General features: G+C 62.0%; 183 protein-coding genes, 1 tRNA gene and 21 pseudogenes (2 of these 205 only partly in view). 107 read left to right on the top strand and 98 right to left on the bottom strand.

What is annotated here, in order from left to right; genetic code table 11:
- The 4 genes from AC0V8S_RS33555 to AC0V8S_RS33570 form a co-directional block, all read left to right on the top strand.
- Positions 1-696, top strand: the 3' portion of a protein-coding gene (locus tag AC0V8S_RS33555; RefSeq protein WP_244661543.1) for a GntR family transcriptional regulator. The gene continues 93 nt to the left of window position 1, outside the view; only the last 696 of its 789 coding nucleotides appear in the window; its start codon lies off the left edge, out of view; its stop codon occupies positions 694-696.
- Positions 697-844: 148 nt separating this feature from the next.
- Positions 845-2,407 (top strand): GMC family oxidoreductase, encoded by a 1,563-nt coding sequence (locus tag AC0V8S_RS33560; RefSeq protein ID WP_475435866.1) that lies wholly within the window; start codon positions 845-847, stop codon positions 2,405-2,407.
- 208 nt (positions 2,408-2,615) lie between these two features.
- Positions 2,616-3,683 carry a pyridoxal phosphate-dependent aminotransferase gene (locus AC0V8S_RS33565; RefSeq protein ID WP_475435868.1) on the top strand — a complete coding sequence of 356 codons (1,068 nt, stop codon included), beginning with the start codon at positions 2,616-2,618 and terminating at the stop codon, positions 3,681-3,683.
- Positions 3,684-3,731: 48 nt separating this feature from the next.
- Positions 3,732-4,637 carry an allantoinase PuuE gene (locus tag AC0V8S_RS33570; protein WP_475435870.1) on the top strand — a complete coding sequence of 302 codons (906 nt, stop codon included), beginning with the start codon at positions 3,732-3,734 and terminating at the stop codon, positions 4,635-4,637.
- A gap of 78 nt (positions 4,638-4,715) precedes the next feature.
- Here AC0V8S_RS33570 and AC0V8S_RS33575 read toward each other — a convergent pair whose 3' ends face one another.
- From AC0V8S_RS33575 to AC0V8S_RS33590, 4 genes and pseudogenes are all read right to left on the bottom strand, one after another.
- The gene (locus AC0V8S_RS33575) at positions 4,716-5,618 is read right to left on the bottom strand and encodes an SMP-30/gluconolactonase/LRE family protein (protein ID WP_475435872.1); all 903 of its coding nucleotides are present in this window, start codon (positions 5,616-5,618) and stop codon (positions 4,716-4,718) included.
- A 117-nt stretch (positions 5,619-5,735) separates the two neighbouring features.
- A pseudogene (locus tag AC0V8S_RS33580) lies at positions 5,736-8,155 on the bottom strand (GcvT family protein).
- A gap of 113 nt (positions 8,156-8,268) precedes the next feature.
- Entirely contained in the window at positions 8,269-9,924 is a 1,656-nt protein-coding gene (locus AC0V8S_RS33585; protein ID WP_475435874.1) for an ABC transporter substrate-binding protein, read from the bottom strand.
- Between the two features lie 194 nt (positions 9,925-10,118).
- On the bottom strand, positions 10,119-11,006 hold the full coding sequence (locus AC0V8S_RS33590; RefSeq protein WP_475435876.1) for a LysR substrate-binding domain-containing protein: 888 nt from the start codon (positions 11,004-11,006) through the stop codon (positions 10,119-10,121).
- A 167-nt stretch (positions 11,007-11,173) separates the two neighbouring features.
- On the opposite strand from AC0V8S_RS33590, the gene AC0V8S_RS33595 reads away from it, so the two are divergent.
- The 5 genes and pseudogenes from AC0V8S_RS33595 (at position 11,174) to AC0V8S_RS33615 (ending at position 17,607) form a co-directional block, all read left to right on the top strand.
- Positions 11,174-12,592, top strand: a complete 1,419-nt coding sequence (locus tag AC0V8S_RS33595; RefSeq protein ID WP_475435878.1) for an MmgE/PrpD family protein — start codon at positions 11,174-11,176, stop codon at positions 12,590-12,592.
- Positions 12,593-12,656: 64 nt separating this feature from the next.
- Entirely contained in the window at positions 12,657-13,565 is a 909-nt protein-coding gene (locus tag AC0V8S_RS33600) for a dihydrodipicolinate synthase family protein (RefSeq protein ID WP_475435880.1), read from the top strand.
- On the top strand, positions 13,522-14,544 hold the full coding sequence (locus AC0V8S_RS33605; RefSeq protein WP_475435881.1) for a D-2-hydroxyacid dehydrogenase: 1,023 nt from the start codon (positions 13,522-13,524) through the stop codon (positions 14,542-14,544). The genes AC0V8S_RS33600 and AC0V8S_RS33605 overlap by 44 nt, the downstream gene beginning before the upstream one ends.
- A 22-nt stretch (positions 14,545-14,566) precedes the next feature.
- A pseudogene (locus tag AC0V8S_RS33610) lies at positions 14,567-16,107 on the top strand (trimethylamine methyltransferase family protein).
- 12 nt (positions 16,108-16,119) lie between these two features.
- Positions 16,120-17,607 (top strand): N-acyl-D-amino-acid deacylase family protein, encoded by a 1,488-nt coding sequence (locus tag AC0V8S_RS33615; protein ID WP_475435883.1) that lies wholly within the window; start codon positions 16,120-16,122, stop codon positions 17,605-17,607.
- Here AC0V8S_RS33615 and AC0V8S_RS33620 read toward each other — a convergent pair.
- Genes AC0V8S_RS33620 through AC0V8S_RS33650 form a run of 7 tightly spaced genes read right to left on the bottom strand, consistent with a single transcriptional unit; the run spans position 17,592 to position 24,747 of the window.
- A complete protein-coding gene (locus AC0V8S_RS33620; protein WP_475435884.1) occupies positions 17,592-18,257 on the bottom strand; it encodes a cysteine hydrolase family protein in 666 nt (221 codons plus the stop codon). The two genes, AC0V8S_RS33615 and AC0V8S_RS33620, sit on opposite strands and share 16 nt — an antisense overlap.
- Complete coding sequence (locus AC0V8S_RS33625) at positions 18,254-19,537, bottom strand: Zn-dependent hydrolase (RefSeq protein WP_475435886.1); 1,284 nt, start codon at positions 19,535-19,537, stop codon at positions 18,254-18,256. The genes AC0V8S_RS33620 and AC0V8S_RS33625 overlap by 4 nt, the downstream gene beginning before the upstream one ends.
- The gene (locus AC0V8S_RS33630; RefSeq protein WP_475435887.1) at positions 19,534-20,700 is read right to left on the bottom strand and encodes an NAD(P)/FAD-dependent oxidoreductase; all 1,167 of its coding nucleotides are present in this window, start codon (positions 20,698-20,700) and stop codon (positions 19,534-19,536) included. The genes AC0V8S_RS33625 and AC0V8S_RS33630 overlap by 4 nt, the downstream gene beginning before the upstream one ends.
- Before the next feature lie 13 nt (positions 20,701-20,713).
- Complete coding sequence (locus AC0V8S_RS33635; protein ID WP_475435888.1) at positions 20,714-22,030, bottom strand: Coenzyme F420 hydrogenase/dehydrogenase, beta subunit C-terminal domain; 1,317 nt, start codon at positions 22,028-22,030, stop codon at positions 20,714-20,716.
- A 12-nt stretch (positions 22,031-22,042) separates the two neighbouring features.
- On the bottom strand, positions 22,043-22,957 hold the full coding sequence (locus tag AC0V8S_RS33640; protein WP_475435890.1) for a nitrilase-related carbon-nitrogen hydrolase: 915 nt from the start codon (positions 22,955-22,957) through the stop codon (positions 22,043-22,045).
- A complete protein-coding gene (gene hydA / locus AC0V8S_RS33645; protein ID WP_475435892.1) occupies positions 22,942-24,372 on the bottom strand; it encodes a dihydropyrimidinase in 1,431 nt (476 codons plus the stop codon). The genes AC0V8S_RS33640 and hydA overlap by 16 nt, the downstream gene beginning before the upstream one ends.
- Positions 24,373-24,396: 24 nt before the next feature.
- Positions 24,397-24,747, bottom strand: a complete 351-nt coding sequence (locus AC0V8S_RS33650) for a RidA family protein (protein ID WP_115139774.1) — start codon at positions 24,745-24,747, stop codon at positions 24,397-24,399.
- 228 nt (positions 24,748-24,975) lie between these two features.
- On the opposite strand from AC0V8S_RS33650, the gene AC0V8S_RS33655 reads away from it, so the two are divergent.
- Genes AC0V8S_RS33655 through AC0V8S_RS33680 form a run of 6 tightly spaced genes read left to right on the top strand, consistent with a single transcriptional unit; the run spans position 24,976 to position 31,198 of the window.
- Positions 24,976-26,304: an MFS transporter gene (locus AC0V8S_RS33655; RefSeq protein WP_475435895.1), complete on the top strand. Its 1,329-nt coding sequence runs from the start codon at positions 24,976-24,978 to the stop codon at positions 26,302-26,304.
- 10 nt (positions 26,305-26,314) lie between these two features.
- On the top strand, positions 26,315-27,064 hold the full coding sequence (locus tag AC0V8S_RS33660; RefSeq protein ID WP_183456456.1) for an SDR family NAD(P)-dependent oxidoreductase: 750 nt from the start codon (positions 26,315-26,317) through the stop codon (positions 27,062-27,064).
- A 30-nt stretch (positions 27,065-27,094) separates the two neighbouring features.
- Positions 27,095-28,120, top strand: coding sequence for an NAD-dependent epimerase/dehydratase family protein (locus AC0V8S_RS33665; protein WP_475435896.1), 1,026 nt, complete (start codon positions 27,095-27,097; stop codon positions 28,118-28,120).
- A gap of 12 nt (positions 28,121-28,132) precedes the next feature.
- The gene (locus AC0V8S_RS33670; protein WP_475435897.1) at positions 28,133-29,068 is read left to right on the top strand and encodes a polysaccharide deacetylase family protein; all 936 of its coding nucleotides are present in this window, start codon (positions 28,133-28,135) and stop codon (positions 29,066-29,068) included.
- A gap of 15 nt (positions 29,069-29,083) precedes the next feature.
- A complete protein-coding gene (locus tag AC0V8S_RS33675; protein WP_475435899.1) occupies positions 29,084-30,418 on the top strand; it encodes a dihydroorotase in 1,335 nt (444 codons plus the stop codon).
- Between the two features lie 6 nt (positions 30,419-30,424).
- Positions 30,425-31,198 carry an SDR family NAD(P)-dependent oxidoreductase gene (locus tag AC0V8S_RS33680; protein WP_475435901.1) on the top strand — a complete coding sequence of 258 codons (774 nt, stop codon included), beginning with the start codon at positions 30,425-30,427 and terminating at the stop codon, positions 31,196-31,198.
- 40 nt (positions 31,199-31,238) lie between these two features.
- On the opposite strand, the gene AC0V8S_RS33685 is transcribed toward AC0V8S_RS33680, so the two are convergent.
- Positions 31,239-31,574 (bottom strand): hypothetical protein, encoded by a 336-nt coding sequence (locus AC0V8S_RS33685; RefSeq protein ID WP_244661537.1) that lies wholly within the window; start codon positions 31,572-31,574, stop codon positions 31,239-31,241.
- Between the two features lie 500 nt (positions 31,575-32,074).
- Positions 32,075-33,078 (bottom strand): annotated as a pseudogene (locus AC0V8S_RS33690) (bile acid:sodium symporter family protein).
- Positions 33,079-33,168: 90 nt separating this feature from the next.
- Here AC0V8S_RS33690 and AC0V8S_RS33695 point away from each other — a divergent pair.
- From AC0V8S_RS33695 to AC0V8S_RS33705, 3 genes are all read left to right on the top strand, one after another.
- The gene (locus AC0V8S_RS33695) at positions 33,169-34,011 is read left to right on the top strand and encodes a LysR substrate-binding domain-containing protein (RefSeq protein WP_475435903.1); all 843 of its coding nucleotides are present in this window, start codon (positions 33,169-33,171) and stop codon (positions 34,009-34,011) included.
- A gap of 269 nt (positions 34,012-34,280) precedes the next feature.
- Positions 34,281-35,756: an APC family permease gene (locus AC0V8S_RS33700; protein WP_475435905.1), complete on the top strand. Its 1,476-nt coding sequence runs from the start codon at positions 34,281-34,283 to the stop codon at positions 35,754-35,756.
- Between the two features lie 187 nt (positions 35,757-35,943).
- Positions 35,944-37,191 carry an SfnB family sulfur acquisition oxidoreductase gene (locus AC0V8S_RS33705; protein WP_475435907.1) on the top strand — a complete coding sequence of 416 codons (1,248 nt, stop codon included), beginning with the start codon at positions 35,944-35,946 and terminating at the stop codon, positions 37,189-37,191.
- 87 nt (positions 37,192-37,278) lie between these two features.
- On the opposite strand, the gene AC0V8S_RS33710 is transcribed toward AC0V8S_RS33705, so the two are convergent.
- The 10 genes and pseudogenes from AC0V8S_RS33710 to AC0V8S_RS33755 form a co-directional block, all read right to left on the bottom strand.
- On the bottom strand, positions 37,279-38,634 hold the full coding sequence (locus AC0V8S_RS33710; RefSeq protein ID WP_475435909.1) for a tetratricopeptide repeat protein: 1,356 nt from the start codon (positions 38,632-38,634) through the stop codon (positions 37,279-37,281).
- Between the two features lie 44 nt (positions 38,635-38,678).
- Positions 38,679-39,518, bottom strand: a complete 840-nt coding sequence (locus AC0V8S_RS33715) for an alpha/beta fold hydrolase (RefSeq protein WP_475435911.1) — start codon at positions 39,516-39,518, stop codon at positions 38,679-38,681.
- A 60-nt stretch (positions 39,519-39,578) separates the two neighbouring features.
- Positions 39,579-40,808 (bottom strand): acyl-CoA dehydrogenase family protein, encoded by a 1,230-nt coding sequence (locus AC0V8S_RS33720; protein WP_475435913.1) that lies wholly within the window; start codon positions 40,806-40,808, stop codon positions 39,579-39,581.
- 48 nt (positions 40,809-40,856) lie between these two features.
- Positions 40,857-41,627: an ABC transporter ATP-binding protein gene (locus AC0V8S_RS33725; RefSeq protein WP_475435915.1), complete on the bottom strand. Its 771-nt coding sequence runs from the start codon at positions 41,625-41,627 to the stop codon at positions 40,857-40,859.
- Positions 41,628-41,655: 28 nt separating this feature from the next.
- Positions 41,656-42,261 carry a type 1 periplasmic-binding domain-containing protein gene (locus AC0V8S_RS33730; RefSeq protein ID WP_475435916.1) on the bottom strand — a complete coding sequence of 202 codons (606 nt, stop codon included), beginning with the start codon at positions 42,259-42,261 and terminating at the stop codon, positions 41,656-41,658.
- Complete coding sequence (locus AC0V8S_RS33735) at positions 42,258-42,995, bottom strand: ABC transporter substrate-binding protein (RefSeq protein WP_475435917.1); 738 nt, start codon at positions 42,993-42,995, stop codon at positions 42,258-42,260. The genes AC0V8S_RS33730 and AC0V8S_RS33735 overlap by 4 nt, the downstream gene beginning before the upstream one ends.
- 94 nt (positions 42,996-43,089) lie before the next feature.
- Positions 43,090-44,139: a branched-chain amino acid ABC transporter permease gene (locus AC0V8S_RS33740; RefSeq protein WP_475438747.1), complete on the bottom strand. Its 1,050-nt coding sequence runs from the start codon at positions 44,137-44,139 to the stop codon at positions 43,090-43,092.
- Between the two features lie 11 nt (positions 44,140-44,150).
- Positions 44,151-45,032: a branched-chain amino acid ABC transporter permease gene (locus tag AC0V8S_RS33745; RefSeq protein WP_475435918.1), complete on the bottom strand. Its 882-nt coding sequence runs from the start codon at positions 45,030-45,032 to the stop codon at positions 44,151-44,153.
- Positions 45,033-45,039: 7 nt separating this feature from the next.
- Positions 45,040-45,811, bottom strand: a pseudogene (locus AC0V8S_RS33750) (ABC transporter ATP-binding protein).
- Entirely contained in the window at positions 45,808-47,229 is a 1,422-nt protein-coding gene (locus tag AC0V8S_RS33755; RefSeq protein WP_475435920.1) for an LLM class flavin-dependent oxidoreductase, read from the bottom strand. Before AC0V8S_RS33755 ends, AC0V8S_RS33750 begins: the two are co-directional and overlap by 4 nt.
- A gap of 1,423 nt (positions 47,230-48,652) precedes the next feature.
- On the opposite strand from AC0V8S_RS33755, the gene AC0V8S_RS33760 reads away from it, so the two are divergent.
- Positions 48,653-49,273, top strand: a complete 621-nt coding sequence (locus tag AC0V8S_RS33760) for a hypothetical protein (RefSeq protein ID WP_475435921.1) — start codon at positions 48,653-48,655, stop codon at positions 49,271-49,273.
- 85 nt (positions 49,274-49,358) lie between these two features.
- Here AC0V8S_RS33760 and AC0V8S_RS33765 read toward each other — a convergent pair whose 3' ends face one another.
- Complete coding sequence (locus AC0V8S_RS33765) at positions 49,359-49,643, bottom strand: hypothetical protein (RefSeq protein ID WP_475435922.1); 285 nt, start codon at positions 49,641-49,643, stop codon at positions 49,359-49,361.
- Positions 49,644-50,203: 560 nt separating this feature from the next.
- On the opposite strand from AC0V8S_RS33765, the pseudogene AC0V8S_RS33770 reads away from it, so the two are divergent.
- A pseudogene (locus AC0V8S_RS33770) lies at positions 50,204-50,371 on the top strand (sunset domain-containing protein); the annotation flags it as partial.
- Positions 50,368-50,829: a hypothetical protein gene (locus AC0V8S_RS33775; RefSeq protein ID WP_475435924.1), complete on the top strand. Its 462-nt coding sequence runs from the start codon at positions 50,368-50,370 to the stop codon at positions 50,827-50,829. The pseudogene AC0V8S_RS33770 and the gene AC0V8S_RS33775, both read left to right, overlap by 4 nt.
- Before the next feature lie 19 nt (positions 50,830-50,848).
- Here the strand turns inward: AC0V8S_RS33775 and AC0V8S_RS33780 are convergent, their stop codons facing one another.
- From AC0V8S_RS33780 to AC0V8S_RS33790, 3 genes are all read right to left on the bottom strand, one after another.
- The gene (locus tag AC0V8S_RS33780) at positions 50,849-51,187 is read right to left on the bottom strand and encodes a hypothetical protein (protein ID WP_475435926.1); all 339 of its coding nucleotides are present in this window, start codon (positions 51,185-51,187) and stop codon (positions 50,849-50,851) included.
- Between the two features lie 187 nt (positions 51,188-51,374).
- Entirely contained in the window at positions 51,375-52,214 is an 840-nt protein-coding gene (locus tag AC0V8S_RS33785) for an acyltransferase family protein (RefSeq protein ID WP_475435927.1), read from the bottom strand.
- Positions 52,205-52,477: a hypothetical protein gene (locus AC0V8S_RS33790; RefSeq protein ID WP_475435929.1), complete on the bottom strand. Its 273-nt coding sequence runs from the start codon at positions 52,475-52,477 to the stop codon at positions 52,205-52,207. The genes AC0V8S_RS33785 and AC0V8S_RS33790 overlap by 10 nt, the downstream gene beginning before the upstream one ends.
- Positions 52,478-52,706: 229 nt before the next feature.
- On the opposite strand from AC0V8S_RS33790, the gene AC0V8S_RS33795 reads away from it, so the two are divergent.
- A complete protein-coding gene (locus tag AC0V8S_RS33795) occupies positions 52,707-53,843 on the top strand; it encodes an acyltransferase family protein (protein WP_475435931.1) in 1,137 nt (378 codons plus the stop codon).
- Positions 53,844-53,875: 32 nt separating this feature from the next.
- On the opposite strand, the gene AC0V8S_RS33800 is transcribed toward AC0V8S_RS33795, so the two are convergent.
- Positions 53,876-54,187, bottom strand: a complete 312-nt coding sequence (locus AC0V8S_RS33800) for a hypothetical protein (protein WP_475435933.1) — start codon at positions 54,185-54,187, stop codon at positions 53,876-53,878.
- Between the two features lie 380 nt (positions 54,188-54,567).
- Between AC0V8S_RS33800 and AC0V8S_RS33805 the strand changes: the two genes are divergently transcribed.
- From AC0V8S_RS33805 to AC0V8S_RS33830, 6 genes are all read left to right on the top strand, one after another.
- Positions 54,568-54,774 (top strand): hypothetical protein, encoded by a 207-nt coding sequence (locus AC0V8S_RS33805; RefSeq protein ID WP_475435935.1) that lies wholly within the window; start codon positions 54,568-54,570, stop codon positions 54,772-54,774.
- 400 nt (positions 54,775-55,174) lie between these two features.
- Positions 55,175-55,378: a hypothetical protein gene (locus AC0V8S_RS33810; protein WP_475435937.1), complete on the top strand. Its 204-nt coding sequence runs from the start codon at positions 55,175-55,177 to the stop codon at positions 55,376-55,378.
- Between the two features lie 498 nt (positions 55,379-55,876).
- Positions 55,877-56,512, top strand: coding sequence for a phosphatase PAP2 family protein (locus AC0V8S_RS33815; protein WP_475435940.1), 636 nt, complete (start codon positions 55,877-55,879; stop codon positions 56,510-56,512).
- Entirely contained in the window at positions 56,509-57,435 is a 927-nt protein-coding gene (locus tag AC0V8S_RS33820) for a diacylglycerol/lipid kinase family protein (protein WP_475435942.1), read from the top strand. Before AC0V8S_RS33815 ends, AC0V8S_RS33820 begins: the two co-directional genes overlap by 4 nt.
- 15 nt (positions 57,436-57,450) lie before the next feature.
- Positions 57,451-58,260, top strand: coding sequence for a metallophosphoesterase family protein (locus AC0V8S_RS33825; RefSeq protein WP_475435944.1), 810 nt, complete (start codon positions 57,451-57,453; stop codon positions 58,258-58,260).
- A 32-nt stretch (positions 58,261-58,292) separates the two neighbouring features.
- Positions 58,293-58,433, top strand: a complete 141-nt coding sequence (locus tag AC0V8S_RS33830; protein ID WP_475435946.1) for a hypothetical protein — start codon at positions 58,293-58,295, stop codon at positions 58,431-58,433.
- A gap of 427 nt (positions 58,434-58,860) precedes the next feature.
- Here the strand turns inward: AC0V8S_RS33830 and AC0V8S_RS33835 are convergent, their stop codons facing one another.
- From AC0V8S_RS33835 to hemN, 6 genes and pseudogenes are all read right to left on the bottom strand, one after another.
- Entirely contained in the window at positions 58,861-59,817 is a 957-nt protein-coding gene (locus AC0V8S_RS33835) for a magnesium transporter CorA family protein (RefSeq protein WP_475435947.1), read from the bottom strand.
- A gap of 104 nt (positions 59,818-59,921) precedes the next feature.
- Entirely contained in the window at positions 59,922-60,479 is a 558-nt protein-coding gene (locus AC0V8S_RS33840) for a cytochrome b (protein WP_475435949.1), read from the bottom strand.
- Between the two features lie 128 nt (positions 60,480-60,607).
- The gene (locus AC0V8S_RS33845; protein ID WP_475435950.1) at positions 60,608-61,243 is read right to left on the bottom strand and encodes an outer-membrane lipoprotein carrier protein LolA; all 636 of its coding nucleotides are present in this window, start codon (positions 61,241-61,243) and stop codon (positions 60,608-60,610) included.
- 751 nt (positions 61,244-61,994) lie between these two features.
- Complete coding sequence (locus tag AC0V8S_RS33850) at positions 61,995-65,126, bottom strand: amino acid permease (RefSeq protein WP_475435951.1); 3,132 nt, start codon at positions 65,124-65,126, stop codon at positions 61,995-61,997.
- A 243-nt stretch (positions 65,127-65,369) separates the two neighbouring features.
- Positions 65,370-65,780, bottom strand: a pseudogene (locus AC0V8S_RS33855) (M24 family metallopeptidase); the annotation flags it as partial.
- A 132-nt stretch (positions 65,781-65,912) separates the two neighbouring features.
- On the bottom strand, positions 65,913-67,262 hold the full coding sequence (hemN, locus tag AC0V8S_RS33860) for an oxygen-independent coproporphyrinogen III oxidase (protein WP_475438748.1): 1,350 nt from the start codon (positions 67,260-67,262) through the stop codon (positions 65,913-65,915).
- A 163-nt stretch (positions 67,263-67,425) separates the two neighbouring features.
- On the opposite strand from hemN, the gene AC0V8S_RS33865 reads away from it, so the two are divergent.
- Positions 67,426-68,154: a Crp/Fnr family transcriptional regulator gene (locus AC0V8S_RS33865; RefSeq protein WP_475435953.1), complete on the top strand. Its 729-nt coding sequence runs from the start codon at positions 67,426-67,428 to the stop codon at positions 68,152-68,154.
- 2 nt (positions 68,155-68,156) lie between these two features.
- Here the strand turns inward: AC0V8S_RS33865 and AC0V8S_RS33870 are convergent, their stop codons facing one another.
- Positions 68,157-68,567: a hemerythrin domain-containing protein gene (locus AC0V8S_RS33870; RefSeq protein WP_475438749.1), complete on the bottom strand. Its 411-nt coding sequence runs from the start codon at positions 68,565-68,567 to the stop codon at positions 68,157-68,159.
- Positions 68,568-68,812: 245 nt separating this feature from the next.
- Here AC0V8S_RS33870 and ccoN point away from each other — a divergent pair, with 245 nt between their 5' ends.
- The 10 genes from ccoN (at position 68,813) to AC0V8S_RS33920 (ending at position 79,140) form a co-directional block, all read left to right on the top strand.
- On the top strand, positions 68,813-70,423 hold the full coding sequence (ccoN, locus tag AC0V8S_RS33875) for a cytochrome-c oxidase, cbb3-type subunit I (RefSeq protein WP_475435955.1): 1,611 nt from the start codon (positions 68,813-68,815) through the stop codon (positions 70,421-70,423).
- Positions 70,424-70,433: 10 nt separating this feature from the next.
- Positions 70,434-71,165, top strand: coding sequence for a cytochrome-c oxidase, cbb3-type subunit II (ccoO, locus tag AC0V8S_RS33880; RefSeq protein WP_475435956.1), 732 nt, complete (start codon positions 70,434-70,436; stop codon positions 71,163-71,165).
- Between the two features lie 12 nt (positions 71,166-71,177).
- The gene (locus AC0V8S_RS33885) at positions 71,178-71,327 is read left to right on the top strand and encodes a cbb3-type cytochrome c oxidase subunit 3 (protein ID WP_475435958.1); all 150 of its coding nucleotides are present in this window, start codon (positions 71,178-71,180) and stop codon (positions 71,325-71,327) included.
- 2 nt (positions 71,328-71,329) lie between these two features.
- A complete protein-coding gene (gene ccoP / locus AC0V8S_RS33890; protein ID WP_475435960.1) occupies positions 71,330-72,193 on the top strand; it encodes a cytochrome-c oxidase, cbb3-type subunit III in 864 nt (287 codons plus the stop codon).
- A gap of 217 nt (positions 72,194-72,410) precedes the next feature.
- Positions 72,411-73,970, top strand: coding sequence for a cytochrome c oxidase accessory protein CcoG (ccoG, locus tag AC0V8S_RS33895; protein ID WP_475435962.1), 1,560 nt, complete (start codon positions 72,411-72,413; stop codon positions 73,968-73,970).
- A complete protein-coding gene (locus AC0V8S_RS33900) occupies positions 73,967-74,464 on the top strand; it encodes a FixH family protein (protein ID WP_475435964.1) in 498 nt (165 codons plus the stop codon). The genes ccoG and AC0V8S_RS33900 overlap by 4 nt, the downstream gene beginning before the upstream one ends.
- Positions 74,461-76,749, top strand: a complete 2,289-nt coding sequence (locus AC0V8S_RS33905) for a cation-translocating P-type ATPase (protein ID WP_475435966.1) — start codon at positions 74,461-74,463, stop codon at positions 76,747-76,749. Before AC0V8S_RS33900 ends, AC0V8S_RS33905 begins: the two co-directional genes overlap by 4 nt.
- Positions 76,746-76,901 carry a cbb3-type cytochrome oxidase assembly protein CcoS gene (gene ccoS / locus AC0V8S_RS33910; RefSeq protein WP_475435968.1) on the top strand — a complete coding sequence of 52 codons (156 nt, stop codon included), beginning with the start codon at positions 76,746-76,748 and terminating at the stop codon, positions 76,899-76,901. Before AC0V8S_RS33905 ends, ccoS begins: the two co-directional genes overlap by 4 nt.
- A 209-nt stretch (positions 76,902-77,110) precedes the next feature.
- Positions 77,111-78,217: a copper-containing nitrite reductase gene (nirK, locus tag AC0V8S_RS33915; RefSeq protein ID WP_475435970.1), complete on the top strand. Its 1,107-nt coding sequence runs from the start codon at positions 77,111-77,113 to the stop codon at positions 78,215-78,217.
- 53 nt (positions 78,218-78,270) lie between these two features.
- On the top strand, positions 78,271-79,140 hold the full coding sequence (locus tag AC0V8S_RS33920) for an SUMF1/EgtB/PvdO family nonheme iron enzyme (RefSeq protein WP_475435972.1): 870 nt from the start codon (positions 78,271-78,273) through the stop codon (positions 79,138-79,140).
- Positions 79,141-79,195: 55 nt separating this feature from the next.
- Here AC0V8S_RS33920 and AC0V8S_RS33925 read toward each other — a convergent pair.
- Positions 79,196-80,369, bottom strand: a pseudogene (locus AC0V8S_RS33925) (NnrS family protein).
- A 98-nt stretch (positions 80,370-80,467) separates the two neighbouring features.
- The gene (locus tag AC0V8S_RS33930) at positions 80,468-80,905 is read right to left on the bottom strand and encodes a pseudoazurin (protein WP_475435974.1); all 438 of its coding nucleotides are present in this window, start codon (positions 80,903-80,905) and stop codon (positions 80,468-80,470) included.
- A 148-nt stretch (positions 80,906-81,053) separates the two neighbouring features.
- Here AC0V8S_RS33930 and AC0V8S_RS33935 point away from each other — a divergent pair, with 148 nt between their 5' ends.
- The gene (locus AC0V8S_RS33935) at positions 81,054-81,755 is read left to right on the top strand and encodes a Crp/Fnr family transcriptional regulator (protein ID WP_475435976.1); all 702 of its coding nucleotides are present in this window, start codon (positions 81,054-81,056) and stop codon (positions 81,753-81,755) included.
- Positions 81,756-81,758: 3 nt separating this feature from the next.
- Here AC0V8S_RS33935 and AC0V8S_RS33940 read toward each other — a convergent pair whose 3' ends face one another.
- Both AC0V8S_RS33940 and AC0V8S_RS33945 read right to left on the bottom strand, forming a co-directional pair.
- On the bottom strand, positions 81,759-81,974 hold the full coding sequence (locus tag AC0V8S_RS33940) for a DUF1858 domain-containing protein (RefSeq protein ID WP_475435978.1): 216 nt from the start codon (positions 81,972-81,974) through the stop codon (positions 81,759-81,761).
- A gap of 107 nt (positions 81,975-82,081) precedes the next feature.
- On the bottom strand, positions 82,082-82,777 hold the full coding sequence (locus tag AC0V8S_RS33945) for a VIT1/CCC1 transporter family protein (RefSeq protein ID WP_475435980.1): 696 nt from the start codon (positions 82,775-82,777) through the stop codon (positions 82,082-82,084).
- A gap of 269 nt (positions 82,778-83,046) precedes the next feature.
- Here AC0V8S_RS33945 and AC0V8S_RS33950 point away from each other — a divergent pair, with 269 nt between their 5' ends.
- From AC0V8S_RS33950 to AC0V8S_RS33960, 3 genes are read left to right on the top strand one after another with little or no spacing between them, the layout of a single operon-like run.
- On the top strand, positions 83,047-83,820 hold the full coding sequence (locus AC0V8S_RS33950; RefSeq protein ID WP_475435981.1) for an FMN-binding protein: 774 nt from the start codon (positions 83,047-83,049) through the stop codon (positions 83,818-83,820).
- A 25-nt stretch (positions 83,821-83,845) separates the two neighbouring features.
- Positions 83,846-84,568 carry an FAD:protein FMN transferase gene (locus AC0V8S_RS33955; RefSeq protein WP_475435983.1) on the top strand — a complete coding sequence of 241 codons (723 nt, stop codon included), beginning with the start codon at positions 83,846-83,848 and terminating at the stop codon, positions 84,566-84,568.
- Complete coding sequence (locus tag AC0V8S_RS33960; RefSeq protein ID WP_475435985.1) at positions 84,565-86,076, top strand: FAD-dependent oxidoreductase; 1,512 nt, start codon at positions 84,565-84,567, stop codon at positions 86,074-86,076. The genes AC0V8S_RS33955 and AC0V8S_RS33960 overlap by 4 nt, the downstream gene beginning before the upstream one ends.
- A gap of 10 nt (positions 86,077-86,086) precedes the next feature.
- On the opposite strand, the gene AC0V8S_RS33965 is transcribed toward AC0V8S_RS33960, so the two are convergent.
- From AC0V8S_RS33965 to AC0V8S_RS33975, 3 genes are read right to left on the bottom strand one after another with little or no spacing between them, the layout of a single operon-like run.
- Positions 86,087-87,430 carry a sensor histidine kinase gene (locus tag AC0V8S_RS33965; RefSeq protein ID WP_475435986.1) on the bottom strand — a complete coding sequence of 448 codons (1,344 nt, stop codon included), beginning with the start codon at positions 87,428-87,430 and terminating at the stop codon, positions 86,087-86,089.
- A complete protein-coding gene (locus tag AC0V8S_RS33970) occupies positions 87,430-88,095 on the bottom strand; it encodes a response regulator transcription factor (protein ID WP_475435987.1) in 666 nt (221 codons plus the stop codon). The genes AC0V8S_RS33965 and AC0V8S_RS33970 overlap by 1 nt, the downstream gene beginning before the upstream one ends.
- Entirely contained in the window at positions 88,095-88,394 is a 300-nt protein-coding gene (locus AC0V8S_RS33975) for a PepSY domain-containing protein (protein WP_475435989.1), read from the bottom strand. Before AC0V8S_RS33975 ends, AC0V8S_RS33970 begins: the two co-directional genes overlap by 1 nt.
- Positions 88,395-88,549: 155 nt before the next feature.
- On the opposite strand from AC0V8S_RS33975, the gene AC0V8S_RS33980 reads away from it, so the two are divergent.
- The 3 genes from AC0V8S_RS33980 to AC0V8S_RS33990 all read left to right on the top strand — a co-directional run bounded on the left by AC0V8S_RS33980 (position 88,550) and on the right by AC0V8S_RS33990 (position 90,201).
- On the top strand, positions 88,550-88,783 hold the full coding sequence (locus tag AC0V8S_RS33980) for a hypothetical protein (RefSeq protein ID WP_475435990.1): 234 nt from the start codon (positions 88,550-88,552) through the stop codon (positions 88,781-88,783).
- 125 nt (positions 88,784-88,908) lie between these two features.
- Positions 88,909-89,376, top strand: a complete 468-nt coding sequence (locus AC0V8S_RS33985) for a DUF2231 domain-containing protein (RefSeq protein ID WP_475435991.1) — start codon at positions 88,909-88,911, stop codon at positions 89,374-89,376.
- Positions 89,377-89,502: 126 nt separating this feature from the next.
- Positions 89,503-90,201 (top strand): CBS domain-containing protein, encoded by a 699-nt coding sequence (locus tag AC0V8S_RS33990; RefSeq protein WP_475435993.1) that lies wholly within the window; start codon positions 89,503-89,505, stop codon positions 90,199-90,201.
- A 78-nt stretch (positions 90,202-90,279) separates the two neighbouring features.
- Here AC0V8S_RS33990 and AC0V8S_RS33995 read toward each other — a convergent pair whose 3' ends face one another.
- The 4 genes from AC0V8S_RS33995 to AC0V8S_RS34010 all read right to left on the bottom strand — a co-directional run bounded on the left by AC0V8S_RS33995 (position 90,280) and on the right by AC0V8S_RS34010 (position 94,750).
- The gene (locus tag AC0V8S_RS33995; RefSeq protein WP_475435995.1) at positions 90,280-90,798 is read right to left on the bottom strand and encodes a hypothetical protein; all 519 of its coding nucleotides are present in this window, start codon (positions 90,796-90,798) and stop codon (positions 90,280-90,282) included.
- A gap of 137 nt (positions 90,799-90,935) precedes the next feature.
- A complete protein-coding gene (locus AC0V8S_RS34000; protein ID WP_244420622.1) occupies positions 90,936-91,271 on the bottom strand; it encodes a DUF6455 family protein in 336 nt (111 codons plus the stop codon).
- Between the two features lie 48 nt (positions 91,272-91,319).
- Positions 91,320-93,941 (bottom strand): magnesium-translocating P-type ATPase, encoded by a 2,622-nt coding sequence (gene mgtA / locus AC0V8S_RS34005; RefSeq protein ID WP_475435997.1) that lies wholly within the window; start codon positions 93,939-93,941, stop codon positions 91,320-91,322.
- Positions 93,941-94,750: a universal stress protein gene (locus tag AC0V8S_RS34010; protein ID WP_475438750.1), complete on the bottom strand. Its 810-nt coding sequence runs from the start codon at positions 94,748-94,750 to the stop codon at positions 93,941-93,943. The genes mgtA and AC0V8S_RS34010 overlap by 1 nt, the downstream gene beginning before the upstream one ends.
- A 184-nt stretch (positions 94,751-94,934) precedes the next feature.
- Between AC0V8S_RS34010 and AC0V8S_RS34015 the strand changes: the two are divergent.
- Together AC0V8S_RS34015 and fixJ are read left to right on the top strand one after the other, a co-directional pair.
- Positions 94,935-96,491, top strand: a pseudogene (locus AC0V8S_RS34015) (PAS domain S-box protein).
- Positions 96,478-97,092, top strand: coding sequence for a response regulator FixJ (gene fixJ, locus AC0V8S_RS34020; protein WP_475435998.1), 615 nt, complete (start codon positions 96,478-96,480; stop codon positions 97,090-97,092). Before AC0V8S_RS34015 ends, fixJ begins: the two are co-directional and overlap by 14 nt.
- On the opposite strand, the gene AC0V8S_RS34025 is transcribed toward fixJ, so the two are convergent.
- Positions 97,089-97,361, bottom strand: a complete 273-nt coding sequence (locus AC0V8S_RS34025) for a hypothetical protein (protein ID WP_475436000.1) — start codon at positions 97,359-97,361, stop codon at positions 97,089-97,091. The genes fixJ and AC0V8S_RS34025 overlap by 4 nt on opposite strands.
- On the bottom strand, positions 97,318-97,557 hold the full coding sequence (locus AC0V8S_RS34030) for a hypothetical protein (protein WP_475436002.1): 240 nt from the start codon (positions 97,555-97,557) through the stop codon (positions 97,318-97,320). Before AC0V8S_RS34030 ends, AC0V8S_RS34025 begins: the two co-directional genes overlap by 44 nt.
- A gap of 122 nt (positions 97,558-97,679) precedes the next feature.
- On the opposite strand from AC0V8S_RS34030, the gene AC0V8S_RS34035 reads away from it, so the two are divergent.
- A complete protein-coding gene (locus AC0V8S_RS34035; RefSeq protein ID WP_475436004.1) occupies positions 97,680-97,991 on the top strand; it encodes a lipoyl domain-containing protein in 312 nt (103 codons plus the stop codon).
- A 71-nt stretch (positions 97,992-98,062) separates the two neighbouring features.
- On the opposite strand, the gene AC0V8S_RS34040 is transcribed toward AC0V8S_RS34035, so the two are convergent.
- A complete protein-coding gene (locus tag AC0V8S_RS34040; protein ID WP_475438751.1) occupies positions 98,063-98,353 on the bottom strand; it encodes a c-type cytochrome in 291 nt (96 codons plus the stop codon).
- Positions 98,354-99,030: 677 nt separating this feature from the next.
- Here AC0V8S_RS34040 and AC0V8S_RS34045 point away from each other — a divergent pair.
- From AC0V8S_RS34045 to AC0V8S_RS34065, 5 genes and pseudogenes are all read left to right on the top strand, one after another.
- On the top strand, positions 99,031-99,855 hold the full coding sequence (locus AC0V8S_RS34045; protein ID WP_475436006.1) for a universal stress protein: 825 nt from the start codon (positions 99,031-99,033) through the stop codon (positions 99,853-99,855).
- Between the two features lie 269 nt (positions 99,856-100,124).
- On the top strand, positions 100,125-101,402 hold the full coding sequence (hemA, locus tag AC0V8S_RS34050) for a 5-aminolevulinate synthase (protein WP_475436007.1): 1,278 nt from the start codon (positions 100,125-100,127) through the stop codon (positions 101,400-101,402).
- A gap of 185 nt (positions 101,403-101,587) precedes the next feature.
- Complete coding sequence (locus tag AC0V8S_RS34055) at positions 101,588-102,022, top strand: DUF2267 domain-containing protein (RefSeq protein WP_475436008.1); 435 nt, start codon at positions 101,588-101,590, stop codon at positions 102,020-102,022.
- Between the two features lie 3 nt (positions 102,023-102,025).
- Positions 102,026-102,712 carry a phosphoribosyltransferase gene (locus tag AC0V8S_RS34060; RefSeq protein ID WP_475436010.1) on the top strand — a complete coding sequence of 229 codons (687 nt, stop codon included), beginning with the start codon at positions 102,026-102,028 and terminating at the stop codon, positions 102,710-102,712.
- Between the two features lie 19 nt (positions 102,713-102,731).
- Positions 102,732-103,177 (top strand): annotated as a pseudogene (locus tag AC0V8S_RS34065) (pyridoxamine 5'-phosphate oxidase family protein).
- A 74-nt stretch (positions 103,178-103,251) separates the two neighbouring features.
- On the opposite strand, the pseudogene AC0V8S_RS34070 reads toward AC0V8S_RS34065, so the two are convergent.
- Positions 103,252-104,087: pseudogene (locus tag AC0V8S_RS34070) on the bottom strand (universal stress protein).
- A 175-nt stretch (positions 104,088-104,262) separates the two neighbouring features.
- Between AC0V8S_RS34070 and AC0V8S_RS34075 the strand changes: the two are divergent.
- Positions 104,263-104,661 (top strand): c-type cytochrome, encoded by a 399-nt coding sequence (locus AC0V8S_RS34075; RefSeq protein ID WP_123169985.1) that lies wholly within the window; start codon positions 104,263-104,265, stop codon positions 104,659-104,661.
- Positions 104,662-104,714: 53 nt separating this feature from the next.
- Positions 104,715-106,267, top strand: a pseudogene (locus AC0V8S_RS34080) (bifunctional aminoglycoside phosphotransferase/ATP-binding protein).
- 20 nt (positions 106,268-106,287) lie between these two features.
- Here AC0V8S_RS34080 and AC0V8S_RS34085 read toward each other — a convergent pair.
- On the bottom strand, positions 106,288-108,969 hold the full coding sequence (locus tag AC0V8S_RS34085) for a bifunctional acetate--CoA ligase family protein/GNAT family N-acetyltransferase (protein WP_475436012.1): 2,682 nt from the start codon (positions 108,967-108,969) through the stop codon (positions 106,288-106,290).
- Positions 108,970-109,401: 432 nt separating this feature from the next.
- Here AC0V8S_RS34085 and AC0V8S_RS34090 point away from each other — a divergent pair.
- From AC0V8S_RS34090 to AC0V8S_RS34115, 6 genes and pseudogenes are all read left to right on the top strand, one after another.
- A pseudogene (locus AC0V8S_RS34090) lies at positions 109,402-109,614 on the top strand (P-type ATPase actuator domain-containing protein); the annotation flags it as partial.
- Between the two features lie 104 nt (positions 109,615-109,718).
- Entirely contained in the window at positions 109,719-110,987 is a 1,269-nt protein-coding gene (locus AC0V8S_RS34095; RefSeq protein WP_475436014.1) for a heavy metal translocating P-type ATPase, read from the top strand.
- A gap of 28 nt (positions 110,988-111,015) precedes the next feature.
- Positions 111,016-111,465: a thioredoxin TrxC gene (gene trxC / locus AC0V8S_RS34100; RefSeq protein WP_475436016.1), complete on the top strand. Its 450-nt coding sequence runs from the start codon at positions 111,016-111,018 to the stop codon at positions 111,463-111,465.
- 13 nt (positions 111,466-111,478) lie between these two features.
- A complete protein-coding gene (locus AC0V8S_RS34105) occupies positions 111,479-112,732 on the top strand; it encodes an MgtC/SapB family protein (RefSeq protein ID WP_475436017.1) in 1,254 nt (417 codons plus the stop codon).
- Between the two features lie 84 nt (positions 112,733-112,816).
- Positions 112,817-113,203: a hypothetical protein gene (locus AC0V8S_RS34110; RefSeq protein WP_475436019.1), complete on the top strand. Its 387-nt coding sequence runs from the start codon at positions 112,817-112,819 to the stop codon at positions 113,201-113,203.
- Between the two features lie 32 nt (positions 113,204-113,235).
- The gene (locus AC0V8S_RS34115) at positions 113,236-113,826 is read left to right on the top strand and encodes an NAD(P)H-dependent oxidoreductase (RefSeq protein WP_475436021.1); all 591 of its coding nucleotides are present in this window, start codon (positions 113,236-113,238) and stop codon (positions 113,824-113,826) included.
- A 30-nt stretch (positions 113,827-113,856) separates the two neighbouring features.
- Here AC0V8S_RS34115 and AC0V8S_RS34120 read toward each other — a convergent pair whose 3' ends face one another.
- From AC0V8S_RS34120 to AC0V8S_RS34130, 3 genes are all read right to left on the bottom strand, one after another.
- Entirely contained in the window at positions 113,857-114,840 is a 984-nt protein-coding gene (locus AC0V8S_RS34120; protein ID WP_475436022.1) for a zinc-dependent alcohol dehydrogenase family protein, read from the bottom strand.
- A 151-nt stretch (positions 114,841-114,991) separates the two neighbouring features.
- Positions 114,992-115,489 carry a sulfocyanin-like copper-binding protein gene (locus tag AC0V8S_RS34125; RefSeq protein ID WP_475436023.1) on the bottom strand — a complete coding sequence of 166 codons (498 nt, stop codon included), beginning with the start codon at positions 115,487-115,489 and terminating at the stop codon, positions 114,992-114,994.
- Between the two features lie 414 nt (positions 115,490-115,903).
- Positions 115,904-116,152 (bottom strand): exopolysaccharide production repressor protein, encoded by a 249-nt coding sequence (locus AC0V8S_RS34130; protein ID WP_475438752.1) that lies wholly within the window; start codon positions 116,150-116,152, stop codon positions 115,904-115,906.
- A 213-nt stretch (positions 116,153-116,365) separates the two neighbouring features.
- Here AC0V8S_RS34130 and AC0V8S_RS34135 point away from each other — a divergent pair.
- Both AC0V8S_RS34135 and AC0V8S_RS34140 read left to right on the top strand, forming a co-directional pair.
- A pseudogene (locus AC0V8S_RS34135) lies at positions 116,366-117,012 on the top strand (helix-turn-helix domain-containing protein).
- Between the two features lie 71 nt (positions 117,013-117,083).
- A complete protein-coding gene (locus tag AC0V8S_RS34140) occupies positions 117,084-117,599 on the top strand; it encodes an N-acetyltransferase family protein (protein WP_475438753.1) in 516 nt (171 codons plus the stop codon).
- Here AC0V8S_RS34140 and AC0V8S_RS34145 read toward each other — a convergent pair.
- From AC0V8S_RS34145 to AC0V8S_RS34170, 6 genes and pseudogenes are all read right to left on the bottom strand, one after another.
- On the bottom strand, positions 117,588-118,805 hold the full coding sequence (locus tag AC0V8S_RS34145) for an acetate/propionate family kinase (protein ID WP_475436025.1): 1,218 nt from the start codon (positions 118,803-118,805) through the stop codon (positions 117,588-117,590). The genes AC0V8S_RS34140 and AC0V8S_RS34145 overlap by 12 nt on opposite strands.
- Before the next feature lie 51 nt (positions 118,806-118,856).
- On the bottom strand, positions 118,857-121,280 hold the full coding sequence (locus AC0V8S_RS34150; RefSeq protein WP_475436027.1) for a phosphoketolase family protein: 2,424 nt from the start codon (positions 121,278-121,280) through the stop codon (positions 118,857-118,859).
- Positions 121,281-121,405: 125 nt separating this feature from the next.
- A pseudogene (locus tag AC0V8S_RS34155) lies at positions 121,406-123,012 on the bottom strand (MBL fold metallo-hydrolase).
- Positions 123,013-123,021: 9 nt separating this feature from the next.
- On the bottom strand, positions 123,022-123,534 hold the full coding sequence (locus AC0V8S_RS34160) for a universal stress protein (protein WP_010914151.1): 513 nt from the start codon (positions 123,532-123,534) through the stop codon (positions 123,022-123,024).
- A gap of 290 nt (positions 123,535-123,824) precedes the next feature.
- Positions 123,825-123,901 (bottom strand) — tRNA-His (locus AC0V8S_RS34165).
- Between the two features lie 349 nt (positions 123,902-124,250).
- On the bottom strand, positions 124,251-124,709 hold the full coding sequence (locus AC0V8S_RS34170) for a phasin (protein WP_095198187.1): 459 nt from the start codon (positions 124,707-124,709) through the stop codon (positions 124,251-124,253).
- Between the two features lie 250 nt (positions 124,710-124,959).
- Between AC0V8S_RS34170 and AC0V8S_RS34175 the strand changes: the two genes are divergently transcribed.
- The gene (locus tag AC0V8S_RS34175) at positions 124,960-129,033 is read left to right on the top strand and encodes a PAS domain S-box protein (protein ID WP_475436029.1); all 4,074 of its coding nucleotides are present in this window, start codon (positions 124,960-124,962) and stop codon (positions 129,031-129,033) included.
- A 247-nt stretch (positions 129,034-129,280) separates the two neighbouring features.
- Here AC0V8S_RS34175 and AC0V8S_RS34180 read toward each other — a convergent pair whose 3' ends face one another.
- Positions 129,281-131,239, bottom strand: coding sequence for an acetoacetate--CoA ligase (locus AC0V8S_RS34180; RefSeq protein ID WP_183456430.1), 1,959 nt, complete (start codon positions 131,237-131,239; stop codon positions 129,281-129,283).
- A 198-nt stretch (positions 131,240-131,437) separates the two neighbouring features.
- Here AC0V8S_RS34180 and AC0V8S_RS34185 point away from each other — a divergent pair, with 198 nt between their 5' ends.
- Complete coding sequence (locus AC0V8S_RS34185; RefSeq protein ID WP_183456427.1) at positions 131,438-133,291, top strand: AsmA family protein; 1,854 nt, start codon at positions 131,438-131,440, stop codon at positions 133,289-133,291.
- A gap of 34 nt (positions 133,292-133,325) precedes the next feature.
- Here the strand turns inward: AC0V8S_RS34185 and AC0V8S_RS34190 are convergent, their stop codons facing one another.
- The 8 genes and pseudogenes from AC0V8S_RS34190 to AC0V8S_RS34225 form a co-directional block, all read right to left on the bottom strand.
- Positions 133,326-134,144 carry an ABC transporter permease gene (locus AC0V8S_RS34190; RefSeq protein ID WP_183456425.1) on the bottom strand — a complete coding sequence of 273 codons (819 nt, stop codon included), beginning with the start codon at positions 134,142-134,144 and terminating at the stop codon, positions 133,326-133,328.
- Positions 134,141-135,109, bottom strand: a complete 969-nt coding sequence (locus tag AC0V8S_RS34195) for an ABC transporter permease subunit (RefSeq protein WP_475436032.1) — start codon at positions 135,107-135,109, stop codon at positions 134,141-134,143. Before AC0V8S_RS34195 ends, AC0V8S_RS34190 begins: the two co-directional genes overlap by 4 nt.
- 8 nt (positions 135,110-135,117) lie before the next feature.
- Positions 135,118-136,260: an ABC transporter ATP-binding protein gene (locus AC0V8S_RS34200; protein WP_095198194.1), complete on the bottom strand. Its 1,143-nt coding sequence runs from the start codon at positions 136,258-136,260 to the stop codon at positions 135,118-135,120.
- Positions 136,261-136,334: 74 nt separating this feature from the next.
- Positions 136,335-137,431, bottom strand: a pseudogene (locus AC0V8S_RS34205) (polyamine ABC transporter substrate-binding protein).
- A 344-nt stretch (positions 137,432-137,775) separates the two neighbouring features.
- Positions 137,776-138,729, bottom strand: a complete 954-nt coding sequence (locus AC0V8S_RS34210; RefSeq protein WP_475436033.1) for a DMT family transporter — start codon at positions 138,727-138,729, stop codon at positions 137,776-137,778.
- Positions 138,730-138,902: 173 nt separating this feature from the next.
- Complete coding sequence (locus AC0V8S_RS34215; RefSeq protein ID WP_475436035.1) at positions 138,903-139,445, bottom strand: DUF2167 domain-containing protein; 543 nt, start codon at positions 139,443-139,445, stop codon at positions 138,903-138,905.
- Positions 139,366-139,803, bottom strand: a complete 438-nt coding sequence (locus AC0V8S_RS34220) for a DUF2167 domain-containing protein (RefSeq protein WP_475436036.1) — start codon at positions 139,801-139,803, stop codon at positions 139,366-139,368. Before AC0V8S_RS34220 ends, AC0V8S_RS34215 begins: the two co-directional genes overlap by 80 nt.
- Before the next feature lie 149 nt (positions 139,804-139,952).
- Positions 139,953-141,401 (bottom strand): helix-turn-helix domain-containing protein, encoded by a 1,449-nt coding sequence (locus tag AC0V8S_RS34225; RefSeq protein ID WP_475436038.1) that lies wholly within the window; start codon positions 141,399-141,401, stop codon positions 139,953-139,955.
- 238 nt (positions 141,402-141,639) lie between these two features.
- Between AC0V8S_RS34225 and aceA the strand changes: the two are divergent.
- The 3 genes and pseudogenes from aceA to AC0V8S_RS34240 all read left to right on the top strand — a co-directional run bounded on the left by aceA (position 141,640) and on the right by AC0V8S_RS34240 (position 143,914).
- Positions 141,640-142,930 (top strand): annotated as a pseudogene (gene aceA, locus AC0V8S_RS34230) (isocitrate lyase).
- A 58-nt stretch (positions 142,931-142,988) separates the two neighbouring features.
- Entirely contained in the window at positions 142,989-143,231 is a 243-nt protein-coding gene (locus tag AC0V8S_RS34235; protein ID WP_006202762.1) for an SMc00767 family acetate metabolism repressor, read from the top strand.
- A 239-nt stretch (positions 143,232-143,470) separates the two neighbouring features.
- The gene (locus tag AC0V8S_RS34240) at positions 143,471-143,914 is read left to right on the top strand and encodes a response regulator (protein WP_475436043.1); all 444 of its coding nucleotides are present in this window, start codon (positions 143,471-143,473) and stop codon (positions 143,912-143,914) included.
- A gap of 48 nt (positions 143,915-143,962) precedes the next feature.
- Here the strand turns inward: AC0V8S_RS34240 and AC0V8S_RS34245 are convergent.
- Positions 143,963-144,675: pseudogene (locus AC0V8S_RS34245) on the bottom strand (HAD family hydrolase).
- Between the two features lie 143 nt (positions 144,676-144,818).
- Between AC0V8S_RS34245 and AC0V8S_RS34250 the strand changes: the two are divergent.
- From AC0V8S_RS34250 to AC0V8S_RS34260, 3 genes are all read left to right on the top strand, one after another.
- On the top strand, positions 144,819-146,255 hold the full coding sequence (locus tag AC0V8S_RS34250; RefSeq protein ID WP_183456410.1) for a glutamine synthetase family protein: 1,437 nt from the start codon (positions 144,819-144,821) through the stop codon (positions 146,253-146,255).
- Between the two features lie 116 nt (positions 146,256-146,371).
- Entirely contained in the window at positions 146,372-147,658 is a 1,287-nt protein-coding gene (locus tag AC0V8S_RS34255) for an NAD(P)/FAD-dependent oxidoreductase (RefSeq protein ID WP_475436045.1), read from the top strand.
- 380 nt (positions 147,659-148,038) lie between these two features.
- Positions 148,039-148,923 carry an SH3 domain-containing protein gene (locus AC0V8S_RS34260; protein WP_179297791.1) on the top strand — a complete coding sequence of 295 codons (885 nt, stop codon included), beginning with the start codon at positions 148,039-148,041 and terminating at the stop codon, positions 148,921-148,923.
- 30 nt (positions 148,924-148,953) lie between these two features.
- Here AC0V8S_RS34260 and AC0V8S_RS34265 read toward each other — a convergent pair whose 3' ends face one another.
- Together AC0V8S_RS34265 and AC0V8S_RS34270 are read right to left on the bottom strand one after the other, a co-directional pair.
- A complete protein-coding gene (locus tag AC0V8S_RS34265; RefSeq protein ID WP_475436047.1) occupies positions 148,954-150,258 on the bottom strand; it encodes a Mur ligase family protein in 1,305 nt (434 codons plus the stop codon).
- Positions 150,259-150,364: 106 nt separating this feature from the next.
- On the bottom strand, positions 150,365-151,111 hold the full coding sequence (locus AC0V8S_RS34270; protein WP_475438754.1) for an SDR family oxidoreductase: 747 nt from the start codon (positions 151,109-151,111) through the stop codon (positions 150,365-150,367).
- Between the two features lie 309 nt (positions 151,112-151,420).
- Between AC0V8S_RS34270 and zwf the strand changes: the two genes are divergently transcribed.
- From zwf to edd, 3 genes and pseudogenes are all read left to right on the top strand, one after another.
- A complete protein-coding gene (zwf, locus tag AC0V8S_RS34275; protein ID WP_095198205.1) occupies positions 151,421-152,890 on the top strand; it encodes a glucose-6-phosphate dehydrogenase in 1,470 nt (489 codons plus the stop codon).
- Positions 152,872-153,587: pseudogene (pgl, locus tag AC0V8S_RS34280) on the top strand (6-phosphogluconolactonase). The gene zwf and the pseudogene pgl overlap by 19 nt, the downstream one beginning before the upstream one ends.
- A gap of 69 nt (positions 153,588-153,656) precedes the next feature.
- Positions 153,657-155,480: a phosphogluconate dehydratase gene (edd, locus tag AC0V8S_RS34285; protein WP_475436049.1), complete on the top strand. Its 1,824-nt coding sequence runs from the start codon at positions 153,657-153,659 to the stop codon at positions 155,478-155,480.
- 59 nt (positions 155,481-155,539) lie between these two features.
- Here edd and AC0V8S_RS34290 read toward each other — a convergent pair whose 3' ends face one another.
- The 4 genes from AC0V8S_RS34290 to AC0V8S_RS34305 all read right to left on the bottom strand — a co-directional run bounded on the left by AC0V8S_RS34290 (position 155,540) and on the right by AC0V8S_RS34305 (position 162,047).
- Positions 155,540-157,213 carry a vWA domain-containing protein gene (locus AC0V8S_RS34290; RefSeq protein WP_475436051.1) on the bottom strand — a complete coding sequence of 558 codons (1,674 nt, stop codon included), beginning with the start codon at positions 157,211-157,213 and terminating at the stop codon, positions 155,540-155,542.
- A gap of 171 nt (positions 157,214-157,384) precedes the next feature.
- Positions 157,385-158,404 carry a GlxA family transcriptional regulator gene (locus AC0V8S_RS34295; RefSeq protein WP_010914105.1) on the bottom strand — a complete coding sequence of 340 codons (1,020 nt, stop codon included), beginning with the start codon at positions 158,402-158,404 and terminating at the stop codon, positions 157,385-157,387.
- 7 nt (positions 158,405-158,411) lie between these two features.
- Positions 158,412-159,311: a bifunctional methylenetetrahydrofolate dehydrogenase/methenyltetrahydrofolate cyclohydrolase FolD gene (gene folD, locus AC0V8S_RS34300; protein WP_183456398.1), complete on the bottom strand. Its 900-nt coding sequence runs from the start codon at positions 159,309-159,311 to the stop codon at positions 158,412-158,414.
- Positions 159,312-159,494: 183 nt separating this feature from the next.
- Positions 159,495-162,047, bottom strand: a complete 2,553-nt coding sequence (locus AC0V8S_RS34305) for a GumC family protein (protein ID WP_183456396.1) — start codon at positions 162,045-162,047, stop codon at positions 159,495-159,497.
- A gap of 198 nt (positions 162,048-162,245) precedes the next feature.
- Here AC0V8S_RS34305 and AC0V8S_RS34310 point away from each other — a divergent pair.
- A pseudogene (locus tag AC0V8S_RS34310) lies at positions 162,246-163,540 on the top strand (lipopolysaccharide biosynthesis protein).
- A gap of 154 nt (positions 163,541-163,694) precedes the next feature.
- Here the strand turns inward: AC0V8S_RS34310 and AC0V8S_RS34315 are convergent.
- The 3 genes from AC0V8S_RS34315 to AC0V8S_RS34325 are packed head-to-tail and all read right to left on the bottom strand — an operon-like array spanning position 163,695 to position 166,578.
- Positions 163,695-164,618, bottom strand: coding sequence for a DUF6492 family protein (locus AC0V8S_RS34315; RefSeq protein WP_475436054.1), 924 nt, complete (start codon positions 164,616-164,618; stop codon positions 163,695-163,697).
- Complete coding sequence (locus AC0V8S_RS34320) at positions 164,615-165,409, bottom strand: WecB/TagA/CpsF family glycosyltransferase (protein ID WP_475436056.1); 795 nt, start codon at positions 165,407-165,409, stop codon at positions 164,615-164,617. Before AC0V8S_RS34320 ends, AC0V8S_RS34315 begins: the two co-directional genes overlap by 4 nt.
- A complete protein-coding gene (locus AC0V8S_RS34325; RefSeq protein ID WP_475436058.1) occupies positions 165,406-166,578 on the bottom strand; it encodes a glycosyltransferase family 4 protein in 1,173 nt (390 codons plus the stop codon). The genes AC0V8S_RS34320 and AC0V8S_RS34325 overlap by 4 nt, the downstream gene beginning before the upstream one ends.
- Before the next feature lie 172 nt (positions 166,579-166,750).
- Here AC0V8S_RS34325 and AC0V8S_RS34330 point away from each other — a divergent pair, with 172 nt between their 5' ends.
- From AC0V8S_RS34330 to proC, 3 genes are read left to right on the top strand one after another with little or no spacing between them, the layout of a single operon-like run.
- Complete coding sequence (locus tag AC0V8S_RS34330) at positions 166,751-167,749, top strand: glycosyltransferase family 2 protein (RefSeq protein WP_475436059.1); 999 nt, start codon at positions 166,751-166,753, stop codon at positions 167,747-167,749.
- Positions 167,718-169,046, top strand: coding sequence for an O-antigen ligase family protein (locus AC0V8S_RS34335; RefSeq protein WP_475436061.1), 1,329 nt, complete (start codon positions 167,718-167,720; stop codon positions 169,044-169,046). The genes AC0V8S_RS34330 and AC0V8S_RS34335 overlap by 32 nt, the downstream gene beginning before the upstream one ends.
- A gap of 60 nt (positions 169,047-169,106) precedes the next feature.
- Complete coding sequence (proC, locus tag AC0V8S_RS34340) at positions 169,107-169,922, top strand: pyrroline-5-carboxylate reductase (RefSeq protein WP_183456382.1); 816 nt, start codon at positions 169,107-169,109, stop codon at positions 169,920-169,922.
- A gap of 22 nt (positions 169,923-169,944) precedes the next feature.
- On the opposite strand, the gene AC0V8S_RS34345 is transcribed toward proC, so the two are convergent.
- The 5 genes and pseudogenes from AC0V8S_RS34345 to AC0V8S_RS34365 all read right to left on the bottom strand — a co-directional run bounded on the left by AC0V8S_RS34345 (position 169,945) and on the right by AC0V8S_RS34365 (position 180,990).
- Complete coding sequence (locus tag AC0V8S_RS34345; RefSeq protein ID WP_244661535.1) at positions 169,945-170,124, bottom strand: transcriptional regulator; 180 nt, start codon at positions 170,122-170,124, stop codon at positions 169,945-169,947.
- Positions 170,125-170,239: 115 nt separating this feature from the next.
- Positions 170,240-171,552 (bottom strand): annotated as a pseudogene (locus tag AC0V8S_RS34350) (NAD(P)H-dependent oxidoreductase).
- 84 nt (positions 171,553-171,636) lie between these two features.
- Entirely contained in the window at positions 171,637-173,031 is a 1,395-nt protein-coding gene (locus AC0V8S_RS34355) for a multicopper oxidase family protein (protein ID WP_475436063.1), read from the bottom strand.
- Between the two features lie 131 nt (positions 173,032-173,162).
- A pseudogene (metH, locus tag AC0V8S_RS34360) lies at positions 173,163-176,971 on the bottom strand (methionine synthase).
- A gap of 176 nt (positions 176,972-177,147) precedes the next feature.
- Complete coding sequence (locus tag AC0V8S_RS34365; protein WP_475436064.1) at positions 177,148-180,990, bottom strand: caspase family protein; 3,843 nt, start codon at positions 180,988-180,990, stop codon at positions 177,148-177,150.
- A gap of 251 nt (positions 180,991-181,241) precedes the next feature.
- Between AC0V8S_RS34365 and AC0V8S_RS34370 the strand changes: the two genes are divergently transcribed.
- Complete coding sequence (locus tag AC0V8S_RS34370; RefSeq protein WP_183456371.1) at positions 181,242-182,012, top strand: SDR family NAD(P)-dependent oxidoreductase; 771 nt, start codon at positions 181,242-181,244, stop codon at positions 182,010-182,012.
- Positions 182,013-182,058: 46 nt separating this feature from the next.
- Positions 182,059-182,592 carry an HD domain-containing protein gene (locus AC0V8S_RS34375; protein WP_183456369.1) on the top strand — a complete coding sequence of 178 codons (534 nt, stop codon included), beginning with the start codon at positions 182,059-182,061 and terminating at the stop codon, positions 182,590-182,592.
- Between the two features lie 115 nt (positions 182,593-182,707).
- On the opposite strand, the gene AC0V8S_RS34380 is transcribed toward AC0V8S_RS34375, so the two are convergent.
- The gene (locus AC0V8S_RS34380; RefSeq protein ID WP_183456367.1) at positions 182,708-183,526 is read right to left on the bottom strand and encodes an alpha/beta fold hydrolase; all 819 of its coding nucleotides are present in this window, start codon (positions 183,524-183,526) and stop codon (positions 182,708-182,710) included.
- A 190-nt stretch (positions 183,527-183,716) separates the two neighbouring features.
- On the opposite strand from AC0V8S_RS34380, the gene AC0V8S_RS34385 reads away from it, so the two are divergent.
- The 5 genes from AC0V8S_RS34385 to AC0V8S_RS34405 all read left to right on the top strand — a co-directional run bounded on the left by AC0V8S_RS34385 (position 183,717) and on the right by AC0V8S_RS34405 (position 188,440).
- Positions 183,717-184,970, top strand: coding sequence for an ABC transporter substrate-binding protein (locus tag AC0V8S_RS34385; RefSeq protein ID WP_183456365.1), 1,254 nt, complete (start codon positions 183,717-183,719; stop codon positions 184,968-184,970).
- Between the two features lie 3 nt (positions 184,971-184,973).
- The gene (locus AC0V8S_RS34390) at positions 184,974-185,711 is read left to right on the top strand and encodes an ABC transporter ATP-binding protein (RefSeq protein WP_183456363.1); all 738 of its coding nucleotides are present in this window, start codon (positions 184,974-184,976) and stop codon (positions 185,709-185,711) included.
- Entirely contained in the window at positions 185,708-186,421 is a 714-nt protein-coding gene (locus AC0V8S_RS34395; protein ID WP_475436067.1) for an ABC transporter ATP-binding protein, read from the top strand. Before AC0V8S_RS34390 ends, AC0V8S_RS34395 begins: the two co-directional genes overlap by 4 nt.
- Positions 186,422-186,533: 112 nt before the next feature.
- Positions 186,534-187,409 (top strand): branched-chain amino acid ABC transporter permease, encoded by an 876-nt coding sequence (locus tag AC0V8S_RS34400; RefSeq protein WP_475436069.1) that lies wholly within the window; start codon positions 186,534-186,536, stop codon positions 187,407-187,409.
- Positions 187,406-188,440, top strand: coding sequence for a branched-chain amino acid ABC transporter permease (locus AC0V8S_RS34405; protein WP_183456356.1), 1,035 nt, complete (start codon positions 187,406-187,408; stop codon positions 188,438-188,440). Before AC0V8S_RS34400 ends, AC0V8S_RS34405 begins: the two co-directional genes overlap by 4 nt.
- A gap of 24 nt (positions 188,441-188,464) precedes the next feature.
- On the opposite strand, the gene AC0V8S_RS34410 is transcribed toward AC0V8S_RS34405, so the two are convergent.
- The 4 genes from AC0V8S_RS34410 to AC0V8S_RS34425 all read right to left on the bottom strand — a co-directional run bounded on the left by AC0V8S_RS34410 (position 188,465) and on the right by AC0V8S_RS34425 (position 193,918).
- Positions 188,465-189,781 carry a M20 family metallopeptidase gene (locus AC0V8S_RS34410; protein ID WP_475436071.1) on the bottom strand — a complete coding sequence of 439 codons (1,317 nt, stop codon included), beginning with the start codon at positions 189,779-189,781 and terminating at the stop codon, positions 188,465-188,467.
- A 41-nt stretch (positions 189,782-189,822) separates the two neighbouring features.
- Positions 189,823-190,728, bottom strand: a complete 906-nt coding sequence (locus AC0V8S_RS34415; RefSeq protein WP_183456354.1) for a MurR/RpiR family transcriptional regulator — start codon at positions 190,726-190,728, stop codon at positions 189,823-189,825.
- Positions 190,729-190,915: 187 nt separating this feature from the next.
- Positions 190,916-192,562: a peptidoglycan L,D-endopeptidase MepK gene (locus AC0V8S_RS34420; protein WP_475436073.1), complete on the bottom strand. Its 1,647-nt coding sequence runs from the start codon at positions 192,560-192,562 to the stop codon at positions 190,916-190,918.
- Between the two features lie 213 nt (positions 192,563-192,775).
- Entirely contained in the window at positions 192,776-193,918 is a 1,143-nt protein-coding gene (locus tag AC0V8S_RS34425) for a hypothetical protein (RefSeq protein WP_475436074.1), read from the bottom strand.
- A gap of 427 nt (positions 193,919-194,345) precedes the next feature.
- Here AC0V8S_RS34425 and AC0V8S_RS34430 point away from each other — a divergent pair, with 427 nt between their 5' ends.
- The 3 genes from AC0V8S_RS34430 (at position 194,346) to AC0V8S_RS34440 (ending at position 196,723) form a co-directional block, all read left to right on the top strand.
- Positions 194,346-195,392: an acyltransferase family protein gene (locus tag AC0V8S_RS34430; RefSeq protein WP_475436076.1), complete on the top strand. Its 1,047-nt coding sequence runs from the start codon at positions 194,346-194,348 to the stop codon at positions 195,390-195,392.
- An 86-nt stretch (positions 195,393-195,478) separates the two neighbouring features.
- Positions 195,479-195,661 (top strand): hypothetical protein, encoded by a 183-nt coding sequence (locus tag AC0V8S_RS34435; protein WP_475436078.1) that lies wholly within the window; start codon positions 195,479-195,481, stop codon positions 195,659-195,661.
- A 75-nt stretch (positions 195,662-195,736) separates the two neighbouring features.
- Entirely contained in the window at positions 195,737-196,723 is a 987-nt protein-coding gene (locus tag AC0V8S_RS34440; RefSeq protein ID WP_183456346.1) for a phosphatase PAP2 family protein, read from the top strand.
- A gap of 111 nt (positions 196,724-196,834) precedes the next feature.
- Here the strand turns inward: AC0V8S_RS34440 and AC0V8S_RS34445 are convergent, their stop codons facing one another.
- Positions 196,835-197,503, bottom strand: coding sequence for a methyltransferase family protein (locus AC0V8S_RS34445; protein ID WP_183456344.1), 669 nt, complete (start codon positions 197,501-197,503; stop codon positions 196,835-196,837).
- A 228-nt stretch (positions 197,504-197,731) separates the two neighbouring features.
- Here AC0V8S_RS34445 and AC0V8S_RS34450 point away from each other — a divergent pair, with 228 nt between their 5' ends.
- The gene (locus AC0V8S_RS34450) at positions 197,732-198,556 is read left to right on the top strand and encodes a sterol desaturase family protein (RefSeq protein ID WP_475436080.1); all 825 of its coding nucleotides are present in this window, start codon (positions 197,732-197,734) and stop codon (positions 198,554-198,556) included.
- Between the two features lie 43 nt (positions 198,557-198,599).
- Here the strand turns inward: AC0V8S_RS34450 and AC0V8S_RS34455 are convergent, their stop codons facing one another.
- The 6 genes from AC0V8S_RS34455 to AC0V8S_RS34480 form a co-directional block, all read right to left on the bottom strand.
- On the bottom strand, positions 198,600-199,124 hold the full coding sequence (locus AC0V8S_RS34455) for a prepilin peptidase (RefSeq protein ID WP_183456340.1): 525 nt from the start codon (positions 199,122-199,124) through the stop codon (positions 198,600-198,602).
- Between the two features lies 1 nt (position 199,125).
- Entirely contained in the window at positions 199,126-199,683 is a 558-nt protein-coding gene (locus tag AC0V8S_RS34460) for a tetratricopeptide repeat protein (RefSeq protein ID WP_475436082.1), read from the bottom strand.
- 53 nt (positions 199,684-199,736) lie between these two features.
- Positions 199,737-200,693: a type II secretion system F family protein gene (locus AC0V8S_RS34465; RefSeq protein WP_475436084.1), complete on the bottom strand. Its 957-nt coding sequence runs from the start codon at positions 200,691-200,693 to the stop codon at positions 199,737-199,739.
- A gap of 8 nt (positions 200,694-200,701) precedes the next feature.
- On the bottom strand, positions 200,702-201,202 hold the full coding sequence (locus AC0V8S_RS34470) for a type II secretion system F family protein (RefSeq protein ID WP_475436085.1): 501 nt from the start codon (positions 201,200-201,202) through the stop codon (positions 200,702-200,704).
- A 92-nt stretch (positions 201,203-201,294) separates the two neighbouring features.
- Positions 201,295-201,672 (bottom strand): hypothetical protein, encoded by a 378-nt coding sequence (locus AC0V8S_RS34475; protein WP_475436087.1) that lies wholly within the window; start codon positions 201,670-201,672, stop codon positions 201,295-201,297.
- On the bottom strand, positions 201,672-203,057 hold the full coding sequence (locus tag AC0V8S_RS34480) for a CpaF family protein (protein WP_475436088.1): 1,386 nt from the start codon (positions 203,055-203,057) through the stop codon (positions 201,672-201,674). The genes AC0V8S_RS34475 and AC0V8S_RS34480 overlap by 1 nt, the downstream gene beginning before the upstream one ends.
- A gap of 540 nt (positions 203,058-203,597) precedes the next feature.
- Between AC0V8S_RS34480 and AC0V8S_RS34485 the strand changes: the two genes are divergently transcribed.
- From AC0V8S_RS34485 to AC0V8S_RS34535, 11 genes are all read left to right on the top strand, one after another.
- Positions 203,598-203,780, top strand: coding sequence for a Flp family type IVb pilin (locus AC0V8S_RS34485; RefSeq protein ID WP_183456330.1), 183 nt, complete (start codon positions 203,598-203,600; stop codon positions 203,778-203,780).
- A 98-nt stretch (positions 203,781-203,878) separates the two neighbouring features.
- Positions 203,879-204,061: a Flp family type IVb pilin gene (locus AC0V8S_RS34490; protein WP_183456328.1), complete on the top strand. Its 183-nt coding sequence runs from the start codon at positions 203,879-203,881 to the stop codon at positions 204,059-204,061.
- A 102-nt stretch (positions 204,062-204,163) separates the two neighbouring features.
- Positions 204,164-205,240 carry a Flp pilus assembly protein CpaB gene (gene cpaB, locus AC0V8S_RS34495; RefSeq protein ID WP_475436091.1) on the top strand — a complete coding sequence of 359 codons (1,077 nt, stop codon included), beginning with the start codon at positions 204,164-204,166 and terminating at the stop codon, positions 205,238-205,240.
- A 75-nt stretch (positions 205,241-205,315) separates the two neighbouring features.
- Positions 205,316-206,761: a type II and III secretion system protein family protein gene (locus AC0V8S_RS34500; RefSeq protein WP_183456326.1), complete on the top strand. Its 1,446-nt coding sequence runs from the start codon at positions 205,316-205,318 to the stop codon at positions 206,759-206,761.
- Positions 206,748-207,053, top strand: coding sequence for a hypothetical protein (locus AC0V8S_RS34505; protein ID WP_183456324.1), 306 nt, complete (start codon positions 206,748-206,750; stop codon positions 207,051-207,053). Before AC0V8S_RS34500 ends, AC0V8S_RS34505 begins: the two co-directional genes overlap by 14 nt.
- A gap of 77 nt (positions 207,054-207,130) precedes the next feature.
- On the top strand, positions 207,131-208,633 hold the full coding sequence (locus AC0V8S_RS34510; protein ID WP_475436093.1) for a TadE/TadG family type IV pilus assembly protein: 1,503 nt from the start codon (positions 207,131-207,133) through the stop codon (positions 208,631-208,633).
- Positions 208,634-208,638: 5 nt separating this feature from the next.
- Complete coding sequence (locus AC0V8S_RS34515) at positions 208,639-209,181, top strand: TadE/TadG family type IV pilus assembly protein (RefSeq protein WP_244661525.1); 543 nt, start codon at positions 208,639-208,641, stop codon at positions 209,179-209,181.
- 2 nt (positions 209,182-209,183) lie between these two features.
- Positions 209,184-209,819: a TadE/TadG family type IV pilus assembly protein gene (locus AC0V8S_RS34520; RefSeq protein ID WP_183456320.1), complete on the top strand. Its 636-nt coding sequence runs from the start codon at positions 209,184-209,186 to the stop codon at positions 209,817-209,819.
- The gene (locus tag AC0V8S_RS34525) at positions 209,816-210,979 is read left to right on the top strand and encodes a CpaE/TadZ family protein (RefSeq protein WP_183456318.1); all 1,164 of its coding nucleotides are present in this window, start codon (positions 209,816-209,818) and stop codon (positions 210,977-210,979) included. Before AC0V8S_RS34520 ends, AC0V8S_RS34525 begins: the two co-directional genes overlap by 4 nt.
- A complete protein-coding gene (locus AC0V8S_RS34530; RefSeq protein WP_183456316.1) occupies positions 210,963-211,553 on the top strand; it encodes a L,D-transpeptidase in 591 nt (196 codons plus the stop codon). The genes AC0V8S_RS34525 and AC0V8S_RS34530 overlap by 17 nt, the downstream gene beginning before the upstream one ends.
- Positions 211,550-212,125, top strand: coding sequence for a hypothetical protein (locus AC0V8S_RS34535; RefSeq protein WP_183456314.1), 576 nt, complete (start codon positions 211,550-211,552; stop codon positions 212,123-212,125). The genes AC0V8S_RS34530 and AC0V8S_RS34535 overlap by 4 nt, the downstream gene beginning before the upstream one ends.
- Before the next feature lie 102 nt (positions 212,126-212,227).
- Here AC0V8S_RS34535 and AC0V8S_RS34540 read toward each other — a convergent pair whose 3' ends face one another.
- The gene (locus AC0V8S_RS34540; RefSeq protein WP_183456312.1) at positions 212,228-212,764 is read right to left on the bottom strand and encodes a hypothetical protein; all 537 of its coding nucleotides are present in this window, start codon (positions 212,762-212,764) and stop codon (positions 212,228-212,230) included.
- A 457-nt stretch (positions 212,765-213,221) separates the two neighbouring features.
- Here AC0V8S_RS34540 and AC0V8S_RS34545 point away from each other — a divergent pair, with 457 nt between their 5' ends.
- The 4 genes from AC0V8S_RS34545 to AC0V8S_RS34560 are packed head-to-tail and all read left to right on the top strand — an operon-like array spanning position 213,222 to position 218,809.
- On the top strand, positions 213,222-214,670 hold the full coding sequence (locus AC0V8S_RS34545) for a TolC family protein (protein WP_183456310.1): 1,449 nt from the start codon (positions 213,222-213,224) through the stop codon (positions 214,668-214,670).
- A gap of 40 nt (positions 214,671-214,710) precedes the next feature.
- A complete protein-coding gene (locus AC0V8S_RS34550; RefSeq protein WP_475436098.1) occupies positions 214,711-216,843 on the top strand; it encodes a type I secretion system permease/ATPase in 2,133 nt (710 codons plus the stop codon).
- 45 nt (positions 216,844-216,888) lie between these two features.
- Complete coding sequence (locus AC0V8S_RS34555) at positions 216,889-218,178, top strand: HlyD family type I secretion periplasmic adaptor subunit (protein ID WP_183456306.1); 1,290 nt, start codon at positions 216,889-216,891, stop codon at positions 218,176-218,178.
- Positions 218,168-218,809: a ribbon-helix-helix domain-containing protein gene (locus AC0V8S_RS34560; protein WP_475436100.1), complete on the top strand. Its 642-nt coding sequence runs from the start codon at positions 218,168-218,170 to the stop codon at positions 218,807-218,809. The genes AC0V8S_RS34555 and AC0V8S_RS34560 overlap by 11 nt, the downstream gene beginning before the upstream one ends.
- A gap of 80 nt (positions 218,810-218,889) precedes the next feature.
- Here AC0V8S_RS34560 and AC0V8S_RS34565 read toward each other — a convergent pair whose 3' ends face one another.
- Positions 218,890-219,834, bottom strand: coding sequence for a transglutaminase-like cysteine peptidase (locus tag AC0V8S_RS34565; protein ID WP_475436102.1), 945 nt, complete (start codon positions 219,832-219,834; stop codon positions 218,890-218,892).
- Positions 219,835-220,156: 322 nt separating this feature from the next.
- On the opposite strand from AC0V8S_RS34565, the gene AC0V8S_RS34570 reads away from it, so the two are divergent.
- On the top strand, positions 220,157-221,845 hold the full coding sequence (locus AC0V8S_RS34570; protein WP_475436104.1) for a VCBS domain-containing protein: 1,689 nt from the start codon (positions 220,157-220,159) through the stop codon (positions 221,843-221,845).
- Positions 221,846-221,871: 26 nt separating this feature from the next.
- A protein-coding gene (locus tag AC0V8S_RS34575; protein WP_475436105.1) for an Ig-like domain-containing protein crosses the window boundary here: on the top strand, positions 221,872-230,686 show its 5' portion. It continues 1,415 nt past the right edge of the window; 8,815 of the gene's 10,230 nt are visible here — the first part of the coding sequence; the start codon lies at positions 221,872-221,874; the stop codon falls past the right edge of the window.

Here is a 230,686-nt window from a genome sequence, read left to right on the forward strand (position 1 = left end):
TCAAAAGCCCATGAGACGTTATCGATGCCCCCAGATTTGAATTTGCGAATTTCGCCTCGGACCGTGCAACGGGAGACCGTCGACAAGTTACGGCTCGCGATCTTCTCCGGGCTGTTCCAGCCGGGAAGCCGCCTCATCGAAAGTCAACTGTGCACACAACTGGGCATCAGCCGCCCCTCGCTACGTGAGGCTTTGCGCAGTCTTGAGGCCGAGCGCCTGATCGAGATCGTCCCTAACCGCGGGCCGTCGGTACCGGCACTTTCGTGGGAGGTGGCAACCGCCATCTACGAGGTTCGAGAGTTGTTGGAGGTCGAGGCGGCGGGACGATGCGCGTTGAGGATTTCGCCTGAGCAGTTGCGTGAACTTGAGAAATCTCTTTCCGCATTCGAAGAGGCGGCATCCAGCAATGACAGCCTGGCGCAGGTCATGACCGCCGCGGACTTCTATTCGATCATATTGGCGAATTGCGGGAATCCGATCCTGGAGGAAGTCCATCGCGGTCTTGTGGCCCGGATCAGCTTCTTTCGAGGACGATCGATGTCCTTGGAGGGCAGAGCACAAAGCAGCCTGGCGGAGATGAGGGAGATCTTCGAATCCATCGCCGCCGGCGACGAGAAGGCCGCCCGCAAAGCCTCCAAACAGCACGTCCTGAGGGCGAAAGCGGCGGCGAAGATATCCATGGACAACGGAATTTGAACTCTTCGATGGACTGTCGTTCCGTCTGAAGTCTCGAAGTCTTTCATGACGTTTCGGATCGGCCGAACGCAGATCGGTGCGCGGCTCTTCACCGTGTCGGTGTCAGAGGTGCCGGCTGTCGAATCCAGCAGTGGCAGATGGAGTGATGATGGCCAGGGCCAATGTCGAGCGCAAACCGAATTGCGATATCGTCATCGTCGGCGGCGGGTCGGCCGGGACGTTGCTTGCAGCGCGACTGAGTGAAGATCCGGACAGTCGCGTTCTGCTGATCGAGGCAGGCGAAGAGGCGACGGATCCCGACATCTGGAACCCCGCTGCGTGGCCGGCACTTCAGGGCCGCAGCTACGATTGGGACTATCGCACGCAGCCGCAAGCCGGCACTGCGGGCCGGGTGCATCATTGGGCGCGCGGGCGGTTGATCGGCGGCTCGAGCTGCCTGCACGCGATGGGCTACATGCGCGGTCATCCCTCCGACTTCCAGGCCTGGGTCGACGCGACCGGGGATCGTCGATGGGGTTGGGATGAACTGCTGCCGGTTTTCCAGGCCATCGAAGACCACCCGCTTGGTGGCGACGGTATTCACGGCAAAAGCGGGCCGTTGCCGATCCATCTGCCGGCGGACGAAGTCAGTCCGGTTGCTCGTGCCTTCATCGAGGCAGGCGCATCATTGGGCCTGCCTCGCCTTGCGGGCCACAACAGCGGAGAGATGATCGGCGTTACCCCGAACTCCTTGAACATTCGCGACGGGCGGCGGGTCACGGCGGCTGACGCCTGGCTCACCGGGACGGTTCGAGAGCGCAAAAACCTGACCATCCTTACCGGATCCCGGGTGCGGCGCCTCAATCTCAGGGGCAATCAGGTCCGCAGCCTCGAGGTCGCAGGGCGACAGGGGTCGGTTGAAATCTTTGCGGACCAAATTGTCCTTTGTGCCGGAGCGCTGGAAAGTCCGGCTTTGCTGATGCGTTCTGGCATCGGCCCGTACGATGTGCTCGATGCAGCGGGCGTTGGCTGCTTAATCGATATGCCTGGAATCGGTCGAAACCTTCAGGACCACCTGCTTGGTGCCGGCAACCTTTATGCGGCCCGCAAGCCGGTGCCGCCATCGCGCCTCCAACATTCGGAATCGATGGCCTATATACGCGCTGATAACTTCACCGCTGCCGGGCGGCCAGAAATAGTCGTTGGCTGCGGCATCGCGCCGATCGTGTCCGAATGCTTCCAGGCGCCTGCCGCCGGCACGGCCTACTCGCTGCTGTTCGGCATCACCCACCCAACGAGCCGCGGCAGCGTGCGCATAAGTGGGCCTGAACTCGGCGATCCCCTGATCATCGACCCGGCATACCTGCAAACAGGCCGCGACCGTGCGCTGTTTCGCCAAGCCCTCGAGGCGGCACGGACAATCGGGCATAGCGATGAACTCGCCGGCTGGCGAGAGCGCGAACTCCTGCCAGGCACGCTGAACAGTGCGGCCGAGATGGACGACTTCATCGCGCGGTCGGTCATCACGCATCATCATCCCTGCGGGACTTGCAGGATGGGTAAGGATCCGGACGCCGTCGTCGATGCAAATCTACGGCTCAAGGCGCTCGACAATCTTTTTGTCGTGGACGCGTCGATCATGCCCAACCTCACCGCGGGACCGATTCATGCCGCGGTGCTCGCGATCGCCGAGACCTTCGCCCGACGGCACCGGGAAATCCTGCAATCCTGACCCGAAGGGCTGGTATTCTTGACCAGTCCACTCGTCGATGGATTCTTCGCTCTTGCGCGGACGACCCCAACAAGGGCCAGAATTTCGGAGCCATTGCGCGGTTAGTTTTTGCTTGTGAACATGCTGGCGGATTGTAGCTTGTCCATGAGCCGGTCCGACAAAAGGTGGTGCGCGAGATGATCGACATCCAAATTCCCATGGATGCGCCGTGCCCCTGAAAGCAGCCGCTCATATCGAGGCCATGTCTGCCTTCGCCCTTGCGAATTTCGGCGGCTATGACCGGCCAACCCTTGCTCAGAACGAGAGCGCCTTTCCGCCCAGCCCCAAGGCGATCGCCGCTGGCCAGGACGCGGTTGCCCGCAGCCATCTGTATCCCGACCCGGACTGGACGGCACTGCGCGAGGCGCTCGCGCAGGCCTATGGGGTCGAGCGCAGCCTGATCTTGTGCGGAGCCGGTTCGATGGACCTGATCAGTTGCACAGTCGCGGCGTTTGCCGGACCGGGCGATGAGGTGCTGGGCACCGCCTATGCCTATAATTTCGCCGCATCCGCCGCCGCGCGCGTTGGTGCGGTCTACGTCAAGGCAGAAGAGCACGATTTCACCGTTTCGATCGACAGCATCCTGGCCGCTGTCACGCCAGCAACGCGTATCGTTTTCGTCTGCAATCCGGGCAATCCGACCGGCACCCGTATCGGCAACAGCGAACTGCTGCGGCTGCGCGCGGCGTTGCGGCCGGACGTGCTGCTGGTGATCGATCAGGCCTATGGTGAATTCGACGACCAGGACCCCGGGCCGATCTTCGCACTTGTCCCGCGCGGCGACACCGTGGTGTTGCGCACCCTCTCCAAAGCCTATGGCCTGGCCGGTGCACGCGTCGGCTGGGGCTTGTTTGCGCCTTCGGTCGGGGCGCAAGTGCGCAAGATGCAGAATTCGAACCAGGTCACGACGCCGAGCCTCGCAATGGCCGTCGCGGCCGTGGAGGACCAGGCCTATATGCGCGAAACGGTGGCCCGCACGGCCGCAATCCGCGATCGGTTTGCGCACAATCTGCGATCTGCCGGATACCATGTTCCCGAAAGCCGGACGAATTTCGTGCTGATGCGCTTCTCCAGCGCAGCCGCCGCGGAGGCGGCCGAGAGAAGCTTGCGCGGCGCCGATATCATCGTGCGGAGCCTGGGTGGCTACGGCCTCACCGACTGTTTGCGCGCGACGGTTGGCCCGCAAGAGATGATGGACCGGGCGCTGCGTATATTGGTCGACATGCGCGGTGACTAGAGCCGGCGACCGCATCTTTTGCGACTGCATCCTGGGGAGATTTGAGAGATGCCATACCTGCCCGTCCGTGACTTCATCGGCTATGGCGACAAGCCGCCTTCAGCCCAGTGGCCAGGCGGCGCCAAGCTGGCACTCAACATCGTCATCAACTATGAGGAAGGCGCCGAATACAGCATCGGCGAGGGCGACGGCGTCTCCGAGGCGATCCTGTCGGACCTTGCCGTGTCGCCGGCGGTGCCTGGCCTGCGCAACCGCAACATGGAATCGCTTTACGAATACGGTTCACGCGTCGGCGTCTGGCGGCTGGCCTCGCTCTTCCAGGATAAAGGCGTCATTCCGACGTTCTACGTTGTCGGGCGCGCGCTGGAGCTCAACCCGGCCGCCGGCAAGGCGATTGCCGAACTCGGCAGCGATATCGTCTGCCATGGCTGGCGCTGGATCGACTACGCGCCGCTGAGCGAGGCGGAGGAGCGCCAGCACATCGCGATGACCGTCGACACGGTGCAGCAGATCACCGGCATCCGCCCGCTCGGCTGGTACACCGGCCGGCCAAGTCTCAACACGCGCCGGCTGGTGGCGGAGCATGGCGGCTTCCTGTTCGACTGCGACGACTACAATGACGACCTGCCCTATTTCGTCGACGTCGATGACAAGCGGCACCTGGTCGTGCCGCACAGTTTCGACAACAATGACAGCCGGTTCTCGCGCGGCTCCGGCCTGGAGACCGGCAGCCAATTCTTCGAATATGTCAGCGATGGCGTGGACTGGCTGCTGGCCGAAGGCGGGCGCACGCCGCGCATGATGACCGTGTCGCTGCACTGCCGGCTGGCCGCCCGGCCGGGCCGGATGATCGGGCTGACCCGCTTCCTCGACAAGATCAAGGCCAATCCGGACATCTGGATCTGCCGCCGCTCCGACCTTGCCCAACATTGGCTGGATCGGTTCGGCGGCTGAGGCGATATCCGACTGCATTGTTTTCCTAAGGGAAACCGCTTCGCACTTTTCCTGGAATTGCTCCGGCCGCCGGCGACCCTACTTGTTCGGAACTTCGTAGACCTTGCCACGCCAGGGTGCCGCATCGATCTGGTCGAGCGCCATGACGTAGAGCACCTTCTCATCCGGTCCGAAGGCGAAGTTCGGCATGGATGGCGACGGCACCGAAAGCGTGCGCAGCAGCTTCGCATCCTTGTCGACGACGATGATCTTGCCTGGCGCATCGAGCGAGCGCGGGCTCTGGCCGATATACATCTCGCCGGCCTTGTCCATCTTGATGCCGTCAGGCCAGATATGCGGCTGGTTCGAGAACAGATCGTCGAGGCGCAGGAAGACGCGGCGGTTCAACAGGCTGTGGTCGGGCTGGACGTCGAACTCGATGATCCTGTTATCCTCGGTCTCGACCAGGTACAGGATTTTCCCGTCGTTCGACATGACGAGGCCATTGGCATTGTGCAGGTCGCCGGCGACCTTCCTCACGCTGCCGTCCTTGCCGATGTAATAGGCCGAAGCATCGATCAACGGCCCGCCCTTGCCAGAGCCGGTGAAATAAATGCCGCCATCCTTGTCGGGCGCGAAGTCATTCGGTCCGCTGAACGGCTTGCCGTCGGTGTCCTTGTCATAGGCCGGCAGCGTCTTGCCGTCGGCGGAGATGCGGCCGATCGAGTTGCTGTCGTAGCAGGTGACAAGGAACTCGCCAGTGGTCGTCGGCAACACCGCCGAAGGGCCACAACCGTCCATCTTCCAGAAGATTTCATTCTTCTTGCCGTCCCACACGGTCACCGTGCCGCGGCCATATTCGACGTAGAAGAGCTTGTCCTGATACCAGATCGGACCTTCGGCGAACCACGCGTCTTGATTGATGACCTTGACGTCTCCCGCATGCGCGGAGGATGTGAGGGCCAGGGCAAACAGGGTGCCCAGCAGATGCTTTTTTAACATGCGATTCCCCTTTGTTTTCTAGTGGTCGAAATCTTCCTCATTCAGCTTCGCCGGCGTCTCCGGCCGGCTACGGTTTTTTCGTCGGTTGGCTCCCCGGATGGACGGATGGCCGAGCTTCTACGAGCGCAGCCGCTTGCCCTCGGGATCGAAGGGCGGATGCGGCAGCAGGATCGCCTCATGCGGCCTTCCCAATATGGCGACCGAGACCTTGTCGCCGGCCCTGGCGGAGCCCGCCTTGACATAGCCGAGCGCCAGGGACTGCTCGACGAAATAGCCGTAGGCGCCTGAAGAGACCTGGCCGATCGGCGTACCGTCGGCGAGGAAGATCGGCTCGCCGCCGGTCGCATCGGCATCCCTGGCGTCGATCGACAGCATGATGAGTTCATCGCGGGCCGGTTTTTCAGCGATGGCGGCATAGGCGTCGCGGTTGAGGAACGCGCCCTTGTCCATTTTGACAAGGCCATCGAACTTGACCTCCTGCGGCCAATATTCGGCGAGTATTCGCGGCTCCAGCTACCATAGCCCTTTTCGACCCGCAGCGACATCAGCGCGCGCGATCCGACCGGTCCGGCGCCGACTTCGTTGCCGGCCTTGAGCAGCGCGTCGTAGAGCTCGACCTGGTCGGCGGCCTTGCAATGCAGTTCCCAGCCAAGGTCGCCCGTGAAGGACACCCTGAGCGCCACCACATCGATACCGGCGACGGTGATCCGGCGCGACTGCATGAAGGGGAATGCCTCGTTCGACAGATCCTCATTGGTCAGGCGCTGCAACAGGCCGCGCGAACTCGGTCCGGCCACGTTGAAGCCGCAGAGGTCCTCGGTTCGCGAGCGGAAGGTCGTGCCCTCGGGCAATGGGACGGCCTTGAAGAACCTTTGGTGGAAGCGCTCGGCCATGCCGGAGCCGATGACCATGAATTCGTCGTCGGCGAGCCTGGTCACGGTGAAGTCGCCGGCAATGCCGCCGCGTTTGCCGATCAGTGGCGTCAGGCAGGAGCGGCCGATTTTTGCCGGCATGCGGTTGGCGAACAGCGCATTGAGCCAGGCCTCGGCGCCAGTACCCTTGACCTCGTATTTGGCGAAATTGGAGATGTCGATGATGCCGGCGCGTTCGCGCAGCATGCGCGCCTCGCGGCCCACCGGTCCCCACCAGTTCTGGCGGGTGAAGCCGATCGTTTCCTCGCGCGGCTCGCCCTCGGCGGCGAACCACAACGGGTGCTCCCAACCGAAATTGAGGCCGAAGACGGCGCCGATCTGCTTCTGCATTTCATAGGCGGGCCGGGTCCGTACCGGTCGCCCGGCAGCGCGTTCCTCGTTGGGGAAATGGATCTTGAAGCGATGGCTGTACTGGTCCTGGACGCGGGCCTTGGTGAAGGCCTTGCCGGCCCAGTGGCCGAAGCGCGCCATGTCCCAGGCGAACATGTCGAGCGAAGGCTCGCCCTCGATCATCCACTCGGCGGCCAGCTTGCCCATGCCGCCCGACTGCGAGAAGCCGGGAATGATGCCGTTGCAGCAGAAATAGTTGCTGAGTTCGGGCACCGGTCCGAACAGCACCGCGCTGTCGGGTGACCAGATCATCGGTCCGTTGATCACCTTCTTGACGCCGGCGGTGCCGACGGCCGGGACGCGCGCGATCGCGCGCAGCATGTTCTCCTCGATGCGGTCGAGATCATCGGGAAACAGTTCGTGGCCGAAATCCAGCGGCGTGCCGTCCTCGGCCCAGAATTTCATCTTGCGCTCGTAGGCGCCGATGAGCAGCCCGAGGCCTTCCTGGCGCAGATAATACTCGCCGTCGCGATCGGCGACCGAGGGCAAGCGGCGGCCCATGGCGGCGATTTCCGGAATGGTCTCGGTAACGAAATACTGGTGCTCGGTCGGGATCAGCGGCAGTTGCAGGCCAGCCATCGCGGCGACCTCCCTGCCCCACAGGCCGGCGGCGTTGACCACCCATTGCGTGTGGATGTCGCCCTTCGGCGTGCGCACGATCCAGCTGCCGTCGGGTTGCGCCTCGGTGGCGGTGACCGGCGTGAAGCGATGGATCTCGGCGCCGCGCTGGCGCGCGCCGGCGGCGTAGGCAGCGGTGACGCCGGACGGATCGACATTGCCGCCTTCCGGCTCATACATGATGCAGCGTATGCCGTCGAAGTCGACCAGCGGGTGCAGCCGCTCCGCCTCGTCACGGGCGACTTCGTAGAAATTCATCTTGTAGCGCCGCGCCTTGGCTTCCTGGAGCCGCAGCTGATGCTCGCGCGCCTCGGTCTGGGCGAGATAGAGCGAGCCCGGCTGAAAGATGCCGCAGCCCTGGCCGGTCTCGGCCTCCAGCTCCTTGTAGAGCGCCATGGTGTAGTGCTGCAGGCGGCTGATGTTGGTGGAATCATGCAAGCCGTGGATGTTGGCCGCCGCATGCCAGGTGGAACCGGAGGTCAGTTCGCTGCGCTCCAGCAGCACGACATCCGTCCAGCCGAACTTGGCAAGGTGATAGAGGATCGAGCAGCCGATCAGACCGCCGCCGATGACAACGGCTTGTGCATGGGTACGCATGTTTCTTCCCTTTGTTCGGCGACTTTATCCCTGCGTTTGATTCAATCGCAGTCGCCCGGCGAGGTCAGGGGCGCAACATGCGCCCCTGAGATATTTGCAATGACCGGCCCGGCTTATGCCTTGTCTAGCCAGACCTTATCGAGCTGCAGTTCGAATGTCTGATGCATGCCGAGGTTCCTCACATAGGTCGCGTGGTGCCGGTAGAGCGAACGCCAGAACGCCTGGACGAGGATACCGGAGTCCTGCAGCATGAGCTCGACGTCCTTCATCAGTTCCTTGCGCTTGTCGACGTCGGCTACGGCGAGCGCCGCGTTGAGCTTCTTGTCGAATTCCGGATTGGCGTAGCCTGACTCGTTCCAGGCCTCACCGCTGCGATAGGCGATCGCCAGCACCTGGACGCCGAGCGGCCGCATGCCCCAGTCGGTGGTCGACCACGGATACTTCGTCCAGTCGTTCCAGAACGACGAGCCCGGAATGATGGTGCGCTTGACCTTGAAACCGGCCTCGCGCATCTGCGCGGCGACGACGTCGGCCGGGTCCTTCACATAGTCCGCATCGTAGGAGATCAGCTCGAACTCGTGATCCGTCTGGCCGGCCTCGGCCATCAGCGCCTTGGCCTTGGCGAGATCGCGCGGCACTTTCGGCAGCGCATAATATTCCGGATGGATCGGGCAGACATGGTGGTTTTCCGCGACCTGTCCAAGGCCGCTGTAGCCGAGCTTCAGCACCGTCTCGTTGTCGACCGCGAGCTGGATGGCGTTGCGCACGCGTTTGTCGTCATACGGCTTGTTGGTCACGTTGGTGCGCAGCACGATGGTGCCGGCGGTGACCACCTGCTCCTTGACCAGGCCCATGCCGTCATAGAGATCGACCGTGCCGCCCACGGTCTGATAGTTGCAGTCGATCTCACCGGCCTCGAAGGCGCTGCCGATGGCGGGGTTGGAGGCGTCCGATCCGTAGTCGGTCCAGTCGACGCCATCGAGATAGGGCTCGCCACCGAACCAGGTGAAGTCCTTGCGCCGCCGCACTGAGGCCGACTCGCCGACCTTGTACGAGATCAGCTCATAGGGACCGGTGCCGGGCGTCTTGAGCATGTCGGCGCCGTTCTTGTCGAAGTCGCGATGGACGATGACCGCCGGATAATCGGAAAAGCCCGGAATGATGGTGACGTCGGACTGATGGCATTTCAGCTTCACCGTGTGGTCGTCGACCTTGGTGATGGCGCCGGCTGCGGCTTTCTTGGTGGCGGGATCGATCAGGGAGCTCATGCGCCCGGCCATCGAATTGCCTTCGGCCGCCTTGTCGCACCAGCGCTCGATGTTATGGACGATGTCGTCGGCGTTGAAGTCGTCGCCGTTCGACCACTTCACGCCCTTGCGCAGATGCAGCGTGTACTCGGTGGCGTCGTCGCTGACTTCCCAGCTCTCGATGAGATGGCCCTCGAAGGTGAAGTCGGTGGTGTAGCGGATCATGTAGTCGTTGCACTGGCGCATGACGTTGGCGATCTCGGACCAATCCCAGGAGCGCGGATCCTTCATGTCCTTGATGATCATCTGCATCTTGAGGATGCCGCCCTTCTTGCCGGGCACGATCGCCGCGGCCTTGGCCGGTTCGATGCCGGCCATCGAATAGGCGAATGCCGTGGAAGCGCCCATCGCGCTTGCCATGGCCAGGAATTCGCGGCGATCCATCCTGCCGCTTTTGACTTCGGCTGCGTAGCTTTCGATGACCGCCGGGACGCGATCACCGTTGCTCTTGAACATTGTCATCGTTGTTCTCCGGTTCAGGGCTTTCCGCCCGTTACATTCCCCTTGCGATATCCATGTTAGGGGCGATGCAAAAATCCCGGAAGGGCTCAGGCCCTGAAGAACCGCCAAAAACCGGCCCTCAAGACCTAAAAAAACGATGCCATTGGCGTGTCAATTTTTTGAGCGCGAGCTTGCCACCCGCTTGCGGATCACTGTCAAGCGCCGTCTTCCCGCGCGCGTGACAGGATCCATTCCCGCACGATGCGAGCGATGTTGCCTTTCGAGAGCTGGCTCTCGGTGAGGTAGTAATTCCAGGGGCTTGGCGGCCGAACCGGAAAGGGTTCGACGAGCAGCCCGCGACGCAGATAGGCGTGGGCAAGCGACCGCTGGGTGGCGACCAGTCCGGCCCCCATGGCAGCGAGTTCGAGCGCGATGTTGGAAGCGTTCGTCGACAGCCCCTTGTCGTGCTCGTCCATGTCGAGGCCAAGCGCCGTCGTGACGACCTGCCAGTATTCCTGACGGCCATGCACGAAGATCCAATCCACCTTGAGAATATCGCGCGGCGTCTTCAGCGCGTGTTCGCCATCCAGCAGTGCCGGAGCGCAGAGCAACAACAGCTCGTCGTTCCAAAGCGGGATGCCCGCGGGCGGGCGGTCGTCGAAACGCCGCGTCGAAATCGTGATGTCGGCGATCTGTTCGCTGATGTCCTCCCAGATCGTGCCGTGCAGCACGATCTCGATCTCGGGATGTTTCTTGCGAAACGCCGCCATGCAGCCGGCCAGCCAGTTCTCCGCCAGGCTCATCGGGCAGGAGACGACCACGGTGCGGTTGCGCGAAGACGTCACGATCGCCTCCGTCGCCTGGTCGATCTGATCGAGGGCCTGGCGCAAGGTCGGCAGGAAGGACTCGCCCATTTCGGTGAGCTTGAGGCTGCGCGGATAACGGATGAACAATTGCCGTCCGATGTATTGTTCGAGCGCACGGACATGCGTGCTGACCGCGGCCTGCGTGTATCCGAGTTCGTTGGCGGCGGCGGTGAAGGAGAGATGCCGAGCCGAACTCTCAAAAGACCTGATATAGTTCAACGGGGGTGGCGGCTTCATCGCTCTCTCCTGCAAGATGCAGGGATAGCTATCGCACAGACCGGCCGGCGTTCAATCATGGCTGATCGCAAGACGTGAATTTTTTTGGCCAATGCCGCTGAACTAATTGCGTGAAAGCACGATGAACCCAAATTAATGATGTCGTGACGCAAAGGGGAGTGATGCAAGTGGCTGTGCCGTCGCATCGGCGTGAAGGGCCTGACGCAAGTACCAGCGTTGCCGTTCGCCTGGCCGATTTCGTGTTACGGCGGCCGGCGGCCGCATTCCCCGCCCCTGTCCTCGAGCAGGCACGCTATCTCCTGCTCGACACAATCGGCATTGCCATTGCCGCCGGTCCGATGGAAGCGGGCCGGATTGCCCGCGACACCGCCGCACTTCTCTACGGCTCGACCGACCCGCGGCATTCGGCACGCATGCTTTTCGATGGCCGCCGTACCAGCATCGCTGGAGCCGCTTATGCGGCCGCGACACAGATCGACAATCTCGACGGCCATGACGGATACAGCCCGACCAAGGGTCATATCGGCGTCGCCGTCGTGCCGGCGCTGGCAGCGCTTGCCGAGGCACGCCCTGACCTTGGCGGACCGGAAGCACTGGCGGCCCTGGTCGTCGGCTACGAAATTGCCGGCCGGGCGGGCATCGCACTGCACGCGACCGTGTCGGACTACCATACATCGGGCGCCTGGAATGCGCTGGGCGTGGTTGCGGTGGCGGCGAGGTTGCGGCGGCTCAGCGACGATCAGCTGCGACAGGCGCTTGGCATTGCCGAATATCACGGCCCGCGCAGCCAGATGATGCGCGAGATCGCGAACCCGACGATGCTGCATGACGGCTCGGGCATCGGCACGCTGGTCGGCCTGTCCGCCGCCGTGCTCGCCGAACGCGGCTTTACCGGCGCGCCGGCAATCACGGTCGAGCAGCCCGAGGTCGCGCCGCATTGGCAGGATCTCGGCGCCTTCTGGCAGGTGCTGCACCAGTATGTGAAGCCGTACCCGATCTGCCGCTGGGCGCATGCCGCGATCGACGCGACGCGCGGGCTCTGCCATGCGCATCATCTCGCGCCCGCCGATATCAGCCACGTTGAGGTGAACAGCTTCCACTACGCCGCAACGCTGTTCGACGGCATGCCGGACACGACCTCGAAGGCGCAGTACAGCCTGCGCTTCGCCGTCGCGACCTTTATCGTCCATGGCCGCATCGGACTGGAGCACATTTCCGGCAGCGGGCTGGAGGATGTTGCCGTGGCGGATATGCTGAGCCGCATCACCGTCGTGGAATCGGAGCGCCACAGTGCCCGCTTTCCGGCGGGCCGCTGGGCCGACGTGACGATCACGACATCAGATGGGCGGATCCTCGCTTCGGGTGACGTCCATGCGCGCGGCGGACCGGAGGCGCCGCTGACGCAAGCTGAAATCGAGGCCAAGTACATGGAATTCGCCGCGCCGGTGCTCGGACAAGGCCGCGCCGAGGCGATCCGCGATGCGGTGCTGTCGCTCAGCAACCGCGACAGCCTCTTCTGCGACCTCTCTGCCTTGCTCTACGATCCTCCGGTGATCACCAGGATGCTGCAACGGCCAGCGTGGTAGCGGCCGGACGGCAATAGCGACGGTCACACACGGCACCGAACACGATCACGCACAGAGGACACGCATGACCCGCCCGCAAGGAACCATCGCACCGATCCTGACGCCGTTCGCGGACGATGGCGGCATCGCTCGCGATCTCTTTGTGTCCCATGCCAAATGGGTGCTGGACCAAGGCGCGCATTTCCTGTCCCCGTTCGGCACCACCGGCGAGGCGCTGTCGCTCTCGCTCGGTGAGCGCATGCGGGCGCTGGAGTGGCTGATCGAAGCCGGCATTTCACCAGGCCGGCTGATGCCCGGCACCGGCGTCACCGCGCTTCCGGAAACCGTCGAACTGTCGGCGCACGCGGTCGGGCTCGGCTGCGCCGGCGTGATGGTGCTGCCGTCGTTCTTCTACACCGCCGCCGGCGATGACGGGCAGGCACGCTACTACAGCGAACTGATCGAGCGGGTCGCGAACCCGGCAATGAAGATGATCCTCTATCATATTCCGCAGAACTCCGGCGTGCCGGTGAGCCCGGCCTTGACCGCCCGGCTGAGCGCGGCGTTTCCCGACACCGTCGTTGCCTACAAGGATAGCGCCGGCGACTGGAACAACACGGCGGCGGTGATTGCCGCGGCGCCCAAGGTTGCGGTGTTCCCCAGCTCTGAAGCGCAACTGACCAAGGGCCTGGCCAACGGCGCGGCAGGCTGCATTTCGGCCACCGTCAACCTCAACGCCGCGGCCATCCGCTCGCTTTACGATCGTACGCTGGCCGGAGAGGACGTTACCGAAGCGGATGCGGCGATCAAGGCGTTCCGCAAGATCATCCAGGATGCCGGCCTGATCCCGGCAATGAAGGCCGTGCTGGCGGTGCGCTCCGGCGACCGACGCTGGCTGAACCTGCGTGCGCCGCACGAAAATGCGACGCTGGAGAACGGGCAAGCGCTGCTTGCCGCGCTGGGCAGTGCCGCCGATCATGTCGGCCACGGCTGAGGCCCGCGCCATGTCGGCCCGCCCAACCGTCATTCTGCACACCGACAAGCCGGCTGGCGCGTTGGCCGTGCTCGCGGAGACGCATCCGGGCCTCCCGGTCCACCCCTGCGATAGCTACGCTGCGCTTCCCGAGCTGATCGAGCGCGTGGTGGCGGAAGTGGTCTATTCCATCCGCTTCGATGGCACGCCGCGCTATCCGCGCCAGGCCCTCGTCGAAAGCCCGACCGTGAAATGGGTGTCCATCGGCGGCTCCGGCACGGATCATCTGGGACGCTGGGATCCGACGCGCGTTACGGTGACCAATTCCGCAGGCGTCGCCGCCGGCATGCTGGCGGAATATGCGCTCGGCGCCATGCTATCCTTTTCGCTCGACTTGCGCGGCTTCGAACGCCGCCAGCAGGCGCGGCAGTGGGGCGGCGGCCGCGTCGAACCGATCGAGGGCAAGACCGTGTTGATCATCGGCCTTGGCAAGACCGGCGAGGCCGTCGCCAGACGGGCGCAGGCGATGGGTATGCGCACGCTGGGCATCCGCGCGCGCCCCAAGCCAACGCCGTGCCTAGACGAGGTTCATGGTGTTGACGCGCTGCTGTCCCTCATCGGCCACGCCGATTTCATCGTCTGCTGCGTGCCTTTGCTGCCGACCACGCACGGCCTGCTCGGCAAAGCGGCCTTTGCCGCGATGAAGCCTTCGGCCGTGCTCATCGACATTTCGCGCGGCGGCGTCGTCGAGGAAGCAGCACTTCTGGCCGCGCTCGATGCCAAACAGATCAAGGGCGCGGCGCTGGATGTCTTTGCGACCGAGCCGCTGCCCGCCGAGCACCCGCTTTGGAGTTACGACAACGTCGCCATCACGCCGCATTGCGCGGCGGTCTATGACGGCTGGGACATCAAGTCGGTGCGCATGTTCACCGACAATCTGGCGCGCTACCGCCGCGGCGAGCCGTTGGAGAATGTGGTCAGTCCGGAGCGCGGCTATTGAAGGCCGGGAAGGAATAAATCCGATGTCACAGGACAGACGCGGCGGCGGCCGCAGGTCGAGGCTGGAACGCAGTGGTGGCGGCATCGCGCAGTTGCCGTGGCAGAGCGTCAAGAATCCCTATCCGCCCATGCAGCTTCTCGACGAAGAGCGGATGCAGCAACTGCACGACACCTCGATGCGCATCCTGTCCGAACTCGGCATCCGCGTCATGAGCGAGCGGGTGATGGACCTGTTCGCTTCCGCCGGCGCCATTGTCGACCGCGAAGAGAAGACCATCCGCATCGACGAGAGCCTGGTGAACGAAGCGCTGCGGGCGGTGCCATCCTCCTTCACGCTGACCAGCCGCAATCCGGAAAAACAAGTCCATCTCGGCGGCAATTCGCTGGTCTTCGGCCTGGTCGCGGGTCCGCCCAATGTGCACGACCGCATCAACGGCCGCCGCCAGGGCAATCTCGCCGACTACCAGAACTTCATCAAGCTGGCGCACCACTTCAACGCCATCCACATCATCGGCAACCAGGTGGTGGCGCCGATGGAGCTGCCGGCCAATGCGCGCCATCTCGACACTTACCACGCCAATCTGACGCTAAGCGATCTCTCCTTCCATTGCACCGCCATCGGCCGCGCCCGGGCCATGGACGGCATCAATATGATGGCGATAGCGCGCGGCATCTCCGTCGAGGAGATGCGCGCCTCGCCCGGCGTGACCACGATCATCTCGATCAACTCGCCGCGCCTGTTCGACGATGCGATGGCCGAGGGCCTGATCGCCATGGCCGAGCACGGCCAGCCGGTGACCGTCACGCCCTTCACCCTGATGGGCGCGATGACGCCGGTGACGCTGGCCGCCGCCCTTTGCCAGCAGAACGCGGAGGCGCTGTTCGGCGTGGTGCTGACCCAGCTCGTCAACCCGGCACGCCGGTGATGTATGGCGCCTTCACCTCCAATGTCGACATGAAGTCGGGCGCGCCGGCCTTCGGCACGCCGGAGAATGCCAAGGCCAACATCATCGCCGGGCAATTGGCGCGGCGCTATCATCTGCCCTACCGCACCTCCAATGCCAACGCCTCCAACGTGGTCGACCTGCAGGCAGCCTACGAGACGGAAATGGCGACCTGGGGCGCGGTGCTGGGCGGCGCCAATCTGATCTATCATGCGGCCGGCTGGCTGGAGGGCGGGCTGACCGCGTCCTACGAAAAGCTCGTGCTCGACGTCGAGATCCTGCAGAACATGATGGAGTTCCTGCGGCCGCTGCCGTTCCAGGAAGACGACCTCGGTTTCGAGGCGATCAAGTCGGTTCCGGCCGGCGGCCATTTCTTCGGCGCCGAGCACACCATGTCGCGCTACACCACCGCCTTCTACCAGCCGATGCTCTCCAACTGGCAGAACCATGGCGCCTGGGAGGAAGCCGGCGGCAAGGATGCGTTGGAGCGGGCGACGGAGCTCTGGCAGCAGGCGCTGCACGACTACGAAGAACCGGTGATGGACCCAGCGATCCGCGAAGAGCTCGACGCCTATGTCGCGCGCCGCCGCGAGGAGATCCTCGCCAATCCGGAAGGTTAGGAAATCCGCCCGATGACATACGATCTCGTCATCCGTCACGCGACGCTGATCGCCGGCGACGGCTCGAAACCTTTCGAGGCCGACATCGCCTTCACCGGCGACAGGATCGCCGCCGTCGGTCGGCTGGACGACGCGACTGGCATCGAGGAGATCAATGCCAGGGGCAAGGTGGTCGCACCCGGTTTCATCGACGTGCACACTCATGACGACGGCGCGCTGTTGGCGCCACGCGGCATGGACCCGAAGATTAGCCAGGGCGTCACCACGGTGATCGCCGGCAATTGCGGCGTCAGCCTGGCGCCGCTGCTGCTCGACAAGACACCGCCGCCGCCCTTCACGCTGGTCGGCGGCCGCGAGAATTTCCGCTTCGACCGTTTTGCCGACTATGTCGCCGAGCTCAAGCGGCGCGGCATCGCCACCAACGCGGCCCTGCTCGTCGGCCACACCACCTTGCGCCAGCGCTGCATGCCGGTGACCGACCGTCCGGCCAACGAAGCGGAGACGGCGGCGATGCAGGAGGCGATCGCCGAGGCGATGGCTGAAGGCGCCTTCGGCCTCAGCACCGGGCTCGACTATCCGCCGGCCGTGAAGTCCTCGACCGAAGAGGTCAAGGCGCTGGCCGCGACAGCGGCAGGTCTTGGCGGCCCCTATGTCACCCACACACGCAACTATTTCGAGACGATGGACGAGGCGATCGAGGAAGCGATCGACATTGCCGATCATGCCGGCGGCAAGCTGTTCATATCGCACCACCAATGCACCGGCCGCGCCAATTTCGGCAAGAGCCGGCCCTCACTCGCCCGGATCGACCGGGCGCGCGAAACGATGGACATCGGCATGGATGTCTATCCCTATGCCGCGAGCTCGACGGTGCTGCGGCTGGAGCGCTGCGACACGGGCCTGAAAATCCTCGTGACATGGTCCGATCCGCATCCGGAGATGGCAAGGCGCGAGATCGCCGACATCGCGCGCGAATGGAACTGCAGCGAGCGCGAGGCCGGCGAGCGCCTGCTGCCGGCAGGTGCTGTCTATTTCCAGCTCGACGAAACGGACGTGCGCAACATCATCGCCCATCCGCGCACCATGATCGGCTCGGATGGCCTGCCGCATGACATCCATCCGCACCCGCGTCTATGGGGCACGTTTCCGCGTGTGCTCGGCCACTATGCCAGGGATGTCGGCCTGTTCAGCCTGGAGGAGGCCGTGTTCCGCATGACCGGCCTGCCCGCACGGGAATTCGGCATCGCGCAACGCGGGCTGCTGGCCGAAGGCAATTTCGCCGACCTCGTGATCTTCGATCCGGACACGATCATCGATACCGCCACCTTCGAAGAACCGCGCCGGCCTGCTACTGGCATCGAGCATGTCTTCGTAAACGGCGTATCCGCCTGGCGTGGCGGCAGGGCAACCGGAGCGCTGCCGGGCGCTGTTCTCAAGCCCTCGGCTTCAAAGGTCGTCAGAGGCGCATGCGGCTGCGGCGCCGATCACAGAGCCTCGTAAATCCGGTCGACGGTTTCCAGCGTGTAGACAAATTCCACCGGCCGCGTGCAGCGCCAGCCGTCGAAGGGCTGGCCGGCGAGCGCCTTCAGCGCCTCGGGCAGGCGCAGTATACCGCCGCCGTAGAGCCGGTTGGCCATATCGAGCATGCCGGTGCGGTGCATGGCTTCGCTCAAGCTGCCGCAGGCGTCCTTGACCAGCCAGACCCTGAACCCCTGATAGACCGCGTCGAACACGCTCTCGGTCACGCAGCTGTCGGTGAGCACGCCGGTCACCACCAGGTTCTCGACCTTGAGGTCGGCAAGCCGTTTTGAAAGGTCGGTGCGGCGAAAGGCGCTCGGCCAATGCTTATGAATGACGATGTCGCCGGGCTGCGCCGCCACCTCGGTGCAGATCGCAGCACCTTCGCTGCCCGCGACAGCGGAGCGGAATTCCTCGGTCAGGATTTCCTCCTGCCGCGCATAGCCGTCGCGTTCCTCCGGTTTCACCCAGGCCTGCGCATGGATGACCGGCACGCCCGCCGCCCGGGCGGCTTCGATCAGCGCGACGGTGTTGGCGAGCACCGCGTCATAGCCGATGACCGGCCAAGCGGCACCGGGGCGGTATTCGTTCTGCAGGTCGATGACGAGCAACGCGGTCGCGGCAAGGTTCATGGCTGTCCCGGAGGATTGTCGAAGTCGGTGACGAAACGAAGAAGCAGGCGGATCGCCTGATCGAGATCGGCGATCTCCATCGCTTCATGTGGGTTGTGACTGCCGTTCTCGTTGCGCACGAAGATCATGGCGGTCGCAATGTCGGCGCCGGCAAAGGTGGCAGCATCATGCCCCGCCCCGCTCGGCACATGCGGCGCAGGCATTTGCAGCTCGGCGGCAGCGCGGTCCAGCCTCGCGATCAGCGCCGGCGACATCGTCGCCGGCTCCCAGGTGAAGCGCGGTCCGGCCTCAAAGCTGACGCCGCGCTTGGCGCCGACTTCGGCGAAAAGCGAATGAAGGCGCGCCTCGATGCGTTCCAGGACAGCGGCCTCGGCGCTGCGCACATCGAGCGTGAAGCGAAGTTCGCCCAGGACGCGGCTGCCGCCATGCTGGGTCGGATCGGATTCCACCCGACCGAAGGTGATGGTGGCTTCATGGCCTTCGTGCTCGAGCGCGTCCCATTCCGCTTCAAGGCCGGCGACAAGATCGGCAAAGCCGAGCACGCTGTCATGCCGGGCAAAGCGCGGCTCGGCACCAGAATGCGCGTAGGCGCCAAGGCATTTCGCATCGACATAGCGGAAGCCGCCGGCGATACCGGTGACGATACCGACCGGCGCACCGGATGCGACAAGGCGCGGTCCCTGCTCGATATGCACTTCGACGAAAGCCGCGATCCGGCCGGCATCGATGCCCGGCACACCGCGCCGCACGGCATCAGGGTCGAAGCCTTCCTCATGCATGTGATCCGCAAGCGTGCGTCCGCTGTCGGACCGCTTCGCTTCGAGCGCCGCCGGCTCCAGCAGGCCAAGTGCTGCCTGGCTGCCGGGATAGGACAGCGGAAACCAGACAGCCTCTTCGGCGCGGGTCGCCAGCACGATCAGGTCGCGCGGCAATTGAATGCCTTGCCCGACCAGTTCGGCCATCACTGCCAGCCCGGCCACGACACCCGCGGCGCCGTCGAAATTGCCGCCATGCGGCACGCTGTCGAGATGCGAACCGATGACGATCGCCGGCAAATCCGGATTACGGCCCTTCAGCGTCAAATAGAGATTGCCGGCGGCATCGACACGCGCCGTGGCGCCGAGCTTTTCCGCTTCGTCGCGCACGAGATCGTGGGCGAAGCGCTCGCCGGGTCCGTAGGCGACGCGCGTGATCCCCGGCACATCGGTTGTGGCGTGCGCAAGCCTTTCCAGCAGATGCCTAGCCAGCCTGCCGCCAGCCGTGAATGCGGCATCGCTCATGAAGCAACCTGCCTGGCTTGGGACTCCACGTTGCGCAGCCGGTGTGGCGTGAGATCGTCCATCGACACGCCCTGCCTTGCGACATCGTCCGGAAAACCCTTGCCCGCGATCAGGCTGGCGCAGACGCGCGACAGCGCCGGCGAGGTTTTGATGCCGTAGCCACCCTGCCCGACCAGCCAGATGAAATCCGGGACCTCGTCATCCGGTCCGACCACCGGCGACCCATCCGCGACGAAGGTCCGCAAGCCCGCCCATGAGCGCGACACGCGCTGCACCTCGATGGTGGTCGCCCGTTCGAGACGCTCTGCACCGATCGCCACATCGATGTCTTCCGCATAGGCGTCCATCGGCACTGAGGGCGTAGCGTCCGCCGGCGAGACGAACAGTTGCCCGGCATCCGGCTTGAAATAGAATTCGGCGCCGACATCGTTGACCAGCGGCCAGTCTGTGATGTCGATGCCGGTGGGAGCCGGAATGTTGAAGGCAGTGCGGCGCTTCGGTTGCAATCCGACCGGACGCACGCCCGCCATCAAAGCGATCTCGTCGCCCCAGGCACCGGCGGCATTGACCAGCATTGGCGCAAGGAATGGTCCTGCTGGGGTTTCGGCCCGCCATTGGCCGCCTTGCCGGTCGATGGCGTTAACGCCGGCATTGGTGACAACACGCGCGCCACGCGAGCGGGCGCCGCGCAGATAGCCTTGATGCAGGCCGTTCACATCGATGTCCATCGAATGCGGTTCGATATAGGCACCGGCGAGATAATCCGCGCGCAGCACCGGCACGCGCGCAATCGCCTCGGCCGGTGTCATGGCGACGATCGAGGGAACCAGCGCCTGCGCTGCCTCAAGATCCTGCGCCAAAAGATCGAGCTGATCGGCGCGCGCCACGGTGATCATGCCGCGTTTGCTGAGCAGCGGGTAATCGCAGAAGCCGCTAGGCGGCTCGGTCAGGAAAGCCCGGCTCGCCAGCACGATGCGACGAATGATCCCGTTGCCGTAATTTTCGGTAAAGCTCGCCGCGGAGCGGCCGGTGGTGTGGTAGCCGCAATGGCTTTCCCGCTCGAGCACGACCACCTTGGAAGTGCGGGACATCTCGAAGGCGGCACCGGCGCCGGTAACGCCGCCGCCAATGATGATGATTTCGGTTTGCTCGGCGGCACTCATATCAGCCCATCCTTCAACATGACTGCACGACCTTGCTTTTGCGCGGCACGGCAGGCGGCTCACCCAGGCGGCCGCGGTGAGCGCGGTCGCGGGCGCCGCGACCCTCGGCCAGATTCTCCGCCAGCGAATTCTGCAGGGCGCAATCTTCAAGTGCGAGATCGGTGACAAAAGGCACGGGCTTACCGGCGATCGCCATGCCTTTCAGCCTCGCCCAAACGGCGCGCCGCTTGCGCAGCTGGTGCGACTGCAACTCACTGATTTCGGCAAAGCCGGTCTCGCGCTTGATCTCCAGCACGCCGGCTTCGACCGCCGCGTCGAATAGCTCCAGCCCGCGCTTTGTTCGCACGATGATGCCGTTGACTGCCTCGTCCTCGACCGCCGGCCCGCCGTTCAACCAGGCGTCATGAACCGCGATATCCGCCACCTGGCCGATCGCGTCGGGACAGATCTTGCAGCGCGGCTGGATCATCCATTTGTCCTCGTCCTCCCACAGCTGCCTATAGGTGAGCTCGAAGGCGCGGCCGTCTTTCGTTTCGATCCGGTTGAGGCCGGGATTGCCGTGACCGCGATAGCGGAACAGCGCCAGTTCGTCCTCGGCGAGGCCGAAACGCTGCAGCACCTGGTCCGATTTCGACAGGTCCGATGCGCCGCCGCAGACGAAGGCGAGCGCATAGCGCATGTGCAGGTCGACGCGGGAATCGAGCCGCGCCAGGTTGCGCACGGCGGTGATGTCGCAAGGCTTGGCGATCAGCGCGAAGGGCTCGCCACGATCGAGGATGTCGCCGAAATCCACCAAGGTCGCAGCCGGGCCATAGCGCGAGCCGGCGCCCTCAAGCATCGACGCCGCATTGAAGCTCAGCCGCCTTTCGCTGCGCATCGGCTGGGAACGCGATGCCGCGACATGGAGCACGAATTTGACGCGCCCGGAGCTCAGCAGGAACTGGCCGAGCGCCGTCAGCACCCCGCCGCCGGAGCCGATAAACCGCACGGTCGGGTCTCCGGCGCGGCCGAGCACAAGCCGTTCGGCAGGCCCCCAGACGGTGTCGGTCAACGTGGCATTGCTTGCCTGCGCCGGCGGTGGACCGGCGATCCGGGTCCCCGGGCAGACGGCGTTGATCCGCATCAGCGTCGACCTGTCCAATGCCTGCCTCGCCACCGGCCGCTCGCGCCCCTCCGGCGTCATCACCATTTCGATGGCATCGGGTGCGGCGATCGAACGGCAGAGGCCGCAGCCGATGCAAAGCCCGTTCTCGACGATCTCGCTCAACGACAAGAGATCGGCCGGAGGCGCCACTGTGCCCTGTATTCGATTGGCTTCGATGTGGCCCATCTCGTTGCGATCTCAGACCGGTTCCGAAATGCGCCGGTACTGGTCGGGGCGGCGATAGAGCGCGAAGTTGAAATTCACCTTCCGGCAGGTCTCGATCAGGTCGAGATCGGCGCGATGGACGATGACCTCGTCGCCGAGCGACATCGCCTGCGCGGCGATCTCGCCGGTCGGCGCGATGATGCAGGAGCCGCCGATCAGCGCCTGGCCGTCCTCGAGCCCGGCCTTGGCGGCGGCCGCCACCCACAGCGTGTTCTGGTAGGCGCCGGCCTGCATCGGCAGATGGTTGTGGAACATTCTGAGATGCGCCAGCGCTGGCGCCTCATCGAGCAGCAGCGGCGTGTTGTAGCCAAGCAGCACCACCTCGGCGCCGTTGAGGCACAGCATGCGGTAGGTCTCGGGCCAGCGGCGGTCGTTGCAGATCGCCATGCCGACGCGCACACCGCGATAATCGAAGACCGGGAAGCCGAGATTGCCCGGCTCGAAATAACGGCGTTCGAGATGCGTGGTGGTGCCTTCCTCCGGCTCGGCGGAGCCCGGTACATGCATCTTGCGGTAACGCCCGATGAAGGCGCCATCCGGGCCGACAAGGTCCATAGTGTTGAAATGGCGTGTGCGGCCGTCTTCCCTGGCGATCTCGCAATAGCCTAGCGCGAAGCCGACCTTGAGGCGCGCGGCGGCGGCGTAGACCCGCTGCGTTTCGGGGCCAGGCATCGACTGTTCGAAGAAGGCGTCGATCTCCGCCTGATCGTCGATGCGCCAGCGCGGGAAGAAAGTGGTGAGCGCCATCTCAGGGAACGCCACAATTTCCGCACCTGCGGCAGCGGACTGCTCCAGCAAGTGAACGAGGCGCTCGACTGTTTCGGCACGCGAGGCGCTGCGTTGGATGGGGCCGGTCTGGGCGACCGCTATGGTCAGGCATCGAGCCATGGCGTCGTCTCCTCGACTGGTTTTCCCGAGCGGGCCGGATCACCGGCGGTACGCTCCACGAATTGTCCGAACCCCGGCGGCACCTGCAGCTTGCCGTCTGCGACCACCGGCACGCCGCGCACCAGCACGGTGGTCGGCTTGCCGGTCACGCGCCTGCCCTCGTAGGGTGTGAAGTCGACACGCGAATGCAAGGCGGCATGGCCGAGCGTCCAGGTCGCCTCGGGATCCCACAAAGCCAGATCCGCATCGAGGCCGATCGCTATCCGACCCTTGGCGTGGGCCAGACCATAGATCGCGGCGGCATTGCGCGAGGTGAGATCGAGATAGCGCTCGAGCGTCAGGCGGCCGGTGAGCAGCCCTTCCGAGAAGAGCAGCGGCAGACGAGTCTCGATGCCGGGAATGCCGCTCAGCGTGGTGGTGAAGCCGGGCGTCTGCGACCGCGCGATCTTATCGGCGAAGAAATAGGGCGAATGGTCGGAGGACCAGAGGTCGATGCCGCCATCGATCAGTGCCTGCCACAGATGGTTGTGGCTGCGCGGCGAACGCGGCGGCGGCGAAAACACGAAACGCGCCGCATCGATGGCCTGCCGATCAAGGTCGGCAGCGCTGATGAACAGATATTGCGGGCAGGTCTCGGCTATTGCGTCGACGCCGCGCCCGCGCGCCCGCGCCACCTCCTCGACCGACTGCCAGGAGGAGACGTGGACGATGGTCATGCGCGCGCCGGTCATTTCGGCGAAGGCCAGCGCACGATGTGTGGCCTCGCGCTCCATGGTCTCGCTGTGGGCAACGACATGGTAGCGGATATCGGTGCGGCCGAGATCGATCAGGCGCTGGCGGGTGCGCCGGATCGCGGCGTCGTTCTCGGCATGGACCATGACGATCCAGCCAAGGGTGTGGGCGGTATCGAGCACCTTGAAGAAGAGATCATCGTCGACGGCAAAACCCTGATAGGTCATGAACAGCTTGACCGAGGCGATGCCGCGGCCGGCGAGCTGCGAAAGCTGTTGCTCGACATCGGAGCCGGTGCCCATGGTCACCACCGCGTGCAGCCCGTAGTCGATCACCGCGCGCCCTGTGGCGCGATCGAGCGCTCGATCAATGGCGCCGATCGTCGTCATGTCCGGGCCCGGCATGCCGAACGGGACGATGCATGTCGTGCCGCCGAAGGCCGCCGAAATGGTGCCGGATTCGAAATCGTCAGCATTGCCGGCGCCGCCCCAGACCGGCTGGTCGAGATGGCAATGGGCGTCGATGCCGCCGGGCATGACCCAGCGACCGCCGGCGCCGATCACGGCTTTACCGGTCAGGCCGGTCCCGATGGCGGCAATGCGGCCCTCATCGACGGCGATGTCGCATTCGGCCCAACCATCGTCGAGCGCAACCCGTCCACCTTTGATCACCAGCTCATGCATTCGGTTTGCCCACCCCAATCGGCGTCAGCCGACCGCTGCCGTGACCATGATCTCGACGCGATACTGGTCGCCGGCAAGCCGCGCCTCCACCGTTGCGCGCACCGGCATGGCGCTGCGGTCGATCCAGGCATCCCAGGCCGCATTCATCATGTCGAAGTCGGCAATGTCGCGCAGCCAGATCTGGGCGCTCAAAAGCTTCGACTTATCGCTGCCGGCCTTGGCCAGAAGGGCATCGATCTTGGCGAAGATCTGCTTCGTCTGCGCGGTGGTGTCGCCGGAAAGGTCGTCCGCCGTCAGGCCGGAGACATAGACGGTGCCGTTATAGCGCAGCACCCGGCAGAAGCGTTGGCCATTCTCAAGACGTTCGATCGTCATCTCCTGGGGTCCTCTCGATGTTCTGCAGGCGACCTATCGTAGGGAGCGTGCAAAAGGACTGTAAAGCCTGTCGCACGGCGCAACGCCGTTTTCCGCCACCGGGATGGCCAAAAAAAATGACGCCATAGCCGTGTCAATCTTCGCTTGTGGCAAGCATGACGAGGTGTAGCTTCTGTCTGGGAGAGCAGCGCCGGTCAGCGTGACTGCCAAGGGGAGCCGTCGCCATGCATGAGAGTCCAGCGTCGGTCATTGATCCTGTTTGTGATCGCCGGCGTCTGTTCTAGCCGGCTGACAGCGGCATTCATGGGATCGATCGCTCAATCCGCGATGCGCTTGTGGCGGAACGCCGAGCGTTCCCGCGCCATGTTGCCGATCATGGCAAGCGTCTGTCTCGCCTGCATCGGCAGCGCCATGCTGACGACAGCGGTGTCGTTCCACCTCGGCAAACCTGGCGTCGACCCCAAAATCGTGCAGATCGTGCTGACCGCGTATCCGGTCGGCTTCCTGATCGGCTGTCTGATGACGCGTCCATTGGTCGCCCGCTATGGCCATGAGCGGACCTTCCTGCTGATCCTGACAACGGCACTGCTGTCGGCCCTGGGCTTCGTCCTCACCGACTTCATGCCGGCATGGTTCTGCTTCCGGCTGCTCGGCGGCATGTCGATGGCCTCGATGTTCGTCGTGTGCGAGAGCTGGATCAATCTCTACGCCGAACAGCACAATCGCGGCGCGATGTTCTCGATCTACATGCTGACGACAGCGATCGCGGTGCTGCTCGGCCAGATCCTGGTGGCGCTGGTCGGTCCGCAATCTCCGCATCTGTTTTTGGTCGCGGCGGCGATGGTGCTTCTGGCGTTCGTGCCAAAGTTCGCTGGGTCGCGCTGGCCGGCGCTGCCTTCGGTGCCGGCCGAGCCGGCGCCCACGACCGGAGCGAAGGCAGACAGGCGGCTCGGACCGCTCTCGCTTTTCAGGCTGGCGCCGGTGACGGTCGTCGCGATTTTCCAGGCCGGCATCACCAACATGAACATCTTCGTACTGACACCGCTCTATGGGACGCAGATCGGACTGTCGGCGGCGGCCACGGTCTGGCTGGTGACCACGATAAGCATCGCCGGCATGCTCGCGCAGACCCCGGTCGGCTGGCTGTCGGACCGGTTCGACCGCCGCCTGATGTTGCTGGCGCAAGGGCTGGTGTCGGTGACGACCTGCGCCGCGATCGCATGGGTCGGCACCCTGTCGGTACCGCTGCTGTTCGTGCTGTTCTTTCTCTACGGTGCCACGGCGCTGACGATCTATCCGGTGGCGATGGCCTTCGGTGCATCGCAGCTTCACAGCCGGCACATGGTCGCTGCCTCCGGCACGCTGCTTCTGCTCTATTCGATCGGCAATGTGGCGACGCCGGGCGTCGCCGCGGGGTTGATGGCGCATCTTGGGCCTCCCGCCATGTTCCTGCTGCTCGGCGGCGGCGCCGCCCTGGTCACGCTCGCGGCCTGCTACAATCTTCTGCGCCGGCCGGTCACAGCGCCGGTCATGCAAAGCGTCGAGGAACGGGGTTGAGGTCGCCGCAATGAACCGACTGCAAGGAAGCGTTGTCCTGATCGCGGGCGCCGCAAGCGGCATTGGCGCCGCCATTGCCCAACGCTGCGTTGCGGAAGGCGCCAGCGTGGTCTGCGCTGACCATGATCTCGCGGCGGCGACACAGCTTGCCGATACACTTGGTCCTTCTGCTGCCGCCTGCCAATGTGACGTGACCGAGATTGGCTCCGCCCGGGACGCCGTCGAATTCGCGAGACAAAAATTCGGCCGGCTGGACGGACTGGTGTACAACGCCGCCGCACCATCGACGAATGCTACCGTCGTCGATCTCGACGAACAATCCTGGCGCCGCGAGCTCGACGTCGGCCTGACTGGTGCGTTCCTGATGAGCAAATACGCGGTGCCGTTGATCGCGGCGGGTGGCGGCGGTTCGGTGGTGTTCATCGGCTCGCAGTTCGGACGCGTCGCGACCACCAGGGCCGTTGCCTATTGTGCCGCCAAGGCGGGGCTGATCCATCTCGCCAAGGCGATGGCGGTCGACCATGCGCCGGACAAGGTGCGCGTCAACAGCCTGTCGCCGGGCGCGGTGGCGACGACGCGCCTGCTGCGCAGGTTTCCAGACTTCGAGGCCGCCAATGCAGGTCTTGGACCCGCGCATCTGCTCGGCCGCATCGCGGAGCCGGAGGAGATCGCCGCTGCGGCGGCTTTCCTTTTGTCATCGGACGCATCCTTTGTCACCGGATCCGACATGCTCGTGGACGGCGGCTATGCGACGCGCTGACCCTCTTCGTTCAACTTCAAAGGAGTTCGCATGACGCTGCTCGTCACCGGTGGCACCGGTTTTGTCATGAGCGTGGTCGCACGCGCATGGCTCGACCGCGACCCGCAAGCCCGCGCCGTGATCCTCGACCGGTCCGGCCTCGACGCGGCGGCCGAAAGGCATTTCGCCCCGGTGCGCGACCGGCTCACAGTAATCGCCGCCGATGTCCTCGACCCGAAGGCCTGGTCTGCAACGCTCGACGAGCAAGGCATCACGGCAATCGTGCATGGCGCGACGATCACGCCGATCTCGCGCGGCAGTGCCTCGGAGGCAAAACGCCAGCCGGAGGCCGAAGACCCGGCCCGCATCGTCGACGTCAATCTCATGGGCACCGTGCGCATGCTGGACTGGGCGCGTGCGAGGCCGGAGGTGAAGCGCTTCGTCTATGTCAGCTCCGGTTCCGTCTACCGCCACAACGGGCCCGACTGGAGCGGCGAGCCGCTGCCGGAAGACGGCTATGTCGCGCCGCTGACGCTCTACGGCATCTCGAAATTCGCCTCCGAGATGGTCACCAACCGCTATGCCGACCTGTTCGGCCTGTCGGCGGTCTCGGTGCGGCTTGCTTCCGTCTACGGCCCGATGGACCGCGCCACCGAGAGCCGCAACTTTCGCCATGTTCCCAACCGCGTCGCGCATATGGCCCTGACCGGCGAGACGATCAGGCCGAACAGCCTGGAACCCGTTGGCGACTACGCCGCCTCGACCGACGTTGCCGCCGCGATTCTCGCGCTGATCGATGCGCCGCGCCTCAATTACCGCCACTACAACATCGGCTCCGGATCCAGCCAGACGATCGGCGAGATCATCGGCTGGGCAAGGGAACGCGTGCCCGGACTGAAAGTCGAGGTGACATCGGGAGAAGACGCCAACATCGTCCAGGATGTGAGGCTGAAAGGCGGCATGTGGGGCGCGTATGACATCGCCCGCATCCTGCGCGACACCACATGGCGGCCGCGCCCCGGTAAGGAAGCCTTCCACGCTTACATGGACTGGATAGTCGCCAACGAAACGAGCTGAGAGGAATTTGCCATGACGCCGAGCGCTGCCTCGCAACCGCCCCAGCCACGCGACTTCGTCGGCTATGGTCCCCGGCCGCCCTTCATGACCTGGCCCGGCGGCGTCAAGCTCGCCATCAACCTCGTGCTCAACTACGAGGAAGGCTCGGAATATTCATGGGCAGAAGACGGCCGCAACGACAATTGGGGCGAATACAATCTTGCCTCCAGTCCGCCGGTGCGCGACCTCGGCACCGAGACGCATTTCGAATATGGCAGCCGTGCCGGTGTCTGGCGGCTGGCACGGCTCTTCGATCGCCACGACATCCCGATCACCATCTCCGCTTGCGCGGTGGCGCTGGAGCGCAACCCGCCCTTCGTCGAATGGATGAAGACGCGACGGCACGATCTGCTTGGTCATGGCCTGCGCTGGATCGACTACACGACCATGGAGCGCAGTGCCGAAAAGCGCCATCTGCATGAAGCGGTGGCGCTTTACGAGAAGCTATTGGGGAGGCGGCCTCTCGGCTGGAACTGCCGCTCGCTGCCCAGCGTCAACACGCGCGATTTGCTCGTAGAGGAAGGCGGCTTCCTCTACCACTCCGATCCCTGCAACGACGACCTGCCCTATTTCCTCGATCATCGGGGGACCGAAATCCTGGTCGTGCCCTATTCCAAGACGCTCAACGACAGCCGCTATCTGGTGGCGCCGGGCTACAGCAATCCGCGCGACTTCGCGGAGGATTGCCGCTCGGCGATCGACTACATGCTCGACGAGGCCGACGAGACCGGCGGCCGCATGCTGACGATCGGCATCCATGCACGCTGGATGGGCCAGCCCAACCGGGCGTCCGGGCTGCGCGAGGTGATCGAGCATATGAAGAAAAAGCCAGCCGCTGCCTTTTTGCGCCGCGAAGACATTGCCCGGTTCTGGCTGGACAACCATGCCGGCTTCGAGCGGCGCGGCTAACGGAAGCAAGACGGCATGTTCGAGACGCTGATCCGGGGAGCCACCATCGTCAACGCCGAAGGGTTCGAGCGGCGCGATGTGGGCATCACCGACGGCCGTATCGCAGCGCTCGTCGCACCCGGCGAGACCGCTTCGGCCAGGACCGTGGTCGATGCGGCCGGTGCCTATCTGCTGCCCGGCCTGGTCGACGCGCATGCGCATCTGCGCGAGCCCGGACTGACGCACAAGGAGGACTTTTCCTCCGGCACGCATGCCGCGGCCCTTGGCGGCGTGACGACGGTGCTCGACATGCCGACCGACGAGCCGTGGACGGCCACGGCCGAACAGCTTGCCGACAAGATGGCGATGACTGAGGCCCGTATCCATGTCGAGGTCGGCATCCAGGCCGTGATCAGCCGCGACCTGCCGCTGATCCCTCGCCTGCTAGAATTGGCGCCGGTGTCGTTCGAACTGTTCACCGCCGATGTGCCCGATGACTTCCTCTTCGCGACGCTCGACGCCGTGGCCGAGGCGTTGAAGGCTTTCGCCGGCAGCGACACTTTGATCGGCATCTCGCCCGGCGATCAATCGATCCTGACCGGCAGCACAATGCGCGATCGCTCCGGCACCATCGCCGCCTTTCAGGCCAGCCGGCCGCCGCTGGCGGAGGCCAACGGCATTGCCCGAGCGCTTGCCGCCGCCGCCTCGGCCGAGACCAGAATTCATGTCCGCCAGATCAATTCCGAACTCGGCGTCGAGACGTGGAGCCGGCTTGGCGGCATGGCCGACGCCAGCGTCGAAACTACACCGCAGAACCTGTTCTTCACTGCCGCCGACTATGAGACGCAAGGCGCCAATCTCAAGGCCTCACCACCGTTGCGCTCGCCGCATGATGTGGATGCGCTGCGCGCCGCGCTGAGCACGGGACTGATCGACATCGTCGCCACCGACCACGCGCCGCACGCGCCGGCCGAAAAGGCAGCGCGCTATGCGGCTTTCGCCGACATTCCGGGCGGCATGCCGGGATTGCAGACACTGTTGCAGACGATGCTGAAACTGGTCGATGACGGCCTGATCGCGCTGCCCGACCTGGTGCGGATGTGCGCCAGCAATCCGGCCGAGCGCTTCGGGCTTGGCCGGCGCAAGGGGAAGATCGCCACCGGCTACGATGCCGACATCCTCATCCTCGATCCGCGCCAGTCCAGCATGATCGCCAATGCCGATCAGGTGTCGCGAGCGGGCTATACGCCCTTCGATGGCTGGACGGTCCAGGCGCGGCTGACAAACGTCTTCCTGCGCGGCCGCGAGATCGTGCGCGAGGGAAAGCTGATCGGCCCGAAAGTCGGAAACATCGTCACCCGGGAAAGCTGAGGAACCATGCCCCTGCTCACAGACAAGACCGCCATCGTCACCGGAGGCAGTTCCGGCATCGGCCGCGCGATCGCGCTGAAATTCGCGGCCGAGGGCGCGAATGTCGTCATCGCCGACACGGTCGAACAGCCGATCGAGGGCGGTGAGAGCACCGTGGGGTTGATCCGCTCTGCCGGCGGAACCGCCGTTTACATCCGGACCGACATATCCGACTGGAACGCCGTCGATGCGCTGGGCGGCGCGACGGTCGAGCAGTTCGGACGGCTCGACGTGATGGTCAACAACGCCGCGATCTACACCAGCACCAATCTGATCGACACCACGCCGGAGCAATGGAACCGCGTCATCGGCGTCAATCTGACCGGCTTCTTCTATTGCTCGAAACGGGCGGTGATGCAGATGCTCACCCAGTCGCCCGTCAACGAGGTGCGCGGCCGCATCATCAATATTTCCTCGCAACATGGCATGGTCGCCTGCCCGGGCGACCTTCCCTATTCGGTGAGCAAGGGCGGCATCGTGCAGATGACACGGCAGATCGCGGTGGACCACGCAGATGACCTCATCGTCTGCAACGCCATCGCACCCGGCAAGATCATCACCGGCAAGCCGGGCGTGGCCAACGACCCCGACGCGCTCGACTATTCACACCGGCGCACGCCTTGGCCGCGACTCGGAACCCCGAACGATGTGGCAGGAGCTGCGCTGTTCCTTGCCAGCGACATGGCGAGCTACGTCACCGGTATCAATTTGATGGTGGACGGCGGCTGGATGGCGGGCTGACGGATGCTGGCTGGCCGCAAGGCGACCAGTTGGGTTTCGATCATTGCCTGATGAACGCGCCCCTATAGGTCTGGCCGGCGAGCGCATAGGTTACGGACAGGGTCCCGTCAGGCATCATGGTCAAGCTGATGTCCGCGCCATTCGGCAGACGCCCGAGCTTCAACGTGGCCCCGACAATTCTTCCTTCACCGGCGGCCTCTCCAGGATTGTTGTCGCCCAGATTCCCCCAGGCGAAGGTGACCGTCACCTTGCCGTTTGCAGAAATCGTTTGCACGGCGACTTCGGCTTCATACGCGCCCTCCAATCGTCCAGCCCACATGCCCGAAAAAGCCGCATACTTTGCCGGAACGCCCTTCGCCGGGGGCGTGATCGTCACGGATGTATCCATGATTGTAGAACCAGCAGGAGCAGCGGCAGCCAAGACCGGTTGAGGGGCGACCGGACCTGACGCAGGTTCGACAGCGGCGGGTTGCGGCTCCACGGGAACCGATTGGCACGCAGCCAGGGCAAGTGCCGCCAAGCCCAGCATCGTGTTCCGCATCTAATTCTCCATGTCGTTCACGGACTATCGGCGGACCGCGGACATGCGCCGCACGATGTTACGGTTCGATGCATATCGTCGACTATCGGTCGCCGACATCGCGATCTGGCCATGGATATCGCGTTTCCACGACACAAGACCAACCTCAACGATTTTGTCAATGTAAGGCGCTGGTGTCTCGACCTCGTCGATCGTCCAGCCGTCCAGTGTGCCTCCTTTCACCGGCGACGCTCCGCGGCCGGAATAAGGTCGACTGCGGATCAAGACGACGATCTGATTGACCGTCCAGGCCGGCCTGCGGGCGCAAGGCCTTCTTGCGATATACGCAAACCCAGCTAGGCGACCGAAGCCGTCGGCTCGGCTTGCGGCATGGAAGACCGGTGCGCCGCACGGGCATATTTCTGGGCGATCATGGCGCAGACCATGAGCTGTATCTGGTGGAAAAGCATCAGCGGCAGAACGATCGCGCCGACGCCCTGGCCGGCAAAGATGACGTTGGCCATCGGCACGCCGCTCGCCAAGCTCTTCTTCGAGCCGCAAAAGGTGATCGTGATCTGGTCGGCCCTGTTGAAGCCGAGAAGCCGGCTGCCATAGGTCGTGAGCAGAAGCACCAGGCCAAGCAAGGCCATGTCGGCGACAACGACCACGGCGATGTCGCGCAGCGAGAACATGTGCCACAGTCCCTCGGCGACGGCCGTGCTGAAGGCCAGATAGACGACCATCAGGATCGAGCCGCGATCGACAGGCATCAGCAGTGTCTTGCGAGCCCGTATCCACTTGCCGATCCGGCCGGTTCCAGCAACTGTCCGAGCGCAAAGGGCAGGAGCAATTGCATCAGGATCTGGCTCACCGCATCCCACGAAAATCCGCCATGGCCGCCGATGGAGAAGAGCAGCCCGACAAGTAATGGCGTCAGGAACATGCCGAAGATATTGGAGGCGGAGGCCGAGCAGATGGCCGCGGGGACGTTGCCACCGGCCATCGAGGTGAATGCGATCGAGGACTGGACCGTCGACGGCAGGACACACAGAAACAGAATGCCGAGGTAGAGCGGCTTGGGCAGGATCGCGGCAGGCAGATAGCCAAGCGCCAGGCCCAGCAGCGGGAACAGGCCAAACGTCGTCAGAAGGATGACCAGATGCAGGCGCCAATGCATCAGGCCGGCCACAACGACATCGCGCGAGAGCCGCGCACCATGCAGGAAGAACAGAAGCGCCACGGCGAGATTGGTCGCGACCGCGAACCATCCCGCGAACGCCCCGGTTGCGGGCGCGACCGACGCCAGCGCGACGGTGCACAACAGCAGGATCAGAAAGGTGTCCGGCAGAAAACGGCGCATGACATGTTCGCTCCAGAGTGGCGGCGCCGTCTTTTCGCGCATCGCGAAACAGGATACAAGAAATAACAGCTATCGTGATTTAGGATATCAATGCTCGACCTGGTCCAACTGCGCAGCTTCGTCACCGTCCAGCAGATGGGAAGCTTTACCTTCGCTGCCGAGAGGCTGGGGCTCGGGCAATCCACCGTCAGCCAGCACATCGGCAAGCTGGAGGCGGCGATTGGCAGACAGTTGCTGGCCCGCGATACGCACAAGGTCATGCTGACGCCTGACGGCGAAGCCCTGCTCGGCCATGCCCGGGCCATGTTGTCCATAGAGGGGCAGGTCCAGGCGCTGTTCACCGCGCAGCGGCTGCGCGGCACCTTGAGGCTTGGCGTATCAGAGGACCTGGTTGCCAGCCGTCTGCCGCTGGTGTTGGAGGATTTCGTCCGGTCTCACCCATCCGTCGACCTTGAACTGACCGTCGCGCTCAGCGGCGTACTCTACCAGATGCAGGACAATGGCGAGCTCGATCTCGTCCTGGCCAAGCGCCGGCTGGGCGACAGCCGTGGTCGGCTCGTCTATCGCGAGCCGCTTGTCTGGCTCGCCCGCGATCCGGAACATGTTCTATCGCTCGCGGCCTTGCCGCTGATCGCCTTCCCCGCGCCGAGTGTCACGCGCAGCATTGCGCTGGAAGTGCTCGAACGGCACCGCATGCCATGGCGCATTGTCTGCACATGCGGAAGCCTGAGCGGACTGACGGCCGCCGCCCGCGCCGGCATGGGGGTTCTGGTGCAACCGCAGAGCATGTCGCCTTCGGGCCTGAAGGAAATCGGCAGCCTGCCGCAGCTGGAGGATGTGGAATTCGTCCTGATCCCGAGCAAGGGCGCCGACAGGGCACTCGTCTCGGCGCTTTCGGACGATATTCTGGCCAAGGTGAGAGGCTTGCGCTGAGTTCTCGGAGACATCGTTCGCGACGATCCGAAGCTGGCGCCATAGAGCGGGCATCTCTTGCGTCCTATGGTCATCTTCCGAAATTGCCTGGCTATTTTGCGGCTGGTTCGCTCCTGATCTCCATTCGTCCGGCGCGGATTTCGGCAAAATGCCAAATGACGCAACGCCGTTGCAGGAAGCGTCGCGTTTTTAAAATCCCCTTTGTTTACGGACTTAGTAGACTTTTGTACCACCATCGGGCGGTAATCGTGCCGCTTGGGGAGACGGTCATGAGTAGCATTTCAGCAGGGTCGGATTCAGGGATAGGCGAAGTCGCAACAGACTCGACACTGGGTTCGGGCTTGCGCCGCAACTATCTGAGTTTTCCCGAAGTCGTCGCCCAGTCCATCGGCACCATCGCCCCTTCCGGAACGCCTGGCCTTGTCGTTCCAGTCGTGTTCGCCACCGCCGGCAACGGCACCTGGCTCGCCTATGTCTTCGCGACGATCGCACTTCTGATCGTCGGGCTGCAGATCAACGTCTTTTCCAAGCGGATCGCCACGCCTGGATCCCTGTATATCTATGCGGCGCATGGACTTGGTCCGCTGGTCGGCGTCGTCGCCGGCTGGGCCCTGCTTATCGGCTACCTCTTCACGGCATCCGCGGTGATACTCGGCACGGTCAGCACGACGCTGGCCTTCGCCCATCAGATCGGCTTTGAGACGAGCGCCGTTGGCGTCGTGCTCGCGCTCAGCATCGTCGCGCTGGTCGTCGCCTGGTGGTTCGCCTACCGTGATATCAAGCTTTCGACTCGCGTTACACTCGGTATCGAGTTCACCACACTCGTCCTCATCCTGCTGACCGTCGTCATCTTCTTCCTGCACCGTGGGTCGATCGTCGACACGGCGCAGACGGCACTTCAGGACGTTCATTTCGATCAATTGCGACTTGGTCTCGTCCTTGCCTTCTTCAGCTTTGTCGGCTTCGAAAGCGCAACCGTACTGGGGACGGAATCCCAGCAGCCGCGGCGCTACATTCCGCGGGCCGTCATCACCAGCGTCGTCGGCGTCGGCCTCATCTTCATCATCAGCTCATACGGCCTCGTGGCCGGCTTCCACGGCATCGACCCAAGCCTCGACAAATCCGACGCCCCTCTGACGGTGCTGGCGCAATCCTTCGGCGGCGGCTTCATCGGCATCCTGATTTCCGCGGGCGTGGCCCTCAGTTTCTTTGCCTGCATCCTAGGCAGCATCAATGCCGGCGCACGTGTGCTCTACACGCTGTCGCACCATGGCCTGTTTCACAATTCGGCACGGGCGACGCATCTGGCGCATGCCTCGCCGCATATTGCCGTGACCGTGGTCGGCATCGTTGCGCTGGCTTTCGCACTGGCGCTGACGATCGCGGGATATGGCATCCTCGACGCGTACGGTATCCTGGGATCGATCGCCACCTATGGCTTCCTGGTGGCGTATGGGCTTGTGACGATCGGCGCTCCGGTCTTCCTGCGCCGCCGCGGCGAACTGCGGCCCTGGCATATCGTGTCGGCGACGGTCGCGTTGATCCTGCTGGTCGTCACGCTTGTCGGCACGGTTTATCCGGTACCAGCCTGGCCATACAACGTCCTGCCCTATGTGTTCCTGATCTTGCTGGCGATCGGGGTCGCTTATTTTCTGGCGCTGCGCCAGTTGGCGCCGGCAAGGCTTGCACAAATCGAAGCCGACCTCATCGGCTCCGCCGCAACCCCGGCTGGGCCGGCGGACTGAGCCAGGACAGAGCGGTCTGTGGAGCGCGATCACCATCGCGCTCCCGCTGTCGGCAAGTGTGTTCAACGGTGCGGTGGAAATTTCATGCCGTGGGCCACTACCTCAACGACGTCAAGCCGCCGCGCCACTCCTGGATCTGAACCATTCAGCCTGGATTGAAACAAGAAACGCCAAGGGAGGCCAGACGATGAGTGTTTCAGCCAAGAAGGTGGAGCCGCGCGGCGATGCCTTTCCCGCGTCGAGGCGGCCGGCGTTTCCGGCCCACATTATTCGCACGGATGAAGAGGCAATTGCGGTGGCGACGACGCTGGCGGTGCAGTTCGCAGAAGGCGCCGCCGAGCGCGACCGTGACCGCCGTCTGCCGATCGCCGAACTGGACACATTCTCGCAAAGCGGACTTTGGGGGATCACGGTGCCGGAAGAATTCGGCGGCGCCGGTGTGTCGCAGGCGACAGTCGTGGACGTCTTCAAGATCATTGCCGCGGCCGATTCATCGCTGGCCCAGATTCCACAGAATCACTTCGAGATCACCGACCTGATCCGGGCGACCGGGTCCGACGCGCAGAAGCAGGCGCTGTTCGCGCTCGTCCTCTCGGGGCTTCGCCTCGGCAACGCCTTCTCCGAGTTCAAGGGCAAGAACGTCGAGGATTTCGAGACGCGTATCACGCGCCAGGGCGCCGACTACGTCGTCAATGGCGAGAAATTCTATTCGACCGGCGCCCTCTTCGCTCATCTCGTTCCCATCGTTGCCATCGACGAAGACGGGAAGGTTCGCGTCGCCATCGTCGATCGGGATGCAAGGGGTCTCGAGGTCATCGACGACTGGTCGAGTTTCGGACAGCGCACGACCGCAAGCGGAACGGTCATCATCCGCGACGTCGCGGCGCCCGCCGAGCGTGTCCTGCCTGCCTATCTGGCCTACGACCAGGCGAGCCCCGCCGGGCCACAGAGCCAGCTTGCCCACGCCGCCATCGATGCCGGCATCGCCCGTGGTGCGATCGAGACGACGATCCGGCTGGTCCGCGACCATGCGCAGCCGTGGATCGACAGCGGCAAGGAACGTGCATCGGACGATCCCTACACGATCGCCCAGATCGGCGAGTTGAAGCTCAGGCTGCATGCGGCCGAAGCGCTTCTGGAGCGCGCCGCGCATGAGGTCGACAGGGCCATCGCCAGGCCCGAGATCGATGCCATCGCGCTTGCCAAGGTGGCTGTCGCCGAAGCCAAGGTCCTGACCACCGACATCGCCATCCAGGCCACGAACAAGCTGTTCGAACTCGCCGGCACCCGTTCGACGCTAGCCGCTCATCATCTCGACCGGCTGTGGCGCGACGCGCGCGCGCACACGCTGCATGACCCGGTGCGCTGGAAGTACCACGCCGTCGGCCAGTACCACCTCAACGGCGTCAATCCGCCGCTTCACTCCTGGATTTGAACGTCGCCGTCCCGGACACAATCGGAGATCAGCACTGCAGCCGGCCGTACGGATGGCTTTGCCTCGTTCGAGGCGGCCGAGGCGTGCTCAGTGGGCTGACTGGGCGCCGCCGAGGTGATCACTTCGCCGTTCGATCCGTTGATGGGCGACGGCACTTGCCTCTGCCCTGATGTAAGCCTGTCGTGTCCTCTCCGTCGGGCGCACCGCCAGACGTTCGGCAAGCAGGGCGCGCGCGAGGTTGAAATTGCCGGAGCGCTCGGCGGCGGCAATCAGCGTTTGGGTGACCAAGTCGCGTTGCGCGTGGCTCCCGCCGATGCGTATCACCTTGTAGCGAACCGGCAGGATAAGCTCCACAACGCGCGCGTAATCGCCATCCGCGAACGCCACCGCCGCGTCGACGATGCGCCGCCCGACATCGACGGTGATCTCCCGGTTGTCCCCCTTGCTATGGGTCGCATAGCTGTCGAGCGAGTGGAGCAATCGGTCGAGCCCGTCCCGCCTGCCGGCACGCGACAAGGCCAGAGCGATATGCAAGTCGTTGAACACAAGGACATGGTCGTCAACGTGGGTCAGCCATTGATCGGCAAGCGCGCTCCAGCGATCGCCCACGTCACCGCCCGCCAGTTCGACCCGCCAGAGGAGAGCCGAGGCGTCCACTAGGTCGAGAAGCGAATCCGCGGCCAGCTTCGGCCTGATAAAGCGATCGTAGTCGGCAAGCACTTCGGCGAACCGCCCCTCTTCGATGAGGTAGAGCGCGAGGTGCCAGCCGTTGTGGACGGAAAGCGCATGGGCCTTGCCCCAGGACGGGCGGGAACCTTTGAGGAATTCGATGCCTTCCCGCTGTCGGCTTTCCGTTTCCAGGACATGGGCAACCGCATGCACTGCCCACGCGTCTTCGGCATTTTTCTCGATTGCGCGGCGGCCGAATTCCTCGGCGCGGCGCAACTCGCCAGTCTCCTCCAGCCCGAAGGCGTATTGGCCGAGAACAAACCCGTAGTTGGGATTGCTTGAATCCCATTTGGGCAGCACGCGTGCCACCGAATCCCGGATGCTCGCTGAGTGGCCGAGATAGAAGTAGCTGTCATGGGCGAAGCGAAGCGCCAGCGCGTCGGTCGGATGATCGACGAGGATGCCTTCCCAGATGTCGGTCGCAGCGATGATCTCGCCCGCGGCCCATGCCTTCGCGGCCGCCAGATGTCCGCGCTCGCGAGACGTCGCGCCGTCGATCGAGGCTTCCGCCGCGCTGATTGCAGAGACGACAGCAGGATTGTCGCCGCGCAGACCGTTCAGGGCAAAGAGCGCTGCCAAGGCGCTGTGACCGAGCGTAAAAGCAGGATCGTGTTGCGTGGCGTCCTGGAGAACCGCGACGGGATCTCCGCGCCAGGCAAAATAATCCGTGATCGCCGTATCCAGCGCGGCGATCGAAGCCAGTGATCCGGTCACCGGAAGTCCCTGTTCATCTCTAGGCATTCGACGCTCCGTTGGCACTAACTCGCCGCTTTGGCAGGAGAGGCGAGCAGGAAATTCTCGATGTCGTCGGCGACGCGATCCGGAATCTCCCATTGTGGCGCGTGGCCGACTTGTGGGTAGTCGATGGCAACATGATCGGGAAAATTCCCGGCAAGGGCACGCTGCGCATCCCGGTCGAAGACGCCGTCTTCCTCGCCCCAGAGAATCAAGGTGGGTATGGCGATCACGCTCGCTCCTGCCCCAGCAGGCTCCTCGACAAGACCGCTCAGAGCGCCACGCCACGCCCCGATGCCGACCTTGGCGCTCTCGGCGATGTAGACGCCGATTGCGTCCTCGGAAATCGGAGCAAACACCGTACTTCTCTGGAATGCATCGACGAACTCGTCCGGCACGGCGTCCGTGAATACCGCGAGGCCCGTCTGCAACTCCCTCAGTCCGGGATGATCGGCGGCCGTGGCCGCGCCGCCAATCAGCACCAGCCTGGTGACGAGGTCAGGGCGCCGTGCAGCAACCCTCTGCGCGACGATGCTGCCGAGCGAATGACCGACGAGGTGCACCGGGCCGCCGACAACATTTTCGAGAAAATCGATCGCATCCTCCGTGAAATCCGCGATCGCGTAGCCTGCCGCGGGCTCACTGTCGCCGTGGCCGCGCTGGTCATAGGCAAAGAGCTGGAACCGTCTTCCAAGGCCTTCAAACAACCCGTGAAAGCTTCGCCACGAATCCAGAAATCCGTGCAGCAGGACGATGGCCGGCCCTGATGACCCGGTCTTGACGTAGTGATGCTGTAACCCGCTCTTCAGGCGTACCTGCAGACCGGCGACATTCGGCAACGCGTTGGTCGTGGCGTGCGTCATTACTGGTCAGGTCCTGTGTCCGTCATGTATTGCCACCAGCTCGAAGGTCGTGCGCATAGCTTACGACGGGCTGCGCCCGATCCGCCACTGATAGGGTGGTGGCGAGCCATTGACTGCGTAGTCGCCAACGATGCGATCCTTATAGATGCGCGGGTTGTGCGAAGACAGGGTGCGGGCGTTGCGCCAATGGCGATCGAGGCCGATCGGCTTCCTGGTCGAGGACGCACCCAGCGCGTCGAAGATAATCGTCGATGCTTCGAGGACCAGATTCGTGACGACCGTCACCGCCTGCGACGTCTCGAGTTCGGCGATGGCGTTGGCCTTTTCCTCTGCATCGGCATCGCCGGCAAAGTGCGCCTGATAAGCGCGTTCGATGGCTTGCGCGACCTGCAAAACGATCGCGCCAGCCGCATAGGCGTTGCTGCGAATGCGGCCGACGACCTGAAGCACTTGCGGATCCTGGCTCGAGCGTGGGCCGGCGCCATTGGAGTATGAGCGCTGGCGCGCGGCGACGGCGGCGGCAGTCTCGTTGGCTATCGCCCGGCCGATGCCTGCGAGGGTGGCTAGATGCACCAACTGGTAGAAGGCGGCGCCATAGCGGAATTTGTCATCGTCGACGACGACATCGTCCGGGTCGACCGTGGCATCGGTAAAGGTCGTGGTGCCGCTGGCCGTGAGCGTCTGGCCAAAACCGTCCCAGTCGTCGACGACATTGACGCCCGGGTCGTCGCGACGCACCTGCAACACGATGCCTTCCCCATCGAGCCCCGTCGCACCGACATCGATCCAGTCGGCGAACAGCGAGCCGGTGGTGTAGTATTTGGTGCCGTTGAGCACCAGCTTGCCGCCCTTGTTCGAGATGCGGGTCGAGAAGACGTCCTGTTTGGCATCGCCGATCTCGGTCCAGGCATTGCCGGCGATCTCGCCACGGGCAATCCGCTCCGCCCAGCGCTTGCGGCTTTCGCCTGACGTCTTGTTGACGACATCCTCGACAAAGCCGAAATGACCGCGCAGCGCCTGGGTGATGTTGGAATCGGCCTCCGACAGCTCGATCAGGATGTTGGACAGTTCAGGCAGCGTCGCGCCAAGGCCACCTTCGGCTTCAGATAGACGCAGCGCGCCCAGGCCCGCCTGCTTCAACTTCGCAATCTCCGCTGCCGGCAGGTCGCGGCCAAGCTCCCGCTCGACAGCGCCGGCGGCGATCTGCGCAAATATCGGCCGGAACCGTTCTGCCAGTGTCTCATAGCGAGCACTGGGGCCCGCGCCCCAGGCGGTATCGATCTGTGTCATTTTGCATAGTCCTGAAATTGCTCGTCCCACCCGGCGCGGGCGAAGCGGTCAGTGTTGTTTGGCGACATGGGCGCCGCCAAGGTAGAAGTCCTGGACATCCTCACGGGCGCGCAGTTCCTCTGCCGTTCCCGACAGAACAACGCGACCGTTTTCGAGGATGTAGCCGTAGTCGGCATAGCGAAGCGCGAGATTGGCGTTCTGCTCGGCAAGCAGGAAGCTGACGCCCTGCTCCCTGTTCAGGACGCGGATGATCTCGAAGATTTCCTGCACGATGATCGGCGCGAGCCCCATCGACGGCTCGTCCAGCAGCACGAGGCTCGGCTTGGTCATCAGCGCGCGACCGATGGCCACCATCTGCTGTTCGCCTCCAGATGTCAGGCCGGCCTTGACCTTGCGCTTCTCCTTGAGGCGGGGAAACCATGTGTAGATCCGTTCGACGTCGCGCTGCAGGTCTGCCCTGCCCGGCTTGCGCAGGAAGCCGCCGGAGAGGATATTTTCTTCGACCGTCAATTGCGCAAAGCAATGGCGGCCCTCCAGCACCTGCACGACGCCTTTGGCGACGAGCCTGGAAGCCGATAGGCCGCTGATCGGCTCGCCCTGCCACAGGATGCCGCCGCGGCTGACCTTGCCGCGCTCTGGTCCAAGCAGATTGGAAACCGCCTTCAGCGTGGTGGTCTTGCCCGCGCCATTGGCGCCGAGCAGGGCAACGATCTTGCCCTGCTCGACCTTGAGCGACACGTCGCGCACGGCAAGGATCGCCTGACCATAGAGCGCTTCCATATTCTGGATCTCGAGGAAGCCTTTTGCTGCAATGGTCATGGGTCGATCCTGTCTGTGCCGGCTGGCGTCAGTTCGTTGCAACGCGGGGCTCGATGCCCTTTTCTTTGGCGTAGGCGGCTGCCTTTGCCTTGATGACGTCGGCAAACAGCGAGGCGTCGGCCTTGATCCAGTCGGTCCTTGTGTCCCAGGACTGACCGTTCCATTGGATGATCTTGGCGGCGATGGTTTCGCCCTTGTGGTTGTCGATGGAGGTTTTCAGCGGGCTGATGAGGCCTTCCGCGCCAAGCTCGGCAATCCGCTTCTGATCGATGTCGAGGTGTTCGAGCGCCCACTGGCCTTCGGCGGCGGTCAATGGCCTGTTGCCGAACTTCTTATGCCCGGTGCGCAGCGCCTCGACGAAGGTGATGGCTTCGATCACGCCGTAATTGTAGTAGACCGTGCCGAACTTCGAATTGTCCTTCAGGTCGGACTTGCCCTTGTCGAGGATCTCCGCCTTGAGCGTCTTCAAGATGCCGTAGTTGGTGCCCGGCGGGAAGACAGAGACGGCGAGGTAACCGTTGGCGGCGGCACCCGCCGGGCGGGCATCGTCTTCCGAGCCGCTCCAGATATCGCCGATGATGCGATCGGCGGGGAAGCCGACGCGGGCCGCTGTCTTGATCGCCACCGGCGTCATGACGCCCAGCCGCGCAGAAAGACCCAGTCGGCGTTTGCACGGCGGATCTGCTGCCACTGTGTCTGCTGCTGTTCGCCCGGATGCGGAACCGGGATCTGGATGTCTTCGAAGCCATATTTCTTGGAGAGGATGCCGAGCGGCTCGATCGTGTCGCGGCCATAGCCGCTGTCGTGATAGAGCGTCGCGATCTTCAGCCCTTTGAGCTTGTCATAGCCGCCCGCCTGCTGGGCGATGTAGTCGACTATGATCTGGGCTTCGCTCCAATAGTCGAACACCAGCGGATACTGGTAGGGAAAGACGCGACCGTCGGTGGCGATGTTCTGGCCACCGCCAGGGCTGACGATCGGAATCTTGTCGATGCGGGCCTTGTCGGTGAGTGCGACGTCGAGACCGCTCGAATGCGGATAGATTGCCGCCGTCAGCGCGCCGTTGTAGCCATTCTTGTAGCGCTCGTAGCATTCGATGCCGCGCTCGATCGTGTAGGCCGTCTCGCATTCCTGGACCAGGATCTTGACGCCATCGACGCCGCCCTCGACCTCATTGATGTAGCGCAGATAGTCGATATTGCCGGCGCCGAACGGGATGAACGATGGGGCATAGGGTCCGGTGCGGTAGGTAAACAGCGGATAGAGCTGTTGGCCAGTGCCGTCTTCAGCGAAGGAGGCGCTGCTCAGCAGCGTGACGGCCATCGCGGCAGCGGCCGCAAGCGACATGGTCTTGGTTAGCAATGACATCGTGCAACCCTTGTTTGAGTGGTTTGAGAAAGTGACGACTGGTGCTTGGGAGGAGGCGAAAGACCCGGCGCCGAGGTGTTTCGACTGTCTGGGTTCAACTGGATGATCGTGCTCGCGAGCGAAAGGCTTCCACGCCGCGCCTTCCCAGGCTCGACAATCCATCCGGTTCCTTGATCAGCAGCACGATGATGATCGTGCCGAAGATGATGTGCTGCAGGTTTGCCAGCGCGCCCTGATCGCCGAGGAATGACAAATCGATGATCAGCGACAGCCGGTCGAGCAGGATCGGCGTCAGCACGATGAAGGCGGCACCGAGAAAATTGCCGAGGATGGTTGCCACGCCGCCGATGATGACGATGAACAGAATCTGGAACGATTTATCGAGATTGAACGCATGCGCGTCCGCGGTGCCGAGATAGCCGAAGGCCCAGAGCGCGCCGGCGATGCCCAGGAAAAACGAGCTTATGCCGAAGGACAGAAGTTTGCGGCGCGCAACGCGGATGCCAATGACCGAGGCGGCGACATCCATGTCGCGGATCGCCATCCATTCGCGGCCGACACGGCTTTTGACGATGGCGAAGGCCAGCGCGATGAGAAGCACCGTGGTTGCGATGACCAGATAGTAGCGGCCGGTGGCCGACTGGAGATCGTAGTCGAGGATCTGCAGTCGAGGCGCCGATATGGTCAGCGACTGGCTGTCATTCGAAAACCAGCTGAAATTGGTGAACAGCCATTCGAACAGGAACTGGGCGCCCAGCGTCGAAGCGCCGAGATAGAAGCCCTTGATGCGCAGCGACGGTAGCCCGAAGATGACGCTGGCAATCGCCGCGATCAGGCCAGCAAGGATCAAGACGACCGGCAGCGGCAAGAACGGCGCACGCAGCAGCAAATTGTAGGTCGAGAAGGCGCCGATCGACATGAAGGCAGCCGAACCGATCGACACAAGCCCGGTATAACCCATCAAAAGGTTCAGTCCGATGCCGGCAAGCCCCATGATCACCGTCGGGATGATGATCGAGCTCAGCCAGTAGTCGTCGGCAATGGCCGGCACCGCAAAGGCGGCGATCAGGCCAGCGACGATGGCGATGGTGCCGACCCCAAAGACAGGCTGGCGGAGCGGCTTGGTCGGGGCGGATTCCTGCAGCGTGGTCACGATCAGACCCTTTCGATTTCGCGGTCGCCGAACAGGCCTGCCGGACGCACCAGCAGGAAGCCGACAGCGAGGATGTAGGCAAACCAGGTGGAAACGCTGCCATTGACCAGCGGGCCGACATAGATGTCGGCCAACGCCTCGGTCGCGCCGACAAGCAGGCCGCCGGCGATGGCGCCCGGGATGGAGGAGAAGCCGCCGATGATGAGCACCGGCAGCGCCTTGAGCGTCACCAGCGACAGCGAATATTGCACGCCCTGGCGCGATCCCCAGACAAGGCCGGCAACCAGGGCCACGATGCCGGCGACGCTCCAGACGATGCGCCAGATGACAGGCAGGCGGATGCCGATCGACTGGGCCGCAAGCGTGTCGGAAGCCACGGCCCGAAGCGAGATGCCCATGCGCGTCTTGTTGAAAGCGATGGCCAGTGTGGCGACCAGCGTCAGCGCGATCAACGAGGCAATGATGTCGAACTGGCTGACATAGATGCCACCGACCTGCACGGCGACATCGGGGATGCCGAGATCGAGCATGTGAACATCCATGCCCATCAGCAGTTGGGCGAAGCCCTCGATGACATAGCTCAATCCCAGAGTGGCCATGAACAGGGTCAACGGATCGCGGTTCCGCAACGGCCGCAGCACCAGCCACTCGATCAGGATCGCCATCGCCACCATGACAAGCGATGTGACGATGAAGGCCAGGGCAAACGGCATGCCCTTCTCGATCAGGGTGACGAAGGTCAGCGCCGCAAACAGCAGCATCGCCCCTTGCGCGAAATTGAAGACCCCGGATGCCTTGTAGATGAGCACGAAGCCGATCGCGACGAGCGAGTACATCACTCCGGCAAACAGACCACTGACCAATGTTTCAAGAAAATAGGACATGGGTTCCTCAGTGAACCGTGCCGAGATAGGCGGCTATCACGTCGGGGTTGTTGCGCACCTCGTCGGGTGCGCCGTCCGCGAGCTTGCGGCCGTAGTCGAGCACCACCACATGGCTGGCGAGGTTGAGCACGATGCCGACATCATGTTCGATCAGCACCACGGTCGAGCCGAAGACGCGATTGACCTCGCGGATCACGCGGCTCATCTCCTCCTTCTCTTCCTGGTTCATGCCGGCCATCGGTTCGTCGAGCAGCAACAGCTTCGGGCCGGCGACCAGTGCCCGGGCGAGATCGACGCGCTTCTGCAGACCGTAGGGCAGTGTCGAAACGATCCTTCCCGCATGGCGGTCGAGCCCGAGGAACGACATGGTGCGCTCGGCTCGGGCAAGGAAGCCTTGGCGCTCGGCGCCGTCCCTGCCCAGCCGGAAGATGTTTTCGAAGAAGCTGGCGTTGCCATGACGAGAGAGACCTGCCAACACGTTCTCGCGCACCGAGAGGCGGCGGAACAACGCATTGTGCTGGAAGGTCCGGCCGATGCCGAGATGGGCTGCCTTCTGCGGATGGATCGAACTCGAAGCGCAGCCCGTCGAAGACAATGTCGCCGGCGTCGGCGCGATAGACGCCGTTGATGACGTTGAGAAGCGAACTCTTGCCGGCACCATTCGGCCCGATAAGGGCGCAGATCTCGCCCTTGGCAACGCTGAAGCTCAGCGCATTCAGTGCTCGTACGCCTTTGAAGGACAGCGAGACGTCGTGGAGTTCCAGCAGCCCGGTCATCACGCGCTCACGGATTTCAGACGGGACGCCGCAGCACGATCGGCTTCGCGGCGCTTGACGGCTTCGATGTCACGGTAGCCATCGGCGGGATGCGTCGCAGGCAGGTAGGGCCCCTCGCCGAACAGCTTCTCGCGCAATGTCCCGGGCTTGTAGGCGGTGGGATAGACGCCGCGCTTCTGCAATTCCGGCACCAGCAGGTCGACGGCGGCCTCGAAGCTTTCGGGCGTTACCGCATAGGCGAGGTTGAAGCCGTCGACATCGGTTTCATCGACCCATTCCTGCAGGATGTCGGCGATGGTGGCGGGCGAGCCGACGAAGACAGGCCCAACGCCGCCGATGCCGCCCCATTTCGCCAGCTCCTCGACGGTCCAGGCCTTGTCCTTGCCGGCAAAGTGCTCGACCATCGAGACGATGGCGTTGGTCTCGACCTTTTTGAGCGCGTCGGTCGGCGCATATTGGCCGAAGTCGATACCGCTCCAGCCGGACATGAACACCAGCGAGCCATCATAAGAGGTATAGCCCTGATACTCCTCGAAGCGCTTCCGGGCCTTCTCGTCCGTTTCATCGATGATCAGCGTGGTGAGGTTGTAGATCAGAACCTTCTTCGGATCCCGGCCCGCGGCCGCGGCCTTTTGGCGGATTTCGGAAACATAGGCCTTGAGCAGCGATTTGGTCGGGGCGCCGACGAAGACGCACTCGGCATGCGCGGCGGCGAAGGCTTTGCCCGGACCCGAGGCGCCCGCCTGATAGAGAACCGGGGTGCGCTGTGGCGACGGCTCCGACAGATGGTAGCCAGGCACCTCGAAGAATTTGCCCTTGTGGCCGATCTCGTGGACCTTGCCGGGGTCGGTGAAGATGCCACGGACCGGATCGCGCAGCACCGCGCCCTCTTCCCAGCTGCCTTCGAACAGCTTGTAGAGCACCTCGACATATTCGGCCGCGACCTCGTAGCGGTTGTCATGGCTTTTCAAGCCAGTCTGGCCGACATTCTTGGCGCCACTTTCCAGATACGAGGTGACGATGTTCCAGCCGACCCGCCCCTTGGTGTGGTGGTCGGCGGTCGAAAGGCGGCGGGCGAATGTGTAGGGATGTTCGAACGAGGTCGAGGCAGTAATGCCGATGCCGAGATGTTCGGTGGCAAGCGCGATCGGCGCGGCCAATTGCAAGGGATCATTGACCGGGATCTGCGCCGCCTGCTCGATCGCGTGGTAGTTCGAGCCCTTGTAGACGTCGTAGTAGCCGATGACGTCGGCGATGAATATGCCGTCGAAAATGCCGCGCTCGAGCGTCCGAGCCAGGTCCTGCCAATAGTCCAGGTCCTTGTATTTCCACGACTTGTCGCGCGGATGCTTCCACAGGCCTGGAGATTGGTGGCCAACGCAATTCATGTCGAAAGCGTTGAAGCGAATATGCCGACCCATCCGTCACTCCTTTGATAGCCCTGTCGGGCGACAACGGGAGGAAGCTAACGGCAAGCCGGTCGTCAACGAAGACAGAATATAATGTCTATGGATTATATAGAGAATTATTATTCCGCGCCGGGCGCGCATCGTGGTTTTTCCCGAGACGCAGCTTGGAACACCGTAAGAGGTGACCACGGCAAAGCTGAAACAAGCGCGACGAGACCGGCGGGCAGCCGTATCAAGCGCCGCGCTGAGCGCAGCGGGCTGCTAGGAGCTAGCGCGAACTGCAACCGGGCCAATACGCGGCAGAGATCGACTGAACTGGCGAGCGCCTTCGCGCATTTGAGGCTGTGGCCGAGTTGGACAACCAAATGGTACCGTTGGCTGGGATCGATATCCTCACCAAGCTATTGTTTTTATTATAATTTTTTCGTCATAGAGCCAGATTTGTATCACAATAGGTATCACAATACGTAGCACATTCTCGGCGAACTGACGGACCGCAGGGGATAGGCCATTCGCGAGTGGGCCTCAGCCTTGCGGGACATCATGCTCCAGCACCTGGGCTTCACCTTGATCCTTTGTGGTCAGGATAGTGCGCCAGTGCGCCTTGTCGAAGACGCTGACGATTGTAGGTTGTGGCCGGCTTGTCAGTCATCTCTCCCCTGGGCACTCAAAGACGGCGCCTCTGCCTTAACGCTTATTCAATTTTCCATATATTAGAATACGCTAATGCGATTCTCTATTCTGCTTTTTTGCCTGGGGGCCTTCTTCTGTTGGGATTTCGCCGCCAACAATGGCGAATTCACCGCGAGGCTTGGTATGCGAGTTGCCAACCTGATGCAGATGTCAGGGCTTTGACAGGTTCGGAGATCCTCGCGCGCGCTGCCACACCCGGCAATCACATATCCGTAAAAATCGTACATGCATTCTTTATTGAGAGCAGAAGCGTAGCCAGCACAGCGTTTCCTGTTGTCCTAACCCGCCGAAACCCCTCCCTCGCTCTGGCGCCTCGCTGTGGCTCGTAGGAAACGCTCATTCGTCCTTGCCCGGAAGAGATCGACTGCGGCTTGCTTCTCCCGCTCACGCTCAAGCAGATAGGCCTCGGGAAGAGGTTGCCAGTCCTTATGGCTTGTTCTTCATGCACCATTTCGCCTTGCGATATCCCAGGTGCTCGATTGCGACGAGATCCGATCCGTCAAACCAGCATGAGACGTTCAACTTCGCGAAATGCAGCACTCTAGCCGCCCACCACACGCGATCGATTTCGAGATCGACGGAACCATCCTTCCATGGCGTCCACCCCTGCCGGGGCGCTCTGTGAGATCGCTGTCGCGCACGCCGCGCCTCATCGTTTGGGATCTGGCGGATATTGCATAAGTGTCGACTTATAGGCAAGTCTGCGCGTATAGTCGTTGCAATGAACGATGAATAACCCGGTATGTTCCTTGAGATTACCAAGCAATTATGTCCAGACCAAAATTTACCGGAACAACTGCCATCACTTGCAGAAATATTCACTTTAGGAGATGCTGATGTAAAGCCTGGTGATGGCTGGGGGATGAACAGAAAGTTGTTGATGGCACTCGCTGCCATTGTGCCGCTGTGCGGCTGCCAAACAAGCAATCAAGCTGACTACAAGCAGATCGGTTATGGGCCGAGTTTTGATGTCGCCCATGCTCAGTGCGAGATGCAAAAAGGGTCGGTTGACCAAGGCTATATTGCTATCGGATCGCCCGGCTTCGTTGCAGGAGCCCGGATCGGCAATGCTCTCGGCAACCTGGCCGCCGAAGATCAATACATGAAGAACTGCCTCATCCTAAGTGGATGGAAGCGCGCGCCGCACAGACAGGGCACCGCGACTGCGTCAGCCGTAGCCGCCGGTGCGCCGCCGACACCCTATGGCATTCAGCGCGCGCCGGGCAGTTGGATCAACACGGCCCTGCTGGATTGGTCGGATGCGAACAGCAAGTGCGTCGCTGGCGACAAGGCCGCGTGTGGAACGCGAGCGAAGCTGGGTGCGCGGCTTAGGGCAGCCGGCATCAACCTGGCGCCGGTCTGATGTCCTGGGCGGCCCGTCCTGGAATGGTGCTTTATCTGGGTGCCCTCCTCGCAGTCAGCGGCTGCGGCGCGGACTATCTCAACCACTACGACAGCGTGACCTTGGCGGCCGGCGATGCAAACCGCGCCAACAGCCTCGCCAGACCGTCGACCCGTTCAATCCGAACAGCCGGAACACGCATATCGAGGGCGACGGTCAGCGGATCGCTGGCGTCGTGCGGCGGTATCGTGGTGTGGCGCCACAAGTCCTCGGAACTGTTCCCAATAGCGGCGTTGACTTGGACTGCGCTGGCGGGAAGGGAAATAATCCGGTGGTCGTTGGTCCGGTCAGGATCACGGGCGCCGATCCCAACGGATTGGATCGCGATCACAACGGGATCGGGTGCGAGAAATAGGAGAAGATGATGGGCAAGGTCGCGGTTGTTGGGTGCCTATTGGCCCTGATATCGCAGCCGTCATTGGCCGACGACTATGGCGGGCTGACGCTAGCTAGTCTCGACTTGCGAAGATTTTAACGGGTCATCGGTGTCGGATCGCGTCGGCTTCCTGCACGACATAATCGTCAGAACAAGTGCCACAACTGGCAAGGATTACGCAGCCCATCGCGTCGACATCGAAGCGTGCGTTGCGGCGACGTTCGCCCCACCTTGCGTCCCGCAGTCCCCCCAGATGCGTGAAATTTTGGCGATGTGCATGCTCATGGTTGGCCAATGACGTCGCGCCGATGCACAAACGGGAGCGACGGGGCGGCGCCCCATCGACGCGGCCGGAACCGCCAAGGTAATCGCCGCGGCATATGGCGGCTCGAGTATCTGTTCGCGCTGATCCCGTGATACTTTCCCAGAACCCTGATATCATCGGTGCGGCGCCAAGCTTCATGCCAACTGAAGGCATTGTCGACGCGGCCCCTAGTACCTCGCTCTTTTCCATTGGTTGCAACATCAAGGGCAACATCTCGATCAACACCGGCGAGCGCATCTATCATGTGCCAGGCCAGGAGCACTATTCTGAGACGATCATCCGCCCGGAGTATGGTGAGCGCTGGTTCTGCTCCGAACCGGAAGCTGCGGCGGCCGGCTGGCGCAAGGCAAGGCGATGACGGATACCAGTCAATGGCCGGCCGCCCCGGTCTACAATCCTCGTGACTACGCACTCATCCTCAAGCTTTCGGAAGTCGGTGATCTGCCGCCGACCTGGGAGGAGTGGTGGGAAGGTTTCAAAGCGTCTGAAGCTGAGCAACGCCGCCAAGGCTTTCCCGCGATCAGAGTGCAAGTCCACGCCGGCAAATTCAAAGCCTGGCTCCAAGACAACTCGCTCTCTTCATCAGAACAAACCCGGCAGCAATTCGCTCAGCAGCGGCTGGACATAAAACGAGCGCGGAAAGCAGAGCGTGCGGAATCACCACGGGCAGTGTGGACACAGGCGCCGGCCCTTCCAACGCACTGGACGCATAGGTCATTGGAGGTGCTAGCTTATCTCCTACTGGCGATCGCGACAGGCTCTTTGCTGGTCGCGCTGCTTGACCCCATTCGCAACACACTCGCGTCCTTGAGATGATCGCTCCACCTTAAACGTTTTAAGGCCCGAAGGTGATCGCACCTCCGACGCAGAGTTTGAACGCTGAAAGCCTGAAGGTGAAGTCGCCGGTGGTCGTTGCGGCCGACGTGGCGATATGGGCTACACCGATCCGAACGTTTGCCGAGGCGTCGGTGATGTCGGAATCTTCGACGGTGGTGCCTGCGCCCGTCCACCCTTCGGTGAAGGTCACACTGGACGGCGAAGCGGCGCATGCAGCAATCAGCGCCCTAACCTTTGTTTCGACGTCATTTATGACGCAGCTGGTGCTGGTGGCTGCGGTCACACCGACTTGATCGACAGGAGTGCTGCTGAGACCGGATAGGCAATAGACGTCCATCGTTGCATCCGAGGCCGTCATGGTGGCGACAATGTTCGGCGTCGCTCCGCTGGAGACGACACCGTAGTAGAGGCGCCGATGTGAACAAGCCTTGGTGGGATGTGTTCCGTATGACGCGCAAAAAAGCCCGCTGCCGGAGTGGTCGTGGCAGCGGGCCAGGCTCTGTAATGGGATCATCCAATAAAGGTCAAACGAGCGGCGGCGGGGTTGGATGCAGGCTTTCGGATAGCACTTCCGGTCGCTGTACAATAGGTCGCGAAGGCTTTTCTGTTGCGGTGGGCCGGTGCCCAAGCCTGATGAAAGGCTGTTCAACGTATCTCTCGCAGAGCGCTGCTAATGGGATAGTCACTGCGGCGGTGGCGGCCGCAAAAATAGGCCCGATCGTCAGATAATTCGCTGCCAACCTGTCCGCACCGACAAGCTCCGCGAAATAGGGCATCGCCTCCCATACGACGATGATATGGATAAGGTAGATGCCGTAGCTGATTTTTCCGAAGAACACCAATACCGGATTGTCAAACGGATGGCACTCCGATTGGCCGTGGTAGAACGCGGCCACGCCGCAAAAACCTAGCGATAGAACCACCAGAATGCCCTTGACGCTATCCAGTGGAAAGTAGAAGCGAGCCGCCAACATCGCGATCAGGAATGCCGCCCAGGCCCAAGACGGCATCTTCGTAAAACCCTCTCTTACCGGACCTGTGGGGACCAGAAAACCAAGAGCAAATGCCGGCAGCGCCACGGTTAACAATGGGCTGCCAAAAGGTGGTCCGAACATCAGAGACGTGGGCGACCAGAACGCGAAGGCAACAATTGCAATCATGCCAAGACGGCTGTTAAGCCAGCCTATCCCAAGGATAATCGGGACCATTAGCATTTCGGTTTGCAGTGACCATGTGCCGCCATTTACCTCGCTGGTTGCCAGCAAGACATTGCCCATCACCTGGTCGAGCGTAAACGGCAATGCATGTCCAACCGGAAGGCTGACCCTGCTCAACACAGCAAAAACGACAACGGTTAGAGCCATTGCCGGATAGATGCGGAAAATCCGCCGTACGACAAACGGGCGGCGGTGGCAAAGGTGAAAACCTCTTCATTCATCAGCGAGCGCATCAATACAGCGCCACTAAGGATGAAGAAAATCCACACTGCCATCCCTCCATCTGTCGCCGATACGATTGCGCGACCGAGGAGATCGCCGGAAGCCACATCGTTAAGCGCGGGCGTCAACAACCTCGGAACAAGATTGCTATTGCTGGTATGAAAAACATGGTGGAGAAGCACGCACAACGCGGCGACTCCCCTTAGGCTATCAAGTCTATAATTCCGCAATTTTCAAAGTCCCTCTGCCTCTATACTAGGCCAACATTGTCCGGCTTACCCGACAACTGACCACTCAGCAACTATATGTTCTTCATGCGTGGCCTTGCTATTCTGAATCGAATGCGTAGGATATCGATCGTTCAAGCGGTCTCAATGAGATCGTAACCCTGGAGTGCTTCTGACACTGGGACCAACTATGAAGCACCTCGATTCCGAACGTGTCCAGTTCGCAAATACCCTTCGCGGCTTTGCCGCCGTGTGCGTCCTGGTTATGCACTATACGAACGTTTTTTGGACATCACGCGATGCCGCTGCAAGCCTTATTCACGCACCGGTACTGCTTGAACGATTTGCGTTTCCAACTTACCTGCAGTGGCTGCACCTGACCGTGCCTCAATTCAACTGGGGCTCCTTCGGCGTATCTCTGTTCTTTCTGATCAGTGGGTTCGTCATCCCGTTTTCGCTTCGCAACGCCACTTGGCAGAGCTTTCTGGTCGGGAGGTTCTTCCGAATTGTCCCGCTCTATATGGCAGGGTTCTCGGTCACACTGCTGGCGATCTGGCTGGTTGGCTCATACTTCGGTATCCCGTGGCCGTTCAGCTTCCCTGAAGCGGCCATCCACTATCTGCCAGGCCTGCGAGAGCTCTTTGGAATGCCGAGCATCGACGGGATCGTTTGGACCCTGGAGATCGAGATAAAATTCTACCTGATCTGCGCTCTGGTCATCGCTTGGTTTCGGCGCAAGTCTGCACTGGTGTTTGCTGTCCCCGTCGTGCTGGGAATGGTTGAATTCTACATGGTTAGAAGTGGTGGCTTTGGCCCGCTCGCGATCCTGCCGGCGCCATTCTTGATCTTCATGTTTATCGGGGTGACCTTCCACTATCTGCACGAGGGGCGTCTTAAGGCAGAGCAGGCTCTGTTCCTGGCGGCGGCTCTGTTCCTGGCCTTCACGGTGCTGCTAGCACTGGCGATGCCGAAACTCGCCTCGATGGCATGGACCTATGGTATCGCGGTCGTAGTCTTCTCCTTCGCGGCGAGCTTTCCCCGACTGTTCAGGTCAACTCAGATCGGCAACTTCTTCGCCGACATCAGCTATCCGCTCTACGTGGTGCATGGTGTTGCTGGGTACGCTGCCCTTCGCGTGTTGCTAGATCGCGGTGCGAAGGCATGGGCAAGCCTGATCATGGTGACCGCCGCCGCAATCGGACTGTCTTGGCTTCTTCACATAGCTGTTGAGATGCCGAGCCATAGATTGGGGAAGCGCCTAGCATGGTCTTTGGGGAGTCCCGGGGCAAGGCCATTGCCGAACCTTGAGCCTGCCGAACAGACCTGACCAGCCATCCAATTCAGCCATTCTGGGGGAACTCAATCCGCCCAGACCTGTCGAATGCGCTCGGTAGGCTGGAGCAGAGCGCCACCATATTGCGTCCATAGATGTTCGCAGTCCCATACCCGCAAGCTTGGCGTTCCAGGTTCCCCGTACAGGACCATTGCACCGCGAACGTCGTAGCCAAGCACGGACGCGTTGGCGACGAACTGGATGGCGCGCCCCAAGCTGATGGCGCCGATCCGGGTTTCCGTTTTACTGGTGAGATCGATGACGCCGAAGATTTCCGCATCTGTTCCTCTCCCCGCCAACACGGCTGTCGATCTCGCGTCGTCCAAGGCAAGAAGCATCGCGGAATCCCCCGTAACCAACCCCTACTAACTTGACTGCGCGAAATTTGTTCCGCGCGCGTTGCTTGCCGGCGCCGGATGAAAAGCGTCACGCTATCAAGGCTGCGCAAGCAGCCGCCTCATATGGTTATGAAACCGAGGTGCTTCTGCAAGGTATCGATCCCGTGTGGCGCACAGAGTGGGCAGGCGAGTAGAGACTCGGCGCATTCGCTTCCCCGGTTCAAAGTCGCAGCCTTGCCCCGCCGGGTTCTTCTCCGGATCGAGCGAAAGCCTTTGGCACGCGTCGCCGAGATCAGGGCTGAAAAGCCGGGGCAAGGTATGTGGTGGTTGGTGTCGCCAACTGTCCGTCGGCTTCCCTCCCCTCACAGGTGGAGAAAACCATGAACCTTATGAAGACCGCATCGACTGCAATTGCCTGCGCACGAGCGCCATCAGCGAAATCGAGAAGGGAGAGCCTTCCAGCGGGTCAACAATCAGAAGGACCTGCCATGAACAGCAAAAAACTTATGGTAATTCTCGCCGCCGCCATCGTCGCAATGGATTTCATTACATCACTTCACGACATGATCGCGGCGTTGGTCCGTTAAGCCTGATGACGCCTCGGGTCTTCCCTGGGGCGTCGTCTCGGCTTTGACTTTCTGTCGGAGCAGACACGCGTCCATGTCCTCGAAACGGTTCTTTAACCACGCTAATTGGGTAAATTTTTTATTGCGAACCGATCGGGTTGCAGTTGGTTGTGCACGGGTCTGCAAAAAACAGGACCAGCCTAGCCATGCACCGTCTCTCTATCGCCACCGCCCTTTTTATCTCCTTCGCGACGGCCTACGGACTATGCGTCTGGGTATCCTCTGCTCACCTGGTTGACCTGTTTCAGGCTCAAGCCTCGCTGCTGGAAATACGCGGGTTTGAATAGCTCACGCGATCACACATCACCGGAACTGCTTCTCCATAGGCGCGTTCCTCTGAGGCCTAAACCGGAGGGTAAACATGGACGACGACCTGCGCCTGAAACTCAAGGAACTGAGCGCGAGCATGCAAAGCAGGGCGAACGAACTAGCGTTGCCCGGTGGGAACACTGATATTTCCGCGCTAATGTCCGGAATCGCGGTCACATTGGAGGCGCTTCTGGTTATCGCCGAAGAAACCCGGGTGCCGCGTTCGGGGCCGAGTTTAGATACGGGAATGGGTTAATAGTTGCCGCGGCTGGTGACAAATGGCCACCCGCCACCACAAAACGGATCACAAATGAAAAAGCCCGCTGGCGCTGGCCGGCGGGCTTTTTGCGATCACCTTAGAGGCAATCAGGTGAGGACCTGTCCTGAAATTGGGGGGCTCTGAGCGGTAATAGACGACAGACGTTCTCGCTTGGTCAGCACCGGCTTTTGGTATCCCCGCGTTGGCATTTTCAATGGTTCCCTGTGGAGAAGAGCGGGACTCACGGCCACTCCAAACGGTGTCATCATTGCAGGGCTGTCACGCAGTACGGTTGCTGATTTCTGACGTTCTCAATGCAGTGGTGGCTAGGGAACCTCGTTCTCGCGAGCCCGTTGTGCCTCTACAGTGAGGTCCGGCGCTTGAGAGAACCAATCCCAGACATCGAGCGCGAGCCCCTCGGGAGTCACCGTCCTCCCCCCGCCGTCTCGCATCAGCGGCGCTTCCGGACAAGGCAATAACAGGCTTATTGCGTGGATGCTTGCAGCATGCCTCGTTCTCGGCTTCGGGGTCCTCGCCGAGGAAGTCCTTGAAGGTGATACAACCAAATTTGACCTGACCATTTTGTCGGCCCTTCGGGGGGCCGATCCAGCCTACCCGATCGGTCCGCCATGGCTTCAGGAAGTGGCCAGGGATGTGACCTCGATCGGCAGCGTGGTGTTTCTTGGTTTCGTGTTGCTGGCGGGGGTTGTCTATCTGCTTCTGGTCCGCAAGCGGGCTCTGGCCATTTGGATGGCGGTGACGGTGGCCGGCGGCGAACTGCTTGGTACGATCCTCAAGTTGAGCTTCGACCGGCCGAGGCCGGAGATCCCCCATGTCACGCGGGTGTTCACGGCAAGCTTCCCGAGTGGCCATGCAATGCTTTCGGCGATCACGTTCCTGACCGTGGGCGCCCTCCTATCACACGCAAGTCAGGATCTGCACCTCAAAGTGTATTTCATGGCGCTCGCCATGTTTCTGACGGTGGCCGTTGGCATAAGCCGGGTCTATCTCGCGGTCCACTATCCCACGGATGTCTTGGCCGGCTGGTGCATTGGTTCAGGCTGGGCGATCCTGTGTTGGACAGTCGCGTTATGGTTCCAGGAAAGGCCAAAACGGGGGTCGGAAACTTGAAGGTTCTGGCCCTCATCAACAAAAATGCCGGCGCTGCGGCACGCAAGGGCGACATAGAGAGAGCCGTACGGGATGGGTTCGCCGAACGTGGCATTGAGGCGGATGTGCGATTGGTGGACGGACGAGAGGTTGGAGAGCTCGCTCGGCGCTTTGTTAGCGAAAACAAGTCGAGGTCTGGTCGTGGATCAATATTGGTCGTGGGCGGTGGCGACGGCACCCTCAGCAGCGCGGCCTCGGCGCTGGTGGGGACTGATCTGTTGCTCGGCGTCCTTCCGCTCGGCACATTAAACCACTTTGCCAAGGATTTGGGTGTGCCGCTCGATCTCACAGCAGCGATCGATACAATCGCGACAGGTAAGCCTCTCGCAGTCGATGTCGCCGAGGTCAACGGCCGCGTCTTTCTTAACAACTCATCGATTGGGATCTATCCCTTCTTTGTTGCAAAGCGTTCAGCCGAGCAGCGGCGCCGCGGGTTCGGCAAGCTCGCCGCCATCGGACCCGCTCTCATGAGAACGTTGAGATCCGCCTCCTGGCAGGCTGTCCACGTCGCTGCTCAGGGCACCCGCGAAAGACTGCGGACGCCCTGTGTGTTTGTTGGCAACAATTTCTACGACGTCGCCGATCTTGGTCATCGCCGCAGCCTCTCGTCAAAAGAACTGTGCGTTTATGTCGTCAAACAGCAGTCCTGGTTTGGACTGGCACTGCTTCCGTTCAAAATCGCGTTCGGCATGATCGACGCCACCCGAGATCTGGAAATCTATCGCGCTAACTCGCTGCAAATCACATCGCATCGACGCGCCATGCTGATCTCTCTGGACGGCGAAGCCGTCAGTATGGACACGCCCCTGAACTTTCGGATTCGGCCGGCGGCCTTGCAGGTCCTCGCACCTGCCAAAATGACCGGAACCGGTGGCCGTAGCTGAAAGCGGAGAAATTCAGTGAAGACCCTCGTCCACCTTTCGGATTTGCACTTCGGAAAAACAGAAAGCCAGCTTGTGAAGGCGATTAAGGCTGAGGTTCGTGGCGTCGACTCTGATTTGCTTGTCGTGTCGGGTGATCTGACGCAGCGCGCCCGGAAAGACGAATTCCTGCAGGCCCGCGCCTTCCTTGATTCCCTTCCTGGCCCCCGCATCGTGGTGCCAGGCAATCACGATGTGCCGCTCTGGAATGTGTTCGCACGTGCCGTGACGCCGCTGTCGCGTTACAGGCGCTACATCGAGGCGGACACGGACCCGTTCTATGCCGATAGCGAAGTCGCCGTGGTCGGGATCAACACGGCACGATCCCTGACAATCAAGGACGGCAGGATCAACGTCCGCCAGCTCAGGGCGGCGACGGAAAAATTCGCACATATGTCCGATGACGTTACCCGGATAGTGGTCACGCATCATCCTTTCGAAGGGCTGGATTTGGAAAGCGACGACGGCATCGTGGGCCGCGCGGATCTGGCAATGGATGCCTTCTCGCGCAGCGGCGTAGACATCATATTGTCTGGCCACCAGCATCTTCACCGCACCGGCTCGAGCGCAAGGCGTTACCTTATCGACGGCTATGCCGCGCTGCTAATTCAAGCGGGAACGGCGGTTTCATCGCGGCTTCGCCACGCTGCAAATTCGTTTAACATCATTCGCATCGACCACCCAAGGATCTCCGTCGAATGTCGAGCCTGGCAGCCTTCGCAGTCAGCGTTCGAAACCTCAGCCAATTATTCCTTTCGGCAAGGTCAAGGCGGGTGGGAACCTGCTTGAATGGCGGTTAGACTCGGGCGTCCCCTCACCAGGTGATGCACCCTTTCAGCCGCCGCGCCGGCGCCGAGAAGGTTTGCGAAACATTTCTCCGGCTCGCCGAGATCGGCCAGGCCGAACAAGGTGTCGCCGTCCCCGTCAAGTTCTGTGGCGATCTAGATGCCTTCGCCAATTGAAGGACCGCAGGCGTGTCGAGTGGCGCGAAGCGCCGCTTGATCCGCCTGCGATAGTGTTTGCTAGGGCTTTATGACAACCTTGATGCATCCATCCTTCTTGTCGCGGAACGTCTCGTAAGCGCCTGTTGGAAGGTATAGGGACGGCCTGCAAAGTCTCGATGACACCGTCCGGGCCGTGGCTTTCCATGCCAACCGCCTCGATCACGAAATCCGGGCCTTTGCCGCCCATCATGTCCAGAATGCGCTGCTGCAGGTCCTTGTGGTCGTAGCATAAGGTTTAAGCGCCCGACGCTTGCGCGCTGAACCTCTGCCCACAACCGCTCATTGGGTTCCCCCAGGAACGGAACCTAGAAGAACCGCGAAGCGTCGCCTACGCCCTGATCGGGACGGAGCCAGCGGTGGCGCATGTTGGGCTTGATATTTGTACTTAGAACCAGCCCCGCCATTTGAACCAGACGAGGGGTACGATTGCGCTCAACACGATCAAAGCCAGCCCGTAGGGATAGCCGTACATCCAGTCGTACTCAGGCATGAACTTGAAATTCATTCCATAGATGCCCGCGATTAGCGTTGGCGGTATACCGACGATCGATACTATCGTCAGAATTTTGAAGATATCATTCTGGGCGATCCCAATCAGACCCACCATGGCGTCGAGCAGAAACTGCACTTTGTCAGAGAGGTGGACCTCATAATTGTCGAGCGATGCAACGTCCTGTTTCAGGCCTGCCATGCGCGGCTTCAATTGCCCGCCGGCCCAGTCCGAGGTTAACTCACATGCGAAATCTATCGCACGCCCCAAGGCCAACAGCGCATCACGCTTTTCAGAGAGATAGTCGCCCAGGCGACCGAGTTGGCGCAGCCGTGCTCGGATAAGCTTGTTGGAACGCACTGCCTTACGTCCCTGCCCTTCGGGCACATGGAAGGCCGTTGTCGACAGGTCACGCAATTCCGTCGCCACCTCTTCCAGACCATCGGCCAGGCGATCGATAAGTTCGTCGCACAGGTCAACGAACACCTCGAGACTCGAACCCGGGCGTTCCTCGGAGCCAGTGAACCGTGCAGCCACGGCGTCGAAGGCCGGCAAAGCCGCGAACCGAACCGTGATCAGGTGCTCGCGCGACAGTATAAAGCCGATCGGCGCGATTTGCGGGCCATCGCCCTCAGCATGCGTTACCATCGGTACGCTCATCGACAGCACACCGTCTCGCGCCTTCAGCCGACTTGAGGTTTCGATCTCGCTGAGAGCTTCACGACTTGGCACTTCGATCCCAGCCGCCTTCTTGACCTCCGCGACTTCGGCTAGCGAAGGATCGCGAACGTCCCACCATATGGTTTTGCCCTGCGCCTTGGGCACATCGCTTTCTGGATAGATGCTCAACATCTGACGATGCCCCTTCTGACGACACAGGGCCTGGCTGGGATAACTCGCCGCCCAGACGAGAAAACGAACCCCTGGCCGTCAAGGCAGCCATGTTCACGCAGGCGCTAAGGCGACAGGTCGGAAATTCCGGGCAGCATCTGGCGCAGCACGCGGTCGCGCAGGAATACGTGGTGGAAGATAGCTGCAGCCGCGTGCAAGCCAGCGAGCCAGATGATGGTGTCGCCCAGCGTCCCGTGGATTTCTGCGAGTGAGGCGCCGGCATCCCAGGGCCTGAAAAACGGACCCAGCGCGCCAAACCCGTATACCGTCACCGGATGGCCCCCAAACCATGCCCCCAGCATGGCGGTGGCTGGAACAGCAAAAAGAAGTGCGTAGAGTGTCCAGTGCGTCACCTTTGAGGCGACGTCCATCCATGTGGGCATCGGCGGCGACTGGGGAATACGATCGAACAGGCGCCAGATCAAACGAACGACCAGCAAGCAGAAAACAGTGAAGCCGAGTGACTCGTGAAGCAGCAATGTCGGAGCACTGGCAGCTGAGTACACGCGCGCAGGAGGGCCCCCTGCGGAGACTAGGAACGCGATGAGCACGAGCAATGCTGTCAGCCAGTGAAGCGCCTGGGTTAGGCTTCCGTAACGGGTTGTCGTACCGGACAGTGCCATTCAAGGACTCCAGTCGCGGATGGTTTTCGCACTAGCTCCGCGACGCGCCACGTTTCCATCGTTCCTCAAGTGCCTTCTCATAAATTTCCAAGCCCGTCTTCTTTCGATCGGTTGCCAGCAGCCGGCCGTTATTTCGTTGTGGTGTTGAACTCACGGTTTGCCGCATAGTCGATAGTGAAGGTACCAGGAGGAGCGCGAACGCCCTCCTTCACATTGGAGATAATGACCGTTGTGATCTGGCCCCTCTCGTCGGTGAGGCTCCATCTGAGTAGATCGAGCGATTTCCTGTCGAACACCATAGCGATGTTCGAGTTTCCGAAAGCAGACTTGTCGGCCAACTTAATGATAACCTGGGCGCCCTCGTCTCTGATACTTTTAAGGCGATTGCCAGAGAATTCGACCTTATCGTCGAGTAGGAGCTTAAGCGGCGTCTTCGAGAGAGCATAAAGACGGGATGTCTTGAGCTTCTTGTTGTAGATTACGACGGATTTTCCGTCTGCAATTAAGCTGACTCCTGATTGGTCTGCATAGTTGAACCGAAGCTTGCCCGGGCGCTGGAGAAAAAATCTGCCGCTGGTCTTTTGCCCTCTTGGGCCAGACTGAACGAAATCCCCGGACATTGACTTTACGGATGTCAAGTGAGCGGCAATCGTCGCGGCTTCTACGGGCGCGGCCGAGACCACAGCCGTAAGTTCGATATTTATCCCCGCAGCGCTGACAACGGCAAAACAGAAAAACATCAGTTTTTTGATCTTATATTCCATTCTCTTATCCCACCCGAGCGCGAGAGATCGAACGAGATCACGTCTTGAGATCGGCAGATCTCCCGGCAATGACTCGACTTTGCCGGCCCCATATCTGCACTGGCCGGCTTCGCTGAAGTGCCCCATGACCGCCCCGGCTAGCCATCATCTCCATCCCCAGTGCCTCGCTGTCCGAGTAATTTTGGCCTTCGTCGCGCCTATCTCCTGAGACCAAAAAAACTCAGAACTGCGAGAACAACAACCACGAGCCCTACTATGTAGATTATGCTGTGCATTGATTCACTCCGGAATTTCAGGGCGGCCACGCTGTCTTGCCTGCCATGGTCTTCACCCTGAAAGGGAACATTTAGGACAGCCTAATGTTCCGTCGGTAGGCAGCGATTTCGCGCCTCTTCAAATATTTGGTGGCGCTTGGTGTTGCCGTAGTCGCATTTCTGCGAGCAAAGCCGGTTCAGGGGCGCTGGAAGGGCGACCTGCTCGATTGGCACTTCCTAAATAAGGGCATCCTATTGCTCCGAGAGCTTAGGGGTGGGCAGCTTTAGGCTCATTCCGGTCGGCGTTTGTCTGCTGCCGGTTGTTGCTTTTCCAAACCACCTGATAGTGGTCGAGCATCAGCCTGTGGTTTTCCTGTCCGAACCCAGAAGCTTTGTAGCCCCGAAGGGGGCATAGGTAGGAAGGCGTGTAACAATTGGGGCCCTAGGCAGTTGCTATGACAGCACTCAGGTGGAAGACCGTGAGATAGGATTCTAGGCTAGCTGGCAACATTTGCTCGCTTGCGCAAAGCAACGTGCAAATCCTGTTTTTCACCAGGAAATTTTGATCGGGCACCCAAGCCATTCGTCACATCTTCATAGAGCGCTATTGGATGCGGGTGCCCCACGAGATAACCCTGAATCTCGGGACATCCTTCCGTCATCAAGAAAACACGCTCGTCTTCTGTTTCAACGCCCTCTGCGATGACAGGCAAGGTCAGCGCATTTCCCAGGCTGAGAATCGTTCGTACGATGGCGGCCGACTGGGCATTCGAGTTGACGCCCGAAACGAAACTGCGATCAATCTTGATCTTGTCGAATGGAAATGCCCGTAGCGAGGAAAGGGAGGCATATCCGGTTCCAAAATCATCCATGGAGATCCTGACGCCCAACGCCTTCAATCGCCGCAAAACCGACAACGCGGTTGCCCGATCACGGATGAGAACCCCTTCGGTGATTTCCAGTTCCAGGCGTCCCGGCGTAAGGCCGGTCTCGTAGAGGATCGAATGAACGAGCCCCACCAGGTCCCCGAAGCGGAATTGCACTGGGGAAAGATTGACGGCGATTTGCAGGGGCGCGGCCCAGGAGGCGGCCTCCTTGCATGCCTGCCGGAGCGTCCATTCACCTATTTCAACGATCGTGCCATCCTGTTCGGCAAGGGGGACAAACGCCGTCGGCGAGACGAGTCCATGTCTTGGATGGTGCCACCGGGCGAGTGCCTCAAAACCAAAGATTTCGCCGTCTATCCGAGCTTGCGGCTGATAGTGGAGCACAAGTTCGCCATGTGCGACTGCCGAACGCAAATCTCGCTGCAAGGCGTAGCGTTCTCTTAGCCGCCTGTCCATTTCAGGATCGAAGAACTGCAGCATTCGACGACCGTCCGCCTTGGCCCGGTAGAGCGCGGCGTCGGCATTTGCCATCAGCGCCGCGGCATTCTCTCCGTCTTTCGGATAGATCGCCGCGCCGATGCTCAGCCCGATGGAAATGTGCTGGCCCCGGATTTCGAATTCACCTGCCGCCGATTCGAACAGACGGTCGGCGACTTCCTGGGGTCCAGCGGGCTGTTCACCCATGGCAAGGACCAGTGTAAATTCGTCGCCGCCCATGCGGGCGACAAAGGCTTCGGGCGCCGCAGTTTCAAGGCGCCGGGAGATGGCGCACAGAAGATCGTCGCCTGCCGCGTGCCCAAAAACGTCGTTGGCCTCTTTAAAATGGTCAAGGTCGATGCTGAGAACGGCAAAGCTGCTGTGCGATGCTCTCGCCTGCTCGAGCGTCCTGGCCACGTGCGATGCAAGGGCGGTGCGGTTCGCCAGACCTGTGAGCGGATCGTGATGGGCAAGATGCTCGATTTTCTCGTGCCGTGCCATAAGTTCGGTGCGCGCTACGTGCATATTCTCGCGCGCCTCGTCCAGGCCGTGGGCGGCCTCCTTCACTTCATCTTGCAGGAGGTTGAAGCTTTCGGCCATCTCTCCAAGTTCGTCGCGAGAGTTTACCCTCACCGGTAAGATGTTCACCGAGGCGTGCGCCGCTTCGAGGTCTCCTCGCCCCAGAGCAGCCATGGCGAGAGAGAAGTCCTTTAACGTTCCGGATGTCAAACGCTTCGCTGCCTTGGTCACCTCGCTTGCCGAATGGGTAATCATTCCCGGCAAAACCAGACCGACGCTGATGGTTAGTAGCGCGACGACAACAAATATGTCCTCCAGCGCTGCGATCAGTGGAGCTTGCACGTGGGAAACGCTGCTGATTGCCAAAAAATAGCCAGCACCGTCAAGCACGAGCACAAAAAACATGGCTCCGGTAAGCTTCAGGTGAAGCGTGCGCGCCAGCAAGGGTAGACTCAGTGCGTGCCGATCCTCCATGGCGCGCCACGCGTAAAGCGCAGCGCCCGAATATGCCAAGGCCAGACCGAACAACACGGTAGGAAGGCCAAACTGCTGGAATCCCAGTACGGCGGTCAATAGCCATATTGCCGCCGCGCCTAAGCCAAGGACGATCGTTCCCCTGGGAGCACGGAAGGGTCGCTCGGCATTGGCATGGTCTCGGCGCAAGAGCCAGACTGCGATGTTGGGCATGCAGATGCTAATCAGATAGGTAAAATTGGCCGCAGCAATCATCCAGAGCGGGTATCCGCACAGCATGAAACCGATGGCGGCGCCAGCAGTGAGCAGCGTTGCCGCCCATGGACAATCCGTTGCGGTGCGGCTGGCCAGGAACTTCGGCAGCAGGCCGTCCTCGCTCAGTTGCGCAAGGGTCCGCGCGGCGCCTGCCAAGGGCTGCAACGTTCCATGAAACATGTTCAACATGATGAACCAGATGGCGGCGGCTTTGCCAAAACTGCCCAATAGAGGCGCAAACGTGGGGCCGAGGACCACCGCGAGGTCCGTGCCGAGCGGCCCTGGCCCAAGCACACCCAGCCAAACAACCGGCAGGACGAAGAAATAGATGCCGGCCATTCCCGCGCTGGCCAACATCGCGCGAGGAATGTTGCGGTTAGGGTCGATGGTTTCGCCAACATGACAGGCTGCGGCCTCGAACGCCGGCGCGGCGAACCCGATCAGATATAGTCCTGCCATTACCGACGTGATGTTGCCGAACAGCCCGGCAAAGGGACTTGTCAGTGTAAAGTCTGTCGCCTGCCGCCAGTCAACCGCGCCGCTAATGACCGGGATAAAGGATGACAGAAACGCAAGCGTCGCGGAGACTGTGGCGATCGGCATCGCCAGTCGTACCACCCACTTGATTCCACACAGGTTGACCGCCGTAAAAAACCCGATGAGCGCGCAGGCGACCGCCTCCACGGGGAGGCCCGGCAGGTACCATTGCTGGATTGCGGACGCTGAAAGAACCGCAGTCAGTCCGCACGTTGGGACCCAACCCCACCAGTAGCAGGTGCCTGTCAAGGCCGAGAGGACGGGACTGTAGGGCCGGAAAGCTTCCGCGCACGCTGCAGAGATACCGCCAACGCGGTTTGGCCACATGAGAACCAATTCGGTCCACGCCGGCGCCGCAGCCCAGCTAAGAAGCAGACCAACAGCGAGTAACGGTACCGCAGCGCTTCCTTGACCGGGAATATTCCCTTGGCCGACAAAAAGGGCGGCGATCAGAAAGAGGCTTTGATTGCTGCCTCCCATCGCGAGCGCCGTCGTGCCTGCCCATCCCAAGGTTCTTGGGTGCGGTCGACAAGGAGTGACGTCGCGCATTCTGATGGGTCCATTCCAATGCGGTAGGTTTTGGAAGAGCTACCGCTTGAGTAGTTGTTGGCGACGCGTTCCGATAGCGCCTGTCTAACCCAGACAGGCACGGTGAGCTTGAAGTATTAAGATTTCCGTACAACCCCTAGATGGCTAAGGCCTGGGTTTGCCGCGGCATCAACCGGCATGGTCGCAGAATAGGGTCCGTTCGAGTGCAGTGTAATAACCGAAGATCATCGGAAAGGTGTTGAGCGAGAGGATGTCACCAGCCCGCACGACACGGTTCGTGACCGGATTGTGTGCGCCATCGGTGTTGATGCCTGACTGGAACCAGGCCCAAGTGTCCATCAGTTCGACGAAGGGATGCGATTTCGCGATTTCGCGGATCATCGCATTGGTCGTGGCGATCGCCACCTGATGCTCCGGGACGCCGGCCCTTATCGCCGCCACGCAAGCTGCGCCGCCGACATCGCAAACTCGCGCCCCCTCGCGAATTAGTGTCTGCTCCTCCATCGACTTGATCGAGCGCATCCACATCGAAGGCTCGGCAATATCGACGAATTCGACCCCCGGCAGTGCTTCTTCGAGCTGACGTGGCGAGTGCTGGCGGCGCTCGAAGGCGTGAACGGGTTTCTACTCATCGGCTGGTCGACCGCCTATCTGATCGCCGCAGGCACCCGTATCGGGCCGTTCAAGGCCGGCGAGCATTTCTGACCGGGCCAATGTTCAGACCGCTACCGAATGCCGGGCCTTGCCGGTTTCGAAATATTTGTCGAACTTCGCCGCGACGCTCCTGACAAAGGGGCGGCTTTCCGCAGGCACGACGAAGCGGTCACCATCGAGTTCAAGTAACCGCGCAGGATCGTGAAGAGCCGTGGAACTTCCTTTCACGAGAAGTCTTTGACCGGCTTCGCCAAAGCGCTCGACCAGGTCGATGCCGGAGAAACTAAAGTCACACATCAGTCGCTCGATGATCCAGCCGCGAACACGATCATCGACGGAGAGAGCGATGCCTCTTACGGTCGCCAGCCCACCGTCAGCCACCATGCGGCCATACTCAGCGGTCGAAGGCATATTCTGTGCATAGCCTTGCCGGAATTGACTGATGGATGATGGGCCGAGACCGATCAGTGTTTCGCAGCGATCCTCGGTGTAGCCTTGGAAATTGCGGCGCAAGCAGCCGGTTCTAGCCGCTACGGCCAACGCATCGTTTGGCTTGGCAAAATGGTCGAGGCCAATTGCCTGATATCCCGCGTTCAGCATCAGACAAGAGGCCAGTTGCGACTGAGCAAACCGCTCTGCCGAATCCGGCAGCCATGCCTCGTCGATCATCGTCTGATGTTTCTTGAACCACGGCACATGCGCGTAGCCAAAAAGCGCTATCCGGTCCGGCTGCAGGGTCAGTGCCTGCGCGACGGTGGAAGAGACGCTCTCCCTGGTTTGGTGTGGCAAGCCGTAGAGCAGGTCCAGATTGACCGATTCGACGCCGCGCGAGCGGACCCCGTCGACTACCGTCTTGGTCTGCAGGAAGCTCTGCTCGCGGTTGATTGCCTTCTGCACCTTCGGTTCGAAATCCTGGACGCCGAGGCTCGCCCTTGTCATCCCGATTTCGGCAAGCGCGTCGAGGCGGGCATCGTCCATGTCGTTGGGTTCGATTTCGACACTGACCTTCGCGTCGGGAAGAAACGCGAAGCTATTGCGCAGGACGCTTCCCAGCGCCACCATATCCTCCGGTTTGAGCATCGTTGGCGAACCGCCGCCGAAATGGACGGCACGCACGCGGCCCTTGCCTGCGACAAGACCGGCGACGGTGGCGATCTCCGCATGCAGCGAGCGCAGATATGTGGTCACCTGCTCGTAATGGCGTGTCTGCTTGGTATGGCAGGCACAGAACCAGCAAAGCTTGTCGCAGTACGGGATGTGCAGATACAGCGATATTTCGTCGCCCTCGTCGAGCGCCTGCAGCCAGCCACGACAAACGGTAGCGTCAACGCTTGCGTTAAAATGCGGCGCTGTCGGATAGCTCGTATAGCGCGGCACGTTCTCGCCAAGTCTGGCAACTAGTTCTGGCCGCATGTCCCTGTCCGCTCCACGTTGCATGGCGCGACATTGATGACATTGCTGGCCGGCGCCTTGATTTCGGTCAAGACCGATCTTGCCGCGGACAAACTGCCGCAAGGCTTTTCTTGGCCTGATGCTATACCCTGCGTGAACTCTCATCGTTTCTCGGGCGATCGTGGTGACAGTGCGTCAGGATGTTCACAGCGCCGGCATTCCCGTGCTTTGCCAATCATGCGAAGCGCGGCACAATGGCGTCTGCGGCGCGCTTGATCCCGATCAACTGGTGGGGCTGGCCAGGACCTCATCGAAGCATACCGTTGAACCGGGCGTAGAACTGATTGGCGACACCGAGACCGTCGACAGTTATTCGAACGTGCTCTCCGGTGTGGTGAAGCTGACAAAGAGCCTTTCGGACGGCCGCCAGCAGATTGTCGGCCTCCAGTTCGCCCCCGATTTTCTTGGAAGACCCTTTAAGGTGGAAAGCGCTATCAACGCCGAAGCCGCAACCGCCGTTTCAGTGTGTTCGTTTCCAAAGACCGCCATCGAACGGATGATGAAGGAATCACCGGAACTCGAGCATCGTCTGCTCAAGCAGACGCTGGACGAACTCGATGAAGCCCGCGACTGGATGATGACGTTGGGGCGCAAGAGTGCATCGGAAAAAGTGGCGAGCTTTCTCCTGATGATCGCCAGGAACATCGACCCCACGCTTGACCCGGCCGCCCAGTCGACACGTTTCGATCTGCCGCTGACCCGCGCCGACATCGCCGATTTCCTGGGTCTGACGATCGAGACGGTGAGCCGCCAGTTGACCAGGCTGCGATCGGATGGCGTGATCCGCATAGAGAACAACCGGGACGTCACAGTCGACAGCTTGACCCGGCTGCAGCAGCGCTCTGGCGTTTAGGATCAATCGACGGCCCCGATCATCGGCAAGACGTGCTCGCGTTCAAAGGCGATATGCCGGCGCAGGCTTTCGAAGAAGCCGCGCAGCATGAAGCCGACAGCCTCAGCATTCTCGACCGTCTCGCCATGGCCGATCGCCAGCAAAATCTCGGTCACCTCACCGGCAAAGCATTCGTCCTCGACATGTTCGGCGCGCAGGCGACTGGTCGAATTGAAAACGGCATCCGCCAGGATCGAGGCCGCCTCATAGGTTGGGAAAATGACGGTCTCCTCAAACCGATGACTATCGCGGAGCAGAGGAACAATGCTGTTTGCAGTGCCAAGGCATTTGAACCGATCGACATTGGGCAGAGTATCGGCAATGCTTTCTAGCGTATCGCAAAGACGCAGTTTCTCCTGATGCAGACGTCTCATCGTCGAAGCTGCTGTGGCCACGATGGCGACTCCACGCACTCGCTTTGATTCTCCGCGCCATAGGCGATGCGATGGCAGATCCTGCAGTTTCTTCTTCAATCGCGACCTCCTGATTGCATCGCGCTCGACGCTGCAGAACGCAAAACCGTCCCGCTTTGACATGGATCAAGGCGAACGGAGGCCGGCTGCGGAATTCATGCATCGCGGATTTGGCGTCCGTCAGAATTCGAGATCGGGGACTTGCGATGAAGTTTGGCAGAGAGATCTTCCTTCTAAGCCTGTTTGCGTTCGCGGCAATTGTCGCCGCAGGCTTCGGAGTCGATGAACCCTTCCGCCAGCATATGTTGGTGCTGTTCCTGGTGCTGGCCGGCTTCACCGCCGTCCTTCTGCGCAATACAGACTTCAAGCCGGCGGCTCCGGTCGACCCTTCGGCTTATATGGATGGGCCGATCCGGTACGGCACGATTGCGACGGTGTTCTGGGGTGTCGTCGGCATGCTGGTGGGCGTTGTCATCGCGTTGCAGCTTGCCTATCCGCAACTCAACATCCCGCCGTGGTTCAATTTCGGCCGCCTGCGTCCCCTCCACACATCTGGGGTGGTTTTCGCTTTTGGCGGCAACGCGCTGCTTTGCACGTCGCTCTATGTCGTGCAGCGCACATGCCGCGCCCGCCTGTTCGGCGGCAATCTGGCCTGGTTCGTGTTCTGGGGTTACCAGCTCTTCATCGTCATGGCCGCGACCGGCTATCTGCTCGGCATTACCGAAAGCCGCGAATACGCCGAACCCGAATGGTATGTCGACATCTGGCTGACCATCGTATGGGTCGCCTATCTCATCCTGTTCCTTGGCACCATCCTGAAGCGCAAGGAGCCGCACATCTATGTCGCCAACTGGTTCTACCTGTCATTCATCATTACCGTGGCGATGCTGCACGTCGTCAACAACCTGTCGATGCCGGTGTCATTCCTCGGCTCGAAGAGTTACTCCGCTTTCTCCGGCGTGCAGGACGCGCTGATCCAGTGGTGGTACGGCCACAACGCGGTCGGCTTCTTCCTCACCGCAGGCTTCCTTGGCATGATGTATTACTTCGTGCCCAAGCAGGCGAACAGGCCGGTCTATTCCTACCGCCTGTCGATCATCCACTTCTGGGCGTTGATCTTCCTTTATATCTGGGCCGGCCCTCATCACCTCCACTACACCGCCCTGCCCGACTGGGCGCAGACGCTCGGCATGGTGTTTTCCATCATGCTTTGGATGCCCTCGTGGGGCGGGATGATCAATGGCCTGATGACGCTCTCGGGCGCCTGGGACAAGATCCGCACCGACCCGATCATCCGCATGATGGTCGCAGCCATCGCCTTCTACGGCATGTCGACCTTCGAGGGTCCGATGATGTCGGTCAAGACGGTCAATTCGCTGTCCCACTATACGGACTGGACGATCGGTCATGTCCATTCGGGCGCCCTCGGCTGGGTCGGCATGATAACGTTCGGCGCGATCTACTACATGGTGCCGAAGCTTTGGAACCGTGAGCGCCTGTATTCCCTGCGGCTTGTGACTTGGCACTTCTGGCTGGCGACGCTTGGGATCGTTGTCTACGCCGCGGTCATGTGGGTATCGGGTATCATGCAGGGCCTGATGTGGCGTGAATACGACGAGCAGGGCTTCCTGGTCTATTCCTTCGCTGAATCCGTCGCCGCCATGCACCCCTACTATGTCATGCGTGCCATCGGTGGGGCGATGTACCTCTCCGGTACGCTGCTCATGGCATGGAACGTCACCATGACGATCCTCGGCCGCCAGCGCGAAGAGCAACCGATGCCGGGTTCCGTACCCGCCTTCCAGCCTGCCGAATAAGGAGCCAGACATGGGCTTGATGGACAAACACGCGATCATCGAGAAGAACGCCACGCTTCTTCTTGTCGGGTCGCTGCTGGTCGTGACCGTCGGCGGCATCGTCGAAATCGCGCCGCTTTTCTACCTCGACAACACGATCGAGAAGGTCGAAGGCATGCGGCCCTATTCGCCGCTCGAGCTCGCCGGACGCAATATCTACGTCCGCGAAGGTTGCTATCTCTGCCATAGTCAGATGATCCGGCCGTTCCGCGACGAAGTCGAGCGTTACGGTCACTACAGTCTGGCGGCCGAGTCGATGTACGACCATCCGTTCCAATGGGGCTCCAAGCGCACCGGCCCTGATCTGGCGCGCGTCGGCGATCGCTACTCCAACACGTGGCACGTCCAGCATCTGACCGACCCTCGCTCGGTGGTGCCGGAGTCGATCATGCCGAGCTATGCGTTCCTGAAGGACACCCCGATTGAAGTGAAGGATTTCTCCACCCACCTCGTCGCCAACAGGCGCGTGGGCGTACCCTATTCGGACGACATGATCGCACACGCCAACGGCGATCTGATGGCACAAGCGGATCCCAACGCGGACACGACCGCGCTGCTGTCACGATATCCGAAAGCCAAGGTTGGTGATCTGGACGGCAATCCACAGCAGGTCACCGAAATGGACGCCCTCGTCGCCTATCTGCAAATGCTCGGCACGCTGGTCGATTTCAAGAATTACGACGAGGCCGCCGGCTATCGCTGAGGATTTTTATCGATGGATTACAATATGATGCGGGAGTTTGCTGACAGCTGGGGTCTGGTCGCCATGGCGCTTTTCTTTGTCGGCGCAATCGCCTTCGCACTCCGCCCAGGCAGCCGCAAGCTTGCCGATGAAGCCGCCCGGATTCCCCTTGAGGACGACTGATCATGAGCGACGAGCATATAGACAAGATCTCCGGCGTCTCGACCACCGGCCATGAATGGGATGGTATTCGGGAGTTGAACAACCCGCTCCCGCGCTGGTGGGTCATAACGTTTTACGTCACCATAGTCTGGGCGATCGGCTACACCATCGCCTATCCGGCATGGCCTCTGCTGCACTCGGCAAGCAAAGGCGTGCTCGGCTATTCGAGCCGTAACGACGTCGGGAACGAGCTGGCGGCAGCCGAGATTGCCAAGGGCAAATATGTCGCTGCAATTCAATCGAAAACCGTTTCCGAGATCACCGCCGACGATGCGTTGCGCGAATTCGCCGTCGCCGCCGGCGGCGCCGCGTTCAAGGTCAATTGCGTGCAATGCCACGGCTCCGGTGCCCAAGGTTCCAAGGGCTTTCCCAACTTGAACGACGATGACTGGTTGTGGGGCGGCAAGGCCGAGCAGATCCAGCAGACCATCACGCATGGCATCCGTTTCGCGTCCGACCCGGATACGCGCATCTCGGAAATGCCCGCCTTTGGCGACATCATAACCGCCGATCAGATTCGCCAGGTCAGCGCCTATGTGGCGAGCCTATCCGGCAAGGTCCAGGATACAAGCCTGATCGAACCCGGCGCCAAGGTCTTTGCCGAAAACTGCGTGGCCTGTCATGGCGACAAGGCAAAGGGCAACAGGGAGTTCGGCGCCCCTGATCTGACCGATGCCATCTGGCTCTACGGGTCTGGCGAGACGGCCATCGCCGCCCAGGTCCGCGCGCCGAAACACGGCGTGATGCCGGCTTGGGGCAGCCGTCTTGGCGAGATCAAGGTCAAGGAGCTTGCAGTCTACGTGCATTCGCTTGGCGGTGGAGAATAGCAACGGGGGTCTATTCTCCGGCCCTTTCCGCCCAGGCGACGAGGCCCGGCCCTGCCGGGCCTCGACTGCATTCCGACGTCCGGAGATTGACCTGCATCAACGCGACGCAATCCAGTCGAAGGCAGAGTTCGGTCGACGTTGCATTTTCGCGCACTCGCCACACATCCATTGGGCCGACTGCCCAGCGAAATCACAAGCTGCGCGACGGGAGACACCGGTGCTGGACAATACACAGGTAGAACGGCTCGAAGCCGAGGCGGTCAATTCCGCCAAGATCCGTCAGCCTCTTTATGCTCCGCGCAAGAAGATTTTTCCAAAACGCGCCACGGGCGACTTTCGTCGCTTCAAGTGGCTGGTGATGGCGATTACGCTCGGCATCTACTACCTGACGCCGTGGCTGCGTTGGGATCGCGGCCCATATGCCCCGGACCAGGCGGTCCTGCTTGATCTCGCCAATCGGCGGTTCTACTTCTTCTTCATCGAGATATGGCCGCAAGAGTTCTATTACGTGGCCGGCCTTCTGGTCATGGCCGGCGTCGGCCTTTTTCTGATCACGTCGACGGTCGGCCGCGCCTGGTGCGGTTATACATGCCCGCAGACCGTGTGGGTCGATCTGTTCCTTGTCGTCGAACGCGCGATAGAGGGCGACCGCAACGCCCGCATGAAGCTCGATGCGGGTCCCTGGACCGCCCGCAAGCTGATGCTGCGCGTCTCGAAACATGCCATCTGGCTGGTCATAGGCGCTGCCACCGGCGGCGCCTGGATTTTCTACTTCGCCGATGCACCGACGCTGTTGAGAGAACTCTTCACCGGCACCGCGGCGCCCGTCGCTTACATCACGGTCGCCGTGCTGACGGCGACGACCTATACATTCGGCGGGCTGATGCGCGAGCAGGTCTGCACCTATATGTGCCCCTGGCCGCGCATCCAGGCGGCGATGCTCGACGAGAACTCACTCACCGTCACCTACAACGACTGGCGCGGCGAACCGCGCTCGCGTCACGCCAAGAAGGTTCTTGCCGCAGGCCAGCCCGCCGGCGACTGCGTCGACTGCAATGCCTGTGTCGCGGTCTGTCCGATGGGGATCGACATTCGCGACGGCCAACAGCTCGAATGCATCACCTGCGCGCTTTGCATCGACGCCTGCGACGGCGTCATGGACAAGCTCGGCAAGGAGCGCGGGCTGATCTCCTACGCGACACTCTCCGATTACAACGCCAACATGATGCTGGCGACCGCGGGCGGCTCCGGTTCAGTCAATCCGTCGCTGGTCAGAACGGCTGACGGCGCGTTCTCCGACAAGGTGGCCCATTTTCATATCCGCAAGATCTTTCGGCCGCGCACTTACATCTACATGGCCGTGTGGTCGCTGATCGGTCTTGGTCTGCTCTATTCGCTGCTGACGCGCGACCGGCTCGAGGTGAACGTGCTGCACGACCGCAATCCGCAGTTCGTCACGCTGTCCGACGGTTCGATCCGCAACGGTTACACCGTCAAACTGCTCAACATGATCCCCGAGCCAAGGACGATCGTAGTCACCGTGCAAGGCTTGCAGGGCGCAGAGATGAGCGTCGTTGGCATCGATCTCCCCGTGGGCCGTTCCGTCCCCATTTCGGTCGAACCCGACCGGCTGAAGATGCTGAAGGTTTTCGTGCGCCAGCCGGCGGGTCAGATCCAAGGCACAGCTCAAACCTTCAAGTTCCGGGTCGAGGACAAGGCGAGCTACGAGTCGGCCGAGTACACCGCTACCTTCAACGCACCGGAGATCGCCAGATGAACGCCACCACGCAAAGATCCCGCGAATTCACCGGCAGGCACATGTTGACCATCATCCTTGCCTTTTTCGGCGTGGTCATCGCGGTCAACCTGACCATGGCGACGCTCGCCAACACAAGCTGGACCGGCCTTGTCGTCGAAAACACCTATGTGGCGAGCCAGCAATTCAACAAGAAGGCCGAGCAAGGGCGCGCGCAAGCAGCCCTCGGCTGGACCGGCAAACTGACCATCGCATGGGGCGAAGTTCGCTACAGCCTTGCAGACGCCGCCGGCAAGCCGGTTCCCTTGCATGGCGTCAAGGTGCTGTTTCGCCATCCCGCATATGAGAAAGAGGACAAGTCCGTCATTCTCGCCCTCGCCTCCGACCAGGAATTCGCCGCGCAGCACATGCCGAAGGACGGCGTCTGGATCGTCGAAGTCGACGCCGATGCCGGCCTCGCACAACCCTATCGCGAGGTCCGCAGGATCATGATTTCGCATGGAGCGCTGCAATGAGTTGTTGTGCACCGGGCGCTGAAATGGGGCTGGACCTGGTCAGCACCTCATCGGTCCTGCCGTCCAGCCAGGAGATCAGGCTGGCGAGCCGATCGCTTGGCGGTGCTCTTAACCAAACTGACCTTTCAGTCCCAACGGTTCACTGCGCCGCCTGCATCCAGACGATCGAGACGGCGCTGGCAAAGCTCGACAATGTCGAAGGCGCGCGTGTCAACCTGTCGACGAAACGGGTCGCGATCCGGTGGCGTGGGGACCAGGTACCACCGTTTGTCGCCGCGCTTGGCAGGCTGGGCTACGAGGCGAATCTGTTCGCCCCCGAGGTCGATGAAAAGGACAAGACGCTTGCCGAGCTGATCCGCGCCGTCGCCGTTGCCGGCTTCGCGGCCGGCAACATCATGCTGCTTTCGGTCTCGGTCTGGTCCGGTGCCGAAGGTGCTACCCGCGATCTGTTCCATTGGGTCTCGGCGCTGATCGCCGTCCCGGCGCTGGCCTTCGCCGGCGGCATCTTCTTCCGCTCGGCCTGGAATGCACTGAGCCACGGTCGGATGAACATGGACGTGCCGATCGCGGTCGGGGTGTCGCTTGCCTATGCCATGAGCCTCTATGAGACGATCAACCATGGCGACCATGCCTATTTCGACGCGTCGGTTTCGTTGCTGTTCTTCCTGTTGATCGGCCGCACGCTGGATCACGTAATGCGCGAACGTGCCCGCACTGCGGTGAAAAGCCTGTCACAGTTGGCCGCGCGTGGCGCCATGGTGCTGCGCGGCGATGGCGCGCGCGACTATTTGCCGGTTGGCGAGATCGAACCAGGGATGCAGCTGCTGATCGCAGCCGGCGGAAGAATCCCCGTCGACGGCAAGATCATTCAAGGGGCGTCGGATCTCGACTGCTCGCTGGTCTCGGGCGAGAGCACGCCTCGAAACGCGGCGCCGGGCGAAGCCGTGCAGGCCGGTGTGCTCAACCTTACCGGCCCGCTGACGATCGAGGCGACAGCCGCCGCGAAGGATTCGTTCCTGGCGCAAATGGTCCGGTTGATGGAGGCCGCCGAGGGCGGTCGTGCGCATTATCGCCGCATCGCCGATCGCGTCTCGGCACTCTACGCGCCCGTGGTTCATCTCACCGCCCTCGTGACATTCCTGGGCTGGATGGCGGCGACCGGCGACTGGCACCGCGCGATGACGATCGCCATTGCTGTTCTCATCATCACGTGCCCGTGCGCGCTCGGTCTTGCGGTGCCGATCGTACAGGTGGTTGCCGCGCGGCGCCTGTTCGAGAACGGCATCATGGTCAAGGATGGTTCGGCGATGGAGCGCCTGGCGACGATTGATACGGCGGTGTTCGACAAGACCGGAACGCTCACGCTCGGCCAGCCCCGGCTCGTCAACGCGTCATCGATCGATCCGGCCATGCTGTCAATCGCAGCCGACATGGCCGCGCATTCGCGTCATCCATTTTCAAAGGCCATAGCCGGTTTTGCCGCTCCTGGCGGGCAACACAAATTCGATGCGGTCACCGAGCATCCGGGATTTGGTATCGAAGCCACTGACGCCGGAGGCACATGGCGGCTGGGTCGACGCGGATGGGCCGGGTGGAAGGCTCGAACTGGCGGTGAAGGCAAACATGGCTACGGCGGAACGGTTCTGACGAAAAACGGGATGATTGTCGCATCCTTCGTTTTCCAGGATGCATTGCGTGCCGACGCCAGTGCGGCCATCGATCAATTGAAACATGCTGGGATGTCGGTGGAAATGCTGTCGGGCGATACAGCGGCAGCCTGTGCCGAGGTTGCGAAAGTCCTGGGTGTCGATGACTTCGTGCCCTGCCTGTTGCCATCCGGTAAGGTCGAACGCATCGAGACCCTGGAGAAGGACGGACACAAGGTTCTGATGGTTGGCGACGGCCTCAACGACACGCCGGCGCTACGCGCGGCGCATGTCTCGATCGCACCGGCCACGGCCGCCGACATTGGCCGCAACGCAGCGGACTTCGTCTTCCTGCGCGAAAGTCTTCTGGCCGTGCCTCTCGCGCTGGACGTCTCGCGCAAGGCCGGGAGCCTGATCCGACAGAACATCGCGATCGCAATCGTCTACAATGCTGTCGCCGTGCCGATCGCCATATTGGGGCATGTCACGCCTCTTATCGCGGCGATAGCCATGTCCGCTTCTTCGCTGCTTGTGATCGGAAATGCGCTGCGACTGCAAAATTCAATGCCAAATTCGCTGGCGAAGAGTGTTCGGCGCGACAGACGTTCCGAAATAAATGAATTGGCCCGATCCGCATGACCACCCTCACCTACCTCATACCCGTTGCTCTCTTTCTTGGTGCGCTTGGCCTGGGGGGCTTCCTGTGGGCTTTGAAAAGCGGCCAATATGAAGATCTCGACGGGGCAGCCGAGCGGATTCTGATCGATCCGGAAGACAAAAGCGGCCGCTGATCTTCAGAAATCCGCCAGTGACAGCGCACATTTGCAGAAAACTGCGACACCAAACTTCTACATCTCAAATCGCGACCCATAGGATCGCCGCATCCCGAAGCTGTTCTTTCTGCGATTAACTTCCACCAATTTGCGCCAGCGCAAAGAAACGCTGCATCAGGCCAGCTAGGTTCTGCTCATCCGCAACGGTTGAGAGACAGGAGACTGACATGATCACGCGACGCGAAGCTCTGTTCGCTGCAGCGATTGGCGCTGCCGCAGTGGCAGCACTGCCGGCATTTTCGGCAACTGTGACAAAGGCAGACATTCAGGGGCTCGCCCGAGAGAAGATCATGCTCGTGGCACCGCCTTTTGTGCATCCGCATGATCAGGTCGCCAAGGGCGGACCGAAGATCGTCGAGTTCACCATGACGATCGAGGAAAAGCCTGTCGTTATCGACGCCGATGGCACAAAGCTTAATGCGATGACCTACAACGGCTCGATCCCAGGCCCGCTGATGGTGGTGCATCAGGACGATTATCTCGAGCTGACGCTCATCAATCCCGACACCAACTCGCTTGCCCACAACATCGACTTCCATGCCGCGACCGGTGCACTGGGCGGCGGCGCGCTGACCTTGATCAATCCGGGCGAACAGGTGACCTTGCGCTTCAAGGCGACGCGAACCGGAACATTTGTCTACCACTGCGCGCCAGGTGGTCCGATGATCCCATGGCATGTCGTCTCCGGCATGAGCGGCGCAATCATGGTGCTGCCGCGCGACGGCTTGAGGAACGACAAGGGCGAGCCGGTCAAATACGACAAGATCTTCTATATCGGCGAGAGCGACTTCTATATCCCGCGCGATGAGAAGGGCAACTTCAAGAGCTACGAATCGGCCGGTGACGGCTACGATGACATCGTCAAGGTGATGCGCGGCCTGATCCCGACGCATGTCGTGTTCAACGGCAAGGTCGGCTCCTTGACCGGCGACAACGCCATGACGGCGAAAGTCGGAGAAACCGTCTTGATCGTCCACTCGCAGGCCAACCGCGATACCCGGCCGCATCTGATCGGCGGCCATGGCGATTATGTCTGGGAACAGGGCAAATTCGCCAATCCGCCGGCCAAGGATCTGGAGACCTGGTTCATCCGTGGCGGTTCCGCGGGCTCGGCGCTCTATACCTTCCTGCAGCCGGGGGTTTACGCCTACGTCAACCACAATCTGATCGAGGCCGTGGAACTTGGAGCGACCGCTCACTTCAAGGTCGAGGGCGAATGGGATGACGATCTGATGACGCAGGTCGAGGCGCCCAAACCCATCGCCACCAACTGAACGGCACTCCTATTCGCCCGGACAGCGACGCTGTCCGGGCATGAGGAAAAGACATGTCGCCTCTCACCCTCAAGCTCGTGCCGATCGCCATGGTTGCCGCAGCTGTGCCGGCAGGACTTTCGATGCAGGCGGCCGGTGGTCATCGACAGTCCCACGCCGTTGCGACGACGGTTAGCCTGCCTGCCGGTTCGATCAAGTACCCAATGCCGGGCGAGTTCCTGAAGGACGGACGCCCGCAAGCCAATCCCAAGGTCGATCGGCAAATCAACGGCCCGCTCGACATCATGGCCAATCAAGTCGGCGCTGCTGACTACACGGATTGTGTGTCGGCTGGTGCCTGTCGGCCGGCGGAGGAGACCCGCTCAATCCCGCGTGACGCACCCGCAACAGGCGTGAGCTACCTCGACGCCGTCGCCTATGCCCAATGGTATTCCGATGTGACCGGCAGCCAATGGCGGCTGCCTTCCGACGAAGAGTGGGCCTTTGCCGCGGCGGAGCGGTTCGCGGGAGAATTCGAGGGTGTCGAAAACGATGCCAACAACCCCGCCAGGCGGTGGCTCACCAGCTACCAGGCCGAGGTCGACCTCAATCGCAAACCGGACCCGTTGCCCAGGAGCAGTGGCTCTTTTGGAGTGAATTCGCGCGGCCTCGCCGACCTTTCCGACAACGTCTGGGAGTGGACTTCGACCTGCTATGTCCGCACCACGTTGGCCAAAGACGGAAGCGGTGTTGTAAGCTCGGTCGACAACTGCGGCGTCCACGTCCTTGAAGGGCTTCACAGGGCCTACATGTCGAACTTCGTCAGCGACGGCAAAAGCGGAGGCTGCGCCGTTGGCACCCCTCCCGACAATCTGGGCTTCAGGCTGGTGCGGGACCAGACGGGATGGGTGAACCGTATCCTCGGCTACCTCGGCATTGCCTGACAGATCGGAAGCGGCTCCTGCAGTCGCGTCTTCGACGGTCGCCTGCTCTCCCGCCTCACCGCGCCTTTGGCGTCATCAACGCCAGTCCGTAGACCAGGACGAAGCCGGCGAATGCCGCCACCCATGCCGTGCCGGCCATGTCGATCACCACGCCAGAGGGGACGAAGGCGGCCAAAATTCTCAATGATCCCGCGAGAAGGACGGTCACGAAGATGAACGAGGCACCTTTCCCAGCCTTGAGCTCTCGCCCGGTGTGCCCCAGGGTCGCGCGAGTCATCACTGCAAGCGTCATCGAGCCGACGGCGCCAGTCCCGAGAGCATGAAGTCCCGCCGCCGCTGGTACGGCGCCGGGAAAAGATCGACGCCGAAACCAGGGCAAGCCCAACCGGCACGAAGGCATAGGCAAGATGCAGAACGAGCACCAGCGGATCCCGCAATGTACGCTCGCCAGCCCAGCGCGATAGCCGCCACGCCTGGCAAATGGCGGCGACGGCCATAAGCAGTCCTGTGATTCGGTTGTCGGGGGCGAACGACCATGCTCCCAGTGCGATGGCTGAGATGGCTATCGATGCGATGTCAAAACGGTCGAACGGTGCCGGCAGCCTGCCAGGATTTTCGCGCACGAGCCAGTTGCGTGTGAAGCTCGGGATGATGCGCCCGCCGATCAGCGAGATGAGCATGATTGCAGCAGCCATGCCGAGCCGACGGCTGATGTCGGAAGTGCCTTCAAGGTGCGCCTCGATGTGGAACGCGCCGTTGGCACAAACCAGAACCGCAAGCGGCAGCAGCACCTTGAGGTTGCGCCAGTTGCGTCCCGCGACGATTTCGCGTGCCGCCGCCGCAGCGACCGCCAGCAGAAAAGAGCCATCGATCACGGCGGCCGTTTGCCAGCCGATATCCGACGAGAAGAAGACAGCGGCACGGCCGGCAAGCCACAGGACAACCAGCGCCAGCAGCGGCAGGCCTTGTACGGGCAGCCGGCCGGTCCAATTGGGAATAGCGGTCAGCAGGAACCCGGTAACGATCGCCGGCAGATACCCGAACAACATTTCATGGATATGCCAGTCGACCGGGACAAACGCACTGTGGGCATCGAGTTCGCCTGCATACATCGGCAGCCAGAGCAGAATGGAGAGCGCGGCATACAGCGACCCGAGGAAGAAGAAAGGCCTGAACCCGTAGGAAAGAACTGCGGGTCCGGTGTAGGCGCGCAGGCGTGGAATTCCCATGATCTGCATCTCCAAATGAACAGGGCCGGATGAACCGCCGCCCTCGGTCCGTCCGACCCTTTCCCGCCTCACTCATGGCAGGCAGACTGTACGATGCCTCAGTTGGCCGAAACCTGGGTGAACAGGTCGGCGAACACCGTTTTTGCCTTGCCAGGATGCTTGACCGCCTTGGCAGTATCGAGATTGACCGGCTTGCCGACAACGATCAGCGCGACCATGCCCATGCCGTAGTGAGGGGCGCATTTGACACCGTAGACGCCCTCCTTCGTCAGCGTGACGGTGATTTCCTCACTGGGCTTTCCCTTGAAAGGCTCGGCGCCGTCCGGAATCATGCCCTTGATCGACTCGGCATCATGAGTCTTGTCGGTCGGCACGAACTTCACAGTGTCGCCAAGAGCTGCCTTGACGAAGGCAGGTTGGAAAACCATTGCGCCTTTCTCGCCCTTGTTGAGCATTTGCACCACATGCTCTTCGGCGCTTGCGGCACTGGCGAGGGCCAGGATGGAGATTGCGGCGGCGAGAATGGAGAGTTTCATCGATTTGTCCTTTGTTTCGTCTTCGCGGCATTGCGCCGTTCCATGCCATTTAGCCTGATGCGACTGCGAACAATTTGCGCTGGCGCAAACTCGGGATAAGAAAGGGCTGCCGCACGATTGATGCGGAAGGGGGCTGTGAGGGATCCGCTTGACTGCGCTGGACCGATCGCTGATTTCTCGACTGCCGCTCTTCCAGGGGCTGACACCCGACGAGCAGAGCGAGATCCTGCGAAACGCACGGTCGTCCCGCTACGCCAAGGACTCTGCGATCTTCGAGCAGGAGGCCGAGGCCCATTCCTTCTTCGTGCTGATCGCCGGGCACATACGGGTGGTCCGCACCACGCCGGACGGACAGCAGGTCATCGCCAGATACATCAGCGAAGGCGAGATCTTTGGCGTCGCCGCAGCCCTTGGTCGGACGACCTACCCCGCCAGCGCCGTCGCGGCGGTGGATTGCGTGGTGCTGGCTTGGCCCAATGCTCTTTGGCCGGAGTTGGCGCGACGATTCCCGACGTTTGGGGCAAGCACCTACAGGACGGTGGGAACCAGGCTGCAGGAGGCCCAGACACGGGTGGTGGAGATGTCCACGGAGCAGGTGGAGCAGCGGGTTGCGCATGCCTTGTTGCGATTGGCAAACCAGACCGGCCGAAAGACCGACAGCGGCCTCGAGATCGATTTCCCGATCTCGAGGCAGGATATTGCCGAAATGACGGGGACGACGCTGCACACGGTCAGCCGGCTGCTCAGCAAGTGGGAGGAGAACGGAATAGTCATCAGCGGGCGCCAGAGAATCACGGTCAAGGATGCGCACCGCTTGGTGGTTCTGGCCGAGAACCGGGACAAGGACTGACCGTCATCGCTCTCCTCGAATGGCCAATTCGAGTTCGATCAGAAAGTCGCCCTCATCGACCTGATGTTCCCGGCACGCCTCAGTAACCGTATGGAAAGTGCCGATCGGACAGCCGACGCAGAGCATCTTGTGTCTCAGCACCACAGCCACCGTTGCCGGCCATTTTCTCATGATTTCGTCGACGACCATGTCCGGGTTGATTGAACTGCGCTGCTTCACGATCACGTCTCCGCGATTTGCGAAGCATCTTCGTAAATCCCCTTCGGAGCGTCCTCGTTGCGCTTTCGCAACTTCATAGAAACTGGCGTTGAACCATCTCGGGATAGTCAGATGGCGGTGCCAACGACGGCACCGATACCGGCGGTCAGCGCCATTGCCAGCGCGCCCCAGAAGGTCACGCGAACAGTTGCCCTCAGCACATTGGCGCCGCCGGCTTTGGCCCCAATGGCGCCCAGCACGGCCAGGAACAGGAGCGAGGCGACAGACACCGTTGCGGCGAGCCATGCGGCCGGTGAAACAAGCACCATCGCCAATGGCATGGCCGCTCCAACCGAAAATGCAGCCGCCGAGGCCAGAGCCGCCTGGATCGGCAGCGCCGTTGTCATCTCCGAAATGCCGAGCTCGTCGCGCGCGTGGGCGCCAAGCGCATCCTTCGCCATCAATTGGTCGGCGACCTGCAAGGCCAGCTTTAGCTCCACGCCACGCTTGACATAGATGTCCGCAAGTTCCTGTCGCTCGAACTCTGGCTGTGTCGCGAGTTCCCTTCGCTCACGGTCAAGGTCGGCTCGCTCTGTATCGGACTGTGAGCTGACCGACACATATTCGCCGGCCGCCATCGACATCGCGCCGGCTACCAAACCGGCTATACCGGCCACCAGAACGTTGGAGGCGGCGGCATTGGCTGCCGCCACGCCAACGATCAGGCTGGCCGTCGACACGATGCCGTCATTGGCGCCGAGTACGGCGGCGCGCAGCCATCCAATGCGGGATATGAGATGGTTCTCCGTATGCAGGCGGCTCACGCGATCGCCCAATGCTTCAGGATGTGGGTGCCGGAATGGCCGGCTGGCTCGTTGGCAACGGTCATGGCAACTACCTCGACTAAGAGAACCTTCCTATCTCGCGGTTCATGCGAACGTCTTGATCTGTGACAAATCAATTTGCCGCCGCCTATCGGCTTTGAAAAACGCAAACTCGCTGACAGCCAGTTGTCAGCTTGGTCGTGGGATATTGCCTCCGAAGCGGACCAGATGGACCGCCCTGCGAGATTCGACGTGGAAACACAATTCCGATGAAACAGATTGCACTGTCGCTTTTCGTGATCGCTGCCTCCGGCGCCTATGTCTGGGATCAGGCCGGCAAGGATCCGGCAAACGATATGCTCGGCGAAGCGCTGCCGGCCGATGCAGCCGAAGCGCCTTCCGTGCAGCCAAAAGAGCCCGCATCCGCTGCGGCTTTGCCGGTGCTTCGGACCTCGCCGGCGCCCCTCGATCCCTGGTTCAGAACAAGGTTCCCCATTGCCCGGGAAACGACGGCTGCCATAGCCGTGCCCGCCAAACGGCCTAATGATCCAGTCAAGCAGACAGTGGCTCCGGTGGCACCACAACCGTCGCCAACGCCGTCGGCTCGGCCAGTGGCTTCGGCTGCCTCCGATCCTGCGCCAACAGCACCTTCCTTCGCCGTAACTCCCGCCGTCTACATACCGGTCCCCCAGCCGAGGCCGGCATACCCGGAGACGCCAGCGCGCGGCATCCGTACGGGCATGAAGCTCGCTGCCCAGGGCTATGCCGACGGCGTCTACACCGGTCCCGCCGCCGATGCCTACTACGGCATCATCCAAATCCAGGCCCTCGTACAGGGCGGGCAGCTTACGGCGCTGAAAGTGCTGAAATATCCCTCCGACCGGCGCACCTCCATCAACATCAACAGGCAGGCGCTACCCATGCTGCGCGACGAAGCGATCAGCGCCCAGAGCGCCAATGTCGATATTATTTCGGGCGCGACGCTGACCAGCAGGGCTTTCATCCAGTCGCTGCGCGGCGCGCTGAAGAAAGCGTCGTCGTAGGTCCATGCGAGACACGCGAATTTTGATGGGCATGCCCATCACAGTCGACATCGGTGGCACGTCGACCGATGAGCTGATCGACACGGTCTTCAGCTATTTCGAACATATCGACCGACGCTTCAGCACGTACCGGGCCGACAGCGAGATCGCGGCCATCAACCGCGGCGACGTTCCGGTCGTCGACTGGAGCGGCGAGATGATGGAAGTGCTGGCCATTGCCAAGCAGACGAAAGACGAGACGGACGGATACTTCGATATTCGCAAGCCCGACGGTTCGCTCGATCCTTCCGGCATCGTCAAGGGCTGGGCCATCCGCAATGCGGCCGGGATCGTTCAACGGGCCGGCATCAGTGATTTCTTCATCGAGGCGGGCGGCGATATCCAGTCGTGCGGCAAGAATGCATCGGGCCATGACTGGAGCGTCGGCATCCGCAATCCCTTCAATGCGGACGAGATCGTAAAGATCGTGTATCCCCGCGGTCGCGGTGTCGCAACCTCCGGCACCTATGTCCGCGGTCAACACATCTACAATCCGCATGGAATTGGCAGTCCGATCCAGGACATCGTCAGCCTGAGCGTGATCGGCGCCGATGTGCTCGAAGCCGATCGTTTCGCCACCGCGGCCTTCGCCATGGGGCGGGGCGGCATTCTCTTCATCGAGCAGACGCCTGGCCTGGAGGGCTATCTCGTCGACGCCAATGGCCGCGCTACGCCGACGACCGGGTTCGGAGCCCTTTGCCTGCCATGATCAAGACCATCGACCGATTTCTCGATCACCTGACCATGTACAGGCTGGTCCTCTACTATCTGATGGCACTGGTCGGCGCGGCGTTTGTGCTCGGCTTCGTCAAGCTGGTGCCACATGATCCGATTGCGCTTGCCTTCACCACGGCGCTTGCGCTGGCCGCCTGCTGGATCACCAACAAGGTCTTTGCGCATGTCTTCGCAGTCCCGGCCAACAACGAGTCCGTCTACATCACCGCACTCATCCTGGCGCTTATCCTCGATCCGGTTGCGGTCACGGACATTAAGGGGATCGCGGCGGTGGCATTCGTGTCCGTCTGGGCGATTTCATCGAAATTCATTCTCGCCATCGGCCGGAAGCACCTTTTCAACCCGGCTGCGCTGGGCGTGGCGCTGTCCGCGCTGCTGCTCGACCAACCAGCCACCTGGTGGGTGGGCGGCAATCTGCCATTGCTTCCACTCGTGCTCGTCGGCGGCATGCTTATCGTCCGGAAACTGCGCCGGCTTGATCTTGTCTCGACCTTCGTTGTCGTGGCGCTGGCGACCATTCTGGCAACCACGGACCCAGCGCAGTACTGGACCGCGCTCGCAGAGACACTGGGTTCATCGCCGCTGCTGTTCTTTGCCTTTGTGATGCTGACCGAACCGCTGACCGCGCCGACGATGCATTGGCCGCGTATCGCCTTTGCCGCCATCGTCGGCTTTCTGTTTGCTCCCAACATCCATATCGGCTCGTTCTATTTCACACCGGAACTGGCGCTGCTTGCCGGCAACCTGTTTGCCTATGCGGCAGGCCCCAAGGGACGCTTCGTGTTGACTCTTGAACGCATTGAGCAATCGGCCGTGGACAGCTTTGACTTCGTCTTCCGGTCGCCGCGCAAGCTCGCCTTCGAGGCCGGCCAGTATCTCGAATGGACGCTTGGCCTCGATCGTGCCGACAACCGCGGCAACCGGCGCTATTTCACGGTCGCCTCGGCGCCGACGGAGGAAACAGTCCGCCTCGGCGTCAAGTTCTATCCGCAATCAAGTGCCTTCAAGCGCGAATTGATGACCATGAAGCCAGGCAGCACGATCCACGCCGCGCAACTGGCCGGCAACTTCACGCTGCCCGCCCGGCGTGAAACCAAGATCGCGTTCCTGGCTGGAGGCATCGGCATCACGCCGTTCCGCTCGATGCTGCAATATCTCCTCGACCGTAAGGAGCGGCGCCCGATCGTCGTCCTCTACGGAACCGAAGGCCAGCAAGACATTGCTTATCGCGACGTGCTTGGCGCGGCCAGGCAGGAACTTGGCATCAAGACGATCCACGCTGTGGCGAGCGGTGGCGAGCGCGGTCAATATCCCGGGTATATCGACGAGCGCCTGATACGTCTGGCGATACCCGATTACCTCGAGCGCACTTTCTACATTTCCGGCCCGCAGACGATGGTCAAGGCGCTGCGCCAGAAGCTGTTGGCCATGGGCGTTCGCCGCTCGAGGATAAAGGTCGACTATTTCCCGGGTTTTGCCTGAAGAAGCAGGCTCAACTGTGTCGCGGCAAGGAAATGGTCACGACCAGACCCGGATCGGCGTTAGCCATGGCAAGGCGTCCGCCATAGGCTTCGACGATATCGGATACGATGGCCAGGCCAAGACCGCTGCTGCCGCCCCTACTGTCGAGCTGGACACCACGTGACAGCGCGGACTCCCGATCGGCATCCGGTATACCTGGGCCATCATCGGCGACGGTGACAACCACCTCGCCTGCGGCGGCGGATGCACCGACACGGACTGACGATTTTGCGTAGCGGGCGGCGTTCTCGACCAGATTGCCGAGGATCTCGGACAGATCGCCTTCGTCGATTGGCGCCGTCGCATCTTCCGCAACGTCTATCTTGAATGAAAGCTGCTTGCCGCTTGGCGTCCGCTTGACGACGGCAATGACGCCAGCCGCGACGTCCGACACAACGCAGGATGCCTTGCCGGAGACGCCGGGCGCGAGGCGGGCGCGCGCGAGCTCCCGCTCGACATGGCGCCGGATCGCAGCGGCACTCTTCTCGATCTCATCGGCCAGCTCCGTTTCGCCTTTTTTCCGCAAGGCGCGGATATCGGCCGACAGGACTTGCAGCGGTGTCTTGAGACCATGCGCCAGATCGGTCGCGCGCGATCGGGCTCGCGCAAGTGCCCTCTCCTGGGCATCGAGAAGGCGATTGATTTCGTCCGCGAGCGGCTGCACCTCGCTTGGTGCCACCACATCGAGGCGCGCTGATCGCTGCGCAATCACGTTTTTGACCGAAACCCGCAAGGTCTCCAGAGGCGCAAGGCCGACGGTGATCTGGATGAAGAAGGCCGCCATGAGAGCAATGGCGAGCAGAACAAGGGCTGGCGCAAGATCGCGGACATACCCATCGACGGATTCCTTCACCGTTTGATGGTCTTCCGCCACGACGGCGCGAAACGACCGGCCACTGGCGTCTATGATCGTGCGCTCGACGGCGATGGTGAGCTCGCCTTGTGGCCCCTTGAATTCCTTGATCTCCCTGAATTCGCCGTTCGTTGCGCGATCAGGCAAGGCAAGCGTCGCGTCCCATAGTGAACGCGAGCGGACAAGGTTGCCGGATCCGGTATCCTGCACCTGCCAGTAGTGGCCGGAAAAAGGAATGGAGAAACGTGGGTCGGCCAAAGCCGCCTGAACCGAAACACGCCCATCGGCGGCGAAATTGGTCGCGCCAATAAGATCGTTCAGGTCAACCGTCAGCTCGCTGACAACGCGCCGCTCGACGTTCAGTTCGAACAGATAGCGCAATCCAACGCCGGCGATGGCAAGAGCAACCAGGATCGAGATCGTTGCCGCCAACCAGAGCCTGAACCGGATAGAGTTGCCCATCAGCGGGAATCGTCGGGCATCAGATACCCGAATCCGCGCCTCGTTTCGATGACGTCGCTCCCAAGCTTGCGACGCAGGCGCGCAACGATCACCTCGATCGTGTTCGGATCGCGGTCGTTGCCTGAATCGTACAAATGCTCGGCAAGTTCGGTCGGCGCCACCACCCGGCCGGCGTGGTGCATCAGAAACGCCAGGAGCCGGTATTCCAGCGGCGAAAGCGCAATGGGGATGCCGCGTAGCGAAATGCGCATCTGGCGTGTGTCCAAGAGCAACGGCCCGGACCTCAACACCGGTGCCGCCTGCCCGGCCGAGCGACGCAGGATTGCCCGTAACCGGGCGAGCAGTTCTTCCATTTCGAAAGGCTTGGGAAGATAGTCGTCCGCACCGGAATTGATGCCGTCGACGCGTTCGGTCCACATCCCTCTTGCGGTCAGAATGAGAACCGGGAACCTGCGCTCATTGGCTCGCCAACGTTTCAAGACCGTAAGACCATCGAGCTTGGGCAATCCGAGATCCAGGATTGCGGCGTCATAATTCTCGATATCGCCTGCGAACCAGGCAGCTTCACCATCCTTTACGATATCGACCGCCATCCCGGATGCCTTGAGGGCGGTCGCGATATCGGCAGCGATACGGGGTTCGTCTTCGGCCAGGAGGATCTTCATCAGTCACCCTCCCCATCGCGCATGATGACACCGGCACCGGCGTCGACGTCGACGGTCTTTCGCCGGCCATCGGCACCGACGACCTGAAACCGGTAGACCCATCTGTCGGCCTTGCGGATGAGATCGACCGCAACAACATCGCCGGGAGCTTTGGCGCGGACGATGTCCAGTATATTGGCAAGGCCTTTGATTTCGCCGCGCTCGTACAAATCCCGCGCCCGGTCATGGTCGCCGTCATCGTCCTCGTCGGCTCGGGCAGCGAGAGGCATGGCCAGGACAAGTCCCGCGAGACCCAGCACCGCCAAACGCTTCCATTGTCTTTTCATCGGCAAGGCATGTCGCACGTTGCAGCTTTCAATTTGCTGTCAATCATCCTCAGCCCACAGCAAGCAAAGGGTCCATATCAAGGCGTCATTGCGTCCAATCATGGCCGCGTCGATAAGGATACGAGACCATGCGCAATTCCATGCCTGTCCTTGCGGCACTTGCAAGCCTCACGATCTTTGCCCTGCCGGCGGCTGCTGAATCGGACGAAGGATCATGTGGGACGTCATCGTCTGTTGTCCCAGCCGGTCCGATCGATCTGCAGGCCATCCCCATGCAGGACGCCTCCACCCCGAAAGCCATCAAGGGCGGCGACGATGCGTGTAACGACCGGCAAGGCGATGAGGCCGACGACAACGACTAGGTCTCCCGTTAGCGGTGCGTGGCCCGCCACAGCACATAACGCTTGCCAATGTCGTGGGCCAAGGCTGCAAAGCCGGCAAATTATCAAAGTCCTCAAAGTCCCTTGCCAATTTCCGGAGAGTTTTCGTGATCCCCATTCAACATATCCATCCCATGCTTGTTCATTTTCCTATTGTTCTGATCTACCTGCTCGTGGCTATCGACCTTGTAGCGCTCGTTGGTGGCAGCGCCGTCACCAGGAGATCGGGAGCCGGTACGATCTCTACTTTTGTGGCCCTGGCTGCCGGAGTGTTGGCTATGGGGACCTGGTTCTTCGGAGGTCTTGCGCTGGATCATGCCGAAGCGGCCGGCTTCAGCAGCGACATCGCGGAGATCCACGAGAGCCTGGGAGGTATCACTGCCCTTGCCTTCCTGATCTGGGGACTTGTGAGGCTCACGCTTTGGATACGGAATCGCGAGTTTCGGGCTGTGACCATCGCCATTCCTCTGATCGAAGTTTGCGGAGCATTTCTGGTCACTGCAACGGCCTACTACGGTGGACTGCTTGTCTACGAACTTGGGGTGAACGTCGCCAAGACCGCGATAGCTGGTTGACCGGTTCGCGCCCCGTCATTCAAGGTTTTGGACTATTTGCCTCGACGGAAAAATGATTCAGATCAAGGCGCTTCGTTCATGTGAAATCTAAAGAAGCCGGACGTTGGAAAACTCCGGAGAGCGAACATGCAAGCCGAAGCCATCATGAGCAAGCCAGTCGTCGGCATAGACCCGTCCGCATCGATCGCCGAGGCGGCCGGGTTGATGCTCTCCAAAAAGGTCAGCGGCCTCCCCGTCATTCGCAACGACGGCAGGCTGGTGGGGATCGTCAGCGAGGGCGATTTCCTGCGACGCGGGGAACTGGGCACGGAGCGCAAGCGTTCGCGCTGGCTGGAATTTCTCGTCAGCCCCGGAAAGGCCGCCGACGAATATGTCCGCGCCAATGGTCGACGGGTTGAGGAGGTGATGTCGCAAGATGTCGTTACGGCATCCCCTGCAGCATCGCTCGCGAAAGTCGTCGAGCTCATGACGCGCCACCATGTCAAACGCATTCCGGTCGTCGAAGCTGGGAAAATCGTCGGCATCATCACCCGCTCTGATCTTCTGCGGGCATTGCTCGGCGTCCTTCCGGATGGAGCCGCTACGGTCATCGATGACGAACAGATTCGGGAGAACATCGCTACCGAGCTTGCGAGGCAGAAATGGGCTGGCAACGATTTGATCAATGTAATGGTGGACAAAGGCGTGGTGACACTGAGCGGCGCCATCTTCGACGAACGCGAGCGCCAGGCAGCAATAGTCGCTGCCGAAAACGTCTCCGGCGTCAATGCTGTCAAGGATAATCTCTTCTGCGCCGATCCCGTCTCGGTCGTCCTTGTTTCGTAGCGGAGTAGACCACTGATCCGCAGCGAGGCACCACTTGCCTCTCCGCGTTGCTAGTCTTCGCCCAAGGCTTCCCCGCGCTTAGGGCGCGACCAGGGGTATCAATGGTCGAAGGAGCAACAGGGCAAAGCCAATAAGCGCCGCGCCCGTAACTTTTTCTACCAATGTTTTGCCTTCGCTGAAGCGCCGACCCAGCAAAAGCCACACCGATCCGGTGGCGGTTGTCATCACCAGAAGCGCAATCCAGAAGATCCCCAGCGCGCGCGGCTCGATGTTCATCGGCACGATAGCCAGGCAATAGATGAAGGCCTTCGGATTGAGAGCACTGGTCACCGCAACAGAAATGGCGTCGCTGCTTTTGGCAGCGTTGATCCGGGCGCTTGCCGTCAGACGCAGGCCAATAATGACGAGCCACCCGGCTGCTACCAGCCTAAGTATTTGAATGGCGTCGGGCGACACGAAGGGACGCAGCGAAAACCAGCACGCGGATGCGATCCCGTATCCGCATGCCTGAGCGGCCAAGAGCTTGACCGCCTTCTGCCGCTTGACCGACCCCGCCAGCAAAAGAGCGTTGGTTGGCCCTGGTGCGACAAAGAGCAAGAATGCTTCCAGAAAAAATAGAGTGTCCAACTGCCTGGTCCCGCGGAATGCAAACCTATCAACTGCAAACTCGGTTTGCGTTGACTCTCGTCAGAACACGGACAGCACGATATCGTCCAGGCAGAGTACTCGAATGGCTAGCGTTGACCGGCCGCATGCTGCAGTCGAGCGATCAGGTCGCTGTTGCGGCAATAGTCTGGCGGGTTATCGGCTTGCTGATGTTCGTCGAGCCAGACCGAGCATTCGTCCTGGTGCCCGCAGGAACGGCAGCGGTCCACCGCCCGGCTGGTGACGGCGGCATGGTCGGCTACGACTTTCAATTGTCTGTCGACGCCGAGCTTCCGCATCATGCGGTCCATCAAGGTGGTTCTGGCATCAACTGAAATCAGGTAATCGAGAAAGGTCATGGTGATCACTCCTGCCTGCTGGCCATCATTGGCATGTTGGCGGCGGGCGGCGTTGATCTCGATCAACAGGCGGCATTGTTGCCGATCTCTGAGCCCCAAACAGGGAGCATGGCGCTAAACCTTGGCCACGAGGCGATCGAGAAAGGACCGCTGGCCGGCAAGCAACTTCTTCTTGCGGGCCCGGCTCTCTTGTCCGAAGAACCAGCGCTTGGTCGCCTCCGAGGCGAGTAGATAGAGCGCGGTAATTGCGACAAGCCCGACAAGTACGGGCAGAGGCAAGGGCACGAAGCCGAACCAGGCAGCAAACGGCAGATAGGGGATCATGATCGCGACAATCCCGACAGCCAATGTAAGCCAGGCAAGCAACGGGCTTGGACGGCTCGCCCAGAAAGCCCTGTGCGTGCGCACAATGAGCACGATGGCAAGCTCCGTCAGCAACGACTCGACAAACCACGCGGTCTGGAAGGCGGCCTCCGTGGCGCGCGCAAAGAACAGAAGGAATGCAAAGGTCGCGAAGTCGAAAAGTGAACTGACCAGGCCAAAGCTGATCATGAACCGCCGCACAAAACGGATATCCCAGTGGCGAGGCCGGCGCAGTTGGTCGGGATCGACGTTGTCGCTTGCAATGGCGAGTGAAGGAACATCAGAAAGGAAATTGTTGAGCAGGATCTGCTTGGCCAGAAGCGGCAGGAAAGGCAGGAACAGCGACGCGACAGCCATGCTGATCATATTGCCGAAATTGGCGCTGGTGGTGATGGAAATGTACTTCATCGTGTTCGCGAAGGTCTTGCGGCCATCGTCGACGCCGCGCACCAGCACGCCGAGATCCTGTTTGAGTAGGATGATATCGGCCGCTTCGCGCGCAACATCAACAGCGGTGTCGACCGAGATGCCTATGTCTGCCTCATGAAGGGCAGGCGCATCATTGATGCCGTCGCCAAGGTAACCAACGACATGGCCCCTGCTCCGCAAGGCCTGAACGATGCGCTCCTTCTGGTTGGGGTCGATCTCGACGAAGAGGTCGGTGTGCTGCACTCCTGCGAAGAGCGCGCTCTTGGTCAATTTCGAAAGCTCCTCGCCGGTCATGATCCTGTCGGCGCGCAAGCCGATCGCCTGGGCGAGATGCGCGGCAACGTAACGGTTGTCGCCAGAAATGACCTTTACCGCGATGCCGCGGTGGGCGAGCTCGGCAAGCGTCTCCTTGACGCCCTTCTTTGGCGGGTCGAGAAAAAGCAGGAAGCCCGCGAAGGCGAGATCGATCTCGTCTTTCCTGCTGAACGTTTTCTGGCCCTCAAACGGACGGACTGCCAAGCCCAGAACGCGGTAGCCGTCCGCGCTCCAGCGCCGGAATTTTCCGTCGATTGCCGCACGGTGCATTTCATTGAGAGGTTCCAGCCCCTTGGCTGTTCGCACAAAGCTGCAGGTTTCGAGGACATTTTGTACGGCGCCTTTGGTAATCAGAAGGTCCTGGGCGTCCTTGGTCCGCACCACAACGGAAAGCCGCTTGCGAATGAAATCATAGGGGATTTCGTCGACTTTCGTGAAGGCCGCCAATGATGCGCCCTCGCCCGGGACGCCGGCGATTGCTTCGTCCAGCGGGTTCTTCAGGCCGGTCTGCAGGGTCGCGTTGAGACGTGCCCAGAGCAGAATATCGGTTGACGGATTGCCGTCGACATCGAGCCATCCATCGAGGTGGATAACGCCTTCCGTCAGCGTCCCCGTCTTGTCCGTGCACAGCAGATCCATGCTGCCCAGATTCTCGATGGCATCGAGACGGCGCACGATGACGCCATTGGCAGCCATCGCGCGAGCCCCTCGAGCCAGCGTCACGCTGATGATGGCCGGGAGAAGTTCGGGCGTGAGGCCAACCGCCAGTGCCAGCGAAAACAGCAGCGACTCAATCAGCGGTCGATGCAGCAGCAGGTTGGCGAAGAACACCAGGATGACGATCGCCAGCATGATCTCGGTCATCAGATAGCCGAACAGCCGGATGCCCCGGGCAAACCCTGTTTCGGGGATTTGTCGCTCCAGGGCCGCGGCGATCGACGCGAATTCCGTGCGGGTGCCGGTTGCCGCTGCAAGCACGGTTGCGGTGCCGCTACGGACGGATGTTCCCGTAAAGACCGCGTTGGTGCGCAGTGTGAGCGCGGCATCCGGCGCCGATCGTCCCGGTGTCTTCACGGCGGGAAAGGTTTCGCCGGTCAGCACGGCCTCGCTCACATTGAAATCGCGCGCATCCAGAATGATACCGTCGGCAGGGATGAGGTTTCCGGCCGAAAGCCGGATCACGTCGCCCGGTACGATCTCTTCGGCGGCGACCGAGCACTCGGCGCCGTCACGCAACACAATAGCCTTGCGCGAAATACGCTGTTTCAGTGCTTCGGTCGCCCGCGACGCACCGTACTCCTGGGTGAAGCTCAGGACGCAGCTTGCCAGCACGATCGCGCCGATGATCGCAGCCTCCTGGCCATCCCCGACGAAGGCCGATACGCAGGCCGCGAAAATGAGGATCAGGACCAGCGGGCTGCGGAACTGGCTGGCAAACACTGCCAGGGCCGACGCGCTTGATGTTGACGCGGGCGTGTTTCGGCCGAATTTTGCGAGCCTCGATGCCGCTTCGGACGAAGCAAGCCCCGAGACTGAGGTCTCAAGACGCAGCAGGAGGTCATTGGTCTCGATCGACCAATAGGCACCGTCCTCTGGCGAGACGGATTGCTGGCCGGCTTTGCCAATCATCAATACGACATGAAGCGGTTTATGCCGCTCTCTTCGATCAGCGTGCGGGTAACGCCGCCGAACGCCCATTCCCGCAAGCGGCTATGGCCATAGGCGCCCGAGACGATGAGGTTGGCATGGATCGAGCGTGCGAATGTCAGCAACCGGTCGCCATCAGCCTCGCCGGCGATCAGCTCGGTTTGCGCCTTGATGCCATGATGTTCGAGAAAAACCGCGACATCGGCGAGGCTGTCACGAATGCTTTCGTCGCGGTCGGTGTCAATCGTGACGATCACGACTTCGCTGGCTTTGGCCAGGAAAGGCAATGCATCAGCAATCGCTCGCCGTGCCTCCCTGGTGTCCTTCCACGCCACGAGAACGGTTTTTGCCAGGACGTGCTCGACGTTGGTTGCCGCGACCAGAACCGGACGCCCGGCACCCAGTGTCAGACTGCCGACGTCCACGGCGCGAAACACATTGTCTCCTGCCTGGCCGGTAACGATAAGGTCGGCCGCTCTGGCCGAAACGCTGAGGAACCGGGTCGGGCTGCAAACAGCTTGGCCCCACTCGCTGAAGATCGAAGCAGGAACCAGCCTTTCGAACTCGGCGCGCAATTCGGCAAGCCGCTTTTCGATTTCCGTCCGCTGGATCTGCATGATCTCGCCTTCGTAGACCATGCCTTGGCCGGTGGCGACCAAGGGCGGAACATCCGCTGCCGCCAAGCCGATAAGACGAGCTCCGAACCGCTCCGCGAGCTCGACCCCCGCCTTTACAATGGGTGCAGGAGGCGCATCGATGGCGAGGTTGACGATGATTGACTTGTAAGACATTGCGGACGCCTTTCGCTGAACGATGGAATGCGTGATGAATTGCATTCGTCCGCGTCCAATGCCTTGATGCGCGTCAAAGATCGCCAACTGGGCCTGCGCACGAAAACGTCGGCTCGATCCGTTTTGCGTGTGTGGCGAGAAGTGATAGTTAGCCCCGGTAGCGTCTCGAACCGGGGAATTTCAGGTGATCAAAGACGAAGCGCTCAGTTTGTCGCCCGGCGGGACGACACTGAAAGCACTGTTGTCGCAAATGTTCGATCAGGCTCCGGGCTTTATAGCGCTCCTGCGCGAGCCAGGTCACGTTTTCGAACTGACCAATGCCGCCTACAAGCGAATGATCGGCCACAGGCAAGTGGTTGGAATGTCAGTACGGGACGCGTTTCCCGAGCTCGAAGGGAATGAGTTTTTCGAACATCTGGACCATGTGTACACGACCGGCGAGCCCTACATCGGCCACGGGGTGAAGGTTGGCCTTCGCAACAAAGCCGATGGGCCGGTCGAGGAGCGCATCCTTGATTTTGTCTATCAGCCGGTCAAGGCCGACGACGGCCGTATCACCGCGATCTTCATTGAAGGCACGGATGTCAGCGACCTGTCCTTTGCAAACGCAGCACTTCGGCTGCGTGAGGACCATTTGCGATCGATCCTGGCAACAGTGCCGGACGCCATGGTCGTCATCGACGAACAGGGCGGGATTCGAATCCTTCAGCACCGCTGCCGAAACGCTGTTCGGCTACCAGTCAAGCGAAGTCATTGGTCAAAACGTGAAGATGCTGATGCCTTCGCCCTATCGCGACGAGCATGATGCCTATCTGCTTCGCTACCTGACGACGGGAGAGCGCCGGATCATCGGGCTCGGGCGCACCGTGACCGGGGCACGCAAGGATGGCACGACGTTCCCGATGGAGCTTTCCGTCGGCGAGATGCACCCGGGAACCGGACGCTTTTTACCGGCTTCTGCCGCGACCTCACCGAACGCCACCGGGCAGAAGCCAGAATCCAGGAGCAGCAGCAGGAGCTGCTGCACATGGCGCGGTTTACAGCACTCGGCGAAATGGCTTCGACGCTTGCTCATGAGATCAACCAGCCACTGACGGCGATCACGAACTACCTCAAAGGCAGTCGTCGGCTGCTCGAGAAAAGCCAGGACGAGAATGCGCCCATGCTGCGGGATGCGGTGGAAAAGGCAGCTGAGCAAGCCTTGCGGGCAGGCGACGTCATCCGTCATCTGAGGGATTTTGTAGCCAGGGGCGAAAGCGAGCGCCAGGTCGAACGGCTGCCGATGCTGATCGAAGAAGCCGCATCCCTGGCCTTGGTTGGCGCAAGGGAGCTCAATCTTCTCGTCAGCTACAAGCTTGACCCTGCCGCCGAACTGGTCTTGACCGATCGCATCCAGATTCAGCAGGTTCTGCTCAACCTGATGCGCAACGCGGTGGAGGCCATGCAGGATGCGCCGCGCCGCGAATTGAAAGTCACGACCATTGCCCGGGATGATGGGATGGCCGAGGTGAGCGTGATCGATACAGGCCCGGGTCTCGCACCGGAGGTCTCGGCCCAGCTCTTCCAGCCATTTGTAACGACCAAGAAGCAAGGCATGGGTGTCGGCCTTTCCATTTGCCGCACCATCGTGGAATCGCACGGTGGCCATATATGGGCCGAGGTAATGCCGGCCGGCGGAACCGCTTTCCGGTTCACCTTGCGCATCGTCGAGAAGGAAGAGGTCACAAATGGCCGACAGTGATCTGGTGCACGTGGTCGACGACGACGTCGACGTCCGCAAGTCGCTCGGTTTTCTTCTGGCAACAGCAGACTTCGCAGTACGCCTGCACGAATCGGCCACCGCTTTTCTCTCAACGGCGACTGGCCATCTCCACGGTTGCATTGTCACCGACGTGCGCATGCCGGGCATAGACGGCATCGAGTTCCTGCGTCAGCTCAGAGTGGGCGGGCATACGATTCCGGTTATTGTCATGACCGGCCACGCCGATGTGGCGCTTGCCGTTCAGGCAATGAAGGAAGGCGCTGCCGATTTCATCGAGAAGCCGTTCGACGACGAAATGCTGATCGAAGCGATTCGCTCCGCGCTGGCCAATCGGAACCAAGCAAACGCGGCGCCTCCCCAGTCTGCGGATATCCGCACGCGTCTGTCGACCTTGTCAGAGCGCGAGCGGCAGGTGCTGGATGGACTTGTTTCGGGTCTGCCTAACAAGACGATCGCCTACGATCTGGGCATCAGCCCGCGCACGGTCGAAATCCATCGCGCCAATGTCATGAGCAAAATGGGCGCAAGCAGCCTGTCACATCTTGTGCGCATGGCGCTGATCGTGGAATCCCGACCCTAGGGAGAGTTTTCAAGAGGTTTGCGAATTCCGACCTGGGCCCGCCCCAAGTCCCAATCGCGCCAGTGGGTCGGCCGGATGTCGACACGGGCACCAGTGGCAGCATTCTTCCAACCCTCCTTCACCCTTCTGCAGGCAAACACAAGCGCGTGTTCGCCGTCTTCATCGAAGACGGCGAGTTCGAGATCGCGACCAAACGGAGCGCTTAGGATTGGTTTCCACATCGCATCAAAATCTTCGCAAACGGTGCGTTGCGCATTGATCTGCATCATTTTCTGGAATCGCCGAACAGGCATGCGCGTTGCCGGGCCTCGAGCTGATCTGGCTAATAGCTGCTGCGGCAGACGCCATATCGTGATCGGTGCCAATCACATGCATGGCGAGGGCAGCCCAATTGATTGCCAACGCAGCGCTGATATCTGATCCGGCGCCCATCGCGACGGCTGCCTTTTCCCTGAAATGCTTCATGACCTCACTCCGTCGACGGTCGGCCATCTTAGGCCGGCTGCCGTATCAGAATTTGATCGCCGTCAAACGCCGCGCAATTGCAGCACTCTGCGCTGGACGCCGATTGATCGGGATCAAGGACCGTGCTGCGCAAGCGCATATCATCAGACGGCATAGGGAGAATTGCGATGCACTATATCAAGGTCGATGAAGCCCTGTGGGCCTCCAGCATGTTGCCGGAAGGCATCCTGGAGCGCTGGTTCATTACGAGCGGCGACACAATCAAGGCCGGCGAACGGATAGCCGAAGTTCGCGTTGAAGACGCGCTGCACGAGATTGTAGCGCCGGCAGGTGGCCGCGCGACGATTGTCGCCACCGCGAATACCGTCATCGAACCAGGCTCGATTCTGGCAACGCTGGAAGTCTGGCCCGGTGAGGACGCCTCACCGGGTTGATTGCGCTCATTCCTCACTTGTAGCCTCAAGGAGGGCATCGGGCTCGGTCGCCGCTGCGTCCGCAGCTCCGATCACGGTTTCTGCAAGGTGCTGATGTAAGCGATTATTGCATCGATCTGGTCGGGGCTGGCGATCCACTCAGGCATGTCCGGATGGCCAGTCGAAATCCCCTCGGCGAGGGCTTCCTCGAGATCAGTGATCGGATAGCGCTTTGACAAGGTGCGAAACGCCGGGGCGTCGGGATGACTGCTCTTGTCGGTTTTTCCAATGGCGTGGCAGCGGGCGCAATTGACTTCCACCAACGCCTTCCCGTGATCCGTTAAGCTATCGGCACGGGCTGGGTGCACATATCCGAGCAGCATCAGTGCAAGGACGGAAGCCGGCAGACGACGACGCCCGCAAAACCTGTTCATGTCTGACGACCTCCGCATTGCCGATCTACGCGACTGTCTTCGCCGCTGCGTCCTCGATCGCGGTTCTGGCTTTCTCGCGGACCCGGTTGGCCGTTTCCGAAGCAAGCCTGGAGGCCAGTGTGGCGACCTTGCCGGCTTCGCTGACGTATTGCGATGTCGCATTCTGGAGAAAGCAGAGAAGATGTCGAAAGCGTCATTGAACTCCGGACAGGTGATGAGATCGTCGGCCAGCTTGATTTCCTGTTCGCAACGATGCTTCAGAAATGCCAGCGTTTCGACGTTATAGCGCATCATCGCCTTGAAGGCGTGCACTTGAAGAGACGCGGCAGCAAGTAAGAACTTCTGGCCATTTCCCACTATCGGCGACAATTGTGTGCCGAATGACGATGGCTCGGGCTGAGTGTGCATAATCGACTACTCCGTTCTGAGGCATGCAAACAAAATCTCCACAGCGCAACGTTGACGCCGTTCATCGTCATGTCCTTGATCAGGATCAACCCCAATGGCCTTGCCGGACTGCACGAGCATCCCGGCACCAACCGGTCTCGTTGCGGCGTTTGACCCGCATCAAGGTGCTCCCCTCTATTTGATGGCCAAGTCGCGTCAACCGCAGATGGATTGACGCGATGGCTTTCAAGACGATCATGGTTCAACTGGACGTGGACGCCATCGCAGCGCCGCGCATCGCGATGGCGTGGGATCTTGCTCAACGGCTTGAGGCCGACCTCATTGGCTTCTGCGCCGCCGAGCCGCATTTTGTCGTGCCAACCGGCACCGACGACCAGGCAGCAACCAAGGCGTTGTGGTGTCAGGTAGAGGAGATAGAAGGTCGCCTCGACTGCCTGCGAGACGAATTCCTGAGCATCGTCAATGGCAGCAATCGTGCCTCGTGGCGCGGAGAGGTAGGCAATCCGACTCGCCAACTCGCACTCAATGCGCGTGCCGCCGACTTGATCCTCACTGGTTCGCCGGCGGCCGACCTGTTGGTCGACCATCATCGTATGCTGGATCCGGCAAGTCTCATCCTTGCGGCTGGCCGCCCGATACTCGTGGCATCGGAACCCCTTGCGCCGATAAGAGCCGAAAGCATCCTGATTGCGTGGAATGACACGCGCGAGTCTCGCCGCGCCGTCGTCGACGCCATGCCCCTTCTGATCGAGGCCAGGGATGTTGTGATCGTGTCCGTGGACCGTGAAAACCACGCGTCTCGGGACGACGTCGCAGACGTCGAGCTCTTCCTGGCACGGCATGGAGTGAGAGCGCGTCCGGAAGTTTTGGATGCGCACCGTTCCGAACCGGAGGACTTGCTCCTTCAAATTGGTCGGCAGATCGCGGCTGATCTGATTGTCCTTGGTGGCTATGGCCACAGCCGTGTCCGTGAAATGACCTTTGGGGGCGTGACACGTTCGGTGCTGCGAAGCGGATCATTGCATCGGTTCATATCGAATTGAGGAAGGAGACACCTCCGGGCCGCGGTTTTGACCTGAATCAAGGTCGTCCGTTCCCGCAAACGGTTACGTCTAACCCTTGCCAAGTTCGGTTTGGCCGATAACCCGCAGCGCAAGAAACCGCGAGCAGACGCGGTCATACGGAACGGCCACGCAGCCGACAAGACTTGGTAAGTGGCTCGCGCCGTCGCTACGCCAATGGATGAGATTCCAAGCAGCGGAGACGGTACGGTCGCACCTCCGAGCGCTCAACAGGCAAAGGAAATTCGGCTATGAACTACCAGCGGTTCTTCGAAGAAGCGATCGACCAACTCCATGCGGAGCGTCGCTATCGCGTCTTCGCCGACCTCGAGCGCATCGCGGGCAAGTTTCCGCGCGCCATCTGGCGCTCCAATGGCCGCGCCGAGGAAATCACCGTCTGGTGCTCCAACGACTATCTCGGCATGGGCCAGCACCCCGATGTCATCGCCGCGTTCCAGGATGCGGCCGGCAAGATGGGGTCGGGCGCCGGCGGCACCCGTAACATTTCCGGCACGTCCAGCCCGCTGGTCGAACTCGAGCACGAGCTTGCCGACCTGCACGGCAAGGACGCGGCGCTGGTCTTCACCTCCGGCTTTGTCTCCAATGAAGCCTCGATCTCGACCATCGCCCGGCTTTTGCCCAACTGCCTGATCATCTCGGACGAACTGAACCACGCTTCGATGATCGAAGGCGTGCGGCGCTCGGGCGCCGAGAAGAAGATCTTCCGCCACAATGACGTCGCGCATCTGGAAAGCCTGTTGCAGGCGGCGGGGCGCGAACGGGCCAAGCTGATCGTCTTCGAAAGCGTCTACTCGATGGATGGCGACATCGCGCCGATCCGGGAGATCGTCGAACTCGCCGAGCGCTACAGCGCCATGACCTATATCGACGAGGTCCATGCTGTGGGCATGTACGGACCGCGCGGCGGCGGCATCACCGAGCGCGAGGGCCTGGCCGACCGGATCGATATCATCGAAGGGACGCTGGCCAAGGCATTCGGAACGCTGGGCGGCTACATCACCGGCACCAGTGCGGTGATCGACGCGGTGCGCTCCTATGCGCCGGGCTTCATCTTCACCACGGCGCTGCCACCGGCGATCGCCGCCGCGGCGACGACATCGATCCGCCATCTCAAGCGCTCGCAAGCCGAGCGTGACGCCCAGCAGCAGCAGGCAGCGCGCACCAAGCAGATCCTTTCGGCGGCCGGCCTGCCGGTGATGGAGTCTCCGACCCATATCGTACCGGTGCTGGTCGGCGATCCCGAGCTTTGCAAGATGGCCAGCGACCGCCTGCTCGGCGTTCATGGCATCTACATCCAGCCGATCAACTACCCGACCGTGCCGCGCGGCACCGAGCGTCTGCGCATCACGCCGACGCCGTTCCATTCGGATGCGCTGATCGCGGGACTGCAGGACGCGCTGGTCGAGACATGGGATGCGCTCGGCATTCCCTACGGCTCCGCCGGTCGACCCACTGTCGCCAAGAGCGATCGGATTGTTCCACTGCTGGTGCAGAAATCCGGCGGCTGAAACCCGCCGCCTGCCCAAACGGTCTTCGTCCCCTTTGCCAGCCGGTGCGCAGCCTACTCGAACTGGTCGAGGCGGCGGTGGAAAAACAATCGGGGCGATGCACTTTTGAACGATTTGATCCTGCTCAATGCTCAAAGCCTTTCGATGCCTGAGAATGGAGTTCAAATCTTCGAGGAGCATCCGCCATGGGTCATATTTCCCACACGTCCTTTGCTGACTTCACGCACGCTGGCCAGCAGGCTCAACAATGGGTCAAGGAGCTCGCCAAGGACCTCTGCTGGAGCGAACCGAGCGCGTGCCGTCTCCTGAGATCCGTTCTACACACGGTGCGGGATTGGCTTTCGCCAGCAGAAATGGCCGATCTCTCGGCGCAACTGCCTGTTTTGGTCCGCGGCATCTATTTCGAAGGCTGGAACCCCGCGGTGCCTGCGCATGAGCGCACCAAGCGCGACTTTATTATCAGCGTCAGAAACAGTTTCGGCTACGATGAGGAGATCGATTTCGATGTCGCGATCAGTGCCGTTTTCAAGCTTCTCGACCGTCACATTTCGCATGGCGAGATCGTACAGGTCAAAAACTCGATGAAGAAGTCGCTGCGAAAACTGTGGCCGGTGGATTGACCGATGTTCCGCGACCGGGAAGACGCTGGAGTCAAGCTTGGCCTGGAACTGAGCAGGCTTCAATTGCATCACCCCATCGTACTGGCATTACCGCGTGGCGGCGTGCCCGTCGCAGTGGAAGTGGCCAAAGCCCTCCACGCTCCTCTTGACCTGCTTATCGTCCGCAAGGTGGGCGCCCCGGGCAATCCCGAGATGGCTGTTGCCGCAATCGTCGATGGCGACCCTGGCGAGGTCGTATTGAACCGAGAGATCGTCGAGACCTACGCGCTCGACGAAGGTGAGCTACGTGTCTTGATTGCAAATGAGCGTCCAGAACTCGAACGCCGGCGCGTTGCCTATCGAGGTAAGACCAAACCGATGTCGATCGCGGGAAAGACGGCGATCATCGTCGATGACGGGGCCGCCACCGGTACGACCATGAAAATCGCGATCCGCGCCCTCAAGCGGCGGTCACCGAGGGAAATCGTCGTGGCAGTTCCCGTTTCACCGCAAGAGACGGTCGCCGCGCTGGAACAGGAAGCGGACCGTGTGGTCTGCCTTAGTCAGCCGGGACAGTTCCGGGCCTTGGGCCACCACTATCTGCGGTTCCCGCAGCTCTCTGACAACGACGTTATCTCCGCTATGGACGAGGCTGCCCTGCTGTACAAAATTGGCCAGCGGCACGTTTCCGGCCTAGTTCAAAGGCCGTAAAGAACAGGAGATCGCACTAATGCAGGTCCGCACGCTTTCTGCTTTGGAATGTACCAAATTGCTGACGGCCAATCGCGTGGGTCGCCTGGCATGCGCAAAGAATGGGCAGCCCTACGTCGTGCCCTTCTACTACGCCCATTCGGATGCTCATCTTTACGCGTTTTCCATGCCGGGCAAAAAGATCGAATGGATGCGGGCCAATCCGCTGGTGTCTGTCCAGGTCGATGAACATGGCCAGGGGCGAGGATGGAAAAGCGTCGTTGTCGATGGCCGGTATGAAGAACTGCCTGACCGGATCGGCCACAAGCTTCAGCGGGATCATGCCTGGTCGGTCTTGAGCAAGCACTCCGACTGGTGGGAACCTGGCGCGCTCAAGCCCGTCGCTCCTCCCACAGCCGACAGTGCACCGCACGTTTTCTTCGGATCCTGATCGAGCAGGTATCCGGACGAGAAGCGAGCGAGTAGTCGCCCCTCAAGTCCTGCGAGAAATGAAAAGGGCCGGCGCAATCTGCACCGGCCCTTTCTCCGCCGTCGAATTGCTATCGCGCCATCAAGACCGGCAGCGATTGACCCTCGAGCATCGACTTGGTGACCCGCCGAAAATCCGCTCGCGCAACCGGGAATGACCATAGGCGCCCATGACCATCAGCTCGGCCGCAACGTCGCCGGCATGCTGGCGAAGCACGTCGGCAACCGAATGGTTCGCGCTCGGCAGCCGCTCGACCGTAACCTTCACGCCATGTCGGGCAAGATAGGCCGCGGCATCTGCACCGGGCTCCTCTCCATGATGGAACTCATTTTCAATGGGATCGACGATGACAAGGCGCACATCTTCGGCGCCTTTCAGCATATCGAGCGACTCGCGGACGGCGCGCGATGACTCGAGACGGGCGTCCCATGCAACGAGGATGCGTTTCGGCTTCAGCGTCGGGCGCGAACCTTCGGGAACGAACAAAATGGGCTTTCCCGATGAGAACAGCGTGCCCTCGATGACTTTATCCTTCAGCGTATGGCTTGCCAGCAGATCTGGTCCGAGAATGGTCAGATCCGCGTAGCGGGCACGCCTTCCGATGACGTCGTCCGCCCATCCCATGTCGGGATAGTCGTCGCTCAGATCGGCCGATACGGCGGTCTGGGAGAGAAAGCCGGCGACATCCGAAATTCTCTTCTCGAGCCTTTTCTGCTCGGCCTGGCGTTCCTCCAGCCAGGCTGGCGAAACGACAGCGGCATACTCGCCGCCTGAGGGCGGCGCGGCAAGCTCGAGAACGAGCACGGAGAGATGGGCGCCGACCTGTTCGCACAGCGAGGCGGCTAGCTTTAGATCACCTTCACCTTGGTTCGGCCCGGTAACCGTAAGCAATGTCCTGAAAGTCACGGCGGCAACTCCTGATTTCGATTGAAGGATCAGTCGTGGTTTCAGTCATTAGCGAGGGTGCCCGATGCGTTCATTGCGCTGAATCAAACACCGCGACCGCGGCGGCATTTGATCCGCATCAACGCACTCGCAAACCAGGGCTGTAGGTTTCAGTCGATCAATCGGGGAAACGCAGATGAAATTCCTGATCGCGGCGATTTTGGCGGGATTGGCCCTCAACGCGGCTGGCGCCCAGGAACTCGGCAACGGCAAGGCGGAATACATGAACTCATGCGCCGTCTGCCATGGCCCTGAAGGCAAGGGGGACGGCCCGTTGGGCGACGAGTTGTTGAAGCGGCCGAGCGACCTGACGCGCCTCTCCAGGCGCAATGGCGGCGAATTCCCTTATTGGCGCGTCTTTGCCGTCATCGACGGCCGCGGCATGGTGCCGGCGCATGGCGATCGCGACATGCCGGTCTGGGGCCGGCAATTCCTTCCGGGTGACGTGAAGAAATATGGCCCGAATGCCGGGGAAATCGTCACCAGGGAACGGATCCATGATCTGGCCGGTTATGTCGAGACGTTGCAGCAATGAAAACAGAAGGCGCAAACAGTCTCCGCACGACGCCAGCATCGAAGAGGCCGGACATGGTCGTTGACGAGCAGCAATCCGCCATCGCGTTCCTGCTTGATCCCGTCTCCTTTGGCATGACCGGATCGGTCGAAGCGATCGAGACTCATATCTCGCGAATTTTCTTGATCGGTGGACGTGCCTTTAAGATGAAACGGGCGGTCAAGCTGCCCTATGTCGATTTCTCGACGCCAGCACTAAGGCTGGCCGCTTGCGAAAAAGAGGTGGAACTCAACGCCAGGACCGCACCCGGCCTCTATCTGGGCGTGCGGCGCATTACCCGCGAAGCCGACGGCAAACTCGTTTTCGATGGCGCTGGCCAAATGGGCGATGCGGTGATCGAGATGGTCCGGTTTGATCAGTCGAGGCTCCTCGATCGGATGGCGACCGCAGGAGAACTGACGCCATCGCTGATGACGGCCGTCGCACGCATGATCGTGGGATATCACCGTGCCGCGCCGAAGATCCACAATGGCACCGGCTCGTTCAATTTGATGGGCGTTCTCGACATCAACGAGGCCGGCTTTGGCACCAGCCATGTTTTTGCAAAACGGGAGATCGAGACGTTTGCCGGGGCCTTCCGCACCGCGCTTGCCCGGCATGCCGGATTGCTAGACCGCCGGGAGGCCGCGGGCAAGATCCGACGGTGCCATGGCGATCTGCACCTGCGCAACATCTGCATTTTCGATGGCGAGCCTCGCCTCTTCGATTGCATCGAATTCAATGACCAGATCGCCAGCATCGATGTTCTGTACGACCTTGCGTTCTTGTTGATGGACCTCTGGCATCGTGGTTTTCCCCAGCCCGCCAATCTCGTGATGAACCGCTATCTCGATGAGGCCGACGATGAAGACGGTTTCATCCTGCTGCCCTTTTCATGGCCGTGCGGGCTGCCGTGCGCGCTCATGTCACCGCAACGCAGGTCGAGGAAGGCAGTGCCGACAGCGACAAGCTGATTGCCGAGGCGAGATCCTATTTCGAACTGGCCCTGACATTTCTCCAGGAGACAGAACCGCGGCTCGTTGCCATCGGCGGCCTCAGTGGTTCCGGCAAGACGACCATTGCCGAGGCGCTCGCTGCCTATGTCGGAGCGCCGCCCGGCGCACGCATTGTCGAAAGCGACCGCATCCGCAAGGCGATGCACGGCGTGCCCGCCGAGACCAGGCTGCCGGACAAGGCCTATCGCCCCGAGGTGTCCGAACGGGTCTACAACGAAATGGCATGGCGCGCCGGCCTGATCCTCTCCGAGGGCGGCTCCGTTGTCGCAGATGCGGTTTTCGACAGACCGGCCGATCGTGAGCGGATCGAAAAGGCAGCGCGCGACCGAGGTATCGCATTCTCCGCTTTCTGGCTGGAGGCGGATCCACTCGTCCTTTGGCGGCGGGTCAATGAACGCAAGGGCGGCCCCTCGGACGCCACGATAGATATCCTCTCGCGGCAATTGCAGCGCAAGGCCAGCCAGGCCAGTTGGCGCAGGACCGACTCCGACCGACAGCTCGTCGACATTGTCTCCGAATTGAGGAGATGTTGCGTGCACGATGCTTCCGAGATCCTGCGCACAGCGTCCTGACTGGGTGCGGACGATCAATCTCAACTGAGTTCGAGCTTGGCCTCGACAAGGCCGGGCTCGTTCGGAAGATGCGTGATCGAGAAGCCAAACTCGCGGCACATGGCCAGCATCTTGCTGTTTTCGCTCAGCACGATGCCTTCGATGCGGCGGATACCATCCGCTCTTGCATAGTCGACGATCTGGCTGAGCAATTCCCAACCCAGGCCATGCCCCTGCAAGTCCGTCCGCACCAGCAAAGCGTATTCGGCGCTGACATGATCGGGATCGCAAGATAACCGGCTGATGCCCGCCAGCGCGCCAGTGCTCGTGTCCAATGCGACGAAAGCCATGTTGCGGTCGTAGTCGAGTTGGGTAAGCCGCTTCAACATCTGGTCGGAGAAGCTTTTGCGCGGCGACAGAAAACGCAGGCGCAAATCGTCAGGCGAAATCCTGGTAAGGAAATCCGGATAGAGCGCGATGTCCGCCGGCCTGATCGGCCGTATATGATAGCGGGCGCCACCTGCCGAGATTTCCTTCTCCCAACCTGACGGGTAGGGCCTGATTGCAAGCGCGGGGTTCGGCACAGGCTCCTCCACGCACTTCGGTTCGATCTCGATACGGGCATCGAGCGCAATCACGCCATTGGCGTCGGCCAGCAGCGGATTGATGTCCATCGAAACGAGGCACGGGAAGTCCACGATCATCTGCGACAGGCCGTTGAGCGCGCCGATGATCGCCTGCCGGTGCGCCGGCTTGCGATCGCGGAACCCGCCGAGCAGACGGCCGATCCGCGTTTGGTCGATCAAATCACCGGCGAGAACATCGTCTAGCGGCGGCAATGCGATGGCTGTATCGTCCAGCACCTCGACGGCGACGCCGCCGGCTCCAAACAGGATGGCCGGCCCGAAGATCGGATCCCGGCTCATGCCGAGAATGAGTTCCTGCGTCTGTTTCCGCACAACCATTGGCTGAACGGCATAGCCTTCAATGTCCGCTTGCGTTGCGTGCTTGCACACGCGCGCCTCGATTGTGCGTGCGGCCTCTCCTGCGGCAGCTGAATCGGCAATGTTGAGCACCACCCCGCCGATGTCCGACTTGTGTGAGATCGCCTTGGACAGCAGCTTGACGACGACCTGCTCGGACGTCTTGAGGAGCCGGCTGGCGGCCGCCTCCGCTTCGGCAGGAGATTTGGCGACGATCGTCTCGGGCACAGGGATGCCGTAGGCGGAAATTGCTGCCTTGGCTTCGGGCTCGGTCAGCATTCGCCGCCCTTCCCCCGCGACCTGCCTGAATATAGCGAGCACAGCGTCTCGGTCGCTCGTGACGTCCTCGCTGCGGCTCGACGGCGTGCGCATCAACGCCCGCTGGGCTCGCGACCATTCGCTGAGGTAGGAGACGGCCGTTGCGGCATCCGCTGGCGTCTCGAAGCTGGCAATACCGGCATCCTGAAGAACACGTCGCCCTTCGCGCGCCGTGTGTTCGCCAAGCCAGCAGGTCAGGACAGGTTTGCCACCAATCTTGCCGTCCTGCGCGAGCGCCGCCGCCGCGCTTGCCGCAGCAAGCGGCGAGCCGAGCCCAGTCGGGCAGTTCATGACCAGGACAACGTCGGTTCCGGCATCGGCCGCGACGGCCTCGATCGCCGCCTGATAGCGCTCAGGCGGGGCGTCGCCGATAATGTCGACCGGATTGGCGCGGGACCATGTGCTCGGCAGGACGGCACCCAGTCGGGCGATCGTTTCCGGCGACAATTCGGCCAGTTCCCCGTTGCCTTCGACGAGTTGATCGACGGCAAGCACGCCGGCGCCGCCGCCATTGGTGACGATGCCGACCCGGGCTCGTTCTAGCGGAACGAAACGAGCGGTCGTTTCAACCGCATCGAACAACTCAGTGAGACCTTTGACGCGCAGTATGCCTGCCCGCAGCAATGCCGCATCGACGACACGGTCGGCCCCCGATAGCGCGCCGGTATGGGTCGCAGCCGCTTTGGCCGATTGTTCGTGCCGACCCGATTTTATTGCGATCACCGGCTTGATCCTCGCCGCCGCACGAGCGGCTGAGATGAACTTGCGCGGATCGGGAATTGTTTCGAGATACATGACGATAGCGCGGGTGTGCGCATCGCCCGCCAGCATGTCGAGACAATCTCCGACGTCCACGTCCGCCATGTCGCCAAGGGAGACGATTTGGGAGAACCCGACATTGTTGTCGGCCGCCCAATCGATCAGCGATGTGGCAATGGCGCCGGATTGCGACAGCAGCGCGATGTTGCCGGGCTTCGCGGCCATATGCGCAAATCCGGCGTTGAGCTTCAATGGCGGTATCATCAGCCCGACCGTGTTCGGCCCAATGATGCGGAAAACAGTGGGCTTGGCAGCGTCGAGCATGGCCTGACGCAGGCCGTTCTCGCGCGTAAGCCCAGCGGTAATCACGATCGCCGCCCGCGTGCCCTTCTCAGCAAGGTCGCGCACGATGGCGGGAACTGTCTCAGGCGGCGTGACGATCACACCAAGGTCTGGACCCTCCGGAAGATCGGCCGCCTTGGGATAGCATTGCCGACCGGCCACTTGCGAATATTTCGGGTTGACCGGCCAGATCTCGCCCTTGAAGCCGCCCCTGACGATGTTGTCGAAAACGACACGGCCGACCGAGCCGTCGCGCGGCGATGCCCCGAAGATGGCAACCGACTTCGGGGCGAACGCATGTTCGAGATTTCGGATCGTCACCGCTCATGTCTCCCGTTCGCGGCGATAGTCACCAATCGATCTTGCCCGTTCATTGCGTTGGATCAAAGCCTCCTCCGGTGATCGCGATTAGCTGTCGCACGAGTTCGACGCGCCCGTCAGCGCTTGCGAAAATTGGCGAGCATCGATCGAATCGGAAGGCATGGCATGAACGAGTCCACCCTGCGGCGCGCATTGCTGGTGATTGCCATCCTGGGCCTCGCCATTGGTGTCGGAGTCTGGCGAACCGGCCTCGGTCCCCTTGAAGCCAACACGATCTGGACAGCGGCGACCTTGCCCGTGGTGGCGGCTCTCGCCATCTCCATCCTGCGTGATTTCTGGATAGGCCGCTTCGGTGTCGATGCGATTGCGCTGGTGTCAATGTCCGCCGCCCTGCTGCTCGGCCAGCCCTTGGCAGCGGTGGTGGTCGCGATCATGTATGCCGGCGGCACGGTGCTTGAGGATTTCGCTCGCGGCCGCGCGGAACGGAACCTCAAGGCATTGACCGACCGATCGCCGCGTGTCGCCCACCGAACGTCAACGCTGGGGACAGAAACCATCTCCGTCGAGGACGTTGATGTCGGCGACGAGCTTCTGGTCCGGGCCGGCGAACTGCTCCCCGTCGATGGCATCCTGCTTGATGCTTCGGCCTCTCTCGACGAGTCCGCGGTCAGCGGAGAACCCCTGCCGGAACGGCGGAGCGCAGGGACGTGCTGCGCAGCGGCACCGTCAATGCGGGCGAGACCTTCAGCATGCGGGCTTCCGCCTTGGCGGAGCAGAGCACTTATGCAGCGATCGTTCGCATGGTTGCTGCAGCGCAAACCGCGAAATCCCCGTTCATTCGCATGGCCGACCGCTTCGCGCTGTTCCTGCTGCCAGCCACTTTGCTGGTCGCTGGTACCGCGTGGTACATCTCCGGCGATCCAATCCGGGCGCTGGCCGTGCTGGTCGTCGCGACACCTTGCCCGCTCATCCTCGCCGCGCCCGTTGCCTTCATCGGTGGCGTATCGCGCGCCGCGCGTGCTGGCATCCTGATGAAAGGCAGCGCGGCTCTGGAGGCGCTTGCGCAAGTCAGAACCGCGATGTTCGACAAGACGGGGACCTTGACCATCGGTGGCGCCGAGCTCATCGAAATCGAAGCCGCACCCGGCCGTGACGCGAACCATTTGCTGCAGCTCTTGGCATCCCTGGAACAGGCCTCACACCATGTGCTCGCCGACTCGATCATTCGGGCGGCGCGCGGTAGACAACTGGTGCTTTCGCATCCGCGTGATGTCCGCGAGCATCGCGGCGCGGGCTTGAAGGGCCGGGTCGAGAACATCGCGATCGCCGCCGGATCGCGGGCTCTTGTGCTCGCCGACAGTCCCCTGCCCAACTGGGCGAAAGGGGGCGAAGAAAAATACCGGGACGAGCCGGTGCTCAGGGTTTTTGTCGCACTCGGTGAACGACTTGCCGGCGTGTTTACTTTCGGCGATGCGATGCGTGCTGATGCCCATGACACACTCGCCAGTATGCGCTCGGCTGGCATTACGCGCATGGTCATGCTGACAGGTGATGACGGTGCCGCCGCAAAGCGTGTTTCTTCCATGCTTGATCTGGATGTCATCGTCGCCGATGCCATTCCCGCGGACAAAGTCGCGACGGTCGAGGCCGAGAAAGCAAGGGCGCCGACAATGATGGTCGGCGATGGCATCAACGATGCCCCCGCCCTTGCCGCGGCGACGGTCGGCGTCGCCATGGGCGCGCGTGGGGCGACGGCCTCTTCCGAGGCGGCGGACGTCATCGTGCTGACCGACAGGCTGCTGCCTGTCGCCGATGCCGTCCGGATTGCACGGCGAACGCGATCGATCGCCTTGCAAAGCATCATTGCCGGACTGGCGCTGTCGGGGCTGGCAATGATCGCAGCGGCCATGGGGCAGATCACGCCGGTTGCCGGAGCGCTACTTCAGGAAGGGATTGACGTGGCGGTTATCCTGAACGCTTTGCGGACCCTTGGCGATGGACATCTGTGGCGCGCATAGTGGTCGAGAACAAGTTCGGTGAATGGCCATGGCACAGCAAAATCTGGTGGTTTGCAGCAAATGTGGTGGGGTCAACCGCCTGCCACCGGCCCGCAATGCCAGGGAGGCGAAATGCGGAAAGTGCGGGATCCGGCTGTTTTCGGGGCATCCCGAAGACGTCGACGCCGCGATTTTCGATCATCAGATCGCGCGCAGCAGCTTGCCCGTTGTCGTCGATATCTGGGCACCCTGGTGCGGCCCCTGCAAGATGATGGCGCCGGCGTATGAGGCTGCGGCCAACGAGCTGGAGCCGCATGTTCGTCTGATCAAGCTCAATTCGGACAATGAGCAGGCCGTCGCGGCAAGGCTCGACATTCGCGGCATCCCGACCATGATCCTCTTCGATGGCGGGCGCGAAATCGCGCGTACATCCGGCGCAATGACGGCGGGCCAGATCGTCAGGTGGGTTCGCGACCGCCTGCCGACGGTCACCGCCTGAAAGCCGCCGCGCCATGGATCCGCTTATCGCCCGGCTCGGACTGGCCTTGGCAATTGGCCTGCTCGTCGGTTTGGAGCGTGGCTGGCAAGAGCGGGATGCACCCGATCGCAGTCGCACAGCTGGCATCCGGACATTCGGCATATCCGGCCTGCTTGGTGGCGTGCTCGCGGCGCTGGCCAGTGCACTAGGCTCCGTATCGGTGCTCGTCGGAGGCTTCATCGCCTTTGCGGCAATCTTTGCCTGGTACAAGGCGCGCGAGGCTGCCCATGACGAGGATTTCAGCGTCACGAGCGTGATCGCTGGCCTGGGCGTTTTCGCCCTTGGCGCGCTTTCCGTAGCCGGCGATTATCGGGCTGCTGCTGCGGGCGGGGCGGCACTGGCGGCAATCCTGGCCAGCCGCGAGGTGCTGCACGGTCTTTTGAAGCGACTGACCTGGGCGGAACTGCGTTCGGCGCTGATCCTGGCGGTGATGACGGCGATCGTCTTACCCCTGCTGCCAAACCGGACGATGGACCCGTGGGGCGGTTTCAATCCTTGGGAAGTTTGGTTCCTGACGGTGCTGATGGCCTCGATATCATTCGCCGGCTATGTGGCTGTTCGCATTCTGGGAAATACGCGTGGGCTGCTGGTCAGTTCGCTCGCCGGTGCGATCGTCTCTTCCACAGCGGTGACCTTGGCGCTTGCCCGCAACGCCACAAATGCAACCAATCGGCTGGCGCTCGCCGGGGCGGCATCGCTGGCTGCAATGGTTTCGGTGCTCCGCGTCTGCACCGTGGTTCTGATCATAGAGCCAGGCGTTTTCGCTTCGGTCGCTATAGCGGCGATGGCAGTCGCGCTCGCCTTCGCTGTCTGCGGCGCATTGCTGATGACTCGCGACAGCGGGAATGAAGAAGGCAGCGCTATTGCGCGCAATCCATTCGAGTTGGGTCCGCTGCTGCTGTTCGCGCTGCTCTTCGCGCTTGTCGCGACCGCAAGCGCTGGATTGGCAACTCAATTCGGCAGCCGCGGCTTGCTGGTTACCTCAGCGCTGGCAGGCACGTTCGATGTCGACGTCTCGGTGCTCAGTGCCTTGCGGCTGGTCAAGTATTCGGTCCCCGTCGAGACTGTCGGTCAGGCTGTGCTGGCGGCACTGGCGGCAAATGCGATCGGCCGCCTGTCACTGGCCGTATTTGCCGGTCCGATCAGGTTCTGGGTGCCGCTGGCCGTCGCAACCCTGGCCGCTGCGACCGCCGGCTACGGCGCCATGTTGTTGCTTAGCCCTCGGTAGAAGCGCGGCGACGGAGCTTTCTTTGATGCGGATCAAGGCCGGGTCCAGCCACCGCTCTATGAAACTCCGTGAGAGGAGTTCGCCATGACCAGTCTGAAGGATCTCACCCCCAAATTCCGCCACGTCCGGCTGCTGCTAGCCCGTGAAAAGGGCCACCCGGAAGGCGACCGCGAAGAGGGCTACGACGTGCTGGCTCCGCTGAACGGCGAAGGGCGTATCGATGCCGAAGAGTGGAAATCGCACAGGGCCTCCTGTCGTGTTCGCCGGTTTCGGACTGGCGAGGAGGATCTGATCGGCCGGCTGAGACGCAAGCCCGGCGGGCAGTGGTATTTCGACTATGCCGAAGGCGACCGCGATGACGAAATCGGCTTTCATCTCGGCGACGAACGGTTTGTGACCGGTGAATATGTGTCGATCGAGCGCAACGGCGCCATGCACACCTACCAGGTGGCAAGGGTCGAGCGGCCCTGACGCGGCAACGCCTGGCTCCCTGGGGGTAGATCATGTCGCGACGCATCCTGATTGTGGTCGGCCATCCCGACCCGTCCCCGGACCGGCTCTGCCGCGGTCTTGCCAGGGCCTATGGCGAGGGCGCGGAGAAGGCGGGGCACGCCGTCCGCCGGGTCGATCTGGCGGCGATCGATTTTCCGATGCTGCAGACAATGCAGGAGTTCGAGCACGGTTCGATTCCCGGTGAGCTGAAGGACGCAGCCGAAGCGATCGTCTGGGCGGAGCACATTGTCTTTGTCTTTCCGCTGTGGCTTGGGACCATGCCGGCCATGCTCAAGGCATTTCTGGAACAGGTCATGCGGCCGGGAACGGCTTTTGCCTACCCTGACAAGGACGGTGGCTTCACAAAGACATTGCTTCGCGGCCGCTCTGCGCGCGTCGTGGTGACAATGGGCATGCCTTCCGTCGTCTACTGGCTATGGTTCCTCGGACACGGCATCGCCGGCATGAAGCGAAGCATCCTGCATTTTGTCGGCATCAGTCCGGTGCGCGAGACCCTGTTCGGCATGGTCGCTGGCGCCAGCGATGCGACCCGTGCGAAGTGGATCCGGCATATGCGCGGACTGGGTGGACGGGCCAGATAACGCTCCCAGATAACGCTCGTTGAATGCCGATCACGGCAGCAGGACAGCGGCGCCGCTCAATCTGCCTTGCCTCAGATCGTCCAGTGCCTGATTGGCCTGTTCCAGTGGGTAGACCTTGGTGTGGGTGCGCACCTGCGCGCGCCTGGCAATGGGAAAGAACTCTTCGGCGTCGCGGCGCGTCAGGTTTGCAACCGACACCAGTTCACGCTCTTCCCAGAGCAACTCGTAGGCCATCGCCGGAATGTCGCTCATGTGGATGCCGCCGCAAACCACCCGGCCACCCTTGCGCACGGCACCAAGTGCGATCGGCACCAGGTCACCCACAGGAGCGAAGATGATCGCGGCATCGAGCTGCCTGGGCGGAAGCTCCTCCGACCCGCCCGCCCACGTCGCGCCGAGCGAGCGGGCGAATTCCTGTGCTTCACTGTCGCCGGGCCGGGTGAAAGCGAAGATGTCACGACCCTGCCAGATTGCGATCTGCGCAACGATATGTGCAGCGGCACCGAAGCCGTAGATCCCGAGCCGCTTGCCGTCACCGGCCTTCTTCAGGCATCGCCAGCCGATCAGGCCAGCGCAAAGCAGCGGCGCCTGCGATACGGGGTCGGCATCCGTGTCCAGATCGAAGGCGAATTGCGCGTCGGCAATGACATGGCTGGCGAAGCCGCCATCGCGTGTATAACCCGTGAAATCTGGCTGATCGCAGAGATTTTCATTCTCCGCGACACAGTAGGGACAATGCCCGCAAGTGTGCCCAAGCCAGGGCACGCCAACCCTGCGCCCGATCCTGGAACGCGCCACGCCTTTGCCGACGGAATCGATAGTGCCGACGATTTCGTGACCCGGAATGAGCTGCAGTTTTGGATGACGCAGATCGCCATCAATGACATGCAGATCGGTCCGGCAGACAGCGCATGCCTCGATCCTCAACCTGATCTCACCGGGTCCCGCTATGGGATCAGGCCTGTCGACCAGCTTCAATGGCACGCCGATGTTTTCGAGCACCATCGCTCTCATGACGTGCTCCATGTAGCCCCGGAAAAACAAATGCCGTGACTGCCCAGCCTCCGCCGTGGCGCGGCCAAACCGACAAGGCCGGCGATCCCGGCAGGCTTTCGAAAACTGCGGCAGTCGCAGGTTCCGGCCAGGCGGCTGCCTGCTTCAGTATCTATGGCTCGACGGTGAATTCGGCCCACATGCCGGCTCCATAGTGACCTGGCACGTTGCAGATAAGCAGGTATTTTCCAGCCTTCAGCTCGACGGTCAATGTGCCTGATTTTCCGGGATCAAGCTCCGAAACTTCGCCCTTGTCGCCAGCCTTGTCTTCGTCGACGCGGTTCTCGGCTTCAAGGTAAGGAAGCGGCTTGCCGGGATCAGCAAGGTACATCACGATCATTTCGTGGACGGTGTCCTTGGAGTCATTCTTCACATTGAATGTGACCTCTCCGGCCTTTACCGCCCCTGGCAAAGCCTTGATGCCCATGGTCGCCTTGGCGAGATTGAGTCCTGGCGCTGCATAGGCAAGCCCCATCGGCATCTCCGTACTCGCGCCCTTGTCCCACAGCGAGACTTGGACGAGCGAAGCAGCCTGGACGACGCCGGCACTGCCGGCCATGAGCATCGCCGCCGCGAGCCCGAGCGCTGCTCTCCTCGACATGGTTTTCATCGTGATCCTCTTTCAGGATGGCAGCAGAAGCGCTCTACATCCTGGCCGTCATCCTGATCGCGGCATCACCCGCCGTCCTTGCGCCAGATCAAACCGGTCGGTGCGAGCCCGATCGGCGGCGCCGACCCAGCTGTCAGCCAGTTGTCAGGTTGAACAGGTTATTTCGCACCACGGAGGAAGTCACAGACGAGGCATTCGAGACGGCAGCATCGATCGTCTTCGACCAAGCCGAACCGGATGCACACTATCAAGGCCCTGCTTCATCGCCACGATCGGCAACGGCGGAGACACACCTTTACGCCGTGAACAACCGATGACAGCCGGGAACCAGCGCGCCAACATCGTGTGCGCCGGCGCCACTGGGTTTGCAGAGGCAGTCCGGAGTGCGGACGGGTCACACTGTCTTGCGTGGCCCTAGGAGAGCGTGCCGTCGTGGTGGAATGGCTGAACATGGCTCGGCGACGCCGAATTTGCTGCAACGTCTGCAGTCGTGCGTTTGTAAACAAGGCGTATGACAAAGGCGAAGTATCCGACTTGCAGAATGACCAAGCCGATAATCGTCCAGCCTATTGCGCTCCAGACTGAACCCGTTGCGAAATAAGCCCATAGAGCCAAGATGCTCGACGTCAAAAACATTCCGACCACGAATTGCGGAAGATACATCGCTGCCACCGGCCGTTCCGATGCAAGAATTCGAAACGACTCCCTGTTGCTATTACCTAGAACGAAGGAGGATTTAGGCGATCGGAGCGCCTGGCCACTTGATGTGGATCAACAATCCGGACGAATAGGTAGTTTCCCGTAGGGATATAACCGAATTTCGCGACCTGCGGATTCGCGCGATTGCTGTGTCACGGAACAACCGGGAAGACAGCCATGCACGCCTACACCGACTCCAGAATTTCGTTGCCGTCGCGTTCTGCTCAGCCAAGCCTGCCCGCGGTATTTGACCCCGCACCGCTGCAGCCGGTCAGCTTTTTCCCGCCGGCTCCGAGATCTATGCTCAGGGCGAGAAGGCTGGGGCCTTCTACCAGGTCGAGTTCGGTGCCGTGCGCATCTACCGCCTGCTTGCCGACGGTCGCCGGCAGATCAGCGCCTTTCACCTCGCCGGAGAGACATTCGGGTTCGAGGCAGACGCAACACATCATTTCTTCGCAGAGGCAATCAACGCCACCGGTGTTCGCGTCTTGCGCTTCAATGCCGGGGCGGACATGTCCCGCCAATTATTGCCCCTGGCGCTCAAGGGGTTGACGAGAGCGCAGGAACACCTGCTGGTTCTCGGCCGCCAGAACGCCATCGAACGAGTAGCCGCTTTCCTGGTCGACATGGCGGAGCGGCAGGGCGGGTTGCGGCAGGTCGAACTGCCAATGTCGCGCATGGACATCGGCGATTATCTCGGCCTCACCATCGAGACCGTGTCCCGGGTCTTCACCCGACTGAAGGACAAGGGCGTCATCCGCCTGCTCAACCTGCGCAGCATCGAAATCGTCAAGCAGGATGTGTTGCAGACCATGGGCGAATAAGTGTGCCTGCCTGCTCAAGAAAGACGACAATGACGCCGCAGAACCGGCCTCAGTTCAAGGACCAGATGACGATGGACAACACACTTACCACCCATACCGGCTTTCGCTTCGAAGTGCGCCGCGCGCGCCCTGAGGATGAGCCAACACTGGCCGAGTTCTTCACCCATGTGACCCCGGACGACCTGCGCTTTCGCTTTCTCGGCGCTGTGAAGGAGGTCTCGCATGAACGGCTGGTCGCGATGACGCGTTCAGACGACGCCCATATCCATAATTTTCTAGCCTTCTCCACCGACGGAATGCTGATCGCGGTTGCAACGCTGGCAAGCGATGCCGCCGATCGAAACGGTGAGGTCGCGATCTGCATTCGTGCGGATCGCAAGCATCTGGGCGTTGGTTGGGAGTTGCTCGCTTATATCGCGAACTATGCCGAAGACCACGGCCTGAAAGCGATCGAGTCGATCGAGAGCCGTGAAAACCGTGCCGCGATCGAGGTCGAGCGCGACATGGGTTTCACCGTCACGACCGATCCCGACGATGCGACGCTGGTCCTGGTTCGGCGAGAGTTGGGCGCGCGATCAGCCGCTTAGCTGCCCACGGCCCATCCCGGGTCCGCGCGGGCGCCGCAGATCGAAAGACCATATCTCCGTGGCCACGGCTCTTTCTTCATCCGCTGGAATGACAAGGACATCGACGCGGGAAGTCGCGTTGCTGACTACCTCCCCGCCCTCTCGGTTCCGCTCCTCGTCGAGACCGATTCCAAGCCAGGCAGCGGCAACGCAAATCCTCTCCCGGACCAACGGCGCGTTTTCGCCAATGCCGGCCGTGAACACCAGCGTGTCCAGTCCTCCCATGGCAGCGGCCAGCGATCCTATCTCGCGTCCGATCCGATAAACGAAGAGATCGACAGCCTCGGCGGCGGCAGGATCGTCCGAAGCGATCAGCGTCCGCATATCACCCGATACTCCAGAGACTCCGAGCAGACCCGATTGCTCATAGAGAAGCGTGACCAGTTCGTCCCCAGACAGCCGCCGTTCCCGCAGCAAATGGAGGATGACCCCCGGGTCGAGCGCGCCGCAACGCGTGCTCATTACCAGGCCGTCCAGGGTCGAAAACCCCATCGTCGTCGCGATGCTTCGTCCAGCGTCCATGGCGCACAGGCTGGCGCCGCTGCCGAGATGGGCAACGATCGTGCGGCCGCCGGCGCGAGCGCCGTAACGGTCACGCAGCTTCGAAGCGATATGGCTGTATGACAGGCCGTGGAAGCCATAGGAAACGATGCCCGCCTCGGTCATCGTGCGCGGCAGCCCGTAGATTTTGGCTAGCTCCGGCCGGGCTGAATGAAACGCCGTGTCGAAGCAACCGATCTGGAGGGCCTGCGGCAGGAGTTCAGTGGCCAGGGCGACAATCTCGAGATTGATCCGTTGGTGGATAGGCGCCATCGGCTCGAGCAAGCGAAGTGCTTTGAGCGTGCGTCCGTCGAGCCGCGTTGCTTCGGTGAAGTCACGCCCGCCGTGAACGATCCTGTGACCTACCCTGTCGATGCGACGCAGGAGATCGTTATCGGCGAGCACGGAGGCGACCGCCGCGAAAGCCTTGTCCATATCGATCGGTGCTTCGCCAAGGCTCCTGTCGATCTTGGACCTGCCGGCCGCGGCCTCGACGCGCAGCCATGGTTGACGGCCGAGAGAGGAGACATTGCCGCGCAGCAGTAGCGAAAGTTGGTCACGCCCTTCGAAGACGGCGAACTTCAGGCTCGAAGAACCGCCGTTCAGGACAAGGACCGCATCGGTCATGAAGCCATCCGATATCTTGCCACCCCTATGTGCTGAAGGACGGACATCAGCTCAATCTGGATGCTTTGGCGCCGCATCAGGATCCTGACCCCACTTCCAGTCAAGGATCTCCGGCATATCCTGCCCATGGGCGCGAATATAGGCTCGGTGTTCAAGCAGCTTGCTGTCCATCGCCTGCTTCAGGCCGACCCGCATGCTCTTCAGTCGTGGAACCCAGTCGAGGACGCTTTGGACGATATGAAAGCGGTCGAGGCCGTTCAGCACCGTCATGTCGAAAGGTGTCGTGGTCGTGCCCTCCTCATTGTAGCCGCGCACATGGATATTGTCGTGGTTGGTGCGTCGATAAGTCAGGCGATGGATAGTCCAGGGATAGCCGTGATAGGCAAAGATGACCGGCTTGTCGGTGGTGAACAGCGCATCGAAATCGCGATCCGAAAGACCGTGCGGATGATATTCCTTTGGCTGAAGAGTCATCAGGTCGACGACATTGACTACCCTGATCCGGAGATCAGGAACCTGTTGCCTGAGGGTCTGCACTGCGGCCAGCGTTTCGACGGTCGGGACGTCGCCAGCGCAAGCCATCACGACGTCGGGCTCCGCCCCATCGTCCGTTGACGCCCAGTCCCAGATGCCGATCCCTGCCCGACAGTGAACGATTGCCCTGTCCATCGACAGCCACTGCCATGACGGCGGCTTGCCGGCGACGATGACGTTGATGCGGTTCCAGGTCTGCAGCACATGGTCGGTCACGCACAGCAAGGTGTTGGCGTCCGGTGGCAGGTAGACCCGCACGATGTCGGCCTTCTTGTTGAGGGCGACGTCGATGAAGCCAGGGTCCTGATGGCTGAAGCCGTTGTGTTCCTGATGCCAGACATGGCTGGACAACAGATAATTCAGCGATGCGATCGGCCGCCGCCACGGGATATCGCGGCAGGCATCCAGCCATTTCGCATGCTGATTGAACATCGAATCGACGATGTGGATAAACGCCTCGTAGCAGGAAAAAAGGCCATGGCGCCCGGTGAGCAAGTAGCCTTCCAGCCAACCCTGGCAGGTGTGCTCGGAGAGGATTTCGAGAACCCGGCCATCGCGCCCGAGATGAACGTCTTCGGGCAGGATCTTTTCCATCCAGCCGCGCTCGGTCACTTCAAACACGTCCTGAAGACGGTTCGAGGCTGTCTCGTCCGGGCCGACGATGCGAAAGTTCTTCATGGCCTCATTCAACTGCATGACATCACGCAGGAAGCTGCCCATGACCCGCGTCGACTCGGCCTTGACGGCGCCGGGGAGATCGAGCGCAACGGCGTGATCATGCAACCCGGGCAGTTCGAGAGACCTGCGCAGCAGCCCGCCGTTGGCGTGCGGGTTTGCACTCATTCGTTTCGTTGCCTGGGGTGCCGTGGCGCGGATCGCCGCGACAGGAGCGCCAGCGGCGTCGAACAGTTCATCCGGCCGGTAGCTTCTCAGCCACTCCTCAAGCAGCTTGAGATGCGCGGGGTTTTCGGCAAGGCCCGACAATGGAACCTGGTGCGAGCGCCAGAAGCCCTCTGTCTTCAGGCCGTCGACCTCTTTCGGACCCGTCCAGCCCTTGGGGCTGCGCAGCACGATCATCGGCCATCTTGGTCGTGACCCAGTCGCCGCAGATCCATTGCGCGCTGCATGCTGGATAGCCGTGATGCGATCGAACGCATCATCGAGCACAGTCGCCATTCGCTCATGCATCAGGGCCGGCTCGTGGCCTTCCACGAACAGCGGCTCATAACCGAAGCCGGCAAACAGCGCGCGCAATTCGTCTTCAGGAATGCGGGCCAGAATGGTTGGATTTGCGATCTTGTAGCCGTTGAGATGCAGGATCGGCAGCACGGCTCCGTCGCGCGCCGGGTTGAGGAATTTGTTGGAATGCCAAGCGGCTGCCAGCGGTCCGGTTTCTGCTTCACCGTCGCCGACGACGCAGGCAACGACGAGATCCGGATTGTCAAAGGCCGCGCCATAGGCATGCGAGAGCGAATAGCCCAACTCTCCGCCCTCATGGATCGAGCCGGGCACATCGGGTGCTGCATGGCTCGGGATACCGCCGGGAAACGAAAACTGCCGGAACAGCTTGCGCATTCCTTGCTCGTCCATCGCAATGTCCGGATTGAATTCGCTGTAAGTGCCCTCCAGGTAGGTGTTTGCCACCATCGCCGGACCGCCGTGTCCCGGGCCGCAGATATAGATCACATTCGTGTCCCTGAGGCGGATGACACGGTTGAGATGTGCATAGATGAAACTCAATCCGGGCGACGTTCCCCAATGGCCGAGCAGGCGCGGCTTGATGTGCTCCAGCCGCAACGGTTCGCGCAGCAGCGGATTGTCGAGCAGGTAGATCTGGCCGATCGTCAGATAGTTTGCAGCGCGCCAGTAGGCATCGATATCGTGCAACTCGCGATCGGACAGCCGGCCACCGGAAGCTGCTATTGTCGTATGATCGTTCATGTCTGACTCCCATCGCCTGTTAGCGCGCCCTGTCGCCTGGATTGCGGCATGGGCTTGTGTTCGTCGATCTGCAGCGAATGGACACCAACGCGCTCGCGCGCTTTCAGTTCATCGCTTCGCGGCCTCTATGCATCCTTGTCCTCAAGTGCCCTGCGCATGCGCCTGATCACCGCTGCGCGACCTCGTTCATCGGCTGCGGCGCTGACCGCCTCGTTTACGTCCATGAGAAGTCTTGAAAGGTCGTTGCGCCAGTCGAGGCGGGCGATCTTTTCCGGCCTCAGACGGCGGGGCTCGTTGACCTCGACCGGCAAACAACGACCGGGGGTCAATTGGAAAGCATCGTCTAGCCTCGGGATGATGACCTTGTCGTCGGGTATCAGTCCTGCAAGCCTTCCACGCAGGCCGCTGAGTCCAGCCTCCTCTCCATGCGTCAGGAACACCTGCTGCTTCACCGGAGTTCGGGCCTTGACCCATGCGACCAGTTCGCCCGCGTCTGCATGCCCGGAATAGAGGTCGAACAGGCTGATACGTGCCTTGACCTCAACCTCTTCGCCCTGGATGCGCACGCGCTGCGCGCCGTCGAGCAGGATCCTGCCGAGAGAGCCCTGGGCCTGATATCCGGCCATCATGACCGTGGCGTTCCGGCGCCAGAGATTGGCCTTGAGGTGATGGCGGATCCGCCCGCGTCGCACATCCCGCTGGCGGCGATCACCACGAAGAAGCCGCTCAGGCGATTGATCGCCTTGCTTTGCTCAACCGTCTCGGTGAAGCGTAGCTCCCGTGAGTTGAGGGCCTGGCGCAGCACGTCTCCCTGTTCGATGTCGTTGGCATGCCGCTCGAAAATAGCGCTGGCCCGCGTCGCCAGTGGCGAGTCAACGAAGACCGGAGCTGTCAGCACCTCCCCCGCTTGCATGAGCAAATACAGGTCGACCAGCAGTTCTTGCGTCCTTTCGACTGCGAAGGACGGAATGATGAGGGGGCCGCCGGCCTCGGCGGCGCGACGCACAATGTCGCCGAGCTGGGATCGCCGCTGTTCGGGCGAGACGTCTGGCCGCTCGCGGTCGCCATAGGTCGATTCGCAGATGAGGTAGTCGACCCCGGCCGGACCTTCCGGGTCGGTCTGCAGCAACTTGTGTCCAGGCCCTATATCGCCTGAAAACAGAATGCGCATCGGTCTCTTCTGATGATCCAGATCGATCTCGAGTTCGACTGAGGCGGAGCCGAGCAGGTGACCGGCGTTCCAGAAGCGGGTTCGAAGGCCTTCGGCGACGGTTGTCCATTCGCCGTATTCCACGGCCCGGAACAAGGTCATGCAGGCCGCCGCGTCTGAAAGACTGTAGATCGGCTCGACAGGCGGCCGCCCGCGCTGTGCGTTGCGGCGGTTCAATTGCTCCACTTCCATTTCCTGGATATGCGCCGCGTCGGGCAGCATCACCGAGCAGAGATCGATGGTGGCGCGGGTCGTATGGATGGGGCCGGAAAAGCCCTGCTTGACCAGCTTCGCCAACAGCCCGCTATGGTCGATATGCGCATGCGTCAGGATGACAGCGTCAATCGCCTCCGACGGGAACGGAAATTGGCCATAATTCAGTTCCCGTTCCGACTTTGATCCCTGGAACAGGCCGCAGTCGATAAGAATGCGCGAATGCGGCGTCTCGATCTCATAGCATGAGCCGGTAACGCCATGGGCTGCGCCGTGGAAACGCAGAACAGGATCAGTGTCGCCTTTCATCTCGACGACCTAGTGAGACAGGAGGACGGGCAGGCGCAGATCCGTGAGAATGTCTTCCGTGGCACCGCCAAGAACGAAGTCCCTGACGCGGGAATGGCCATATCCGCCCATGACGAGCAGGTTGCCGCCAATCTTGAGATCATGCTCCTGAAGCGCTGTTCCGATCGACCGATCCCTTGCCTGAACCGATGCGGCTTCGGCCATCAGACCGCGCGTCCTCAGGCCCAGCGCAAGGCGTTCGTCGATTTGCTTGACGATGGCAACCGCGTTTGCCGCAATTTTCGAGGAGTTCGCGTCTGGATAGGCCGCCACGGAGAGGGATGCTATCATTTTCATTAGATTAGCCACCGTTGTGGAACGGCCAGCCGCCGCGCCTTTGCAACATCTTGTAGTCGCAGCAGATGAGGCGAGTTTTGACTCAGCGCAAATGCGATCTACAAAATGCCTGGGCACAAACCGGACGCAGTTCATCCTGGGGTCGACGGGATGTGACGGCTGGATCGGCACCTCGTCTTCAAGCATTTTGAGCCTGCTGCCGAAAATAGAAGCGGCCTAATTGCACGTCTTTGCCGCCGATTACCGCACGCGTCGTTGCACGGCCTTTCGAAGCCGGGAGGGCTGAGCTACGTGTGACGAGTGCCGTCAACGAAAGGAGAAAATTGACGAACAGGCCCAAAGCCGTTTCGCTCAGAACCCCCAAATTTGTCCGCCAAGTAGCACAATACGTAACACAAATGAGTGGAATGAAGCGAAATTGTTGGCCTGTAACTTGAAATTATACAGCAAAATCAATTATTTATCGACTGTATTTATGGTACCGTTGGCTGGGATCGAACCAGCGACCTCCGGATCCACAATCCGGCGCTCTAACCAGCTGAGCTACAACGGCACACTTGCCTGAGCGGCATCGAAGCGGAAAACCACTCGAGCGCTCTGTCGTTCGGCGATGCGTCCATACGGGCTTATGGATTTTAATTCAAGGCTTTTGCGAAGCAAAGGCCACTTCCTCACATCTCGCCGTATCGGGCGGGTTTCACCGGGCAAAGAAAAAGGCCGGCGGGAGGAGGTGCCGGCCTTTTCCTGTTACGAGCCAGCGGGAGGAGGTGCTGGCTGGTCACCCCGGGGAGCAGAGGGAGGAGGTTCCACTCGCCGGGTATTCCTTGATGGCTACCATCATACGCCTGATCGTTTTTAAGAAAATGCGACCTTTTGTTGCATCTTCAGATCATGCGCAAATGTTAGGCAGCCTTGATGTCCTTCACGGCCTTCTCGAAGGCGGTCTTGATCGGCTTGGAGACGTCTTCGGCCGCCTTGGAGGCAACAGCCTGGAAGTCCTTGGCCTGCTCGACGGTCAACTCGATACGCTTGCGCAGGAAGGAGGTCTGCAGTTCGACGACTTCCGACAGCGACTTGGCGCCGATCAGAGCTTCGAGATGCGAGAAGCCGGCTTCGGCATTGGCGCGCAGCGCCGCGATGGTCTTGAGCGACAGGTCGCTGGAAACAGTCTTGGCGGTCTCATAGGTCGACTCCAGAGCCTTCTGGGTCTCCTCGGCGCCGGTCTTCAGCTTGGCATAGGCCTCTTTCGACTGCTCAACGCCCTTTTCGGCGAAAGCGCGGATCTGGTCGGTGGCCTTGGAAGCGTCGAAGCTCGGGAATTCAACGTTTTCGATCGTGTCGGCGGTCTTGGTCCTGGACATTTTCCATCCTTTTCAGCGGCAGCGGCTTTGACAGAAAGCCGTCTCGTTCAGTTATGATGGCAATATAAAGGCAAATTTTGTGCATTGCAATATCTTTGTTGCAGTGCACCATAAATTTCTTTCTGGCCGTTAACCAAAAGCCCAGAAACCAGCCTTTGCACGTTCTGGCTTGTGGACCTTCGCGCCGCCGGCTTTTATTAACAAAGCGTTAACTGCAAATTTCGCCGCTCCGTGAGGGTTCGCCAAGCGCATGCCGTCCGAATATTCCTTCCTCGACGTCGCCGTGCTCGACGCGGTTCGCCAGCGTTTTGCCGCCGGCGACGCGATCGCGATCCTGTCGGTGGACCTGGAGCAGGTGATCTGGGCCAATGGGCCGGGTGCCGCCGTATTCGGCTATCCCGATATAGAATCGATCATCGGCGCCTCGGCACAGCTGCCGCTGATTGCCCGCCGCCAGATCATGGCGACCAGCGGCTTTCCCGAGATCGGCAGCGATCGTGGCATCACCGTCAGGTTGGCGACCGGCATGACCAGCCGCACCATCGGCTTCCAGGCAAGTGCCGTGACCCTGCCCGACGGTGAGAAGGCGATCATGCTGGCGGTGCCTGCAGCCCAGACAGGCTCGCGCAGTGCCGCCGAGATCGCCAGCCGGGCGATCAGCGGCTTCACCGAAGACGGCCATTTCATCGCCTTCATCGATGCCGGGGGCAATGTCGAGGCCGCGTCGGACGGCTTTTCGAAGCTCGGCATCCAGCCAGCAACGCTGGCCGCCCTGGTGGCCGATGTCGCTGCCGAGGACGAGCGCATCGTCAAGCGCCTGGTTCCGGGCGGCAACACCTCCTACCCCGCCGGCCTCGCCCGGCTGACGCCGGAGCGGCATCTCCTGGTGGTGATCGACGAGAATCAGCTTGAGGACAACGCTTCTGCTGCAGAAGCCTCGGCAGACACCCTCCCCGCAGCAACGGAAAGCCCCGCTAACGAGATTGGCGGGGAAAAAACAGCGGTAGAGAACGCCGCCGCAGAATCCAAGCCTCACCAGGACAATCAGCCGACGGCGGATGTTTCGCAGGCAGAAGCGATCGAGCCACTTGCTGCTGCCGAGGTCGAGCAGGAGCCGGTCTCTTCCGAGCCCGCGGCCGAAAATATGCCGGAACAGGCAGCGCAGGAGGTTGCGGAGCCGACCGGGCCGACACCGGTTGCCGCCGACAACGATCAGCCGGTAGCGGGTGGCACGCCCGCGCAGCACGATCATTGGTATTTCCATGCCGGCGAGGATGACGCGGGACCCGCGCCTGCCGCACCGGAGCCGAAAAACGAGGTCGAAGCGATCGGCGGCGAGGCTTCCAGCGCGAAGCAGGACGAGGCCGCCCCGCCGGCTGCGCCGGTCGCAAGCCCAGCCGCCCGGACAATAGACCGCTCGGCGGCGCCGCTGCGCTTTGTCTGGCGCACCGATGCCGAGGGCAAGTTCAGCGCGCTGTCGCCAGAATTCGCCGACATCGTCGGCAAGCCGGCCGCCGACGTGATCGGCCGGCGCTTCAGGGATGTCGCGGCGGCCTTCGGCCTTGACGCGTCCGGCGAGATCGCCGGCCTGTTGGAGCGGCGCGACACCTGGTCCGGCCGCTCCGTGCTGTGGCCTGTCGTCGGCACCGACCTGAAAATCCCCGTCGACCTCGCGGCTTTGCCGGTCTATGGCCGCAGCCGCGCCTTTGAAGGTTTTCGCGGCTTCGGCGTTGCGCGGACCGGCGACGCGGTCGTCGATCCGGAAGCGATCGGCATGGCCCTGGTGCCCAATGGCGAGGCCCCGGCAACGCCGGAACCGGAAGCCGCCGAACCTCCCGCTGAAGAGCCGAAAGCCGAGGAACCAAACGCGGCGGACCCGTTCAAGGGCGAGGTGCCGGCGCTGACCATCGTGCCGAAACCGGAGCGACGCTTTGCCGACAAGGTCATCCGGCTGGCCGAACACCGGCAGCCGGCCAACGACAAGGGACTGTCGACGCTGGAACGCAGCGCCTTCCGAGAGATCGGCGAGCGGCTGAAGAAAGACAGTGCGTCGACCGAGCCGCCGGAGGCCGAGAAGCCCAGCGCCGAAGGCCCGTCGGAACCACAGACCAAGGCACCGGCTGCGCCTGTGGCGGAAACAGCAGCGCAAGTCCCGGTTGCGAAGACAGAGGCTTCGATCGAGCCCATCGGCGAGGTTGCATCGACGCCGGACGCTGTCCCGGATCAGGAGCCGGCAGAAGCCGGCGAAATCCCGGCCACGGAACCAGGGAACGACGCGGTACTGGTCGAGCCATCCGAGACCGATGCCGAGGACGAGGCGGACCTCGCACGGCTCGACGGCGCCCATCCGGACGACGTGGTTTCAGAGGAACAAGCCGACACGCCGGCCGGTGCGACAGGATCGCTGCTCAGCTACGCCGACCGCGCCGATGAACCCAGCCCAGTCGCGGACAATGACGGGCTCCCGGTTTCAGGCCCCGTAGCGGCAGAATCGGAAAGTGCCGAGCCCACCGCGATTGATGATGAACCGGCAGTTGCGGACGCCGGACATGTCGCGGCCGACGATGATGACAGCATGACGTCGGCCGATTTCCGCGATGCCGAAGACAATGAGGATTGGAACGACGGCGCGGAAGATGCCGGGGTTGATGATCAGACCCCAGAGCATGTTGCGCCATCGACCGTCTCCGACGGGCAAGCCATTCCGTCAGGCGCTGAGACTGTCAGTGCACGCGACGCAGCCGAGATCCAGCGCCCACGCCTGCAGGTGCCACCGCTCAAGACCGAAGGGGTCGTGCCGTCGGCGTTTTCCGTCGGCGACGAAAGCAAAGCTCCGGACACCTTGCTGCTCGGCAAGCTGCCGGTGCCGCTGCTCATCCATTCGGGCGACCAGCTGCACTATGCCAATGAAGAGTTCCTGAATCTGACCGGCTACGCCGCCCTCGAGGACCTCGAGGATGCCGGCGGCCTGGGCGCGCTGTTTGCCGACCCCTACGCCGATGATGGCGCCTCCGACGGCAGCGACCGGGCGCTGCGGCTGAGGACGCACGGCGGACAGGAATTCCCGATCGACGCCATCCTGCGCTCCGTTCCCTGGCGCGAGGGCAAGGCACTGATGCTGGTGGTGCGCCGTTCCGGCGAGGATGACGCGCCTGCGGCCCTGCACGCGGTCGGCGAGGAGCCGACGCAGCCCGACATTTCCGAGCTCAAGGCGCGTATCGCCGAGATGCGCACCATCATCGATACCGCCACCGACGGCGTCGTGCTGATCGGCAGCGACGGGACCATCCGCTCGATCAGCCGCCCGGCCGAGGCGCTGTTCGGTTTCGACAGCGACGAGGTGACCGGCAAGCCATTCGCCTCGCTGTTTGCCATCGAAAGCCAACGCGCGGCGCGCGACTATCTCACCGGGCTGTCCGAACCCGGCGTGGCGAGCGTTATGAACGACGGCCGTGAGGTGATCGGGCGCGAGGCGCAGGGGCGCTTCATCCCGCTGTTCATGACCATCGGCCGGCTGCCCAATGACAGCGGTTTCTGTGCCGTCGTGCGCGACATCACGCAGTGGAAGCGGGCCGAAGAAGATCTCACCCAGGCACGCGCGGTGGCCGAACGGGCGTCCTCGCAGAAGACCGATTTCCTGGCTCGCATCAGCCACGAGATCCGCACGCCGCTCAACGCCATCATCGGTTTCTCCGAACTGATGGTCGACGAGAAGTTCGGACCGGTCGCCAATGACCGCTACCGCGACTATCTGCGCGACATCAACCGCTCGGGCAACCATGTGCTCGACCTGGTCAATGACCTGCTCGACATCTCGAAGATCGAGGCCGGCCAGCAGGAAATGGCCTACGAGGCGGTGTCGCTCAACGACACGCTGGCCGAGACGGTGGCGATGATGCAGCCGCAGGCCAACCGCGAACGCGTCATCATCCGCTCCAGCTTCGCCTCGCGGCTGCCGGAGGTGGTGGCCGATCTGCGCTCCGTGCGCCAGATCGCGCTCAACATCCTGTCCAACGCCATCCGCTACACCCAGGCCGGCGGCCAGGTGATCGTCTCGACCGCCTATGAAACTTCGGGCGATGTCGTCATGCGCGTGCGCGACACCGGCATCGGCATGAGCCAGGCCGAGATCGAGCAGGCGCTGAAGCCGTTCAAGCAGATCAACGCGCTGAAGCGCGGGCGTGGCGACGGCACCGGCCTTGGCCTGCCGCTGACCAAGGCGATGGTGGAGGCAAACCGCGCCCGCTTCACCATCAATTCGACGCCCGGCGAAGGCACGCTGGTGGAGGTCGCTTTTCCCTCGACCCGGGTGCTCGCGGAATAGCAAGCCCAAAAGAAAAGGCGCCCTAGAGGACGCCTTAAGAGATGGGATTGCTGTCACAACGGGGGCTTGAGCGAATTCAGATCCTCCGGGGGCTGAGGAACGGGATTTCTCCCTCAAGTTACATGCGACTATCGGGGTCGGGCCTTAACAAGTCCTTACCGGGTCGTCGAAAAATTTACGAATGTGTACCACTCGTGAAATCTAGGTAAATTCGAGCGACATATTTGGTTAACCATGCCGGTCGGGCTCACTCGGCAAGCTGCGGCAGGTTCCGGAACAGCTCCAGCGCTTCCGGGTTGGCGAGCGCTTCCTTGTTCTTGATGGCGCGGCCATGCACGACATCGCGCACGGCGAGCTCGGTGATCTTGCCCGATTTGGTGCGCGGAATATCCGACACGGCGACGATCCGGGCCGGGACATGGCGCGGGCTGGCGCCGCTGCGGATCTTGGCGCGGATGCGTTTTTCCAGGTCCTCGTCGAGTTGGACGCCGGAGGCCAGCCGCACGAACAGCACGACACGCACGTCATTGTCGAAATCCTGGCCAATGCACAGCGCTTCCAGGATTTCCGGCATCTGTTCGACCTGGTTGTAGATCTCCGCCGTGCCGATGCGCACGCCGCCCGGGTTGAGCGTGGCGTCGGAGCGGCCATGGATGATCATGCCGCCATGCGCGGTCCATTCGGCGAAATCGCCATGGCACCAGACATTGTCGAAACGCTCGAAATAGGCGGCCTGGTATTTCTTGCCATCCGGATCGTTCCAGAAGCCGATCGGCATGGACGGAAACGCCTTGGTGCAGACCAGTTCGCCCTTCTCCTCCCTGACCGACTTGCCATCGTCGTCCCAGACGTCGACGGCGAGGCCAAGGCCGGGTCCCTGGATCTCGCCGGTCCACACTGGCTGCGTCGGCACGCCGAGCACGAAACAGGAGACGATGTCGGTGCCACCGGAAACCGAGGCGAGATGCACGTCCTTCTTGATGCCGTCATAGACGAAGCGGAAATCCTCAGGCGACAGCGGCGAGCCGGTGGAGGAAATCGCACGCACGGTCGACAGATCATGGCTGTGGATCGGCTTGAGGCCGGCCTTGCGCACGGAATCGATGAACTTGGCCGAGGTGCCGAAAAAGGTCATCTTCTCGGCATCGGCGAAGTCGAACAGCACATTGCCGCTGGGGTAGAAGGGCGAACCGTCATAAAGCAGCAGCGTCGCCCCGGAGGCGAGGCCCGACACCAGCCAGTTCCACATCATCCAGCCACAGGTGGTGAAATAGAAGAAGCGGTCGCCGTCGATCAGCCCGGCATGCAGCCGGTGTTCCTTGACATGCTGGACCAGCGTGCCGCCGGCCGAATGGACGATGCATTTGGGAATGCCGGTGGTTCCTGATGAAAACAGGATGTAGAGCGGATGCGAAAACGGCAGCCGCTCGAAGCTGACGGGCTTGACGGCGAAGGACGACAGCGCCTCTTCCATCGCCACCGCCTTGTCGATGGTTGCGGCCACGTCGGCCGAGGTGCCGAGATAATCGACGAGCAGGACCTTGCGGACGCTGCCGAGCTTGGCCGCGACCGCCGCGACCTTGTCAGCGACCTCGATCGCCTTGCCATTGTACCAATAGCCGTCGGGCGCGATGAAGATGACAGGTTCGATCTGGCCGAACCGGTCGAGCACCCCCTGCTCGCCGAAATCGGGGGAGCAGGATGACCACACCGCGCCGATCGAGGCAGCCGCCAGCATGGCGGCGACGGTTTCGGGCATGTTGGGCATCATCGCGGCAATGCGGTCGCCCTTCTTGACCTTGAGCGACAGGAACAGCTGCTGCAGGCGCGAGACCAGCCCCTGCAGCTGGTTCCAGGACAGCCGCCGTTCGACCTTGTCCTCGCCGCGAAAGACGATCGCTTCGCCGGCGCCGGTCTTCTTCAACAAGTTCTCGGCGAAATTCAGCGTCGCGTCGGGGAAGAACGAGGCACCCGGCATTTTGTCGCCATCGGCGAGCATATGCTTGCCCTTTTCGCCGACAATGCCGGAAAAGTCCCAGACCAGGCTCCAGAACGCTTCGCGATCCTCGACCGACCAGCGATGCAACTCGGCGTAGGAAGCGAAGGAAGTGCCGGCTTTCGCCTCCGCCGCCTTCATGAAAGCTGTCAATGGCGAAGCGTCGATCCGGTCTTGCGTTGGGGTCCAGAGCGGTACTTCGGCAGCCATGATCGATCCTCCTCGGTCGTCATCGCTTATGCATATCGCAGCGCAGCAGAGCAAGATTTTGTTGGGCCGATACCCTCAGGTGTGCGCAAATGCCATCGCCGGGCCATAAAGACTTGAAATGCCTCAGTCCTAAGTCGTAGTGACGACTGGGGTTATATCTGTCGGGCGATTTATCGGAACGGAAGCATATAGGGCGAGATGCCATCATCCTTGATCCGCCGCGGAGTATGGGCGATCGGCGCTGCCGTGATCGTCATCGCTCTGGTGGTCGCCACCCTGCCGCTGATCGCCTCGACGCGTATCGTGCGCGACCGCATCGCCTGGGAAATGAGCGCCTGGAGCGGATTCCGGGTCGCCATCGAAGGCTCGCCGCGCATCGAGGTCTGGCCGAAATTCCGGGCAATCCTGACCGACGTGACGCTGTCCAAGTGGACGGACACCGATGCGCCGCCGGTCGTCGAAGCCGAACGGGTGGAGATCGACCTCTCGGCCATGGCGGCCTTGCAGGGCGACGTGGCGTTTTCCACGGCACGGCTGGTGCGGCCGACGATCCGCGTCCAGCGCACGGCGGATGGCCTGTTCCTGCCCACGGCACCGACCGGAGGCCGCATCGCGCGCTCCATCGACACGGCGCGCGGCGTGGTCAATGCCGACCCTGCCAAGCCCGATCTCGACAAGCTGCCGGCCGATGCCTTCGGTACAGTTGAGTTCAGGGACGGCCGCATGGTGGCTTCCGTCGACGGCAAGGACGTGGAAATCCTGAGCAGCCTCAGCGGCCAGGCGACCTGGGCGGCGATGAACAGCAATGCGACATTGTCGGCAACCGGGATCTGGCGTGGCGAAAGCGTCGCCCTCGACGCTGCCTCACCGAAGCCGCTGGTGCTGTTTGCCGGCGGCGTGGCGCCGCTCACTCTGTCCTTCAAGGCCGCGCCCGCCACTTTCTCCTTCGACGGCACGGCCAGCATGTCCGAGAACGCCTATTTCGACGGCCAGGTGAAGTTCGCGGCACCTTCGCTGCGCCGCGTGCTGGAATGGTCGCAGGCCGGCATCGCGCCAAGTGCTGCGATCGGCTCCGTCAGCATTTCGAGCAAGGTCACGGCATCGGCCGGACGCATCAAATTCGAGAACACCGCGCTGGCGCTGGACAACAATCCGGGCATGGGCGCGCTGGACCTGTCACTTGGCGACGCCCAGCCGGTGATCTCGGGCACGCTCGCCTTCGACACGCTCGACCTCAGGTCCTTCCTGTCCGCCTTCACGCCGCTTGGGCCGGCGAGCGGGACTGGACCAGGTGACGTCGAGGGAAATTTCGCCGACCGGGTCAACCTCGATCTCAGGCTGTCGGCGGCACATGCCACGGCCGGCGCCATACAGCTCGCCGATGTCGCCGCCACCGCCCAGGTCAAGGACGGTCTTTCCGTCTTCGATATCTCCGACGCTTCGGCCTTTGGCGGCAACATCCAGACCAGCCTGCGTTTCGACCGCAAGCCCGAGGGCACCCAGGTCGAGATCCGGCTGCTTGCGTCCGACGTCGACGGCGGTGCGTTCGGCACGGCGGCCGGCATGACCCGGCTGGTGCCGGTCGGCACGGGCACCGTTTCGGTTATCCTCAAGGGACCGGGCAGGACCTGGGATTCGATCTTTGAAAATGCCGACGGCTCGGTCTCGGCGACCTTCGGCCCGGGCGCTCTCAGCAAGTTCAACCTGGCGGCCTTTCTCAAGCATAGCGAACAGGGCGGCTTCTTCGCGCTCGACGATGTCTCGGACGGCACGCTGCCGATCGACGGCGCCGAAGTGAAGGCGACCATTTCGCGAGGCGTGGCGAGGCTGGACAAGGCCGAAGCCAATTCGGCGAAATACAAGATCTGGCTTTCCGGCATCGCCTCCTATGCGGGGCGTGGGCTGGCGCTGTCCGGCGGCGTTATCCAGCCGGACCAGGCGGCGGCGCAGAAGACCGGCCAGCAAGGGCCCAACCAGTCGTCCTTCTTCGTCGGCGGAACCTGGAGCACGCCGTTCATTTCCCCGATAAGCCGCGGCGTTTCGGGCGAATAGAATCCTGCTCTCCTTCAGTTGAGCGCGATCCTGTTCACCCGCGTTGCGCCGCCTGTTCGTCGAGCTGGCGCTGCACCTCACGCCGCTTGTTGGCGATCGAGGCGATGATGACGCCGACCGCGACGACGGCGATCAGGATGGTGCAGGCGGCGTTGATCTCCGGCGTTACGCCGAGGCGGACCTGGCTGTAAATCTTCATCGGCAGCGTCGTGGCGCCCGGCCCCGAGGTAAAGCTGGCGATGACCAGATCGTCGAGCGACAGGGTAAAGGCCAGCATCCAGCCGGAGACGATCGCCGGCAAGATGACCGGCAGCGTTATCTGGAAGAAGGTCCTGGCCGGCGTTGCGCCGAGATCCATCGCCGCCTCCTCCAGCGACCGGTCGAAGGAAACCAGGCGCGACTGCACGACGACCGCCACGAAGCACATTGTCAGCGTGATGTGGGCGAGCGTCACCGTGAAGAAGCCGCGGTCGAGACCTACGGCAACGAAGAGCAGCAGCAGCGACAGGCCGGTGATGACTTCCGGCATGACGAGCGGCGCGAAGACCATGCCGGAAAACAGCACCCTGCCCCGGAAGCGCGTGTAGCGCGTCAGGGTGAGTGCCGCCAGCGTGCCGAGCACGGTCGCCACCGTCGCCGAAATGACGCCGACACGCGCCGTGACCCAGGTGGCGTCCATCAGGCCCTGATTGTGGAACAGCGACACATACCATTTGGTCGAGAAGCCGCCCCAAACGGTGACGAGCTTGGATTCGTTGAAGGAGAAGACGATGAGCAGCACGATCGGCAGGTACAGGAAGGCAAAGCCCAGCACGATCGAGGTGACGTTGAAGCGGCTCCAGGTGGCGTTCATTTGCCCTGCTCCTGGGCACGCGCCTGTGCCTGCTGGAAAAGCATGATCGGCACGGTGAGCAACAGCAGCAGGATGACGGCGACGGCCGACGACACCGGCCAGTCACGGTTGGCGAAGAACTCGTTCCACAACGTCTTGCCGATCATCAGCGTGGACGAGCCGCCGAGCAGATCGGGGATGACGAACTCGCCGACGGCCGGGATGAACACCAGCAGGCAGCCGGCAATGACGCCCGGCAGCGACAGCGGGAAGGTGATCTTCCAGAAGGCTGATGTCGGCGGGCAGCCGAGATCCTTGGCCGCCTCGATCAGCGAGTAATCCATCTTTTCCAGCGACGAATAGAGCGGCAGCACCATGAACGGCAGATAGGAATAGACGATGCCGATGAAGATCGCCGTATAGGTGTTGAGGATGACCAGCGGCTGGTTGATGATGTGCAGCGACAGGAGCAGCTGGTTGAGCAGGCCCTCGGGCTTGAGGATGCCGATCCAAGCATAGACGCGGATCAGGAACGACGTCCAGAACGGCAGGATGACCAGCATCAGCAAGGTCGGACGGATGGTGGCCGGCGCACGTGACATGCCATAGGCGATGGGGTAGCCGACGATCAGTGTCAGGACGGTCGAGATCGCGGCGATGATGACGCTTGTCACATAGGCCTTGAAGTAGAGCGCGTCCTGCGTCAGCCAGACATAATTGTCGAAGTTGAGGTTGCGGAAGCCGGCGAAGAAGCCGGAGACGCCGTCACTGAAATCGAGCACCGGCGTGTAGGGCGGCATGGCGATCGCCGTCTGCGACAGTGAAATCTTGAAGACGATGACGAAGGGAATGAGGAAGAAGAACAGCAGCCAGAGGTAGGGGACGATGATGACGAGCCGGTTGACGAAGCTGGCACCCAAGCGGGTCAGGAACGGCTTTGCGGCAGTCGATGGCGCGGCGGCATCGGTGACGGCGATGTTGGACATATCAGCCCCTACCGTGCCAGCACGACGCCAGCGTCGGGTCGGAAGGACACCCAGGCGCGGTCGTTCCAGGTCAGCGGATCCTCGGTCACGCGCGCCGCGTTGAGCGCGCTTGCCCTGATGATCTGCCCGTCGTCGAGCCTGATGTGGTAGACGGTCATGTCGCCGAGATAGGCAACGTCATAGACCTCGCCTTCCAGCGCGTTGACGGCATCGGCGGGCTTCTTCGACGAGACCTTGATCTTCTCCGGCCTGATGGCGAAGACGATATCGGCATTGGCCGCGGCGGCCGCGCCGCCATTCTCGACGACGATCTGGGCTCCGCTCGCTCCAGTGATGCGGGTGGTGTTGGCCGACCGCTCGGCGACCTTGCCCTCGAACATGTTCACATTGCCGACGAAATGCGCGACGAAGCGCGAGGCCGGGGCTTCATAGACTTCCGCCGGCGTCGCAACCTGCATGACCTCGCCCTTGTCCATGATGGCGATGCGATCAGCCATGGTCATCGCTTCTTCCTGGTCGTGGGTAACGACGACGAAGGTCAGCCCGAGTTCCTGCTGCAAATCCATCAATTCGAACTGGGTTTCCTCGCGCAGCTTCTTGTCGAGCGCGCCGAGCGGCTCATCGAGCAGCAGCACCTTCGGCCGCTTGGCGACCGAACGGGCGAGCGCGACGCGCTGGCGCTGGCCGCCGGAGAGCTGGTGCGGCTTGCGCTTGGCGAATTGCTCGAGCTTGACCAGCTTCAGCATCTCGGCGACGCGCTTTTCGATATCGGGCTTGGGCATGCCTTCCTGCTTGAGGCCGAAGGCGATGTTATTCTCCACCGTCATATGCGGGAACAGCGCATAGGACTGGAACATCATGTTGACCGGCCGGCGATAAGGCGGGATGCCGCGCAAATCCTGGCCATCGAGCAGGATGCGGCCGGCTGTCGGTTCCTCGAACCCGGCAAGCATCCTGAGCAACGTCGACTTTCCGCAACCCGAGGCGCCGAGCAGGGCGAAGAATTCGCGCTCGAAGATGGTCAGCGACAGATTGTTGACGGCGGTGAAGTCACCGAACTTCTTGGTGACGTTGTCGAACTGGATGTATGGCTTGGCGTTCGGGTCGTTCCATGGCGCGAAATCCCTGCGGATGCTGCCAAGCGATTTCATATCCCCACTCCGTGCTTATTGATTCCTCAAAAAACGCGACCCCGGCAGTTATCTGTCGGGGTCGCTTCAAATGCTTATTGGCCGGTGACGATCTTGGTCCAGGTGCGCGTGATGACGCGCTGGGTCTTGGGATCGTAAGGAGAGACCGTGTAGAGCTTCTGCAACGTCGCGTCGTCCGGATAGACGGCCGGGTCGCTCAGCAGTGCCTTGTCGACGAACTGCTGCGATGCCTTGTTGCCGTTGGCGTAGAGCACGGCGTTCGACGATTTGGCGATCACTTCCGGCGTCATCATGTAGTTGAGGATTCATGCGCTTCGGCGACATGCGGCGCATCGGCCGGGATCGCCATCTGATCGAACCACATCTGGGCGCCTTCCTTCGGCACGGAATAGCCTATCTCCACGCCTTGCTTGGCGTCCTGGGCGCGGTTGCGCGCCTGGAAGACGTCACCCGACCAGCCAACCGCCAGGCAGATGTCGCCATTGGCGAGCGCATTGATGTATTCGGATGAGTGGAATTTCCGGATGAAGGGGCGGACTTTCATCAGCGCTTCCTCGGCCTTGGCGATGTCGTCAGGCGAGGTGCTGTTCGGGTCGAGGCCGACATATTTCAGCGCCGCCGGAATGATGTCGGCCGGCGAATCCAGCACATAGACGCCGCAGTCCTTCAGCTTGGCGAGACTCTCGGGATTGAAGAACACGTCCCAGCTATCGATCTTGTCGGTGCCGAGTGCTGCCTGCACCTTCTTGATGTTGTAGCCGATGCCGACTGTGCCCCACATGTAATTGATCGAATACTCATTGCCCGGGTCGTATTTGGCGGTCCTTTGCGAAACCGTGTCCCACATGTTGGAGAGGTTCGGCAGTTTCGACTTGTCGAGCTTCTGGAACACGCCGGCCTGGATCTGGCGGGCAAGGAAATTGCCGCTCGGCACGACGACGTCATAGCCGCTGCCGCCGGCGAGCAGCTTGGTTTCGAGGATCTCGTTGGAATCAAACGTGTCGTAGACGACCTTGATGCCGGTTTTCTTGGTGAAATCTTCGACGATCGTCGGGTCGATATAATCGGACCAGTTGAAGACATTGACGACGCGGTCCTCGGCGTGCCCGGCAGGCGTGAACAATGTCAGAAATACCGAGGTTGCCGAAAGCCAGAGCGCTTTGCGGATCATGCTATTCTCCTTTGGTGAGTGTTCCATCGCCGGCTCGTCGCGGCAGGCGCGCGGCCGGGCATTTGTTTCAGACTATTGAGCTTTCCAGGGGACAACAAGCGCCGATTGGCGCGGCGGTCGCGCCTGCACAATTGTCCCGGACTGGGCAATTGTCCCGGTCTGGAGGGAATCACGGTGCCGTCAGAAGCTTTCGCCGCCGCGCGGACAGAAATACAGAAATATGAAGCGGTCTCGATCGGGCCGCCGGGGAGACTTGGCAAGATACGCCTGTCTTGTTGTTGCCGTGCTCCCAGCCTGCCCGGGCGGCAGCAACATTGTCAATGGCAAAGCTTCAGCGGCCTGCATCAATTCGGCGACGGCACCCCGGTGACCCCTGCCCTTTGCGGCCGCGCCTGGCGCTTGAACTCGAGCCCGATATGGACGAGCAGCGCCGTGACCACCACCGCGCCGCCGATGATGGTGCGCCCGGACGGCACCTCGGAATGGATGAGCCAGACCCATACTGGCCCAAGGATCGGCTCGAATGTGCCGAGCAGCGCCGCGATGGCGGCAGGGATCAGCCGCGCGCCGGTGGCGAAGAAAGCGAGACCGATGCCGAGATTGACCACGCCGAAGGCGAAGAGAAAGCCCATGTCGGCGGCCGAGACAGTGAAGGTCGACGCCTGCGAGGCGGCAAAGCCCGCGGCCAGGATCGTGCCGAGGCAGGTCGCCGGCGTCATCCTGACGCTGGCGAACCGCCTTGTGATGACGGTGGCGATCGAGAACATCAAGGCGATAAGCAGCGCCAGCCCGTCGCCTATGGGTGAGACGGCGCCATCGAGCGATTCCGACACCATGATGGCGACGCCGGCAATGACGGCGGCGATCGCCGCCCAGGTCACGGCACCAACCCGTTCGCGAAACAATGCCCAGGCCAACAACGCCGCCAGAAGCGGCACGCCGGCCTGCATCAAAAGGATGTTGGCGACGGTGGTGTAGGCGAGCGCCACGACGAAGGCGGTCGATGCGATGGTGAAGCAGAGCCCGACGGCAAGGCCAGGCAGGCCCATGTCGCGAAACGATCTCAGCATGCCGCGCCAGCCGTCACGCCAGGCCATGAAGGAGAGCAGGAAGGCAGCGGCCCAGACGGAGCGCCAGAAGATAACCGTCCAACTATCACCGACGGTGATGAAGCGGGCGATGGTGCCGCCGAAACTCCACATCAGCGCCGACAGGAAGACCAGAAGCATGCCGACACGTTCCTCGCGCGGCGAGGAAGTCGATGCAACAAGACCTGGTGATGATGCTGCGTTTGTCATGGGCGCGACTGTCGAGCTTTTGTGGACGGGACGATGCGCAAGGGACGACAAAAATCTGCTCTGTTCGCGTAACGCAAAGATTTGAGCCGCGGGTGATCCAGCGCGGCGTTCCGCTTGGCGCACTGGCGACGGCATGTCGTCGCGTCTGCGGTCGTTGGCACCCAGAGAGAGCCTTACGAAGTGGTCCTTTTCCCACGGATGAAGCGCCAGAGCCCTGCCAGAGGGACCAGCAGGATCAAGCCGAATTTCTTCAGCGCGATAAGCGCCACAGCAATGAGCCCTGCCTTCGCCGCCAATTTTCCTGCAATGAGGCCGCCAATGCCGACTGCCGCAACTGTGTCGGTGCTTGGTATAAAGTCACTGTACTTCTTGCCTGCAGTGAAGTCGGCGATGCCTAGGACCCCATCCAGACTCTGCTTTATCTCCGGCAGCTGCTCGACCGTTGCTATATAGCTCATCACAAAAACGCCCTCCCTGCCCAGGAAGCGGACGTCATAGTTGAGCGTATGGGTGGCATCGTTGCCAAATTTCAATTCTTTGGCCCAGTGCAAGCGCTTGTTGACTGCGTCGTAGACTGGCGGTGATGCCCAACCGATCAAGGTGATAGGCGGATAGCCGTCCTTTACCCTTTGGTCATTACCCGACAACGTGTCCGACTGCATGCTTTTTGAGGAGCTCGTCATAATCGATGGACGCGGCGTCGCCATCATCGACATAGCCTATCTTCTCCCATCGCAACTCTATCCCCCAATTACCCTCAGCGAGAGGATCGTACTTGGCCGGAAAGATCATGCCGACAGCGTCGGAAGCGGAATTGGGCGGATTGCCCCAAGCTTCGGTCAAGACCGAGACCGTATCTTTCTTGTCCAGAAAATAAAACTTGTCGCCAAGGTTCAGGTGCACACCCTCGGCAAGGTCAACCGCGCCGATCTTAGGATCGATCTTGTCCAGGAAAGCCTTTCCGGCTTCATTGTACCCTTGATAGGACTTGAAGAAATCCGAGGGTTTTTCTGCCAAAGCAGGCCACGTGGCAAGCGCGAGACCCAAACCGAGCCAAAGACTTGTCCTGCTCATCAATCCCCCCGATCGTTGCACAGCTTGCCGTTTTGATATCCTACCGGCAATGCTCAATCAATATTGCGATCTGCAATGTCCGAGGGGATAGCTTGTTGCGCTAGACAGGGAAAGGGACCATTTTGTCTAGCTGACAAACCGTCACAACTTCACTGGAAGTCGAAAGCGCTCAGGCCTGTCACCATCTCGTCGAGGCCGAGTGGACGCGTCACCGGCGGTTCGGCACGTGCCAGGCAGCCGACACGCTCGCAAAGCCGGCAGGCGGGTCCGACCGGCGTAGCTGTCAGAGCGCCCGGTCCAGCCTTACCGCCAACTGCAGCGCCGGGCAGAGCCGCGCCGTAGACGACGTCGTCGCGGAAGCCGATGTCGCAACCGAGCAGCAGCGCGGTACGGCGCGGACGCTCCGAGAAGGCGCCCTGCGGCCCTTCCAGCGTGCGGGCGATGCACAGGAACTCGGCGCCGTCGGGCATTTCCACCGCCTCGACGAAAACCTGGCCGGGTTGAGAGAAGGCGGCATGCACGGGCAGCTTGGGGCAGCCGCCGCCAAAGCGGCTGTGCGGAAAGCCCTGACTGCCGGCCCTGCGAAAGCGGTTCCCCGCATTGTCGACCTCCAGCATGAAGAAGGGCACGCCGAGTGCGCCCTGCCGCTGCAGCATGGTCAGCCGGTTCGCCGCCTGCTCGAAGGAGACGCCGAAGCGCGAACGCAGGACATCGATGTCGTAGCGGGCGCGGACGGCGGCCGCATGAAACGCCTGGTAAGGCATCATCAGCGCATGCGCGGCATAGCGGCCGAGCTCGAAGCGGGCGAGACGGCGGGCCTCGTCGGTGCTCAGCTTGAGCGCCTGGATCTGACCGGCGACGGCGACCGTTATGCGGATCAGACAGGCCTCCATCGCCACCTCGCGCAACTGGTCGAACGGCGACAGCCGCTCTGACAGGAACAGGCGCTGCGAATGGCGATCGTAGCGGCGGCGCCAGTTCGGCATGGTGGCGACCGGCAGCACCTTGACGACGATGCCGTATTCGCGCTTCAGCCAGGCCTTCAAGGCACCGAACAGATCGTCGCCGGGATCGAGCACCGCGGTGAACGCCTCGGCTTCCTCCTCGAGTGCCGTAAAATGGTTCGGCCGCCGCTCGAAAGTCTCGTGCACCTCGTCGATCGGCAGCCGGGCACCGGAAAGCGCCGTGGCGCGGCCCTCACGCGCCAGAAGCTCGTTGAGGTCGGAAAGCCGCTCGGCCTGCTCGCGATAGGCGCGAAACGATTTTATCACCGCGGCCGACGCATTGGGCGCCGCCTCGGCGAGCTCGATCAGTTCCTGGTCTCCCGGCAATTCGCCGACCAGCAGTGGATCGGTGAACACCTCCTTCAAGGCCGCGACCGACCCCCTCGCCTCGCCCTGCAGCTCATGCGGGTCGACCTTGTAGACCGAGGCCAGCTTGAGGATCAGCTGCACCGTCAGCGGCCGCTGGTTGCGCTCGATCAGGTTGAGATAGGACGGCGAGATGCCGAGCCCCTCGGCCATCGCCGTCTGGGTCAGGCCCTTGGCGTTGCGGATGCGGCGGATGCGCGGCCCGGCGAAAATCTTCTGCTCAGCCATCGACTGCCCTTGACAGGAATTTACATGGCATTGGCGTCAAATCCGTTGCTGTTGATTTTTACAATCATGACAAATTTACAACAGCCCTCTGTCAAACACAACACAGGTTTTCCCTTATCTCTGGCCATATCTTCTGATTTTTCTGGCTGAATTTGCGCCGAAATGTAAATTCAGTCACATCCCAATGCGCCGGAAGACGGGCGCACGGACAGAGTGCAGCAATCCTTCGGAGTGACTCATGACTGATTTTTACAATCTCGTTCCCTCGGCACCGGAAGGCCGCTTTGACGGCATCGAACGTCCCTATTCTCCGGAGGATGTGAAGCGGCTGCGCGGCTCGGTGCAGATCCGTCAGAGCCTGGCCGAGATGGGTGCCAACCGGCTGTGGAAGCTCATCCACGAGGAGGATTTCGTCAACGCGCTGGGCGCCATGTCCGGCAACCAGGCGATGCAGCAGGTGCGCGCCGGGTTGAAGGCGATCTATTTGTCGGGCTGGCAGGTCGCGGCGGACGCCAACACCGCTGGGGCGATGTATCCCGACCAGTCGCTTTATCCGGCCAATGCCGCGCCCGAGCTGGTCAAGCGCATCAACCGGACGCTGCAGCGCGCCGACCAGATCGAGACCTCCGAGGGCAACGGGCTTTCGGTCGAGACCTGGTTCGCGCCGATCGTCGCCGACGCCGAAGCCGGCTTCGGCGGACCGCTTAACGCCTTCGAGATCATGAAGGCGTTCATCGAGGCAGGTGCCGCCGGCGTCCACTACGAGGACCAGCTGGCGTCGGAAAAGAAGTGCGGCCATCTCGGCGGCAAAGTACTGATCCCGACCGCCGCGCACATCCGCAACCTCAACGCCGCGCGCCTGGCAGCGGATGTGATGGGCACGCCGACGCTGGTCGTGGCACGCACCGATGCCGAAGCCGCGAAGCTTCTGACATCCGACATCGACGAGCGCGACCAGCCCTTCGTCGACTACGATGCCGGCCGCACGGTGGAAGGCTTCTACCAGGTCAGGAACGGCATCGAGCCCTGCATCGCACGGGCCATTGCCTATGCGCCCTACGCCGATCTGATCTGGTGCGAGACCTCGAAGCCCGACCTGGCGCAGGCCAAGAAGTTCGCCGAGGGTGTGCGCAGGCATCATCCGGGCAAGCTGCTCGCCTATAATTGCTCGCCCTCGTTCAACTGGAAGAGAGAATCTCGACGACGCGACGATCGCCAAGTTCCAGAGGGAACTCGGCGCGATGGGCTACAAGTTCCAGTTCATCACGCTCGCCGGCTTCCACCAGCTCAACTACGGCATGTTCGAACTGGCGCGTGGCTACAAGGCACGGCAGATGGCAGCCTATTCCGAGTTGCAGGAAGCCGAGTTCGCGGCGGAGGCCAATGGCTACACCGCGACCAAGCACCAGCGCGAGGTCGGCACCGGCTATTTCGACGCCGTGTCGATGGCAATCACCGGCGGCAAGTCGTCGACCACCGCCATGCATGAATCGACCGAACACGCACAGTTCAAGCCGGCCGCCGAATAGCGGATCAGAAAACATCGAGGAAACGCCCAAAAAGGGCTTCAGACACAGGAGAAGACCAATGGCATCGATAAGCCGCGTCAAGGAACGGGCAGAAGAACAATCGACCACGATGAGTGTCGACCAGCAGGCGACGATCCGCATGCTCGCCAACGATTTGCACAGGCTGAACCAGTCAGTGATGAAGGCGGTCGAGGCGGGCGTCTCGGTGGAACTGGTGCGCTCGGCCAGGCACCATGGCGGCGACGGCAATTGGGGCGATCTGCTGATCCCGGTGATCGTCACCCAGCAGAGTCATGGCTGACCAGGAATCGTTGCAACCGACCCTTCACCTGCGCAGTGTATGCGCAGGTGAATTTTATTTTTATGCGGCCGATGCGTGGACAGGGCAGTACAGTACTGTTGCTTGACTCCACTGTCGCAGGAGGTGTTTCGGAAGCCTTTTATTTCAACTTGACATGGGTGCCATCTCACGCCAATTGTCGGCCAGATTCAACTCTGCATTGAAATAGGGGCGAGCTTCTTGGCCGACTTGGGTGCCCAGTGAGTAGCGAGGGCGAGACCGCAAAACATCCGAATCTGGCGACCCAGGATTCAAGCGCAGAGACGATCCACAGTCCCTCGCAAGTGCTTGTTGTCGGGAAATCGCCGATCAATCGCGTTGTTGTATCGAAGATTGTCGAGCGATCCGGGCTCAGGCCAATCTCGGAATCGCCCGATATGGCGGCGAAGACCTTGCGAACGCTGGTGCCAGGCGTGATTGTGCTGGACGGCGGCGCAGACAACAAGGACTGCGACAATCTGATGTCCGGCATCGAAACGCTGCGGCGGGCTTCGGGCAAATCGCTTCCGCCCGTCATCCTGCTTTCAACCAAGACCGGCACGCCGGAGAGCCTGGGCCTGTCGAGCATCATCGACGCCGTCGTCGCCAAGCCGATCACGCCCGAGCGGCTGCAACCGGTGATCGATCGCCTGATCAGCCGCTAACGGGTTTTCCATCCGCAAATGCTCGGAATAGAAAACTGAAAGCTGCAATCAAGCTGGGTTTTTGATGCTTTCGACCAATTCGGGCAATTGCCCGAGGTCGGCAATCTGGCGGAACCGCGGCTCGGCGACCGGCGCCTCGACATGCTCGAGCACCCAGGTCAGCTCATGCGGCACATGGACACCCCAGCCCCCTGCCTCGATGGCCGGCACCACGTCCGATTTCAGCGAATTGCCGACCATCATGCTCTTTGCCGGACCGTCGCCGTGGCGGCTGAAGAGGCGGGAATAGGTCGCGGCATTCTTGTCGCTGACGATCTCGACCGCGTCGAACAGGTCGCCGAGGCCTGAGCCAGCCAGCTTGCGCTCCTGGTCAAGAGATCGCCCTTGGTGATCAGCACAAGGCGATATGCGCCGGCAAGTGTCTCCACCGTCTCACGCACATGCGGCAAGACCTCGATCGGGTGGCTCAGCATCTCGCGGCCGGCGTCGAGAATCTGCGCTATGACCGAAGCCGGCACACGCCCGTCGGTGACCTCGATCGCCGTCTCGATCATCGACAGGGTAAATCCCTTGATGCCGAAACCATAGATGGCAAGGTTGCGCCGTTCGGCTTCGAGCAGTCGCGCCGAAATCTGCTGCTCCTCGCCATGATCGGCAAGCATGGCGGCGAAGCGCTTCTCCGTCATGCGGAAGAACTGTTCGTTCTGCCAAAGTGTGTCGTCGGCGTCGAAGCCGATGGTCGTCAGTTCGTTGTTTCGCATCGATGCCTTCCAGGTTGCGAGCCGCCCGAACCTAAGCCGGCCGGCGCGATTTTCAACCGGAACGAGGAATGCCGGCAGCGGCTCCCCTTCCCTTCCACAGGGGGGCACGGCTATACTCCGAAATCCGCAACCCAATCTGGTGAATGATGCCGCCTGCAAAAAAGGAAGTCCGTCCGTCGAGCCGCGGAGGACGGGCGCGCACGCCTGCCTTCGTGAAAAACCTGCGTGGTGTGAAGAACTGGAAGGAAGTCAGCGAATGGCTGGAATGGCGCGGCATCGAGGACATCGAATGCATCACGCCTGATCAGGCCGGCGTGGCGCGCGGCAAGATGATGCCGTCGAAGAAATTCACCTCCAACACCTCGCTGGCGCTGCCTTCGGCCGTCTTCATGACCACGATTTCCGGCGGCTACCCCGAAGACGGCAACGGTTTCCACTATCCGGAAGACGACGGCGATCTCAAGCTGATGCCGGACCTGTCGACTCTGACGGTGGTGCCCTGGGAAGAAGACCCGACGGCCGCCGTCATCTGCGACCTCGTCCACCAGGATGGCCGCTCCGTCGAATTCACCCCGCGCAACGTGTTGAAGCGCGTGCTTGCAGCCTATGACAAGCTCGGACTGAAGCCGGTGGTGGCACCCGAGATCGAATTCTACCTGGTGCGCAAGAATCCCGATCCGGACTATCCGCTGACCCCGCCCGTCGGCCGTTCGGGGCGCGCAATCGGCGGCGGCGCCGGCTATTCGATCGCCGGCGTCAACGAGTTCGACGAGCTCATCGACGACATCTACCATTTCTCCGAAAGCCAGGGCCTGGAGATCGACACGCTCATCCACGAGGAGGGCGCCGGTCAGCTCGAGATCAATCTGCGCCACGGCGACCCGATCGAGCTTGCCGATCAGGTCTTCATGTTCAAGCGCACCATCCGCGAAGCGGCGCTGAAGCATGAGATCTACGCGACCTTCATGGCCAAGCCGATCCAGGGCCAGCCAGGTTCGGCTATGCATATCCATCAGTCGATCATCGACAAGAAGACCGGCAAGAACATCTTCTCAGCCGAGGACGGCTCGGAAACCGAGGATTTCTTCCACTTTATCGGCGGCATGCAGAAGCACGTGCCGAACGCGCTGGTGATGTTCGCGCCCTATGTCAATTCCTATCGTCGGCTGACGCAGGCGGCCTCGGCCCCGGTCAACAACAAATGGGGCTATGACAACCGCACCACCGCGTTCCGCGTGCCGCGTTCGGATCCTGCGGCGCGACGTGTCGAAAACCGCATTCCGTCCTCCGATGCCAATCCCTACCTGGCGCTCGCGGCTTCGCTCGCTTGCGGGCTGATCGGCATCACAAGGAAGATCAAGGCCGAACCTCCGGTGCTGACGACCGCCAATGCACACGAGATCGACCTGCCGCGCAGCCTACTCGAAGCCGTCGACCTGTTCGAGGGCGACGAGGAACTCTGCGCGCTGCTGGGTAAGTCGTTCGCCGCCACCTATGCGGCGATCAAGCGGGCGGAATTCGAGACGTTCATGGAAGTGATCAGTCCGTGGGAGCGGGAGTACCTTCTGCTCAACGTTTGAAGAAGCGAATGGCGAATAGCGAATAGCGAATAGCGAATAGAAACAATATCGGTTCTTCCCTATTCGCTACTCGCTCTTCTACCCCTTCCGAAAACTCCCTCGAGTCTTCGCCCGTCATGCCCTACCAATCCCCCATTTCCCCCGGCCGTTCCTGGTATGAAGACACAGCCGGGCCACGACCCGAATACCCGACGCTTGACGGCGACCGGACCTGTGATGTCGTCATCATTGGCGGCGGCTTTACTGGGCTGTCTGCCGCAACACATCTGGCCAAGGCTGGAACGAATGTCGTTCTGATCGAAGCCTACCGCTTCGGTGACGGCGCTTCGGGGCGTAATGGCGGGCAGCTTGGCACCGGGCAGCGCGCCTGGGCCGAGGATCTGGAGGCGGAATACGGCCTGTCCCGCGCCAGGGCGCTGTTCGATCTCGCCGAGGAGGCCAAGGCGCATCTCATCGAATTCGCGGCCACCAACCAGATCGATATCGACTACATGCCGGGCCAGCTCTCGGTGGCGCACAAGCCGCGCTATGTCGACGACTACAAGGCGCATGCCGACATCATGGCCAGCCGTTTCTCCTATCCGCACATCTCCTTCATGGATGCGAAGGAGACGGCGGAGCGGCTTGGCTCGACCGCCTATTTCGGCGGCACGCGCGACACAGGCACCGGCCACATCCACCCGATGAAGCTGGTGATCGGCACGGCGCGGGTGGCGGCGCAGGCTGGCGCGCAGCTGTTCGAAGGGACGCCATCGACCGGCATCGTCTCCATCGGCGGCAAGGTCAGGGTTTCGACACCGAGAGGTACGATAACGGCGCAGAAATGCCTGATCGCGGTCAACGCCTATGGCGGCACGCTCGAACCGGTGAGTGCCGCGCACATCATGCCGATCGGCTCCTTCATCGGTGCGACCGTGCCCTTGGGAGTGGACACGAAAGTGCTGCCCGGCGGCGAGGCGGTTGATGATTCGCGCTTCGTCGTGCGCTATTTCCGCAAATCCAGGGATGGCCGGCTGCTGTTCGGCGGACGCGAGGTCTATGGCGTCAACGACCCGAAGGATATCCACATCCATATCCGCCGCCAGATCGTCGAGCTCTATCCGGCGTTGAAGGATATTGAGATCACCCATGGCTGGGGCGGCTATGTCGGCATCACCGTGCCGCGGAAACCGTTCGTGCGCGAAGTGATGCCCAATGTGATCTCGGCCGGCGGCTATTCCGGCCATGGCGTCATGCTGTCGAACTTCTTCGGCAAGCTCTATGCCGAGACCATTGCCGGGAATCGCGACCGGCTGAAGCTGATCGAAGACCTGAAGATTCCGCCATTTCCCGGCGGCAGGCGCTTCCGTACGCCGCTGCTTTTCCTGGCGCTGAACTGGTTCGCGCTGCGCGACAGAATCTAAAGCGCGTCGCGTTGAAACGGATTCATGCGACGCGCTTCAGATCTTTGTTTTTTGCATGTCGTTCTCCCAAAACCGAGATCACTTTTGGGCGACATGCATAGGCGGAACCGGATCGCCACGGTCCCACGCCATCACGATCTGATGTAATATTGTAATATTCATTGCCCTGGCGGCACGTTGCGGAAATGCCGGCAAAGGCGCAGAATCCCTTATAATGGCGTACTGATGCCACAATCGCGGGCGAAAGGTTCGCGCTTCTGGGCGACTATTCGGGGATTGCTGCGGGCTTGTCCGCGTTGATTTTGGGACCGATGCCGATCAGACGCCGGACTTCCGGCACCGATCGAAAGAACATTGGCCCGCGTATGGAGGTGGCAAGAGTGAGAGAGCCCTTCAGTTTCGGTGCGCCGGAACGTCGGCGCTTTGCCATGCAGTTCGGATACGACATGCGGCCGTCCTTCTGGCAGGAAGTCCGTTCGAACTCGCATCTGGTGATTGCCGCGGTCGGTACCGCCGCGCTGCTTGGCGTGGCCGCGGTGGCGCTCTGGCTGGCCTTGCCGACGAGCGAGCGGCAAGCGGCCGCCAGCCAGGAACAAAGCATTCCGACCATTCCGGTGAAGACGACGAAGATCGTGCCTGCCGGAACGACGGTGGCCGCGGCGACCGTGCCGCAGCCCGCCCGCAAGTCCGACCAGGTCTCACCGACCGTGGCAGCGGCGAAAGCAAACATACAAGCGCTTGCCGCCAATAACCCCCGCTGGACCGAGGCACAGCCGAAGACCGCTTCGGCGGCACCTGATCCCAATCAAGCGGCTGGCCCCAATCAGGTGGCCACTCAGGCTGAGCCGGCGCCGGACAAGCCGGCTGTCGCGGCGGCATTCGCGCAATCGGCGACCAATACCGATGCCGCCAGCGAACTTGCCAAGGTTGCCGCGCCGGCACCGGCGGCAGGCAGCAATCCGGATGGCGCGCAGACCGCCGCGATACCCGAAGTGCAGCCGCAAACACCCGAACAACAGCCGGCGGCAACCGACGATGATGGTAGCAAGGCCAAGGCCAAGCCGCGCAAAGTGGCGGCGGCCGGCAATGGGCGCATCCTGAGAGCGGTGACCATGCGCAGCGGCCCGAAGAAGAACGCAGCCGCTATCGCCACTGTGCCGGCAAGGACTTCGGTGCAGGTGATGAGCTGTAAGCAATGGTGCCAGATCGTCTACAACGGCAAGACCGGCTGGATCTACAAGAGCTACATCAAGACCGGCGCCTGATGTGTCTGCGCATTTGCGGCTGGGGCCGGCCTATGACGGCCCGCCGCCGAACATGCGCCGCAAACGCTGCCACCGTCTGGCGCGCCTGCCTTGCCTGACATGGTCGCCATGCTGGTCGAACGGCACCTCATAGAGGCCGCAGGTGGCGCAGCCCTCCCGCTTGCCGCAGACGGGAATCCAACATTTGACGTCATGCGTCCAGGCGAGCGCGACGCGCTCTAGGTGAAGGTTTGAAGAGCTTTTGACGAGTATCAGTTCGCCCGGCACCGCCGTGCGCCTGATATGATCGGAAACTTCCTTCGGCGTGCTAAGCTCGACAAACCGGCCGCTGTCACGGTCAGCCTGCCCCGCTCCCGAGCGGTGTGCGTGGTCGCCGGTATAGATCACCTGGTCCGCAATCTCCCGCGCGGTTTGGTAGGCGGTGGCGTATTTCCTGTTCGAGCCGGAATAGTCCGAGATCTGGCCAAGCACGATGCGCTTTCGACCGACAGTGGCCTTTGCCACCATGTCCAAGGCAAGGTTGATCGAGTGCCAAGGCGCTTTTGCGGCATCGACGATGAAGTGCGGGCCACCGTCGGCGACGAGCACGGCACAGCGATTAACCAATGGTTGGAAAGTCGCCAACTCTGCGGCAACCTTGTCCGGCGGGACGCCGAGTTCGAGCGCCGTCGCAACGGCGGCCGCGGTCGGCAGCCAGAAATGTTCGCCCGGAAACAGCGTCTTGAGTTCAACCACGCCGCCGCGCCAGTGGATCGACAGCGTCAGCCGATCCGGATAGGCGGCGTGGATGTCGGTGACGCGATAGTCGGCCATTTCAGCCGTGCCGAAGGTGACGACACGGCATCCGGCGCCGGCAGCCATGCCGGCCACATGGGAATCGTCGGCGTTGAGGACGGCAAGACCGTCCGGCCGCAGCGCTTCGACCAAGGCGCGCTTTTCCCTGGCAACATTCTCCACGGTCCTGAAACTGGCAAAATGCTCAAGGCGAACCATGGTGACGACAGCCACATGCGGCCGCAGCATTTCCGCCATCGGCCGCAGGGTATCGACGCCGGAGGCCCCGGCTTCGAAAACGACATAGTCGACCTCACCCACTTGCCGCATGCGCTTGTAGAGCGTGCTGACCAGCGAGTTCATGGTGTTGGCGAGTACGCGTGAATAGGTCGGCCGATGGGCGGCCAGTATATGCCCAAGCAGCGCCGTGACGGTCGATTTCCCCGAACTGCCGGTGACGCCGATGAAGGTCGCCTTGCTTTTCGCCCGTGCGCGCCTGGCTCTGTAGATCTTGACGCGACGCTGCAGGTCTTCGCGAACCTTCCGCACTCTCGCGTTCATCGCGCCATCCGCCCTCTAGCTTCTGAAACACTAGGACATGAGACCTTCGAGTCAAATCCGAGTCGCGGCGCGGGCAAACCGACCGGCGTTGCAAAGACGATACCCCTCAGATGCAGCGGCCGCCATCGACCTCCAGCGCCACGCCGGTGATGAAGGCGGCTTCATCCGATGCCAGCCAGAGTGCGGCATTGGCGATATCGAGGGGGGTCGAAAGCCGGCCGAGCGGGATCGAGGCGCGGAATGTCTCGCGGATCTCGGGCGTGTCGGCGCCCATGAATTTCTCCAGCATACCGGTTTCGCCGGCGACCGGGCAAAGGCAATTGACCCGGATGTTCTTGGGCGCCAGCTCCACCGCCATCGATTTCGTGGCGGTGATCGCCCAGCCTTTCGAGGCGTTGTACCAGGTGAGGCCGGGCCGCGGCCTGAGTCCTGCGGTCGAGGCCGTAGTCAGGATGACGCCGCCGCCTTGCTGGTCCATGATCGGCACCACTGCAAGGGCTGCATGGTAGATCGCCTTCATGTTGACAGCGGTGATCAGGTCAAAAGTTTCTTCGTCGACCTTGAGCATGTCGCCATTGCGATGGGTGTAACCGGCATTGTTGACCATGATGTCGATGCGGCCGAAGGCGCTCTTGGCGGCATAGACCATTTCGTCGAATTCGGAGCGTAGCGAGACATCGGTCTGCGTCCAGATCGCGGCCTCGCCGATCTCGCCGGCGACGCGCTGGGCGCCCTTGGCATTGAGATCGGCGACAACCACCCTGGCGCCCTCTTGCGCAAAACGCTTGGCCATGCCCTCACCGAAGCCGGATGCCGCGCCGGTGATGATGGCGACCTTGTTTTCCAGACGCATGGCTTGCCCGCTCATCGATATCTTCCTGGAACCAATAAGGCGACTGACCAGCGCGGCCCATGCCGCGACTGACAACGCGCCATTTCTCCCTTAGCTTTCGTCACATTCACGTTCTATGCTGCAACTGCGAAAGCTTCCGGAGTCTTCGTCCACCGACAAGCCTCCCGCAAGCGCCAGTGTCAAGCGCACATGTGGACCCAATCAATATCCAGCGATTGGTCCTCGATGTGACACCATGGCACTGGAAAATTTAAATCGATTAGAATATATCAGCCGCGTACTCGCGACCGGCGTCAAAGCGGACAGACCATGACCAGCCAGATCATCCCCGTCGACCCTTTCGACTTCATCATTTTCGGCGGCACCGGCGACCTGTCGGAACGCAAGCTTCTGCCGTCGCTCTACTATCGCCAGCGCGACCATCAATTTTCCGAGCCGACACGCATCATCGGCACGTCGCGTTCGAAAATGAGCGACGAGGAATTCCGGGCCTTCGCCAGCCAGGCGATCTCCGACCACGTCAAGCCGGCCGACATCGACGCCAAGGAGCTGAAGACCTTCCTGGCGCGGCTTTCCTACGTCTCGGCCGATGCAACGAGCGGTGCCGGCTTCGACAAGTTGAAGAAGGCGATCGGCGAGAGCGAGAGCATCCGCGCCTTCTACCTGGCGGTGGCGCCGGCGCTGTTCGGCGATATCTCGCACAAGCTCAAAGAGCACAAGCTGATCACGCCGAACTCGCGCATCGTGCTGGAGAAGCCGATCGGCCGCGACCTTGCCTCGGCGCGGGCGCTCAACGATCTTGTCGGCGACGACTTCCACGAAAGCCAGATCTTCCGTATCGACCACTATCTCGGCAAGGAGACGGTGCAGAACCTGATGGCGCTGCGCTTTGCCAACGCGCTTTACGAGCCGCTGTGGAATTCCGCCCATATCGACCACGTGCAGATCACGGTGGCCGAGACGGTCGGCCTGGAAGACCGTGTCACCTATTACGACAAGGCCGGCGCGCTGCGCGACATGGTGCAGAACCACATGCTGCAGCTGCTCTGCCTCGTCGCCATGGAAGCGCCGTCGTCGATGGACGCCGACGCCGTGCGCGACGAGAAGCTCAAGGTGCTGCGGGCGCTGAAGCGCATCAACGGCAACGAGGCGCCGAAGCACACCGTGCGCGGCCAGTACCGCGCCGGCGCCTCTGCCGGCGGGCCGGTGAAAGGCTATGTCGAGGAGCTCGGCAAGGACAGCAACACCGAGACCTTCGTCGCCATCAAGGCCGAGATCGGCACCTGGCGCTGGGCGGGCGTTCCGTTCTACCTCAGGACCGGCAAGCGGCTGGCGACCCGGGTTTCGGAAATCGTCATCGAGTTCAAGCCGATCCCGCATTCGATCTTCGGCGACAGCGCCGGACCGATCTTCGCCAACCAGCTGGTCATCCGGCTGCAGCCCGACGAAGGCGTCAAGCAGTTCATCATGATCAAGGATCCAGGCCCGGGCGGCATGCGGCTGCGCCAGATCTCGCTCGACATGAGCTTCGCGCAGTCCTTCGACGGCCGTGCGCCCGATGCCTATGAACGGCTGATCATGGATGTCATCCGCGGCAACCAGACGCTGTTCATGCGCCGCGACGAAGTGGAAGCCGCCTGGAAATGGATCGACCCGATCCAGAATGCCTGGGAAGGCGCCAAGCAGGAAGCACAGGGCTATACGGCAGGAACCTGGGGGCCATCGGCCTCGATAGCGCTGATCGAACGTGACGGGCGGACATGGCACGAGAGCAATTGAACGGCGCCAGCTACAACTGGAACGCTTTCCCCGACCGTCCGCAACTGGCGGCAGCGCTGGCCGCCCGCGTGGCCGATCGCCTGACCAGGGCGATCGCCGAACGCGGCACGGCCGTGCTGGCCGTCTCCGGCGGCACGACGCCGGCCAAATTCTTTGCCGCGCTTTCGGCGGCGGCAATCGCCTGGGACAAGGTGATCGTAACGCTGGTCGACGAGCGTTTCGTGCCGGCCTCCTCGCCGCGTTCCAATGCCGGGCTGGTGGCCGCCAATCTGTTGCAGAACGCGGCCAAGGCGGCACGCTTCGTGCCGCTCTACCATGAGGCATCAGGCATCGAGGATGCGGCGGCGTCGGACGATGCCGCACTGCGCTCCCTGCCCTGGCCGCTCGATGTCGTGGTGCTCGGCATGGACCGGACGGCCACACCGCCTCGTTCTTTCCCGATGCCGATGATCTGGCCAAGCTGCTCGACCCCGCCTCGGACAGGATCATCCTGCCGGTTCATGCGGCCAGTGCGGGCGAGCCTCGGCTGACCCTGACGCTGGCGCGCATCATCGATGCCGGCTTCATCGCGCTGCACATAGAGGGCGAGGACAAGCGCACCGCCTTCGACGGCGCAGTCGCGCCCGGACCGCGAAAGCCGATCCGTGCCGTGCTGGACGCCGCCCCCAGGCCCGTAGAGGTTTTCTGGGCGCCCTGATTTTACGTTAGTGGTCCCGGCAACGGCGGGAGGATGTTTCCGGGACCTCGCCTGAAAGGACCGACCGCCATGACCGCAAGACGCGACATCGAAGCCATCACGGAGCGCATCCGCCAACGTTCGAAGGCTGGCCGCGAGCGCTATCTCGGCCGCATCGCTGAGGCGTCGAACCAGACCGCCAACCGGTCGGTTCTGTCCTGCGGCAACCTCGCCCACGGCTTTGCGGTGTGCAGCCCCTCGGAAAAACTGGCGCTCGGCGCCGACAAGGTGCCCAATCTCGGCATCATCACCTCCTACAACGACATGCTGTCGGCGCATCAGCCCTTCGAGACCTACCCTGCCGTGATCAAGGAAGCGGCGCGCGAGGCTGGCGGCATCGCCCAGGTAGCCGGCGGCGTGCCGGCGATGTGCGACGGCGTCACGCAGGGCCAGCCCGGCATGGAGCTGTCGCTGTTTTCGCGCGACGTGATCGCCATGTCGGCGGCGGTCGGCCTGTCGCATAATATGTTCGACGCCGCCGTGTTCCTCGGCGTCTGCGACAAGATCGTGCCGGGACTGGTGATCGCGGCACTCACCTTCGGCCATCTGCCGGCGGTGTTCATTCCGGCCGGACCGATGACGACCGGCCTGCCCAACGATGAGAAGGCCAAGGTTCGCCAGCTCTACGCCGAGGGCAAGGCGGGACGCGCCGAACTGTTGGAAGCCGAGTCCAAGTCCTACCATGGGCCGGGCACCTGCACCTTCTACGGCACGGCGAACTCCAACCAAATGCTGATGGAGATCATGGGCCTGCACACGCCGGGCGCATCCTTCGTCAATCCCGGCACGCCGCTGCGCGAGGCCTTGACCCGCGAGGCGACGAAGCGGGCGCTGGCGATCACCGCGCTCGGCAGCGCCTATACGCCGGTCGGGCGGATGATCGACGAGCGCTCGATCGTCAACGGCGTCGTCGGCCTGCACGCCACCGGCGGCTCGACCAACCACACCATCCACCTGATCGCGATGGCGGCGGCGGCCGGCATCGCACTGACCTGGCAGGATATTTCCGACCTCTCGGAAGCGGTGCCGCTCCTGGCGCGGGTCTATCCGAACGGGCTTGCCGACGTGAATCATTTCCATGCCGCCGGCGGGCTCGGCTTCCTGATCCGCGAATTGCTTGACGAAGGCGTCCTGCACGAGGATGTGCAGACGGTGTGGGGCGAAGGCCTGCGGCCTTACGCCGTCGAGGCAAAGCTCGGCGCAGATGGCTCCGTGGTGCGCGAGGCATCGCCGCAGGCCAGCGGTGACGAAAAGGTGCTGGCGCCGTTCCACAAGGCGTTCCAGCCGACGGGCGGCCTGAAAGTGCTGGCGGGCAATCTCGGCCATGCCGTCATCAAGACCTCCGCCGTCAAGCCGGAACGGCGCCTCATCGAGGCACCGGCCAAGGTGTTCGACAGCCAGCAGGGCCTGAATGATGCCTTCAAGGCGGGCACGCTGACCGGCGATTTCATCGCCGTCATCCGCTTCCAAGGGCCGAAGGCCAATGGCATGCCGGAACTGCACAAGCTGACCACCGTGCTCGGCATCCTGCAGGACCGTGGTCAGCGCGTCGCGCTGGTCACCGACGGGCGCATGTCGGGTGCCTCCGGCAAAGTGCCGGCGGCGATCCATGTGACACCGGAAGCAGTCGAGGACGGGCCGATCGCCAGGATCCATGACGGCGACATCATCCGCCTCGACGCCGATGCTGGAACGCTGGAGGTGTTTGTCTCGGCTCCTGAATTCGCGCTTCGCCGTACAGCGGAAGCCGATCTCATCGGCAATGAGTTCGGCTTTGGCCGCGAGCTTTTCGCCGGCTTCCGGCAGTTGGTGGGCCGTGCCGACCATGGCGCCAGCGCCTTCGGAACGGCTTGAGCTCTCTGATTTCCGAATGAAAAGGGCGGCCTTGAGCCGCCCTTTTGCCTGTCCTGATGCTACTGGACTTTGAGCTCACTCCGCTCGCCGGCCTTGACCGTGAAAGGGGTTTCCTTGTCGGCCTTGTCGGTGGTGAAATTGGTCACGAGCACATAGTCGCCCGCCGCCAGCGTGGTCTGCATCTTCTCTCCATAGGCGTAGGTCACCTGCTTGCGCTCGCCCTGGATATTCTTCTTGGCTTCAAAGATCTTGAAGCCGTCAGCGCCTGGCGCATCGACAGCCAGGACGCCGGCGTTCAGCGTCACGTTGACATCGGTCATCTGCCCGACCGTCACGCTAAAAGGCTGTTCCGTGGACACGGCCTGCACATCGACGCCCATCACATAGTCACCCGGAGGCAGATCGAACTGGCTGTCGGGTCCGTAAGCGTAGGTCACCTGATCGCGGGAGCCATCGAGCTTCTTGGCGGCCTTGTACACCTTCCAACCCACATCGGTTTCGGCCTTCTCACCGCCCTGGGTGTAGAAGGCGTTGGCCTTGGCCTTGCCGACGCCGACGATGATGTCCTTGTCGACGACCTGGCCGGCGACTAGTTGCATGGTCTCGCTTGCCTCGCCGGCCCCCAGCTTCACGGTAACCTTGGTCTCGCCGGCCGAGACGACGTAGTTGACCTCGCCGTAGTTGGCGTCGGACGTGCCGCCGGGATAGGCGATGCTGATCTGCGCATTGCGGTCGACTTCGGCCCCCGGCGCCGGCCGGGCGTGGATCGACAGCTCCGCGGCGTTTAGATTGAGCGCAAGCTCCGTTGCCTTGTCCGCCGTCAGCGTGACCTTCTGCTGCGCCTTGGCGGCACCACTCGAGGCGACGACGATGTAGTTGCCAGCGGGAACGTGGAATTTGACAGAGTTGTAGCCGTCGTTGACATGGTCTCCACCGACACCCTTGGCATCGTCCGGAAAGACCTCATAGTAGACGTCGATCTTCGGCACCTCGCCGCCCTCTTTCAAGAACGCTTGCGGGATGAGGTTGTAGTCGACCTCGGCCGCTTTCGGCGCAGGCGCCGGTGCTGGTTCGGGAGCCGGGGCTGGGGCCGGCGCAGGGGCTGGTGCGGGCGCAGCCACGGTCTCGACCAGCGCTTCCTGCAGCGCCTTCTCGTCCGAGGCCTGGATGTACTTGCCGCCGGTGTTGTCGGCGAGGCAGGCGATCTGCTTGCCTTCATCGGCGGTCAAGCCGAAGCCGACGACGTCGGCGGTGAAGTCGACGCCGGACGCTTCGAGTTCCTTGCCGAGCGCACAGGGGTCGCCACCGCAGGTTTCGAGCCCGTCGGTGATGAGGACGACGGTCGCCTTGTCCTCGGTGTATTTCAGCGCTTCGGCTGCCTGCTTGACCGCCGCCGTCAGCGGCGTCTTGCCGAGGAATTTCAGACTGTCAGCGGCATCCGTGATGGCGCTCGCCGAGCCCGCCTGGGGCGGCACGATCAGCTGGATGTCGTCGCAGCTGCCTTTTTCGCGATGGCCATAGGCCATGAAGCCGATCTCATCGTCGGCGGGAACCGATTGAAGCACGGTCCTCAGCGATTCCCTGGCGATTTCGAGCTTGGGCTTGCCGTCGATCTGCGCCCACATCGAGCCGGAAGCATCGAGAATGATGATGACCTTGTTTGCGGCAAAGCCGAACGTCGTCATGAAAAACAGGAGGATCGCCGCAGCGACGCCCCGCGCAAGTACCGCCATCGAAATCTCCTGAGTTAGCCCCCTCATCCGCATAGGGAAGCTATTTGACGCGACGTCAGGACACAAGCCCGGGCGCGCCGCCATGTCGCTCAGGTGTTTGAGCGGTGACAGAGTGTTCGTGCAGGAAGATCGCCCGCAGCGGGCGTCTCCGAGCCTAGAACGGAGTCCAGATCAATAGGTGGTGCGGCGCTCTTCCGAGGGCGGCCTGCCGAACTGCAGCCGGTAGCTCTGGGCAAAATAGGAATGCGAGGTGAAGCCGGTCGCGATCGCCACGTCGAGGATCGGCATGTTGGTCTGGCGCAGCAATTCGCGTGCCCGCTCCAGCCGCAACCGCATGTAATAACGGCCGGGCGTGACATTGAGGTGGCGCAGGAAGAGGCGCTCCACCTGGCGCACCGAAAGTCCGGCCGATTTGGCGAGCTGCACCGCCGAGAGCGGCTCGTCCAGGTGGTCGGCCATTAGTTCGACGATGCGCCTGAGCTTCTCCGACTTGCCGGTCAGGTCGCGCTCCGGCCCGACGCGCTGGCGGTCGCCGGCCGAGCGGATGCGCTCGTGCTGGAACTGGTTGGCGACGCCATTGGCGAGGTTCGAGCCGAAATCGCCACGCACGATCTCCAGCATCAGATCGATCGAGGTGGTGCCGCCGGCGCAGGTGTAGCGCTTGCGGTCGATCTCGAAGACATTGCCGGTGCAGTTGATGTCGGGGAAGCGCTCCATGAAGCCGGCGCGGTTTTCCCAATGGATGGTGCAGCGGTAACCGTCGAGCTGTCCGGCCTCGGCCAGCAGATAGGACCCGACCGACAGCGCGCCAAGCGCATTGCCGCGCCGGCCCCAGCTGCGCAAGGCCGCCAGAACCTTGCTCTTGCCGGGAAATTCGGTCGTCAGGCCGACCGAAACGAACAGGATGTCGACCGGCGGCAGGTCGGCGACGGCATAGTCGATCTTAAGCGGCAGGCCGTTGGATGCCATCACCGGATCGCCGTCGGCCGACACCGTGGTCCAGCCATAGAAATCGCGGCCGAGCAGGCGGTTCGCCGAACGGAAGGTGTCGATCGCGGCGGCGAGCGAGAACATGGAAAACTTGTCGACCAGCAGAAAGGCGAACTGCCGGCCACCTTGAACGGGATCTGTCGTGACCGGCCGTTCCGGGGAAATGGTGGGGTTCGGCAAAACTGGCGCTTTCAGGGTCAACCCGGGCTCAGAAGGAGGGCCGCTTCAATCCGGCCGCAAGGTAGGCAGAAGCTAACGTATTGGCCATCAGCATGGCAATGGTCATCGGCCCGACGCCGCCGGGCACCGGCGTGATGGCGCCGGCTTCCTTGGCCGCCTCGGCATAGGCGACATCGCCGACGAGGCGCGACTTGCCCTCGCCCTTCTCGGGCGCCGGAATGCGGTTGATGCCGACATCGATGACGGTGGCGCCGGGCTTCACCCAGTTCCCCTTGATCATCTCCGGCCGGCCGACGGCGGCGACAAGGATGTCGGCCGTGCGGGCAAGCGCCGGCAGGTCCTTCGTGCGGCTGTGGGCAATGGTGACGGTGCAGTTGGCGGCAAGCAGCAGGTTGGCCATCGGCTTGCCGACGATGTTGGAGCGGCCGACGACGACGGCGTTGAGGCCGGACAGGTCCTTGCCGCGCACGCGCTCGATCAGAAGCATCGAGCCGGCGGGCGTGCAGGGAACGAAGGCGGTGTCGAGTTCGCCGGTGCCGAGCTTGCCGACATTGATGAAATGGAAGCCGTCGACGTCCTTCTCCGGTGCGATCGTCTGGATGATCTTGCCGGCGTCGATATGGGCGGGCAGCGGCAGCTGCACCAGGATGCCGTTAACCCCCGGATCGGCGTTGAGGTCGCCGATGATCTTGAGCAGCGCCTCCTCGGAGGTCTCCGCCGGCAGCGTGTGCTGCAGCGAATGAAAGCCGCATTCCTTGGCGGTGCGCGACTTGGAAGCGACATAGACCTGGCTCGCCGGATCCTCGCCGACGATGACCACGGCCAGACCAGGCTTGGCCTTGCCCTTGGCGACCAGCTCGGCGGTCAGCGTCTTGACCGTCCGCACCACATCCTCGGCAACGCTCTTTCCGTCAATCACTTCGGCCATGAACCATCCTCAACACTGTTTCACCCAACGCCGCTTTCGCGAATAGAATGCCGCGGCGGCGGCACCATGCAGCGCGGCATTGTCACGAAAATTCCGGCACGCAATCCCGCCAAAGCGCCGTCCCATGCCGTTTACGCGAAAACCAGGATGGTTTTGTTCGGCCTCGGCGATGTATCTTGTGGCTCAGAAGTAGCGGCGGCGGGTGCGGCTCTCGGTGAGTTCGCGAACCGCCTCGCGGAATTCGCGCAGGCTGGCGCGAATTTCCTCTATCGGCGCCTGTTCGGCGCTTTCCTCGGCCGGCGAAGGCTCAGCCGGTGGCTGGGCTGGATAGGCCTGCGGTTGCGGCGGAGCGGGCTGCGGCGGATACGGCGTATGCCCAGCATAGGGCGCCGTGGCCTGGGCGTAGGGGCTGCCTGCCGGTGGCGCCTGCCATGGCTGCATCTGCGGATAGCCCGGCTGCTGCGCAGAGGGATAGGGCGGCGGCGGATAGAGCGGCAGCTGTGGCATCAGGGGCGACCGCGATGGCGGCCCCATCGGCTGGGAATAGGCGGCATCGAAGCCTGGCGGGAAAGGCGGCCGCGCATAGTCTGACGGCCGAGGCATGAAGGCGGACTCCGTGTTGGGGACACCCGAGGGCATGACAGCATCCGCCGGCTGCGTGTTTCCACTAAAGGCGGCGAACTCGTCGTCATCCGCCTCTGTGGAGGGTTTGCGGGATACGGCATTGCGCAGCTTTGCCATAAGCGCGGCGATGCGCCCGGGCCGTTCGACGGGAGCGGCTTTGGCCTGTACCACGGGCGGTGGTGGTGCAGGCGGAGGGGGTGGCGGCGCTGGAGGTACCGGTGCGGCCGGCATTGGCGGCGCGGGCGGCGGTGCTGCCCGGAATGCCTGCTCCTCGAGGGGCGCCTTGCGGTCGCGGCGCGAGCGCGATGTCGCGGTCTCGCGCAGGCTTTCATAGGCGCCGCGCATGGCGCCAAGGCCAACGCCAGAGGCAAAGCCGAGCAGCAGGCCTGCAAGTGCCATCAAGGCTCGCGACGGCCCCTTCGCCTCGAGCGGCGCGAAAGCCTTGGAGATCACATTCATGTTGGCGGTGTTGATGTCCTTCTGTTCGCCGGTCTCCTTGGCGCGCAGCAGGTACTGTTCGTAGACGGAGCGCTTGGCGGCGGCCTCACGCTCCAGTTCGCGCATCGACACCAGGTCGTTGTTGACGTCGCCACTACGCACCTTGAGCTGGGCAAGGCGGGAGGAGAGATCCTGCTCGAGTTGGACGGCGCGTTTCAGGTCGACCTGCAGCGAGGAGGCAATGCGGCGCAATTCGCCCGCGATGCGGTCGCGCGCGCCGGCGATCTGTGCGTTGAGCGCCTGGAGTTCGGGATGGCGCGGGCCAAGCCGGATGGCTGCGCGGTCCGCCTCCTGCTTGAGCGTCGCATATTGTGAGCGCAGATCGCTCATCGTGTTGGAGTTGATCTCTTCCGGCAAGGTGCCGGAGAGAACCGAATTGACGTCGATCGAGCGCGCCGAGGCCGCCCTTGCATTGAGCTCCAGCGTGCGGGCGCGGGCGACCGAGAGCTGCTCGTTGAGCTTCAGCATCTCGTCGTCGCTGATCAAATGGCCCTGTGCGTCGACAAGATCATGCGAGGCCCTGAACTCCTCGACCTTGCGCTCGGCCACCTCGACGCCTTTGCGCAGTTCATCGAGCCTTGCCGTCAGTTCGTCGGTTGCGCGGCCCGCCGTGTCGGACTGGATCTGACCAAAGGTCTGCAGAAACACATCTGTCATTGTGTTGGCGATGAGAGCCGATTTCTCGCCGTTCTGCGTGATCGCGCTGACAGTGATGACGAAGGTCTTGCCGCCGCGCTCGACCGACAGGCTTTCGGCCAGATTGCCGACGGCGAGCGCACGCCGGCGGACCTCGTCAGCGCCGCTCGGGCCATCCTGGTGCGGAAGAATCGAACGAATGAGAGACCTGATGCCAAACCCGCCGGCACCCTGGCCGTTGAACTCCGGATCGTTGCTCAGGTTGAGCTTGTCGACGACCTTGTTGAGGACAGTGCCCGAGGTCAGCACCCGGACCTGGTTTTCAACGATGGCGAGCGTGGCATCGGAAGCGACCACATTCTGGGTGAGGTCGCGGTCGGTGAGCTTGAGGTCGCGCGGATCGACGATCAGCTCGGCGGTGGCTTCATATTTCTTTGGCGTCGACAGCGCGATGGCGATGCCGAGCCCGGCACCGATCAGGGTGGTGGTGATGATCAGCAGCTTCGACCTGGCAATGCCGCGCACCACCTGCATCGGATCGATCAGCGGTTTCCATTGCTGGTCGTCCCTGCGATCGCCAGAGGATGTATCCGCTCCGCCCCTATGGCGGGATCCGGACGTGTCATGCGAGCGAGCGCTGCCGGAAGGCTCTTCAGCGGCCTGGCTTGAATACGGCATGGCCGGCGGCAGATCGCCGGCGTCGTCGTCATCCTGTGAGCGCCCAGCGCGATCCTGCGCGGGGGCTTCCGGCTCTGGCCGGAACCGCTCTGTTTCGGCGGCCGACGGATTTGGGTTTGCCCGCGCCTCACGCTGCGAGCGGGCAAGACGATGGCGCGTGGCGGCGTCCTCACGCCATGCCGAATCTGCCCGATCGCCTATCGAGACCAGGGATGGGTCGTCCTCACCGCGCATGGCCTGGCCGAGCGCCAGCAAGGAACGCTCGCGCCTCCAGTCTTCACGGTTTTCCCTGTCGACCATTGTCTTGGAGCTTTACTCTTTGGCCGCTGGGCAGCGGCGGTCGGCTATTCGTTAAGTCACGCTAAACAAGCATAGGAAACAAAAGGTTAATTTTGGCCGGCCGGCGGGTAAGCTTTTCATAACCTCAAGCGCTGGAATCTCGGCGCATCAAGGCTCCAGAACGGCACGTTAAGCTTTCCCGCCTATGGCTTCCCAGACATGACCGAAGCTCGCGGCATACCGCAAAGGCGGCCCCTCGCCCGGATCGGCACTTTCGTGGCCGAGCGACGGGGGTTGGTGCGCGACTATTTTTCCGCGATCAGCGGCGCCGGCGGGCGATTGGTGTTTTCGCTGGCCTATTTCATCGCGCTCGCCAACACGCTGTCCATCTCCGAATTCGGCATGTTCGCCACCGCTTCGGCGGCCGGCGTGATGCTGTCGCGGATCCTGGCCTTCGGTTTCATCTCGGCGCTCTATCGCACCGCCACCATCCGCCCCAATCTGATCGGCACCTTCACCGCCGGCTTCCTGCTGCTCGGCATCGTCTCGCTGCCGCTCTTGGCCGCGGCCTCGTTCGGCGTCTACCTGATCTTCTTCGCCGGCACCGTGCCGCTGTCGGTGTTTTCGGCGATCGTGTTTGCCGAAGCGCTGTTGTGGCGGCCGGTCGAGGTGGCGCTGATCGTCAACAACGGGCTGGCAGATTCGGCCGCGCCGCCATACTGGCGATCGTAGCAACGGCATTCCGGGCGCTTGGCGCGGTGCTGTTCATGGTCTCGGCGCAACACAGCATCTGGGCGTGGTCGTGGTTCTATATCGGCGCCAACGCCGCCTCATTGCTTTTGGCTTTCGGCTGGTTCTATCCGCGCCAAAGACTGCGGCTGCGCATCGAACTTTATCTCAGGCGGCTGGCCGATTCCCTCTACGTCGCCGGCGCCGAAATCCTGTTCTACCTGCAATCGGAATTCGACAAGCTGCTGGTGCTGGCGATCGGCGGCCCGCATCTGGCCGGCATCTATGCCATCATCATGCGGCTGGTCGACCTGACCGCGATCCCGATCCGCACCTTCTCGATGATGCTGGTGCAACGCATGATGCGCGCGCCGGACCTGTTGTCGCGGCTGACGGTCAAAAGCGGCATCGAGGGCGGCGTCTTCCTCGTTTCAACGCTGGCGCTGCTGGCGCTCGGCATCGTGCTGCATTTCTTCCCCAACGCGCTTGGCAGGAATGTCTCCGAGGCCGCGCCTCTGGTGGCGCTGGCGATCTGCGTTCCGGGACTGCGCAATCTGGTCGAATACCAGGCCGAGCTCCTCTTCGCGCGCGGCCAGACCCTGGTGCGGGCGATCAATCTCGGACTGCTCGCCGCGCTGAAGGCGCTGTTGCTGACCTATGTGCTGACCACCATCTCCGACACGTCGACGCTGGTGCTGTCGCTCAACATCGTCTTCCTGCTGCTCTATCTCGCCTCGATGCTGCTGACCTATTCAGCAATGCGCAAGCCGGCGAAAGCAATCTGAATTCAGGTGAGGCCGGCCTGCAAACGGCGGCGTCCTGCGCTTCCCCGTTCTACTGCGTCGCAGTAGAACTGAGCTCACGTACGAAAAGTACGCTCCACTCCGGTTCTCGGAAGCCACTATTTTCGGCTCGCCCTGACCTGAATTCCTGCGCCGGCTAAGCCAGCCCGATCAGGCGGCGGATGCGGCCGACATCGGTGCCGATGAAGGATTGCATGCCGATCGCCACCTGCTCCGGCGCCATGCCGGCAACGAAGCGGCGAAACTCGTCATCCGAAAGTGCTTCGCCGGTCCAGTGGACGCGGCAGAATTCGTCCGAACCGTGGAAATGGCCGGCGCCGTCCTGCACATCGTCGACATAGCGGCCATAGATCATGCATTCGGAGAATTTGCGCGCCTGGCCGACCACCTCGACCCAGTCGCGGCCATGCACCTTCTCGATCTGGCCGCACATGGCAAGCACAGTGTCGCGGCGCCAGGCGATCAGTGTCGAGATGTAATCGTGAACCGACGTCCGCGAGCGGTCGATGCCGAGTGCCGAACCTGCATTGCGCGACCAGATGCGATGTTCGTCGTGACCGTCATCCGCAAGCACGCCGTCGCGGCGGAAAAGCCGCGCCTTGCCGTCGCGCCAGAAGGCGGAGCAGTCGAACGCCTTGAGGAAAGCGACGTCGGAATCGCAGAAGACCAGAACGTCTTCCCTGGCGTGCGCTGCGATGGCGATACGGCGCAATTGCTGCACGTGCCAGCCGCGCAGCGGCTGCGTCCTCAGGCTGAGCCAGACACGTCGGCGAAACAGGCTGAGCGGATCGTCGAAAGCATGCAGCCAGCGCGGCAGCAGGTCACGCTCGTCGACAACGGTGCGCCGGTCTGTCTCCAACTGACGGAAAAGCGCGACGTCGCGATGTTCGACCAGGATGTAATGGTGCGCGGCACCGGACACATGCCGATCGAAGGTCTCGCACAACAGCCGGCAACGCTCGAAGTCCGGAGCATAGCTTGCCGTCACCACTGCTGCTGTCGGCGTCTTCGGCAACGGGCCCGGGCCGGTAAGGGCGTCTGGAACGAACCGCTTGTTCAACGGAGCTCTCCGGCCGTTTCGGCACCGCGCGACCATCTCTGCTTGACGACCCGCCACAGGAACACAGGATTGCCGACCACGTAACGGCGCCAGAGCCGGCCCGGCTCGACCGCCAGCCGGAACAGCCATTCCAGGCGCAGGCGGCGCATCCACAACGGCGCGCGCGGCACCGAGCCGCTCAGGAAATCGAGCAGCGCGCCGACCGCGACCGGCATGGTACAGTGGCGTTCGTCGATGTGGCGCGCGATCCACAGTTCCTGGCGCGGCACGCCCATGGCGACCAGCAGCATATCCGGCCGCAGCGCTGCGATCCGGCCGATGATCTCCGGCTCCTGTTCGGCGGAGAAATAGCCGTCATGAATGACCACGAAATTGTGCTGCACGGCAAGGGCGGCCAGCTTGACCGATGCCGCCTCGGCGTTGACGCGCGTCGCGCCGAGCAGCCCGACGGTCAGCGGCCGCGTCGAGGCCTGCAGGAAGGCCGGCACGAAGTCAGTGCCGTTGAGATTGTCTGGAAACGGCGCGCCATAGAGAATCTTGGCGGCGAGATCGACGCCGATGCCGTCCGGCAGGATGAGGAAATCGTCGAGCGCCTCGGCGAAGACCGGATCGGTCCGGGCGATGTTGGCATTGTGGGCGTTGAGAAAACTGACCTTGGTGAAGCGCCGCTCGGCGATCAGCCGGCTCAGCAGGGCGATGGCGTCATCCCAGCGGATGGCGAGCACCGAGATGCCGAGAATCGCCTTCAGGCTGTCGAGGCCGAACACGGCGCGGGCGGTGTGCATGTTCATGCAAACACCTCCTGCCTGACCATGCCTAGTTTTTCCAAGCCATGCCGGATGGCGGTATCGAGCGCCTTCATCTGCTGGCGATGGAATGCGCTGCCATCGACATCCCGCATATCGGCCGCCGCGGCCTCCAGTGCCCTGGCGAAATCAGCTGGATCGTCGGTGACGACGCAATTGTCGGGGCGATGGTCGATGCCGCGCAGCGAGCGGCTGGTGGCAACCGACGGCAGGCCGAGTTCGAAAGTCTCGATGGTCTTTAGCTGCACGCCGCTGCCGGCGGTGCTGATCAGCGGGATGACGGCCGCGCCGCACACGAAATCCCTGGCATCCGGGATCCGGCCGACAAATTGGACACCCGGATGCGCCGAGCTGACGCCGGAAGGCATGTGGCCGGCGATGCGGATGCGGAAATCCGGCCGCAAATGCGGCACCACCTTGCCCAGGAACCAGTCGAGGCCGATGCGGTTCGGCTGCCAGGTCCAGGTCCCGATCAAGGCAGCATCGCAGTCGATCCGGCGCTGGCCTTTCCGGGTCGGCGCTTTGGCGCCTGTCACCAGCGGCAGCACCGCCGAGCGGTCGGCGGCAGCGACGCCAAGTGCCGCGCGATCTTCCTCGGCCAGGGTGAAGACAAAGCGCGCACGGCGGCAGAGACGCTCTTCCATAACTTTGAGCAGCCTTGCCTCGCGACGGAACAGCAGGCGCTGGAAGAGGCCGCCGGCGGCAGCCGCGTTTTCACGCGCCGAGAGATGCTCGACATTGTGGGCGACGAAGATCGAAGGCTTGTCTTCGAAGAGCTTTTCGAAGGCACCGGCGAACTGTACGGAATTCAGCACATAGCCATCGAACGGTCCGACCTGTTCGATGGCGGCCTTCACATCGTGGTCGGAAACCGCGCGCAGCTTGACCGACGCGAAGGTGAGGCCTGAAAGCATCGCCTTGCCGACCCAGGCGAGTTTTTGCAGCGCGAAGGCACTTTCCGTGCGCACGTCGATGGCACCCAGCACCACGGTGTTTTCGGGGTCGGCCGCGGCTCTCCCGGGCCAGGTGAAGCCGATCACCGTGACGCGCGCGCCGGCGCGCCGCAAGGCGGCGATAATCGCAGCATTGGCGATCTCGTAGCCCGAGGCGAGAGCGCCGTCGGGCACGATCGATGTGGCGAACAGCAGATGCATCTCACCTATCCTGTGGTGTAGCCGGTAGCAAAGCGCGGTGAACCCTTGATTAAGCGAGTACAATCAACGGCCGAAAAGCCCCTGCCTGACGGGCCTCTCCGCGCAAGGTGATTAACGAAACCTTATCATCGTGGTGCTACCAGAGCGCGACTCACCATGTGGCTGGACTCGGATGATCCCTTTGCCATCGGATGGTTCGGTATCGATCGCTGGACGGTCTCCCCGGCTTGACGTGGAGGCAGTCGAAGTGGTCGTCACCTTGCCGACCTTCAAGCGGCCCGAACAGGTGCTGGAAACGCTGGCGTCACTGCGCGCGCAGCTGACCGGCAGGCGCTTTGCCGTCATCATCATGGAGAACGAAGCCGAGGCGCGGGAAGGCGCCAAGGCGGTGCTGCCGCTGTTCGAGCGCGGCGAGATGCCGGGCATGGTCATCATCGCGCATGAGCGCGGCAATTGCAGCGCCTACAATGCCGGCTGGCAGACGGCGATCCTGCACTTCCCGAACTTCAGGCATCTGCTGGTCATCGACGATGACGAGATCGCCGATCCGCACTGGCTGGAACGTATGTGCGCGGCTGCCGAAAGGCTCGGCGCCGATATTGTCGGCGGCCCGCAGGTGCCCGTCTTCGCCGATCCCGCCCATGCGAAATGGGCCGAACATCCTGTCTTCGCACCGCCCTACCGGGCGACGGGACGCGTGCCGGCGCTCTATTCGTCCGGCAATCTTCTGGTCGGGCGCAACGTGCTGGTCGCCATGGGGCCGCCCTTCCTCGATCTCAAATTCAATTTCATGGGCGGCGGCGACTCGGACTTTCTCAGCCGGTCGGCGCAAAGGGGCTTTGTGCTCGGCTGGTGCGCCGAGGCCAAGGTGCGGGAGACCGTTCCGGCGCGGCGTGTCGAGGCCGACTGGGTCCGGGCCCGCAGCCTGCGCAACGGCGTCATCTCGACACTGGTCGAGAAGAAGAAACGCGCCGGCACGCCGCTGGCCGGCGCCAAGGTGTTGGCGAAGAGCCTGGCGCTGCTGGCCGCCTCGCCGTTTCGCGGCCTGTTCGGGCTGGTCCAGACCGGATCTCCGGCGATCGCCATCTACCCCGTCCACGTGGCGCTGGGCCGCGTGCTGGCCGAATTCGGATATGCCAATGAGCAGTATCGCCAGCCCGAGAAGAACTGAGCGCGCCCCGCTCAGCGACGCGTTCACGCGCGACGGCGTGGCGACCGCGATCGCCGCACTTCTGTTCACCGTCATCATGGTGTCCTTCCGCCCGTTCCAGCCGGCCGGCGCCGAACTCACCGGCGACGGCGGCGACATCGTCAACCAGCTCGGCTTCGGTTCGCTCGGTGCCGTTTCGATCTTTTCGCTGATGGCCTTTGCCGATCCGCGCATCGTGCGCTCGCTGCTCAGCCCGTCATGGGTGCTGATGCTGGGCTTCTTCTTCCTGTCGGTGGTGCTGGCGACCGACCCGCCCTCGGCGATGCGCGCCGCATCCTTCACGATGATCGGCATCCTGACGATGGCAACGATCCTGGCGCTGCCGCGCGATGCCGAATCCTTTTCGAAAGTCATCATCTTCACCGCGGTCGTGGTCATGGGGCTTTCCTACCTCGGCCTCATCGTCTTTCCGCACGAGGCGATGCACACCGCCGATTCCCAGGAACCGGAACATGCCGGCCTGTGGCGCGGCGTGTTCACCCACAAGAACATCGCCGGCCCGATCATGGCCTGCTTCAGTTTCGCCGGCCTCTATCTCTACCGGCGCGGGCAGCGCTGGTGGGGCGCGGGGATCTTCTGCGCGGCGATGGTCTTCATGCTGCACACCGGTTCCAAGACGACTGCCGGCCTGGTGCCGTTCTCGATCCTGATCGTGGTACTGCCGAGCCTGATGGGCATGCGGCTCGGCACGCCGATCCTGTTTGCGCTGGCGATCATCGCCACGGCGGTCGGCACGCTGGGCATCGTCTTCCTGCCCCCGGTGAAACATCTGGCGGCGATCTATTTCCCCGACATGACCTATACCGGCCGCACGACGCTGTGGGAGTTCGCCGGCTCGATGCTGGTGAAGAAGCCATGGACCGGCTACGGCTATGAAAGCTTCTGGGGCACGCCGCTGCTGCTCAACCAGGACCAGCCCTTCGACCGGCCCTGGGATATCCGGACCATCGTGCACGGCCATGACGGCTATCTCGACATCGCCGTGCTGATGGGCATCCCCGCCCTTTGCGTGGCGGTCTACACCTTCCTCATCGCGCCGCTGCGCGACTACATGCGCATTCCGCTGCGCAGGGAAAACATCTTTCTCGGCGACTTCTTCATGATGGTGGTGCTGTTCACCGCGCTCAACGCTTTCCTAGAAAGCTTCTTCTTCCATCGCGGCGACCCGGTCTGGCTGTTCTTCGTGCTCGGCGTGCTTGGCCTGAGGCAAGTGTCGCTGCGGCCGATCGCGGTGCGGAGCCCTCCCCGTCTGTCCTGACAGGGCTTCCCCAGGGAACCGCGAGCGTCTATGTCAGGGCCTTCCTTCGGAGGGCTTTCAATGACGATCAGGCTTGTTCTCGCCGGCTGCGGCAATATGGGTTACGCCATGCTCTCGGGCTGGCTGAAATCAGGCAAGCTTGCGCCATCGGCGGTTTTCGTGGTCGAGCCCAATGCCGATCTGCGCCAGCGCGCTGCAACGCTTGGCTGCGCCACAGCCGCGGATGCCAGTGAGATTCCCGCCGATGCGGTGCCCGACCTCGTCGTCATCGCGGTGAAACCGCAGGTGATCCGCGACGTCACTGCCGCCTACAAGCGCTTTGGCGACGGCCGCACCACCTTCGTCAGCATCGCTGCCGGCACGCCGGTCGCCACTTTCGAAGACATCCTCGGCAACCGCGCGCCGATCGCGCGCTGCATGCCCAACACGCCCGCTGCCATCGGCAAGGGCATGATGGTGGTGTTTTCCAACCCGCTCGTCTCGGATGATACCAAGCGCTTTGTCGCCGACCTGCTGTCGGCCAGCGGTGAAGTGGCCACCATCGACGACGAAGGCCTGATGGATGCAGTCACCGCCGTGTCGGGATCGGGGCCGGCCTATATTTTCCATTTCATCGAAGCGCTGACCGTCGCCGCCGAAAAAGCGGGCCTGCCAGCGGCAACCGCCAAACTGCTCGCCATGCAGACCGTTTACGGCGCTGCCTCGCTCGCCGCAGAAAGCCGGGAGGACCCGGGCGTGCTGCGTCAGCAGGTGACCAGCCCGAACGGCACGACGGCAGCAGCCCTTGGCGTGCTGATGGGCGAGGACCGGCTGACCAATCTGCTGACGCAGGCAGTCGAGGCGGCGCGATTGCGGTCGATCGAGTTGGGGAAATAAACCAGAGACGGTTCGAGAGGAGTCAGGGCTGTCCCCACATTTCGCTGATCTCGTCCTTGTCCACGGTTCGGCCACCCGCCCCTGCCTTGGCCCTAAGATCGTCAGCTATGATAGCGAGCCTTTTGGCGAGCGGGAGTTGCTCCCGCCGCAGTTCGGATTGAAGCGCGTCGATGACCGCCTTGGCCATCGAAGTATTGCGCATGTCTGCAAGCCGTCTCGCCAACTCGCGTGCGCGCGGATTTCTGATGTGGAGCTTCATCCGGGTCCTCGACGCAATGATTTTGACAGAATCGAAGCTTGAGCGGTAGCTCCCAGGCTTAGCCCCCGTACAGCATCTCATCCTGCAGTCGGCGCAAGGCGAACAGCCTTGTCGTCTGGTCAGGCATGGCATTGTCGGCGGTGAGCAATTCGCCTTTCCTGACCGGTTTCAGCACCTTGCCGCCCTCGAGCAGGCCGACCGGCACGGCGCGCTGGGCACGGGCTTCGCCGACGGTCATGGTCCAGGAGCGATAGCAGGTCTCGCCGATCGCATCGAAGGTCTCACCGGCTGCCAGATCGCGCTTGGCGACCGCGCAGACCTCGGCGACCGGCCGTGGCAGCGGCACCATGTCGGGCTTGCCGGACAGCACGATGCGGGCGGCGGTCAGCGGTACTTCCAGCGAGGTCAAATGATAGGGCCGGAACAGGCTGTAATAGGGGCCGTGGCCGATATGCAGATCGTCCATGCGCTCGATGATGCGCGGATGCGTCGCCTCGACGATGACGAAGACACCGGGCGCCACGCCCTTGCCGATGGTGTAGTCGACAACGCCCTTTTTCAGCAGCAGCCCGCCATCCTCGCGTGGGATCAGCACCTTGACGAGGTCGTCGCGGTCGGCTTTCGGGCCATGCATGCCGGGCACGTCGGGGACCAGGCCGGTGGCGTTGGCGATGGCGCACATCTCGACCATGGTTTTCGAGCCGTCGACAAACTCGACCAGCATGCGCGGGTTCATGTTGCGGCGGATCGCTTCCTCGCGATAATCGTCGGGCATGGCGTCGTGGTTCAGCGGATTGTTCTTGCCCTTCCCGGCCGAGACGATGGTCAGGCCGAGTGCGGAGGCGAACTCGATCAGCTCATGCAGCTCGACGGCTCGTCGCCGGCGCCGACCGAATAGACGACGCCGAGCCGGTCGGCCTGCTGCTTGAGATAACAGCCGATGGTGACGTCGGCCTCGACATTCATCATCACCAGATGCTTGCCATGCTCCATCGCCATCAGGTCGAAATCGGCGGCGACGCCCGGTTTTCCGGTGGCGTCGATGACGACGTCGATCAATGGATTGGTGACCAGCATCTCATTGGAAGTGATGGCGATCTTTCCCGCCTCGATGGCCGCGGTGACTTTCGATGCCGCGTCGGCTTCGATCGCCATCGCCTCATCGCCATAGGCGATGCGGATGGCGTCACGTGCGGTGTGCGGGCGCCGTGTGGAAACGGCGCAAACCGAAATGCCCGGCATCAGCATGCCTTGCGTGACGAGGTCAGTGCCCATTTCGCCCGAACCGATGACGCCGATGCGCACCGGGCGGCCTTCGGCGGCACGGCTGGCGAGATCGCGGGCAAGGCCGGTCAAGGCGACATTGGTCATGCAGGGATGTCCATGGTTCCTGATTTGGAGGCGGCATAGCAGGGAACCACCCGCTTTTGCCAACGAAACCGCTTAAACGTGGCTTCAGACCACCCTGACGTAGCTCGTCATGCCCGATTTCTGGTGCTCGATGATGTGGCAGTGCAGCAGCCAGTCGCCGGGATTGTCGGCGACGAAGCCCAGGCTCACCTTCTCATTGGGCTGGATGAGATAGGTGTCCGAAATCAGCGGCTCAACCTGCCGCGTCGAGGATGACAGCACCTTGAAGCTCATGCCGTGCAGATGCATCGGGTGTGATTGCGGCGTCAGGTTCTCCATGTCGATAACATAGCTCTTGCCGAGCTTCAGTTCGGCCAGCGGCGCGGTCGGATCGGATGTATCGCCTGGCCACGGCACCTTGTTGATGGCCCAGAAACTGTAGCCGAGCGAACCGCAGATGCCGTCGCTCGGAACGTTTTCCGCCGTCGCGCTGAGCACCAGCGAAATGTGCTGGGCGGCGGCGAGGTCGACCTCCGCCACGGGATTCACTTCCAGCGGCGCAACATCGCGGCTGTCCCGCTTAAGCGAACTGCCCGTCGCGCGCAGGGTCGCCAGGATTTTGGGCTTGGTCCCCCTGACGTCCCGCAGGCTCACCAACGCGCCTTCCTGGTTGGGCATGCGGATGGCGAGTTCCATGCGCTGGCCCGGTCCAAGCAGCAAGGCATCGGGCGTAAAACGCTCAGGAACCGGATTGCCATCCAGCGCCATGACCATCGCCTCGGCGCCGTCGACACGAAAGGCGTAGATGCGGGTGACATCGGTGATGGCGACGCGCAGACGCACCAGGCCTCCAGCCGGCGCGTCATATTGCGGCTGGTCGAGCCAGTTGGCGGTGCGCACCGTGCCGTAGGTGCCGGCTCTGGCGGCATCGCGCGGCCGGAACTGGTCGATGAACTGGCCGTCGTCGCCAAGACGCCAGTCGCGCAGATTGATGACGAATTCGGCGTCGAATTTCGGATCATTCGGGTTTTCCACCACGATCACGCCGGTCAGGCCGTGGCCCATCTGCTCCAGCGTGTTGCAGTGCGGATGGTACCAGAAGGTGCCGGCGTCAGGCGGCGTGAAGGCATAGTCGAAATGATCGCCGGTGTAGACATAGGGCTGTACCAGGAAGGGCACACCATCCATCTTGTTGGGCACGCGAATGCCGTGCCAGTGAATGGTCGTCGGATCATCAATGGCGTTGATCAGGCGCGCGGCGAAGGGTTCGCCTTTTTTCATCCTGAGCACCGGCGGCATCCCGGCGTTGCCATAGCTCAGCACATTGTTGGTCGGGCCGACATCCATCAGCTTCGCCTGGATTTTCGCCGTTTGCAGCACGACCGGTTCCGGACTGGCGGCGGCCCAACTGCCAAGCCTGCCGATGGCCGAGAGACCAATCCCGCCGGCGCCAGCGATGGCGGCCGTTTTCAAGAGCCCGCGGCGTGTCCATCCGGTCATTCAGCGCTCCAACTGCAAAGCCTGGGATTTATCGTCGCCTTGGATCACAGGCGAGCCGCCAGTGCAAATGCCGATATTGACACATCGCGTCTCGCCATGGCGGCAGGATGAGACGACAGAGCCTCCCGCCGCTATTCCGCCGCCTCGGCATACTGCGCGGGCACATAGTTGAGGATTGGCCCGAGCCAGCGCTCCACTTCCGTGACCGGCATGTCCTTGCGGCGCGCATAATCCTCGACCTGGTCGCGCTCGACCTTGGCGACACCGAAATAGTAGCTTTCGGGATGCGCCAAATAGATGCCGGACACGGACGAGCCCGGCCACATCGCGTAGCTTTCGGTCAGGCTGACGCCGGCATTGCGCTCGCCGTCGAGCAGCCTGAACAGCGTTGCCTTCTCGGTATGGTCTGGCTGCGCCGGATAGCCGGGTGCCGGGCGGATGCCGCGATAGGGTTCGCCGATCAGTTCGTCCGGCGCCAACTTCTCGTCGGCAGCATAGCCCCAGAATTCCTTGCGCACCTTCTCGTGCATGCGTTCGGCGAAGGCTTCCGCGAAGCGGTCGGCCAGCGCCTTGACCATGATCGAGGAGTAATCATCGTTGGCCCGCTCAAAACGCTCTGATATCGCCACCTCCTCGATGCCGGCGGTGACGATGAAGCCGCCGATATAGTCAGGCTTGCCACTCTCGGTCGGCGCCACGAAATCCGAGAGCGCGACGTTGGCCTTGCCGTCGCGCTTGGTCAGTTGCTGGCGCAGCGTGAAGAAAGTCGCCAATTCCTGCGAGCGCCCCTCGTCCGTGAACAGCCTGATGTCGTCACCGACGGCATTGGCCGGCCAGAAGCCGACGACGCCGCGCGGCGCGAACCATTTCTCGGCGATGATCTTCTTCAGCATCGCCTGCGCATCCTCGAACAGCTGGCGCGCTGCCGGCCCCTGCACCTCGTCTTCGAGGATCTTGGGATAGCGGCCCTTCAGCTCCCAGGTCTGGAAGAACGGCGTCCAGTCGATGTAGCGCGAGAGCTCAGTCAGGTCCCAGTTCTCGAACACCTTTACGCCCGTGAAAGACGGCTTCGGCGGCTCGTAGGCTAACCAGTCGACCTTGTGCGCATTGGCCCTTGCCTTGGTCAGCGGCAGCCGCTGCTTGTCGGCCTCGGAGCGGGCATGCGCGTCGGCAACCTTCTTGTACTCGGTCCGCACCGTCTCGACGTAATCCGCCTTGCTGTCGTTGGACAGCAGCGCCGAGACCACGCCGACCGCCCGGCTGGCATCAGCGACATAGACGGTCTGCCCCTGGCGTAGCGCGGGTGGACTTCACCGCCGTGTGCACACGGCTGGTCGTCGCGCCGCCGATCAGCAGCGGAATGTCGAAGCCTTCGCGCTCCATCTCGGCGGCCATGTGCACCATCTCGTCCAGCGACGGCGTGATCAGGCCGGAGAGGCCAATGATGTCGACATGTTGCTCGCGCGCCGTCTGCAGGATTTTTGCCGGCGGCACCATGACACCGAGATCGATGATCTCGTAATTGTTGCAGGCGAGAACCACGCCGACGATGTTCTTGCCGATGTCGTGGACATCGCCCTTCACCGTCGCCATCAGGATTTTTCCGGCCGTCTGGCGCTCGCCATTGTCGATGCCGTTGGCGGCGTTGGCCAGCTTCTCGGCCTCCATATGCGGCAGCAAACCCGCCACCGCTTGCTTCATCACCCGCGCCGACTTCACCACTTGCGGCAAGAACATTTTTCCGGCGCCGAACAGGTCGCCAACGACATTCATGCCGGCCATCAGCGGGCCTTCGATGACATGCAGCGGGCGCTCGGCCATCAGCCGCGCTTCCTCGGTGTCGGCGTCGATGAATTCGGTGATGCCATTGACCAGCGCATGCGATATCCGCTGTTCGACCGTCCATTCGCGCCAGGCGAGATCGCGCTCCTTTGCTTCCTTGCCGGCCGCGCCCTTGAAGCGTTCGGCGATCTCCAGCATGCGCTCGGTGGCGGTGCCGCCGGCGCTCGGCACGCGGTTGAGCACGACATCCTCGCAGGCCTCGCGTAGCTCCGGCTCAATTGTGTCATAGACGGCCAACTGACCGGCATTGACGATGCCCATATCCATACCGCGCTGGATGGCGTGGTAGAGGAACACCGCGTGCATGGCCTCGCGCACTGGCTCGTTGCCGCGAAACGAGAAGGAGCAGGTTCGAGACGCCGCCGGAAATATGCACATGCGGCAGCGTCGAAGTGATTTCGCCGGTGGCCTCGATGAAGTCGACGCCGTAATTGTCGTGCTCCTCGATGCCGGTGGCGACCGCGAAGACATTGGGGTCGAAGACGATGTCCTCGGGCGGAAAGCCGGCCTCTTCGGTCAGCAGCTTGTAGGCGCGGGTGCAGATCTCGACCTTGCGCGCTTTGGTGTCGGCCTGGCCGGCCTCGTCGAAGGCCATCACGACCACGGCAGCGCCATAGGCTCGTACCAGCCTGGCATGATGCAGGAACGCTTCCTCGCCTTCCTTCATCGAAATGGAATTGACCAGCGGCTTGCCCTGCACGCATTTAAGCCCGGCCTCGATGATCTCCCATTTCGAACTGTCGACCATGACAGGAACACGGGCAATGTCCGGCTCGGCGGCGATCAAATTGAGATAATCGACCATCGCCTTCTTCGAATCGATCAGCCCCTCATCCATGTTGATGTCGATGATCTGCGCGCCGTTGGCGACCTGGTCGCGCGCCACATCGAGCGCGGGAACATAATCGCCCGCCGTGATCAGCTTCCTGAACTTGGCAGAGCCGGTGACGTTGGTGCGCTCGCCGACATTGACGAAGGGGATCTCGTCCGCAAGCGTGAACGGCTCCAGCCCGGACAGGCGCATCTTGCGCTCGATCTCTGGTATGGGTCGTGGCGGATATTTCTTCACCGCCTCGGCAATGGCGCGGATATGGTCCGGCGTCGAGCCGCAGCAACCGCCGACGACATTGACCAGCCCTTCCCTGGCAAAGTCCTCGATCTGCGCAGCCATGAAGGCCGGGCTCTCGTCATACCTGCCGAATTCATTGGGCAGGCCGGCATTCGGATAGGCGCAGACGAAGGTGTCCGCGGTATCAGATATTTCGGCCAGGTGCGCGCGCATGGCGTTGGCGCCGAGCGCGCAGTTGAGGCCGATGGTGAAGGGATTGGCATGGCGCACCGAATGCCAGAACGCCGTCGGCGTCTGGCCCGACAGCGTGCGGCCGGAAAGGTCGGTGATGGTGCCCGAAATCATCACCGGCAGATGCACGCCCTTCTCGATGAAGATCTCGTTGCAAGCGAAGATCGCCGCCTTGGCGTTCAGCGTGTCGAAGATGGTCTCGATCAGGATGATGTCGGCGCCGCCGTCGATCAGCCCGCGCAGCTGCTCGCCATAGGCAAGCCGCAATTCGTCGAAGGTCACCGCGCGATAGCCGGGATTGTTGACGTCGGGCGACATCGAGGCAGTCCGGTTGGTTGGCCCCAGCGCGCCGGCGACGAAGCGGCGCTTGCCGTCTTCCTGCTCAGCCCGCCTCGCCGCCCGGCGCACCAGTCGCGCGCCGTCGCGGTTCAGCGCATAGACGACATCCTCCATGCCATAATCGGCCTGGGCGATCGAGGTCGACGAGAAGGTGTTGGTCTCGAGAATATCCGCGCCTGATATCGCGTACTGGTAGTGGATCTCCTCGATCGCTTGCGGCTGCGTCAGGATCAGCAGGTCGTTGTTGCCCTGCTGATGGCAGGCGCAGCCGGCAAAGGCCTCGCCGCGGAACTGGTTCTCGTCGAAGCCAAGCCCCTGGATCTGCGTGCCCATGGCGCCGTCAAGAATGAGAATGCGCTCGCGTGCCGCCGCGGTCAGCGCCGCGAGCACTTCCGAGCCGTCGGGCTTGGCCGCGACAGGGCCGAACAGGTCATCCAGCGATGCAGAATTCTGCGACATTTTCTATCCCTTGGGCGACAGGCCTATTCATGTCACATAAGGATATCTTTATGTCAATATACGCTTCTCGCTGAACGGTGTCACGCGCCAATGGAGGTGCCGGAGCAACAAACGCCAAGAACGACCGTTGCCGGAGCGTCCTTTGCATGTCCAACTGGACACGTGGCACTCCAGTATCAGTGCAAATCAGCCAGCAAGGCCTGAGCCTCGGCAAGGTTCTTTTCCGAACCCGCGGTGAGATCGTCCATCTTGCGATCCCTGAAGATGACGAGCGCCTCCTGGCAAGCAGTGATCGCCTCCTCAGCCAGCGCCTTGTCCTTGCGGGCAGCACCCAGATCGGTCAGCACGTCGCAAAGACTGTCCTCGGTGAAGGCGACGGCCGGCACCGAATTGATCTTCTTCTGCACGGCGATCGCCTCGCGCAGGATCGGCACCGCTTCCTCGAAACGGGCAACGTTGTTTTCCGAGCGACCGGCCAGCGTCAGGGCATAGCCGACCTCGTTCTGCAGGCTCGCCCAGCGGTCGGGGTCACGGTCGCGGCCAACCTCGTCGGCCAGCGCCCGGTTGACGGCGATCGCCTCGTCGAACACATCAGGCGAAGGTTCCCTCGCCGCGATCATGCTCAGCACATTGGCGAGGTTGCCCTGTGTGGTCGCCCAGCGTTCGGGGTCGCGAGCCCGGGTGCGCACGGCCTGTATGCTGCGGTAGATGCCAGCCGAGCGTTTCAGCAGGGCGACGTCGTTGCGCCAATAGCCCAGCGACGACAGCGCGCTCGCCAGATTGGACTGGTTGCGCGTCCAGCCATCGGCATCCTTGTCTGGGGTCGTCACGGTCAGCGCCGCCTCATAGGCCTGCACCGACTTCGCCATGATGTCCGGGTCGGAAGCAGCACTCGCCTGCATCATGCGCGCATTGCCGAGGTCGCTTTCGACCGAGGCCCACAGCGTGCGGTCGGGCAGCGTGGCATAGACGGCAAGCGCCGCTTCATGCGCCGTCGCAGCCTTCTGGTAGAGCGACGGATCGTTGCTCGCGCCGGCGAGGTAGTAGTAGGCGCTGCCAAGATCGTTCTGCAGCTGGGCGTGATCCTGTGGCACGCTGGCAAGGTCATAGAAGGGCAAAGCCGCTTCCAGCGCCGTCACCGACTGCTTGAAATCGGCGCCATCCTGCACGCGGTCGCCCAGCACCAGAAGCACATGGCCAAGCCCCCATTGCGTCGCTGCCCAGGCGTCGGGGTCGCTGTTACGGGTCTGCACGTCGAGCGCCGCCCGGTAGGCCGTCACCGAGCGTTCGAGCGCTTCGGTCGGGCCGTCGCTGGATTTACCTAGCATCGAAAGCGCGGCGCCCAGCCGATATTGCGTCTTGGCCCAATCTTTCGGGGCATTGTCTCTGGTCCGCACGGTGAGCGCGGCGTCATAGGCGGCGACTGCCTGTTCGAGCACCGCTCTGTCGCCGGCACGATCGCCCCAGGTCGACAGCGCACTGCCGAGGCCATGTTCGATGGACGCGAATTCGAGCGGCGCCGCAGAGGCGGTGTAGACTTCCGATGCCTTGCTGTAGGCCATTGCCGATTTCTGCAGATAGTCGGTCTCCGTGTCGCGCTCGCCGAGCGAGGCATAGGCAGAGCCCAGATTCTGCTGCAACGAAGCCCAGTCGAGCGGCAGCTTTTCGCGCGGATATTCCGAGAGCGCGGCCTCATAGGCGGACACCGCCTTGAGCAGTGTCGCGGTGTCGTCCTGTTTCACGCCGAGGCGCTGCAAGGCATTGCCGAGCGTCAGCTGGCCGTTGGCCCAGCTTGCCGGCGCATGCTCGCGCGTCCACACGGTGAGCGCCGCTTCGGCGGCTTCGCGCGCATGCTGCAGCGTCGGGATGTCGCCATTGATCTCGCCGATCGTTTCCAGCGCCGAACTCATATTGTTCTGAATGGTCGCCCATTGCGCCGGAGCGCGCTCCCTGGTCATTTCCTCCGTCGCCGACTGGTAGGCGGCGACAGATTGCTCCAGCGTCGCGACATCCTTCTCGCGCGCGCCGAGGCGAAACAGCGCAGCACCGAGATTGACCTCGCTCAACGCCCAGTCGAGCGGCACGCGCTCGCGGCTATATTCGGTCAGGGCAGCGCGATGCGCCTCGATGGCAGCGCGAAAGCTGTCGCTGGCCGTCTCACGCTCGCCGAGTTCAGACAGCACGATGCCGAGATTGTTCTGCGTTGCCGCCCATTCCAGCGGCACTTTTTTCGAGCCCTGCACCTCGAGCGCGGCGCGGAAGGTGGCAACCGCCTTGTCGAGCAGCGCCGTGCCGGTCTCGCGCTGGCCAAGCCGCCAGTAGACGGTGCCGAGATTACCTGACGTCGACGCCCAGTCATCCGGATAGGCCGCGCGCGTATAGACCGTCAGGGCCTGTTCGAAGGCGGCCGCCGCCTTGTCGAGGTTGTCGCGGCCGGCCTCGCGCTCGCCCAGCGTCGAGAGCGTCGTGGCGAGGTTGTTCTGGGTGGCTGCCCATTGCCGTGGATTTTTCTCGGGCGACACATAGGTCAGGCTCTTTTCATAGGCCGCGACGGCCTGTGTCAGAAACGCGTTGTCGCCGGAGAAAGTGCCTTGCTGGGAAAGCGCGTCGGCCTCGGCCGCCTTGTAGAACCAGGCGTCCTCATCGTCCCATTTCTCAGCCTGCTCGTAAGCCTTGCCGTAATCCTGGGCCGCCTGCTGAAACTTGAAAGAGATTTCGTAGGTTTTGGCGCTGTTGCCAAACACCTCGGCGAATTCCAGCCGGCGCGCCTTGAGATCGGCTTCGGCCTTGTCGACAGTATTTGACAATTCACCGACGCGCGCCTTGGCCTGTTCGTGGAATTTCCGGGCGGCATCGAGCGCGCCTTCGCGCACCGCCTGGTCGGCGAGTTTCGACAGGCGCACGATCTCCGGGTCCTGGCTCTTCAGCGCCGCCTGCTCGGCCAGCACCTGCTTCAGCCGCTCGGTCTGGCCGCGCAGCAATTTATCGAGTTCGGCCGGGTCCTTCGGCGTGTCGGCGCCGAGTGTCTTCAACATGGCGTAGAGCGCATCCATCGGCACGCCACCGTCGCGCGAGATGGTTTCGATCTGGCGGCGTTCAGGGTCGGGCAGCGCTGAAATGGTGAGCAGCAGCCGGCGGCGCTCGGTGAGGATGTCGCCTTCATCGCCTTTCGGGGCTTCGGCCGGCGTGCCGAAATAGAGCAGCCGGCGCAGGCTCTCATTGACCCATGGCCGCTGCTGGCCGTTGGTCTTGAGATAGACCTCTTCGCCGATCATGCGCAGCACGGTGCCGAATTCCTCGCCGCCCATCATGTCGATGTGGCGCAGGATCGCCGCCGCGTAGGGGCTGTTGCCATCGGCCGGACCATCGAGCGCCACCTTGCCGGGCTCGGCGGCAAAGCCGATGACCTGGCCAAGGCTGTCGTCGGCCGAGTCGTTGGCCGGCGCGCTGCTCTTCAGCGCCACGACGCTGCGCGTCTCACCAAGACCGCCGGTGCCGATCGGCTTGCCCTCGTCCTCCGGCGCCAGTTTCAGCAGCGTGCCCGGCGGGAATGGATCGTTGCGGCAGGCATCGAGCAGCACGATCGTAACCGGCACCTTGGCCTTGAGTTCGGTCACGATCGATGACAGCGGCACCAGCTTCTCACCGGCATCTTCGAGCGCCGAGATATCGGCATCGACAGGGACCAGGAAATTCTCGCCTCCGGCCTCGATGCCGTGACCGGAATAATAGATGACGGCGACGTCAGCGCCCTCGGCGTCGTCGACGAAGCCTTCGAGATCGCGCCGCAATTTGCGGGCGTCGCGGTTGGTGGCCACGGTTGTTTCGAAGCCGAGCTTGTCGAACATTTCCTCGATGGCGCGGGCGTCGTTTTCGGGATTGGGCAGTTTGCCGACATGCTTGTAGTCGGACTGGCCGATGATGAGCGCGATACCTTTCAGCGCTTTGGGCTCCTCGGCTTGAGCCGGGACCAGCATACAGAGGCACAGCATGATCGCCGCGGCAAACGCCGCGCACATGCGCACCCTTTCGACTGCCCTTCGCCCAAACTGCATCGCCCACCCCGGAACCCGCAAGGTGCGATCTTACCTTGCGAGATGGCATCATGATGGCCGGCGCATGGCAAGTCCTGGGGTGAACGGTGTTCTTGTCGTGAGGCACGATGCCGGCTGGTTTTCATGCCGTGAGCAGGTAGTCTTCAGCAAAGCGGCCGTTCCCATGCGCGCACTGTGGACGGATTCGGCCCGAAAAGCTTTCAGGGGAGGTTGCGATGACGGACTTCACGCCAAAATTCGATCTGGCCGGCAAGGTGGTGCTGGTCACCGGCGCTTCGCGCGGCATTGGCCGCGCCTGTGCACTGGCTTGCGCCGGCTCCGGCGCCGACATGATCGTCGGCGTACGAAACAAGGCCGACGGCGCGGAGCTTGTCGCCGAGATCGAACGTATCGGCCGGCGGGCGCTTGCCGTGCGGATGGATGCGACCGATCTTGCCACGGTGCGCAAAGGTGTCGCCGACGCGCATGCCGCCTTCGGCCGCATCGACGTCCTGGTCAACAATGTCGGGCTCGGGCCGGAAAACCTGGCGGAGAACGTCACCGAGGAGGATTTCGACCTGACGGTGAACGTCAACCTCAAGGGCACGTTCTTCACCACCCAGGCGGTCGGAAAGCTGATGATCGCGCAAAAAGGCGGGCGCATCATCAACATCAGTTCTCAGGCCGGCACGGTGACGCTGAAGGGCGAGGCGATCTATTGCATGACCAAGGCGGCGATCAACCATCTGACGCGCTGCCTGGCCGCCGAGTGGGCGCAGCACGGGATCGCGGTCAACAGCGTGGCGCCGACCTTCATCTGGACCGATGGCACACGCCCCTCGCTCGCCGAACCGGATTTCCACGCGCATGTGCTCGGCCACATTCCGCTCGGACGCATTGGCGACCCGATCGATGTGGCGGGAACCGTGGTGTTCCTCGCCTCGCCGGCTGCGTCGCTGATCACCGGGGCGAATATTTTGGTCGACGGAGGCTGGTCGGTGGCTTAGGCCCGCTGCCGCCGATTTTTGGAAAGATATTTTCAGGAGGGGATTCTTGCCTAGCGATTTGGAGCGCCGTGCCCTTGCATTTGCCACCCAGGCGCATGAGTCGATCGACCAGCGGCGAAAATACACCAACGAACCCTATATTGTGCATCCCACCGCGGTCGCCGAGATCGTGCGTGGCGTGCCGCATACTGACGAAATGATCGCCGCGGCCTATCTGCACGATGTGGTGGAAGACACGCCGGTCACGATTGCCGAGATCGAAGTCGAATTCGGTCGCACGGTCGCCGAACTCGTCGGGTGGCTGACCGATGTGTCGGTGCCTTCCGACGGCAACCGTGCGGCACGCAAGGCCAGGGATTTGGCGCATACGGCAGCCGCGCCTGCGCAAGCCAAGACGATCAAGCTTGCCGATCTCATCGACAACACGCGCACCATTGAACGGTACGATCCCGGCTTCTGGCGCGTCTACCGCGTTGAAAAGATCCGACTGCTCGAGGTTCTGAAACAGGGCAATGCGACGCTGTGGCGGCGTGCCGCCGAACAATGTTCGATGCCGTCGGATAGTCCGGCAAAATCCTGACGGCTGCTCGCGCCTAGAGCGTTTCACCGTTTCACAGAAACGGCGAAACGCTCCAACTCTTTGTTTTGACGCAATTCCGAACGGAAAACCGCTTCACACTTTTCCTGGAATTGCTCTAGCTTTTGTCGACGCTTGCCAGGAAGCGAGCGAAGATCGGATCAAAACGGTCGGGCGAATCCCAGAACGGTGCATGGCCCGATCTGTCGAGCAGATGCGCCTTGCCTTCCCAAAGGTTGGAAAACTTCACCGCCGCGACGAAATCGGTGTTGACGAAGGGTTCGTCGATGCCGTTGAGCACGGCGATCGGCGGCGTCTTGCCGGCGACGATTTCGCGCTGGTTGCGGCCGGTGCCGGCCGCGAATTTTTCGAACATCAGGCGTCGCGCCCGTCCGTCGGTGCGCGCGACCGTGTCGATGAGGAACGGCTCGAACGGCTCGCCGCAGGTGCTGCGCGCATAGGCCTCGACATCGGCGGCGCTAAAGGTCTCCTGCCCGGCAAGGTGCATATGCGGGCTCGGCTTGAAGCCGTTGCCGACTTCCTCAGGCGCCACCGGCGGGGTGCCTGTAATCATCAGGCCGAGCAGGCCTGGAAAGCGGTCGATCATCTCCAATCCGATATGGCCGCCAAGCGACCAGCCAAAAACGATGGCCTTGCTGACACCAAGCAGGCCTAACACTTCAGTCATCGCATCGGCATAGCCCTCCATGCTGTAGGAGCGGTCCGGATCGATCGCATCGCCTGATGCCCCATGCCCCGGCAGATCGGCAGCGATGATGCGGTAGCGCTCGCCCAGCGGGCTCTCGAGCTGGTTGCGGAAAACGGCACTTGAAGACGAATTGCCGTGGACCAGCAGCACGGCGGTGCCTTTGCCGCCGGTCTCGCGAACGGCGATCTTGCCGTGGCTGGTTTCAAGGGTCTTCTGCGCGATCGTCATGGTCCGCTCCGTCTGGAATTGTCTTGTTTCAGTGCAGGTGCGCAGCAAAGCGCCACGGCTTTTACACCTTTGCGGGAATCGTCTTCCCGATCAGGTCGCGTTGAAAAATCCTTTTCAAATAAGAACAATTATGCGTAGATTGTCAATTATCCAACTCCCGATGAACGGGAGGAAAACAGGGAACAGCACGATGAGATCCAAATCCACCGCCACCAGAATCCGCCATATGCTGATGAGCACCGCGCTGATCGGCGCGTTTGCCGTATCCGCCGTTCCCGCCTTCGCCGATGTCGTCAAGATCGGCCTGCTGGCACCGATTACCGGACCTGCGGCGGCCGACGGCCAGGAATTCCAGCGCGGCGTGCAGATGGCGATCGACGAGGCAAACGCCGCCGGCGGCGTTGCCGGCAACACGTTCGAACTGGTGGTCGGCGACGTCAAGGATCAGTCGGCCGGCAACGTCACCAGCGCGGTCGAGCGCCTGCTTGGAGATCCCGGCGTGCAGTTCATGCTCACCGGCTATGCCAGCCTGACGAATTTCGAGATCGACAACATGGCCGAGGCGGAAATGCCTTACATGCTGGCGGCCACCTCGCAGCAGACCAGGGACATCATCGCGCCGTACCCGGACAAATACATGTGCTGCTGGTCGCTGACGCCGTCCTTCGACGCCTACAACACCGACGTCACCCTGTTCGTCGAGAAGCTCGCGGCCGACGGCAAGATCACCTTGCCGACCAAGAAGGTCGCCATCATCTCCTCCGACAACGCCTATTCCAAGACCATCTCGGAAGGCATGAAGAAGACCTTCAAGGAGAAGGGCTGGACCATCAGCGTCGACGAGATCGTTCCCTTCGGCGAAGTGACCGACTGGCGTTCGATCCTGGCCAAGGTGCGCGAGAATGTTCCTGACGTCGTCATCAACACCGACTATCTGCCGGGCAATTCGGCATCCTTCCTGAACCAGTTCCTCGAGCAGCCGACCAAGAGCCTGGTCTTTCTGCAATACGCGCCGAGCGTGCCGGAATTCGTCGAACTGACCGGCAAGAAATCGAACGGCGTCATCTACAATCTGCTCGGTGGCGCGCTGACCACGCCGAAGAACCCGCGCGCCGACGAGGTGGCGGCCAAGTTCAAGGCGAAATACGGCGTCGAGAGCGGCACCTACGGCGTCGGCCTCTACGAAATGACCAATGTCTATTTCGACGCGGTCAAGAAGGTCGGCGGCGCATCCGACCACGCAGCGATCATGAAGGCGCTGTCGGAGACCGACAAGCAGGTCGCCGAAGGCCGGCTGAAGTTCGACCCGGCCACGCATCTTGCCACGCAAGGCGACGACTATATCCCGATCACCTTCTTCCAGATCTGGGATGGCCAGCGCACGCTGATCTCGCCGGAGAAATATGCCACCGGCGCCTTCAAGCCACAGCCCTGGATGCAGTGAGGAATGGCCCTGCTTGAACTGGACGACGTCTCGAAGGCCTTCGGTTCGCTGAAGGCCGTCGACGGCGTGTCATTCAAGGTCGAGGCCGGCGAGATTTTTGGCATCGCCGGCCCGAACGGCAGCGGCAAGAGCACGCTGTTCAACATCATCACCGGCATCCCGTTCGGGCCCGACCGGGGCCGCATCCGCTTCGACGGGACCGCCATCAACGGCAAGTCAGGGCATGCCATCGCACGCCTCGGCCTTGCCCGCACCTTTCAGCGCGAGACCAGCTTCGATGGACTGACCGTGTTCGAAAACGCGCTGATCGGCGCCAGCTACGGCAAGCAGGAGAAAGCGGCAGCCGCCGCCCGCGATGTAGCGGCAGAAGCACTGGAGTTCGTCGGCCTGGGGTCCGCATCCTTCGGCCGGCTGGCCGGTGAACTGTCCGTCTTCGAGCGCAAATGCCTGATGCTTGCCACCGCGATCGCCATGCAGCCGCGCATGCTGTTGCTTGACGAACCGGCGTCAAGCCTGACCAAGCCGGAGATCGAGACGTCGATCGGGCTGATCCGCCGCATCGCCGAACGCGGCATCACCATCCTCCTGATCGAGCATGTGCTGACCTTCCTGATGAGCCTGTCGCAGCACCTTTTGGTGCTCAACAATGGCCGCGTGCTCGCCGCCGGCAAACCGGCTGATGTGATCGCCGACCCGCGCGTCATCGAGGCTTATTTGGGAACACGGAGGGCCGTGGCGTGAGTCCCATTCTTACCGTCGAAGGCGTCACCGCCGGCTACGGCCGCGTCACCGTGCTGCACGACATTTCACTGGAGGCCGGCCGCTTCGGCAATGTCGGCCTGTTCGGCCCCAATGGCCATGGCAAGACGACGCTGCTGCGGGCGATCTCCGGGCTGCTGCAGCTGAAGAGCGGCCGCATCCTGTTCGATGGGCAGGACATTGCCGGCCGAAGCGCTCGCGCCATTGTCAGTACCGGGCTGATCCATGTGCCGCAAGGCAACCGGCTGTTTCCCGATCTCTCCATCGCCGACTGCATGGCGCTCGGCGCCTATTCGGCACGTGCCCGCCCGCATGAGGCTGAGAACCGCGAGAAAGTGATCAAGCTGTTTCCCAAACTGGCGGAGCGCTGGCGCCAGCGCGTGCGCACGCTGTCGGGCGGCGAGCGCCAGATGGTGTCGATCGGCACAGCGCTGATGAGCCATCCGCGCCTGCTGATCCTCGATGAACCGACGCTTGGGCTGGCGCCCAAGATCAAGGATGAGCTCTGCGCCTCGGTCATGGACATTTCGCGCGGCGGCGTGCCGCTCATCGTCGTCGAGCAGGATATCGAATTCCTGCTCGAGCTGACGCAGCAACTCTACCTCGTCAACCACGGCGCGGTGGCGACCGAGATCAAGCCGGGCGAAAGCCTCGACCACGGCGAGATCATGTCGATGTATTTTGGTCACTAGAGCGGGATGCATTTGAATTGAAACTGGCATCCCGCTCTAGCGATTTGTTTCAGCCGCATTTCTGCGACGCCAAGCGATGCCGCTTGGCTGCAAAATGCTCGAGGATCCGAGAATGAGCGCATTGGCGGAAATCCTGTTCGGCGGCCTGTTCCAGGGTTCGCTCTACGCCATGATGGCAGTCGGGCTGGCCCTGGTCTGGACGACGATCGGCGTGTTCAATTTCAGCCATGGCGTGTTCATGATGCTGGGAGCCTACATCGCCTGGCAGCTGGTCGAACTCGGCCTGCCGGCGGCCGTTGCCTTTCCGGTCGCCGTCGTCGTCATGGCCGGCGTCGGCTGGATCCTGCAGGCGAGCGTCGTGCGGCCGCTGATCGGCCGGCCCAACATCGTTCTGGTCGTCGTCATCACCACGCTTGCCGCCGGATCGCTGATCGAGAACGGCGCCCTGACCATCTGGGGGCCGCGCTCGAAGCAGATCCCGGCGCTGATCGACGGCAACGCCATCATCGGCGGCGTCGGCGTCTCGCTGCACCAGATCGCCATCATCGTCATCACGCCGCTGATCCTGGCGGCACTGTGGATGTTCCTCAACCGCACTCGGCTTGGGCTGGCGCTGCGCGCCGTGGCGCAAAACGAGGATGCCAGCCATCTGGTCGGCCTCAACGTCACCGCGCTCTATGGGCTGGCCTTCGCCATCGCCACTTCACTGGCGGGGCTCGCCGGCATCTTCATGGGCGGCTATCGTTTCATGTCGCCGGTCATGGGCAGCGACCCGCTGCTCAAGGCGCTGATCGTCGTGGTCTTCGGCGGCATATCGAGCATATCGGGACCGATCTTCGCCGCCTATCTGATCGGCTTCTTCGAGGCCGCCTGCAGCTACTATTTCGGCCTCTACTGGACGCCGGCATTGCTGTTCGGCGTGCTGATCCTGACCCTGATGGTACGCCCCGAGGGCATTTTCGCCAGCCGCTCACGAGGCCTCGCATGACCGACACGACCTCGACGATGGCACCAATCCGCACAGCGGCGGCAATTCCGATCGCGCCCGGCCGCACGCCGTGGAAGCATGAGGCCGTCGGCTTCGTGCTCGGCTTCGCCGTGCTGGCGCTGCTGCCGCTGGTCTTCGGCGACACCTATGCCCGCCACATCCTGATCATGGCCTTCATCTACGCCATCGTCGCCTCGAACTGGGACCTCAGCCTCGGCTATGGCGGCGTCTTCAATTTCGGTCATCTGGCGCTGTTCGGCATCGGCGTCTATGCCTACAGCCTGCTGACCAAGCTGGCCGGCCTCGACCCCTGGATCGCACTGTTCGCCAGCGGCATCGTCGCGACGCTTGCGGCGATCCTGGTGACCATCCCGATCCTGCGGCTGAAAGGCATCTACATCATCCTGGTGACGTTCGGCTTCGCGCAGCTGGTGATGCAGGTGATCCTCAGCCAGTCCGACATCACCGGCGGCACGCAAGGCATCGTGCGCATCCCCGGCCTCTACTGGCTCGATCACAACATGGTCCGCGACGCCAAGTTCGCCTATTTCTACATCGCGCTGGCGCTGCTGGTGGCAAGCACGCTGTTCCTGCGCGTGTTCGTACGCTCGCGCGCCGGCGCCAGCATCGTGGCGTTGCGCGACAATGAGGAGTACGCCATCAGCCGTGGCGTCTCGATCGTGCGCCAACGCATGCTGACGCTGGCGGCCAGCGCCTTCTTCACCGGCGTTGCCGGCGCCTTCTACGCCGCCTACCAGCGCAATGCCTCGATCGACGTCTTCGGCATGAGCCTCGCCACCATCATCCTGTCGATGGTACTGCTAGGCGGCACCAGCACGATCTACGGCGCCATCATCGCCTCTTTCGTGCTGACGATCTTTGCCGAGTGGATGGCCGATTTCGGCGCATGGCGCCCGATGATCACGGCGGTGCTGATCATCGGCGTGATGCTGGCCTATCCGAGCGGGCTGGCCGGCATGATCAAGGCTGCATGGGGCGTTGTCGCCGGGCGGATCAAACGCCCGGCCTGACCGTTTTCGAAACGCAACTCCGCCTTAGCGGACGCCGCACCAGTCGATGACGGATGCCGCGATGACCTTGGCGGTCTCGACGACAGACTCGACCTCGACATATTCGTTGGCGCCATGGAACCCGTCGCCCGATGGGCCGAAGATGACACCGTCGACGCCCGCACCGGCATAGTGGGCGGCGTCGCAGACGGCGACGAAGCCGCGTGCCTCAGGCGCCTTGCCGATCGCGGCCTTGCGCTTCATCAGCGACGTCACCAGCGGGTGGTCGACGGACGTGTTCATCGGCGGGAAATGCAGCCCGCCGAGCTCCCACTGGATGGTCGGCGGGTTGTCACGCAGCCAGGCGTCGGTCTGCGCGAAATGATGGACGAACGCCTCGAAGTCGCGGCGATAGTCGGCCGAGTTCTCATCCGGCAGGAATTTCATGTCGAGGTCGAGCACGGCGACATCGGGGATGATGGCCGGGTTGGTCATCACCGTCGGCAGGCCGTGCTCGCCAAGACCGGTGCCGCCATGCACGACGCCGATATTGATGGTGTTCATGCCGAGCGGCAGCAGCGGATGGGACTTCGCCCGGGTCCGGTCCAGCTCGTACTGACGGACGGCGGCAATGAAGCGCGCCGCGATCTCGATCGCGTTGACGCCCGGCTTCAGCCGGTCCTTGTCGTGGCGCTGCGGATAGATCTCGTTGTAGCGCAGCGCCGAATGCGCGTTGCGGCCACGGATCGTCACCCGCGCCCATTCAAGCCCGCCCTCGACCGGCAGGACATCGCCCCAGGTCGGCTCGGCGACAAGGACCGCCTTGGCGAGCTTGCCCTTCTTGACCGCATCTATGGCGCCGAAGCCGCCGGCCTCCTCGTCGACGACGGAGTGGATCGCCAGCCGGCCTTGCAGCGTGATGCCGGCCTTTTTGATCGCACGCGCGGCGGCAACGCAAGCCGCGACGCCGCCCTTCATGTCGACCGCACCGCGGCCATAGAGCCGGCCATTGGTGATCTCGCCGCCGAACGGATCGACGGACCAGTCCTTCATCTCGCCGACCGGCACGACATCGATATGTCCACACAAGATCAGGCTGCGGTCCTCGTTTCCGGCCCATTCGCCGACCAGATTGGGCCGGCCGGGCAAGGCATCCCACTGTTCGGTGCGAAAGCCGTCCTGCTTGAGGATCGGTTCGAGCAGCGCCTGGACATCCGCCTCGCGGTTGATCGCTGGATTGGGCTCGAATTTGGGATTGACCGAGGGGATGCGGACCATGTCGCGGGTCAGCCCGATCAGCCAGTCTCGGTCGACCTCGATCCCGGCCTGCACGGCGTCGATGATGGTCTGGGTATCAGGCATGATTGTTCCTTCCTCGCATCGCCGCATCGGGCGTATCGACGCTATTTCCTTGGGGTTTTGGGTTTGGCGGTTTCGTTGTCGGCTGGCGACAGGGCGGCATCGAGCGTGACGGCATTGGTGCTGCGGATCTTCTCGATGTCCTCGATGCGCTTGCGCACCCCGGCGCCATGGCCCTCCAGCGCATGAGCAAAGACGGTTTCCATCTGGGCGACGGCGGTCGCCAGCGTGTCGAAGGGCGAATTGGCGTCGATCGCCGCGACCATGGTCAGGTCGGCGACCTCTGATATCGGCGACAGCCACACGTCGGTGAACAACAGGATGGAGACGCCGCGTTCATGCGCCTGTTGGGCAAAGCGCACAACATCCGACTGGTAGCGCCGGTAGTCGAAGACGACGAGAAGGTCGCGTTTGCCGAGGTCGATCAGCAGGTCGAAATCGGCGGGGCTCAGCGAACCGATGTCGCGCACGCCGGAGCGGAACTGCAGGAGGTAACCAGCAAGCATGGAGGCGATATGCCGGCTGAAACGGCCACCCAGCAGCACGACCTGGCCCTTGGTCTCGAGCAGCAAATTGACTGCGCGCGTATAGGCTTGCAGCGGCACCGCCGTGCGCGTGCGCTCCAGACTGTCGGAAACCGAATGGAAATAGGCGAGTGCCGTGCCTTCGCTGGAGCCGCCCGGACGCTTGGCCTCCATCATCAAAAGCGGCGAGTGCAGCCTGGATTCGACCTCGGTGAGCAGGCGCGCCTGGAAATCGGCGAAGCCGACATAGCCGAGCTTGGTCATCAGCCTTGTCACGCTCGGATCGCTGACCCCGGCGCGGCGCGCCAGCCGAGTCGCTGTACCCAGCCCCGACATCGGATAATCGGCAAGCAGAACCTGAACGATCTTTTCTTCCGCCGAGGTGAACGCCAAGGTGGTGTTGGCCAGTTCTTCGCGGATCGACATAGTCATCGCCTCTCGCTGACGGAAAGACGATTATCTTACAATTTCATGCACGATTGTCAAATTTGGAAAATACTTTACAGAGCTGTATGGAAGGTTTCAGCGTGGGTTGCGCAACAGGAGCACAACTCTAGCCATCCTTATCATACAACACATTTCTGCACTGGATCGAATGCAGGCGTTCGCGCCCCTATTTGAAGCTGGCGATGGGCAGGAATTTCACCGCGGAGCCGGTGAAGCGGCGGTGATCGGACGTCTGTCCTCGCGGCCGGAATCCATCGAGATAGACCTGCTCCGGCGCTGTACGGATGAAATTGGTGGCTATGACAGGCGCCGCTGCCGACCCGATTGCGCCGGCAATGCCGCGACCTGTCTCAAGCAACCGGCCAGGTGACGTCACGAGCACAATCATGGCGGTGGCTTCGGGATCGAGACGTGGCTGGACACGATCGGCCTTGGGGCTGGTCCTGACACGATCTTCGGGTTTTGATGCAGGGACTGCAATCCGCTGAGCGGCGGAATCATCGAGGCCGTCATCGGGGTGATGCATGGCCAGCAAGGCAGCGACGGCGTCGCCAGACTTGGCTGATTCCGGCTGACGCGCCGGGCTTGTCTGGCCTTGCGGCCGCCATGTCGGCAAGGGGATGTTGAGTGCCACCATGTCCGGCGCAGCGCTCGCGGTAGCGGCATCCGCTTTGCCCAAGGGGATTTCGGCATTGGCAGCCACCGGCTTGGTCGCGGAGAGTTCGGCCTGCGCCGTGGATGCGCTGGCGATCGCGAACGGTGCTGTTTGCGGGGTCGGGATGCTGGCCGTGGTGACGGCGCGCGGGGCGAAGGCCGGCAACGGCACCGTGTCAGGCGCCATCGCCATGACGATCGCTTCGGGCGTCTTGCTCTTTTGCTCGGCGAGCGGTTCTTCAGCCGTACCAGCGGAAGCCACCTGGATGTCCGCGCGCTGGGCTGCCTCCGGCGGCACGATCGCTATGCCCTGCGCGGCCGGCTTGGGTTCGATGGACTTGGCCGGTTTGCTCGGCGCCGGCGCCGCGACATCATCCGACTCGTCCGAGCCGCCACCCAAAAGCGTCGCCAGCAGGCCACGCGACTTGCGTTGGCCGCCATCGGCGCTTGCCAGCTCGATATTGGGCGTGCCGGCGGCCTTGCGCGATTTGTAGGCGGCAAGCGCCTGATCATAGCCTGGCAGCGGTCTGCCGTCGCTCGGCACATGCAGTGTGTTGCCGTTCGGGAAAACCTTGGCGAGTTCCTGGCGGCTAATGCCCGGCCAGTGCCGCACATTGCCGACGTCCATGTGAATGAAAGGCGAACCGGAGGTCGGGTAATAGCCGACCCCGCCGCCCTGCATCTTGAGGCCGATGTCGCGCAGCTTCTTCAGCGGCACGTCCGGCAGGAAGAAATCCATGGCGCGGCCAACCATATGCTGGCTTTCCCGCGCCACGCCCTTCGAGCGGCTGCGCAGCATGGCGTTCGTCGCCGGCGAGCGATAGGCGCTGACGACATGGATATAGGACGTCGAGCCGCTGGCGCGATAAGCCTGCCAGACGAGGTCGAGCAGGCGCGGATCCATCCTGGTCGGCTCGTTGCGGCGCCAGTCGCGCAGCATGAAATTGATCTTTTTCAGTCCGGCCTGATCGTAGCGCCCGTTGCGCTTGAAAATGATCTCGGCCTTCTCGCCCGTATGCAGATGCTGGATCTTCAAGGCGCGCGTCTCGGCGGACGCACTCGTGACGCACAGGCAGAAAAACGCGACGACAATGGCCGGCAACCATGTCCAACGATGGGAAGCGCCGGGCGCGTTCTGTTCGCTTTCGATCACATTCATGCCTTGCACATTGTTTCTGTTTCGGACGATTTGACGTCGTCGCCGGCTGCGGAGCTTTCTTTTCCGAGCGCTCGACTGGACAAGCAGGCTGTTCCAGGCAGACGGGCATCCGTCCGACAAACTCGTCCTGTCGATGAACAGCATCTTGGTTAACGAATCGTTTTCGCGTGGGAAATGGGCCTTCCCTGCCCGAAATGCGTTCAACCGATCGCTTCAGCGGAACAGATATTTCGAGACTTCCGGATTGCCGCGCCGCCACATCACATTGTCCAGGAAGTAGTGGTGCACGTTGATGAAGATCCAGGCGATGAAGAGGAAAAGCGACGAGCCGAGCACGGCCTTGTCGTAGGGAACCATGGCCGTCAGCGCCATCGGCACCAGCCAGAAACCGAGCGCTCCGAGAATTCCGCCGAAGACGACAAACGCCAGCACGCGCAGCCTGTACACCGGTCCAAGCGTGGACAGGACCTTCGGTCCCAACCGCTCGACGGCATCGGCTCGATCGCGCTCGACATTGGTCTGGTAGCGCCAGACCACGGCCAGATACTGCAACGAATGCATCGCCGGCACCACGAGCAGCCAGAGCGGGTTCAGCGTCACGAACAGGATCCAGGCGTAAAGCGACACGACGTAGGCGACGACGCCGTTATAGGGCAGCGCGCCACCATGCTTGCGCCAGCGGTTGATGAACATCACGGCGGTGGCCGCCGAGGAGGCGGCCGCGACCGACATGGCGATGGTGATAAGCCATGGCGGGACCGCGAAGGTGTAGTAGTCCAAACCCCAGAACTGCCTTTGCGTGATCACCACATTGGTCTGAAGCCAGGCGAACAGCCAAACTGCATAGCCGTTGAACAGCAACACCTTCTTGTCCTGATCGCTGAAGAATTTGCGCTTCAGCACGGCGTCCACCATCAGCATGCCGTAGCCTTGCTTGACGTAGTGCCAGCCCACGAAAAAGCCCATCGCGTTGGTTGCGTTACCCAGCAGGCGGGCGTTCCCCGTCAGCGCGCCATAGGCAAAGAAGGCAATCATGGCCAACGGGACGACAATGCCCGCCAAGATATAGCGGATCTGGAGGCTGCGGCTGTACCCCTCGCCGCGCACCTTGCGCGCGAAATTGCGATAGAAGATCTGGTAGGAATGACCGAAATGCGGCTGGTTTATGAGATGTGAGAGCAAGAACATCGTCAGCGTCAGGGCAGCTTCGTATCTCAGAGGCACAAAATACAGGACCGGCAGGATGACAAGAGCGCTTCCGCCAAGCATGAAAAAATCGATGAACGGGCCAAAGAGATATTTTTGCGGAGCGGCCGCGACCGAGGCCGGGGCATCTGCCGAAAGGTGAAGTGCCATATTACCTTCCCCTGTGATCGTTTATCTAGCCATCGACGCTCTACTGAATGAGGTCTTACGCAACTCGTGACGACAGAATGGGCTTTCGGTTGGCCTGCGGCGAGCGTTTCACCACGCATCCTGCACGGCCCCTATGATCGGGTCCCCAGCACCAAAGCATATCCATCAATCCCGTAATGCCAAGCCGGATGGACCACAGCCAACTGAATTATGATCAGGAAGGCGGCGCCAACTTCCTCTGGCGCCATGCCTCTGGCGGGGCCAATAAGCCTCGACGACCGGTCGCATGATGGGCGCGGTCCCCCAGAAGGCGGTCGCAAGCATTAACCGCTTGGAAACCATCGCCTTGCACGGCGGCCGAAGTGATGGTTCATTAGCGCGGGCTGAAATGGCATTCCTTGAGGCAGATCCTGAGGACATTCACCGATTGTCTGATCGACGGCCTAATCTGGCCGGTTCGAGTGGCGCGGTTGCTGCTATGATCTGGTCGCTGCAGATCCTTCGCTTCGTCGCGGCGCTGCTGGTGGTCTACGTCCATTCGGCCGAGATCGCGGCCGTCGCGACAGGATCGAACGGACTGCTGCCGCAAGATGTGCAGCTTGTCGGCCGCGCCGGCGTCGACATCTTCTTCGTCATCTCGGGCGTCATTATCACGCGGATAGCGGCAGGTTTGAGCTGGCGCGGGTTCGCCTGGCGGCGTTGGCGGCGCATCGTGCCGATCTACTTCCTGGTCTGTATCCCTACGCTGCTGATCGCGGCGAAGACGGGCTTCGGCTGGCGCAGCGTCGTCGCCACGTTCCTTTTTTGGCCGGCAACCGACGTCATGACCGAGCCGCTTTTGCCGGTCGCGTGGACGCTGTGTTTCGAGATGCTGTTCTATGCAGCCGCGACCCTGGTCCTCTGGAATCGCCGATCGATTTACGTGCTGATCGGCCTCTATGGTGCGGCAATGCTGCTCCGCCCCTTAGGCCCGGTGTTCCAGTTCCTTGGCAACCCCATCATCCTCGAATTTCTGATGGGCGTCGCCATCGCCAATGCGCCGATGCGGTGGGTTGGCCTCTTGGGCATCCCGCTCGGCGCCGTCGCGCTCGTCATGGCCGGTCCGCTCGGAATAGCGCCCGGCGGCGGCACGCTCGATTTCCTCATTGGGACCGACGGCTTCCGGCGCGTACTCGTCTATGGCCTACCCGCGGCGCTGATCGTCTATGGAACGATGCAGATCAAGGCGAAGCCGGGCATCTGGACCGAGCAAGGCGACGCATCCTACTCGCTCTACCTCACACACACGCTGATCGCCTCGGCGATGCTGCCGCTGTGGATGGCCTACCCGATTCAGCCGGATCTCATCATCCTGGTCACCACGGCGGCCTGCGTGCTTTTCGGCTGGCGCATCCACATCAGATTTGAGAAGCCGCTTCTGGCGATGTTCAATCGCTTCGTGGTCACAGATCCAGTCGTCACGGCCCGAAGCTGATCGCGCCAGCATCGTTATTATCGGAATATGGAAGGCACGAGCATCGGGGTTGCCTGCCGGTAGGCGTCGTATTCGGGGAAAGCCGCTTGCAGGACCTTCTCCTCGTTGATCAGTCGCCGATATTGGAAGGCGAGTTCAGTCGCGCCGATCGCAACTGTGATCCATGTCGGATTACGCAGAACAAGGCCGAGCAGAACGATCGCTTCGCAGGCATAGAGTGGGTGCCGCACGATGCGGTGGCCAGCCTCTTCCGCCGTCAGTTCATTTAAGAACTACTTCGCTTGCGGGCCGGTTTTGCAGTTCGCTGAAATTTCGAATATTGTCTGCCCCAAGAGAGGTAGGGGATGCTGGCTTTCGAAGCTCCGGTGGTACGTCGCTACGCGCGAATTATCGGCCTGTCGATCTCGGCGTTTGTTCTGGCCGATTTTCTCTGCCTATCAGTCAGCAACATCACGATCGATGCCTATAATGGTGTCGAACTGATCATCGCTTGTTCGATCGCCGGCGCTTACTGGGGTGCGGGAAAATTTTCTGCCCTAATGGCAAACCGAAGCCAGTCTCGACTTTCCCGAATGTGGAGGAGGGCTGGAGCTACCTTCGAAAACATCGCCATCTTCATGGCGGTATTCATCCCGATGTCGATTGTCAGTTGCCTGTTCATGTACCTTGCCGCATCGACAACCAGACCTCGGCTCGATTGGCTGCTCGTCGCCGGAGACAAGGCACTTGGCTTCGAATGGCTCTCGACGCTCGGCTACGCCAATTCGTACCCGAAGGTCGCAGCAGTTCTGGTGTTCTGCTACGCGGCGCTCACCTATCAGTTGCCGGTGGTGGTGCTCTGGCATGCCGTCACAAACCAGCGGCACCGGCTGCTGGAGTTCACCGCGATCCTGTTTGCATCGTCGGTGTTGACCGCGATCATCATGGCCGCCGTCCCGGTGGACGGCCCCTACCTCTATTTCCACCCGGCGCCTTCGCTATTCAACCATTTCACGAATGCCGGCCTGTCCCATGCTGCAACGGTCGATGCGCTGCGCTCCGGGGCGCCTTTCGACTTCCTGATCTCCAACACAGTTGGGATCACGTGCTTTCCCTCATTCCACACCACTCTTGGGATCATCATCGCCTATGCCATGCGAAGGACGCCCTTGCTGATCCCAATTGCCCTGGTTAATGCGATTATGATTGTCTCGACAGTGCCGGAAGGCGGCCACTACCTAGTGGACGTCATCGGTGGAGGTGTAGTCGCGGTCATAGCCATCGTCAGCGTCACCATGTTCTCTAGTGCAGACCAGCAAGAATTGGCTCAAAGGATCACGATCCGAAGCTGATCGCGCCAGCCCTCACCGAGAAGACCACCATGATGATGACCCCGGTCGTCGTCTATGCAATGCTGGCGGTCGAACATCGGCGCCCTTGGGGCGCGCAAATAGCCGCTTGATCTATGACTGCCCGGAAACCGCTGCCCCCGTACGAAAGAACCGCGGCAGAAGCATGGGAACGCGCCGAGCATATTCGTCATATTCAGGGAACGTCTCTCGAAGGATACCTTCCTCGTTCCTGGCGCGCCGGTACTGCAGAAGAAATTGGACCGCGCCTAACGCCACCATCAGCACTGAAAAATGCGAAAGGATCATTCCGAGAATGAATGTCGCCTCGCAAATGTAAAGGGGATGGCGAACAATGGAATATGGGCCAGAGGTAACCAGCTGCCGGGCCGTAGCCATGATGGAGAAAGAGCGGCCGAGCCAGTAGAGGCAAAACACCGAGCTGGCCATGCCGATGAAAATCAAGCCGAGCGCCACCATCTGCACGGTCCCGTTTTCCAATGCCGGGGTCAGAAACATTGCAACGATGATCATGAACGTTCCGGCTACAGAGGTGACCCTTGGTCCGATTCCCTGCGCGGTTCCTTTTGGCGGGAGACGGCCGACCGTCAGGGAAACCTGCAGGGTTGATGATACGGTAGCCAAGACTTGGTTGACGATGGCCAGCGAATTTGCCGACACGTTTTGATGGAAATAGGAAAACAGCGGAATCGCGCTGAGAACCGCCAGGACCGTCATGATACAGACGATCGCGATACGGCCGAGAAAATCTTCATTCAGCATTTTGCCAACCCTGCAAAGCGGCACTGAAGCATCCCTTGGTCGCGCCGACAAGTAAATGCTTTCCAAAGCGTTAACGGCCAACTGGCCGTTGGTCGAGATGAGTGACCAAAGTTATCAAAGTCTCTCGGCTGGAAGGTCATGGCGCACCGGTTAACTGTTTGGAAACCATTACCTTGTGTGACGGACCGCGAAGTGGTTCACTCCTCCTCTGGTAAATGACATTGGGAGATGGAGCCGATGGACCTCTTTGGTCTGCAATCGTTGCTCATTTGTGCCCTGATCTTCGTACCGCTGGAGCACATCCTCGCCCTGCGGACGCAACAAAAGATATTCCGCAAGGGTATCGGCACCGATGTGATCTACGCAGTCGTCAATGGTGCGTTCCTCAAGATCTGCATTAGCCTTATGGCAGCGGCGGCAATGAGTGCCTCGGCGTCTTTGGTGCCGGAGAGGGTAACAACGACAGTGGGCGGTCAGGCAACTTGGCTCCAGGTCGTAGAGATCGTCATCTTGGCCGATCTCGGCGTCTACGCCTCGCATCGGGCGTTTCATGCTATCCCGGCGCTCTGGAGATTCCACGCGATCCATCACGGCATCGAGGAGTTGGACTGGATGGTTGCTTTCCGGGCGCACCCGGTGGACCAGATCATCACCAAGGCGGTCTCGCTTGTGCCCATATTCTTTCTGGGATTTTCGTCGGCAGCCATCGCCGTATACTTTGTCATCGCTACGGGGCATGCGCTGCTTCTGCACGCCAACGTCAGGATGAACTTCGGGCCGCTCAAATGGCTGATCGCAACGCCGCAATTCCACCATTGGCATCATGCGGATCAACGCGATGCCTATGACAAGAACTTCGCCAGTCACTTAGCCATCATCGATGCGCTGTTCGGCACGTTTCATGTTCCAGACTCCAAAATGCCCGTGAAATATGGAGTCGATGAACCGATCCCGACGGACTATATCGGCCAGCACGGCTACCCGTTCGTGCGTGGCACTCAACAACGCCGGGATACGGCGGATACCATCGCAAAGCCGGCAACCGAGAGATAAGCCAGGCGAAGTAGCGCATCGGCAGCCCAGCGCCCGTCGGTTATCACATCAATAGAGAGCCAGGCACCACAAAGCCGTATGCGACCTGCAAGGCGATCATGCAGATCGATGCCACCGCAATCGGTACGCCAAACGGAACAACACCTTTGCGGTCAAGGTGTTGAACGTAGAGGCGGAAGGCGCCTTGCGGCAGTAACAGTGGATTTTTCACGATCATGGCCGTGACGAGGGCGAAAACCAGCAGCAAGATGGAAAACCCGACGAGATCATTTCCGCCGACCAGAAACGGCACGACTGCCATCAGCTTGACATCTCCGGCGCCGACCTTTCGCAGCACCCAAAACGGAAAGAGCGCCACGAACAGCACAAGCGCGGCGATGGCGCTCAAACCCATATCCCACCACGATCCGGACTGGAGCGACAAAAGCAGTAGCGACCCTGCCCCCAGGCAGAGCAGCAGCAATGCGTCGCGATTGGCTATCTTCTGTGTCGTGAAATCCAGCCACGCAATCCTTGCGAGCAAGGGTATGGCGAGTGCTTTCAGCAGCAGCACTTCGACAAGCAACATGCTAGCGCTCGATGTTCTGCACGCTGGATGACAGTAGTTTCAGATTGTTGGCCACGGTCGGATCGTTGGGCGCCAGCTCATAGGCCTTGAGGAAACTGCTGCGTGCGTCCTGCAGCTTGCCGCGCAGCAAATAGGAGTAGCCGATATTGTTGTAATATTCGGGCGATGCGCCAACCAGCTTGAAGGCCCTGCTATAGGCCCGGTCGGCAAGGTCGAAGCGGTGGATGCGATCGCACGAAGCGGCCAGCCCCATCCAGGCGCCGCCATCATTGGGCGCCAGTTGCGTCGCCTTAAAGAACAAGGCGCCGGCATTGCCGTAATTTTCCGCCCGGAACTGGTTCGTGGCTTCGGCCACAGCCTGGTCCGAGGCGTAATATTCGACGTTACCGACCGTTTTCAGCCCGTCGAAGGCATCGCCAAAGGCCGTCACGTCGCCTTTCGACGGCTCATTGGTGCGCACGACACCGTCGGTGGCGTCCGCACCATTCGTTTGGCAACCGGCAAGCGCCATCAACAGACTGGTTGCGGCTACAGTTGCGAGGCGCATTGGCCCTGTCATTTTGTCTCCCAAGAGCCCTCCGACTCCGTTTTAGAACCAAAGCATATAAACATTTAGAAGAAAACGCCTTTCATACGGATGAGCACAGGCAACATGACGACCATCATCACGACCGGAAAGATGCAGAGGCCCAGCGGGATCATCATCTTGACCGGCAAGGCGTTGGCGCGTTCTTCGGCGTTCATAATTCTCTGGTTGCGCATTTCGTCGCTGTAAATGCGCAGGGCGTCGGTAAGACTGGTGCCCAGCTCTTCCGATTGGCGAAACAGGACGGCCAAGGCGCGCGCCTCGTCAAGCCCGATGCGGTCGGCAAGCTCGCGCAGTGCCTCGCGCAACGGTTTGCCCGCACGCAATTGCAGGGTCACGATCGACAGCTGAATGCCCAGCCATTTGTGGGTACCGGCCAATTCGGCGCCCACGCGCTCCACGGCCGCCTCGAGACTCATGCCCGCGTCAGCGCAGGTGATCATCATGTCCATGAAATCGGGAAAGCCGCGCCGATAGACCTGCTTTTGCCCGCTCTCGAAGCGGTCAAGAGCAATGCTGGGAATGACAAGGCAGCCAAGTCCGATCAAGGCTGAACCTGCAAACGCCACGAACCCCGGCAATTGCGGCGGCAACACGCGCGATAGAACTGCGTAACAGGCCAGGAAGCCGACACAGACGGCGCCGAGGCGAGAGAGCGTGTAAATGACCGGCGCGCTCGATTGATAGAAGCCCGCCCGGAACAGTTTCGCTTCCAGGGCATTTGGCTCACCGCGTTCTTTTTCCAGGCTGCGGAAATAGGCGTCGACAGGCCGCTGCGCGGAAATCCTATTGAGTTCCTGCTGGGCATAGAGCGATCGGCGACTGGTGATTCCCTCGGATAAAAGCGTTTGCGCAACCAGCTTTCTCGTCTGGAACACCGGGATAAGGACAAAGGCGGCCAACAAGAAAAGCGCCACTGCCGCCAGGAAAACGGCGAGAGAGAGCAGCGTGGCCGAATTGCCTAGATTGGTAAACACGTCCATGCCCGCCGCTAGAAATCGAAGTTGACCATTCGGTACATTATGAAGTCGCCCAGCAGTGCCCACGACCCAAAGATCACGAACACCGGCATGATGATCGGACTACCCCAGACGTCACCGTAAAAATTCGGCGCGAGGACTGACAGCACCCCAAGCATCACAAGTGGAAATAGCGAGATTATCCAGGCGGACATGCGGCCTTCCGCGGAAAGCGCCTTGATCTTCATTCGCAATTTCCGGCGCTCGCGCAATACCGACGACAGGTTTGAGAGTATTTCGGTGAGATTGCCGCCGGTCTTGGCCTGGATGGAGAGCGATACCGAAAGCAGATGCAGGCCTTCGAAACCGACCCGCTCCGACAGTTTTCGAACAGCCTGCTCCAGACTGAGGCCAAAACTGATTTCGTCGGAAACGATGCCGAATTCAGTGCCGAGCGGATCGGGCATTTCACGCGCGACAAGCCCTATCGCAACGGTGGTTGGGTGACCGGCGCGCAGAGATCGTACGATCATATCGAGTGCATCGGGAAGCTGGAGCGCGAATTTATTGATGCGCTTGTTCCGAGCCCTTCGCAAAACGAGAACCGGCAGAGCAAATCCGACAATCAAGAAGGCGATGATGGCGACAATGACGGACAGGTGCAGAAGCAATGCCAGAGGAGCGCCAGCACGAGGCCGGCGAGCAGGAATACAGCCAGGAAAGCGAGTGGATTGCCGGTGATGCCGGATTGCGTGTAGAGCCGGTTGAGCGCGATTGCGCCGAAAATGAAGTCGCCCGACGCCGTCAGCCCGCGTTCCTGCAGCAGTCCCTGCAAACTCTGCTCGGCTGGCTTTTCTTCTCCCAGCCGCAGCAAGCGTCGATTTATGATGCCTGCCCGCGCTCGGCGCCCGGCGATTGAAAGAAAGAAGGACTCAGCGGCGAGAATGACCGACGCCGCCGCCAGCACATAGATGAAGTAGAGGAGGGTCTGACCGGTCGGCATCAGAGCGGGACCTGCGGGTTGAAAGCGTCTTTTGCGAAATGGTGCCCCATCGCCGCGGCTTCGGTGGCAAAGCGCGGCCGAACACCGGTGGCGCGAAAATCACCGACTATGGCACCATCGGCGCGGACATCGCGGCGGACGAAGTGATAGATTTCCTGAAGCTGGACGACATTACCTTCCATGCCGGTCAGCTCCGATATGGAGGTGACTCGCCGGCCGCCGTCCGAGAGACGCTGGGTCTGCACGATGATGTCGATGGCCGAAGCGATCTGCGCGCGAATGGAATCATTGGTCATCGGCATGCCGGCCATGCCGACCATCTGCTCGAGCCGCGAGATCGCATCGCGCGGCGTGTTGGCGTGGATGGTGGTCATCGAGCCTTCATGGCCGGTGTTCATGGCCTGCAGCATGTCGAAGGCTTCCTCGCCGCGAACCTCGCCGACGATGATGCGGTCCGGCCGCATGCGCAGTGCGTTCTTCAGCAATTCGCGCTGGCGGACCTCGCCCTTGCCCTCGACATTGGGCGGACGCGTCTCCAGCCGGCCGACATGCGGCTGCTGCAATTGCAGTTCGGCCGCATCCTCGATGGTGATCAGACGCTCTTTCGAGGGGATGTAGCTCGACAACGCGTTGAGCAAGGTCGTCTTGCCGCTGCCGGTGCCGCCGGAAACCAGGATCGATTTGCGCGACTGCACGGCGATGCGCAGCAGATCGACCATCGGCTGTCGGATCGAGTTGAACGCCATCAGGCGTTCGAGCGAATAAGGATTCTTCGAGAATTTGCGGATCGAAACCAGCGGGCCGTCGACCGAGATCGGCCGGACAGCAATGTTGACGCGTGAGCCGTCCGCGAGCCGGGCATCGACCATCGGCGCCGATTCGTCGACGCGCCGGCCGATCGCCGAGACGATCTTGTTGATGACGCGCAGCAGGTGCGCCTCGTCGCGGAAGCGGATCGCGGTCTCCTCGATCACGCCATATCGCTCGATGAAGACCCTCTTGTGCGTATTAATCAGAATGTCGGCGATGGAATCATCCTTGAGCAACGGCTCGATCGGCCCCAGGCCGAGCATCTCGTCAGCGGTGTCACTGGTCAGCTGGTCGAGTTCGCGCGCGTTCAGCGGAACGTTGCGACCGCGCACGAACTCGCGCACGATGGGACGGATTTCGTTCAGGATCTCGTCCTTCGACGCGGTTTCGAGCGACGCGAGGTTGAACCGATCAATGAGATGTCGATGCAGATCGACTTTCAGCGCCAGGAACTCGTCGCCATGTGGTTCGAAATCGGCGACAGGCAGGGCGCCGTTGGCAACCGGGAGGACCGCGATCGGCTCCACCCTCGGCTCGACCCGCGCCTCGCCACCCTTGATGAATCGCCCCAGCATAATCCCTTATACCCCCTCCAGCGCATATTAGTTGAAACTAAACGTTAACCAAGCGCCGCACAAGCGCAAGGACGCCTCACGCCCGGGCAATACTTTCAACATAGTTAAGAAGCGGCGTGAAAAAATATCGTTTTTATTTCGGTTCGCTCCGCTGCCGGACGTGGGAGGCGCACTAAGCTATGTAGCGCCCTGCGCCTTGCGTGCCCCCGATCTCGGAAACCCGCTCCATAATTGGCTATAAACCCTTAGATATAAAGGAATATGCCATATAGCTAAAATAGGGATAGCTAAATTAGCAGCGTATCACAATTGTGAATGAATGGTTAAGAACGCTTGAAAAATTAGACGAATCAAGCTCTTGCTGATTTTTGACGGCACGCTGAACTCGAAAGTTCATGTATTGGAAAGTTAAGGAACCATTAATCCCGTTTGACTCCGCAATTTCTCGGGACCTAGGATCGAGATGACGGGGGATGCTGGGTATGGGGTACATCCTTAGCTCTGTCTCGTCGGGTTCAAACTCCAAAGGGAGAAATTGACATGAAGAAGCTCATGACGATGACCCGGCAGTTCCGCGATGACGAAAACGGCGCTGCCATGGTCGAGTACACGGTACTGCTCGGCATCATCACGGTAGCGGTGATCGCCACCGTGATTCTGGTCGGCACCTGGGTCGCCGGCAGATGGACCGCGCTGAATACGGCCCTTGCTGCAGCAGCGTAATTCACTGGCGGGCCCGACCCGAAAGGCCTGGGCCCGCCGCTCTCACCGGAAGGTCGAATGACCTCGTCGGGTTCAAACCTCCAAATGGGGTAATGGGCATGAAAAATTTCATGACGATGGCCCGGCAGTTCCGCGACGATGATACCGGTGCTGCCATGGTCGAATATACAGTCTTGCTCGGCATCATAACGGTGGCGGTAATAGCAACCGTAATTTTGGTCGGCGCATGGGTCAGCGGTCAATGGACCACACTTAACTCGAATCTTACCGCTGCCGCTTAGCGATATTCTGGCAGGCCTGAGCAAAAACACTTGGGCCCGCCTCTTTCAACCAGAGACAGGCGACCCTTGGGGGGCACGTAGTCGAGCGAGTGGGTTGGGGTTATGCGCGCTAATACCGTTATCATGATTGTTCTCGCCGGCGTGTTCGGCGTCCTGGCGGTGGTGCTCGCCAATATCTGGCTGGCCAACCAGCGCAGCGCGATTGCGCAGACGAATGATGTCCAGCGCGATACGGTCGTGGTGGCCGCGGTGGCGCTGAAGTTCGGCGACACGCTGTCCGCCGACAAGTTGCGCGAAGTCGCATGGCCGGCGGGCGCGGTTCCGGCCGGTGCCTTCAAGACAACGGAAGAACTCTTGACGAAAGACGTTCCCCCCGGCGGAGCCCCCAAGCAGGCATTGCAGGCGATCGGCGTCAATGAACCCGTGCTCACCACCAAGATCACCGGCCCGGGCCAGCGCGCCACGCTTTCGGCGGTGCTCGGCGACGGCATGAAGGCCGTGTCCATCCGCGTCAATGACGTGCTGGGCGTCGCCGGCTTCGTCTTCCCGGGAGACCGGGTGGATGTGCTGCTGACGCGGACGGTGCGAAGCAACGATGGCGCGGATCAGAGTTTTGTCGACGTGCTTTTGCAGGGCATGAGGGTGCTCGCCGTCGACCAGGTGGCCGACGAAAGCAAGGACAGCCCGACCGTCGTCAAATCGGTAACGCTCGAGGCCAGCACCAAGGACGCGCAGAAGCTGACCCTGGCGGCGGGCGCCGGCCAGTTGTCGCTGGCGCTTCGCCAGGCCGCCGCCAGCAAGGGCGAAGCGACCGAGCGCGTGACGCTTTCCGACCTCACCGGCGAAATGCCGGCTGACGTCGCCAAAAGGCAAGCGGAACTCGCCAGGCAGGCAGCAGCCGATGCTGCAGCCGCAGCCGAACGTCAGAGCGCGGAAGACGCTCGTAAGCGCGCGGACGAAAAGATCGCGGGACTGGCCCAGGCCGTGGACCGCGTGGGAAACAAGCTCGATGAGCTGAGCAAGGTCAAGCCGCCGGCTCCGATCGTGGTATCAGCCCCGGCGCCGGAGGTCACGAAGGAAGTGGTCAAATACGTCCAGCCGGAGCCGCCGGCGCGGGCAACTGTCGGCGTCTATCGGGGGATAACGCTCGAATCTTATGAAGTGCCGCGACAAAAATAATAAGCTAGAATGTCGCGAAGCATGGCTGCCGTTGGCGGAAGCAAGGCTGCCGGTGGCGGAAGTAGGGAGATGGGGATGCGGGGGGTTTGGGTGAGATTGGTCGGTGCCGCGCTATCCTGTATGGCGACTCTGTTGACGTGGAGTCTGGCGGCCGATGCAGCCGACCGCTTCATCGACGTGTCCAATCCGAGTGTCCACCGTATTTTCCTGCCCACGTCGCAATCGGTGACGATCCAGGTGAGTGCCAATCTCGGCGATATCGTCGTCGGCGACCAAAAGATCGCTGATGCCCAGCCGATGACCGACCGCACCCTCTATGTCATCGGCAAGAGCGCCGGCACCACCACCGTCAATCTCTTCTCGCCCGACAAGCGCTCGCTCGGCGTCATCCAGATCGAGGTCGGCGTCGACGTCAGCGACATGGCGCAGGCGATCCGTCAGGTGGCGCCGAAGTCACGCATCGAAATCGGCTCGATCAACGGCAGGGTCAGGCTCGGCGGTCATGTCAAGGACGGCGCCACGCTGGCAGCCATCCTGGAAGTGGTGAAGCAATATGGCCCCGACGACATCATCAATTCCGTCACGGTCGACGACAGCCAGCAGGTCAATCTGGAAGTGCGCGTGCTGGAAGCCAAGCGCAACGCCGGCCGCGACCTTGGTGTCTCGATCAGGAGCACGAACAGCAGGGGGACGACCCGAACCGGGACGGGCGTTGCGGCTGTCGACCGTGACAATGTGGTTCTCGGACCGGGCGATCTGCTCTCCGGCCTGCTCTCAACCAGCAACCCGTTTGCAGCACTGATCACCCGCGTCATCGACAACAACATCAAGGTCGATCTGATCATCGAGGCGCTTGAGGCCAAGGGCGCGGTGCGCACGCTTGCCAATCCCAATCTCACCACGCTCTCCGGCGAGCAGGCAAGCTTCAACGCGGGTGGTGAAGTCCCGATCCGAACTCTCGACAAGAATGGCGAGATAAGCATTGTCTACAAGCAATTCGGCGTCAATCTCCTGTTCACGCCGGTGGTACTTGACGACGGCAAGATCCACATGAACCTGGCGCCGGAAGTCAGCGACCTGAACGGCTTCACCACCGCTGGCGACCCGATCTTCACCAACCGCAAACTGTCCACCGTCGTCGAATTGCGTGACGGCCAGAGTTTCGCAGTTGGCGGGCTGCTGTCCAGCAGGACCACCAAGCTGCAGAACCAGGTGCCATGGCTCGGCCAGGTGCCGGTCATCGGCACGCTGTTCCGCAATTCGAGCAACCAGAAGGAGGAGACCGAACTGGTCGTCATCGTCACGCCGCATATCGTGCGGCCGGTGAAGCCAGGCGAGCAGTTGGCGACACCCTTCGACAAGACACGGCCCGCCAATGATCCGGAATTCTTCGTGCTCGGTCAGCTCGAGGTGAACAAGGACATGATCCGGAAATATGAAACCGGCGACGGCGTCACCGGCCCCTATGGCCACATGCTGAACTTCAAATCGAAGGACAAGATGCTCTATGTCAAGAAATAGCGCCTTCGTCCTCATTCTGTGCACCGGCCTGCTGGCGGGTTGCGCCGCGGACTATCTGAATCATTACGATTCGGTGACTTTGGCCGCCGGCGACTCGCAGAAGTTTAATTCGCTGCTGCAGACAGTCGACCCGCTCAATCCGGCCTCGAGGAACACGCACATAGAAGGTGACGGCCAGCGCGCCGCTACTGTGGCTCAAAACTACAAATTTCCACCACCGCCGCCGCCACCACCTGCCATCACGGTCAATGTCGGCGGGGCGGGGTCGGCTGTGACGACGACGACGCAGTAAACTGAAACAGAAGGATGCGGTTTCAGCGCGCCAGGCCAAACGAGGAAACCTGGCGTCAGGGAGCAAAGAGTAAGGCCATGCTGCGAACCATTCGCGCGTTCTGGCACGATCAAAGGGGAATAGCGCTGATCCTCGTCAGCGTTACACTGCCGGCGCTCATCGGCTTTTCGCTACTGGCGATCGACATGAGCCGGGTCAACAATTTGCAAAACGACCTGCAGAAGGGCGCCGATGCCTTCGCGTTGGCGGGAGCCGCCGAGCTTGATGGCTTGCCCGGCTCATGGGCCAGAGCCGAACGCGCCATGGCGACACTGGTTGCCAACAATGCCGCTTTCTCAACCGTTGGCACTAATGGCCGGTTCACTTTGACTTCCGGGCAACCAGGCGGCACCGCACGATGCAACAGCGCCGGCAACATTTCGTGGCGTTTCCTAAAGACCATACCCGCGTCGGACGGAACTCTGGTCACCAGCGCAAACTATGCCAACGCAACGCAATCTATCGGCGAAGATGAAACCGCCTTCATTGAAGTGAAGGTCACGCCGACCGGTTTCGCCGCGATATTCCCAGCGTCGTTTCTGACGGGCAATTCGGCCAGTAACGGCTTCAACGTTGCGGCCACGGCGGTCGCCGGATTCACGTCGGGCGTCTGCGATTACACGCCCGTTTTCATGTGCAACCCGTATGAGGACACAACCATCACCGGCGGCGTTACGCTGGAACAGGCTGCACAAACCAGGCAATACCGTCGCCGCCAGATCCTGCTGCGCGGAGACGGATCCTACTTTCCCGGCAACTTCGCTTTCCTGGCTTCTCCGTTTGGCAACGGCGCCAACCAGCTCGAAAAGATGCTCGCCGACTCCAAGCCGCAGAATTGTTATTCGCGCGACGGCGTCGACACCGAGCCGGGACAGAACGCTGGCCCTGTCGAGAACGGCATCAACTCGCGCTTCGGCATCGATTCGTCAAGCTACTCGGACGGACCTGCGGTCAATGTGCGCAAGGGCGCCAAAAACGGCAGCCAGTTCGTCAAGAGTAACAAGGTCGACTATGAAACAGACCCGACAAAGGGTGTCGGGCTTGAGCGCGATTCGTGCCAGATCGCCGGCAACTGCACCATGATGGGCGGCCGCATGGGCGCTGGTGACTGGAATTTCGCGCGCTACTGGGCCGCCAATCATCCCACACGTGCCGTGCCAGCGGCTCTATCGGGAACCGGCGCCAATCTCCCGACGCGTTATGAGGTCTATCGCTACGAGATCGACAACAATATCTATCAGGACGCTGCAGTCGGTGGCGAAACGGGTATCCCGCCTGCGGCGGCAGGCACCCCGATCTCGATCCCAGACCGCCGGTTGCTTTACGGCGCAATCCTGGACTGCAATGCGCTTCAGGCTTCGGGCACGAATTTCAACGGCCGCCAGACGGGCATTCCGGTAAGGAGATTCGGCAGCTTCTTCATCACCGAGCCGATCAAGGACGGTAAGAATATCTACGTCGAGTTGGTCGACATCACCGGCAAAGGCGGCAACGGAACGCTCGACAACTACCTGCGCGACGAAGCGCAGCTCTACCGGTGACCGCGATGTTCAAGATGCTGTCCCGATATCTTGATCGATTTCGACACGACCAGCGCGGCGCGGTGATTGTCGAGATGACACTGATCACGCCGCTGATGCTGGTCTTGTCGGCCGGGGTGTTCGAATTCGGCAATCTGATCCATGACAAGCTGCTGATGGAGGCCGGGCTTACAGACGCCGCTCGCTTTGCCGCGCGCTGCAACAGTCAGTTGTATACCGACTCCGGGCTGGCGGCGATCAACTGTGCCACCATTGCCGCGAACATCGCCGTCTACGGCAAGCCATCTGTAACCGTTGTCAATGGCGTAGTGACCGATACTCCGCGCGTCAGCGGCTGGCAGACATCGAATGTCACCGTGACGACGAACAACTCCTGCCAGGACACCGTGGTGGGCGGCGTTACCCAATATCGCTCCACCACCGCACAAGTCTGCACCGTGCGCGCGTCCGGTACCTACCCATACACCGGTGTCGGGATGCTGTCGTTCATCGGCATCAGTCCGATAACGCTGCAGGGCTCCCACGACGAACGGTTGATCCGGTTCTGACCATGATCCAGCGTTTCGCAAAATCGGAAGACGGGGCAGCGATGGTGGAAATGACCATCGTATCGACGCTGCTGTTCTCGCTTGTCCTGGGCTTCGTCGATTTCGGCTATGCGTTCTATCAATGGAACGCGGCTACCAAGGCGGTGCAGATCGGCGCGCGGCTGGCTTCGATATCGGATGCGGTGGCAACCAACCTCGCGACCGCGCCCCCGATCTCGTCTCCCGGCGCCCCGGTTGCTGCCGGCGCCTATGGTCCCTTCGTCTGCACCTACACCGCCGGCACGGGCGGCTGCAGCAACAGCGGCGGCTTCAGCGCCGCCAATTTCAGCCGCATCTTTCGTGGCGACACCGCAAACACCAATGACGATGTCTGCCCTGCGCTGGCGGCAAACCAGCGGCCGGGCATGTGCCACTTCTTCCCGGGCCTGCTGCGCAGCAACGTCGTCATCACTTACACGGCCACCGGCCTTGGCTATCAGACCCGGCTTAGCGGGCCGGTACCGACAATCACCGTCAGCCTGCAGAACCGGACCTTCCAGTTCTTCTTCCTCCAGGGACTGATGGGTTTCGCCAACATCAACATGCCCTCCATGCTGAGCACGGTTACGGGCGAAGACATCAAGAGCACCTGGCCATGAATGCCATCAACACCAAGGTTCTGCCGACCAAGCGAAAGCAGGTGGCGCTGTTCTCGTCGGATGCGAATTTCAAGCGCGAGGTGGCGACACGGCTCGATGCGCTGGCGATCTATGACGTCAGGATCTCCGAGACGGATGACTTTCTCAAAGGCCCTCCCGCGGATACACGCCCGGGTATCGTCATTCTCGATCTCGGCAATGGCGAACTGCTCGGCAGGCCCGGCATCGTCGAGGCGCGCGCGCTGTGGGCATCGGTGCCGCTGATCGCGGTCTCCAACGAACTGTCGTCGGAACAGACGCGCGTGCTGGTGCGCATGAACGCCTCGGACTGGCTGCACAAGCCGCTCGACGGCAAGGAACTGCTCAACGCGGTGACCTTCCACGATACCGGCAGCCAGGGCACGAAAAGCCGCATCATCACCTTCATCAGTGCCAGCGGTGGCGCGGGCGCCACGACGCTCGCTTTGTCGGCCGCCGAATTCCTGGCGACGAAATCGGCCGAACGCGCGGCGTCAACCTGTCTGGTCGATCTCGATTTCCAGAGCGCCAATTGTGGCGCCTACCTCAACCTGTTCAACCAGTTCGACCTGGCAGGCATCATCGGCCAGCCGGAACGGCTCGATGTCGAGCTGATGGATGTCATCAAGCTTTCGCGTCCATCCGGTCTCACCCTCTATGCGTTCGAGAGGCCGCAACTGCCGTTCGAGCCGCAAGGCGGCGATTTCGTCTTCCGGCTTCTCGACCTTGTCGCCTACCGCTTCGACGACATCGTCATCGACCTGCCCAATATCGAAACGCCCTGGTACAATTCGGTGCTCTCGACCAGCGACGAGATCTTCATCGTCTTCGAACTCAACGTCGCGTCGCTGCGGCAAGGCAAGCGGCTCTATACAAAAATCCGCGAGTTGCGCGGCAATGCGGTCAGCGTCACGCTCGTCGCCAACAAGCACAAGCGCAAATGGTTTGGGAACCATTTTTCGCGCAGTGAACTCGAGAAGATCTTCAAGGCGCCGCACATCAAATCGGTTGCGCTGGACAACGCCCTTCTGACCGATGCCTTGAACCGGGCGATCCTGCCTTCCGAAGTGGACGGGCGGGCGCGCTTCAACAAGGATCTGAAGCGGATGTTCAAAGAGCGGCTCGATGACGCTGCCCGGTAGAGATGGAATCGTTCCCAGGCTGGCCGGGGCCTGCGTGCTCAGCCTGGCGCTGGCGCTGTCGGTCCAGGACTTCGCGCAGGCACGGTCGAGGCTGTCGGACCGGCCGCCGCTGCCGGCAATGGGCCCCAGCCTGCGCAAGGTGGTTGCCTTCACAACCACGGAGCAGCCGGGAACGATCGTCATCCGCAAGAGCGAGAAAGCGCTTTACCTGGTGACCCGCCAGGGCCAGGCACTGCGCTACCAGATCAGCGTCGGGCGCGACGGATTTGGCTGGACCGGGGTCGTCAAGGTCGGGGCCAAGACGGAGTGGCCGCAATGGCGTCCGCCCCGGGAAATGCGCGCCCGCCAGCCGGAACTGCCGGAGCTGGTGCCTTCGGGTCCCTATAATCCTTTGGGCGCGCGGGCGCTGTATTTGCTTCAGGACGGACACGACACGCTCTATCGTATCCATGGCACCAACGATCCCTCGGGCGTGGGATTCGACGGCACATCGGGCTGTTTTCGCCTGACCAACACGGACGTGATCGATCTTTTCAAGCGCGTGCCTGTAGGCACAAAGGTGGTGGTTCAATGACGACGATCAGCGACCCGCATGTGCCGGCTGTCTCCGCCGAGCCCATTGAACCGCAACTGCTCGACAGGGATGTGAGCCGGTCGCGGCTGGCCGTCGTGGTCGGCGTCGGGTTGACCCTGTTTGCCGTGCTGAACGCGACCGCCGCCATCTATCTCTATCGAGGCATTAGCGACCTGCGCACCGTGGAGGGACGTCTCGAGGAACTCGGCACGTTCGAGCAGCGGATCGTTGCCCGGCTCGACACGGTCAACAACGGTTTTCAAAGCCGATTTGAAAAGCTGGACAGCCAATTGCAGGGCAGTTTCAACGAAATCAACGGCAGCATAGCCCGGTTGGAACAGAACCCTTCTTCGGCGCGCGACGATAGCAGCACGAGCACGGCGGAACCCGTCGCTACCACCAGCACCGTGGCGGATGCATCTTCCAACAACAGCGATGTCGCGGCCGAACCCGCCGCTGTCGATACGCCACGACCACTCAAGCGCAAGAGCGCCGCGCCCCCTGCCCCCGACCCCTCTTACCAGCGAACGGAAACGCCGGACGGCAAGGTCTATTATCGCAAAATCAATTGAGGGGTGTCGGAGCGATGGTGAAACCCAGTGCGGCGGACTCTATCTCTTTGTTTTGACGCAATTCCCAAGGGAAAGCGCTACACGGTTTTCCTGGAAATTGCTCTAAATATCCCGACTCAAAGTCATAAGACGCAAGGCCAGAGTCTCTGCGCGCAGTCGCGTTTCGCGAAGGAACGCGACATGACAATACGCGCAGGCCGCAAAGCCCAGAACCAGCACGAGGCTGTTCTGCCAGGTAAAGTCGACCCTCAGTGCGAATTGGAGGCCGTTGGACATCGGAAATGCCGCAACCGTGCTCGCCGTCTGCGAATGACTGCTGGAGGCGATCATCAGCCCGGCGAAAAGCAGCGCAACGTGATTAGCCAGGAAGAACGCGGCCGCCCGTCTCATGCGGCAAGCGCTCCAGCACACCATTGCCGCGGCAGCCAGGATGACGGCATCCAGGACCATCGAACCGCCGAGATACAGATCGACCTGTTGCCAGAACATCGCCGACGAGGGGCGCAGTTCAAGCCAGATCCTCCACATGGCAGGGCTGGCGGGATAGGCTCCGAGCAGCAGGGTCGCTAGTCGCTCGCCCGCCAAAATCATCAGGATGAAAGCTGGAAAAGCGAAGAGTAATATCGGCCTGCGCTTCATTTTATCCTCGACAATCTGGCATCAGCATAGATTGCAGAGATTGCGCGAGGCTTAACGGAAGTGCGTCATTACGACCGTGCTTGGGAGTTCATCCGGGCAGCCTGCAATTCAGCATCGGTCCTTCGTGCCGACGCGGCATGATCTTGGCCGGAGCGTCATCAATTTTCCATGGCCGCGTTTCGGCTCATGCCGGCTTCATGCGGTTCCGCTCGCTTTGAGCGGTTTGTGCGTCTGGACTTTTCCACACCGGGCGGCGTTTGGCTGAAGCCTCGGCGACCCCAATTTTGTGCCATTTTTGCTACATTTCCTAACCTTGTGGCCAAAATTCCTAATTTAGTTGCCTCTAAATTAATAATCGCTCACATATTTCTTGAAATTGTTGGATAATCCCCTGGACGGGCTCAAGCCTGGTTCAGCGCCCGAGAAGGGTGCGGGGGGAAACGTTGGGGCGGGTTAAATGAATACGACAAGCATCTCGGCTGTGGGCAGGCGCCTTGGTCTTTTGATGGCGGCAACAATGCTGACCTGCGCAAGTGCAAGCGCACTTACGCTCAAGGAAGCAGTGGCGGTTGCCGTCGAATCCAATCCCGAAATCGGCCAGGCCATAGAAAATCGCGAAGCAATCGAGTTCGAATTGCGGCAGGCCAAGGGGCTCTATCTTCCCAGCGTCGACCTGGAAGCGTCGGCTGGCGCTCGCCGTCTCGACAATTCCTCACGACGGGCGCTTTCCCTCGACGATGACAACCTATATCCGGCAGAAACCGATCTGACGGTTTCACAGACCGTATATGACAGCGGCGCGAGAAGAGCCGAGCTGAACCGTCAGGCCTCGCGCGTCGACGGCGCGTCGTTTCGTGTGCTGGAGCGGTCGGAATTCATCGGGCTCTCGGTCGTCCAGGACTACCTTGAATACATGCTTCAAGCTTCGATCGTGGCCGAGGCAAAGAAGAACCTGGGCTTCCATCAAGCAATTCTCCACGACATCCAGGAAGGCATTGCTGGCGGCGGGTTGAACGAAGCCGACCGGCAACAAGCCGAGGAGCGGCTGTTTGCCGCCAAGGCCCGCATGCAGGAGGCCTCGGAGGAGCTGGAGGCCTCGAGGATACGGTTCTTCAAGACCGTCGGGAAGCCGCTGACCAATGCATCGAGGCCGGCCGATGTTTCCGGCGCGCTGCCAAGGTCGCTGGACGATGCGATTGGCCTTGCGCGGGAGAGCAATCCGCGCGTCCATATGGCCAACAGCGATATCGCCGCGGCGGCCTCGCTGGTGGACGCGGCCCGGGCAAAATACGGCCCCTCGATCGTCGCTGAAGGCGTCGCTCGGGCTGGGTACGACATCGACGGCGACAATGGAGATACATCCGACCTGCAGGCACGCCTGGTGCTGCGGTGGAACCTGTACCGGGGCGGCATCGACAAGGCCAATGAACAGGAGCAGATCCGTCGCACGAGTGAGCAGCGGCTTGCGATGCATCAGGTGCTGCGGGAAATCGAAGAAGCCGTTCGCACGTCGTGGGATCGCCGCTTCCGGCAAGCCGACCTGGCAAAGACCCTGAAGCTGCAAGCCGCTTCCAACGAGAAGCTGGTCGCGTCCTATCGCGAGCAATTCAAGGTCGGTCAGCGCTCACTGCTCGATGTGCTGGATGCGCAGAATACGCGGTTCAACACGGCGACCCTGGCGGACACCGCATCCTACGCCTCACTGTTTGCCCAATATCGGCTTCTGGCGGCGACCGGGCAATTGCTGAAAACCATGGATATCCATCCGCCAAAGCAGGCCGCGGCCTACGCGCGAACCGAGTTCGCGGCACCGGAAACGGCCGACACCGAAACCTATGCGCGGACGCCTTCGGAACAGAAAAATGACCTGCCGTTCGATATCCTGGCACCGGTCAGGAAAAAGTAAGCGGATGTAAGGGTCGATCGAAAGTCCCTATGGGCGGATCGTGAACCAGCAACCCAACATCCTCTCCCCCAAGGAGGCGTTCAAGGCCTGCTTCTCGGCCATTGCCGGATATCTCGGCAGGCCGAGCGCGCAAACGGTGCTGTTCGCCGGCGTGCCGCTGTCGGACACGCGTATCGACATCGACGCCATCCGCCATATTGCCGAGCGCATCGGCCTTGAAATCGCCGAGTTCAGCCATCGTGACTTTCTTCGGGGGCGCGTCGACCTCCCCGCTATTGTGTTTCGCGTCAGCCAATTGCCGGTTGCCCTGCTGGCCGAAACCGAGGACGGCGCATTCACCACCGCTCCCCAGGAAGACGGTCGTATAGTCATCACGAGATCCGAGCTGGCCGCCAGCTACATCAGTGGCGGCGTCTCCTTCTCGATAACCTATGCCAACGCCGCCGAGGGGATGAACGTCGGTTCGGCGCCGAAGATCGAGCGGCGACATTGGCTGACGGGAACGATGGGGCCGTTCTGGCGCACCTATTCGAAGGTCATCCTGGCTGCAGTATTCATCAACATGCTGGCCATCGCCTCGCCGATCTTCACCATGAACGTCTACGACAGGATCTTGCCGAACAAGGCGATATCGACGCTCTGGGTGCTGTCGATCGGCATCGGCGCGGTCATCCTGTTCGACCTGCTTTTGAAGACCGCCAGGGCATCCCTCATCGACTACGCCGGGCGCAAGGCGGATCTGCGCATTTCATACTTGCTGTTCGAGAAAGTGCTGAATTCGTCCCTGTCGGCACGACCAGGTTCAACGGGCGAATATGCAAATCGGGTGACGCAGTATGAATTCGTGCGCGAATTCTTCACCTCGAACACCATCGGCGTGTTCATCGATACAGCCTTTGTCTTCATTTTTCTCCTGGTCATCTATGCGATAGGCGGCTGGCTGGTCATCATCCCTGCGCTGGCCTTCGTGGCGTCCGTGATCGTCGGACTGATCACGCAGCGGCGTATCGGCAAGCGTGTCGCGGCCTCGATGAACGAAGCCTCGCAACGGCAAGCCCTGCTGGTCGAATCCATCTCCACGCTGGAGACGATCAAATCGCTGCGGGCCGAGGCGTATCTGTTGCGAAAATGGGGGGAGCATTCCAAGAACGCGTCGAACACGTCCGAGAAGATCAAGCAGCTCTCGGCGGCCGCCGGCAACATAACGCAGGCCATCCAGCAGTTGGTCACGGTCGCCCTGATCGTGGCCGGCGCCTACGCCTTCTCGGAAGGACACGTCTCCACCGGAGCCATCATCGGCACCGTCATGCTGGCCAGCCGGGCGGTGTCTCCGCTCGGCCAGATCGCCATCACCCTGTCCAGGCTTCGCCAGGCCATGCTTTCCTTGCGCATGGTGAACTCGATCATGGCGCAGCCGGAGGATCGCCCGGATACTGTGGGTTTCGTCAACCGACCCATCCGCAATGGCGCGATGATGTTCAGGAATGTCGGCTTTGTCTATCCGGGCTCCGAGAACGAGGTTCTTACCGGTCTGAATTTCTCGGTGAAGCCGGGAGAGCGGATCGGCATCATCGGCCGTATCGGCTCGGGAAAGACAACCATGGGCCGGCTGATCGGCAGGCTCTTCCTGCCGACATCAGGCGAGTTGCTGCTGGACGGGATCGACATCCGCCAATACCACCCCTCGGAGGTTCGCGCCGCGGTCGGGATCGTCGCACAGGCCAATGATCTGTTTTCGGGCACCATCAAGGAGAACCTCCTGATGGCATGTCCGGAGGCGACCGATGAGCAGATCGTCGAAGCGGCCAAGGCAGCCGGCGTCGACGATTTCGTCTCACGCCACCCGCGTGGCTACGACATGAATGTCGGCGAGCGCGGCACCAATCTCTCGGGCGGCCAGCGGCAGACGATGGCGATTGCCCGGCTGTTGCTGACCAAACCGAAAATCGTCTTCCTGGACGAACCGTCGGGCTCGATGGATCTGGCTTCCGAGCGGCAACTGATCAAGCAGCTCAAAGTGGCTTTCGACCGGAACACGACGCTGATCGTTTCAACGCACCGCTTCAGCATGCTCGAGCTGGCCGATCGTCTTATCGTCATCGAGCAAGGCAGGATCGTTGCTGATGGACCAAAGGATCAAGTGATACAGGCGCTGCAGAAAACAAACGCCTGAAAAACAGACTTATTGAACGCATTCAATGCGTTGGGGTTGTAGGACATGCTTGCAAGGGAAGACCGGCCGCCGCTCTTCGCGTCGGCGTCCTTATTCATCATCGGGGCACTCTTTGTGTCCTCTGTCGCCTGGGCGTCTTTTGCCGAAGTCGACGAGATCGCACGTGGCGACGGCAAGGTGATACCGGCTTCCAAAACCCAGATCATCCAGTCCAGCGAGCCAGGCGTGGTCCAGGAAATTGCCGTGACGATCGGGCAGGTCGTCAAGAAGAACGATCTCATCATCCGCCTCGACAACACGATGAACACATCCAGCCTCGGCGAGCAGCAGGCCAAGGCACGGGCGCTTCAGACGCGCATTGCGCGGCTGAAATTCGAACAGGGCGGCAATATCGAGGGTCCATTTCCGTGTCCGCCCGAAATCCAGAAGGTCGCCCCGGAAATCTGCGACAACGAGCAGAAGCTGCTCGTCGCGCGCCGCGACAACTTCCAGGTCAAGCTGTCGGTCCTCAAATCGCGTCTCGATCAGCGCCAGAACGAATTGGACGAAGCCAACGCCAACCTCGATCGCCTCACCAAGAATCTCGAAGTCAGCGACCGGGAAACGGCGCTGGTCGAATCCATGGTCAAGAAGGGGCTGATGGCCAAGACCGAGCAGATCCGCGTCGAGCGGGAGCAGACCGAACTGCATGGGCAGCTGAACCTCGCCGGTGAAACCATCAAGAAAGCCAAGGCGGCCATCGCCGAAGCCAAGCTTCAAGTCAACGAACTCGGCCTGCAGCTGCAGCAGGAGGCGCTGAGCGACCTGACGCAGGCGCTGGCCGATCTTTCGGTGGTCGACGAGACCATCCGCGGCGCCACCGACAAGGTGGCGCGCACGGACATCCGCTCGCCTGTCGACGGGATCGTCAACACGCTTGATATCAACACGGTTGGCGCTTTCGTGCAGCCCGGCGCGGTCGTGGCCGGCATCGTGCCGACTTCCGAGACGCTGCTGGTCGAAGCGCGGGTTTCACCACGCGATGTTGCCTTCATCCGGCCGGACCAGGACGCGCTGATCAAGATAACCGCCTATGATTTCTCGATCTTCGGCGGCATCGAAGGCAAGGTCTCCAACATCACCGCCGATAGCCTCGTCGACCAGAAGACGGGCGAGCCCTACTACCAGGTGCGCGTCGCAACCGAGAGGTCGACGCTGACGCGCGATGGCAAGACCTATTCGATCATTCCCGGCATGATCTGTTCGGTCGACATCAAGACCGGACACAAAACCATCCTCACCTATCTGCTGAAGCCGATCAACAAGGCACGCGAGGAGGCAATGAGTGAACGATAGCATCACCTCTCCTGCCGCCGATCGCGAGCGGCTGCTCCCACCCATGGCGACAGAGGATTTCGGGCTGGAGTTCCGCGTCGTGGCGCGTGGCGGCACGCGACGTGGCATTCGTCTGGAGCGGGCGTTCTGGACCTCGCTCAAGCAGATGGCCGAAAGCCGCAAATGCACGATCGGCATGCTGATCGACGAGATCGCCGAGAGCCATGCCAACACAGGAAACCTGACATCGGCAATCCGGGTGGCCTGCATGCGCGGACTGGCCGACGAAAACCAGACCTTGCGAAGGTTTGCGTCAATCAAGACGATCAACGCCATTCTGGTCGCCTGCCCGTCACCGGCCTTTGCGCTCTCATCGTCGAAGAGGATCCTGACCTTCAACGCGCCGTTCCAGCAACTGGTCAGGCGGCAATTGCCGGTGGCGCCAAGCGAAGATGCGCGCCACGACCTGAAGCTCGCGCTGGACCTCAATGTCGCTGACATATTCACCCGGCTCGACGCCAATGGCGAAACGCCGGTCGCCACCGGTTTCGTCATCGGCGCGGGCGATCGTCGCTACCGGGGGCAATTGAACGCGGTGCGGGCGCCGGTGCTCGAACCGGAGCTGCTGATGGCCTTCGTTTTCGGCGGTTGAAGCGCATCGCATGAATCCGTTTCGACGCGACGTATTTTAGAACGAAGTCGTCCCGGGTGCTTCGACTTGTCTTGGAACCGCTACGGCTGGAGGCCTTCGCCAGGGGCGACCGTGGCAAGACCGCCTTTGATGTCGGCGACCTGGGCCGCACCGGGCCTGGTGCCGTGGATCCACGCGCGGTCGGTGCTGAACGAATACAATGGCACGTAGTCGGGAAGATCGCTGTCGCGCGAGACCACGTTGCTCAGGCTGTCCAGAATGAAGACGCCGCTGCCGGTGCTGACGGACAGCACGGCATGAAAGAAACCACGCTTGCGATCCTGCAGAACGACGAGCGACATGCTCTGCGCCGGAATGCCGGCACGCAGCAGCGCCGCCATCTTGAGAATGGCGAAATCCTCGCAGTCGCCCGCCCGCCGCTCGAGAATTTCCGAAGGCTTCGCCCAGTAGTCGAGCTTGCCGTAAACCACGCTGTCCTTCTTGTAGGCGATCGCGTGGTTTATGCTTGAGTTGATGAAGGACAGCTTGTCGACAAACCGCTTGTCCTTGGCGGCATTGACGATCGCGGTGAAGATGCTGTTCTTGCCGTCACACCCACTGCCGGCGGAACAGTCGACGATTGCCTTGTAAACCGGCGCCCAACGGACGGAAACCGGAAAATTGTGCATCGACAGTGCAACGGATCCGAACACGCCGGGAATGATCGCCGCCGTCTGAATGGGATCGATCCCGGCATTGTCCTGCGCCGTCGAGGAGCCGGTTTCCTGATCGATGCGAGCCGGACCGTAGCTGCCGAAAACCATGCCGATCCTGTAGGTCGAGGCAGGCTGCCAGGGCTGTGGCCGCAGCAGCGAAATACCGCCGAGAGCGGAAGGCGTTTCGACCTTCGCCAACAGCGAACCGGCCGGATCGATGCGTGCCGGTAAAGCGCTCGCGGACGATGGCTGCGGCAGGCTCATGATGCCGATCGCCAGCAGCAGCACTTTGACCCCGGTTGCCCCCAGAGCAGATTTTTCTTTTGTCATAACGCCCACCTTTGACTGTGGACGCTATCAATCCTGCCTCAAATTATTGGAAATGAAGGTGGATAAGTTTCCTGTACTTCACCTCTTTTATTTTGTGTAAAGTTTTATACAAGTTTATACTTATGTTTACCAAGCGACCGGAGCCAACCCCCATCAGACAGACAGCATGCCGTCCCATGTATATCGGGTTATATGGTTCGAGTTTACCACGCGTAAAAAATGCTGAAGCCAGCATATCCGAATATATGAAACGGATTGCGGCATAGTTGCAAAGTAGAAGTGGTCACTGTCTGTTTCCGGGAAATGCCGGAGGGGTTTGGCTATGACCACCAGTAACGAATTGGACACCGTCTCTCATTCTTGGGACGAGCACTCCGAACAGAACGGCCTGCCATCGCAGGCGCAGATCCAGGTCGCGGAAGCCAGCCCGGCGCAAAAGGCCGCCCCGGCCACTGAGCCGGTTCCCGTCGATGTCGGCAGCGGTACGCCCGTCAAACCGGAAGCACCCGCGGAGGCCAAGGCCCCGGCGGCAGCCGCGCCGCACGAATATGTGGCCGACGCCAGCAATGTGGTGAAACTCCCAGCCAATGTCTCGATCGACAACATCAAGGTCGACGGCCACAACCTCGTCCTCGAGCAGGCGGACGGTTCGGTAATCGTCATCAAGGATGGCGCTCTCAACGTGCCGACCTTCATCATCGGCGACGTCGAAGTGCCGCGCGTTGCCTTGATCGCGGCGTTGGAAGCAAGCCATGTCGACGTCGCCTTCGGCGCCGACGGGTCGATATCGGCAGGCCCCGGTGGCTCAACCTCGAGCGCGGGCGGAGACTTCTCGGTTCCCCCCGGCGGCATCGGCGACGGGTTCGGCCTGTCGGCGCTGTTGCCGCCGACGGATCTGGCGTTCGGCCAGCCGGAGAACCGCGAACTGTTCCCGTCTCTTCTCAGGCCCAATTCCACGCCGTCGATCGGCGACCTGACGCCTGAGGTCGGCGGCGGTGACACTATCGTGTACGAAAAGGGCCTGACCTCGGCTCCCGACACCAGTGAGACCAACACCGGCACCTTCACCATCTCCTCCCCCGACGGAGTCGGCTCGCTGACGATCGCCGGTCAGGTGATATCGGGTGCCGCGCTTGCCAACAGCGCATCGACTCCGGTCAACATCACCACGCCGCTCGGCAGCACGCTGACCATCAGCGGTTACGACGCCAGCACCGGTCAGGTGAGCTATAGCTACACGCTCGTCCATGGCGTGGCTCACCCCGGCGCGGGCACCGATTCCATCTTCGACAACATGACAGTGACGGTGACCGACACCGATGGCGACATCTCGCCGCCCGGTACGCTGTCCGTCCAGATCGTCGACGACGTGCCGACGGCCCATAATGACGGTCCGTATGCGGTCGTCGAGGACGGTGCCAGCATTGTCTCGGGTAATGTGCTTGCCAATGACGCCTCGGGCGCCGACACACCCATGGCCTTCGTCGCCTGGTCGGGTGGCGACGCGGCGGCGATCACCGCGCTCAACACCTATGGCGCGCTGACGCAGAACAACGATGGCACCTGGAGCTATGTGCTCGACAACAGCAAGGCGGCAACGCAAGCGCTGACCTCGGCCAGCCATCTGAGCTACGACCTGCATTACACCATGACCGACGCCGACGGCGACACCTCGCCGGCAACGCTGACCATCACCATCGCCGGCACCGACGACAGCGCCACCGTGGTGACCGCCGCCGCCGGACAGGGCGCCGACAACACGGTCTTTGAGGCCGGCCTCAACCCGAACGGTTCGAACGCCGCCGCCAACAGCGAGACGAGCACCGGTTCCTTCACCATCTCGGCGACCGACGGCATCAAGGAGATCGTCATCGGTGGCACCACCTTCTCCATGGCCCAGGTGCAGGGCTTCAACGGCACGCAAACCGTCAACACCGGCGAAGGCGTGCTGACGCTCACCGGCTATACCGGTGACGCCCATCGGGCACCGTCGCCTACAGCTACACGCTGACCGCAACCATCGACAATGACAGCAAGGTGCCGGCTCCCGGCGACAGCGTCGACGGTTCGGGCTTCAACGACAACGTCGCGCTCACCGTCAACGGCGTCGGCGGCACCACCGCCAGCGACAATCTCGTCGTGCATGTCGTCGACGACGTGCCGACGGCCCACAATGACGGTCCCTATGCGGTCGTCGAGGACGGCGCCAGCATTGTCTCGGGTAATGTGCTTGCCAATGACGTCTCGGGCGCCGACACACCCATGGCCTTCGTCGCCTGGTCGGGCGGCGATGCGGCGACGATCACCGCGCTCAACACCTATGGCTCGCTGACGCAGAACAGCGACGGCACCTGGAGCTATGTGCTCGACAACAGCAAGGCGGCAACCCAGGCGCTGACCTCGGGCAGCCATCTCAGCTACGACCTGCATTACACGATGACGGACGCCGACGGCGACACCTCGCCGGCAACGCTCACCATCACCATCGCCGGCACCGACGACAGCGCAACGGTGACGACCGCACAGGCTCAAGGGCCCGACAACACCGTCTTTGAGGCCGGCCTCAACCCGGACGGCTCGAACGCCGCCGCCAACAGCGAGACCGATACCGGTTCCTTCACCATCTCGGCCAGCGATGGCATCCAAAACATCGTCATCGGTGGCACCACCTTCTCCATGGCCCAGGTGCAGGGCTTCAACGGCACGCAAACCGTCAACACCGGCGAAGGCGTGCTGACGCTGACCGGCTATACCGGTGACGCTCATTCGGGCACCGTCGCCTACAGCTACACGCTGACCGCAACCATCGACAATGACAGCAAGGTGCCGGCTCCCGGCGACAGCGTCGACGGTTCGGGCTTCAACGACAACGTCGCGCTCACCGTCAACGGCGTCGGCGGCACAACCGCCAGCGACAATCTCGTCGTGCATGTCGTCGACGACGTGCCGACGGCAACCGCCGACATCGGCAGCGTCAATGAAGGCGCCCTGCTGACCGTGACGGCCGCGGCCGGCGTGCTGGTCAATGACGTGGCCGGCGCCGATGGCGCCTCCATCGACGGCGTGCGCGCCGCCGGCGGCAACACCACGACGCCGGTATCGGGCGGTGTCGGCACCGACATTGCCGGCCTGCACGGCACACTGCATCTCAACGCCGACGGCTCCTACACCTATCAGTCGACGGCCAACAACATCGCCGCCAACACCACCGACGTGTTCGTCTACACGCTCAAGGACGGTGACGGCGACCTGTCGACGACGACGCTGACCATCAACCTCACCGATGCCGGCCTCGTTGCTCCCGCCGACAATGACGTCACCGTCAACGAAGCCGCACTCGACACCACCACCAGCGGCGCCGACCTTGCGCACGGCACGGTGATCGGCTCGCTGCCAGGATCGACGGCCGAGACCGATGCCTCAAACCAGCTCAATGCAACCGGCAACTTCACACCGCTGACCTATCAGTTGGTCTCCGGTGGCAATGCCGCGACAGCCGGCATCTACGGCACCATCCAGGTTCACACCGACGGCAGCTATGTCTACACGCTGACCTCACCGGTGCATGGACCGGCAACCGCCGGCACCGACACCGTCAATGCGGCCGAGAGCTTCACCTACCAAGTCACCGACGCCAACGGCAACACCACCACCGGCACCATCAACATCGCCGTCATCGACGATGTGCCGACGGCCACCGCCGACATCGGCAACGTCAATGAAGGCGCCCTGCTGACCGTGACGGCCGCGGCCGGCGTGCTGGTCAATGACGTGGCCGGCGCCGACGGCGCCACCATCGACGGCGTGCGCGCCGCCGGCGGCAACACCACGACGCCGGTATCGGGCGGTGTCGGCACCGACATTGCCGGCCTGCACGGCACACTGCATCTCAACGCCGACGGCTCCTACACCTATCAGTCGACGGCCAACAACATCGCCGCCAACACCACCGACGTGTTCGTCTACACGCTCAAGGATGGCGACGGCGATCTGTCGACGACGACGCTGACCATCAATCTGACCGATGCCGGCCTCGTCGCACCCGCCGACAATGACGTCACCGTCAACGAAGCCGCACTCGACACCACCACCAGCGGCGCCGACCTTGCGCACGGCACGGTGATCGGCTCGCTGCCAGGATCGACGGCCGAGACCGATGCCACAAACCAGCTCAATGCAACCGGCAACTTCACACCGCTGACCTATCAGTTGGTCTCCGGCGGCAATGCCGCGACAGCCGGCATCTACGGCACCATCCAGGTTCACACCGACGGCAGCTATGTCTACACGCTGACCTCACCCGTGCATGGACCGGCAACCGCCGGAACCGACACTGTCAATGCGGCCGAGAGCTTCACCTATCAAGTCACCGACGCCAACGGCAACACCACCACCGGCACCATCAACATCGCCGTCATCGACGATGTGCCGACAGCAACCGCCGACATCGGCAACGTCAATGAAGGCGCCCTGCTGACCGTGACGGCCGCGGCCGGCGTGCTGGTCAATGACGTGGCCGGCGCCGACGGCGCCACCATCGACGGCGTACGCGCCGCCGGCGGCAACACCACGACGCCGGTATCGGGCGGTGTCGGCACCGACATTGCCGGCCTGCACGGCACACTGCATCTCAACGCCGACGGCTCCTACACCTATCAGTCGACGGCCAACAACATCGCCGCCAACACCACCGACGTGTTCGTCTACACGCTCAAGGATGGCGACGGCGACCTGTCGACGACGACGCTGACCATCAATCTGACCGATGCCGGCCTCGTCGCACCCGCCGACAATGACGTCACCGTCAACGAAGCCGCACTCGACACCACCACCAGCGGCGCCGACCTTGCGCACGGCACGGTGATCGGCTCGCTGCCAGGATCGACGGCCGAGACCGATGCCACAAACCAGCTCAATGCAACCGGCAACTTCACACCGCTGACCTATCAGCTGGTCTCCGGCGGCAATGCCGCGACAGCCGGCATCTACGGCACCATCCAGGTCCACACCGACGGCAGCTATGTCTACACGCTGACCTCACCGGTGCATGGACCGGCAACCGCCGGCACCGACACCGTCAATGCGGCCGAGAGCTTCACCTATCAAGTCACCGACGCCAACGGCAACACCACCACCGGCACCATCAACATCGCCGTCATCGACGACGTGCCGACGGCAACCGCCGACATCGGCAACGTCAATGAAGGCGCCCTGCTGACCGTGACGGCCGCGGCCGGCGTGCTGGTCAATGACGTTGCCGGCGCCGACGGCGCCACCATCGACGGCGTGCGCGCCGCCGGCGGCAACACCACGACGCCGGTATCGGGCGGTGTCGGCACCGACATTGCCGGCCTGCACGGCACACTGCATCTCAACGCCGACGGCTCCTACACCTACCAGTCGACGGCCAACAACATCGCCGCCAACACCACCGACGTGTTCGTCTACACGCTCAAGGATGGCGACGGCGATCTGTCGACGACGACGCTGACCATCAATCTGACCGATGCCGGCCTCGTCGCACCCGCCGACAATGACGTCACCGTCAACGAAGCCGCACTCGACACCACGACATCAGGCGCCGACCTCGCGCACGGCACGGTGATCGGCTCGCTGCCAGGATCGACGGCCGAGACCGATGCCACAAACCAGCTCAATGCGACCGGCAACTTCACACCGCTGACCTATCAGCTGGTCTCCGGCGGCAATGCCGCGACAGCCGGCATCTACGGCACCATCCAGGTCCACACCGACGGCAGCTATGTCTACACGCTGACCTCACCGGTGCATGGACCGGCAACCGCCGGAACCGACACCGTCAATGCGGCCGAGAGCTTCACCTATCAAGTCACCGACGCCAACGGCAACTCCACCACCGGCACCATCAACATCGCCGTCATCGACGATGTGCCGACAGCAACCGCCGACATCGGCAACGTCAATGAAGGCGCCCTGCTGACCGTGACGGCCGCGGCCGGCGTGCTGGTCAATGACGTGGCCGGCGCCGACGGCGCCACCATCGACGGCGTGCGCGCCGCCGGCGGCAACACCACGACGCCCGTATCGGGCGGTGTCGGCACCGACATTGCCGGCCTGCACGGCACACTGCATCTCAACGCCGACGGCTCCTACACCTACCAGTCGACGGCCAACAACATCGCCGCCAACACCACCGACGTGTTCGTCTACACGCTCAAGGATGGCGACGGCGATCTGTCGACGACGACGCTGACCATCAATCTGACCGATGCCGGCCTCGTCGCACCCGCCGACAATGACGTCACCGTCAACGAAGCCGCACTCGACACCACGACATCAGGCGCCGACCTCGCGCACGGCACGGTGATCGGCTCGCTGCCAGGATCGACGGCCGAGACCGATGCCTCAAACCAGCTCAATGCAACCGGCAACTTCACACCGCTGACCTATCAGCTGGTCTCCGGCGGCAATGCCGCGACAGCCGGCATCTACGGCACCATCCAGGTCCACACCGACGGCAGCTATGTCTACACGCTGACCTCACCGGTGCATGGACCGGCAACCGCCGGCACCGACACCGTCAATGCGGCCGAGAGCTTCACCTATCAAGTCACCGACGCCAACGGCAACTCCACCACCGGCACCATCAACATCGCCGTCATCGACGATGTGCCGACAGCAACCGCCGACATCGGCAGCGTCAATGAAGGCGCCCTGCTGACCGTGACGGCCGCGGCCGGCGTGCTGGTCAATGACGTGGCCGGCGCCGATGGCGCCTCCATCGACGGCGTGCGCGCCGCCGGCGGCAACACCACGACGCCGGTATCGGGCGGTGTCGGCACCGACATTGCCGGCCTGCACGGCACACTGCATCTCAACGCCGACGGCTCCTACACCTATCAGTCGACGGCCAACAACATCGCCGCCAACACCACCGACGTGTTCGTCTACACGCTCAAGGACGGTGACGGCGACCTGTCGACGACGACGCTGACCATCAACCTCACCGATGCCGGCCTCGTTGCTCCCGCCGACAATGACGTCACCGTCAACGAAGCCGCACTCGACACCACCACCAGCGGCGCCGACCTTGCGCACGGCACGGTGATCGGCTCGCTGCCAGGATCGACGGCCGAGACCGATGCCACAAACCAGCTCAATGCAACCGGCAACTTCACACCGCTGACCTATCAGTTGGTCTCCGGCGGCAATGCCGCGACAGCCGGCATCTACGGCACCATCCAGGTTCACACCGACGGCAGCTATGTCTACACGCTGACCTCACCGGTGCATGGACCGGCAACCGCCGGCACCGACACCGTCAATGCGGCCGAGAGCTTCACCTATCAAGTCACCGACGCCAACGGCAACACCACCACTGGCACCATCAACATCGCCGTCATCGACGATGTGCCGACAGCAACCGCCGACATCGGCAACGTCAATGAAGGCGCCCTGCTGACCGTGACGGCCGCGGCCGGCGTGCTGGTCAATGACGTGGCCGGCGCCGACGGCGCCACCATCGACGGCGTGCGCGCCGCCGGCGGCAACACCACGACGCCCGTATCGGGCGGTGTCGGCACCGACATTGCCGGCCTGCACGGCACACTGCATCTCAACGCCGACGGCTCCTACACCTACCAGTCGACGGCCAACAACATCGCCGCCAACACCACCGACGTGTTCGTCTACACGCTCAAGGATGGCGACGGCGATCTGTCGACGACGACGCTGACCATCAATCTGACCGATGCCGGCCTCGTCGCACCCGCCGACAATGACGTCACCGTCAACGAAGCCGCACTCGACACCACGACATCAGGCGCCGACCTCGCGCACGGCACGGTGATCGGCTCGCTGCCAGGATCGACGGCCGAGACCGATGCCTCAAACCAGCTCAATGCAACCGGCAACTTCACACCGCTGACCTATCAGCTGGTCTCCGGCGGCAATGCCGCGACAGCCGGCATCTACGGCACCATCCAGGTCCACACCGACGGCAGCTATGTCTACACGCTGACCTCACCGGTGCATGGACCGGCAACCGCCGGCACCGACACCGTCAATGCGGCCGAGAGCTTCACCTATCAAGTCACCGACGCCAACGGCAACTCCACCACCGGCACCATCAACATCGCCGTCATCGACGATGTGCCGACAGCAACCGCCGACATCGGCAACGTCAATGAAGGCGCCCTGCTGACCGTGACGGCCGCGGCCGGCGTGCTGGTCAATGACGTGGCCGGCGCCGACGGCGCCACCATCGACGGCGTGCGCGCCGCCGGCGGCAACACCACGACGCCCGTATCGGGCGGTGTCGGCACCGACATTGCCGGCCTGCACGGCACACTGCATCTCAACGCCGACGGCTCCTACACCTACCAGTCGACGGCCAACAACATCGCCGCCAACACCACCGACGTGTTCGTCTACACGCTCAAGGACGGTGACGGCGATCTGTCGACGACGACGCTGACCATCAACCTCACCGATGCCGGCCTCGTTGCTCCCGCCGACAATGACGTCACCGTCAACGAAGCCGCACTCGACACCACCACCAGCGGCGCCGACCTTGCGCACGGCACGGTGATCGGCTCGCTGCCAGGATCGACGGCCGAGACCGATGCCTCAAACCAGCTCAATGCGACCGGCAACTTCACACCGCTGACCTATCAGTTGGTCTCCGGTGGCAATGCCGCGACAGCCGGCATCTACGGCACCATCCAGGTCCACACCGACGGCAGCTATGTCTACACGCTGACCTCACCGGTGCATGGACCGGCAACCGCCGGCACCGACACCGTCAATGCGGCCGAGAGCTTCACCTATCAAGTCACCGACGCCAACGGCAACACCACCACTGGCACCATCAACATCGCCGTCATCGACGACGTACCCACCGCAAATAATGACAGTTGGGCACCGGCAATCACCGCGCCTACGGTGCTGACCGGCCTCCTGGGTAACGATGTCTTCGGCGCCGACGGCGTCGCAACAACCACCCCCGGGGTAATAACAACCACAAACGGCGCTCACGGCACCGTCACTTACAACAACGACGGAACATTCACCTATACGCCAACAGGCATCTATGTCGGATCGGACTCGTTCACCTACACCATCAAGGACGGCGACGGCGACACCTCGACCGCCACTGTGACGGTGAACGTACAGACCAATACTGTTCCGGGGGGTGGCGGCACTGCATCTTTGGCGTTGAACGAAGCGGCTCTCGACACCACCCAAGACGCCACGGATCTCCACGCGGGCGTGGTGACTGGGACCAATCCCACCAGCCCTGGCGAATCGGCGCAAGCGATCAGCGGGATTACCTTCACCACGACGGGCGAGGCGATCACCGTTGCCTTTGCCAACCCAACAGGTGATCCGAACTGGGTAGCGCCGACGGTTTCCGGTCTGGCCGCCGGATATTCGATCAGCTGGGCACTCAGCGGCGGCCAGCTTGTCGGCACGCTGATGCAAGGTGTCACCAACCTCGGACCTTCAATCTACCTGGCGCTGTCGAACACCAGCGCCGGCGCCAACAGCTCGTTGACTCCCGTGGTCACCGCCACACTGACCGACCAGCTCCAGCATACCGCCGGCTCTGGCAACATCACCATCAATGGTCTTCAAGTGGTCGCAACCGACACCAGCGGTGATCATGTCTCCGGCGCAGTCAACTTGACGGTTCTGGACGACACCCCGCTGCCTTTCGTCGGCGACGGCATCAGCCTGCCGGACTCATTGCACACCGCGCTGACTGAACACCTGAACTTTGCATCGGGCGCGGGGGCGGACGGTGTTGGAAATGTTGTGTTCAACGTGACGACGGGTACCGCCGTTCAGGACGTCAGCGGCGCGAACGTCTACCTCAACGGGGAGCAGCTGTTCTATCAAGTCTCACCGGATGGTCACACGGTCGAGGGAAGATCGTCAGTGGCGAATGGCAACGATCTCGGATTCACCGCCACACTCAATCCGGCAACCGACACCTGGTCGTTTGTCTTGAATGGTACGATCTTCAACGGATCTCAATTCACGACGTCGGGCGCCACAGCCACGGGCGGCAACAACCAGGTGAATGCCTTCACAGCTCTCACCAGCCCGGATACACCGAACGACTTGTTGGTGACGGCAAATGGCTCCAACAACGTCAACACCAGCACCGGAAACTTCGGTGTTGGTAGCGGCCAGAGCATTACAAATGGGGAGACAATCCGTTTCGACTTCGTGACGAACGCATCGACCACCGGAACCATTGCCGGAACCAACTATACCACTCACTACGAGGTATCGAGTTTCACCCAGGGGATCACCAAAGCAAATGGCACGGTGGATATCACGATCAGGGCCGTAAATGCTGACGACGACAAGATTTTCGTCGGCGACGGCACGGGGGAAACCACGGCTACCGGAATTACCGTGACTTTTGTGAACGGTTCGGGCGGCGCCGCGCCCACGCTGACGAACAATGGCGACGGCACCTTTACACTGCACGGAATGGACCAAGGCGACACTTTCACAGTCACGGCAAGTTCGGATCCGTTCAGTGCGGTCGAGATCTCGGGCGCCTCATCAGGAACCTTCAAGCTAGGTTCGGCCAGCTTCGCGACTGCCAACGCGGTTGACCCGTTCGACATCAAGATTCCCGTGACGGGAACGGATGGCGACAGCGATACGGCGGCCGGCAGCGTGACCGCCCATCTGTACCCAACCGCCACAACGCTCGAAGGCACCAACGGCGTCGACAATCTCGTCGCGACCGCGGCGAAGACCATCTTGCTTGGCCAGGATGGCGACGATCATCTGACCGGCATCAATGGACACGATACGATCCTATCCGGAGGACAGGGCAACGATACGCTGACAG

The organism is Mesorhizobium oxytropidicola, from assembly GCF_056174625.1.

Excerpts from the sequence above, each read along its gene's own strand:
- AC0V8S_RS33990 (WP_475435993.1), top strand. The coding sequence starts at position 89,503 with ATGCAAGCCGAAGCCATCATGAGCAAGCCAGTCGTCGGCATAGACCCG.
- AC0V8S_RS34160 (WP_010914151.1), bottom strand. The coding sequence starts at position 123,534 with ATGCTTGAAGACGAGGTGCCGATCCAGCCGTCACATCCCGTCGACCCC.
- AC0V8S_RS34445 (WP_183456344.1), bottom strand. The coding sequence starts at position 197,503 with ATGCTGAATGAAGATTTTCTCGGCCGTATCGCGATCGTCTGTATCATG.
- AC0V8S_RS34250 (WP_183456410.1), top strand. The coding sequence starts at position 144,819 with ATGATGCCGCCTGCAAAAAAGGAAGTCCGTCCGTCGAGCCGCGGAGGA.
- AC0V8S_RS34475 (WP_475436087.1), bottom strand. The coding sequence starts at position 201,672 with ATGCCGACCGGTCAGACCCTCCTCTACTTCATCTATGTGCTGGCGGCG.
- AC0V8S_RS33620 (WP_475435884.1), bottom strand. The coding sequence starts at position 18,257 with ATGAACCTTGCCGCGACCGCGTTGCTCGTCATCGACCTGCAGAACGAA.
- AC0V8S_RS33655 (WP_475435895.1), top strand. The coding sequence starts at position 24,976 with ATGAGAGTCCAGCGTCGGTCATTGATCCTGTTTGTGATCGCCGGCGTC.
- AC0V8S_RS34170 (WP_095198187.1), bottom strand. The coding sequence starts at position 124,709 with ATGTCCAGGACCAAGACCGCCGACACGATCGAAAACGTTGAATTCCCG.
- AC0V8S_RS33735 (WP_475435917.1), bottom strand. The coding sequence starts at position 42,995 with ATGTCATTGCTAACCAAGACCATGTCGCTTGCGGCCGCTGCCGCGATG.
- AC0V8S_RS33615 (WP_475435883.1), top strand. The coding sequence starts at position 16,120 with ATGACATACGATCTCGTCATCCGTCACGCGACGCTGATCGCCGGCGAC.
- AC0V8S_RS34500 (WP_183456326.1), top strand. The coding sequence starts at position 205,316 with ATGCGGGGGGTTTGGGTGAGATTGGTCGGTGCCGCGCTATCCTGTATG.
- AC0V8S_RS33885 (WP_475435958.1), top strand. The coding sequence starts at position 71,178 with ATGGATTACAATATGATGCGGGAGTTTGCTGACAGCTGGGGTCTGGTC.
- AC0V8S_RS34145 (WP_475436025.1), bottom strand. The coding sequence starts at position 118,805 with ATGACCGATGCGGTCCTTGTCCTGAACGGCGGTTCTTCGAGCCTGAAG.
- AC0V8S_RS34460 (WP_475436082.1), bottom strand. The coding sequence starts at position 199,683 with ATGACAGGGCCAATGCGCCTCGCAACTGTAGCCGCAACCAGTCTGTTG.
- AC0V8S_RS34325 (WP_475436058.1), bottom strand. The coding sequence starts at position 166,578 with ATGCATCTGCTGTTCGCCACATCGATCGTGCCCGACGGCGCTCTCGCC.
- AC0V8S_RS34410 (WP_475436071.1), bottom strand. The coding sequence starts at position 189,781 with ATGCCTGATACCCAGACCATCATCGACGCCGTGCAGGCCGGGATCGAG.
- AC0V8S_RS34215 (WP_475436035.1), bottom strand. The coding sequence starts at position 139,445 with ATGTCGATGATGGCGACGCCGCGTCCATCGATTATGACGAGCTCCTCA.
- folD (WP_183456398.1), bottom strand. The coding sequence starts at position 159,311 with ATGGCCGAAGTGATTGACGGAAAGAGCGTTGCCGAGGATGTGGTGCGG.
- AC0V8S_RS33660 (WP_183456456.1), top strand. The coding sequence starts at position 26,315 with ATGAACCGACTGCAAGGAAGCGTTGTCCTGATCGCGGGCGCCGCAAGC.
- AC0V8S_RS34455 (WP_183456340.1), bottom strand. The coding sequence starts at position 199,124 with ATGTTGCTTGTCGAAGTGCTGCTGCTGAAAGCACTCGCCATACCCTTG.
- AC0V8S_RS34515 (WP_244661525.1), top strand. The coding sequence starts at position 208,639 with ATGTTCAAGATGCTGTCCCGATATCTTGATCGATTTCGACACGACCAG.
- AC0V8S_RS34465 (WP_475436084.1), bottom strand. The coding sequence starts at position 200,693 with ATGGACGTGTTTACCAATCTAGGCAATTCGGCCACGCTGCTCTCTCTC.
- AC0V8S_RS34490 (WP_183456328.1), top strand. The coding sequence starts at position 203,879 with ATGAAAAATTTCATGACGATGGCCCGGCAGTTCCGCGACGATGATACC.
- AC0V8S_RS33965 (WP_475435986.1), bottom strand. The coding sequence starts at position 87,430 with ATGGGCAACTCTATCCGGTTCAGGCTCTGGTTGGCGGCAACGATCTCG.
- AC0V8S_RS33755 (WP_475435920.1), bottom strand. The coding sequence starts at position 47,229 with ATGGGTCGGCATATTCGCTTCAACGCTTTCGACATGAATTGCGTTGGC.
- AC0V8S_RS33675 (WP_475435899.1), top strand. The coding sequence starts at position 29,084 with ATGTTCGAGACGCTGATCCGGGGAGCCACCATCGTCAACGCCGAAGGG.
- AC0V8S_RS34480 (WP_475436088.1), bottom strand. The coding sequence starts at position 203,057 with ATGCTGGGGCGATTCATCAAGGGTGGCGAGGCGCGGGTCGAGCCGAGG.
- hemN (WP_475438748.1), bottom strand. The coding sequence starts at position 67,262 with ATGCGGCCAGAACTAGTTGCCAGACTTGGCGAGAACGTGCCGCGCTAT.
- AC0V8S_RS33590 (WP_475435876.1), bottom strand. The coding sequence starts at position 11,006 with ATGAAGCCGCCACCCCCGTTGAACTATATCAGGTCTTTTGAGAGTTCG.
- AC0V8S_RS34470 (WP_475436085.1), bottom strand. The coding sequence starts at position 201,202 with ATGATCGTACGATCTCTGCGCGCCGGTCACCCAACCACCGTTGCGATA.
- AC0V8S_RS34320 (WP_475436056.1), bottom strand. The coding sequence starts at position 165,409 with ATGAACATGCACACCGCCCGCGCCGTGTTCGGCCTCGACAGCCTGAAG.
- AC0V8S_RS34200 (WP_095198194.1), bottom strand. The coding sequence starts at position 136,260 with ATGAAATCGCTTGGCAGCATCCGCAGGGATTTCGCGCCATGGAACGAC.
- AC0V8S_RS33930 (WP_475435974.1), bottom strand. The coding sequence starts at position 80,905 with ATGAAACTCTCCATTCTCGCCGCCGCAATCTCCATCCTGGCCCTCGCC.
- AC0V8S_RS34505 (WP_183456324.1), top strand. The coding sequence starts at position 206,748 with ATGTCAAGAAATAGCGCCTTCGTCCTCATTCTGTGCACCGGCCTGCTG.
- AC0V8S_RS33725 (WP_475435915.1), bottom strand. The coding sequence starts at position 41,627 with ATGACCATTGCAGCAAAAGGCTTCCTCGAGATCCAGAATATGGAAGCG.
- hydA (WP_475435892.1), bottom strand. The coding sequence starts at position 24,372 with ATGCATGAGCTGGTGATCAAAGGTGGACGGGTTGCGCTCGACGATGGT.
- AC0V8S_RS33785 (WP_475435927.1), bottom strand. The coding sequence starts at position 52,214 with ATGGCTCTAACCGTTGTCGTTTTTGCTGTGTTGAGCAGGGTCAGCCTT.
- AC0V8S_RS33570 (WP_475435870.1), top strand. The coding sequence starts at position 3,732 with ATGCCATACCTGCCCGTCCGTGACTTCATCGGCTATGGCGACAAGCCG.
- AC0V8S_RS34385 (WP_183456365.1), top strand. The coding sequence starts at position 183,717 with ATGAGATCCAAATCCACCGCCACCAGAATCCGCCATATGCTGATGAGC.
- AC0V8S_RS33640 (WP_475435890.1), bottom strand. The coding sequence starts at position 22,957 with ATGGCTCGATGCCTGACCATAGCGGTCGCCCAGACCGGCCCCATCCAA.
- AC0V8S_RS34125 (WP_475436023.1), bottom strand. The coding sequence starts at position 115,489 with ATGAAAACCATGTCGAGGAGAGCAGCGCTCGGGCTCGCGGCGGCGATG.
- AC0V8S_RS34415 (WP_183456354.1), bottom strand. The coding sequence starts at position 190,728 with ATGTCGATCCGCGAAGAACTGGCCAACACCACCTTGGCGTTCACCTCG.
- AC0V8S_RS34365 (WP_475436064.1), bottom strand. The coding sequence starts at position 180,990 with ATGTGCGCGGCGTTTGCCGCGGCGATCATGCTGTGCCTCTGTATGCTG.
- AC0V8S_RS33600 (WP_475435880.1), top strand. The coding sequence starts at position 12,657 with ATGACCCGCCCGCAAGGAACCATCGCACCGATCCTGACGCCGTTCGCG.
- AC0V8S_RS34330 (WP_475436059.1), top strand. The coding sequence starts at position 166,751 with ATGATCCCTTTGCCATCGGATGGTTCGGTATCGATCGCTGGACGGTCT.
- AC0V8S_RS34355 (WP_475436063.1), bottom strand. The coding sequence starts at position 173,031 with ATGACCGGATGGACACGCCGCGGGCTCTTGAAAACGGCCGCCATCGCT.
- AC0V8S_RS34425 (WP_475436074.1), bottom strand. The coding sequence starts at position 193,918 with ATGGCACTTCACCTTTCGGCAGATGCCCCGGCCTCGGTCGCGGCCGCT.
- AC0V8S_RS33850 (WP_475435951.1), bottom strand. The coding sequence starts at position 65,126 with ATGGGAGGCAGCAATCAAAGCCTCTTTCTGATCGCCGCCCTTTTTGTC.
- proC (WP_183456382.1), top strand. The coding sequence starts at position 169,107 with ATGACGATCAGGCTTGTTCTCGCCGGCTGCGGCAATATGGGTTACGCC.
- AC0V8S_RS33585 (WP_475435874.1), bottom strand. The coding sequence starts at position 9,924 with ATGACAATGTTCAAGAGCAACGGTGATCGCGTCCCGGCGGTCATCGAA.
- AC0V8S_RS33905 (WP_475435966.1), top strand. The coding sequence starts at position 74,461 with ATGAGTTGTTGTGCACCGGGCGCTGAAATGGGGCTGGACCTGGTCAGC.
- AC0V8S_RS34450 (WP_475436080.1), top strand. The coding sequence starts at position 197,732 with ATGGAGCCGATGGACCTCTTTGGTCTGCAATCGTTGCTCATTTGTGCC.
- AC0V8S_RS33625 (WP_475435886.1), bottom strand. The coding sequence starts at position 19,537 with ATGAGCGATGCCGCATTCACGGCTGGCGGCAGGCTGGCTAGGCATCTG.
- AC0V8S_RS34105 (WP_475436017.1), top strand. The coding sequence starts at position 111,479 with ATGGATCCGCTTATCGCCCGGCTCGGACTGGCCTTGGCAATTGGCCTG.
- AC0V8S_RS33950 (WP_475435981.1), top strand. The coding sequence starts at position 83,047 with ATGAAACAGATTGCACTGTCGCTTTTCGTGATCGCTGCCTCCGGCGCC.
- AC0V8S_RS33775 (WP_475435924.1), top strand. The coding sequence starts at position 50,368 with ATGACGGATACCAGTCAATGGCCGGCCGCCCCGGTCTACAATCCTCGT.
- AC0V8S_RS34190 (WP_183456425.1), bottom strand. The coding sequence starts at position 134,144 with ATGAACGCCACCTGGAGCCGCTTCAACGTCACCTCGATCGTGCTGGGC.
- AC0V8S_RS34420 (WP_475436073.1), bottom strand. The coding sequence starts at position 192,562 with ATGAATGTGATCGAAAGCGAACAGAACGCGCCCGGCGCTTCCCATCGT.
- AC0V8S_RS33760 (WP_475435921.1), top strand. The coding sequence starts at position 48,653 with ATGTTCCTTGAGATTACCAAGCAATTATGTCCAGACCAAAATTTACCG.
- AC0V8S_RS33720 (WP_475435913.1), bottom strand. The coding sequence starts at position 40,808 with ATGACACAGATCGATACCGCCTGGGGCGCGGGCCCCAGTGCTCGCTAT.
- mgtA (WP_475435997.1), bottom strand. The coding sequence starts at position 93,941 with ATGATTGGCAAAGCCGGCCAGCAATCCGTCTCGCCAGAGGACGGTGCC.
- AC0V8S_RS34220 (WP_475436036.1), bottom strand. The coding sequence starts at position 139,803 with ATGAGCAGGACAAGTCTTTGGCTCGGTTTGGGTCTCGCGCTTGCCACG.
- AC0V8S_RS34265 (WP_475436047.1), bottom strand. The coding sequence starts at position 150,258 with ATGAACGCGAGAGTGCGGAAGGTTCGCGAAGACCTGCAGCGTCGCGTC.
- AC0V8S_RS33665 (WP_475435896.1), top strand. The coding sequence starts at position 27,095 with ATGACGCTGCTCGTCACCGGTGGCACCGGTTTTGTCATGAGCGTGGTC.
- AC0V8S_RS34225 (WP_475436038.1), bottom strand. The coding sequence starts at position 141,401 with ATGGCTGAGCAGAAGATTTTCGCCGGGCCGCGCATCCGCCGCATCCGC.
- AC0V8S_RS34290 (WP_475436051.1), bottom strand. The coding sequence starts at position 157,213 with ATGGCGGTACTTGCGCGGGGCGTCGCTGCGGCGATCCTCCTGTTTTTC.
- AC0V8S_RS33700 (WP_475435905.1), top strand. The coding sequence starts at position 34,281 with ATGAGTAGCATTTCAGCAGGGTCGGATTCAGGGATAGGCGAAGTCGCA.
- AC0V8S_RS33780 (WP_475435926.1), bottom strand. The coding sequence starts at position 51,187 with ATGGACGTCTATTGCCTATCCGGTCTCAGCAGCACTCCTGTCGATCAA.
- trxC (WP_475436016.1), top strand. The coding sequence starts at position 111,016 with ATGGCACAGCAAAATCTGGTGGTTTGCAGCAAATGTGGTGGGGTCAAC.
- AC0V8S_RS33970 (WP_475435987.1), bottom strand. The coding sequence starts at position 88,095 with ATGAAGATCCTCCTGGCCGAAGACGAACCCCGTATCGCTGCCGATATC.
- AC0V8S_RS33575 (WP_475435872.1), bottom strand. The coding sequence starts at position 5,618 with ATGTTAAAAAAGCATCTGCTGGGCACCCTGTTTGCCCTGGCCCTCACA.
- AC0V8S_RS34185 (WP_183456427.1), top strand. The coding sequence starts at position 131,438 with ATGCCATCATCCTTGATCCGCCGCGGAGTATGGGCGATCGGCGCTGCC.
- AC0V8S_RS34400 (WP_475436069.1), top strand. The coding sequence starts at position 186,534 with ATGAGCGCATTGGCGGAAATCCTGTTCGGCGGCCTGTTCCAGGGTTCG.
- AC0V8S_RS33980 (WP_475435990.1), top strand. The coding sequence starts at position 88,550 with ATGCGCAATTCCATGCCTGTCCTTGCGGCACTTGCAAGCCTCACGATC.
- edd (WP_475436049.1), top strand. The coding sequence starts at position 153,657 with ATGACCGCAAGACGCGACATCGAAGCCATCACGGAGCGCATCCGCCAA.
- ccoP (WP_475435960.1), top strand. The coding sequence starts at position 71,330 with ATGAGCGACGAGCATATAGACAAGATCTCCGGCGTCTCGACCACCGGC.
- AC0V8S_RS34565 (WP_475436102.1), bottom strand. The coding sequence starts at position 219,834 with ATGACAAAAGAAAAATCTGCTCTGGGGGCAACCGGGGTCAAAGTGCTG.
- AC0V8S_RS34335 (WP_475436061.1), top strand. The coding sequence starts at position 167,718 with ATGAGCAGTATCGCCAGCCCGAGAAGAACTGAGCGCGCCCCGCTCAGC.
- AC0V8S_RS33670 (WP_475435897.1), top strand. The coding sequence starts at position 28,133 with ATGACGCCGAGCGCTGCCTCGCAACCGCCCCAGCCACGCGACTTCGTC.
- AC0V8S_RS34130 (WP_475438752.1), bottom strand. The coding sequence starts at position 116,152 with ATGTATCTTCCGCAATTCGTGGTCGGAATGTTTTTGACGTCGAGCATC.
- AC0V8S_RS34075 (WP_123169985.1), top strand. The coding sequence starts at position 104,263 with ATGAAATTCCTGATCGCGGCGATTTTGGCGGGATTGGCCCTCAACGCG.
- AC0V8S_RS34025 (WP_475436000.1), bottom strand. The coding sequence starts at position 97,361 with ATGATGCAGATCAATGCGCAACGCACCGTTTGCGAAGATTTTGATGCG.
- AC0V8S_RS34255 (WP_475436045.1), top strand. The coding sequence starts at position 146,372 with ATGCCCTACCAATCCCCCATTTCCCCCGGCCGTTCCTGGTATGAAGAC.
- AC0V8S_RS33560 (WP_475435866.1), top strand. The coding sequence starts at position 845 with ATGGCCAGGGCCAATGTCGAGCGCAAACCGAATTGCGATATCGTCATC.
- AC0V8S_RS34115 (WP_475436021.1), top strand. The coding sequence starts at position 113,236 with ATGTCGCGACGCATCCTGATTGTGGTCGGCCATCCCGACCCGTCCCCG.
- AC0V8S_RS33955 (WP_475435983.1), top strand. The coding sequence starts at position 83,846 with ATGGGCATGCCCATCACAGTCGACATCGGTGGCACGTCGACCGATGAG.
- AC0V8S_RS34150 (WP_475436027.1), bottom strand. The coding sequence starts at position 121,280 with ATGAACGATCATACGACAATAGCAGCTTCCGGTGGCCGGCTGTCCGAT.
- AC0V8S_RS33715 (WP_475435911.1), bottom strand. The coding sequence starts at position 39,518 with ATGACGCACGCCACGACCAACGCGTTGCCGAATGTCGCCGGTCTGCAG.
- AC0V8S_RS34235 (WP_006202762.1), top strand. The coding sequence starts at position 142,989 with ATGGCATCGATAAGCCGCGTCAAGGAACGGGCAGAAGAACAATCGACC.
- ccoS (WP_475435968.1), top strand. The coding sequence starts at position 76,746 with ATGACCACCCTCACCTACCTCATACCCGTTGCTCTCTTTCTTGGTGCG.
- AC0V8S_RS34210 (WP_475436033.1), bottom strand. The coding sequence starts at position 138,729 with ATGACAAACGCAGCATCATCACCAGGTCTTGTTGCATCGACTTCCTCG.
- AC0V8S_RS34510 (WP_475436093.1), top strand. The coding sequence starts at position 207,131 with ATGCTGCGAACCATTCGCGCGTTCTGGCACGATCAAAGGGGAATAGCG.
- AC0V8S_RS33680 (WP_475435901.1), top strand. The coding sequence starts at position 30,425 with ATGCCCCTGCTCACAGACAAGACCGCCATCGTCACCGGAGGCAGTTCC.
- AC0V8S_RS33845 (WP_475435950.1), bottom strand. The coding sequence starts at position 61,243 with ATGGAATATAAGATCAAAAAACTGATGTTTTTCTGTTTTGCCGTTGTC.
- AC0V8S_RS34540 (WP_183456312.1), bottom strand. The coding sequence starts at position 212,764 with ATGAAGCGCAGGCCGATATTACTCTTCGCTTTTCCAGCTTTCATCCTG.
- AC0V8S_RS34380 (WP_183456367.1), bottom strand. The coding sequence starts at position 183,526 with ATGACGATCGCGCAGAAGACCCTTGAAACCAGCCACGGCAAGATCGCC.
- AC0V8S_RS33810 (WP_475435937.1), top strand. The coding sequence starts at position 55,175 with ATGGACGACGACCTGCGCCTGAAACTCAAGGAACTGAGCGCGAGCATG.
- ccoN (WP_475435955.1), top strand. The coding sequence starts at position 68,813 with ATGAAGTTTGGCAGAGAGATCTTCCTTCTAAGCCTGTTTGCGTTCGCG.
- AC0V8S_RS34175 (WP_475436029.1), top strand. The coding sequence starts at position 124,960 with ATGCCGTCCGAATATTCCTTCCTCGACGTCGCCGTGCTCGACGCGGTT.
- AC0V8S_RS34370 (WP_183456371.1), top strand. The coding sequence starts at position 181,242 with ATGACGGACTTCACGCCAAAATTCGATCTGGCCGGCAAGGTGGTGCTG.
- AC0V8S_RS33920 (WP_475435972.1), top strand. The coding sequence starts at position 78,271 with ATGTCGCCTCTCACCCTCAAGCTCGTGCCGATCGCCATGGTTGCCGCA.
- AC0V8S_RS33870 (WP_475438749.1), bottom strand. The coding sequence starts at position 68,567 with ATGAGACGTCTGCATCAGGAGAAACTGCGTCTTTGCGATACGCTAGAA.
- AC0V8S_RS34095 (WP_475436014.1), top strand. The coding sequence starts at position 109,719 with ATGCGGGCTTCCGCCTTGGCGGAGCAGAGCACTTATGCAGCGATCGTT.
- AC0V8S_RS34120 (WP_475436022.1), bottom strand. The coding sequence starts at position 114,840 with ATGAGAGCGATGGTGCTCGAAAACATCGGCGTGCCATTGAAGCTGGTC.
- AC0V8S_RS33650 (WP_115139774.1), bottom strand. The coding sequence starts at position 24,747 with ATGACGATCGAACGTCTTGAGAATGGCCAACGCTTCTGCCGGGTGCTG.
- AC0V8S_RS34525 (WP_183456318.1), top strand. The coding sequence starts at position 209,816 with ATGAATGCCATCAACACCAAGGTTCTGCCGACCAAGCGAAAGCAGGTG.
- AC0V8S_RS33900 (WP_475435964.1), top strand. The coding sequence starts at position 73,967 with ATGAACGCCACCACGCAAAGATCCCGCGAATTCACCGGCAGGCACATG.
- AC0V8S_RS34520 (WP_183456320.1), top strand. The coding sequence starts at position 209,184 with ATGATCCAGCGTTTCGCAAAATCGGAAGACGGGGCAGCGATGGTGGAA.
- ccoO (WP_475435956.1), top strand. The coding sequence starts at position 70,434 with ATGGGCTTGATGGACAAACACGCGATCATCGAGAAGAACGCCACGCTT.
- AC0V8S_RS33635 (WP_475435888.1), bottom strand. The coding sequence starts at position 22,030 with ATGGGCCACATCGAAGCCAATCGAATACAGGGCACAGTGGCGCCTCCG.
- AC0V8S_RS34140 (WP_475438753.1), top strand. The coding sequence starts at position 117,084 with ATGGACAACACACTTACCACCCATACCGGCTTTCGCTTCGAAGTGCGC.
- AC0V8S_RS34530 (WP_183456316.1), top strand. The coding sequence starts at position 210,963 with ATGACGCTGCCCGGTAGAGATGGAATCGTTCCCAGGCTGGCCGGGGCC.
- AC0V8S_RS33815 (WP_475435940.1), top strand. The coding sequence starts at position 55,877 with ATGCTTGCAGCATGCCTCGTTCTCGGCTTCGGGGTCCTCGCCGAGGAA.
- AC0V8S_RS34555 (WP_183456306.1), top strand. The coding sequence starts at position 216,889 with ATGCTTGCAAGGGAAGACCGGCCGCCGCTCTTCGCGTCGGCGTCCTTA.
- AC0V8S_RS34055 (WP_475436008.1), top strand. The coding sequence starts at position 101,588 with ATGGGTCATATTTCCCACACGTCCTTTGCTGACTTCACGCACGCTGGC.
- AC0V8S_RS34405 (WP_183456356.1), top strand. The coding sequence starts at position 187,406 with ATGACCGACACGACCTCGACGATGGCACCAATCCGCACAGCGGCGGCA.
- AC0V8S_RS34535 (WP_183456314.1), top strand. The coding sequence starts at position 211,550 with ATGACGACGATCAGCGACCCGCATGTGCCGGCTGTCTCCGCCGAGCCC.
- fixJ (WP_475435998.1), top strand. The coding sequence starts at position 96,478 with ATGGCCGACAGTGATCTGGTGCACGTGGTCGACGACGACGTCGACGTC.
- AC0V8S_RS33840 (WP_475435949.1), bottom strand. The coding sequence starts at position 60,479 with ATGGCACTGTCCGGTACGACAACCCGTTACGGAAGCCTAACCCAGGCG.
- AC0V8S_RS34195 (WP_475436032.1), bottom strand. The coding sequence starts at position 135,109 with ATGTCCAACATCGCCGTCACCGATGCCGCCGCGCCATCGACTGCCGCA.
- AC0V8S_RS34060 (WP_475436010.1), top strand. The coding sequence starts at position 102,026 with ATGTTCCGCGACCGGGAAGACGCTGGAGTCAAGCTTGGCCTGGAACTG.
- AC0V8S_RS33730 (WP_475435916.1), bottom strand. The coding sequence starts at position 42,261 with ATGACGCCGGTGGCGATCAAGACAGCGGCCCGCGTCGGCTTCCCCGCC.
- AC0V8S_RS33745 (WP_475435918.1), bottom strand. The coding sequence starts at position 45,032 with ATGTCCTATTTTCTTGAAACATTGGTCAGTGGTCTGTTTGCCGGAGTG.
- AC0V8S_RS34045 (WP_475436006.1), top strand. The coding sequence starts at position 99,031 with ATGGCTTTCAAGACGATCATGGTTCAACTGGACGTGGACGCCATCGCA.
- AC0V8S_RS34345 (WP_244661535.1), bottom strand. The coding sequence starts at position 170,124 with ATGCGCAATACTTCGATGGCCAAGGCGGTCATCGACGCGCTTCAATCC.
- zwf (WP_095198205.1), top strand. The coding sequence starts at position 151,421 with ATGACCAGCCAGATCATCCCCGTCGACCCTTTCGACTTCATCATTTTC.
- nirK (WP_475435970.1), top strand. The coding sequence starts at position 77,111 with ATGATCACGCGACGCGAAGCTCTGTTCGCTGCAGCGATTGGCGCTGCC.
- AC0V8S_RS34040 (WP_475438751.1), bottom strand. The coding sequence starts at position 98,353 with ATGCTGCTCGGATATGTGCACCCAGCCCGTGCCGATAGCTTAACGGAT.
- AC0V8S_RS34545 (WP_183456310.1), top strand. The coding sequence starts at position 213,222 with ATGAATACGACAAGCATCTCGGCTGTGGGCAGGCGCCTTGGTCTTTTG.
- AC0V8S_RS33835 (WP_475435947.1), bottom strand. The coding sequence starts at position 59,817 with ATGTTGAGCATCTATCCAGAAAGCGATGTGCCCAAGGCGCAGGGCAAA.
- AC0V8S_RS33695 (WP_475435903.1), top strand. The coding sequence starts at position 33,169 with ATGCTCGACCTGGTCCAACTGCGCAGCTTCGTCACCGTCCAGCAGATG.
- AC0V8S_RS33800 (WP_475435933.1), bottom strand. The coding sequence starts at position 54,187 with ATGCTTCTTGCCTTGGACGACGCGAGATCGACAGCCGTGTTGGCGGGG.
- AC0V8S_RS34305 (WP_183456396.1), bottom strand. The coding sequence starts at position 162,047 with ATGGTCGACAGGGAAAACCGTGAAGACTGGAGGCGCGAGCGTTCCTTG.
- AC0V8S_RS34485 (WP_183456330.1), top strand. The coding sequence starts at position 203,598 with ATGAAGAAGCTCATGACGATGACCCGGCAGTTCCGCGATGACGAAAAC.
- cpaB (WP_475436091.1), top strand. The coding sequence starts at position 204,164 with ATGCGCGCTAATACCGTTATCATGATTGTTCTCGCCGGCGTGTTCGGC.
- AC0V8S_RS33705 (WP_475435907.1), top strand. The coding sequence starts at position 35,944 with ATGAGTGTTTCAGCCAAGAAGGTGGAGCCGCGCGGCGATGCCTTTCCC.
- AC0V8S_RS34180 (WP_183456430.1), bottom strand. The coding sequence starts at position 131,239 with ATGGCTGCCGAAGTACCGCTCTGGACCCCAACGCAAGACCGGATCGAC.
- AC0V8S_RS33805 (WP_475435935.1), top strand. The coding sequence starts at position 54,568 with ATGAACCTTATGAAGACCGCATCGACTGCAATTGCCTGCGCACGAGCG.
- AC0V8S_RS33960 (WP_475435985.1), top strand. The coding sequence starts at position 84,565 with ATGATCAAGACCATCGACCGATTTCTCGATCACCTGACCATGTACAGG.
- AC0V8S_RS33630 (WP_475435887.1), bottom strand. The coding sequence starts at position 20,700 with ATGAGTGCCGCCGAGCAAACCGAAATCATCATCATTGGCGGCGGCGTT.
- AC0V8S_RS34570 (WP_475436104.1), top strand. The coding sequence starts at position 220,157 with ATGACCACCAGTAACGAATTGGACACCGTCTCTCATTCTTGGGACGAG.
- AC0V8S_RS33795 (WP_475435931.1), top strand. The coding sequence starts at position 52,707 with ATGAAGCACCTCGATTCCGAACGTGTCCAGTTCGCAAATACCCTTCGC.
- AC0V8S_RS34110 (WP_475436019.1), top strand. The coding sequence starts at position 112,817 with ATGACCAGTCTGAAGGATCTCACCCCCAAATTCCGCCACGTCCGGCTG.
- AC0V8S_RS34030 (WP_475436002.1), bottom strand. The coding sequence starts at position 97,557 with ATGAAGCATTTCAGGGAAAAGGCAGCCGTCGCGATGGGCGCCGGATCA.
- hemA (WP_475436007.1), top strand. The coding sequence starts at position 100,125 with ATGAACTACCAGCGGTTCTTCGAAGAAGCGATCGACCAACTCCATGCG.
- AC0V8S_RS34270 (WP_475438754.1), bottom strand. The coding sequence starts at position 151,111 with ATGCGTCTGGAAAACAAGGTCGCCATCATCACCGGCGCGGCATCCGGC.
- AC0V8S_RS34010 (WP_475438750.1), bottom strand. The coding sequence starts at position 94,750 with ATGTCTTACAAGTCAATCATCGTCAACCTCGCCATCGATGCGCCTCCT.
- AC0V8S_RS34390 (WP_183456363.1), top strand. The coding sequence starts at position 184,974 with ATGGCCCTGCTTGAACTGGACGACGTCTCGAAGGCCTTCGGTTCGCTG.
- AC0V8S_RS34440 (WP_183456346.1), top strand. The coding sequence starts at position 195,737 with ATGCTGGCTTTCGAAGCTCCGGTGGTACGTCGCTACGCGCGAATTATC.